Source organism: Neorhizobium lilium, from assembly GCF_004053875.1.
Lineage (GTDB): Bacteria > Pseudomonadota > Alphaproteobacteria > Rhizobiales > Rhizobiaceae > Neorhizobium > Neorhizobium lilii.
Genome location: NZ_SBIP01000002.1, coordinates 56,249 through 278,196, shown reverse-complemented (window position 1 = coordinate 278,196; position 221,948 = coordinate 56,249). Strand labels below are relative to the sequence as shown.

Genomic DNA, 221,948 nt, shown 5'->3' with positions numbered 1-221,948 from the left:
CGCACTTCCGCGCTTGAACGGGTGACCAGCGCCTTGATGTCCTTGGCGGCACCTGCCGCGCGGCCGGCGAGTTCGCGGACTTCCTGTGCGACGACGGCGAAGCCTTTGCCTGCTTCACCCGCCCGAGCCGCCTCGACGCCGGCATTGAGAGCGAGCAAGTTGGTCTGGAAGGCGATTTCCTCCACGACATTGATGATCTTGCCGATCTCGCCTGTAGCATCCTCGATCCGGCCCATGGCGTCCGTCGCCTGGCTGACGACAGCTGCGGACTGTTCTGCGGAACCCTTGGCCTGGGTGACCATCCTGCTTGCTTCTTCGGCACGCGCCGTGGAGCTGCGCACGGTCGTGGTGATCTGGTCGAGTGCGGCCGAGGTCTGCTCCAGCGAAGCGGCCTGCTGTTCTGTGCGCTTGGCGAGGTCGTCCGCCGCCGAGCGCATCTGGTTGGCATTGGCGCCGATCGAGCTTGCGCTGCTGGAAACTTCCGAGATCGTGTGGCGCAGTTGTTCGACCACCCGGTTGAAGTCGGTGCGCAGACGCTCAAGATCCTCCCGGAAGGGACGGTCGATGCTGGCCGATAGATCGCCGTCAGTGAGCCGGTTGAGGCCGCTTGCGAGCGCATCGACCGCGAAATGCAGGGCTTCGGCGTCCGCCGTCTGCCGGGCCTCCCGCTGCTGCCGGTCGGCATCGCCCTGGCTGCGCTCCTCGCCGAGTTTTGCTTCTAGCGATTGCCGTTCCACGACTGCACTGCGGAACACGTCTGTCGCACGGGCCATTTCGCCGATTTCGTCGCCGCGCTCGACGCCATCCACGGGCGTCGCGTAATCGCCGCCGATGATGCGTTGCATACTGGTGCGAACGCCGGCAATGCCGCGGCGGATAGCGCCACCGTGGATCGATTGGAGGATTGCCATGGCGACCATGGCAACCAGCCCGACGGAAAGCTGTACGTAAAGCGATTGAGAGGACAGATCGTTGGCTTCCTGCACACGGTCGTGCGCCGCTTTTGCGCCCAAGTCTGAAAGAGCCGCGAGAACGTCGGCAATTCTGCCTCCCTGGCCGTCGATCGCATCGTCGATCTTGTCGTAGTCGCTTTCCGACGCACCCTGCTCGACCATCTGCTTGAGATCGACCTGAATAGATTTGCCCAATATCGCGATATCGGCATCATAACTGGACATCAGCGCCGGATTGCCGACTTCGGCCGAAAGGGTGTGCAGTTCCTGCGCGCCCGCAGTCAACTGCTTGACGGTATCCGCCATCGTCTTCATCCGCTGCGCATCGACCTGCCGCTCGTCCCGGTCGACAATCGTGTCCATGGCGGCCAGAACAAGTTGAAGGTTGGCGATGCGCAGTTCATCGACCGCATCGGCCTGCTGCTGGATCTCAGTCGCCCGTCCCAGCGCGCGATCAACGGCGACGCCTTCAAACCAGCCGACGACAAGCATCGCCCCGATGCCCGCAAAGGCCGCGCCGCCCAAGGTCCAGAGGCGTTGGTTCAAGGAAAATGTCTTGCGGATTGCTTGGTCGGCCATGCTGATTGCATTCCTTCGCTACCGGATGGAGCGGACGCTTCGTGGGCATGCGGAGGAAGGAGCGGCGACATCATGTCTGCCTGGCTGCAGCACCCGGGGGGATCTGGCCGGCTCAACCGTCCAATATTTCCTCGCCGCAGAGGCGCCAGCCGTCTTCGCCTCTTAAATTTGGCATAGAGCCGTTAAGTATTCGCTAATCCTGTTGCCAATGTTCCAACGCTCCCGGCAGACCTGAGGCATATCGGCGCATCTCCGCCGGAAAAACGGCTTGTTGAATTGCGCGGCGGCTGGGTCGGGTCTATCGGTCTCTTCCAACGAATGACGGGCCTTAAGAGACGCAGTATGAGAGCCTTTAGAACAGTTTTATGGGTTGCCGTTGTGGTGCTTGCCGCCGTGTTGGCCTGGCTGATGCTGGAGGTGAACCGCTCGAAGCAGAATCTGGCAGAAGCACCTTTCGGCGTCCCTTTCCAGCTCGTGGCGCAGGATGGCAAGCTGGTCACGGAGAAGGCATTCCAGGACAAGCCGACGGCTTTGTTCTTCGGCTTCACCCATTGCCCGCAAGTCTGCCCCACCACATTGTTCGAGCTGAACGGATGGCTGCACAAGGTCGATCCTGAAGGCACCAAGCTCAACGGCTTCTTCGTCAGCGTCGATCCGGAGCGCGACACACCTGAATTGCTCGGGCAATATGTCTCCAATGTCACGGACCGCGTCAAAGGCATTTCTGGACCGCCCGAAAAAGTTCAGGACATGATCAAGGGCTTCAAGATCTACGCCAAGAAGGTGCCGGTAGACGAGAAGAACCCGGATGGGGACTACACCATGGACCACACCGCCTCCGTCTTCCTCCTGGACAATGGCGGGCGCTTTGCCGGCACGATCGCTTATGGCGAAGATCCGGCGGTGGCGGAAAAGAAGCTGGAGAATCTCGTCAAAGGCTGATCGCTTTGGCAGTTGAAGAGGTCCACCATTCTATGGCACTTCTCCGCGATCATTGAACGATAGCTGAGAGACCATCTCGTTGAGCGAAATCCGTCTTTACGTCACGTCCACCGAAAAGGGTGCGGCACAGATCCTGGACCTGCTCACGGAAGTGTTCGGGGAAGAGGATGTCGCCATCGCCACAACCGAAGTGGACGAGAAGCGGGACCTGTGGGAAGCCTCGGTCTATCTGATGGCGGAGGACGAGGATCAGGTCCGGCAGCGCATCGCCGACGGTCTCCGCGACGCCTTTCCCGACGCCGATATTCTCATGGAAGTGATTCCCGATGTGGATTGGGTCGCGAAGTCGCTGGAAGGGCTCACTCCCGTCCGAGCCGGCCGTTTTCTCGTGCACGGCTCTCATGATCGGGACAAGGCAAAGCCGAACGATCTCGCCATCGAGATCGATGCCGGCCAGGCCTTTGGAACGGGCCACCATGGAACGACTGCCGGCTGCCTGGAAATGATCGATGCCGTGGTGCGGGCCGATGCTCCGCGCAATGCGCTTGATCTCGGCACAGGCAGCGGCGTGCTTGCGATTGCGGTGCGCAAGCTGCGTAATATCCCGGTTCTTGCCACCGACATAGACCCTGTCGCCGTGAAAGTCGCCAAAGACAATGTGCGCCGCAATGGCATTGCCAGCGGCCTGCGCCTGGAGACCGCGCCCGGATTTCACTCTCCTGCTTTCGAGCAGGAAGGGCCGTTCGATCTCGTTATTGCCAATATACTGGCTCGGCCGCTGATGAAGATGGCACCGCAGCTCGCCCAGCATCTGTCGCCCGGCGGCTCCGTCATCCTGTCAGGCATTCTGGCGGCGCAGCGGTGGAAGGTTCTTGCCGCCTATAACGGCGTTCGGCTTCGTCACGTCCGCACACTCTGGCGCAATGGCTGGGTCACGATCCACCTGCGCCGCGGATGATCCTGTCGAACCGCCGCGTGGATCGAGGATGCAGACGTGGAAAAGGCGGCACTGTGGCCGCCTTTGTATCTGGATTGAAGAGTTCGGTAATACGCCGGACAAACCTGTTCGAACTAGAAAAGATACTGTGTCGCACCCTTGCGGCGAAGTTCTTCGTGGCTCGTGCCGAGGTTTTTCAATGTCGTTGCATCAAGGCTCAGCAGCGCTCCGTTGACGTAGCGTGACATTTGCCGCTCGCGGGCTTCGATCATTCGGTTGAAGGCATTGCGGAAAAATGAATTGGCCATGACTGTGTCCCGTTGTGGTGACAGGCCTTGTTGGACGCCCATCCATGGTTGAAACATAAGCAACTTTGGGTGTTTGAGGCAGTCCAGAAGCCTCACGGGTGTCATGCGTCTGCTGCATGGATTGTTATCCGATTAATCGGTTCCGTCTCCCATTTGCACAATATTACGCCAACGCGGGGTAGACTGGCGGAAACGGGCGGAATTGCGTTAGAGGTAGCGGCAAGCTCCTTGAATCAGTCATCGGAAACAAGCCATGTTCCAGTCCTTCGAAACGAAGTCAGCTCCTCAATTCGGGCGCGAGCGCGTCGAGACCTTGCGTGCCAAATTCGACGATCTGGGCATCGATGCCTTCCTTGTTCCGCGGGCCGATGAGTATCAGGGTGAATATGTGCCGGCCTCTGCCGAGCGGCTTGCCTGGCTCACAGGTTTCACAGGTTCAGCCGGGATCGTGTTGGTAACGCGCCGTGAAGCGGTCGTCTTCGTGGACGGGCGCTATACGACCCAGCTTGCCGAACAGGTGGATAGTGCAGTTTTCACGGGCGGAGATCTGGTGAACGAACCGCCACATGTCTGGCTGCTGCGCCACGGCATAAAGGGCCTGCGCCTCGGCATCGATCCATGGCTGCATGCCGGAGCCGAAGTGCGTCGTTTGCTCAAAGCGCTTCATGAGATTAGTGGCTCGCTTGTCGTTCTGCCGTCGAATCCCTTGGACGAGATCTGGGACGACCGTCCCGCCGAGCCGCTTGAGCCCGTCTCTATCCAGAAGCACGAATTCACAGGCCGCGAGGGCGGCGAGAAGATCCGTCAGATCGCAGCCTCCGTTTCGGAGAAGGGCGCTGCAGCGGTTCTCATCACCGATCCGTCTTCCGTTGCCTGGATTTTCAACATCCGCGGCAATGATGTCCCGCATACGCCGCATCCGCTGTCCCGCGCCATCGTGACGGCGGCAGGCGAGGCGGAGATCTTTATCGATAGCCGTAAGCTCGGGACCGAGCAGTCCAACCATCTCCTTGCTCTGGCCACGCCCCGGGAGCCCTTGGAGCTTCTGGATCGCTTGGGTGTGTTTGCCCGTGATGGAGGCCGGCTGCTTGTCGATCCCGATCTGACGCCGCTCGCGCTCACTAATGCCATCGAACAGGCGGGTGGCGTGGTCGTGGAGGCGACCGATCCGGCAAAGCTGCCGCGGGCCTGCAAGAACCCGGCCGAACTGGAAGGTTCTGCCAAGGCGCATTTGCAGGACGGAGCCGCCATGGTCGAATTTCTCTGGTGGCTCGACCAGCAGGCGCCTGGCTCGATGACCGAAGTGGATGCCGTGCAGGCGCTGGAAAAGGCCCGCGCCGACGTAGGACAAAGCATGCAGAACCCGTTGAAGGATATCTCCTTCGACACGATCTCGGGTGCGGGGGAGCATGGCGCAGTTATCCATTACCGCGTGACGACGGAGACGAACCGCAAGCTGGAAGTTGGCGACCTCTTCCTGATCGACTCCGGCGCGCAATATATCAACGGCACGACCGACATTACCCGCACAGTAGCGGTCGGTGCCGTCGCAGACGACCGCAAGCGCTTCTTCACGCTGGTGCTGAAGGGCATGATCGGCATTTCAGCCGCCCGCTTCCCCAAGGGCACACGCGGCTGCGACCTTGACCCCCTGGCGCGCATCGCGCTGTGGAAAGCGGGCGCGGACTATGCGCATGGCACCGGTCACGGCGTCGGCTCCTATCTGTCCGTGCATGAAGGGCCGCAGCGTATCGCGCGACTTGCCACACAGGAGATTCTGCCGGGCATGATTCTCTCAAACGAGCCTGGGTATTATCGTCCGGGCGCCTTCGGCATTCGGATCGAGAACCTGATCTACGTAAACCCTGCAGAGCAGGTGGATGGCGGAGACCTGCCCATGCTCTACTTCGAGACGCTGACCTGGTGCCCGATCGATCGTCGGTTGGTGCTTGCCGAGCTTCTGGATACGGAGGAACTTGGATGGCTCAACGGCTATCATGCCGCGGTTCGCGAAAAGCTGCTGCCGCTGATCGACAAGCAGCCCGTGCGGGACTGGCTGATTGCAGCGACGGAAGCTATTTCCTGAATTAGGTCCTGACCCTAGAAGCCGAGCAGGTGGCGGCAGATCATCGCCACGGCCCAGCCGGCGCCGAGCATGAGAAGGCCGGGATAACGGATCCCGGCTGCGAGCGCCACGACCATGGCGATCTTCACTTCCCAGCCACCGTTGAAGAAGGACGGCGCCACCAGCGTCGTGAGGACGGCCGCAGGAACCGCGTTCAGCGCCTGCTCCATTCTAGGCGGGATGGTTTTCAGGCGCGTGATCAGCACATAGCCGCCAATCCGCGTCGCGAAGGTGGCGATGGCCGCGGCAAGGATCAACAGAAGCGTTTCGTTCGACATCTGCGCCTCCAACTCAGTTTTCGGTGTCACTGGCAGCCGTCACCGGCTGAGCGAGGCTGGGCAGAGGCAAGAATGCCGCGACGACCACGCCCGCGGCAGCACCAATGCTGACATGCCAGGGAGAGCCGATGAAATGATAGGCGAGCACCGAAGCGAGCGCGCTGGCGAGAACCGTGGGGTAGAAGCCGGGCTTGTGGCGAAAGCCGATCACAAGACCCAGGAAGTAGATCGGCAGGAGTACGTCGATCGCCAGCACCTTCGGGTCGCCCAGCATCTGCCCGAAAAAGGCGCCAACGGCGCTGGAAATAACCCAAGGGACGTAGATCGCCGAGCCGAAGGCCATATACCAGGTAAAGCTTACGCCCTGGCCGCTTTCCTCGCGCTTCACGCTTTCCGCAAATTGCGGGTCGGTGAGCAGGAAGAAGGTAAAGAATTTCTGGAGCGGACTGAAATGCGCGATATAGCGCGCGAGTGCCGCAGAATAGAGGACGTGGCGGAAATTGACTGCCAGCACGGACAGGATGACGAGCCAGGGCGCCACGTGGTGGCCGAAGAGTTCGATGCCGACCAATTGGCTTGCGCCCGCGTACACGCTAGCGCTCATCAAGGTTGCTTCGCCGACGCTTAGGCCGTTGTCGGTGGCGACCGCCCCAAACAGGATCGCAAAGGGTGCGGATGAGATGGCGATGACGAGACCGCCTCTAATGCCTGATCGAACGTCGTCGCGATTCATCGGTTAAATCCTTCGTGGAGGCTGCGTTTAGAGCCGCCTGCCCAAGGGAGCAATCGAATTGCGCTGATGCAGTGATGGATTTTCCTGATGAGACACTTATGGAGCCTGGCCTACAACTGCCGAGGAGTGTCAATCCGCCAGGATTGCCTCGCTTGAAACGATACCTATCCCTTTGGCGCGCATTTCCTTGATGGCGGTTTTCGCGCCTTCAGGGTCTATGCCGCGGCTCGCGTCCTCGATGAAGCGGACCTCCACGCCCGGCAGCATATCGACAGCGTCGAGCGCGGAAAACTTCACGCAATAATCCGTCGCCAGCCCGCAAACATCCAGTTCATCGACCTGCTGGGCCTTGAGATAGCCAGCCAGCCCGGTCAGCGCCGCCTGGTCGTTGTCCCGGAAGGCGGAGTAGCTGTCCACCGCCGGGTTCTCGCCTTTCTGCTGAATGTAATCGATGGCGTCGAGGTCCAGGTCCGGATGGAATTCGGAGTCGCCGGTGCCCTGCACGCAGTGGTCGGGCCACATGACCTGCGGTGCGCCGGAAAGCTCGCCCATCTCGAAAGGCTTTTTACCGGGATGCTGCGAGGCGAAGCTTCCGTGGTTAGCCGGGTGCCAGTCCTGCGAGGCGACGATGACGTCGTAGCCCCCTTCGGCAATCAGCCGGTTGGCGACCGGCACAATTTCGTCGCCATGCGGAACAGGCAGGTTCCCTCCGGGGCAGAAACCGTTCTGGATATCGACCAGCAGCAAAGCCTTCATCGCCATCTCCTCCTGTGGATCGGAATCATGCCAAGCCTGCGGCCTTGGATCAAGGCTTGAGGCCGAATCACTCGAATTCGTCGCATGGATTCCGGTTGCGAACGATCTGAATGCCACCTTACGCAACTTCGCCCGCCGTATTTATCTGCCGTTTGTCTGAAAATACCGACCGGAAGTTGCGGTGTTCCAGCTGGTCGCAATTCACCGTGCATCCCCAAGAATTAGAAAACGATGCTGGCAAACCGGCCATTAAATCCGTCGCAGACGCATTAAAATTCTAGGTTAACCTTGAAGTAAGGGGAATTTGTCGCTAAACAGCAACAGTCGACGGGTTGACCTGCCTCAATCGCTGCACAACAGAGACACCCTGTTGCCGCATTTAGGCTAAAGTTCCGACGGCATGCGCTCTTATGTGCACCACCGAACTTCCAATCGGGGCGACGTAAAGACATTGGTTACCATAATCGTTCATTCTCATGAGCAGTCGGATGATGGCAGGGAGCAGGTTGTGTCTGTGATGCTCGTCCGAGGTGATCTGAATGGTAGGGCTGCAATTGCGGCTTCTGCTTGTGTGAGTAACGGTTCGGGTAGCAAGTGATGGCGCGTTCTTCAGTAGCTTCAGCCAAAGTCAATCAGGCGCGTAAAGCGTCTCCCCGCCGCAAGAAATCCCGCTCTCTTCTCGCCAATGTGACGCTCGGCGTCGGCCTTGCGGCAGCAACGCTCATTGGCGCGTCCATGGTCACCATGGCGACGGCGGTGAAGTCGGCGTCGAACGTGAAATTCGAGACGGCGCTCGTGCCCGCCAAATTTTCCGCTGCGCCCATGGTCGCGTCCGCCGACCGCAGCCTCGACATTTCCAAATTCTCGCGCCTGCCGGGAAGTACGCCGGCCAATCCCAAGAGCAAGCGTCTCGAAGGCGCCGATGTGGCGGCCTTTGCTGCGCGTCGCCCTGACGAATCCAGCCTGCGCGATGCGGTGCATGTGGCCATGGCCAAGGCCTCGCGTCATTCGCAGGCCGAAGAGCAGTTTGCAGCGCTTGAGAAGAGCCGCCCCGAAGCGTCCGCCATCAAAGCCGTGCTCGGCACAGCCATGGCAAGCCTCGTCGTGGTCGCGCCTCGCGGCGATAGCCCCATTCCTGATATGATCCAGGACGCTCAGTCGACCACCAAGGTCGCCGAGCTCAACCAGATGAAGCCGGTCGAAATGGCGTCGATCGAACAGACTGCTTTTGAAGAGGACGACGCGGACACCGACGATAGCATGTCCATCGTCGAGGAATCGGTCCCGGTTCCCAGCTCGGCGCCCGAGCAGATGCAGGCGGCGATTCCCGATTACTCGCTGCCCAAGGCTGGCCCGCTGCCTGTCATTCGTCCCTCTTCGGGCATGGATGTCAAGCCTGCCAAGCCGAACGCACTTGCGGCGATCGCGGCGGTTGCACCGCAGAAGCCTGAGAAGGATGACGCCGAGAAGCCTACGGTTCTCGCCTTTGCGCGCCCCGATAATCCCATGCGTGAAGATTCCGGCCGCGTGTCGCCCACCGTTCCGGCGCCGAATTGGCCCGGCATCGGCACCAAGGTCGCCGTCTATGACATTACCGGCGGCGTGGTTTACATGCCGAATGGCAACAAGCTCGAGGCCCATTCTGGCATCGGCAAGATGCGCGACAACCCGTCCTTCACACATGTCACCATGCGCGGCCCGACGCCGCCCGGCACCTACAAGCTTTCCATGCGCGAGTCCCTGTTTCACGGTGTAGCCGCCCTTCGCCTGACGCCGGTCGACGGCAAGGCGCCGCAGGGCCGCACGGGTATTCTTGCCCACAGCTTCCTGCTGCGCGTTCGCGGCGACAGCCATGGCTGCGTTGCCTTCGCCGAATACGACCGCTTCCTGAAGGCCTTCCAGCGCGGCGAAGTCACGCATATGGTCATCGTGCCGAAATATGACGGCAAGCGTCCGGGCCGTGGCACCAATGGCGGGTTCCTTGCCAAGCTGTTCGGCGGCAAGGACGCCTGAGGCGTCTCGATCAGCCTAGAATGTTGCGGGCGACGCGGATGAAGATTCGCGCCCCGATCGGGATCAGATCATTGGGAAAATCATAGTTCGGATTGTGCAGGGCAGGGGTATCCTCGCCTGCGCCCAGGAAGAACATGGCCGACCTGGAGACCGCGCCGAAGCGGCCGAAATCCTCCGAAGCCCGCAACGCCTCTCCCGTTTCATGCGGAATGCCTTCCGCATCGAGAGCCGCCCCCAGATGCGCGACCGCATCGGGGTGATTCTCCGAATGGAGGAAGACGTCGTGATAGTCGAACCGATGCTCCAGCCCGCATTTGGCGGCAACCCGGACGACCAGAGCCTCTGCCGCATCCACGAGCGCCTGCATGCCGGCATCGGTCATGGTGCGCAGCGTCACCCACAGTTCCGCATGGCCCGGCGCGATGCCGAAGGCCGGTTCGCCCAGCACGGCATGGGTCACCGTCAGGAGGACAAGATTACCTGTCGTGATGCTTCCGCTGCTCAGCGCCGTCAGCGACGGCATCAGCATGGCAAGCGCCGGCATGGGCGAAACGCCTGTCTCCGGCATGGAGGCATGCGCGGTCCGGCCGGTCAACGTGATCTTTAATCCACGCGAGGCGCAGTTGGCGGTTCCTTGCTTCAGCCAGACATGCCCGAGCGGCAGGCTTGGAAAATTGTGCAGTGAGAAGCTATAGTCCGGCGAAAGCTCGACAAACCTTTCGTCGGCAATGACGGCCGCCGCACCGGCGCCGGTCTCTTCTGCCGGCTGAAACAGGAGGACGACGCGACCCTGGCTCGGTCGCGACCGCCCAAAATGCCGGCCTAGCGCCGTCAATATCGTCATGTGGCCGTCATGGCCGCACATATGCCCCTTGCCCGGAATGGCGGAGCGATAGTCTGGGTCACCTGTCTCCTCGATCGGCAGGGCATCCAGCTCGGCTCGGAAGAGAATGGTTGGCCCGGGAAGGCCACTGTCATAGATTACGGCGAGGCCTGTCCCGCCGAGCCCGGTGATTACACGATCCGGCGCGGTCCCGGCCAGGAATTTTTCGACCTCCGCCGCCGTGCGAACCTCTTCGCCGGAGACCTCCGGCATGGCATGCAGCCTGCGGCGGAAGGCGGTGAGCTCGATAAGGTCGGTGTTGGTGAGGTACATGGCGAAGCTCCATCGAGATCTTGGTTGATCAAGGGGTAGCTGTCGTTAGGAGGCGCGGCAAGGGTAGGTTTAGACGAGTAGTTGTGGCAATTGGTGAGTCGGCTCGATCTTCGTTCAATGTTTGCAGGTCCGCTCACGCCCGCTCCACAAACCCGTCCAGCACGCGCTTCTGGCCGGCGCGGTCGAAGTCGATGGTCAGCTTGTTGCCTTCGATCGAAGCGACGTTGCCATTGCCGAACTTGACGTGAAAGACGCGGTCGCCCACCGAAAACTGCGAGGGCGTGTCGGCCACGGACTTGGCCACCAGTTCGCCGTCTATGGTGCGGGTGCGGGGGCCGCTTTCACCATAGCCGATGCGCTCTACCGCATGTCCTGAGCGGCTGCCCCAGTTGTCGCGCGTTGCGTCGCTCTTGTTGGCCTGGGCACGTTTCCAGCCGGGGGTCGAATGGGTGTTGGCAAAAGGATCGGCCTTGTCGAAGCGTGACTGGCCGTAGCCGCCCCTGCCACCTCCCTGGCCGCCATAGCCACCATAATTGCTTTCAGAAACGGCCACGTCCACATGCGCCGCCGGCAGTTCGTCAAGGAAGCGCGAGGGCATGGTGGATTGCCACAGGCCGTGGATGCGCCGGTTTGACACGAACCAGATATGGCAGCGGTGCTTGGCGCGTGTCAGGCCCACATAGGCCAGCCGCCGTTCCTCCTCCAGGCCGGAGCGTCCGCCTTCGTCGAGCGCGCGCTGGTGCGGAAACAGGCCTTCCTCCCAGCCGGGCAGGAAGACGGTGTCGAATTCCAGACCCTTGGCCGAATGCAGCGTCATGATCGACACCGCGTCGAGGTTCTCGTTCTTGTCGGCGTCCATCACCAGCGATACGTGTTCGAGGAAGCCGCGCATGCTCTCAAACGCTTCCATGGAGCGGACAAGTTCCTTCAGGTTATCGAGTCGTCCAGGCGCTTCGGCCGACTTGTCGGCCTTCCACATGTCGGTATAGCCGCTTTCCTCCAGGATCTGCTCCGCAAGCTCCAGATGCGAAACCGTTTCAAGCCTTTCGCTCCAGTTCCTGAAGCTTTGGATCACATCGAACAGGGCCTTGCGCGCCTTGGGCTTCAGCTCGTCCGTCTCGGTGATCTGGGAGGCTGCGGCGAGCATGGGAATATCGCGGGCACGAGCATAGTCGTGCAGGTTGCGGATGGTCGTGTCGCCCAGGCCGCGCTTCGGAGTGTTGACGATCCGCTCAAAGGCGAGATCGTCGGCCGGCTGACAGACGAGGCGGAAATAGGCCATGGCATCGCGGATCTCGAGCCGCTCGTAGAAGCGCGGGCCGCCGATGACGCGATAGTTCAGCCCGAGCGTGACAAAGCGGTCTTCGAACTCGCGCATCTGGAAGGAGGCGCGCACAAGGATCGCCATGTCGTTGAGGTTGTGCTTCTTGCCGTCCGAGCCACCGCGCTGCAGCCGCTCTATCTCTTCGCCGACAGCGCGCGCTTCCTCTTCCGAATCCCAGGCAGCATGTACCTGCACCTTCTCGTCGTCCGGATCGACCCGGTCGGTGAACAGCGTCTTGCCCAGCCGTCCCTCGTTATGGGCAATCAGATGGCCGGCGGCGCCGAGGATATGTTCTGTCGAGCGGTAATTGCGCTCCAGCTTGATCACCTTGGCGCCGACGAAATCCTTCTCGAAGCGGAGGATATTGTCCACTTCGGCGCCGCGCCAGCCATAGATGGACTGGTCGTCGTCGCCCACGCAGCAGACATTCTGCGGCGTGCCCTGCGGGCGCTGGGCCAGAAGCCGCAGCCACATATACTGGGCAGTGTTCGTGTCCTGGTACTCGTCCACCAGGATATAGCGGAAGCGTTGGTGGTATTCCTTCAGGATATCCGGGTTCTGGCGGAAGATGGAAATCGGATGCAGCAGCAGGTCGCCGAAATCGCAGGCGTTCAGCGTGCGCAGCCGCGCCTGATAGGCGGCATAGAGTTCGCGGCCCTTGCCATTGGCGAAGGCGCGGGCGTCACCTTCGGCAATATCCGGCGGCGTCAGCCCCTTGTTCTTCCAGCTGTCGATCATACCGGCAAACTGTTTTGCCGGCCAGCGCTTGTCGTCGAGGCCTTCCGCCTGGATCAGCTGCTTGATCAGCCGCACCACATCGTCGGTATCAAGAATGCTGAAGTCGGAGCGCAAGCCCGCCAGTTCCGCGTGGCGGCGCAGCAGCTTGACGCCGATCGAGTGGAACGTGCCCATCCACGGCATGCCCTCGACGGCCCCGCCGACGAGCACGCCAACGCGCTCCTTCATCTCGCGGGCCGCCTTGTTGGTGAAGGTGACGGCGAGGATCTGGCTTGGATAGGCGCGAGCTGTCGCAAGAATATGGGCAATGCGGGTGGTCAGAACCCGGGTCTTGCCGGTGCCGGCACCGGCCAGCACCAGCACGGGTCCATCGAGCGATTCCACCGCTTCGCGCTGTTCCGGATTGAGGCCGGACAGATACTCCATCGCCGCCCGGTTGCCGTCTCGGGCAGCCATGGCGCGGGCGGCAATACCAAGCCCCGCGGCGGCGGCTGGCGAGGCAGCGCTACGCCGCGGCGCCGGCTCTTCGGGCGCGTCGTCGAAAAACGGAATGTCGTCAAAGCTGTTCGTCATGCGGCCAATGTAGTGATTCGGACCCGAAAGACCAGAAAATGTTCTGCTTTCATTCACAGTCCCGTGGCAATGCCGGCCTATTTATGAAGATCGACAAGGGATCGATGAGGCGAAGGAATGGCGGCTTTGTCCTGACATATTCGTGATGCCTGATAGAGTTACAAAGCGGCAAGATTGGCGTGCCGCCTATTGATCGATATCGTTCAAACACGGATAGTTGAGGTTGTGGTTGCAACCCTGCGGAGGAGATTTGGTGCGGATCTGGAAACAGCTTCTGGCAAGCGTGATCGTCTTGTTGGTCATCCTCGGGCTCTGGGTTTTCCTGGTGCCGAGTGCCGGCGACAGTTTGATCCGCATGGGTGTGCCGGGCAAGGCGGTGGCCTTGTTGCGTGGTGCGCCTAGCTCCCCGGAAGCGGCATCCGACCAGACTGCGCGTGGCGAGCCGGCTGAGGGCGCAGCGCCTGCTGCGGTTCGTCAGCGCAGCGGCGCAGGCAATGGCAACGGTCCACGTTCGACGCTGGTGGCGGTCGAGCCGGTAGTGCTCGGCATTGTCAACGACCGGCTATCGGCAATCGGCAGCGGCGAGGCCATCCAGTCCGTGGTGGTGATGCCGCAGGCGACCGGCACGATCACGGAGATCCTCGTGTCTTCGGGTCAGAAGGTCGTGAGGGGCCAAGTGCTTGCGCGGCTGGACAACGAAGAACAGCTGATCGAGCAGGAGAAGGCGCAGGTCTCTCTCAAGAGCGCTGTCGAGAAATCCGCATCCTACAAGAACCTCCAGTCGGTTGCCCGGCTGGATGTGCTCGATGCGCAGATCGCCGAGCAGTCGGCGCGTCTGGCGGTCTCGACAGCCGAATTCAACCTGAAACGCCGCAATATTCTCGCGCCGATCGATGGAATCGCTGGCATCGTCGCGATCAATATCGGCGACAACGTCACCACGCAGACCAGTATCGTGACGCTGGACGATCGCTCTTCCATCCTCGTGGACTTCTGGGCGCCGGAGCGGTTTGCCACCGCCATCCAGCCGGGGCAGCCGGTGGAGGCGACCTCGGTCGCGCGTCCGGGCCAGGTCTTCAAGGGCCTCGTGCAGAACATAGACAACCGCATCGATGCCGCCAGCCGTACCATGCGCATCCGCGCCAAGGTGGACAATGCGCAGGACCAGTTGCGGGCCGGCATGTCCTTCGGTGTTGCCGTGCGATTCGCGGGCGAAACCTTCCCCTCCGTCGATCCGCTTGCCGTGCAATGGGATGCGGAGGGCTCCTTCGTCTGGCAGATCAAAGACGCCAAGTCCGTCAAGACGCGTGTGCGGATCGTTCAGCGCAACCCGGATTCGGTGCTTGTGGATGGGGCACTAAAAGAGGGCGATCAGGTTGCCATCGAGGGTTTGCAGCGCGTTCGCGAAGGCGGGGCGGTGCGTATTGCCGGCGCGAGCGGGCCGGAGGTCGCCAGTCAATGAAGACGGAGACGGAACTTCCGACCCTCGGTCATACGAGCGGTCATGCGCATAGCAAGGCCGGGCAGGGCTTCACGGCCATGTTCGTGCGCCGGCCGATCCTGGCGGCCGTCATCAACACGCTGCTCGTCGTGGCTGGGATGGCCGCCTTTTTCGGTATCGAAGTGCGCGAATTGCCGGATGTCGATCAGCCGGTGATCACTGTGCGCACTCTCTATGACGGCGCCTCGCCGCAGACCATGGACCAGGAGGTGACCCAGGTCATCGAAGGCGCGGTCGCGCGGGTCAGCGGGCTGAAGGCGATGTCGTCGGCATCGCAGTTCGGTTCCAGCCGCGTCACCATGGAATTCTCCGATTCCGTCGATCTGTCGGAGGCGGCCAATGACGTGCGCGACGCGATCGGGCGCATTGCCAACCAGTTGCCCGATGAGGCCGACGAGCCGCAGATCGTCAAGGCGGATGCGGATTCCGACGCTATCCTCCGGCTCGCCGTCACCTCCTCGACCCTTTCGATGGAAGATCTCACCCAGCTGGTCGACAACCAGATCGTCGATCGGCTCGCAGCGGTGGAAGGCGTGGCGGACGTCACGCTCTATGGCGACCAGGAAAAGATCTTCCGCGTCGATATCGATCAGGCCGCGCTTGCGGGCCGTGGCATGACAGTGAGCGATGTTGCCAAGGCGCTTGCAACGGCGGCATTCGACGTTCCGGCCGGTTCGCTCCAAAGCACCCGTCAGGATATCGTGGTGCGGGCCACGGCAAGCCTGACGACCCCCAATGATTTCGAGAACGTGCTGATCGGCCCGAATATGCGCCTGCGCGACGTGGCGACGGTGACGCTCGGGCCAGACGACGGCAACACGACGCTTCGCTCGAACGGCGTCCAGGGCATCGGGCTCGGCATCATCCGCCAGGCACAGTCTAACACGCTCAACATTTCGGCCGGTATCAAGCAGGCGGTGGCCGACATGCAGGAAACCCTACCGAAGGGCACGAGCGTCGTGATCACCAGCGACGATGCCGTCTTCATCCAAGGCGCGTTGCACGAGGTGGAGTTGGCGCTGATGCTCTCGGCCGGCATCGTGGTCGTCGTTATCTACCTCTTCCTGCGGGACTGGCGCGCCACCATTATCCCGGCCCTGACCATGCCGGTCGCGCTGATCGGCACGCTGGTGGCGGTCTATCTCGCCGGCTTCTCCATCAATATCCTTACTCTGCTCGCCATCGTGCTGGCGACGGGCCTCGTGGTGGACGATGCCATCGTCGTGCTCGAAAATATCGTCCGGCGCCGGGCGGAAGGCATGGGTCCACGTGCTGCGGCAGTTATCGGCACGCAGGAAGTGTTCTTCGCCGTGCTCGCCACCACCGCCACGCTTGCTGCCGTCTTCATTCCGCTGTCCTTCCTGCCGGGGCAGATCGGCGGCCTGTTCCGCGAATTTGGCTTCGTGCTCGCCTTTGCCGTCGGTCTGTCGTCCATCACGGCGCTGACGCTTTGTCCGATGCTGGCATCGCGGATGCTGACGCGGCCGATTGTCGAAAAACACGGCCTGCTCGGTGCGCTCGGTTCGGGCTTTGCGCGTCTCTATGCCGTCTGCCTGCGCTTCTGTCTCAATGCGCCGCTGGTGGTGATCCTCTTCTCATTGGTGTTCTCCTTTGCGGCCTACCAGGCCTTCGGATTGGTGAAGAGCGAGATCACGCCGCGCGAGGACCGGTCCTCGATCATGCTGCGGCTCAGCGCACCGCAGGGGGTCAGCCTGGATTACACGCAGGACCAGATGCGAAGAGTCGAGGAGAACCTCCAGCCGCTGCGCGACAGCGGAGAAATTCGCAACATCTTCTCGATCTCCGGCTTCGGCAGCAATATCAACAGCGGCTTCATGGTGCTGACGCTGGCGCCTTGGGACGAGCGCGCCCGCAGCCAGGACCAGATCGTTGCCGACGTGAACCAGGCGCTGGCGCGCGTGCCGGCGCTGCGAGGGTCCGCGCAGCAGGGCAACAGCCTGAAGATCCGCGGTGCCGGCAACGGGCTGCAGATGGCGCTGGTCGGCAATAGCAGCGAGCAGCTGACCGAGGCGGCTCTGAAGATCATCCACACGATGGAAGACAGCCGTTCCTTCGATACACCGCGGCTTTCCAACGAACCGACACAGGCACAGCTTTCCGTCAGCATCGATCGCGAGCGGGCCTCGGATCTCGGCATAGACATCACCGGGCTTGCCACGGCCATGCAGTCGCTGCTGGAAGGCCGCTCCATCGTGGACGTCTTCGTGGATGGCGATGCGCTGTCCGTGAAGCTCAACTCTACAACGCGGCCGATCGACGACCCGACAGACCTCGAAAACATCTTCCTGAAGACCGGTGACGGAAAGATCGTGCCCATGTCAACCATTGCCACGCTGAAGGAAATGGCGGTTTCGCCACAGCTCAACCGTGAGCAGCAGCTGGCCTCGGTGTCCTTCCAGGCGAACCTTGCCGATGGCGTGGCGCTCGGCGATGCGGTGGCGGAGGTGACCCAAATCGCAAAGCCACTGATGCCGCCCGGCGCGCGGCTCATTCCGCTTGCCGAAGCAAAAACGCTGGGCGAGAACTCAAACGCGATGCTGATGACTTTCGGCTTTGCCATCGCCATCATCTTCCTGGTGCTCGCGGCACAGTTCGAAGGCGTGTTGTCCTCGATCATCATCATGTCGACCGTGCCGCTGGGGCTCGCCTGCGCCGCCTTTGCGCTCGTCGTCACCGGCTCCAGCCTCAATGTCTACAGCCAGATCGGACTGGTGCTGCTGGTCGGCGTCATGGCGAAGAACGGCATCCTGATCGTGGAATTCGCAAACCAGCTTCGCGACCGCGGCGCTGAGGTGCGGGAGGCCATTGAAACCGCCTGTCGCCTGCGGCTGCGACCGGTGATGATGACGATGATCGCGACCGTTGTCGGCGGCGTGCCGCTGGTGCTTGCCAGTGGCGCCGGTGCAGAGGCGCGCATCGCGCTCGGCTGGGTCATCGTCGGCGGCCTCGGCTTTGCAACGCTGGTGACGCTGTTCATCACGCCGGTGGCTTATCTTCTGCTGGCGCGCTTCACCAAACCGCATGCCCATGAAGAGCAGCGCTTCCATCAGGAACTTGCGCATGCCTCTCGATCGGAAGATGTGGAAAAGAAGCAGACGCCACTGCTGGCGGCGGAGTGATCCGTAGGAGGCGACACGCGGCATGAGTCGGGACAAGGAACTATTGGCGCAAATCTACCGGGACTATATCGCCTGCCTCAATTCGCAGGACTGGGCGAGGCTTGGGCAGTTCGTGGCTGACGACGCGACACATAACGGCAAGCAGTTCGGTTTGGCTGGCTACCGGGCGATGCTGGAAAAGGATTTCGACGACATTCCAGATCTGGCCTTCAATATCCAGCTGCTGGCCTGCGATCCGCCTTACGTCGCGAGCCGGCTCCTTTTCGACTGCCGCCCCAAGGGAGAATTTCTCGGCCTGCCCATCAACGGCCGCAGGCTCTCCTTCGCCGAGAACGTTTTTTACCGGTTCGACAACAGCAAAATCGTCGAAGTCTGGTCTGTCATCGACAAGGCGGCGATCGAAGCACAGCTGCAGTCAGACAGCGGAAGAGGGCCTGTCTGACTGGCCACGAAATCTAATGCGCTTAGCCGGAACACCCGCATAAATTCCGTACGGCTCGGTTTCACCGCGGACGACCGAACCAGCGGCAATCACGCAGCCATCAGCTATCTTGGCCCCGTCGAGGATCACGCAATTGGCTCCGATCCACACGTCGTTGCCGATGGAAATCCCTATTGCTGTACTTCTCTGCAAACGAATGGGCACGTCCAGCGCATCGAAACTGTGGTTGGCCGGAATGACGGTTGTGTGGGCTGCAATTCGCACGTTGTTGCCAATCGTCAGCCCGCCACCACCATACAGAATTGAATACGGATTGAGGCTGAAGTGATCACCTATGACGATGTTTGCCCTCCCGCATCGGATGATTGCTCCATATCCGATATCGGCCTCTACTCCGAATCGGACCGAGCCTTTGTCGGCGTCGATCCTGACGCCGCTTCTGATTGCCCCACGCTTCCCGAATTTAACCCGGCCTCCGCCAGCAATCACAGCCAGTAGAACACGCAGTCCACGCACACCCATTGCAACCCTCCTTGGCAAGCCGTCCTCATTTCTCAATGCGGACCGAAAAGCAACCTGTGAGCGTGTCTCGATTTGATTTAGGCGTTAGAGTGCAGTCGCCGCATGTAGGCGAACACTTCCAGGAAGCCCACCTAACGGCTTTCGTCTGGACAAAGCCGGGCCTCTCTCGTACCCCAGGCTGACATTTGGAAATGCAGGAGACGAATATGGCATTGCGCGACGTAAAGCCCGACCTTCGCAACGAGGAGGGCACTGTGGCTGTGCTCGGCATCCTGAAGCAGACGTTCGGCGAGCGCTTTCAGACCGGCCAGAGTTTTCGCGAGCAGCACGCCCATACCACGACCTATCTGCCACCGCAGCTACCCGACGGTGTCGTCTTCGTGGAAAGCTCGGATGACGTAAAGGCGGTGGTTTCCGCGTGCGCCGAACATCGCGTGCCGATCATCCCCTTCGGCGTCGGCTCCTCGCTGGAAGGCCAGGTGAACGCACCTTCGGGCGGGATATCGATGGATTTTACCCGTATGAACAAAGTGCTGCGCATCAGCCCCGAGGATCTCGACGTCACCGTGGAGCCGGGCATTACCCGCGAGGAGCTCAACCGGGAACTGCGCGCGACCGGCTTGTTCTTTCCGATCGATCCGGGCGCCAATGCCTCGATCGGCGGCATGACCGCGACGCGCGCCTCCGGCACCAATGCGGTGCGCTACGGCACGATGAAGGATAATGTTCTGTCGCTCACCGTCGTGACCGCGTCGGGGGAGGAAGTCCGCACCGCCAGCCGCGCCAGAAAATCGTCGGCGGGCTACGACCTGACGCGGCTTTTTGTCGGCTCCGAAGGCACGCTCGGCGCCATCACCTCGATCACGCTGCGGCTGCAGGGCATCCCGGAAAAGATCGGCGGCGGAGTGTGCGCCTTCCCGACCGTGGAAGCCGCCTGCAATGCCGTGATCATGACGATCCAGATGGGTATTCCAGTCGCGCGGATCGAGCTTCTCGACGATATGCAGATCCGCGCCTGCAATGCCTATTCCAATCTCTCCTACGCCGAGAAGCCGACGCTGTTCCTGGAGTTCCACGGCACGGAGGAGACAGTCGCGCTGCAGTCGCAGCAGTTCGCCGAGATCGCTGCAGATTGCGGCGGCGACGAATTCCGATATACCGCCGATGCGGAGGAAAGGGCAAAGCTCTGGAACGCCCGCCACAATGCCTATTGGGCCGGGCGGGCGCTTGCTCCTGAACTGGACGGGCTATCGACCGACGTCTGCGTGCCGATCTCCCGGCTCGCCCAATGCGTTGTCGAAACCCAGGCAGATATTGCAAGGGAAGGGTTGCTTGCGCCGATCGTCGGTCATGCCGGAGACGGCAATTTCCATGTCCTCGTCATGTTCGACGGCAAGGATCCGGCATCGGTCAGCAAGGTCGAAGCGTTTACCGAACGGCTCAGCCGCCGTGCACTTGCCATGGACGGGACCTGCACGGGCGAACATGGCATCGGTCAGGGCAAGATGGCTTTCCTCGAAGAGGAGCTTGGCGGATCGGTCGATCTCATGCGCGCCATCAAGCGCAGCTTCGATCCCGGCAACATCTTCAATCCGTCCAAGATCTTCCGGATGACGTGATGAGACACGCCCATGAGGTTGACTTGCGCGTCAGCCTCATGGAACTAGTCATCGCTTAAAGCAGGGGGAAACCGGCGTTGTTCGGACGCATTATGTTGGCATTGGGTGGGTTGGTCGTATTGGCGCTGTTCACGGCGCTTCTGGCCCCTTTCTTTGTCAACTGGTCAAGCTTCCGTGTGGGGTTCGAAGAACAGGCGAGCCGGATGCTCGGCAAGAAGGTCAGCGTCCACGGCACGGTCGATGCGCGTATATTGCCCTTTCCGTCGGTGACGCTGCACGATGTCCGCATCGGGCAGGACGTGGACGGCGAGCCGCTGATGGAGGTGGCGCGGTTTTCCATGGACATGGAACTGGCGCCTTTCCTGTCGGGTGAGGCACGCATCTTCGACATGCGGATCGAAGAGCCAAAGGCCCGCTTGCGTATCCTGAAGGACGGCACGCTTGCCTGGATGCGTGGCAGTCGTGCGGCTCTGCCGGCGGATGCGGTGGTGATCGAAGACGTGCATGTCACCGGCGGGCAGATAGACCTCATCGACGAGCAAAGCGGGCAGACACGGCACATTACCGGGCTGTCGGCCGATCTCTCCGCCAAATCGCTGCGAGGTCCCTGGCAGGGGGAGGGCAATGCCATCCTCGACGGCTATGAGGCGAAGTTCAATCTGCTGAGCGGCGAGGCGGACCCGGTCGCCCAGAAGGTGCCGTTGCGGTTGCGCATCACGCCCGATTTCCAGCCGCTCGAAGTCGAGTTCGATGGCGTGCTGGCAACGGTAGACAATAAGCCGACCTATAATGGTGGGTTCAACCTTCGCTTGACGGACGAGGAGACCGAGAATGAGCCGGTCAGCGCACCGCCGCCCGGCCCCCGCGTCAAGGGTGGGTTCGAGCTTACCAACGAGCGGATACGCATTCCTCAATATCGCCTTGAAGTCGGTGCGACCGACAACCCTTATGTCGTGACGGGCGAAGCAACGCTCGATACCGGCCTCAAACCGGAATTCCTGCTGACGGCGGATGGCCAGCAGATCGACGTCAACAGGCTAGGCGATGGGCCGCAGGCGAAAACGGGACGCGATCCGGCCGCTTCCGCTCAACGGCGCATCAACGCTTTCCTCAAGATGGCGGCCTCCATCCCCATTCCGCAGGTGCCGGGCCGAGCGAGCCTCAAGCTTCCCGCCATCGTCATCAACGATACGACCATTCGCGACATCCGCCTGGATGTGCGTCCCGCAGGCCGCGGCTGGACGGTGGACAATGGCGTGGCCACGCTTCCGGGCCGCACACAGCTGGAAGCGAAGGGCGCGCTCAACCTGCGCGACCGGGTTTCCTTCGTCGGCGACATGCTGGTCGCATCGAGCCAGCCCTCAGGACTTTCGGATTGGCTTTCAGGGCGGGTGGATCCTGCGATCCGGCAGCTTCGCTCAGCGGGTTTTTCAGCGAAGGTCAATCTGACGCCGCAACTGCAGCGCTTCGAAAACCTGGAACTCGCTATCGGCGCTGCGACCCTGAAGGGACGGGTGGAGCGGCAGTCGCCGCCAAACCAGATGCCGAACCTGTCGCTAATGCTTGCCGGGAACGAGATCGATATCGATGCCATGCGTGCGCTTGGGTCGCTGCTGACCGGCGACGATGCGGGGCAGGACGTTCTCGACCATCGCATTGCGGCAAGCCTGAAGGCTGACCGGTTTACCGCACTCGGCGTCGCGGCCACCAAGGTCGATACTGCTTTCACCATCGCCGAAGGGGTGCTGTCGCTCGAACGGCTCAATATCGGCAATATCGAGGGCGCGGGTGTCTCGGCCAAGGGGCGCGTCGAAGGCTCGCTGCTGTCCTATGCCGGCTCCGGCACTGTGGCACTCAAGTCCGCCGATCCATCAGCCTTCCTTGCCATGCTGCGCGACAGGCTTCCACAGCATCCGCTGCTAGACCAGTTGGCGCGCAATGGCAGCTGGTACGCCAATTCGGATCTGTCCGCTGATATCGCCGTGGGCGGCGCGCTCGGTGGCGTGAATATCAAGGTCAAGGGGATGTCCAATGGCAGCAGCGTCGCTACGGAAATGACGTTGCCGGGTGTATTCGACCTTACCGGCGGCGATGCGTTCACCTTGAACGCGACGCTCAGCAATCCCGAGGCGACGGTACTGCTGGGCCAGGCGGGTCTCGATCCATTGCCCTTCGGCGGCGATGGTCCGGGTACGCTCAGTCTCGCGGTAAAGCAGGGCGAGACTGGTCCGGCTGCCACGACGCTCTCCTTCAAGACGCCGAAGACTTCTGCCGAGGTGAAGGGTGCAGTCAACCTTCAGAACGAGGGTTTTGGCGAGGGCCAAGGGCATGTCTCGCTCAATAGCGCCGATTTCGAACCCTATCTTCTGGCAATGGGCATGGGGCTCCCGCAATTCGGCAGCGGGCTTCCGGCGAAGGTGGAGGGAGACGTCAAGCTCTCGCTGGAACGAGTGGATGTGACTGCGGTTACCGGAAACATGGCCGACAACGGGTTCAGCGGGGCGTTTTCGATCGATCGCAAGGCGCCTGGTCTTCCCGCAACGGGCAGCTTGCAGGCGGACGCGCTGGATCTGCCCTGGCTGGCAGAGGCTGTGTATGGACCGCTGACGGACGCGGCGACGGACGAATTTTCGGCTAAACCCTTTGCGCGGCCGATCTTCGGCGGCGCCGATGTGTCTCTGGACGTAAAGGCTGGAAGCCTGCACGCCGGTGCCCTGGGCACTGCGAAGGACTTCAAAGGGAAGGTGACTTATCGCGGCGGCGGCATGACGATCGATGATGCGTCAGGCGAATGGTTCGGCGGCAAGCTCGGCGGGCGGCTGATGATGTCGAACGGGGAGGGTGCAGGTATCCTCCAGCTGCGCCTTTCAGCCGAGAATGCCGATCTTGGGCCACTTGTCTGGGCGAGCGGTGGTAAGCCCGTGGCAACCGGCCGGATGTCGTTCGGGCTTTCGGCTGAATCGACGGGCAAGACCCTGTCGGAGCTGCTGCATGCTGCAAGCGGCTCCGGTGAGCTCCGCCTGAAGGACCTGGGGATCGATGGCCTCAACGCCGAGGCGTTGAAGCCACTGATGGCGGCAGCGGACAAACTGCAGGGCGAGATCACCGAGGAGCGGGTGCGGCCGCTCGTTCCGCCGCTGATCCATGCAGGGCATACCCAGGTCGGGAATGTCGTGGTTCCGTTCACCATCACCGGCGGTGAGGCGAGGGCGCAGAACGTGACCGCTGCCTCTGGCGCGACGAAGCTGCTGGGAGAAGGGCGTCTCGACCTGCTTGACGATGAGATCAATGCCGAACTCGGGCTGACCTTCGATCCAGGCGATGAGGCCATAGTCGGCGGTGACCCCACCATCCGGCTCAACTATTCCGGCTCCCTGGACGCGCCGAAGGAAGCGGTAGATGTTTCGGCCGTCAGCAGTTTTCTTTCCCAGCGCGCCTTCGAGCAAGAGCGCCGCCGTGTGGAGACCCTGCAGGCGAGCGTTCTGGAAAAGCAGCGTCTGAGGCGTGAAGTAGCGCTCTATACCTTCCGTGCCGGCGAAAGACAGGCGGCGCGGGAGAAGGCGGAGAACGAGGCAAGGCAGCGCCGCGACGCCGAAGCGGCGGCTATGGCTGCCGCTGCGGCGAAAGCCCAGGCAGACCGCCAGCGGCAGTCTACTAGTCCACCGCCCTTCGTTATTTCGCCGACACCTGACGTATTCCGAACGCCTGACGCGCTTCCGGCGCCGGGCGGGTCTTCCTTGTCGCCCGGCTCCAACTTTCCGGGCGTACAGCCGTAGCCAGCAGCCCGGCAACCGAGAAACAGGAAAGTGTCAGATTGGCTTTGAGGGCTTTTTTAACGCGACGTCGGTGCCAGCTTTGAGCCAGGCAAGAACATACAGGCGCAAGGCGGAGGAGAGATTATTGCTCTCGCTCCTGGCATCGTCCACTTCGGCGATCAACGCTGCCAGACTGATATTGCGTGAACCGGCTATTGCTTTCAGCTCAAGCCAGAACTCGTCTTCAAGAGAAAAACTGGTGCGATGACCATGTAAGGTCGCAGAATGTTTTCGGATCAAGCTTAGCCCCGTCACCTTCATGGTGATTGATGGAGCGCAATTGAGTGGGTCGATTGCGCTCCGTCAAGGCGATGACATGAGCGCGCCTAACGAAGCGTTAATGCTGTTAGTCCTTGTCCCGAAAAGGATTTTCGAGCTTGCCCTGATCCAGGGTTTTTGCCGCTTTGTCGTTCAGCGCCTTGGTCAGCGACTTCTCCACCTTGGTACGGCCGAAGGCCAGGCGGTTCTGGTCCGCCTGTTTTTCCTTTTCGGACCGGCGCTTGTCCTTGCGGAACTGGCGAAGGTTGACGACATCGGCGCTCATCGCCTGGCGCTCCGCCTACTGCTTCTTGCGGAAGGAATCGAGAGACACAACTGAGCCGGGCTTCTTCTCTTCGGTCGCGTCGCCTTGAGCCTCCGCAGGCTTGGCGATAGGTTCGAGAGGGATCGCCGTGATCTCGGCGGTGACTTCCTCCTCCTCTTCCGTCATGGGCACTTCGAACTCCAGCTCGAAGTTGACGGATGGGTCATAGAAGCCGCGCACGGTATTGAAGGGAATAACCAGCCGCTCCGGCGTATCGGAAAAGGAGAGGCCGATCTCGAACTGCGTCTCGTTGACCTTGAGGTCCCAGAACTGATGCTGGACGACGATCGTCATCTGCTCGGGATATTTCGACTTCAGGTGCTGGGAGATCCGGACCCCCGGCGCGCCGGTGAGAAAGGTGATGAAGAAATGGTGGTCACCCGGGAGCCGGCCAGTTGCCGCGACTTCGGACAACACCTTGCGGATGACGCCACGAAGCGCGTCCTGCGCCAGAATATCGTAACGGATGTGATCCTGCCCCATTCGGTCCTGTCTTTCTATTGTCGTCTCGTTGGAGACGGTTATGCCATGTGTATCGCGCACGGAAAAGCCCGCAGCGGCAATCGAGTCAGGCACTATAGTAAGCGAGTGGAGAACGAAGGTGAAGGCTTCTGTTGCCAGGTGCCTTCGGACCCCGCCTTACGGGGCTAACCGTAAGGGCTTAGTTCGGGTTTCCCGCACCGCCGTTAGGCAGCGAGAGCATAACCCTTAGCGTTGTTGTCATTTGCAACTACACTGTTTGACCCGATAACGGTGGTATCATGCCGAGCAAAAGTTCGATCTTTACGCCCTTGTCGATCCTATTTCGCCCCCATCAAAAGCCGGTCTCGCAGACCGAACCGGTTTTTGGTGGAGGCGCCGGGTACCGCCCCCGGGTCCAATAGGTTTATTACACCGACCGTTTATTGCCATAGCCGCACCGAAGTCCGGCACGAGTGATATAGGTGCTTTGGCAGGAGATGAAAAGGGGGCAAAGGTCATTCCTTTTCCATCGTCCTCTGGCGAAGTGGGGATGTCGCCGCTAGTTACTCTCCGCAATACGGGCCGCATTTGCGGCAATGACATCAGGAGGAGAGACAGCATGGGCAAGCGGATCGTATTTACCGGAGGAAGCGGCAAGGCCGGCCGGCATGTGGTGCCTTATCTCGTCGATCAGGGCCATGAGGTTCTCAACCTCGATCTCGTGCCGCTCGACCATCCCGGCGTGACCACGCTGACGACCGATCTCAGAGACAGCGGCGAGGTGTTCAACGCGCTTTCCATGCACTTCGATTTCGAGGGGCTTGAGAGTGGCCGGGGACCTGCGCCTGTAGATGCCGTGGTGCACTTCGCCGCCGTGCCACGCATTCTTCTGCGGCCGGACAACGCGACCTTCCAGGCCAATGTGACCTCGACCTACAATGTTATCGAAGCGGCCATGAAGCTCGGCATTCGCAAGGTCATCATCGCCTCGAGCGAAACCACCTATGGCGTCTGCTTTGCCGAGGGCGACAAGGACTACCATTCCTTTCCGCTCACGGAGGACTATGACGTCGATCCCATGGACAGCTACGGGCTCTCCAAGGTCGTCAACGAAAAGACAGCGCGCGCCTTTGCCATGCGGTTCGGCGTGGATATCTATGCGCTTCGGATCGGCAATGTCATCTCGCCGGAAGATTACAGCCAGTTTCCGGGCTTCCTGGCGGATCCTCCCTCGCGCAAACGCAATGCCTGGAGCTATATCGACGCCCGCGACCTTGGCCAGATCGTTCATCGCTGCATCGAGAAAAGCGGTCTCGGCTTCCAGGTTTTCAACGCGGTCAACGATACGATCACCGCGCGGGAACCGACCCGCGAATTTCTCGAACGCTGGGCGCCGGGGACGCCGATCCTGGGGGAACTGGGCACGGACGAGGCGCCGATCAGCAACCGGAAGATCCGGGAGGTTCTCGGTTTTGCCGAAGAGCATAACTGGCGGAACTACGTGAAGGCGTGAGGCAGCACAAACCCCGGGACAGGCGCTGGCGGCGATTTGCTCACGCCGCGCCTCGTCTCTATAATGCCTGCTCGACCAGGAATCGGTGGCTTCCATGAAACAGTATCTCGATCTTCTCCGCCATGTGATGGAACAGGGCACCGACCGCGGCGACCGCACGGGCAAGGGCACGCGCTCCGTGTTCGGACACCAGATGCGGTTCGATCTCTCGGAAGGCTTCCCGGTGCTCACCACCAAGAAGCTGCACCTGAAGTCGATCATCCATGAACTGCTGTGGTTCCTGAAAGGCGATACGAACATCGCCTACCTGAAGGAAAACGGCGTCTCCATATGGGATGACTGGGCCGACGAAAATGGCGACCTCGGTCCCGTCTACGGGCATCAGTGGCGGTCCTGGCCGGCAGCGGATGGCGGACATATCGACCAGATCGCCCAACTGATCGAGGGGCTGAAGGTCAACCCGAATTCCCGTCGTCACATCGTATCGGCGTGGAACCCGGCGGAAGTGGACGAGATGGCTTTGCCGCCATGCCACTGCCTGTTCCAGTTCTACGTCTCCAATGGCAAACTCTCCTGCCAGCTTTACCAGCGGTCCGGAGACGTGTTTCTCGGTGTGCCCTTCAACATCGCCTCCTACGCTTTGTTGACGCTGATGGTGGCGCAGGTGGTGGGGCTGAAGCCTGGCGATTTCGTCCATACGCTGGGCGATACGCACATCTATTCGGATCATTTCGACCAGGCGCGGCTGCAACTGACCCGCAGTCCGAAACCGCTGCCGACCATGCGCATCAACCCCGACGTGAAGGACATCTTCTCCTTCCGCTTCGAGGACTTTACGCTGGAAGGCTATCAGGCCGATCCGCATATCAAGGCGGCAGTGGCAGTCTGATGACTGTGCCGGTCGCCATTTTCGTTGCCATGTCCCGCAACCGCGTGATCGGGCGGGACGGTGGCATGCCATGGCGGCTTTCCACCGACCTGAAGCGCTTCAAGGCGATGACGCTCGGGAAACCGATGATCGTCGGGCGCAAGACGCTCGAATCCTTTGGCGGCAAGCCGTTGCCGGGGCGTCCACACATCATCGTGTCGCGCAGTCCCGATTTGCACGTCGATGGCGCGCAGGTGGCGACTTCGCTGGATGAGGCTCTAGCGCTGGCGCAAACGATTGCGGTAGATACCGGGGCAGAAGAGGTTGGGATACTGGGGGGCGGCGAGATCTACGCCCAGGCGATCCAGAAGGCTGACCGCCTTTACGTTACCCATGTTGAGGCAGAGATTGGGGACGGGGATACTTTCTTTCCTGAGATAGATCCCGCCGTATTCGAAATGGGCGAGGAAACGGCCTATCCCGCCGGCGAGAGCGACACATATCCGACGCGCTTCGTCGTCTATACCCGCCGCGCCGCGACAAACTGAGCCATTTCGTTACCAAACACTGGGAAGTTATTGAGGCCGCGTTGAAAGCGGCCCGCGTCATACCTATAACGGCAAGGCCGGGATCCTGGAACAAGGGACCGTCGGCATGGGAGTGGCAATAACAAAGAGGTTTTGATGCCCTGGAGCAATCAGAATGGTGGCGGCGGCGGCCCTTGGGGCGGCGGCGGAAGCGGCGGTGGCGGCGGTAACAACCAAGGCCCATGGGGGCAGGGACCGAACCGGCCGCGTGGAAGCGGCAATGGCGGACCGCCTGACCTGGAGGACATCATCCGGCGCAGCCAGGATCGCCTGCGGGGCGTCATGCCCGGTGGCTTCAACGGCGGCGCCTCCGTGATCGTGCTGCTCGTCATCGTCGCGTTCCTTGTCTTCCAGTCCGTCTACACGGTGCAGCCCGACGAGCGCGGCGTCGAATTGCGATTCGGCCGACCCAAGGACGAGATCTCCATGCCCGGCCTGCACTTCCATTTCTGGCCCTTCGAATCGGTCGAAATCGTGAAGGTCACGGAGCAGCAGCAGAATATCGGCGCACCTCGCGGCTCGAATTCCAATGCCGGCTGGATGCTGACCGGCGACCAGAACATCGTCAACGTACAGTTCTCAGTGCTGTTCACGGTTACCGATCCCAAGGCTTATCTCTTCAAGCTCGAAGGCCCGGCTGCGACCTTGCAGCAGGTATCCGAGAGCGCCATGCGCGAAGTGGTGGGCCGCCGTCCTGCACAGGATATTTTCCGTGACAACCGCGAAAGCGTCTCAACGGAAGTGCGCAACATCATTCAGGGTACGATGGATACCTACGGCTCCGGCATTTCCATCACGGCCGTACCGATCGAGGACGCTGCTCCGCCGCGCGAAGTGGCCGATGCCTTCGAGGAAGTACAGCGCGCCGAACAGGACGAGGATCGTTTCCTCGAAGAAGCAAACCAGTACGCCAACCAGAAGCTCGGTCAGGCTCGCGGCCAGGGCGCTCAGATTCGTGAAGAGGCGTCCGCCTACAAGGACCGCGTCGTGAACGAGGCGCAGGGTGAGGCGCAGCGCTTCATCTCCATCCACGAACAATATGCCAATGCTCCGGAAGTTACCCGGCGGCGCATCTTCCTTGAAACCATGGAAGCCGTGTTGAAGAATTCGAACAAGATCATTCTCGACGACAAGCAGGGCGTCGTTCCTTATCTGCCGCTCAATGAAATCAACCGAGCCCAGCCCGGTCAGGCGCAGGGGGCGACCCGATGATCTCCAATCGTTTCCCCGCATTCCTGATCGGCCTCGCCGTTCTGCTATTCCTGATCTACTCGTCCGTCTTCGTTGTGAACGAGCGCGAACAGGCAATCGTCGTGCGCTTCGGCGAGATCCAGGACGTCAAGCGCGAACCCGGCATCTATTTCAAGCTGCCCTTCGGCTTCATGGATGCCGACCGCGTTCAGTTCGTGGAAGACCGGGCACTCCGGTTCGATCTGGACAATATCCGCGTTCAGGTCCGTGGCGGTGCCTTCTATGAGGTCGATGCCTTCGTTGTCTATTCGATCACCGATCCGCGGCTCTTCCGCGAAACCGTGTCCGGCGACCGCGAATCGGCTGAATCGCGGCTTCGTACGCGTCTCGATGCGGCTTTGCGCCGCGTCTACGGCTTGCGCAACTTCGACGCTGCTCTTTCCAACGAGCGTGCTTCGATGATGCAGGAAGTGCGTGCCGACCTGAACACGGCTGGCGAGACCTTGGGCTTGACCATTCGCGACGTCCGCATCCGGCGTACGGATCTGACGCAGGAAGTGTCCCAGCAGACCTTCCAGCGCATGAAGGCCGAACGTCTTGCGGAAGCCGAACTCATCCGTGCACGCGGTAACGAAGCAGGCCAGCGCCGCCGCGCCATCGCGGATCGCCAGGTCGTGGAGATCGTTTCCGAAGCGCAGCGTGATTCGGAAATCTTGCGCGGCCAGGGCGATGCGGAACGTAACCGCATCTTCGCCGGAGCCTTCCAGCGCGACCCGGCGTTCTTCGAGTTCTACCGTTCGATGCGTGCCTATGTGGCTTCGCTGGCCGACAGCGGCACGACCATGGTGCTGTCGCCGGATTCGGAGTTCTTCCGGTTCTTCCGGTCGGCCGATGGTACGGAAGCCACATCGCCATCGGCGCCGGCGCTCGCCAATCCGGCTCCCGGTCGGCCCGCAACCGGCAATCCGGCAGCCTCACCTTCGGCGCCTGCCGCTCCTGCGCCGGCCGGCCAGTAATGTCATGACGGAGCGGCCTCGGTCGCTCCGTTCGTCCAGCCTGAATCCTCGGCGTTGCGGATGCCCTGCTGAAAGGTTATTTCCCCGGCCAGCGTTGCGCCCTATGCTCGCTGCCGAAACTCCGCCCGATTCCACGGCTGGAATGTCGCGCCGACCGGACGGATTTGCCCGGGTCGGCGTTGATCATCGAGAAGCGAGGATGCCACATGGCCCATTCCACCCTATCGTCCTGGAAGCGCTCGGTTGCCGTAGGCACGGCGCTCGCCTTGCTCGGTGTTCCCCTACATGCTCTGGCCCAGGTTCCAGCTGCGCCAACCGCACCGTCTCCCGCGCCTGAAGCAATTGCGCCCGGCGGCATGCTGCCGGCACCGCCGCCGACCGCGCCCACCATCAACCCGCCGTCCAAGGCTGCCGCTGTGCCCGCGGGTCCCTCGTCGGTATCGGATCTTGCGGAAGGTCTTCTCGACGCGGTCGTCAACATCTCTACCTCTCAAAGCGTCAAGGACGAAGGTGCCGGTCCGCAGCCACAGATCCAGCAGGGATCACCTTTCGAGGAGTTCTTCGACGACTTCTTCGACGACAAGAGCAATGACGGCAAGAACAAGAAGGTCTCCTCGCTCGGGTCGGGCTTCGTCATCGATCCTGCCGGCTTCGTCGTCACCAACAACCACGTCATCGAAGGCGCCGACGATATCGAAGTGATCTTCCCCAACGGCACCAAGCTGAAGGCGAAGCTGGTCGGCACCGACACCAAGACGGACCTTTCGGTGCTGAAGGTGGAGTCCAAGACGCCGCTGAAGGCGGTTCCCTTCGGCAATTCGCGCAACATGCGGATCGGCGACTGGGTGATGGCGATCGGCAATCCGTTTGGCCTCGGCGGTTCGGTGACGCTGGGGATCATTTCCGCTCGCGGTCGCAACATCAATGCAGGCCCGTATGACAACTTCATCCAGACGGATGCGGCGATCAACAAAGGCAATTCCGGTGGGCCGCTCTTCAACATGCGCGGCGAAGTCATCGGCATCAATACGGCTATCATCTCGCCCTCAGGCGGTTCGATCGGCATCGGTTTCGCCGTTCCGACGGAAATTGCCGAAAACGTCGTGCACCAGTTGATCGAGTTCGGCGAAACCCGCCGCGGGTGGCTCGGCGTCCGTATTCAGCCTGTTACGGACGACGTGGCTGCGAGCCTAGGGCTTGACCGCACGCGGGGTGCCCTGGTGTCGGGCGTGGTCGATGACGGTCCGATCAAGAGCGGCGAGATGAAGGCCGGCGACGTCATCCTGAGCTTCGACGGTCAGCCAATCAACGAAATGCGCGACCTGCCAAGGATTGTGGCTGAAAGCCCGGTCGGCAAGCAGGTCGATGTCGTACTGATGCGCGACGGCAAGCAGCAGACCGTGAAGGTCACACTGGGCAAGCTCGAGGATACGGCCGACGCCACTACCGACGACGACAAGCCGGCGGCACCCGAGGGGGAGGGCAAGGCTCCTGACGGCAAGGGAGGGCCGGGCGGCGCGCAAGGTCAAACGGCCGACGCGCCAGTCGCTCTTTTCGGGATGACGCTGGCGACGCTAGGCGACGAGCAACGCAAAAGCTTCGGCATTGCCGAGAGCGTCGAAGGCGTGGTGATCACCAAGGTCGATGAGGGATCGGTCGCTGCCGAGAAGGGACTGAAGCCCGGCGAGGTGATCGTGGAGGTCGCTCAGGATTTCGTGGAAAACCCGGGCGAGGTGACCGAGAAGATGGAGGCGTTGAAGACGGAAGGCCGCCGCAACGCGCATGTCATGATCGCCGACAAGTCCGGCAATCTGCGCTTCGTAGCGCTGCCCTTGGAGTAGTATCAGTTCGGCAGGTTGCCCTTGGCAACCTGCCGATTCCACTCGTCGCACGTGATCGCATAGACGACATGCGGCTTGAGATGCGGATGAGTGTCCGGCACGCGCGGGTGGTCGAAGTCCAGGCTCGGCACGCGGTGCATGCCGAGCCGCTTCATCACTGCCGTCGAGCGATGGTTTTCAGCCACGGCAAAGGATACGACGGCATCGATCTTCTTCTCCGTGAAGGCAAACTCCAGCAGGGCGAGAGCTGCTTCTGTCGCGTAGCCCTTGCTCCAGAAGCGGGTGGCGAGCCGCCAGCCGATCTCTACCGTCTGCTCTGGAAAGACGGAGGGCATATTAGCGTAGGACAGGCCGCAGAAACCCATCGGCTCCTGCGTCGCCTTCAGTTCCACGGCGTAAAAGCCCAGGCCATTCTCGTTGATCATGCCGTTCAGCCGGCCGAGGAAGGAATCGGCTTCCTCATGGTTACGGCGAAAGGGAAAGAATTCCATCACCCTGGGGTCGGCATTGATCTCGCGGAAGAGATCGCGGTCGGTCTCCAGCCAGTTACGGAGCACCAGCCGCGCGCTCTCGAGAATGACCGTCCTCTCCTTCATGGCGTCACGAAATCCGTGCGGCGATAGCCTTGGATATAGAGCAGCGCGCTCAAGTCGCCGTGGTCGATGCGCATCTTCGCCTGGGCGGCGACCGTGGGTTTGGCATGCAGCGCGACGCCGGAACCCGAAATGCCGATCATGCCGAGATCGTTGGCGCCGTCGCCCACTGCCATGACATCTTGCGGCGAAATGGCGAGGCGAGCGGCAATATCGAGCAGCGCATCCACCTTGGCCTGCTTGCCGAGGATGGGTTCAGCCACTTCGCCGGTCAGTATACCGTCCTTCTCGATGAGTATATTGGCGCGGTTCTCATCAAAGCCGAGGGTGGCGGCTATCCGCTGGGTGAAGACGGTGAAGCCGCCGGATACCAAGGCCGTATAGAAGCCGCGGGCCTTCATGGTGGCTATAAGCTCCGGGCCGCCGGAGGTGAGCGTGATGCGATTGGCGATGACCTCGTCCACCACACCGATAGGCAGGCCCTTCAGCAGCGCCACTCTTTCGCGGAGCGCAGGCTCGAAGGCGATCTCGCCATTCATGGCGCGCGCCGTGATGGCCGAGACCTTGTCCTTCAGCCCAACCACGTCGGCCAGTTCATCGATGCACTCCTGTCCGATCATGGTCGAATCCATGTCGGCAATCAGAAATTGCTTGCGGCGCGTTTCGGCTTGCTGAACCACCATATCGATGGGCATGCTGCCGATCACGGTCCTTAGCGATGCTTCCACCGCCTGCAGATCGGCATCATCTCGCAGTGCGAGATCGCAAGCCACGCCGTCCGCCAGCCAGTAGAGCCCGCTGGCCTTAGCCGCCTCTGCCGCCTGCTCTCCGATCTCTTTGCTGAGAACCGGGTTTGACGGATGAGCAATAAGCGTGGCAACGAAAGCCATATGATGAGCCTTGACGAAAATATCGATGCGATCCTGATAACCGGCCCGACCGCCAGCGGCAAGTCGGCGCTTGCCGTTCGCCTGGCGCAAGAGGCGAATGGGGTCGTCATCAATGCCGATAGCATGCAGGTCTACGACACGCTGCGCATCCTGACCGCGCGGCCTTCGGACGAGGACATGCAGGGCCTGCCGCACCGGCTCTACGGACATGTCAGGACCTTGCACGCCTATTCGACCGGCGAGTGGCTGCGCGATGTCGCGCCTCTGCTTGAACAGGTGAGGGCGGATGGTCGCATGCCGATCTTCGTTGGCGGAACCGGGCTTTATTTCCGGGCGCTGACCGGCGGGCTTTCGGATATGCCCGAGATCTCACAGGAGGTCCGCTGCCGGGTGCGTCTGCGGCTGAAGGAGGAGGGTGCCGAAGCCCTTCATGCGGAACTTGGCGGTCGTGATTCTCCGGTGGCCGCCAGCCTCAAGCCGAACGATGGGCAGCGGATCGTTCGGGCGCTGGAAGTGCTGGAGGAAACGGGGCAATCCATCACGGCGTTCCAGGATCGCAAGGGTCCCGTTGTGATCGACCCGGCACGGGCGCGCAAGCTGGTGGTGCTGCCGGACCGGCAGGTGTTGGCGAAGCGGATCAATCGCCGCTTCGCGCAGATGCTTGACCAAGGGGCGGTGGAGGAGGTGGAGAGGCTGCTGGCGCTCGATCCGGCGCCCGATCTCCCCGCCATGAAAGCAATCGGCGTGCGCGAGATCGGCGAGATGATCGCCGGGCGCATGACCCGGGCTCACGTCATCGAGCGGGCCTCGGCGCTGACGCGGCAATATGCCAAGCGGCAGATGACCTGGTTTCGCAACCAGATGGACGCGAGCTGGGAGCGCGGCGAGTTCGCTGCTTAAGCCGCTCTTCCGTTATCAGTCCTTCTCGTGCAGGCTGCTCAAGGGCTTCTTCAGCAGGCTCTCTCTCAGCGACCCTTCCCGTCGCAGCAAGGGGTTTTGCCGAGTGGAAACCTCGGGTGATCGCGCCGGCATAGGCGAATCGAATGAGCGTTCCCTGCGGATGTCGGCAAAACGGTCCGGCGGCAAGGAGCTGCGGTCGCGCCCGAAAGCTCCAGGCAGCATGTCTGGTCGATATGGTTCGAGCGGCGGCACAGCAGTCTGGCGAGAGATAGATGCCGAAGCTGGCATGTCGGGCGACTGCAACTCCAGACGCCAACGTTCGACTTCCGCGGCTGTGGCCGGCGGATAGTCATTCGCCATATCGTTCGCAGGCGCGGCGGCATCTGTCGGCTGAGTAGTACTGGCGTAACTCTGCTGGAAAGACGAGATGTCCGGAGGACCGGTAACGGAGCGCATGCGGGCAATGACGGCGCGCAGATCGACCGTATCGGGCGTCTCTTCCGATCCCTTGTCGGCCACGCCGTTCGCTTTTGGCAGATACCGTGGCTCCACTCGGGCAAACTTCATCCGCATGGGAACCGAAATGGCCTCTCCAAAGGCGATCGCCTCGCCATTGCCGATGGAGGACAGGAAGCTGGTCGTGGAAATGGAGGAATTCGGGATGGCCGACTTGATGATCTCCTGGTCCCGCTCATTGGAGAGACGCATGGCGAAAAGCGTGGAGCATTGGGAAAGAATAGTCTGGTCGAGCTCGCCCGGCCGCTGGGTGATGATGCCCAGCGACACTCCATACTTGCGACCTTCCTTGGCGATGCGGGAAATGGCCTGCACGGTCGGATAGAAACCGACTTCGCGGTCGGCAGGCACATAGCGGTGCGCCTCCTCGCAGACGACGAGCATGTGGATGGCGCCATGACTCCAGAGCGCCAACTCGAAGGCCATGCGGCAGAGGATGGAAGCGACGGAATTGACGACTTCCGAGGGAATGCCGGCGAGCTGGAAGGTGGAGATCGGTCGGTCATCTCCCGGGATGCGGAAGATGTGCGCAATGGTCTCCATGATCGTGTCGTTGATCGTGTTGTTGGAGAACATGAAGTGGTAGCGCGGGTCGTTGATCGCCGACATGACGCGCATCTTGAGCGAACGCAGGAAGGGCTTTTCGCCCCGTCCTTCCAGCCGGCCGATGCGTTCGTCGATCAGCGCCAGCAGATCCGCCATGCGGTAGGGCACCGGCGTGTCGGCGGTGATGGAGCTCTTCTCCGTCGTCCGTCGCATGAGGCTGGAGTCGCTGCCGCGGAAGGAGCGCTTGGCGTCGGGAATAAGATCACGCAGGATGTCGAGTTCTTCGGCGACGGCCGGGCGGCCGCGGAAGACGACTTCCGAGAATTCCTCCAAGCGCATTAGCCAGAAGGGCAGGTCGAGCGTATCCGTGTCGATAACCACCGCATGATCGGGGAATGCGGACGCGAATTCGTTGTGAGGATCGAGGATTAGCACCCGCAGCTTGGGATCGGTTTCGATGGCCTTGTGCAGCAGAAGCGAGACGGCGGTGGACTTGCCCACGCCCGTTGAGCCGACGATGGCGAAATGCTTGGACAGCATGGACGGGATATGGATTGCGGCGTCGAGGCTTTCGTCCTGGCTAAGCTTGCCGATGACGCAGGTGTCGTTCTTGCCGGCGTCATAGATGCGCAGGAGGTCTGCCGCGCGGATGCGGTGCGCAATGGCGCCAAGATAAGGGTAGCGGGAAATTCCGCTGGAGAATTCCTCGCGTCCGTCCGGCCCGACCCGGACTTCGCCCAGAAGCTCGACTTCGATATGAAACTTGTTGTCTTCGCCTTCGCCCCAGTCCTTCTCGCCGGTTTCCATGGAGTAGGAAAGCGCCACGACGCGATTGCTGCCGACGCTGATCGAAATCAGCCGCCCCACGGACCATAGCTCGGTAAGATCCGTTTCGCCTCCGTCGGCGACCGCAGCTATGGTGGCATGAGAGCCGTTGCAAGCGACGACTCGGCCCAGCATGCGGTTATGACGTGCCTGGAGATCGCGGCGATCTTGTTCGCCTGCCGAGGCCGACCTGTGAAGATCATTATTGAGCAAAAGGCGCCCCTATTATTGGGGTGAACTTACGGATGGACTGGTCGGACAGGGATGTGTCCGCCTTAACCGGTGAAGTATTAGGAACAGGACCTTAACAACTCCTGTAGAGGAGGCCGTATTTCCGGAAGCCGCGCGAGCAAAATCGGCCGGATGGCATTTTTTGAAGTGGAGCAACGTTGACGGACAGCTGTTATGCGGCTAACACTCCCACCCATGAAAATCTCGATCGCTCTTATTGTGGTGGGAACGCGCATGGGCAGGATGGTGTAACCATCCGGCGATAGCCACCCATGCGCGGAAAGACAGGCTCCTCAAGGGGCCTTTTTTTATGCCCTCAATCCGGCTCGGAGGAGCCGCCGGAACTCCAGCAGCGAATGGACCAAGACATGACGGACACCACGACCCAGACGCCAGATAATCGCATGACTGGCGCAGAGATCGTTCTGAAGGCGCTGAAAGACAATGGCGTCGAACACATCTTCGGCTATCCCGGCGGCGCCGTTCTGCCGATCTACGACGAGATCTTCCAGCAGGACGATATCAAGCACATTCTGGTGCGCCACGAGCAGGGCGCCGGCCACGCGGCCGAAGGCTATGCCCGCTCTACAGGCAAGGTCGGCGTCATGCTGGTGACGTCAGGTCCGGGTGCTACCAATGCAGTCACGCCGCTGCAGGACGCATTGATGGATTCGATCCCGCTGGTCTGCATTTCCGGTCAGGTTCCGACGACGCTGATCGGCTCTGATGCCTTCCAGGAGTGCGATACGGTCGGCATTACCCGCCCTTGCACCAAGCACAACTGGCTCGTCAAGGACGTCAACCAACTCGCCGGGGTCATCCACGAAGCGTTTCGCATTGCGCAGTCAGGGCGTCCCGGCCCTGTTGTCGTCGATGTTCCGAAGGACATCCAGTTCGCAACGGGCACCTATACGCCCAAGCCTGAGGTTGTTGCCAATGTCAGCTACCGGCCGAAGCTCGACGGCGACATCAGGGCTATCGAGGCTGCCATCGAGCTCATGGCGTCGGCCCGCCGGCCCGTGTTCTACACCGGCGGCGGCGTCGTCAATTCCGGCCCCGAAGCCTCGCGACTGCTGCGCGAACTGGTCGAACTCACCGGTTTCCCGATCACTTCGACGTTGATGGGGCTTGGAGCCTATCCGGCATCCGGAGCCAACTGGCTCGGCATGCTCGGCATGCACGGTTCCTACGAGGCCAATATGGCGATGCACGATTGCGACGTCATGGTCTGCATCGGCGCGCGTTTCGACGACCGCATCACCGGCCGCCTCAATGCGTTTTCGCCGAACAGCCGCAAAATCCATGTCGATATCGACCCGTCGTCGATCAACAAGAACGTTCATGTCGATATCCCAGTCATCGGCGATGTCGGCAGCGTTCTGAACGACATGGTGCGTCTGTGGCGGGCATTGCCGCACAAGCCGGCCAAGTCGCAGACGGAAGAATGGTGGAGCAACGTCAACCGCTGGCGGGCTCGTAAGTCGTTCTCCTACAAGAACTCCAACGACGTAATCATGCCGCAATATGCGCTGGAACGTCTCAATGCGCTGAGCAAGGGCCGCAAGACCTTCATCACGACGGAGGTCGGCCAGCATCAGATGTGGGCCGCGCAGTTCATGGAATTCGAAGAGCCGAACCGCTGGATGACCTCGGGTGGCCTCGGCACGATGGGCTATGGCCTGCCGGCTGCTATCGGCGTTCAGGTCGCGCATCCGGATGCGCTTGTCATCGACGTCGCGGGCGACGCTTCGATCCAGATGTGCATCCAGGAAATGTCCTGTGCCATCCAGCACGAATTGCCGGTCAAGATCTTCATTCTCAACAACCAGTATATGGGCATGGTTCGTCAGTGGCAGCAATTGCTGCACGGCAACCGTCTGTCCAACTCCTATACGGAAGCCATGCCTGATTTCGTCAAGCTGGCGGAAGCCTACGGCGCCGTCGGCCTCTATTGCGACGATCCGAGGGAACTGGACGATAAGATCGAGGAGATGATCGCAGTTAAGAAGCCGGTGATCTTCGATTGCCGGGTCGCCAATCTCGCCAACTGCTTCCCGATGATCCCCTCGGGCAAGGCGCATAACGAGATGCTGCTGCCGGACGAAGCGACCGACGAGGCCGTTGCGACCGCAATCGACGCCAAGGGCCGCCAGCTTGTTTAATAGTGGGCGTGCAGCTTCTTCAACCAGTTTTTGAGAAAACGGATCCAAGATCATGAATGCGCATCAGCAACCGACAGGATCGGCCTATTTCATCACACCCGAGACCGCCAAAGCCGAAAGCCATACGCTTTCGGTTCTCGTCAGCAACGAGCCGGGGGTTCTCGCCCGCGTGATCGGCCTCTTTTCAGGCCGCGGCTACAATATCGAAAGCCTGACGGTTTCGGAAACGGAGCATGAAGCTCACCTATCCCGCATTACCATCGTCACGCGCGGCACCCCGACGGTGCTGGAGCAGATCAAGGCTCAGCTTGAACGTATCGTCCCGGTTCACCGGGTAGTGGACCTGACGGTGCGAGCCCGCGACCTTGGCCAGGAGCGGCCGATCGAGCGGGAAGTCGCGCTGATCAAGGTGGTCGGTACTGGCGATAACCGCGCCGAGACGTTGCGCCTTGCAGATGCGTTCCAGGCAAAAGTGGTAGACGCGACGATTGAGCATTTCATCCTGGAAATTACCGGCAAATCTTCGAAGATCGACCAGTTCGTAGCGGTGATGAAGCCGCTCGGCCTGGTCGAGGTCTGCCGGACGGGTATTGCGGCGATGAATCGCGGTCCGCAGGGAATGTGATCGGTTGGCGCTGAGGGCAGAGGGCTTAACGATAGTGCAGAAGGACTGGCTACCTGCGCCCGGTATGTCGCTCGGCGCCACCTTCTATGTCCGTCAGTCCCAGCCCTGGCTCAAGTATTATCTCGGCGTCGAAAAGCTGCAGACGACGATGTCGCCGGGGATCGGCGGCATCGTTCGCTGGGGAGGGCGGATCCCTGCAAAGACGGCCAGTCTCATCGCCCGCATTCGGCGGTTACCTGTATGGTATCTGGAGGACGGTTTTCTTCGCTCGGTCGGGCTCGGCAAGTCGATGACGCTGCCGATCTCCATCCAGATCGACGATCTCGGCATGCCGATCGACGCTTCCCGGCCTTCGCGGCTCGAGCAGTTGATCGCCGGTCCTCAGGATGATGCGACGCGGGCGCTGGGGGATAGCATTCGAGAGGTCATCGTCCGCCGCAAGCTGTCGAAATACAACAACCTGCCGCATCGCGCGCCGGAATTCGAGAGGACCACGCGGCGGCGCCTGCTGCTGGTCGATCAGGTGTTTGGGGACGTTTCCGTGCCGTTGGCGCGTGGCTCCGGGGCGAGCTTCGAACGCATGCTGGAAGATGCGGTGGCGAGTGGAGCGCAGTGCATCGTGCGCACCCATCCCGACGTCATGGCCGGGTTCCGGAAGGGCTATCTGGCCGAGCAGGTTGCGGGCAAAGCCGGCGTCATCCTCTCGGCTGATCCAGTCTCTGTCTCCTCCGTGCTGGACGCTGTGGACGAGGTCTGGACGGTGTCGAGCCAGTTCGGCCTCGACGCCATGATGCGGGGGTTGCCGGTGCGCTGCTACGGCGCTCCGTTCTATGCCGGCTGGGGCCTGACGGATGACCACTTCTCGGATGAGGCAAAGGGGGTGCTCGGCCGGCGGCGGACTTCCCGTCCCACCATCGAGCAACTGGTTGCTGCAGCCTTCGCATTTTATCCGGTCTATCGCGATACGCAGAGTTGGGAAGAGATCGACGTGTTCCGCGCCATGGACCTACTGGTGGCCGAGCGCCGCCAACTGCAACTGGATTAGATCATCTCCAGCGGATGCTTGCGTTGCGGAGGTGGGAAGGCGTCGTCCAGAGAATCCAGATCCTCGTCGCTGAGGTCGAGCTCGACGGACTGCGCATTTTCCTCCACGCGTTGCGGGTTGGCAGATTTGGGGATGGCAATCACGCCATCCCGCTCCAGCAGAAAGGCCAGTGCCACCTGGGCCGGTGTCGCCTGGTAGGCCTTGGCGATGCGGATGAGTTCCGGGTTGCGCAGGATGCGGCCCTGCTCTATCGGGGAATAGGCCATGATCGGGATGCCACGTTCTTGGCACCAGGGCAGAAGATCGTATTCGATGCCGCGGCGGGAGAGATTGTAGAGAACCTGGTTGGCAGCGCAGTTCCTGCCGTCGGGCAGTTCCAGCAACTCCTGCATGTCATCGAGGTCGAAGTTCGAGACGCCCCAGGCGCCGATCTTGCCCGCGCGCCTAAGCTCCTCGAAGCCGGCTACTGTCTCTTCCAGCGGGTGCTCGCCGCGCCAGTGCAGAAGGTAGAGGTCGAGATGATCCGTCGTCAGCCGCTCCAGGCTGCGGTCACAGGCATCGATCACACCCTGATGGCTGGCATTCCAGGGATAAACCTTGCTGACCAGGAAGACCTCGTCCCGTCGTCCGGCAATGGCTTCGCCGGCAATCTCTTCGGCGCCGCCCTCGGCATACATTTCCGCCGTGTCCAGCAATGTCATGCCGAGATCCAGGCCACGCTTCAGGCTCTCGACCTCGATCGGTGCAGCACTTGCATGTTCGCCCATGTTCCATGTGCCCAGGCCAAGAGCCGGCACGGAAATACCATTCGGAAGTAACACTGTCGGAATGTCGGCCATGAATTTGCTCCGCGGGTTGGCTGTTGACACATCACATATGGCGTCGTGACGAGCTTCCAAGTTCTGCTTGCAGATCTTCAGTAACGATCCTATCACCGAGGCTATAGACCATCCGCCAAACGAGACGGTCGCGAATTCCGGGGAAGGGTTGAAACAAGGAGGGGAAAATATGTCGCTGGATACCTTTCTGGCTCTCGTCCTGTTTGCCTTCACCACCTCGATCACGCCCGGCCCGAACAATATGATGCTCTTCGCGTCGGGGGTGAATTTCGGTTTCATCCGGACAATTCCGCATATGCTTGGCATAGGCGTTGGTTTCCTGTCGCTGTTGATCGGCGTCGGGCTTGGTCTAGGGGCGTTGCTGCATGCAGTGCCGGTCGTCTACACTGCGCTAAAATTTGCCGGGGGTGCTTATCTGGTCTGGATCGCCTGGAAGATCGGCACGTCACGCAGTCTGTCGGATGGCAAGGTCGGCGCGCAGCCAATGACATTCCTTGGCGCGGCGGCCTTCCAATGGATCAACCCAAAGGCTTGGGTCATGGCGGTGACGGCCATGGCCACCTATACGAACCCGGATTATTACCTGCCGACCGTGATACTCGTCGGGCTCGCTTTCGCCGCCGTCAACATGCCGAGCGTTTCGACCTGGGCCGGCTTCGGCTCCGCTCTGCGGGACTGGCTGTCGGTGCCAGCACGGCTGAAATGGTTCAACATCACGATGGCGGTGCTACTTGTGGCAAGCCTCTGGCCCATGCTGAAGTGAAGGATATCGTCATGCACGATCACGACCACCATGACCATCATCATGACAATCGTTATACGGATATGCAGGCGCGGGTGAGGGCACTGGAAACGGTGCTCACGCAGAAGGGCCTCATCGATCCCGCCGCCATAGATGCGATCGTGGAGACCTACGAGACCAAAATCGGTCCGCGTAACGGCGCGCATGTGGTTGCCAAATCCTGGGTGGAGCCGGAATTTTCGGAATGGCTGCAGACGGATGCAACAGCGGCCATCGCCAGTCTCGGTTATACGGGACGCCAAGGTGAGCATATGCGGGCTGTCTTCAATACGCCCGAGACGCACAACCTCGTCGTCTGCACGTTGTGCTCCTGCTATCCGTGGGCCGTGCTCGGCCTACCGCCGGTCTGGTACAAGGCACCCGCCTACCGCTCTCGCGCAGTGATCGATCCGCGTGCTGTGCTGGCCGAATTCGGTCTGGTGCTGCCGGAGACCAGGAAGATCCGCGTCTGGGATTCGACGGCGGAACTGCGCTATCTGGTGATCCCGCAACGGCCTGAGGGTACAGAGGGAATGGATGCGCCGGAGCTTGCGCAACTGGTGAGCCGCGACGCGATGATCGGCACCGCACTTGCCGGAAGACCGGCATGAACGGGCCGCACGACCTCGGCGGGCAGATGGGACTAGGCCCGGTCGCGCCGGAGAAGGATGAGCCCTATTTTCATGCGGAATGGGAAAAGCGGGCACTTGGCCTGACGCTTTCCTGCGGGATCTTCGGCGCCTGGACGATCGACGAGAGCCGGCATGCGCGTGAGAACATTCCCCCAGTCACCTACCTCTCCGCCAGCTATTACGAAATCTGGATAAGGGCGCTCGAAACGCTGCTGGAGCGGCATGGCTTTGCCAGTCGCGCGGAAATCGATGCAGGGCATAGGCAGCTCGAACCGGCGATCCCCAAACGCGTGCTGAAAGCGGACATGGTGGCAGATGTGCTTGCCAGAGGCGGCCCCTGTGACAGGTCCGTCGATGCCGAGCCTCTGTTTGAACCGGGCGATCGGGTCAGGACGAAGAACTTCAACCCGCAGACGCATACACGGCTGCCGCGATATGCCCGCGCCAAGACTGGGGCGATTGAAGCGGTGCAGGGAAGCTTCGTGTTTCCGGACGATAATGCGCATGGCAAGGGCGAGAACCCGCAATGGGTCTACACCGTCGTTTTCGATGGCGCAGAAATATGGGGCGAGGATGCCGATCCCTCGCTTACCGTCTCGATCGACGCCTGGGAGAGCTATCTTGAGCGTGTGTGATGTCAATTCACCACTTGTTGGATCGCCCGGCTTGCAGGTATCGCCAGAAGGGTCTCCGGTTTTCCACGAACCCTGGGCGGCCGAAGCTTTCGCCATGACGGTCCATCTCCATGAGCAGGGCGTCTTCACCTGGAGCGAATGGGCAGCCAATCTTTCCCGGGAGGTGCATCGACCCGGGCGGGAAGTCGATGGAAGCGACTACTTCGATTGCTGGGTGGCGGCGCTTTGCGCGCTCCTGGTGGAAAAGGGTGTGGCCGATCCAGAGACGATCGACTCGCTTCAGCATAGCTGGCAAAGGGCCGCCGAAGCGACACCGCATGGCAAGCCGATCGAGCTTGCCAATGATCCGTTGAGGTAGACCGACGGCATGGGTTCTTAACCGTCGGTAATGCCGGCTGAGGGCGCTTGAGCTAAGCCTTATCAGGAGGGAAACTGCCTGTAACATTCCTCGGCAATCGTCTGGAGCAGATCGCGGGAGATCTCGCCGGTCACGGCATAGCCAAGTTCGCCGTCAATCCAGTAAAAAGTCTCGACATCGCTGGCCGAGGCAAATCGGAAGCTCGTCGTCCGGTTCTCCTTGTTGCGCCCGACCATGACGGTGACACGTTGGCCGCCCCCATTCTCGTACATGAACATTGCACCCGGTTTTCCGGCAACCGGCAAAAGCCGCCCGCCGACCAGCTTGAAGCCCTGCGCCTGAAGGTTCGGGACTTTCAGGTCGGCGATGGAAAGGCGCTTGCCGAGCCAGGTGGCAAGATGCGCCTCTTCATTGGCGAAGACTTCCACCGGATGGCGCACTTCGCTGGTATAAACGAGGAAGGCATTGCGCGCTTCGCGCGGCAGGGTTTCCGCATAGGCCAGCTGGATATCCGGTTGCTGGAAAAGCCTCGGGCCGTAATGGCCGCCAGCGGCTCCGACCGCGAGAAGGACAACGGCTGCGGCCGCCAGCGCCAGCCGGCGGTGCGCTGTTACGGCGGGGCGGGCGGAACCGAGCGACAGCATGCGGATATCGTCGGGCCTGGATTTCTCGTGGGCGGCGAAGGCTGCGCGAAGCTGGTCGTTCTGCGACTGCCAGTCGGCTACCATTTCGGCCGCATCCGGGTTTTCAGCCAGGAATTGCGCGACCCGGCTGCGCTCGGCCTCGGCGAGAAATCCGTCGGCGTAGGCGTGCAGTTCCGCCTCTGAAACGGGTCGGGCTTCGATCATCTGGGTCTCCGCAGCGGTATGACGTTTTCCTCCCGAATTTTTTCACGCAGTGCCCGGCGCGCCCGTGACAGGCGCGACATGACAGTGCCGACCGGAATATCCAGCATGTCGGCGACGTCCTGATAGGAATGGCCCTCCACAACCACCAGCATCAGCACGGCGTGCGCCTCACCGGGCAGGGTTTCGAGCGCCTGGAAAAGACGTTTCTTCTCCAGCGGGTCGTCGTAGCCGGAGCTTGCCGCCACGGTTTCCGCTTCCTCGATACCGACGGAGGGGCGGCGCGCGATTGCACGGCGCGTGTTGAGATGAAGATTGGTCATGATCCTGTAGGTCCAGGATTTGAAGTTGGAGCCGCGCCATTGGCTGCGGCTGACCAGCACTTTTTCGACGCAGTCCTGCAACAGGTCCTCGCTCTCCGCATCCGAACGCGTCAGGCTGCGAGAATAGCGCCTGAGCTGCGGCAGGAGCGCAAGGATCTGCGCCTCGAAGGAGAGCGTCGCCGGAGCCTTGGGCTCGCGCGACGCCGGAGTGGTTTGATCAGGGCTTCGCAAGATCCCAGACACCGTTCATGCCGTCCCCGGTGATATCGCCTTCCTTGGCGTCCTTGACCCAGTAATAAAGCGGCATACCGTCCTTGGCCCACTGTTTCGACCCGTCCTTGCGGGTTACCAGCGAGTATGCACCATCGGCCTTGGCATCGGAAGCGGCGATGACCGGCGGCCAGTTCGTGGCGCATTTGTCGTAGCAGTTCGAGGTGCCGGGCTTGTCATTCTTGAACGTGTAAAGGGTCATGCCTTTTTCGCCGGCAAGCACTTCGCCCTTGTCGGTCTTGACGGACTTGAACGGGCCGGCGGCGAGGGCGGCGCCCGTCATTGCGGCAAGTGCGCCAAAGATTGCGGTCGATACGAGAATGAGTTTTTTCATGGATCGTTTCCCTGGTTGATGGCGGCTTGCGAGAAGTCACCAATGCCAAGACACCGGGTCGTCCGATTTTATTCCGTCGCCGCCGCATTTTTTTTGCGTCGATCGCCGCAGGGAGATCACCATATCGGATGAGGCCGTCTGCCCCCGGCTTTGATTCCGCTTTCGTTCTTTTTCGGTTGCGCTTCGCGGCAGAATCCTGCCAAGTCCGGCCATGCAATTTGCACCCCAACAGGATGAAGCCCTGAAAGCTGTCGCACGATGGCTGAAGGAGGGCCGAAGCCCCGTCTTCCGGCTGTTCGGCTATGCCGGAACGGGCAAGACGACGCTTGCGAAGCACTTCGCGGAACATGTGGACGGAGACGTGCTGTTTGCCGCCTTTACCGGCAAGGCAGCGCAGGTTCTGCGGGCGCGCGGTGCGCGCAATGCCAAGACGATCCATTCGCTGATCTATCGGCCGCGTGGTGAGGAGGCTGTGGAGGATGAAGCCGGCAAGACGTCGATTTCGCCGATGTTTTCCATCAACCGCCAAAGCCCGGTGGCCAAGGCTGCGCTGATCATCATCGACGAATGCTCGATGGTGGACGACGCGCTGGGGAAGGATCTGATGAGCTTCGGCACACCGATCCTGGTGCTTGGAGATCCCGGCCAGCTGCCGCCGGTGTCGGGAGGCGGCTTCTTCACCGAGCAGGAGCCGGATTATCTTCTGACGGACATCCACCGCCAGGCGCGTGACAACCCGATCATCCAGCTTGCGATGAACGTGCGTGAGGGCAAGGAAATCATGCACGGCGACTACGGCACCGCCAAGGTGATCTCCCGCAACGAGGTGACCCAGCCACTGGTCATGGAGGCGGACCAGGTTCTGGTCGGCACCAACAAAACTCGTAAGCGCTACAATCAGCGGCTTCGCGAATTGAAGGGTTTTACGGCCGACTATCCGCAATCGGGCGACAAGCTGGTCTGCCTGCGCAACGATCAGGTGAAGGGCCTGCTGAATGGTTCGCTCTGGCAGGTCATGAGTTCGTCGCGCGAAACGGTAAAGCCCGGTATCAACCTGATGATCCGGCCGGAAGACGACGACATGGATCGCGGCGCGTCCAAGATCAAGTTGCTGAAGCAGGCCTTCGAGACGGAAGAGGAAATTCCCTGGACGACCCGCAAGCGGTATGACGAATTCGACTACGGCTACGCGCTGACGGTCCACAAGGCCCAAGGGTCGCAGTGGAACAATGTCGTCCTGTTCGACGAAAGCTGGGCCTTTCGCGATACACGCGAGCGCTGGCTTTATACGGCCATCACTCGCGCAGCAGAAACGCTGACCATCGTACGCTGAAGATTTCCAGAGGATGCTATGCCGGCCAAGCTCTCCGTCAACCTCAATGCCATCGCCATGCTGCGCAACCGCCGCGATCTTCCTTGGCCGAGTGTCGAAGGTCTTGGGAGAATCGCGCTTGCGGCGGGCGCGTCAGGGCTGACGGTTCATCCGCGGCCCGACCAGCGGCATATCCGTTTCTCGGATCTGCCGGTACTCCGCGCTTTGATCGACGACGAGTTTCCTGGCGCCGAGTTCAATATCGAGGGCTATCCGAGCGAAGACTTCCTTGCCCTTTGCGAGAAGATCCAGCCTGAACAGGTGACGCTGGTGCCGGACGACCCGGCCCAGGCGACCTCCGATCACGGTTTCGATTTCCGTGCGAGCGGCGAGATGCTGAAGCCGATCGTGGCCCGCCTGAAGGCGAATGGCATGCGCGTATCGCTGTTCGCCGACGGAGATGGCGATGTGGAGGCTGTAAAGCTTGCCAGGGCCACCGGCGCGGACCGGATCGAACTCTATACCGGCCCCTATGGCGGATGCTTCGATGATCCTGAGCAGGCAGCGATCATTTTGGAGGGACTTGGGAAAACGGCAGATTCGGCCTTCGCAGAAGGTCTCGGCGTCAATGGCGGCCACGACCTGACGGTAGCGAACCTTCCGCCGCTCGTGAAGCGCATTCCGCGACTGGCGGAGGTTTCGATTGGGCACGGATTGACCGCCGACGCTTTGGAACACGGAATGGCGGAAACTGTTCGCCGCCTCTGCCGCGCCTGTGGACAGGCGGTCTAACAGCGGCATTTGACCGAGCCGGTTGCCGTTAATGTTGCGATGCAGCATAATGGGCGAGGCATTCAAAGGAAGTTGTTGTGGCAGAACATAAGGTCGTTGTCGTCGGGGGAGGTTTCGGAGGGCTAAGTTTGGTGAACGGACTTAAAGGTGCGCCTGTTCAGGTCACACTGATCGACAGACGCAATCACCATCTCTTTCAGCCGCTTCTTTATCAGGTGGCAACAACGGCGCTTGCCACATCCGAGATAGCCTGGCCGATCCGCGGGCTTTATCGCGACCGCAAAGAGGTCACGACCTTGCTCGACGAGGTTGTTGGAGTAGACCGTGAAGCGAAGACGGTGACGCTTCGGTCTGGTGACACCCTGCCATACGACACGCTGGTGCTCGCGACAGGCGCCCGTCACGCTTATTTCGGCCATGACGATTGGGAAGGTGTGGCTCCTGGGCTTAAGACACTCGAGGATGCCACGACTATTCGCCGCCGCCTGCTGCTTGCCTTCGAGCGGGCGGAAATTGCCGAAAAGACATCCGAAGTGGACGCGCTGCTGACCTTCGCCATTATCGGTGCTGGGCCGACCGGCGTCGAACTGGCGGGCATGATCGGCGATCTTGCCAATAACGTGTTGCCGCCCGAGTTCCGCAAGATCGATACACGGCGGACGCGGGTGCTTTTGATCGAGGCGGGGCAGCGCGTGTTGCCAGCCTTCAGCGAAGACCTGTCCGATTATGCAAAAGATGCGCTCAAGAAGCTCGGGGTCGAGGTACGGCTTGGAGAGCCGGTGACCAATATCACGGAGGAGGGCGTTACAATCGGCGACATGCTCGTCCCCTGCCGCACGGTCGTGTGGGCGGCCGGCGTGCAGGCGTCACCCGCCGCGAAATGGGTGGATGCGCCTTCAGACAGGGCCGGCCGTGCACGCGTTGGACCAGATCTCGCGATTGAAAGCGACCACAGCATTTTCGTTATCGGTGATACCGCGCTGGTCAATCAGGAAGACGGAAAGCCGGTGCCGGGGATTGCTCCCGCGGCCAAGCAGCAGGGCGAATATGTTGCCCGCGTGATCAAGTCTCGGCTGACGGCCAAGCCGGCTCCGGCACCGTTCAAGTACAAGCATCAGGGAAGCCTCGCAACAATCGGCAAGCGCGCGGCCGTAATCGACTTCGGCCGAATCAAGCTCACCGGCACGCTTGCGTGGTGGATCTGGGGGATTGCCCACATCTACTTCCTGATCGGAACTCGGTCGCGGCTGGCAGTCGCCTGGAGCTGGCTGTGGATCTATTTGTCCGGCCAGCACAGCGCACGGCTCATCACTCAGAAAGAGACGCTCAAAGGCGAGGTCTGAGGCAGATTTATTGCCGGATGGCGCCGTTTGAGACATGGTCCTGCGGACAGTTAGATTTCGGAAGAGCTGAAAGGTCCAGCTCCCAGGTCTGGCCGATACATGCGGGACCGAAAAGCTGGTGTTTCTCTTCCGCGACAAGCTTGAAGCCTGCGCTGCGGTAAATGTGGATCGCTGCTGTCAGATTGTCGTTCGTCCACAGGGCCAAGGTCCGATAGCCCGATGCTCTTGCGAACTGGACGCACTCGTCGACGAGCCTGCGTCCAAGCCCCAATCCACGCGCTTGAGGCTCCAGATAAAGAAGGCGCAGCTTCGCCACCGGTCCGCCGCCATCTGCCACCAGAACCGAGCCCAGCCTTTCACCATCGCGCTCGGCTATCCAGCAATACTCTCGCTGCGGATTGAAGTGGGCGATGAATTTCCCAGCGACCTCGGCGACCAAAGCTTCGAACATCCCGTTCCAGGCATATTCGTGAGTATAAGCCACAGACTGTCTTTCGATGATCCAGCCCATGTCGCCAATTCGGTGTGGACGCAGCACGACAGGCGAAGCGGCCGCTTCTCGGTCAAACAGCCGCCGGATGGTTTGCATCGAACGAACCAGATCCTGTGTGCCTGCTTCGTCCAGATGCTGCAGTTCGCCTGCCAGTTGCTGGCGCGAAAGTTCGCCGAGCCGTTCGCTTTCCGCTTGTCCCGTGCTGGTGACATGGAGCGTCTGGCTACGTCCGTCAGCGGGATCAGGAACACTGTCGATAAGTCCTGTCTGACGGAATTTCTTCAGGACCCGGCTCAGATAGGCCGGGTCAAGGCCGAGCTCGCGGTTGAGTTCGGTTGCCGAGATGTATTGGCGCGCGCCGAGTTCATAGAGAATGCGCGCCTCGGTCAGCGCGTAAGCCGTATCGAGGTAGCCTTTCGCCAGCAAGCCTAGCTTGTTGGTGTAGAAGCGGTTGAAGGCGCGGACGTCATCTATGACATCAATGTCAGTCATCGGCAGAACTCCCTCAAGGGCACTCTGCATAATTACTTGACTGAGTCAAATATCTACGCTGCTGCCTTGGTCGCCTGTACGCTGTCGAGCGCGAACTCCACCGCCGCCATGGCATGGACGGTGGTCGAGTCGATGCAGGGCAGCGATAGCGCCTGCGGATCGAGAAGCATGCAGATTTCCGTGCAGCCCAGGATGACGCTGTCGGCGCCTTCGGCCTTAGCCCTTTCGATCATGGCCATCGCCCGGGTTCTGGAGTCGCAAACGATCTTGCCGGCGCAAAGCTCGCCAAAGATGATCTGGTGCATGTCCAGCCGGTCTTCGGCCGGAGGCACCATGATGTCGATACCGAGCGACTTCATACGGTCCGCGTAGAAGCCATGTTCCATCGTATAGCGGGTGGCGAGCAGAAGCGGTCGTTTCAAATTGCGCGCGGTCAGCGCCTTTGCCGTCTCGTCAATGATGTGGATAAGCGGGATATCGACCGCAGCCTGTACCTCCGATGCAACCAGGTGCATGGTATTGGTGCAGATGAGGATGCATTCTGCCCCGGCCGCCTTCAGCGCCGAGGCACTGCCGGCAAGGTGGGCGGCAGCCTTGTCCCAGCGGCCTGCTTTCTGCATTTCGACCACATCGGCAAAGTTCAGCGAATGAAGCACGAGATCGGCCGATACGAGATCGCCGAGGCGATCGCGCATCATTTCGTTGATAAGCTTGTAATACACAGAAGTGCTTTCAAAGCTCATTCCACCGATCAAGCCTATCCTGCGCATAATTTTCTCCATACGGAACGATAATTAGATGATGTATCTAATTATCGTAGATTCTGGAGATTTACAATCCTGATCATTCAACCTGCAAGGTTAGCTTTTCGGGCATCGAAGAAATCAGCCAAGGTCTGCGGCTGCACGTCAGTGAGCGTCTCGAAATCCTTGGTGACGATGTCGAAATTGCCTGCCTGCACATTGGCGTCGGCCGAGACCAGCATCTTCACCACGAAGTCCGGAAGGCCAGCCCCTGCAAGACCCTGTGCCAACTGGTCACCATCGACATGAACGACGTCCAGTGGCTTGGCCGTCGCGGCGGATGCGCGGGCGGCGATGTCTTCGGCCGTCAAGGACTCGTCGCCGGTGAGGGTGAAGGTCCGGTTTCCGATCGGTGGATCTGCGAGGACGGCGGCCGCAGCGCGAGCGCAGTCATCTCGGCTTATCGTCGCGATCCTGCCGGTCCCGGTGGCGGTGTACCACTTGCCAGCCTGCAGGTTGTGCGGCATGCCCATGAGGTAATTGTCGTGATACCAGGCATTGCGCAGGATGGTGTAGGAGAGGCCGCTTGCCTTGATTGCTTCCTCAGTTCCCAGATGATCGGGTGCGAAGGTAACCAGCGACTTGTCCGGGTTCGGCATCGATGTGTAGACGACATGACGTACACCAGCCTTCTTGGCGGCGAACACAGCGGCCTTGTGCTGGATCAGTCGCTTGCCCGGCGTCGCGAGTTCATTGGTGGAAATGATCAGCAGCCGATCGACACCTGAAAAGGCCTCCACCAGCCCGTTTTCGTCATCGAAATCCGCCGAGCGGATTTCGATGCCCTGAGCCGAAAGATCTGCCAGACTGACTGGATTGCGGCTTGCTGCGACCAGATCCGCAGGTGCAATTGCATAGGTCTGCAGGAGGTGCTGGAGGACCGCGCGGCCTAGTTGTCCGGCAGCGCCGGTGACGAGTATCTTTGTCATGTTTTTTCCTTCTGCCAGCGCCGCAGCGCCATCGTGATTTATGGTCTCAAAAAGAGACTAGGGATAGAATAGGAATTGACGCGGTCCTGTAAAGGAGGCAGTTCTGCGGGAGATCGTTACCTGAAGGGAACCACCGCCATGGCTGTCGCAACTAAGCGTTCTTTTATGCTTGATGAGCAGGGGTGCGACGTAAGCGAATGGGATGCGGGCAATTGCCCGGTGCGCGATGTAATCGAGCGGATCTCGGGGAAATGGTCGACGCTGATTCTGGAAGCGCTGGCTGAAAAGCCATATCGGTTCGGAGAATTGCGCAGGCTTGTGCCAGATATTTCGCAGCGTATGCTGACACAGACGCTGCGTGATCTGCAGCGCGACGGTTACATCGACCGAAAAGTCTTTCCGACCAAGCCGCCAAGCGTCGAATACAGCATGACCGCGCTCGGTCACTCTCTGTTCGAACCATTACTGAAGGTGCTGCAATGGGCAGCAGCCAATCACCACTCGGTCAAGGCTGCCCGCGCCAGATATGACGAGAGCGATATGGCGTGACATGAAAAGGGGCGGCCTGTCGGTCGCCCCTTTCTGCATCAAGTAATGATTCGCGCTTATGCAGCGAGCGACGCAGTGTCGATGACGAAGCGGTAGCGGACGTCGCTCTTCAGGACGCGTTCGTACGCTTCGTTGACCTGCTGGATGTTGATCTTTTCGATCTCGCAAACGATGTCGTGCTTGCCGCAGAAATCCAGCATTTCCTGGGTTTCCTTGATCGAGCCGATCATCGAGCCCGACAGGCTTTTGCGACCTGGGATCAGCGAGAAGGCATGAACCGGAATGGCATTCTCCGGTGCTCCCACGACGACCATGCTGCCATTGACTTTCAGAAGGCCGAGATAGGCGTTCCAGTCGATTTCGGCGCTGACCGTGCAGATGATCAGGTCGAAAGTGCCGGCGAGCTTGGTGAAGGTTTCAGCGTCGCTGGTGGCGTAGTATTCCTTGGCGCCGAGCTTCAGGCCGTCTTCCTTCTTGGATAGCGATTGGGAGAGGACGGTGATATCCGCGCCCATGGCTGCGCCAAGCTTGACGCCCATATGGCCGAGCCCGCCCATGCCGACGATCGCGACCTTCTTGCCGGGACCGGCATTCCAGTGGCGCAATGGCGAGTAAAGCGTGATGCCGGCGCAAAGAAGAGGCGCCGACGCATCGAGCGGCAGGTTGTCCGGGATAGACAGGACATAACCTTCCTTGACGACGATCGAGTCGGAATAACCGCCTTGGGTCGGAGTCTTGCCGTCCGCCTCGACGTCGTTATAGGTCTGGACGAGGCCGGGCATGTACTGCTCGTTGTCGACATCGCGGGCCGCGCAACCGACGCAGCTGTCGACGAAGCAGCCGACGCCGACGCGATCACCGACCTTGAACTGGGTAACCTTTGAGCCAACGGCGGTAACGATGCCGGCAATCTCGTGACCGGGGACGATCGGATATTTGGCGTTTTTCCACTCGTTACGTACCGTGTGGATGTCCGAGTGGCAGATGCCGGCAAATTTGATGTCGATGACGACGTCGTCTTCGTTCGGTTCACGGCGTTCGAATGTAAAGGGCTTCAAGGGCGCGGATGCGTCGGTCGCGGCATAGCCTTTTGCAATAGGCATGGATAGCTCCATAGGTTGGGAAACAGACGATGCGGAATATGGGGCGGTTAAGGCTGTAGCGTTAGGGTCGATCCTCCGCAGTTCTTGCACGATCCTGCGAAATTGGAGGTACAGGTAGTTGCTTGTGCCAATAAGCGGACTAAGGAAAGACGCCACCAGAAGCGGAAGCAGTCGATGACACTGACCTTTAATCCCTATCAAGAGATCGCGTCCATTGCAGCACGGTTTGTCACGAAAGACGGAGAGGTGACGACAGCGGTAAGCAATCTTATCCTCAGCCGACGCTCCACTCCGACGGCACCGCACTATATTGACTACCGGCCCTGTATCGGTCTCGTTTTACAAGGTACGAAGAGCGTAACCTTAGGTGACGATACGATCGATTACGGCGTTGGCGACTATTTGCTGACTTCGATCGAGCTACCCGTCACCTCCCGTGTGACGGCGGCAAGTCCCGACGTGCCCCATCTGTGCTTCGTGCTGGCAATCGATCCAGTGCGGTTGTCGGGACTGCTGCAGCGAACGGATCTTCCGAAAATAAACGCGGGGAGCGATAGCAAACGTGGCATCGGCGCAAATATCGCGACCCATGAACTGCTGGATGCTGCGACACGGCTGTTACGCCTTCTCGACCGCCCCGCGGACATTTCCGTCATGGCGCCGCTGATCGAGGAGGAGATTCTCTACCGCGTCCTAAGCGGACCCGATGGCGGCAGGCTTCTGAATATCGCAACAGCGGAAAGTCGAAGCAGCCGAATTGCGAGAGCCGTCAACTGGCTGCGGGCAAACTTTCATCGGCCGTTGCGGATCGAAGAACTGGCAGAGGTGGCGGGCATGAGCCTGTCGTCCTTCCATCACCACTTCAAGGCGGTGACCGCGATGACACCCGTACAATTCCAGAAGAAGCTACGCCTGCACGAGGCTCGGCGCCTCATGCTCGTGGAAGGCCTCGATGTCGGGACAGCGGGCCATCGCGTCGGCTACCAGAGCCCATCCCAGTTCAGTCGGGAATACAGCCGACTTTACGGAATGTCACCGCTTCGTGACGTCTCTGCTCTATTGGAAGCGTAAGAGCTAGGGAGTGTGCATTGAGGATGTCGCTCAGCCGTGCTGGCGATTGAGCCGGTCGATGATCTCAAGCGTGCCATCCGGGCGTACGCGGTAGGTTTCGACGATGTGATTGCCGCTTCCGTCATAGAAATGATGTTCGAAAGTCGATCCGGCAGGCACCCGGCTGAAGCCCATCCGCACCTCGGGGGTTCGGTAGGTGATGCTGCCGTCGACGGGTTCCAGAGGTCGCGCCTGAGCTCCGACAGCCAATGTCAAAAAAGCCAAGGCGGTAAGGGTCATTCTCATATTCAAGCTCCTTGCAAGATGGGCCGCCCGGTCAAGACGGCCCATCTTTAATTATCAGTTGGTGTAGTGGTTGCGCCAGTGCGGCTTGTAGGTGCTCTTCTTGCCCCAGAAGTCGTCGCTGCCGGAGTCCTGCTTCGAACTTGTCTGCTCATGGGCAGTGACCTGCGGAGACTGTTCTTCTCGCGCCTGCTTGCGCGGAGCAGCGGATGCTACAGAGGCGCTAAGCGCGACGGCTGCCGCTGCTGCAAGAATGATCGTTTTCATGATGATCTCCAAATCAAAATAGATGCACTTTATTTGATCGAACTATTTGGTTCGATGCCTGTTATTTGGTGTGCGCCGCACCACAGAACAAGGCGGGTAATTAGGACTGACGACGGCTCGATTGATTTTACATGCAGTAAAGCGTCCACTTGAAATTTAAGAAAAATTATTAATATCAGCAGTTTAAGGCTAAAATCAAAACTACTTTCAGAGCTATTGTGAATATTTTGCGACGTACTATCACCCTTCCGTGAGTGCGCTGCAGCAAAACGACCTGAAAAGGGCAAAACATCTTGACGAGCAATATCGGGCGACGTAAAAGAGAACCGTACCGTACGGTACTAGAGGGTTCATCGTGTCCAGTCAGTCTGCTCAATCAGGAGATTTTTCGCCGCGCCAGAGCGCCGTTCTGGCCGAGGCCCTGCGACTTCTCGTGGAAGGTGGCGACAAGGCTTTGACGACAGCAGGGCTGGCTCGGGCGGCCAGTTGCTCGAAAGAAAGCCTCTACAAATGGTTCGGCGACCGCGACGGCCTCTTGGCTGCGATGATCTCCTTCCAGCAGAGTAAAGTCCGCACTGTCGAGCGCTCCGGGGAACGGCTGACGGCGGAATTGCTGCGGGATCATCTGGAAGTCTTTGCGCGGGATCTTTTGGAGGTCCTTTCGGGGGATGTATCGCTAGCGCTCAATCGCCTGGCGATCGGGCAGTCTAGCCGCGATGGTTCGAAGCTCGGCCGGCTTCTGGTAGAGCATGGCCGCCGGCAGATCGACCGCCGCGCAAAGGCGCTGATCGATGCGGGAAAACGGGTAGGGCTGCTTCGTTTCAATGATGCAGACCAAGCCTATCATACGCTTTACGGCCTGATCGTTTCGGATTTGCATGTGCGCATGCTGCTGGGCGAGCCGGCTCTGAAAGACAATGCCGTTCAGGCAAAACGGGCCGTGGAGGCGTTTTTGACGCTCCATGGCGCACAACGAGATAGCGGCAACGGCTCGGCCACCGCTGGACGATAACAACCACATCGATAGTCGAAGGGAAGGAATAATAATGCGCGTCTATTACGATCGGGATGCCGACCTCAATCTTATCAAAGCGAAGAATGTCGCTATCATCGGTTATGGGTCCCAGGGCCGCGCTCATGCGCTGAACCTGAAGGATTCGGGTGCCAATAACGTCGTGATCGGCCTGAAGGCCGGTTCGCAGACGATCAAGAAGGCCGAGGCCGACGGCTTCAAGGTCATGACGGTTGCCGAAGCCGCCAAATGGGCTGACCTGATGATGATGGCGACACCTGACGAACTTCAGGCCGACATCTGGAAGGCCGACATCGCCGACAATATCCGTGATGGCGCTGCGATCGCTTTTGCACATGGTCTTAACATTCATTTCGGCCTGATCGAGCCGAAGGCATCGGTAGATATCGTCATGATCGCGCCGAAGGGCCCGGGTCATACGGTTCGCGGTGAATACCAGAAGGGCGGCGGCGTACCGTGCCTGGTGGCCGTTCATCAGAACGCATCCGGCAATGCACTTGAACTCGCTCTCTCCTACGCCTGCGGCGTTGGCGGCGGCCGTTCCGGCATCATCGAAACCAATTTCCGCGAAGAATGCGAAACCGATCTCTTCGGTGAGCAGGTCGTTCTCTGCGGCGGTCTGGTTGAACTGATCCGCGCTGGTTTCGAAACCCTGACGGAAGCCGGCTATGCGCCTGAAATGGCTTATTTCGAGTGCCTGCACGAAGTGAAGCTGATCGTTGACCTGATCTATGAAGGCGGTATCGCCAACATGAATTACTCGATCTCCAACACGGCGGAATGGGGCGAATACGTCTCCGGCCCGCGCATCATCACCGCCGAAACCAAGGCCGAAATGAAGCGCGTCCTGACCGATATCCAGACCGGCAAGTTCACCTCCGACTGGATGCAGGAATACCGTGCTGGCGCATCGCGCTTCAAGGGTATCCGCCGCATGAATGACAACCATCAGATCGAGGAAGTCGGCGCCAAGCTGCGCGGCATGATGCCCTGGATCGGCAAGAACAAGCTGGTCGACAAGAGCGTCAACTAAGCGTTTTGGAGTTCAGGAATAATCCGCGCAGGCTTGCGCTTGCGCGGATCGGTTGACAAAATCAGGCGTTTGGCGGGATCACGCCCTTGGTCAGCAGGAAGCATCCGTAGAAGCGGGTCTCGCCTGTGGCGATGACGCAATAGGCCTGCTTGGCCTTTTCGTAGAAGGCAAAACGCTCGATCCCGTACATGCGGGCGGATCTGCCTTCAGCCGCATCGATCGTGGCCTGCACCTCGTGCTGGACGTCTGTGATCGTGTCCGGCTCCTCCATGACTTCCATGCGACCGACGGAGGGCTGCAGGGGCGTGTCGAGCGGGAAGACGGATAGAATTGCCTGCATGGCGCGGGTCGCGGATAGGTTGTCGATCCGCAGTAGCTCCCCTAGCACTGTGTGGCGAGCCACCGAATCGGCCGGGAAGTTCGTGTCCACGATCGCGAGCGTGTCCCCATGGCCCATGGCCCGCAGGGCGTACAGGACATCGGCATTAAGCGCAGGGTCTATATTCTTCAGCATGCTCTTCTTCCTCGAATTCTGATGACGGCTGATGATCATCGGCTATCACGAACAGCCTCATCAAGTAGCCGTAAAACGCATTAGCTCAGGAAAAATTTCAGTCGAACGATAAGTCAGTATTGCTGACCTTTCGAAACTTCTGTAAAGCCAGTGAAACAAAATTGTAATATGAGGAAACATTCCGATGCTGGATTGGGAACATATATTCGCGACCCGCTCAAGCCGCATGCGCGCATCCGAGATTCGCGAGCTGCTGAAGCTTCTGGAGCAGCCGGACATCATTTCGTTCGCGGGCGGTATCCCTGATCCCGCGCTGTTTCCGGACGAAGCTTTCAAGGCCGCCTATAATGACATCTTCTCCGGTAGTCAGGTGGGCTCGGCCCTCCAGTATTCGGTGAGTGAAGGCTACAAGCCGCTGCGCGACTGGATCGTTGGCGAGGTCGCCAGGATCGGCATCGAGTGCACGGCCGAAAACGTCTTCATCACATCAGGCTCGCAGCAGGCATTGGATTATCTCGGCAAGCTGTTCCTGTCGCCGTCCGATACGGCGCTGGTGACCTGGCCCACTTATCTCGGCGCCTTGTCGGCGTTCAATGCTTACGAGCCCTCCTATGATCAGTTTTCGCTGAACGGCAACCGTACGCCGGCCTCCTATCGCGAAACTGCCGCTAAGAACGGCGGCAGTGTCAAGTTCGCCTATCTCTCGGCAGACTTTTCCAACCCAACCGGCGAGACGATAGATCTGGAGGCGCGTGAGCGCCTTCTGGCGCTGGCCGACGAGATGGATATAGCCATCTTGGAGGATGCGGCCTACCAGCATCTGAGGTTCGACGGTGAGGCCGTTCCGCCGATCATGGCGCTCGACATCTCCCGCAGCGGCGGCATAGAGAATACCCGCACCATCTACAGCGGCAGCTTCTCGAAAACGCTGGCACCGGGCCTGCGCGTCGGCTTCGTTATCGCCGCCATGCCTGTTATCCGCAAGCTGGTGCTGCTGAAGCAGGCTGCCGACCTGCATTCCTCCACGATCAACCAGATGGCCATTGAACACGTTGCCTCGCGCGGCTTCGACGATCAGGTCGCAAAGATCCGCAAGGTCTATAGCGGACGCCGCGACGCCATGCTGGCCGCGCTGCAAAAATACATGCCGAAGACTGCGACCTGGACGAGGCCCGAAGGCGGCATGTTCATCTGGGTGACGCTGCCGGAAGGCATGGACGGCGCGGAATTGCTGGCCAAGTCGCTAGCAACCGAAAAGGTTGCCTTCGTGCCCGGCAAGGCCTTTTTCGCCGATGGCAGCAATCACAACACGCTGCGTATCAGCTTCTCCTGCACGAACGACCAGATGATCGACGAAGGAATCAAGCGCCTCGGTCGGCTTGTCGCCGGTGCCTCTGTCGGCGAACATCCGACACTGCCGATCATCTGACCGGCTCTCGGATTTCATATCGAATACGGAAAAGCCCGCTTGTGAGCGGGCTTTTGACGTTCGGGCAGGGTGGGTAGGCCTTTGTGATGCTCAGTCTTGAGCGAGCACGATCACCATGTCGCTCTCGGCATAGGCTACCAGATCTGCTCGCGGTGGGTTGACGACGACGCCACCGAGGTTTCGATGATCGGTATCGTTTGAACGCTGGCGCCGGTAGCCCAGCGCAATTTCTCCACGCCGTAGGGCCGACAGCGCCACGGTGAAGAAATTCACTGGTTTGCTGACATCGACGTAATCGCTGATCGGCCGCATGTAGATTTCCGAGCCGGCTTCATCCAGCAGTTCGTCAAAGATGGCCGCCATGGACGCGTTCTCGGAGGCCTGTGCGAGCATCAAGCTGACCAGCTTGTTGCTGACCACGAAGTCTTCGGCGCGGGTAACTTCCGCCAGTTCGCGATTTCGCACGTCGATCATCTCGCTGACGACGCTGATGTGCCTGGCTGCCGTTTCACCGATCTTGCGAAGCTGGAGGAGGGTGATGAGCGTGCGCGTATCGGCCGATTGCGCCGACATGCTGTCGCTATAGCCGAGAACCAGGACGTGGTCGTAGGAAGGAACATCAAGCGCATCGAGCGCCGGGCGGCTGCTGGTGTCGATGACGTGATGCTCCACCGTGAGGTTGAGCGGATCGAGCGTCAGGGAAGCGACGTCGTTCTCGAAGTCCGGCGTGCTGGCGGCGATCGTCAAGCGGGATCCAGGCGCGACATAGCGCGCGAGTTCGGAGACGATGATGGGGCCGCGGCGATTCCAGCCGAGGATCAGGGTTCGCTCGGCAGACTTGGAGCGCTTGACGATCGGGCGGATCATGTTTTTGTCGATGCCCATGTCGCCCGACCATGTTTTTATCGAGTCATCGTCCTCGGAAATGATCACGGCCTGGTCGCTGGCTAGGATCACTCTGTTAGGATTGGGATTGAGATTGATCGCGCCGCTCTCGTCGCGAAGGCCGATCAGCGTGCTGTTCTCGTAAGCGAGCACGGCATTGCCGAAAGACTTTCCGACTATGTCGGGTTGGTCGATCGTGTAGATTTCGCAGCCATCGAAATCCAGAAGTTCGGAATAAACGGCGCTCAAGCCCGACTGCCGGCTGGTATGCACGACGATGCGTGCAATGAGGTCATCGGCCAGAACGAGCTGCATTTCATCCCCGCCGACGATTCTGGCGACGTCCGCATTGCTTGCTTCGCGGATTTCCGCTGCGATCATGTACTTTTCAGCTCGGCGGTGCGGATCGTTGACCAGTGCCAGCACCGTCTTGATGACCTGAGAATCGGCATCCTCCCCTTCCGGCGACAGAACGATGATCGAGCGGCTGGTCTGCGGGTTGACGATGGAAAGATCGTAAAGATCAGTCGGATCGCCGCTGCGGCAGATGATCTTGGTATTCTTGCGATCGCCGACCTTGGCGGCGATCTCGTCTTCCATCTCCACCTTGTCCTTGTTCGCCATGATGACGATACGTGGCCTGCGGCGACTCTGGTTGGCGATAATCAGCTCGGAAATGACGTCGAAGATCGAGGGCGACCAGTTGAGGATGATCGTGTGTTCATTTTCCAGAACGAGGGAGCGGCCTTTTCGCAGTTGGCCGAGCTTTTCCTCAAGGCCCGAGGATATGACCCCGATCAGGGCGGAGAAGACGAAGACGCCGGCCATCGTGACCACAAAGGATACGCCGCGGAAGCTCCAGCCCTCGTCGCCGCCGATCGTACCGGCATCCATGGTGCGCATCAGCGATTCCCAAGCGCCTTCGATGAAGCCGAGCGGCTCTTTTCCCTCGGGGGCAATGCCAGTAAAGGCGAGGATCAGGCCTGCGCAGACGATGACGACGAGGGAGATCAACGCCAGCCATCCGATCAAGGCGATGGCGCCGCCGGCCATGCTCTTGTCGAACTCGTAACGCAGGCGCGCAGCCAAGTCTTCGCGGCTCTTCATATCAATACCCCGTAATATATCCCCGTTGAGGCCATGACAGGATTCACAGGCTAATACAATCAATGCTCCAGCCCATGAGGAGCAGAGGCCCGGAAAAGTATTGTTAAAGTAAATTCCTCGAACAGCCGAGGGAAGGCTCGCACATCTGCGGTTGTGACCCGCTGTGATTGTCACATGGCTGTCAAGCAGGAGTGCTTTAGGTCCCGTCTGATCAAAGCCCGAGGACCTCCGATGAAGAACCTTCTTGCCGCTTTCACCGCGCTCGTCACGCTTGGCTTCACCGCCGGTGCCGCCTATAGCGCCGACCTCGTTCTCTATACCAGCCAGCCAAATGAGGATGCGCAGGCAACCGTCGATGGGTTCAAGGCTGCCAATCCGGGCGTCGATGTACAGTGGGTACGGGACGGGACGCCACAGATCATGGCGAAGCTCAATGCAGAAATTGCGGCCGGCAGTCCGGCCGCCGATGTGCTGCTGATCGCCGACACGGTGACGCTGGAGCGGATGAAGCAGGCAGGTCAGCTGATGGCCTACAAATCGCCAGAAGCCGCCAATTACGACAAGACGCTCTACGATGCGGATGGCTACTATTATTCGACCAAGCTGATCACCACCGGCATCATGTACAATACGCAGGCTTCCATGAAGCCGCAGAGCTGGAAGGATCTCGCCAAGCCTGAAGCCAAGGGCCTCATCACTATGCCGAGCCCGCTCGCCTCCGGTGCAGCGCTCATTCATGCGCAGACGCTCGCCGCCGTCTCAGGCCTTGGCTGGGACTACTACAAGGAGCTTAAGGCAAATGGCGCAATCGCCGCCGGCGGCAATGGCGCGGTGCTGAAGTCGGTCGCGTCAGGCGAGAAGGCCTATGGCGTCGTCGTGGACTACATGCCGATCCGCGAAAAGGCCAAGGGCGCACCGATCGAGTTCGTCTTCCCCGAAGAAGGTGTTTCAGCGGTGACTGAGCCCGCCGCCATCCTGGCTTCGACCAAACATGCTGATGCCGCCAGGAAATTCATCGACTACGTATTGTCCGAAAAGGGCCAGGAGGGTTTCCTCAAGCTTGGCTACATTCCGGCCCGCAACGGTATGGGCGTTCCTGCCGGCTTCCCTTCGCGCGACAAGATCAAGCTTCTGCCGATCAATGCGCCCGAAGCGCTCAAGAATGCACCCGGCGACGTGAAGACCTTCTCGGACATCTTCGCCGTCAAGGGCTGAAGAAGTGCAAGAATGAGCCTGTTTCGCAACATAGGAAGCAGCCAGCCGCGCTGGCTGTTTCCCTTCGTGGTCATTGCCATTGTTATCCTCAGCGTCCTGCCGCTCGGGCGGCTGGCGGCAACCGGCGTCGTGTCGGCGCTGAACGGCGGCGCACGGGGCATCCTCACCGATCCGGGCTTGTGGCAGCCGGTCTACAATACTGTGGTCACGTCGTTCTTCGGCATGATCGTGGCGGTAGTGCTGGGGGGCGGGTTTGCTCTTCTGCTGACATTGTTCGACATCCGCGGCAAGAGCATGCTCGGCTTCCTGTTCATGCTGCCGACGATGATCCCGCCGCAGGTGACGGCGCTCTCCTGGATCGGCATGATGGGACCGTCTAGCGTGCTTCTGAAGGCGATCGGGCTTGCGCCGCCACTCGGCAGCCCTCAGCCGCTCTATTCGATTAGCGGCATCGCCTTTCTGTTCGGCGTCCAGAATGCCGCGCTGGTCTATCTTTCATTGCGAGCCGGATTGCTGGCGCTCCCCCGCGACGGCGTTGAGGCCGCACGGCTTGCCGGGGCTTCGTCGCTTCAGGTTTTGAAGGACATCATCCTGCCCCTCTCATTGCCCGGATTTGCGGCGGGTGCTGCCATTGCATTCGTGTCCTGTGTCGGCAATTTCGGCATTCCGGCCATCCTCGGCATCCCCGCGTCGATCTATACCCTGCCGACGCTGATCTACGCCAAATTTGCCGCCTTCGATGCAGGCACCTTTGCCGACATCTCCGTGCTGTCGGCGCTGATCGGACTCCTTTCGGTGCTGGGCCTTCTGGTGGAAAGCCGGGCCCTGCGCGGACGCGATTACCGGGTCATCGGGCTTTCGGGACAGATTGCCGTCTTCCGGCTGGGGCGATGGCGCATCATGGCCGAGCTGCTGTTGTGGCTGATAATCGTCGTCATTCTCATCCTGCCGTTGACGGCGCTGGTCGCAAGTTCGCTTGCGCCTGCCTATGGCGTGCCGCTGACACCGTCCACCGCGACGCTGCATGCCTATCAGGAAATCCTGTTTCGGCAGGCGGTGACGCGTACCGCCTTCGTCAACTCGATCGGGCTGTCGCTCGCAACCGCTTTGGGTCTGTTGCTGATCTCGGTGCTTGTCGGCTATTTCCTGGTGCGCGGGGGCAGCCGCTTTGCCGGGCTGATCGCGGCTTTGGCGGAAATACCCTACGCGCTGCCCGGCGTCGTGCTGGCGGTCGCCTTCATCCTTCTCTTTGCCGCACCCATTCCCGTTCTCGGCATTTCCATCTACGGGACGATCTGGATCATCCTGCTCGCCTACCTGTCCAGCTTCCTTGCAGTCAGCCTCAAGCCGGTGACTAGTGCGTTCCGGCAGGTCGATCCGTCTCTGGAAGAAGCGGCACGATTGTCCGGTGCAGGTTTTGGCCGGAGGATGACAGATATTCTGGTTCCGCTGGTGGCACCGGCTGCGGGTGCCTCTGTCATCCTGGTCTTCCTGATCGCGTGCAACGAGCTGACCGTCTCGGCGCTTCTATGGTCTGCCGGCACGCAGACGTTGGGGGTTGCCATCTACAATCTGGACGACAGCGGCAGCTTCAACCTTGCTTCGGCGCTTTCCGTCCTGGTCGTCATCATGGTCATTGCCATGATGCTGCTGCTCGAGGCCATGGCAAAGAGGTTGCCCAAGGGAGTAGTGCCATGGCGCAGCTGATTCTCGACAAGCTTTCCAAGCACTTCGGTGGGACGCAGCGTGCTGCCGTGGACGATGTGTCGCTGACGGTGCGCGAAGGCGGTTTCCTTGCGCTGCTAGGACCTTCCGGCTGCGGCAAGACGACGGTGCTGCGGATGATCGCCGGTTTCGAGCAGCCGAGCGGTGGCGCGATCCGTCTCGGTGATCGGCCTTTGGCTAACGACATGACCATGGTAGCACCCGAGCACCGGAACATGGCCATGGTGTTCCAGTCCTATGCGCTCTGGCCGCATATGAGCGTGGCAGAGAATGTTGGCTATCCATTAAAAGTGCGAAAAATCTCGTCGGATGACAGGCGCAGACGCGTGTCCGACGCGCTTGCTGCGGTGCGGCTCGAAGCCTATGCCGACCGGCGACCGGCCGATCTTTCGGGCGGGCAAAGGCAGCGCGTGGCGCTGGCGCGTTGCCTTGTGACGGATCCCGCCGTGGTGCTTCTGGACGAACCGCTTGCCAATCTCGACCGGCATTTGCGGCAGGAGATGGAGGAGACCTTCCGCGACTTCCATGCGCGATCCGGTGCGACCATGATCTACGTGACCCATGATCAGGCGGAAGCCATGGCGCTTGCCACGGATGTAGCGGTCATGTCGGAGGGAAAGCTGCTGCAGGTGGCGACACCGGAGGAAATCTATGCGCGGCCGGAGGGGCGACTGGTCGGATCGCTGATAGGGCAGGGCGCCATCCTTTCGCTTCCGTCACCGGGCGGTGATGTTCGCCTGCTCGATCGTGAGACAATGCAGCGGCTGTTGAAGACCAGCGGCGGACCTTCTATCGACGTGCTTGTCCGGCCCCAGGATGTGGCCATTGCCGAGGGCGGCGAGACGGCGAAGGTCGTCTCGGCGCTTTTCGAGGGCGAACGGTATTCACTGAAGCTGAGCTTGCCGGATGGGCAGGCGCTGCGGGCGTTCAGCCGTTTGCCGGTAAGGGTAGGTGAGGCCGTACCCGTCATGATCCATTCCGGCTGGCGGCTGTAGCCAGACAGGATGCCGGCGGCTAGGGTTGCTTCCAAACGGCGGGAGCGCGTCACATCGATTGGAAAAGCATGGCAGTCCGACTTTCTGAAGAGTTTTTCCATTGGCCGCCGGAGCAGACGGTCTTCGATATCGACGATGTGGAAATCAGGCTCTTGGCAGGCGACCACCCGTTTTATCTGGCCGAACGCGATGCCATTGCGGAGAACTGGACCCAGGAGGTGGAGGCCAATCCGGCCTTGTTCAACGGACGCATGCTGCTGCAGGCGCGCCTCGGCCTGAACGAAGGGCGCCTTTTCAGCGAAGGGTACGAGATCTCCTTTTCGACCTTCTTGTGGTGGCGCAAGCAGGCCGAAAGGCGCGGCGGCGTGCATATCTACGCTTATCCTGTGCTCGAAACCTCTGACGGCGCGCTGATCGCCATCCGGATGGGAAGCCATACGGCCAATGCCGGCATGGTCTATTTTGCCTGCGGTTCTTTTGAGCCGGAAGATGTGATCGGCGGCTTCTGTGACCCGAACCACAATATGCGCCGCGAGGTGCTGGAAGAGACGGGGCTCGATCTCCAAGACACGCAGGTGGAAGCTGGCTACCACGTGGCGCATTTTCGGCGGGCAGTTACGCTGTTTCGTGTCTATCGATTCGACCTGACGGCAGAGGAAATCTGCACTCGGATCGAAGCTCATATGCAGGTGGCGGAGGATAAGGAAATCGCCGGCCCGGTCGTCATTCGCTCCGCCGATCCGCAAGCCAATCCCTACAATGTCGGCATGCTGCCGGTGCTTGACTGGTATTTCGGCAGGCGCGACGCACACGGCTGAAGAGGGTTGCACGGCGCGTCACGGTCGGGCAGGTTGCGTCGGAGACCGCCAAGAGGAGAGTGATCATTGTCACGCCGCTATCGCATCTATGACGTTTTCACAGACCGCAAGTTATCGGGCAATCCGCTTGCCGTGATCCTGGATGGAGACGGACTCGATCCGGAGACCATGCAGGCGGTTGCGCGGGAGATGAACCTTTCCGAGACGGTGTTCGTCCAGAAGAGCGAGAATGCAGCCCATGCGGCTCGGCTGCGCATCTTCACCCCCGCCAAGGAACTGCCCTTTGCCGGGCATCCGACCGTTGGCACGGCGGTGGCACTGGCTGAACTCGATCGCGGTCCCGCTGCTGATGAGGTGGATCTCGTCTGCGTTCTCGAGGAAGGCGTAGGCCCCATCCGCTGCGCGGTGCGGCTGCGCAAGGGTGAGGTTGGATTTGCAGAGTTCGACCTGCCGCGCCGGCCTTCTCGGACGGATCTGCAGGTCGACAAGCAACGAATTGCCAATGCTCTCAGCGTCAAGTCGAGCGATATCGGCTTCGAGAACCACGTCGCCTCCGTGTGGAGCGCTGGCGTACCCTTCCTGATGATCCCACTGCGCAACCTAGCCGCAGTACAGAGCGTCCAGTTCGACGCGGCACTTTGGGAGCAGGCAGCGCCATTTGTGGAAGGAGGGCTCGCCTCCGCCTATGTCTACTGCCGCGGCGGTGTACATCATCAGGCGAAGTTTCATGCACGAATGTTCTCGCCCGAAATGGGCATTGCGGAGGATCCGGCGACAGGGGCTGCAGTCGCTGCACTTTCCGGAGCCATTCATCATTTCGATGCTCTACCGGACGGGCATCATCCGATCCTGATCGAACAAGGCGTGGAGATGGGCAGGCCCTCTGCGATTCACCTGCATCTCGACGTGCGCGACGACGGAATTTCCCGTGCGCGAATCGGCGGACAGGCGATCAAGATTGCGGAAGGTACGATTGAAATCTGACAGACGCCGCTTCAAAGAGGAGGCTTGAGGCAAGGGCCGGGCAGGGTGCGACAGGCTTCCCGTGGCCTCAAAGTCATTTCATCGATTAACCAAAGAAAATTTCCGGAGCCGCTGGACAAGCCAGAACTTCCCCTTTATACGGCCCCTCACCGGCGACGAGCACTGCTTCTGCCGCCGGTCTTCGGGTGATTAGCTCAGTTGGTAGAGCAGCTGACTCTTAATCAGCGGGTCGTAGGTTCGAGCCCTACATCACCCACCAAATTCTCCAAAAAATAAGAGATTATTTCCGCGGCGACGGTGTCTATGGCGGGTTCACCGATCAGGCTCTCAGAGCCAAGCAATAATCTTTATAAGCGCGAATCACGTTGGTTTCGCGGCTTCGAGTGCTTCCTCCGCCTCTTCCATAGACATCTGGAAGACCTTCTTCCCGACTTCGAAGCTGAAGCCGCCTCGGGCGAAGGCCGACAATTCCTTCGCCTTGCGCTTGTCGTCCAGATCGACCTTGCGGAATGGGCCGAAGGCGCGCTTGCGGGCCAGAACGATCGCCGCATAGAGATCGTCCGCCTCCGCAACTGCGTCCGCCACGGTCTCTGAAGCAATACCTTTTTGCGATAGTTTCTGGGCGATGGCGCGCTTCGACCGCCCGCCTCGCATTCCGCTTCTTGTGCTGATCTCGGCAAATGCAGTGTCGTTCAAGGCACCGTTATCGTAGGCGAACTTCACGGCGTATTCGGCCAGGGCCTGGATCTGCGCCGGGGAAATGTCCTCAAACTTTTCCCGAGCCTTGCGCGCAATAGCGTCATATAGCTGTTTTTCCGTGTGCATCCGCCGCCCCAGGCGGTAGATGGCGGAGTTCCGCGACCAGGAGAACATGCGCGTCGTCGGCGCATCTGTCGTCTTTGGTTCGGTCTCCTGTCCCAGCCTTTTCTCTCCCGTTCAGTTGCCGTCAGTAGGCGATGCCTAGCACGTCTTGGTTGGCATCTGAAGCTGGAGCGGGAGGCGCTAAGGACCGCAGGTCGTGCTTTGTTGTGGGCGGTGAGGACAAGCCTGTGAACCGCATTTGCCACACATTCACGTTTTGCGCTGCAACAGGGAACCCTTCGCTCCTACCCGCATTCTGAACCGCAATCGGAAACGGAGGTTGATCGTGAAGGCGTTTATGCTGCTCCTTGGGAGCCTTGTGGTCGTCGTCGCTATATTTCTGGGTGGCGTCTATATAACGGCAAACATGATTGCCGAACCCGAGCCTCACAAATTTGCGCATATCGACACGCCTGACCTCTGGACCTCGAGGCCGGTAAAGGTGGATGGAGCAAAACAGACCTATGAACGGCTTCCGAGCCTGCCCATCATCGCTTCGATCCCTGCTTCGGATCTGCCTGAGCCGCGAAATGCAAATGGCAACGTTCACACGGCGTCGCTTGTGGACAATACCGTGACCAGTGCAGCCAATACCGGTGTCGAGGGGGACGACGCGGCGGCTTCGCAGCCTGGCACGAAGATCGACCCAGCCCACGCCGATTGGTGCTTTGCCCGTTACCGTTCCTATCGGGTCGAAGACAATACGTACCAGCCATTCAGCGGAGGTTCTCGCCGCCAATGCGAAGAACCCGGAAGCAGCGTGGCGCAGAGCGTTTCCAACGCGTCCACGAATGCTGAACCTCAGCAGGAGCAGACGATGGCTTCGGCGGATTTGGTCAGCGTGCCAGCAAGCGCCGGCGCAGCGCGGGATATCCAGGCAAGCGGACAGCCAAACCATGCGGAGTGGTGCCAGGGGCGTTATCGGTCCTACCGCGTGGAAGACAACAGCTACCAGCCTTTGGATGGCGGTCCGCGCCGAAACTGCCAGTCGCCGTTTGGCTGAGCCGGCAAGAGCGAAGCCGCTACATCGCTTGAGTTCCCAATCGTTGGAACGCTTCGATCCAGATCCAATCAACCGACTTTGCGCAGCAATTCCACTTGCTCGGTGGTGCGCAGCGACTGGACAAGCTTGACCAGCCAATCCACGAAAACGCGCACCTTGTTGCTCATGTGGCGCGTCTGCGGATAGACGATGTAGAGGGGAAGGGGGTCGCAGGTCCAACTATCAAGGATTTCGACCAGTTCGCCCCTTGCAAGAGCATCCTTGGCCATGAAGCGTGCCGTCGTTGCGACGCCCATGCCTGAAACTGCTGCGTTGACATAGGAACGTGCGTCGTTGACGGAGACGATATATCGTGGGTTCACTTCAATAGTTTCGTCACCCTTGCAAAAATCCATAGACATGACCCGCCCCGCCTGGGCTGTCAGGTAGCCGACCGAGAAGTGATCGCTCTCGAGGTCGCGAGGATGGACGGGAATGCCGAAGTTTTCGATGTAGATGGGTGAGGCATAGGTCGCGATGGGAAGCTCGCCTACCTTGCGAGCGATCAGCGATTGGTCCTTGGGCGTGCCTGCACGCAATGCGCAATCGACATTTTCGGCGATGTAATCGACCAGCCTGTCGCCGACACCGATATCGAGGCGGATCTGCGGATAGCGTTTGTAGAAGTCGCATAGCGCCGGTATGACCACGAGATCGGCGAAAGCGCCGGACATTTCCACCCTCAACCGGCCCTTAGGCTGTAACTGGGAGTTGGAGATACTACTGTCCAGCTCGTCTACATCGCCAAGAATCTGCATGGCCCGCTCGTAGTAAAGTGCACCGTCAGTGGTCACCATGACCCGGCGTGTGGTGCGGTTGAGCAGCGTCGTGTTGAGATGCGCTTCGAGCGCCTGCACCATGTTGGTGATGGTGGTCTTGGGAATGTTGAGACTGGCGGCCGCCCGCGTGAAATTGCCGGTCTCGACAACCCGTACGAAGGCACGCATTGCGGAAAGCTGGTCCATATCGATCGCCTTTTCGTGCGCTGCACAATTATCCGTAAATGCCGAACAGTGTTGTCGAATGCAGATGGCTAGTAGCCTGTTCCTCGAATAATAATATTAGACGTCAGAAAGGGCAAGCGCTGTCGCTGTGACAGAGGTTGCCAACAGGAATGCCAATGTCCGCTCAATGGGAAAATGTCGAATTCGGCCGCTCTGCCAAGCCGCCAGTCCCAATGCGGATCTACGAGGGAACGAAGCGCTGCAAAGTGCCGGCGCTGGTCCTTTACCTGAGAGGAGGCGCTTTTCTCGAAGAGGAGCGACAGTCCAGTGAGCGTTGTGTTGCCAAGGCGCTGGCCGATACGGGCGCCGTCGTCCTGGAAGCCGACTATAGCAGCGTATCGTCCAATGTCTTTCCGAAGGCAATGGAATGCGCCTTTCAGGCTCTCGACTGCCTAAGCAGCCGGCGCAAGCAATTCGGCAGCTCGAAATCTCTGCTGATCGTGGCGGGCGACGAGGCAGGTGGAAATGTGGCGGCGGGCGTTGCGCTGAAGGCGCGTGACCGCATGCCGGGCGAATTGGATGGGCAGGTTCTCCTGTCACCGATGATCGACCCGATGATGACCTCGGAGTCCTTTCGCAAGGCGGATGAGATTGGCATGCGCCAGCGCTGGTCGGACGGCTGGAGCCACTACCTGGGATCATTTTTTGATTCCCAGCATCCTTATGCGGCCCCTTGCCTCTGTTCGAGGCTTTCGGGTGTCGCGCCGGCCCTGGTGGTGACATCGGAAGATGATCCCCTACGGGATGAGGGTGTGAATTACGCGAAGCGTTTGAGCGGGGCAGGCGTTCAGGTGCGTCAGAAGGTTTTCCCCTCCGGCCAAGGCTGGACGGGAATTTACCGGAGCAAAGGCGGACAGGATGGGGGTCCATGGCTGTCAGGACTATGTGACGAGTTCAACGGCTTTGTCCGCGATTTAAGTGCCTAAGTTATTGTAAGTACATGAAGTTGGTGAGCGATCTCATATCGTCACCCGGAGATAGAAGCCATGTCGAAGTTGAAGAGCTGGGCCCTGTTGGGCACTGGAATAGGAACTGCTGCAATGATTGCAGGAGCGTCCCTTTATTTTGATCTGCCGAACGGCGCGACAGCTGCACCAGCAACAGCCAGCGCCCCGCCGCCGGCCGTTCCCGTGACGGTTGCAACAGTGGAGCCGCGCAAGATCACCACCTGGCAGGAATTTTCAGGCCGGCTGGAGGCGGTGGATCGGGTGCAGATCCGTCCGCGCGTTGCGGGCGCCATCCAGTCGGTGCATTTCAGGGAAGGCGGGTTGGTCAAGTCCGGCGACCTTTTGGTGACCATCGATCCGGAGCCTTACAAGGCAGCTGTTGCAGAAGCCGAAGGCCAAGTGGCGTCGGCAGAGGCGAAGCTCGATCTCGCCAATACGGAGCTCGAGCGTGGCCGAACGCTGTTTTCCAAGAACACGATCGCCCAGAGCGATTTCGCTCAGCGGCAGAGCACATCGGCCGAGGCACTTGCCGGGCTTCAGTCGGCTAAGGCTGCCCTCAAGGTGGCGCAGCTTAACCTCGATTATACGCAGATCCGGGCACCGATCTCCGGCCGCGTCGGCCGCATCGAAGTTACAGTTGGCAATCTTGTGGCCGCAGGCTCGACTTCGGTATCGCTGACGACGCTCGTATCGGTCGATCCGATCTATGCCAGCTTCGATGTCAGCGAAGAATTCGTCACACGGATACTGGCAGAAGTGCCGGCCGACGACGGCCTGCCAGCTTTGGACCAGGTTCCGGTCGAAGTGACGACGCTTGCAGGCGAGGAAGCCATTCGTGGCAAACTTCAGTTGGTGGACAATGAAGTGAATGCAGCGAGCGGCACGATCAGGGTTCGGGCGGTCTTTGACAATCCGGGCGGAAAACTGATCCCTGGCCAGTTCGTTCGTGTTCGCATGGGGCAGCCCAAGCAGGTGGAACGGGTTGTCATCAGCGAGAAAGCCGTCGGCACCGACCAGGACAAGAAGTTCGTGGTCGTGGTCGATGCCGAAAACAAGGTGTCCTACCGGCAGGTGCAGCTAGGGTCTGCCATTGACGGCATGCGTGTGGTGGAAAAGGGTCTTAACAGCGGTGATCGGATCGTCGTCAATGGCCTGCAGCGCATCCGGCCAGGTGCCGTCGTTGCACCGCAGGACGAAGCCAAGGTCGCCAACAAGTAAATTCCATTCGCCGGCCAAAGAAGCCGGCAAGAACAGAAAGCCTTCTCGCTGCCCGCAGTCGTCGTACTGCGGGTCTGGCGAGACGCATGTCTTGTTCATCCCTGGAGAGAGGGTTTTGACATGAATTTTTCCCGATTTTTCATCGACCGGCCAGTGTTTGCCGGTGTGCTTTCAGTTCTCATCGTCGTGGCGGGCTTGATCGGCCTGCGGTCGCTGCCGATCTCGGAATATCCCGAGGTCGTGCCGCCGTCGATCGTCGTGCGGGCCACCTATCCCGGTGCGAACCCGACCGTTATTGCCGAGACCGTCGCGACGCCGCTCGAAGAGCAGATCAACGGCGTTGAAGGCATGCTCTATATGGCAAGCCAGGCCACGTCCGACGGCGCCCTCAATGTGACTGTCACTTTCAAGCTTGGCACCGACCCGGACAAGGCGCAGCAGCTCGTACAGAACCGCGTCAGTCAGGCCGAACCGCGCCTGCCGGCGGAAGTGCGCGCGCTGGGCATTACTACGGTCAAGAGCTCACCCGACTTCATCATGGTCGTGAACCTCGTCTCCACGGACGGAAATTCTGACATCACCTATCTGCGCAATTACGCGACCTTGAACATCAAGGACCGGCTCGCTCGCCTTGAGGGGGTCGGCCAGGTGCAAGTGTTCGGGGCCGGCGACTATTCCATGCGCATCTGGGTAGATCCGCAGAAGGCGGCTGAGCATAACCTTGCTGCCAGCGACATCAGCAGTGCGATCAGCTCGCAGAACGTTCAGGCGGCCGCAGGGATCATCGGTGCGTCGCCGAGCCGGCCAGGCGTCGAACTGCAGCTCAACGTGAACGCGCAAGGGCGGCTGCGGACGCCTGAGGAATTCGGCAACATCATCGTCAAGGCCGGGAGCAATGGCGAGATCACCAGACTTCGCGACGTCGCCCGCATCGAACTCGGCGCGGCCGACTATACGCTACGGTCGCTGCTGGACGGCAAGCCGGCTGTTGCAATCGCGGTTCTCCAGGCACCCGGTTCGAATGCAATCGAGATCGCCGATAACGTGCGCGCCACCATGGACGATCTGCAGCTCGCCATGCCGTCGGGCATAAAGTACGATATCGTCTACGACACGACGAAGTTCGTGCGCTCGTCGATCGAAAAGGTCATCGACACACTGCTGGAAGCAATCGCGCTTGTGGTGCTTGTCGTCATCATCTTCCTTCAGACCTGGCGCGCCTCGATCATCCCGTTGATCGCGGTTCCGGTGTCCATCATCGGCACGTTTGCCGTCATGTATGTCTTCGGCTTCTCCATCAACGCGCTCAGCCTGTTCGGGCTCGTGCTGGCGATCGGTATCGTCGTGGACGACGCGATCGTGGTAGTGGAAAATGTGGAGCGCAATATCGAGAGCGGCCTGTCGCCGCGGGATGCGACCTACAAGGCTATGCGGGAAGTGTCCGGCCCGATCGTCGCGATCGCTCTGGTGCTGGTCGCCGTCTTCGTGCCGCTCGCCTTCATCTCAGGCCTGTCCGGCCAGTTCTACCGGCAGTTCGCGCTGACGATCGCCATCTCTACCGTCATCTCGGCCTTGAACTCACTGACGCTTTCGCCGGCACTGGCGGCTCTTCTCCTGAAGGACCATCATGCCAAGAAAGATTGGCTGACGCGCTTCATGGATGCGATCTTCGGCTGGTTCTTCCGCGGATTCAACCGCGCCTTCGGGACGGGCTCCCGCTACTACGGCAAGGGCGTCGGCGGGCTGTTGTCGCGCAAGAGCATCGTCATGGTGCTGTATCTGGTGCTGGTTGGCGCAACCTACCATCTGTTCTCGATCGTTCCCGGAGGCTTCGTGCCCTCGCAGGACAAGCAGTATCTGATCGGGTTTGCCCAGCTGCCGGATGCAGCCAGCCTCGACCGGACAGAAGACGTGATCAAGCGCATGACCAATATTGCGCTTGCCCAGCCGGGCGTCGCCAACGCCATCGCCTTTCCGGGCCTGTCCATCAACGGCTTCACCAACTCTTCCAATGCCGGCATCGTCTTCGTGACGTTGAAGGATTTCGAGGAGCGCAAGACGCCCGATCTATCCGGCGGAGCGATCGCGCTCGCGCTGAACCAGAAGTTCGGCGTGATCCAGGATGCCTTCATTGCCATGTTCCCGCCGCCGCCGGTCAACGGTCTCGGCACCACGGGCGGCTTCAAGCTGCAGATCGAGGACCGGGCAGGGCTTGGCAATCAGGCGTTGGACGAGGCCGCCAAGGCGGTGATCGGAAAGGCCTATCAGACACCGGAACTGGCCGGCATCTTCTCCAGCTTCCAGGTGAACGTACCGCAGCTCTTTGCCGATATTGACCGTTCCAAGGCGGAGCAGCTAGGCGTCTCCGTTACCGACGTCTTCCAGACGCTGCAGATCTATCTCGGCTCGCTCTACGTGAACGACTTCAACGCCTTCGGCCGAACTTACAGCGTCCGGGTCCAGGCTGATGCCAAGTTCCGCGCCGAGCCGGAAGATATCGGGCGGCTGAAAGTTCGGTCCGCGTCGGGACAGATGATTCCGCTGTCGGCCCTCCTGAAGGTCGATACATCCGCCGGCCCCGAGCGCACCAACCGCTATAACGGCTTCCTGGCTGCCGACATCAACGGTAGTCCGGCTCCTGGATTCTCGTCGGGCCAGGCCCAGGCTGCGATCGAGAAGATCCTCCACGAAACGCTGCCGCCCGGCATCGAGTTCGAGTGGACGGACCTGACCTACCAGCAGATCCTCGCCGGCAATTCCAGCGTCGTCGTCTTCCCGCTGGCCTTGCTCCTGGTTTTCCTGGTGCTCGCCGCACAGTATGAAAGCCTGACCCTGCCGATTGCGATCATCATGATCGTACCGATGGGCGTGCTTGCGGCACTGACGGGTGTCTGGCTGACAGGGGGTGACAACAACATCTTCACCCAGATCGGTCTGGTGGTGCTGGTCGGTCTATCCGCGAAGAACGCCATCCTGATCGTGGAGTTCGCTCGAGAGCTCGAATTCGATGGTCGAACCCCGGTTCAGGCTGCGATCGAATCCAGCCGCCTGCGTCTCCGGCCGATCTTGATGACCTCCATGGCCTTCATCATGGGCGTCGTGCCGCTGGTCCTGTCCACAGGCGCAGGTGCGGAAATGCGTGCTGCAATGGGCGTCGCCGTCTTCTCCGGGATGATCGGCGTCACCTTCTTCGGCATCTTCATGACGCCGGTCTTTTACGTGCTGGCACGTCTGCTTACCGGAAACCGCCCGTTGCGGCAGCACGGTTCGGAGGCGGCGCCCGCTCTCTCTCCAGCGGAGTAAGCTGGCCTCCAGGCCGGGCGGGTCCCCTCCACCGGGACCCGTCCGGTTTTTCTTCAAAGCACCCCGCCATCCACGACCAGGGTCTGCGCCGTGATCGCAGCCGAGGCAGAGGAGGCGAGGAAGAGGCAGGGTCCGACAAGGTCTTGCGCGACCAGCACCTGCTTCAGGCACTGGCTGTCCAGCATGGCGTCGATCTTCTCCTCCGTCAGCCAGAGCCGCTTCTGGCGCTCCGTGACGATCATGCCCGGCATCAGGGCGTTGACCCGGATATTCTCCGGCCCTAGCTTACCCGCCAGGCTCTTGGTCAGGCCGATGATGGCGGCCTTTGCGGTCGTGTAAGCGGGCATCTCGCTCATGTTGCGAACATAGGAGATGGAAGAAAAATTCACGATCGAGCCGCCGCCGGCTCGGATTAGATGTGGCGCCGCCGCCTGCGAGACGAAGAAGACCTGCTTCAGGTTGATCGCCTGGCTCATGTCCCAATAGTCTTCGGTAACAGTTGCGAAGTCGTGCCTATCATCCCAGCCGGCATTGTTGATGAGAACGGATAGGCCATCCATCTGGCACGCAGCCTGCTCGACAGCGGCCTTCGTCTCTTCGATACTGCGCAAATCTGCCTTCAGGTAGATGGGCGTATGAAGGGAGGTAGCCGAGAGACGGCGTACCAGTTCCCGGCTTGGCTCGTCGGCAAAGTCGATGAAGGCGGTCTTTGCGCCCTGAGCGGCGAAACCTTCCACGAGAGCAGCGCCTATGCCGGAGCCTCCTCCGGTAATAAGAACGCCTTTTTCCTTCAGATCACCGTAAGAAATTATTGTTTCCGCCAAAGCATCCTCCTCGCCAAATAGCACTGGTTTTAGCCCGGGCGCTGGAGAGAGTACAGGCGGGAGAGGTGCCTCCTAGACACACCTAAAGGAGGTGCCCCCCATGGGTTTTCTATTCAGCGGCCTGGCTTTGGGTCATGCCACTGTTCGGCAGCATGCTATTCAAGACCTCTTCGGCCGACGCCTTGTAGTTCTTCACGGAACTGGTCCACTGGCCCCAGACGGTCGGATCGATCTTGTCGCCATTATTGCCGAGATTTTGCAGGCGACGCTGCTCCTCATCAGTCAGTACCTGTTTCGGCAGCGGGCCAAGATGCCGCACTAAATCCGCCGTAATGCCGAGCTTTTCGCCAACACGCCGGCCATAGTCGTCATGGACCATGAAGAAGTGCCAGACCATGCGCTCCTGCACATCGCGCTCGCACTGGCCAAGCAGATCGCCCATGTTGAACACGAGATCGTCTCGCTCCCAGTCCATCATGGTGCAGAAGCGGCCGCGGGCCTGAACATAGTCGTTGCGCCGTTCGATGACGCTGCGGGTGAGGCGGCCATGGATTTCCGGCGTATTGTTCGGCTCTTCCCGCGTTGATTCCTGCAGGCCGTTATGGATGGAAGGCTCGAAGTTGACATGCGGGTTCTGGCCGGGCGCCAGATCGCGGCGGAACGACATCTGGCCGCCGCTCAAATTGGTCGAGACCTCTGCATTTTTCGGCTGGTTGACCGGGATCTGCAGATAGTTCGTACCGACGCGGTAGCGTTGCGTGTCAGAGTAGGAAAAAGTCCGGCCGACCAGCATCTTTTCGTCGGAGAAATCCAGACCGTCCACCAGCACGCCTGTGCCCATGGCGATCTGTTCGTTCTCGTTGAAGAAGTCTTCAACATTGCGGTTGAGGGTCATGGTACCGATACGACGAAGGGGGAAATCCTTCTCGGGCCAGATCTTGGTGTCGTCCAGCGGATCCCAATCGAGCTCGGGATGCTCATGATCTTCCATGATCTGAACGTAGACATCCCATTGCGGATAGTCGCCGCGTTCGATCGCCGTGAAGAGATCCTTCGATGCGGAGCCGAAATCCTGACCCTGCACCTTGGCCGCTTCTTCCGCTGTCAGGCTGGCGAGACCGGCACGCGGGTGGAAGTGGTACTTGACGAGAACCGTATCACCTTCGGCATTGACCATCTTGTAGGTGTTGACGCCGAAGCCTTCCATATGGCGGTAGCTGGCCGGGATGCCGCGCGGGCTGAACAGGAGCGTCAGCATGTGCATGGATTCAGGCGTCTGGCTCATGAAGTCGAAGATGCGGTTCGGCTCCTGCCGGAACGTGACCGGGTCGGGCTTCAACGAGTGAATGACGTCAGGAAACTTGATGGCATCCCGGATGAAGAAGACCGCGAGATTGTTGCCGACCAGGTCCCAGTTGCCGTCTTCAGTGTAGAACTTCACGGCGAAGCCGCGGGGGTCGCGGGCCGTTTCGGACGAATCGCGGCCGCCGATGACAGTCGAGAAGCGGATGGCGAGAGGCGTCTTCTTGCCGGACTGCTGGAAAAGTCTGGCGCGCGTATATTTGGAAGCGGGCTCATCGCCGACCTTGCCGGTTGCTTCGAAATCGCCGTAACAGACGAACCCGCGGGCATGCACGACGCGCTCCGGAATACGCTCGCGGTCGAAATGGGTTATCTTCTCCAGGAACTGGTAGTTTTCCAGCGTGGAAGGCCCTCTGCTGCCGACGGTACGCTGTGACTGGTTGTTGGTAATCGGGTGACCCTGCCTGTTGGTCAACGTGCGGTCGGCGGTTGGGTCCGGCATACCACCTGGCGCGCGGGGATTTGACGTGTCGTCCATCTTCAGCACTCCTGTTTCAAGATTTATGGCCATGACGGTGCGCTTGGCGACACGGTCGGCTCCATACAGTGCTAACTCAAGAGCAAGGCGGTTGTTCCGCACGGAACCGGTTTGCGTCTTGTCCCTGAAGACGGTAGTGCATGGAAAGGTTCCGGCGCGGTTTACGCGCGTAACGAAAGGCTTAACCGTGTCTCTGTCCGCATCGGCTTCCATCGTTCTTCCCTCCAAAAGCTATGCCGCCTTTCTGTTCGATATGGACGGGACGATCCTCAATTCAACGGCCGCAGCAGAGAGAGTCTGGGGCCGTTGGGCCGAGCGGATGGGCCTGGATGTCGCCGCTTTCCTGCCGACCATGCACGGTAAGCGCGGCATCGACACCATCACCGCGCTCAACCTGCCGGGCGTGGATCCTGCCGCAGAGGCCGACGAAATCCTGCGCGGCGAGATCGAGGATGTCGAAGGCGTGGTAGCCCTTCCTGGCGCGGTCGATTTTCTGGCGGCCTTGCCGCCCGAACGCTGGGCGATCGTCACCTCGTCGCCCATCGATCTCGCCAAGCGTCGTCTTTCGGCCGCCGGCATTACTCCACCACGTTACATGGTAACCGCGGAGGACGTGACGATCGGCAAGCCCAATCCGCAGGGCTATATTCTGGGCGCGCAGCGTCTCGGCGTGAGCCCGGCCCAAACGCTCGTGTTCGAGGATGTCCTTGCGGGGATACAGGCCGGAGAAGCGGCCGGTGCGGATGTGATGGTCATCACGGCGACGCATTCACATCGCATCGAGACGCGGCATCCGACCATTCCGGGTTACTCCGACGTCGTGCCTTGCATCGTCGAAAATGGGCTTCTGGCCATTCGGCGCAAAGCGGGCCAGAGTGCCGTTTGAGGAGAAACGAGTCGTCACAAGATCAAGTCTCGCCTTACGCTAAATCTGATCCTGCCATTGCAGCCGACGGATTTCTTGCCTAGTTGACAAAAGCCATACCGGCGCCAGAGCGCAGATGGAGATCAAGATGTCGTTGAACCTGCTTGCCCGTTGTGGACTGCGCAAAGCGCCCGCCGAAGCTTTACCGGAGGGTGAGGTCATCGGGATCCGCCAGCCGACACAGTTGCAGGACTTCCTCCGATTCTTCCGATCCTGGATCAGTAACCCTCTTCGTGTCGCCGCCGTCGCGCCGTCGGGCGATTCGTTGGCACGGCTCATTACAAGCGAGATCAGCGCTCTGGACGGGCCAATCATCGAGCTCGGTCCGGGGACGGGTGTTTTTACGAGAGCACTTTTGGCGCGGGGCGTTCCGGAGACGGAACTGACCTTGGTCGAGTTCGGCGCTGACTTCCTGCCCGGTCTTCGGCGGCGCTTTCCTGCGGCCCGCATCCTCCAGATGGACGCGGCCTTGCTGGGGGAGGCGGGCCTTTTCGAGGATGAGCGGGTCGGTGCCATAGTGAGCGGCCTGCCGCTTCTATCCATGTCGCCGCGCAAGCAGGAGGCGATCCTGTCCGGAGCCTTGAGCGTTTTGAAATCCGGCGGTGCTATTTACCAGTTCACCTATGGGCCGCGCTGCCCGGTTCCCCGCGTCATCCTGGAACGCCTGGATCTCAAAGCGCAGCATATTGGCAGCACGGTGCGCAACCTACCGCCGGCAGCCGTTTATCGGATCACCCGCCGGTAGGGAAAGCTAACCCGCCGCGCTGATCGCTGCTGCTGCCACGACTCCGTAACGCAACGCCTTGCCGATGAAGACAAGCATAAGGAAGGTGGGAAGCGGCTCGCGGAGTACGCCGGCGACAACGGTGATCGCATCGCCGCCGATCGGCAGCCAGCTCAAGAGCAGCGACCATTTTCCATATTTCCGATACCAAGACTGGGCTTTTTCGAGCTTATCCTCTGTGGCCGGAAACCATGAGCGGTTGCGAAACCGCTCAATGCCACGTCCCAACAACCAGTTGACGACGGCGCCCAGCGTATTGCCGACGGATGCTGTAAGCAACAGGCCCGCCAGCGAGTAGCGATCCGACAGGATGAGGCCGATCAGGATGGCTTCGGACTGCATGGGAAAGATGGTCGCCGCGATGAAAGCGGACGCAAACAGCCCGGCATAGGCAGCAAGATCAATCATCAAATACTGGATTTCGATTGGTCCCAGACCTTGTTTCCATAAAAAGCGAGGGCGGAGATGATCCGCCCCTCGCTATTTTTCAACCGTTTTTCTTAGGCTCACGCCTTGGTCGCGTTATCGCTGCTGGCAGCGAGCTCCGCTGCCTCAGCCTTGTGGACGCCGTGGCGGCGGCGCCAGTCGCCCAGGAAGAGCAGGATGGGAGCCGCGATGAAGATCGACGAAGCGCCGGCGACAAGAATGCCGAAGGCCATCGGGATGGCAAAGCTTGAAACTGCGCTACCACCCCAGATTGCCATCGGCAACAGTGACAGGAAGGCAGTGGCGTTGGTGTAAAGGCTTCGCGCCAGGGTCTCGTTGATGGATTTGTCGATGAGTTCGCGCAACGGCATCGACTTGTAGAGACGCATGTTTTCGCGCATGCGGTCATAAACCACAACCTTGTCGTTGACCGAATAGCCGACCATCGTCAGCACCGCCGCAATGGCGGTGAGGTTGAAATCGAGGCCGGTGATGGCGAAGAAGCCCACCAGTTTTGTCACGTCCAGCACCAGTGTGACGATAGCACCGACCGCGAAGGGCCATTCGAAGCGGACCCAGATGTAAATCAGCATCGCGACGCTGGCGATGAACACCGACAGGAAGCCGGCGATAGCCAACTCGCCCGAAACCTTCGGGCCGATAACGTCGGTGCCTTGGACGGTGGCGGTCGAGTCGATCTTGGTGACCTCATCCTTCATCTTGGTCACGGCCGCGGTCTGGGCTTCTTCGCCGCCTTCCTGACGCTGGGCGCGGACCAGAAGGCTGTTCGGATCGCCGAAGGACTGCAGGCTGATTTCGCCCAAGCCGAGCGTGTTCAGCCCTTCGCGAAACTTGCCGAGATCAGCCGGCCCTTGCGTCTTGATCGACATCTGGATGCCGCCGCGGAAATCGACGCCGTAATTCAGGCCCGGATAGATGAACAGCGCGACCGAGGCGAGGGACAGGACAGCAGAAACGGTCACGCCGAGAAAGCGTGCCTTCATGAACTGGATGTGCCTGTCATAGGGGCTGAAGGGGATAAGCGGCTTGATGTTCAGCGTCTTCAGCTTGAAGCGGCGAGCCAGCGCGACCATGGTGACGCGAACGAAGGCGACCGATGTGAACATCGAGATGATGAGGCCGAGCGCCATGGTGACGGCAAAGCCGCGAACGGGGCCGGAGCCGAAATAGAACAGAATGGCGGCTGCAATGAGTGCCGTCATGTTGCCGTCGATGATGGTCGAATAGGCCTTGGAGAAGCCGGTGTCGATTGCCGCGAAGGCGCTCTTGCCCTTGCGCGTCTCTTCCCGGATACGTTCGTTGATGAGGACGTTCGCGTCCACCGCCAGACCGATGCCGAGCACGACGCCCGCAATACCGGGAAGGGTGAGCGTTGCGCCGACCAGCGTCAGGGCCGAGAAGGTGAGGATGGTGTGGATGAGAAGCGCGACGTTCGCAAGCACGCCCCACCAACCATAGAGGACCAGGATGAAGGCGGCGACGAGGGCAAAGCCGATAAGGCCGGAATAGATGCCCATCTGAATGGCATCCGCGCCCAAATCGGCGCCGACCGTGCGTTCTTCAATGACGGTAAGCTTGGCAGGCAGGGAGCCGGCGCGCAGGAGAGCAGACAGCGTCGTCGTTTCTTCAGGCGTGAAGCTGCCCGAAATCTGGCCGGAGCCGCCGGTGATCGGCGTCTGGATCACCGGAGCGCTCAGCACCTTGTTATCAAGAACGATGGCGAAGGGCTTGCCGACATTGGCTTGGGTGATCTGCGCGAAGCGGGTCGCGCCGGCGCTGTCGAAGCGGAAGGTGACGATCGGCTGGCGGGTCTGCGTGTCGAAGGCTGCGCGTGCATCAGTCAGGCGCTCGCCCGACAGTTCGACGCGATCGACGACCGGATACTGGTTGCCGCGCTCATCGGGGATCATGGTAACGCCCGGCTGGCCCGCCTCACCGACGAGGTGGAAGGTCATTTTGGCCGTGGAGCCCAGCAACTGGCGAAGACGCGACGGGTCCTGCTCGCCAGGAAGCTGGACGAGCACCCGATCGGAGCCAATGCGCTGAATGGTCGGTTCAGCGACACCCACCTGATCGACGCGCTGACGAATGATCTCAAGGCTCTGCTCGACGGCTCCGGTGATATGGGAATTGATGCCGGATTCCGTCTGTGCGATCGAAATCGTCGTATCGGAAGGGGTCGTGATGGCGAGATCGCTACCGCTGGTGGCAGTCCCGAACCCGACCGGATTGGCCAGTGTGCGCAGTTGCGTCACAGCCTGGTCGCGCTGTGCCGGGTCGCGAAGGGTCACCACGATGGCATCGCCTGCGCGGCGGATGGCCGAAGTGTTGACGTTGGCTTCACGCATAACGCGGCGGCTATCCTGAAGCAGGGCCTGGACACGTTCGTTGATCAGATCTGCGCGATCCACTTCGAGTACGAGGTGCGAGCCGCCGCGGAGGTCGAGGCCAAGCGAGACGCGGCTGTGCGGAAGCCAGGACGGCAGGCGATCAAGCGTCGATTGCGGCAGAACGTTCGGTAGCGCGATCAGCATGCCGATGATGATGATGAACGCATATGTCGCCACCAGCCAGGGTGAATTTCTCATAGGGGTAATCCTGCTAAGCCCTTGGCGCGCTCGGCGATGGGGGCATAAAAATACGGGAGTTAGGCGCGCATAAAGCGCAAAGCATTAGGCTGCCGGTGGTGGTGCCCGCGGCAGCGGCCCCGGCCAGAAAGGCAGATGCAGGGCAGGGGCGCCGAAATCGTTGGTTAGGGAGCGAATATAGTCCGGTGCGTCAAGCTCGATTGTCGTTGGTATCAATATACCGTCGGAGCTGAGCCATTGGCTTCCCTGGCCGTCCTTGCGCTCCAAAGCGGCCAGCGCGCGGAGAGGCTCGCGCTTGCCAAAATAGGGCGTATCCGCGTTGCTGCCGGAAGCCTGCAGGCTGCGCCAAAGCTCCGCTTCCCGAACAATGCCGGGCAAGGAGCCGAGCAGGAGAATGAGGAGGGCAATGGCGACAACGGGCCAGCGCCGCAGGAGACGATCCCGCGCGTCAAGGCTGTCCATACGTGTTCCCCGGGGAAACACAGCCATCCGCATCAACTCCGGCGCTTTTGTTTCTTCCGAAAAGGCTCTTCGGAAGATGCCGCCTTCTAAAGGAGTGGCTTACCATGGTCAATCGAAAGGAAGACGCTCTGGGGTACGGGCCAATGAGCGGCCGGACACCAGCGCACAGTCCCGCTTCGGCGACGAACTCCAGATGGTCTCCCCTTCGCATGCGCGCCTTGCCATTGACGACGTAGATATTGCTTTCCAGGTCGCCGTGATGATGCGCGCCGGTCTTGGCATTGGCATGAATAGTGACGGTGCCGGCTCAAATCTTCTCGGCTCCGGCGCGGGCCTGGTTGATCGCGGCCGCCCTGTTCATGCCCGGAGTCTACGCCGTGTTCGGATCCAGCGAATTGCCTGGGATGACCTTCACGCCATGCTCGCGCCAATCGATTTTTCCTGGCTCCGTATGATGATGGTCTTCGTCCAAATTCCCCTCCATGACGGGGCTCACCAACTCTTGCGAGTAGTGGTCCGCGAGCCCCTGACCGGCATCATGCCGGCTGCACGCCAGCTAGCCGCGACACCTGCCATGTTCAATCCCATCTCGGCAAAAGTCAAAGCCTTGGTGAGGAAAGACTGATCGACGCGTATCAGAACGGGTCAGCCACGCGAATTGTCAGGCACCGCGGATAAGCGGCAGAACCTCGACAAAACCATGATAGATCATGGAGGCCGCGACATAGACGATGACCGCGAGGCCGAGATATCCAATCCAACGGAAACGGCCGAGCAGACGGGCGACGAAGTTGGCGGCGACGCCCATGAGGGCGATGGATACGACGAGCCCGATGATCAGAACCGCCGAGTGTTCCTGCGCGGCGCCGGCCACGGCCAGAACGTTGTCGAGCGACATGGAGACATCGGCGACGACGATCTGAGTCGCGGCCTGAAAGAACGTCTTTTGATGAGCGCCAGCCTGGTTCGCGAGTTCATCCGCATGGGCATCGCCGTTCTGGCGCAGCTCCGACCACATCTTCCAGCACACCCAGGCGAGCAGCAGGCCGCCCAGCAGTTGAAGGCCGACGATCCCGAGGAGATAGGAGGTTACGGCTGCAAAGACGAGGCGCAGGACCGTTGCAGCGGCAATACCGAAAATGATCGCCTTCCGACGCATGTCTGCCGGCAGGCCGGCAGCAGCAAGACCGATGACGATGGCATTGTCGCCGGAAAGAACAAGATTGATGGCGATGACTTCCAGAAGAGCGGCAAAGCCGGCCGCGGTGAAAATATCCATCATAGAGATTGTACCTGATATGTGTCTGGAGAGGCGAGAAGGCTTCTATTCACGTCTTTGTCCGTGGCGACAAGGGTTTTTCGGGGCTCTCACGAGTCTTTAAGCCTCTCGGCGGTTGCAGCTTGCTCGCGTCAGGCTTCTCGCCTATACGGCCGACCTTGTGACGCTTGGAGGTTGGAGGCTCCCTGCTGCGTACCGGAATCGTTGTCAGGAGATAACCATGGAACCCCACAAAGCCATTATTCTGATTGTCGAGGACGATCCGCTGATCCGGTTTTCGACACTCGACGCTCTGGAAGAGGTCGGACATACGGTTCTGGAGGCCGGGAATGCGGACGAGGCCATGGTACTTTTCCGCGGTCGCGCCGACATCGATATCATCTTCACGGACGTGAACATGGAAGGCAGCATGGATGGCCTGCGGCTTGCCCAGCGGATCAAGGCAATACGTCCGAGTATCGGCATCGTCATAACATCCGGCGTCGTAAACCTCGACCCGATGCTGCTGCCGGCCAATACGGTTTTCCTTCCCAAACCCTATCAGCACGACAGTCTTTTGGCGGCCATTTACGAACTGATGCCATAGGACGACGGCCTCGGAACCAAGGGGTGTTAGTCAAAAAGCGCTTTACTCCTTTTCAATCTCTATTAACGTGATCGAGATTGAGGCGAGGCCGATGCGGCCTTAGTGCTGTTTCAGGCAGACCCTTTCCGCCAACGGCTGAGGAGAGCGCACTTGACCTACGATGTTGCCATTGTTGGCTCCGGCTTTTCTTCAATTGCGCTCACGATCAATCTTCTCGAGATATTGCCGCCGTCTGCCTCTATCGCCGTCATCGGAGACGATCCGGGGTTTGGGCGAGGCACCGCGTATCGCACGGAATTTTATCTCCATCGACTGAACGTGCCGGCGGCGCGCATGAGCGTTTTTGCAGATCGTCCGGACGATTTCGTGGATTGGCTGCGGGCTCGAGGCAAACCGGTTTTTGCTGACGATTTCGCTTCTCGCGGAGACTACGGGCTTTATCTGCGCGACACGCTCGCTTCGCGGCTTCGGCCAAGAGAGCGGCGGGCGAGGCTGGATTTCGTGCGGGCCAAGGCAGTCGCCTGCGATACCTGTCCGGAAGAGGGTATAACCTTCGTCCTCGACACTGGGACCGAGCTGCATGCCCGCAATGTGGTCCTGGCGCTCGGCGTCGGCAGCGCCGGTCTGCCAATTTCGCCTGAGCGGATCGACCGGCGCGCGCGCCGCCGCATCATCGACAATCCATGGCGGATGGGGTGGTTTTCCCGCGTCAAGCATGATGACGAGATCTGCATCTTTGGCTCCGGCCTTACCATGATCGACCAGGTGCTGTCGTTGCGGGCGAGGGGGCACAGGGGACAAATTCGGGTCTTGTCGCGCCGCGGGCTCGTACCGCACCCGCATCCCATTCGGCGTGCCGCGCCTGTCGCAACGGAGCTGCCGGACGGCGGAGAGATCAGCACGATTTTGCACGCTCTGCGGCGCGAGGTGAAAAACGGTGCAGACTGGCGCGGCGTCGTGGACGGGTTGCGGCCCAAGACGCAGGCGCTCTGGCAAGCACTTTCCACGCATCAGCGGTCGCGATTCCTGCGTCACGCACTGGCGTGGTGGAGCATCCATCGCCATCGCATCGCGCCGGACGTCTTCGAACAGTTCAACGAACTGCTGAAGGATGGCACAGTCAAGGTGGAAGCTGGCTTCCTGCGTTCTATTCGGGCTGCCGACGGCGCGGGCCTGACTATCGAGTATCGCGCGCGGGGCGAGCAGCGGATCGTATGCTTGCATGCCGATTGGATCGTCAACTGTACGGGCATGGAGAGAGCAGGTATTGGCCATTCCCCGTTGCTCAAGGAGATGTGCGACCGCCGGATGATCGCCATGGACGAGTTAGGCTTGGGGATCTCCGTTGACCGGAAGTCTCGCGTCCTCGACCCTGAGGGTGAGCCGCGGCCGGGATTTTTTGCAGCCGGAGCTTTGACGGCCGGGCAGTTCTGGGAGATTACTGCCGTGCCGGATATCCGAGTGCAGGCGAGGGACATTGCCGAAGCGATTGCGGATGAAGTGCGCCTGGCCTTGCCGCCCGCGGCCCGTATTGCCTGATCCAGGGCAGGCTTGGCATCGTTTTCTCCTTCTGAGGCCTTGGCAGGAGCATCGTTTCTTCCACATGGGCAAGATTGGACTAAGCTGCCCAACTGTTGTTATGATGTCCCCACGCTGGGCTGAGAAGGGTATTTTATGTCGCGTTTGAAACTGGTGGGCCTCGCAGGCAGCTATAACAGGCCTTCGAAGACATTTGCTTTGGTGGACCACATCGCAGCGCTTGCCAGCGCGCGTTACGGGTTTGAAAAGCGTGTTCACGACCTTGCGGATGTAGGCCCTTCGCTTGGCCATGCCCAACGCCAGACGGATCTGGATGCCAATGCTGCCGAAATCCTTCAAGATGTCGTATCGGCCGATGTGCTTGTCATAGGGTCGCCAACCTACAAGGGCAGCTATCCGGGCCTGTTCAAGCACTTCATCGACCTGATCGATCCGGAGCAACTGCGTGCGAAGCCTATTCTGATCTCGGCGACCGGAGGCGGCGACCGTCATGCCCTGATGGTGGAGCATCAGTTGCGGCCGCTGTTTGGGTTTTTCATGGCTCACACATTGCCGACCGCCATTTATGCGTCCGACAAGGATTTCACCGATTACAAGGTGAATTCTGAGGCGCTAAAGCAGCGGATCGGATTCGCGATTGATGAGATCGCTGCCTTCTTCCCTACGCAGAGGCTGGCAGCAGCGGAGTAGGCGCGTCCACACTTTACTTGGCTGGCCATTGCCGGCATTCACTTACTCAGTGAAAGTCTGGAGGAAAAGGTGACGCTGGAAGCCGATCTTACAAAGATTGCCGAACAGGAAAAGGCGCTCGTTTTTGATCGATTCGATCTGGAAACGGCCTGGCAACTTGGCTCATTGCTGCGCGAGACAGCCCAGCGGCAGCAGCTCGGCATCGCCATCGATGTGCAACTGCATTCCATGCCTGCATTCTATGCGGCAATGCCCGGATCGACTGCCGACAACCCTGGCTGGATACGTCGTAAGCGTGGACTGGTTTTGAGGTTCTTTCAGTCGAGCTATGCGATCGGCCGGAAACTTGCGCTGCAGCAAACCACGCTGGAAGACAAATACGGGCTCTCTTCAGCGGAATATGCGGCCCATGGGGGCAGCTTCCCTATCCAAGTCACCGGGATAGGCTGCATTGGCGCAGTTACCGTATCGGGCCTGCCGCAGCGGGAGGACCACGAAATGGTTGTAACGGCCCTGAGCCACCTGCTCGGCCTTAATCCTGCGGACTTAGCGCTGGACTGACCGAAGTCTACCTCAGCCGAGAAGCGATTTCGCCTGAACTTTATTCGTGAAACTTCAACCGGCGCCCGCCCATAAATGAGCATGGCGCCGGTTGCGTGACGTTAGCGCCGGAACATTCGGGCGACCGCGATAAGAATGCAGGCGCCAACGAAGCCTGCGATCAGATAGCCGATCCAGCCACCGAGAACGACGCCGAAGACGCCGAGGATCGCATTTGCGATAATTGCGCCTACAATCCCCAGAATGATGTTCATGAGAAGGCCCATATTGCTCTTCATGAACTGCTCTGCGAGCCAGCCGGCGACACCGCCGATGATGATTGCTGCGATCCAGCCGATACCTGCTTGTTCCATGACCTTACCCTTGTGTTGTGTGTGCGGCTGGTAACGCATAGAAATGTTCCCGAGTTCCCAATCATGTGACGCGATCTCGACTCTTCCTTTTCTTCGCCTTGAACTGCCTCTAGTTTCACCGCGAATCTCAATCCCTTGAGCAAGAGAGAATACATTTTGGCCAAGGCTTTTTTCTCCGGCACCGTTCCGGTGCCGCGCGGTCCCAGGCAGACCTTTTCCATCCTCGCGGTTATCGCCTTGGGCTTTTTTGGCCTGGGTCTTGTGCCGGCAGTTGCCCAGCAACCGGCGCCCCAGCCGCAAGCTCAAGTCCAGCCTCAGGCCCAGCCCGTTGCCGATGTGACGGTCGACTCGATCAACACCGACATGAAGGGCAAGATCGAGCAGATTCGCAAGCAACTGACGGCATTCCACGACAGAATGCAAAGCGACGCCACGGACGATGCGCGTCTTGCTGAACTGCGGGTGCAGGCCGAGGAAATCGTCGGCCAGATGCAGGCCGTATCCGACTCGATGAAGACGCGCGTCGAACAGATCCAGGCACGGCTTGGCACGCTCGGCGAGCCTCCTGCGCCGGGTCAGCCTCCTGAGGCCCCGGCTGTCACGGAGGAACGCAACAGGCTGCTGAACGAGCGTTCTCAGCTCAATCTCATCGTGGACGACGCGGGCAATCTTTCCAACAGCGCGACCCAGCTTGCCAATAACATCACCAATGTGCGCCGTATGCTTTTTGCGCAGACGCTCTTCCGGCACACCGAAATTACCGGCGATCTCTTTGCCGAAGCGGGTAGCGACTTCATCGACGAGATTCATCGGTTCAGGGGCACGCTGGGTAGCTGGATCAGCTTTGTCTTCCGATTCAAGCAGTTTCAGTTGTTGAGCGCGATTGCTTTGTCCCTCGGAGCAGCGGCACTGCTGCTTTGGGGAGGTTACAGGCTGTTCGGGCGCTTCCTGCGCCGCAACGGAGACGGCGATCCATCCTACCTGAAGCGTCTATCTGTGGTGTTCTGGTCGACCATAATCCAGACCGTAGCTCTAGCGGCGTTTCTTTCGGCCACATACCTGTTCTTCGACGGCTTCAACATTTTGCGGCCGGATGTGGCTCCAATCATTGCCACCGTCTTCGGCTTCATATGGTTCGTGAACTTCGTTTGGAAGCTGACCTACGGTGTCTTCTCACCCAATGCGCCGGAATGGCGGCTGGTCCGGATCACCAACCGGGGGGCGAAGCTTTTGACTGTGGCCGTGCTCACCATGGCGATCGTCAACGGTCTCGGCTATGTCCTGGCGGCGGTCAGCGAGGCGCTGAATTCGCCTCTTGTCCTGACGATCGTCAAGAGCCTGATATCCTCGGTCATTGTCGGTCTGCTTCTGATCGCCATCTCGTTTATTCGGCCAAGCATGCGGCAGGAAGAAGATGCGGACGCTTACGGTCATGCCTGGCCGCGCGTGGTTGCGATTCCGCTGCGTGTCCTGGGCGCGCTGCTGATCCTGGCCGTGCTGACGGGGTATGTCGGGCTGGCGGCGTTTGCCGCCACACAGATCATCCTGACGGGCGCCGTCTTCGTGCTGATCTATGTGGGTTTCCTGTCCGGCAAATCGATCTCGAAGCAAGGGGCGTTCAAGAACACGATCGTCGGGCGGCGCCTTGCCCAACACAACAAGTTCAATGAAGTCGCACTCGATCAGACAGGGTTGATCGCGGGCCTTGGCATCTATGCCTTTGCGCTCATGTTCGGCATACCCATGATCTTGATCACGTGGGGTTTCCAGATTGCCGATATCGAGAGCTGGTTCTTCCGCTTCTTCACCGAGATCAGGATCGGCAATGTCTCCATATCGATCGTCGGCATATTCGCGGGGATACTGCTGTTTGGCTTCGGCTATCTAATCACGCGATGGGTCCAGAAATGGATCGACGGGAATGTGCTTGCCCGCAGCCAGGTCGATCTTGGCGTGCGCAATTCGGTGCGGACGGGTATCGGCTATCTCGGTGTCGGCCTTGCGATCCTGGTTGGCGTGTCGGCAGCCGGTATCAACCTGTCCAGTTTCGCTCTTGTTGCCTCGGCATTGTCGGTCGGCATCGGTTTCGGCCTCCAGAATATCGTGTCGAACTTCGTCTCCGGCCTCATCCTGCTCGTGGAGCGTCCGTTCAAGGTAGGCGACCACGTGGTGACCGGCGCGACCGAGGGGATTGTCAAGCGCATCTCGGTGCGCGCGACGGAGATCGAAACTTTCCGCAAGCAATCGATCATTGTACCGAATTCCGACCTCATCAATTCGCCGGTCGGAAACTGGACCCATCGCAACAAGATCGGGCGCTCGGAAGTGCCGGTCGCGGTCAGTTACGACGCCGATCCCGACCAGGTGATGAAGATTCTTCTGGAACTCGTCGAGCAGGTTCCCGAGGTGTTGCGCAATCCCGAGCCGCATGTGGAGTTTTTGAGCTTCGGTCCATCTTCGCTGAATTTCGAGCTCCGCTTCCATCTGCCGGACATGGGCGAAGGGATGCGGATCCGCAACGAGCTCCGGATCGCGATCCTGAAGCGTTTTCGTCAGGAGGGTATCGAAATTCCCTTCCCACAGCAGGAGATCGTCTTGCACCGGGGCAAGCCGATCCTTCCGGAAGAAGGGGACGCACGAGGCGGCGCCTGAGCCGGTTCGGGGTCGCGGGAAGGTTTCGTCAGGCGCCTTCCCGGGCTCCGTCGCGAGCGGACTTTTGGCATGTCGTATTCAGGCGTTTGGCAGGAAGACCGGAATTGCATAGTCGCTCAGGTTATAGAAGGCCGCATTCGGCCGCAGAGGGGTTCATTCCATGAAAACACATGCTCGGGCCGTGGTTATCGGCGGCGGCGTCGTCGGCGTCTCGACCCTTTATCATCTGGCCAAGAAGGGGTGGAGTGACGCCGTCCTGATCGAGCGCAAGGAACTCACTTCCGGATCGACCTGGCATGCCGCCGGCCTTCTGCCGCTCTTCAACCTCTCCTACTCTGTCGGCCAGTTGCACAAGTATTCTGTGCGCTTCTACGAGGAGCTGCAGCAGGAAACCGGCATGAATGTCGGCTTCTCAAAGGTCTCCAATATTCGCCTCGCCCGCACGAAAGACCGCTGGGACGAATACATGTATTACGCCGGGATCGCAGAGACGATCGGTGTGAAGGTCAATCTCCTGACACCGGAACAGGTGAAGGAAGTCTGGCCGCTCTGCGAGACGGATGGGTTGCTCGGCGCAATCCAGCACCCTGACGACGGCTATATCCAGCCCGCCGATCTGACGCAGGCGCTGGCAAAGGGTGCGCGAGACCTAGGCGCCACCATTTACCGCAACACGACCGTCACCGCGATCGAGCAGCAGGTGGACGGGCTGTGGAAGGTCACGACCGACAAGGGCGAGATCACCGCCGAGCACATCATCTCCTGTACCGGATCATTTGCCCGCAAGACCGGGGAAATGGTCGGTATCAATATCCCGGTCATCCCGGTCGAGCACCAATATATCGTGACGGAGCCGCATCCCGCGATCCAGGAGCGCCGCCGTCAGGGCCTGCCGGAAATGGGCGTCCTGCGCGAATCCGACAGCGCCTGGTACATGCGCGAGGAAGCCGGCGGCCTGATCCTGGGACCTTATGAGGTCGGCGCGCCCGTCTGTTATGTGGATGGTCCGTCTAAGGACAGTGAATACGAACTCTTCCAGGAAGAGCTGGAACGACTGATGCCACATATCGAAACGGCCATCGCGCGCGTTCCGGCTTTCGGCGAGGTCGGCATCAAGAAAGTCTATAACGGCGCGATCGCCTACACGCCGGATGGCAATCCGATCGTCGGACCTGCGCCGGGCCTCAAGAATTTCTGGCTGAACGAGGGCCATTCGTTCGGCATTACCGCTGCCGGAGGCGCCGGCTGGCAGCTGGCGGAGTGGATCGTGGATGGCGAACCGACAGTCGACCTTATGGGCGTCGATCCGCGCCGCTTCGGCCCCTATGCGACAGAGGGCTACCTGATTGCAAAGAACGAGGAGGCTTACTCCAACGTCTTCACCATGCACTATCCTGACGAGGAGCGAGCTGCTGCGCGCCCCCTGAAGACGACACCTATCTACGACCGCCTGAAGAAGATGGGCGGTGTATTCGGCTCGGTTTACGGCTGGGAGCGTGCCAACTGGTATGCACCGGAAGGATATGCGCTATCGGAAGACCAGCTCGGCGTCGGCGCCGATGTACTCACCAACCACAATCATGCCTCGCCGCTGGAAGACGGTCGCATCGTGGAGAAGTGGTCCTTCCGCCGCTCTAACTATTTCGACCATGTCGGCAATGAAGTGAAGAACGTGCACGAGAATGTCGGCGTGCTGGACATGTCGCCGTTTGCCAAGATCGAGGTTTCCGGTCTGGGCGCCCGCGCCTGGCTGGAAACGATCTTCGCCAATGCTATCCCCAAGAAGCGCGGCCGTATTGCCCTTTGCCACATCCCGACCCCGGCCGGCGGCGTCAAGGCGGAGTTCACCGTCTTCGAATGGGCACCTGGTCGCTTCTACATGGTCTCTGCCGGCGGCCTGGAAGCCCATGACCACGACCTTCTCCAGCGGCTCGCGCCGCAGGACGGTTCGGTCGTGCTGCAGCCGATCACGCAGAAATATGGTGTGCTTGTGCTTGCCGGACCGAAGTCCCGCGACCTCTTGAAGAAGCTCACACGCACAAGCCTCGACACCAAGGACTTTCCCTGGCTGACGGGAAAGCAGATCTCTGTCGGTGTCGCCACCGCCCACGCGCTGCGTGTCAATTTCGTCGGCGAGCTGGGCTGGGAGCTGCATCATCCAATCGAGATGCAGAGCTACATCTTCGACAGGCTGATGGAAGCAGGGGCGGAATTCGGGATCAAGCCATTCGGCATCCGCGCCATGGTATCGATGGCGGCGGAGAAGTCCTACCGCAATATGGGCCGTGAACTTTCCATCGAGTACAACGCCTATGAATCCGGGCTTGACCGGTTCATCCGTCCGGAAAAGTCCTTTATCGGGCGCGACGCCATGCTCGCTTACAAGGAGAGCGGCCTGAAGTGGAACTTCGTGACACTCATCGTCTCCGGAAATGATGACGTGGATGCTCGCGGTTCTGAAGCGATCTACAGCGAAGGCGGGGAACTTGTCGGCCGCGTGACGAGCGGCGCGTTCGGCTGGCGGCTTGGAAAGTCCGTCGCACTGGCGATGGTCAAGCCCGGTTTCCAGATGGACGGCACCAAGCTCAAGATCAAGATACTGGGCAAGCTTTACGATGCAACGGTGGTGCCGGAAAGCCCGTTCGATCCGGACAACGCGGTTCTGCGCGCCTGACCCCGGTAATGAATTATTGACCTAGCGGGCAGTCAAATCGGCTGCCCGTTTTGTTTCTATGCTTGTACTTCCTCTAATTAACAGTTCTGCAAACGGTTGTTGGTAGAAATGTTCCAACAGGGGACAGTAACGATATAGGGGCAACATGACATTCCTCGGCATTTCCGGGATGCAGTATTCCGGCCAATCTCTGGCATCTTCACGCATTCTGCTGGCTGAGGATTCAAACGTCTTTACTTCGATGATCGGGACACGCCTGAAAGAGCTGTTCGGAATCGAGGTCGATATTTGCCGCAACTTCGAGGAACTTCAGCTCGCCTATGACCGGTCGTCGGAGCCGGTTACCCTGGCGATCTCGAACATCAATCTGCCCGGAGCAGAGAACGGCGAGGCGCTTGAATATCTGGTCGATCTTTCGATCCCGACAGTTGTTTTCACCGGCACGTTCCAGCAAGAGATGCGCGACAAGCTGCTTGCCAAGGACATCGTGGACTACATCCTCAAGGACAATGTCTTTGCGGTCGAGATGCTGGCGGAATCGGTATGCCGCTTCCTGACGAACCATCGCCATCACGTTCTGATCGTCGATGACAGCCCGACGGCACGGGCACTGCTGACCAGTCGCCTCAAGCGCTACAATTTCCGCGTCAGCGCAGCCGAAAGCGGCGCCAAGGCGTTGGAGATCCTGAAGAAGAATGCCGATATCGGCTTGGTGGTCACGGACTACAACATGCCGGATATCGACGGCTTCGAGCTCACCCGGCGCATCCGTTCCGTCCGCGGCTCTCATGAACTCCGGATCATCGGCGTCTCGTCCTCATCGGATCGGCTGCTCTCGGCGCGCTTCCTGAAGGCGGGCGGCAACGACTTCATGTTGCGGCCTTTCATCGACGAGGAGTTCTACTGCCGCGTGAACCAGAACCTCGACACGCTCATCCAGATCCGCTCGATGTATTCGGCGCGGAAAGAGGCTGCAGTCAAGAACGTCGCCTGACACGTGAGGAAGCCCGCGTGCCCTACATCCACAGCCAGCAAAAGCCGGAGATCGGCCTTCTTTCGGGCGGCTTGATCCAAGCCTCAATGTTTTGGGGCGCAAATGTCGGAAAAGCCTGCTCGCTTACCGGCCTTCCGGGTCTGACAAGCTTCTATGACATCGGGACGCCTCTGGTCGATCGGTGTCTTGCAGAAGGCATACCCTGCGCCGTTGCGCTGGTCGATATCGACCACTTTCACCGCGTCACTGTTCTCCATTGCCAGGAGGTAGCCGACAAGGTGTTGCAGGCAATCGCAGTGCATCTGCGGGCGATGGATGGAGGTCACATCGTGGCCCGACTGAGCGAAGAGGAGTTCGGGCTTCTGCTCATCGGGCTCGATGACGAAGCGGCGGCGCTACTCTGCGAAGATCTGCGGCAGGCAATTGCCTCGACCGCGATCGTGGCCGATGAGGCTAAGCTCTCCGTCACGGTGTCAATCGGCGTTGCCGAAGTCCACGGTCCGGAAACCTTCGACAATTATCTGAACGCGGCAGAACAATTCCTGTTCATGGCCAAGAACAACGGCCGCAACCAGGTCTTTTCGGACCACCTCATCGCGGCCATGGTGTAACCGTTATAATCAGACCACCACACCGGTTCTCATTGTGTTCATGGTGAGCTTGCGCTCGGCGCGCTCCTGCTGCGGCGAGCGGTTATAGACTTCGCGGTAGCATTTTGAAAAATGCGATGCGGAGACGAAACCGCAGGCGACAGCCACCTCCACCACCGGCATTGACGACTGGACGAGCAGGTGACGTGCTCGGTCGAGGCGTATCTCTAGGTAATAGCGTGCGGGTGAACGACCCATTTCCTGCCTGAACAGCCGCTCGATCTGGCGGCGCGACAGACCGACATCATCAGCGATCTCGACCAACGACAAGGGTTCCGACAGGTTGTTTTCCATAAGCTCGATAATGGAAAGCACCTTGCTGTTTTGTACGCCAAGGCGAGCCCGCAGCGGCAGCCGCTGGCGATCGTGGGGATTGCGCACCCTGTCGGTTAGCTGCTGTTCGCAGACGCGGTTGACGAGATTCTCGCCGAAATCCTGGCCGATCAGGTTCAGCATCATGTCGAGCGACGCCGTACCGCCCGCGCAGGTATAGAGATTGCCGTCGACTTCGTAGAGGTCAGCATAGACCTCGGCTTGTGGGAAAGCCTCGGCAAATCCGGGAAGGTTCTCCCAATGGATCGCGCAGCGTTTGCCGTTGAGCAGTCCCGCCTGTGCCAGAACATGCGCGCCGGTGCAAAGGCTGCCCACGGCGATCCCGCGGTTATAGGTTTCGCGTAGCCAGGCATGCACGGACTTGTTCTGAAATTCCTCAACATAAATGCCGGAACAGACCAGCACCATGTTGGGACGGTTCTCACCACTGAGATTGCGGCGCTCGTCGGCAAGCGACGAGTTGACCTCTATACCAATGCCGCTGGACGAGTAGACCTTCTCGCCATCGGCGGAACAGAGCCGCCAAGTATAGGCTGAGTAACCCAGCATGCGGTTGGCAATGCGGAGCGTTTCGACTGCCGCGGAAAAGGGCAGCATGGTGAAATGCGGTACGAGAAAGAACACCAGGGCGCGCTTCTTTCCCGGGCTTCTGCTTGTGATGTCCATGCTTTGGTTCCCCTTTTACGCATCCTCAGCCTCATCAGGCAGGGATACTTTAAAAGCGACATTGACATGGAAAAACGTTGCAGAGAAGGGGCTCCAACGACAGCGCGATAAAATATTTGCGACATGTACCGGTCGCAACGGCAGGTATTGGCGAACGGACCAGGTCGAGAAGGTTCACTGAGGCCCACCACTAATGGCGGACCTCATCTCCGAGGCATTTGGTCGATCATCGTGCGGCAGGTCCCGAGGCGCTGGTCGGCCAGCCAATGTCCTTGCGAATGTCGGCAGGAAGGGACTCAAGCATCTTTTCGGTTTCGCGCCTGTGCCATTGGTCCCGCAGGCGCAGGAAAGGTCGGGCAAACAAGCGAAGGGTGGTGGGCCTTGGGGCGTCGCGGGAAGAGCCTGGCAGATAGGTGATGGTAGTCATGAACTTGCTCCTTGGGTGTTTCATGGCAGCGAGACTGGGAGAGGGAACACTGCCAATTCATCAATCAATCGGATGAAGATGATGCCACTTATGAAATTCTGTTTGGTATTCTGTGGCTGCTATCCGATGTTTGTGATTATGACCCGGTTTGACTTTCAATCAAACGAAATGATATGGTCATAACATTCAATAAAATTGATGGAGAGCCGCATGACTGTTCCTTTCCGCCCGCCGCTTCCTCTGCTCGATAACGACGTGTTGCGCACCTTCGTCGCAATTGCAGAGACCGGCAATTTCTCGACAGCTGCCGAGGCGGTGCTGCGGACGCCATCAGCTGTTTCCATGCAGATCAAGAAGCTGGAGGAACAGCTCAAAACAACGCTTTTTCTTCGCGACGCCCGCTCCGTGACGCTCACCCAGCATGGAGAAATGCTCCTGTCCTATGCCCGGCGCATGCTGGCGCTTTCCAACGAGGCGGTATCCCGGTTCGTGATGCCCGAGCTTGCCGGCGTGGTGCGGCTCGGAGCGCCGGACGATATCGGCGAGCGTCTGCTTCCGAAGATACTCAAGCATTTCGGGGAGAACTTTCCTGGCATCATGGTGGATGTCACGGTCGACATGAGCCTGGCGCTCAAGAAGCGCATCGATGAGCAGCGGCTGGATCTGGCGCTGATCAACTGCGCCACACGGCCATTTCCGACCGGTGGCGAACTTATCCATACCGAGAAGCTTGTATGGGCGGGCGCCAAGTGCGGAACGGCCTATCTCCGAGACCCGCTGCCGATTTCGGTGTGGGAAGATGGTTGCGTCTGGCGTCAGGATGCCCTTGCTCAGCTCGAGAAGAACAAGCGCCCTTATCGGGTTGCTTATGCAAGCGCCCATACGATGGCGCAGCGCGCAGCGGTCCTGTCGGACCTCGCCATCGCGCCTTTTCCGCTATCTTACGTCACCGACGACATGCAGATCCTCGGAGCCAAGGAAGGAATGCCCGAACTGCTGAATTTCGATATCCGGCTTCTGACGGCGCCGCAATTGTCCGTACCGGCCAAGGCGGTGGCGGAAAGCATACGTGACTCGTTCAGCACCGTTGTTTCGGCAGCAGCGTGAAATCCGTTATCTGAGGCGAGTTCGGGCTAAACGGGGGCTCGGGCCGCAACAGCGTCACTCGCGGTTTCGCCGCCGCCTGCGGCCCCCGGCTTCACCGCCGTCTGAAAGCGTTTTACGCTCAGGCAGGTTGACCACCTGGGCGAGGTTCGGGAAGCTGTCCACCTTGTTTGGGAGGGCCATGGCAGCAACGAAGTGCTCCTGGAACTTGGGCTCGAGAGCGGTCTCGATCTTGTCGATCCGTCGCACTGTCTCCTCGATCTCACGGCGGTAGCCGCGATTGAGCAGGCACATTCTCGCGCCGGTTCCGGCCGCATTCCCTACAGCCTTGACCTTGGCGAGATCGCAGTCGGGAACGAGACCAAGCACCAGCGCGTATTTCGGGTCGATGAAGGTTCCGAAGGCGCCTGCGAGCCCAATCCGATCGACATGGTTCACGCCCTGCTTGTCCATCAGCAGCTTCACGCCGGCATAAAGTGCGGCCTTGGCGAGCTGGATCGCGCGTACGTCGTTCTGGGTGATGGTGATGCGGGGTGAGCCGTCATGCAGCAGGTAGGAGAAGGTGCGGCCGTTCTCCAGAATCCGGGACGAACGTTCCGCCAACGATCCTTCGACAACACCGTCTTCAGAGATGATTCCTGCAAGGAACATCTCGGCGATGACTTCGATAATACCGGATCCGCATATGCCGGTGATGCCGATCGAGGCTGCCTCTTCGGCGAAGCCAGGTTCGTCTGACCAGGGTTCGACACCGATGATGCGGAAGCGCGGCTCGAGGGTCAGGGGGTCGATGCGGACACGCTCGATCGCTCCCGGCGCGGCCCGCTGGCCGGAGGATATTTCGGCGCCCTCGAAGGCGGGGCCGGTGGGCGAGGAGGCGGCAACGACGCGGGACGCATTGCCCAACACGATTTCCGCATTCGTGCCGATGTCGACCATCAGCATCATCTCTTCCTGGCGGTGCGGCCCTTCCGAAAGCGTTGCAGCGGCTGCATCCGCCCCCACATGGCCAGCAATGCAGGGCAGCACATAGGTGCGGGTGCCCTCGTTCATGGGCAGGCCGATGTCCTGCGACTTCAGCTTTACGGCGCCGGAGACGGCAAGCGCAAACGGTGCGCCGCCAAGTTCCGTCGGATCGATGCCGAGGAAAAGGTGGTGCATGATCGGGTTACCGACGAAGACGCTGTCGAGAATGTCGGTGCGCGCGACGCTTCCCTGCTCGCAGACCTTGTCGATAAGGCCGTTCAGCGCGTCGCGAACGGCGATGGTCATCGCTTCGCGACCGTCCGGGTTCATCATCACGTAGGAGACGCGGCTCATCAGGTCTTCGCCGAAGCGGATCTGCGGATTGGACGTGCCGGCGGAAGCGACTGTCCGGCCCGAGAGAAGCGACGAAAGGTGCATGGCGATCGTCGTGGAGCCGATGTCGCAGGCAATGCCGTAGGCTTCATTCTTAAGGCCTGGATAGAGCGCGATGAGGCGAGGGCGGTCGTCGTCGCGGTCCTTGTGGATCGCAGCCGTCACTTTCCACTCGCCCTTCCTCAGGATGGATTGGACCTGAGGCATAAGGTGGAAATCGACCTCCACATCCTCGAACTGCCATTCGGTAGCGAGTGCAGCGAGCAACCGGTCGAGGTCGCCGAGCGGCTTTTCCATGTCGGGCTCTTCGACCTCGACATAGCACATACGCACGGCTGGATTACGGTCGAAAACCCTCGCGTCAGCGGCCTTGCGCACCACCTGCGCATTGATCACCGTGTCCTGCGGAACGTCGATGACGAGGTCGCCGAGGATCTGGGCCGAGCAGGAGAGGCGACGGCCGTCGGGCAGCCCGCGGACCCGGTCGTAACGCTCTTCCTTCGGTCCGACCGGCGAGAGGTGGTCATCGGCGGAGGTGATGCCGTGCTTGGCGAAATGGCCTTCCTGAACCGAGACCTGACAGCGTCCGCAGGTGGCGCGTCCGCCGCACACGCTCTCGACATAGACGCCGAGCTGGCGCGCCGCATCCAGCACGGATGTGCCCAGGGGAAAGCGGCCGCGCTTGCCCGAGGGCATGAAGAGGACGAGGGGATCAGCTGTCATTAGATTCATCCAGCTGGCACCCCAGCAGTAATTCCAGAAGACGCTCTAAGTTGTCTACTTTACTAAAAGCGGAGGGTAGCAAATCTCGGTGGTTTTCTCGGAGCGGCTTCACTCCTAGGCTATTGGCGGTAGCGCGCTTCGTCGTCTTCATGCTCTCCAAGTCTGGCAAAGGGGAGCCTTGCTCAGAGCCATAGAACAAGAAGGAATTGAGGTTTAACTTGTCGTCTATTAAAATATATACGACGCAACCGCTTGGACGTTGGCTCAGAAGTGTAGAAACTGAAATTTTCTTTGGAGACGTGCCGGACTTCAACTGGACGTGCCGGACTAGGTTTCCCCGGCTAACAACAAGGTCATAGCCGTAAGCGTCAAATTCTGACCTCAGAATTTCAACATCAACTATTCCATGTGCCCAAAGCCGCTGAAGGGCTAATCCGACAAATAGATGCTCAACGATATTCTCCCGCAGGGATGAGAAACTGTAGTGTTGAGTTTGGTCGAACATGCTCTGCTTGCTACTCCGTCCGTGCGCCGGCACCGGCTCGGGCGGCGCGTCCCCCGCGACGTCCGCCTGCCGCCGAAGGCACGGCGGATGTGACTGCTGTTACCCCGACCTCGGCAGGCTTGTGATCGCGATAGGTCATGATCCAGTTGCCGCAATTGGCATCTGTGCCGTTCAGGACATTGGCGGCGCGCACCGCTTCCATCTCCTGTGGACGGCAGGGGTTCATGATGGCCGAGGTCATGCCGGCACCAATGACCATGGGGATGAAGCCGGCATTGATGCCGTGCCGGTGGGGCAACCCGAAGGAGATGTTGGAGAGACCGCAGGTCGTGTTGACCTTGAGCTCGTTGCGCAGCCGGTAGAGGAGCGCAAAGACCTGGCGGCCGGCATCGCCCAGCGCGCCGATCGGCATGACCAGCGGATCGACCACGATGTCGTGGCTCTTGATGCCGTAATCCGCCGCGCGCTCGACGATCTTCTTGGCCACCGCGAATCGGACGTCCGGGTCCATGGAAATGCCGGTCTCGTCGTTGGAGATGGCGACCACAGGCACATCGTATTTCTTGCAAAGCGGCAGGATGGCTTCCAGCTTCTCTTCTTCGCCTGTTACCGAGTTGACGAGCGGCCGACCCTTGGCAACTTTCAGGGCGGCTTCAATAGCAGCGCTCACCGAGGAATCGATTGAAAGCGGAACATCGACAAGTCCCTGAACGATCTCAATTGTTCGAACGAGAAGGCCCGGCTCGGTTTCGTTGGGGTTGACGGAGGTGACGCCTGCATTGACATCCAGCATGGTGGCACCGGCGGCGACCTGTTCCAGCGCGTCCTTGATGACCGTGTCGAAATTGCCTTCGATCATTTCAGCCGCGAGCTTCTTGCGCCCCGTCGGGTTGATGCGTTCGCCGATCACGCAAAAGGGCTGGTCGAAGCCAATGATGATTTCGCGGGTGGCGGATGCGACGATGGTGCGGGTCATTCAGTCCTCCGGGCGCCTAGGGAGCCGATTGATGGGGTAGAAATTCAGGCGGCTTCGCGACCGCTGGCCTTCACAAGTGCAACCAGCCGGTCCTTGTCGAAAGCAGCCTCCAGTTCGGCGGCAGCTTTGTCGGCCTCGGCCTCGAGGTCGTCCGAAACGGGCACGGGGTCCGCCTTGCGCCATTCTGCCAGATAATCGTCGGTTTCCGCAGCGCCGCTGCGCATGGCGCACATGTCGATCGCTTCAGTGAAGCGCAGCGACAGCTCGCGCTTGGCGGTCTTACGGCCCTGCTTGATGATGACCTGAGCCGGGATATCCCGCCAGTAGACGATGATCCGATCCGCCATCAAGTCCTCCCTTGTTGCCGCTCAGCATGCCTGCTCGGAGGCACCGAGACTGCGCTCGGCACGACGTCGCATGCAGCGAAAAACGACGCGCTACCAGATGCCCTTGGTAAGGCCATGATAGAGCCACGTCCAGAGTGGCGGCGGAAAACGTAAGACGGATCGGCCGGCCGGCTCGTAAGGCCTCAATGCACCGGAAACTGCGTCCTGCAGAGCTTGGATAGCGACGGCAGTCGAAGCGGCGGTAATCAGAAGTGGATAGGTTGCCATCGTGTCTCTCTTCGACGGCGCAACCCGGCTCTCATACAGGATCGCGCCGGTATCGGTTCCTTTGTCGACCAAGTGCACCGTGCCGCCGAAATTGGCCTCGTCGCCTTCGACGCGTGCCCAATAGCCCCCCATCTGGCCGCGATAGACAGGATTAATCCCGGCGTGAAAATTGATGACCGGACAGGGGGCGGCAGCAAGAGTGGCGGGAGAGAGGATACGGCACGAAATGGTGAAGATCGCCGCTGGCTCCAGCTTTGTCACCAGGGCGTGACAAGCTGGATCGTTGAGCGAGGCGAGATGCGATACGGGAATGGCGGGATTGGGTTCGCCGCTGAGCCCGTATTGTTCGATGATTTCGGCTGCCCGGCTGGCTGCAATCGTCTTACCGAGGCGCGAGGCGATGGTGGTGCCCAACTGGCCGAGGGCATGGGGCCACCCGAAGCGTTTCGCGCGGCGCTTCAGAATGGCCAGCTTGGATTCCGGTTGTTCAGCAATGACATGGATGTCGGAAAAATGCCGCGCAAGCGCATTGACCATGACCTGCGGGTTCAAGCCGCCTGCCGTCATCACCACGATCCGAGACGTGCTCCGTTCCTGCATCCGATCTTCCTCTGCCGCAGACCTGCACAATCGGAGGGAAGATGGAAGAAAGCGTTAAACGGCGCGTAACGCTTGCGTGAGGTCGCCGTAGCCAGTGAAGCGGTATTCATAGCGAAGGCCAAGATAGTCGGCCGCCTCGCGGGCTCTGGCCTGTAGGGTCTCGTCCTCTTCCTGGCTCAGATAGACGAGTTTGCGGTAGTGGCCGAAATACATGTCCTTCAGTTCAGGATGGCGGTCGAGGCCGAGCGGCTCGATCACGAAGGCCTGAAACTGGCGGGCCAGAAAATCTGTCAGGAAGAAGGAGAAGATGTCTTCGTCATCCTGGGCTGCGAAGGCATCATTACCGTGAAAGAAAGAATAGCAGTGGGGACCTTCGATGCGGCTGATGCCCTCGCGTTCGCAGAGCCTGTCGATGTCGCCCCCCGTGCCGCAATCCGCATAAGCGAAAAAGATACGCTCAAAACCTGCCTGCCGTGCCTCCTGGACTGCCTGCTCGAGCCCAGGCACGATCTTTTGCGGGTAGGCATGCCAGATGGCAGGCAGACAATTGAGGTCGATATGGGTTAGGCCATGCTGGCGGCAAACCGCTAAAATTTCCCGAGCGATGGCTCCGCAAGCGATCACGTGAACTTTTTCGTGACTCAAACGTTCCTTCGCCGGAAAATGAGTTTCCGGAACAATTTTATCCCTATCCATCGGAGTATTCTAACATGACAGTCAAGACAGTCACGGTAATCGCCGCAGTTTTCGCGACGATGGTTTCACTCTCTTCCTGCGGCAACACGATCCGTGGCATGGGCAAGGACACGGCAAACACCGTCGACGCGACCCAGTCGGCAGGCCGCACCGTCAACAAGGCTGCAAAGCAGTAATTGAACCAGCTGCCGCCGGTTGCTGATCAGCCACCGGCGGCAAGGCTGTTGTGCTTGCGGCGAATGTATTCCTTAGCCGTTTCAACGGCAACTGCTGCGTCCCGGCAGTAGGCATCCGCGCCAACGGCTTTGCCGAATTCCTCGTTGAGCGGCGCGCCGCCGACCAGCACGACGTAATCGTCGCGCATTCCTTTTTCCTTCAGCGTATCGATCACCACCTTCATGTAAGGCATTGTGGTCGTCAGCAGTGCCGACATGCCGATGATGTCAGGCTGCTCGCGCTCGATCGCGTCCAGGTAATTTTCGACCGGGTTGTTGATCCCGAGATCGACGACGTCGAAACCAGCCCCTTCCATCATCATGCCGACCAGGTTCTTGCCGATGTCGTGGATATCGCCCTTGACGGTGCCGATTATCATCTTGCCGAGCTTGGGGGCTCCGGTTGCCACCAGCAAGGGCCGCAGGATTGTCATCCCAGCCTTCATGGCATTGGCAGACAACAGCACTTCCGGCACGAAGAGAATACCGTCGCGGAAGTCGATCCCGACGATCCGCATGCCTTCTACCAGCGCCTGGGTCAGGACGTCGTAAGGTGTCCATCCCCGAGACAGGAGAATGTTGGTCGCCTCCTCGATCTCTTCCTTCATGCCGTCGTAAAGATCGTCGTGCATCTGCTGCACGAGTTCTTCGTCGGAAAGCTCCGCCAAAATGATGTCGTCGTCGGCCATGGAAAGATTCTTCCCTGTTGGAGGAGACTAGGCAAATCAGTTTCTTCACGACCATATCTACCCGGAAAACGGGTCGCAATTTCTTTTGTATGCGACAGCGCCGCGTCGGAAACGCGATGGGTAGCTGTGGAGGGGCTTCCACTTCGGTAGATTGCGCGCTTGGCGCAGACAGGCTGATCCTTTGCCGCAGAAAGGCGGGGCTCGGCTTGCGCTTGCGCCTAGCATGGCGCATCAAAAGACCATAGGCGAAGCGGCACAGGGTGAGGAGCATCATGGACGACGTGACCCAGCAGACGGAACAGACGAGCGCAACGGGACGCCGTGGACGTGGCGAAGGCGGAGCGGCCGGTCGCCGCGCTTCGCGCACCGGTGGAGGCGCCGGCCCATCCTTGCCCTATATCACCCGCCGCATCGGCGTATATGAAGTGCTGGACGAAGAAGGCCTTCAGCTCATCGAGCGCAATGCCGACACGATCCTCGAAGAGATCGGCATCGAATTCCGGGAAGACCCGGAGGCGCTGGCACTCTGGAAGAATGCAGGCGCGGACGTCAGGGGCGAAAGGGTGCACTTCCCCAAGGGCCTTTGCCGTGAGCTGCTGAAAACCGCGCCTAAGGAATTCACCTGGCATGCTCGCAACCCTGAACGTAGCGTCAGGATCGGCGGCAATGCGACCGTGTTTGCGCCCGTTTACGGGCCTCCCTTCGTGCGAGATCTCGACGGCAACCGTCGCTATGCAACGATCGAAGACTTCCGCAATTTCGTGAAGCTCGCCTACATGGCGCCGTCCATGCACTCCTCCGGCGGCACGGTCTGCGAGCCGGTGGATGTGCCCGTCAACAAGCGGCACCTCGACATGGTCTACAGCCATATCAAATATTCCGACAAGCCGTTCATGGGTTCCGTGACCGCGCCCGAACGCGCCGAGGACACGGTGGCCATGGCCAAGATCGTGTTCGGCGACGAGTTCGTGGAAAACAACTGCGTCACGCTGAACCTTATCAATGCCAACTCGCCGATGGTATTCGACGGGACGATGCTGGGAGCGCTGAAGGTCTATGCGCGGCACAACCAGGCCTCCGTCGTCTCGCCCTTCATCCTGTCGGGCGCCATGAGCCCGGTGACAGTTGCCGGCACGCTGACGCAGATCCTTGCCGAAGTGCTGGCGGGCGCCTCGCTGACCCAGCTGATCCGCAAGGGTTCACCAGTGCTGTTCGGCACTTTCGCGGCCTCGATCTCCATGCAATCGGGTGCGCCGACCTTCGGCACTCCGGAGCCCTCGCTCGTCTCCTACGGGGCCGCCCAGCTTGCGCGCCGCCTCGGTCTGCCGTTCCGCACGGGCGGCTCACTCTGTGCCTCAAAGGTTCCGGATGCCCAGGCGGCGCATGAATCGGCTAATACGCTGAACATGACATTGCTGGCCGGCACGAATTTCGTGCTGCATGCCGCAGGTTGGCTCGAAGGTGGGCTGGTTTCGTCCTACGAGAAGTTCATGATCGATCAGGATCAGCTCGGCATGATGCAGAAAATGGCAGAGGGCATCGACCTTACGGAAGAAGGCCAGGCGCTTTCCGCCATCCGGGAAGTCGGCCCCGGCAGCCATTATCTCGGCTGCGCGCATACCCAGGCGCATTTCCAGAGCGCTTTCTATCGTTCGGCTCTCGCGGACAATAACTCGTTCGAGCAGTGGGAGATCGAAGGGCAGAAACGCGTCGAGGAGCGAGCGAACGCCCTTTGCCGATCCTGGCTCGATTCCTACGAAGCGCCGCCGCTCGACGCTGCAATCGATGAGGCCTTGCTCGCCTACATCAAGGACCGTAAAGATTCGGCGCCCGACGCCTTCACCTGAAGAGAGCCCGAGGCCGCCAGGGAGCAAGGCGGAGCGAGGCGCGTGGCCGATTTCATTCAGGAAAGCGTCTGGCGTCCGCACTATCAGTACAAGGGGCCACGGTGAGTGCCGGTCCAGCCGATTGCGCCCGCGCCACCGTTGAGAGGGTGTCGCGGTCGCTTGAGGCTTCCGGCATCGGTACGCGTGGTGCCGTCCTCTTCCCAGACGGGGAGGGGCCGATATTGGCAGACCGGACTTCCGCCCGGTCCGTCCTGTTGCTGGGTAATATCGGGGGCTCCATCTGGCCGGCTTTCAGCCAGTGGCGGAACGGCTATGATGGTCCGGATCCGCTCGATACCTGGTCGAAGTCCGTCATCCTGCCTATCGCCGAGGCGGTCGATGCGACGGCCTATTTCCCTTCGGACCCGCCCTGGCAGCCTTTTCAGCGCTGGGCCATGAGAGCGGAGGGGCTGAAGCCGTCTCCGCTTGGTGTTTTGATCCACCCGCAAGTCGGCCTATGGCACGGCTATCGCGGCGCCCTTGGCTTTTCCTACGATGTGGAGCCGGGCAAAATCTTCGACCATCACCCTTGCGACGGCTGTCTCGACAAGCCCTGCCTCTCAACATGCCCGGTGCAGGCCGTCCGCCTAGAGGCGTTCGACGTCAGTTCCTGTCGGGATTATCTCCGGAGTGCGGGGCAAATGTCTTGCATGCTATCAGGCTGCCACGCCCGCAATGCCTGCCCGGTCGGACAGGACTACCGTTATTCTGCCGAGCAGTTGCGTTTCCACATGGAGATGCTGAGGCTTTAAATTTTTGCTTTCGGATAGGCGCGCTCAAGGCCACCGGAGCGGGTAAGGCCATCGCGGAAAGCTTGGTAGGCCGGATGCTGGCTGGACTTTGCCGCTTCTATCAGACGGATCTGCAGCCGCGCAGGCGCTTTTCCGCCTATCCATTCGCCGCATTTCTGCAGCTTCAGCGAGTTGAGAAAACGGCTTTCCGATGCGTGGTCGAGGTAGAGATGCAAGCCTTCCAGCAGGAGGTCGTCGGAGGCCGGGCTTTCCATTAGCAGCGTCAGCCAGTTCTGCTGTTCCGCGCCAAATGAAGCCAAACTGTCCGCCACCGTTTCCCGGCTGCCGATCGTCGAGATGCTTGTCATGGTTTCCTCCGCCCGATGGGTCAACCGCGACGACGACGGCGCTCCCGGCTTCCATCGCCGCCCGATTCACTCGCCATCTTATTGCGCAGCGGGCCGATCTTGTCGACGATCTCGTCGATCGTGGGCCGGGGGCGCGGCGTGTAATTATCCAGTGCGACGCGCATGGCGGCAAGGTGCTCACAGGAGGTGCCGCAGCAGCCGCCAATAATCTTGGCCCCTGCGTCGCGAGCGAGCCTTGCATACTCGGCCATCAGCGGCGGCGTTCCCGAGTAATAGATTTCGGAGCCGCGAAACTCCGGAATCCCGCAATTGCCCTTGACGATGGTAATTGCATCGGGAGCTGCGGCAGTCATGTCCAGCAGACTGGACAAAATGTCGGAGGCACCGACCCCGCAGTTGGCGCCAACGGCAACCGGACCTGGGCCGATGTTTCCGGCAACGCCGTGGATGTCTTTCGGGTCCAGGCCCATCATCGTCTTGCCGGCCGTGTCGAAGGAGCCTGTGTAGGTGTAGGGCAGGCCGACCTTGACCGCGGCTTCCGCGGCAGCGCGAATCTCTTCGGCCGAGGACATTGTCTCGATCCAGGCCACATCGACGCCGCCAGCCTTCAAGCCTTCCATCTGCTCGGCAAAGGCTGCAACGGCCGCCTCGTAGGAAAGAGCGCCCAGGGGAATAAGGAGTTCGCCTGTGGGGCCGACCGAACCTGCCACGATGACCTTCCGGTCAGCCTTGTCGGCCACCGAACGAGCAATCTCGGCAGCCCGCTTGTTCAGCTCGAACACGCGGTCGTCGGCCTTGTGAAGCTTCAGGCGATGCCGTGTGCCGCCGAAGGAGTTAGTGAGGATGATGTCGGCACCGGCATCCACGAAATCCTGATGCAGCTTGACGATCTTTTCCGGGGCGGTCTCGTTCCAGATTTCTGGCGCTTCTCCGGCTTCAAGCCCCATGGCAAAAAGGTTGGTGCCCGTTGCGCCGTCGGCCAGCAGCACGCCTTTTTCAGCCAGAAGTTCAGTCAGGGCATTGGCGGTCTGCATGGATACGCTCCTCGGCAATTAACTGCAGATCATATAAAGATGTCTTTATATGATTGCAAGCCGAACGCTTGCCTGCATGGATGCTCATTCAGCGGCAAGCTTGGGTATTTCCGTCTTGGCCGGCGTCACCATTGCACTGACGATGGTTTGCAGATCGAGCACGCCGATAGGTACGCCACTCGGGTCGACAACCAGCGCCCGTGTTTGCTCCTGCTCGCACATTTCCTTTGCCGCAGACTCGAGCGTCGTCGTCGTCCCCACGCGCAAGCCGTCCATTGAGCCCTCCAACGGGCGCATGACAGTGCCTGCCTTAATGACGCGTCCGCGGTTCACTTCCTTGACGAAGGCAGTGATGTAATCGTCAGCTGGAGCAAGCACGATCTCCTGGCCGGTGCCCTGCTGGATGACCTCGCCGTCGCGCAGGATTGCGATCTTGTCGCCAAGCCGCAGAGCCTCATCGAGATCGTGGGTGATGAAGACCACGGTTTTTTTCAGTTCGGCCTGGAGATCCAGGAGGACTGTCTGCATGTCCACGCGGATCAGCGGGTCGAGCGCCGAATAGGCCTCGTCCATCAGCAGAATATCGGCATCGTTGGTCAGCGCGCGCGCCAGACCCACACGTTGCTGCATGCCGCCGGAAAGCTGATTCGGATAGTGGTTTTCAAAACCGCTCAATCCGACACGCTCGATCCAGTAGCGGCCCCGCTTGGTACTTTCCGAGCGCGGCTTTTTCTGGATATCCAGGCCATAGACAGTGTTCTCGATGACCGTCCTATGCGGCAGCAGCGCGAACTTCTGGAAAACCATGGCTGTTTTGTGCCGCCGGAATTCCCGCAGGCCGTTGTCGCTCATGGCGCAGATGTCGAGGCCGTCATAGACGACTTCGCCAAAAGTGGGCTCGATCAGCCTGTTGATGTGACGGATCAGCGTCGATTTTCCTGAGCCGGACAGGCCCATGACTACCGTTATGCCACCGGCCGGCATGGAGATGTTGATATTCTTGAGACCCAGGACATGGCCGTGCTTTTCGTTCAGCTCCGCCTTGGACAGCCCCGCCTGAACAGCGTTGATGTAATCCCGGCCGCGCGGGCCGAAGATCTTGTAGAGGTTCTTGATCTCGATGCCGTGACTAGCCATGGACGATCTCCGAATGCTTCTGCAGACGCTTGCCATAGGCCTGGCTGGTCCGGTCAAAGATGATGGCGATGGCGACCAACGCAAATCCGTTCATGAAGCCGTAGGTAAAGAACTGGTTGGCGATCGCCTGCAGCGTATTCTTGCCCAGCCCGCCAACGCCGACCATGGACGCAACAACGACCATGGCGAGCGACATCATGATCGTCTGGTTGATGCCGGCCATGATGGTCGGCAGGGCGAGCGGCATCTGCACGTTCCACAGCTTCTGGCTCGAGGATGAGCCGAACGCATCGGCCGCCTCCAGCACTTCCTTGTCGACCAGTCGGATGCCGAGATTGGTGAGCCGGATCATCGGCGGCACGGCATAGATGACGACGGCAATCAGGCCCGGGACTTTGCCGATGCCGAAAATGACGACGACGGGAATGAGGTATACAAAGCTCGGCAGCGTCTGCATCACGTCCAGCATCGGGTTGATCGAACCTTGGATACGGTCCGACCGTGCCATCAGAATGCCGATCGGGATGCCGATGACGATAGCGATCAAGGTGGCGACCGTCGTGATCGCCAGTGTGATCATCGCATCGTTCCACAGTCCCATCAGGCCGATCGCACACATGCCCATTGCGGTCCCGATGGTGATCTTGATGCTGCGGCTGCCGGCATAGACGATTGCCAGCATGACGATCAGGACGAGGATCCATGGCGAACCGGTGAACAGCCGTTCAAATGAATTCAAAAACACTTGCAGCGGTTGGGTGACGGCATCGATAACGAAACCATATTCGCGGACTATGCCTTTGAAGCCATCGTCTATGACTTTGCGGGCTTCGCGGATGTACTGGTCGCCAATCGCCGGAAAGCTGCAGAGAGCATTCGGCAATATGTCGCAGGTTGCCATGATGTTCCCCCTTGTTGGTCAAGCTAACCCGTGTCGGCGCGGCCGGTCCGGGTAGACAGGGTGTCGGGTTGCCGATCGGATCAAGCCTTGGCTTCGGCTTATCAATCGCGATGAAGCAGCTGCTGTGGTACGCTGACCAAGCTGGAGGCCGTCGTTGGACGGCCTCCAGCTTACGCTATCAAAGCGAGGCCTTCACCTTTTCCGCCACGTCGGCGCTGACCCATTTCGTCCAGACTTCAGGCATGGTTTCGAGGAAATGCTTGGCAGCATCCTCGTTCGTGCCCTGATTGTCCGTCTGCCAGGCGAGGATGCCGTTAACGGTGGCATTGCCCCACTTGCGGGCCTTGATGTAATCCATCGCGACGCCCGCCTTGTCGGCGAACTTCTTCGTTACGACAGTATAAGCCTGCGAGGTCGGGTACGAGTTGACCTTCGGGTTGGGGCAGTCCGGAACGGCCGTGCAGGCATCCCAGTCCGCCTTGTCATGCTGTACGTCGAAGGAGAGCTTCACCATCTCATATTTGCCGAGAATGGCGGTTGGCGCCCAATAGTAACCGAGCCATCCGGTCTTCTTCTCGAAGGCGTTGGCGATAGAGCCATCCAGACCAGCCGCAGAGCCGGTATCGACCAGTTCGAAATTCTTGTCCTTGGCGCCGAGAGCCTTGTAGAGGTTGGCGGTGGAGACCTGGCAGTTCCAGCCGGCCGGGCAGTTGGTCACGGCGCCCTTGGACTTGTCTTCCGGAGCGGGGAAGAGATCCGGATGCTGAAGCGCCTGCTGGACCGTCTTGATGTCCGGATGGGCGTCCGCCAGGAATTTCGGGATCCACCAGCCTTCGACCGCGCCATCCGCCAGGATTTCCGCAGCTATCACCAGCCGGCCTTCGGCGGCGGCCTTGTCGAGCGGCGTGCGCACGGCATTGACCCAGAATTCGGGCGCCATGTCGGGCTGGCCCTTTTCGTTCATGGAGGTGAAGGTCGGCATGGTGTCGCCCGTCACGAGCTCGACGGAGCAGCCATAGCCTTTTTCGAGGATGATCTTGTCCACATTGGCGGCGACGCCAGCCGAAGCCCAGTTCATCTCCGCAATCGAAACCGTGCCGCAGTCTGCATAAGCGGCGCCAGCGAAGGCATAGAGACCGCCGGCAAAGACAGCGGAAGCAAGGAGTTTTTTCATGTTTAAGACCTCCCAGTCTTGTTGTTGCAGTGTTCACATAATGAATGCCGAGTATTTCGGTCATCCCATGCCTCGGGCACGTCGTGATCAACCGGCGGGTGCCCACTCGCCAAGCCTATCGAGGTCTCGCGTCTTGTCCGCACCCGCAGACCAGTCTTGCGGATACTGCGCTTTTTTGCCTCAGCGGGATCAGCGTACGTGTTCCGGCAAAGAAATCAACTACGCAGCGAGGCCAACGCTAGCGCTAGCCCGTTAGCAAGTCTTTGTAACAACAGGATTTCGGTGGAGGCCGACGGAAAAACCGGCATTTGCCTCCGGTTCTGCCCGTAAAGAAAGCAGGCAGTGCAGCCAAGGTCACGGCGGACGCAAATGTCACGCCCGAGCTTTGACCTTTTCTGGCCGATTAGCGCCGCGCCGCAGCCTGACCGGAGTTTTGAAAAAAAATCGCATGGCTGTGCGAAATTAATGTCTGGAGAGGGGTGGCACTAACCATCCGGTAAGATTGTGCCGCTAAACATCTGGGCGTGGACGAAGAGTTCGCCGTCGGCACCGGATCAGGTAGTGCGTCCCGGTTGCCCTCACTCTAGCTGCGGATCGCATATGCTCCGCTGAGCTTTTCTCTTTCAGGTTGTGATTTTAGGCGGCGTTTGCTGCCTTACCCGGCATTGCTGGAGCGGATGAACCCGAACAGCGAAAAGCGGGTGTCTAGCTGCTGCGCGCGGGTGGAGACCTGGCGGCTAGGGGGCACGGAATTCCAGGCAATCTGCAATCCGCTGTTGTTTCTGAAGATGTAGAGCATCGGCATTTCCTCTTGGACCTGGCATCTGCAAGTCTCGTTGTTTGAGCGTCGCAATAGAACCAATGCGACACAGGCACAACACAATAAGTCGCCGCTCGACGTCGCAAACAGGATATTCGTGCAGGCGGCGGCCTCACGTCGCGACGCAACGATTGACGGCGGGGCAATAGAGGGCCACAATTGCCCCACAGACACCAAGTCTGGAGCAAACATACCAGCAAGGCCGGACGCCTCTTCATCTACGAATCGTCCGGCCTTTTTCTATTCCAGCAAGGGTTCGATGACGCGTTCAGGCCATGTGGTTCTCGTATTGGGTGGAGCGCGTTCGGGTAAATCGGCCTTTTCAGAACGGTTGGTGGCTGCCAAAGGGCTTGAGCGACATTATCTCGCGACTGGCCGTGCTTATGACGACGAGATGGTTCAGCGCATTGCGCGCCATGTCGAGGATCGCGGCGAAGGGTGGACTACCCATGAAGTGCCGCTCGATCTGCCGCAGCATCTGGCCCAACTCGATTCCCCAACCCATACCGTGCTGGTAGACTGCCTTACCCTTTGGGTCACCAACCTGATGATGGAAGAGCGGGATGTCGCTGCTGCAGGGGATGCCCTGCTTGCTCAGCTGTCCATATGCACCTCGCATGTCGTCCTCGTATCGAACGAAGTGGGGCTGGGGATCGTGCCGGAGAACCGTATGGCGCGGGAGTTCCGCGACCACGCCGGGCGGCTGCACCAGCGGGTTGCGGCGCTTGCTGACGAGGCTTTTTTCATCGCCGCAGGCTTGCCATTGAAGCTAAAGGGCTAGGAGGCAGGGGCCCGCCCGGCGTACGGCTAAAACCCCAGCCACACGCGCAATGGATGCGTCGGATCGGCGAGCAGCTTTGCTGCTAGCACCAGGCATGAGATCACGAGAAGCGGCTTGATGATCTTCGCTCCATTCTTCATGGCAAGGCCGGAGCCTATCTGCGCGCCCAGCAATTGGCCGACGCCCATCAGAAGCCCTACCTTCCACAGCACCGATCCCGTTACGGCAAAGACTAGAAACGAGCCGAAGTTGGAGCCGAGATTGATGAGCTTGGTATGGGCCGTCGCCTTCAGCATGCCGAAGCCTGCCAGCAGAACGAAACCGAGCATATAGAAGGAGCCGGCGCCTGGACCGAACAATCCGTCATAAACGGCGACTAGCGGCACGGCGGTGAGGCCGAAGACACGTGGTGTCACCCGGCGATGGCTGTCGGTATCGCTGAGGTTCGGCTTGAAGGCGAAGAAGAGCGCGATGGCGATCAGCATGAAGGGGATGGCTGAGCCGAGCAGGCTGGCCGGGATCTTCGATGCCAGGAGCGCGCCTATGCCTCCGCCGATCACCGCAATGGCCGCCATCGGCAACTGGCTTTTGAGATTGACATGGCCGCGTCTTGCATAGGCGAAAGTCGCGGAGGCGGAACCGAACTGCGACTGCAGCTTGTTGGTGGCTATCGATTCGAGCGGCGGGATGCCGGCGATCAACAGAACGGGGATGGTGATCAGCCCGCCGCCGCCGGCAATGGAATCGATAAAGCCGGCAAAGACCGCTGCCACAAGCAGCAGCAGGAGAAGTTGGAATGTCAGGTCGGTCAAGGAGATGCTCGGCATGCAATGGAGGGTGGACGGCTTGTTGCACCTCGGCACTTTCACCGCAAGCCAGCCATGAGGCTTGAGCGCTACATCAACGTCATAATATGCCTGAATGCAGCTACGCCGATTGTCAAAGCGGTGCTGTCGTCTATGTTCCCCGCCCAGTGGATAAAGACAGCGGCAAGCAGGGCAGGGCGAGATGCAAAAGGTTATTTTCGATACGGATCCCGGCGTTGACGATGCCATGGCGCTGCTCTTTCTTCATAAGCACCCCGAAATCGATCTGATCGGCGTCACGACCGTATTTGGCAATGCCTCGATCGATGTGACGACCCGCAATGCGCAATTCCTGCACCGGGAGTGGGGCATCACCGCGCCGATCGCCAAGGGTGCGGGCCGTGCCTATGCACCTTCCCGAAGCGACGATCATCCTGCCTCCTCGGTGCACGGCCTGGACGGGCTCGGCAATATCGGCGTACCGGACACCATCGACCTGCCTCTCGATCCGCGGCCGGCCTTCCAGTTCATCATCGACACAGTGCGTGACAATCCGGGCGAAGTGACGCTGGTTGCCGTCGGCCGCATGACCAATCTTGCGCTCGCGCTGCAGGCGGATCCCGAAATTGCGGGTTTGGTTAAGGAGGTGGTCGTCATGGGCGGCGCCTTCCACGTCAACGGTAATGTGACGCCCGCCGCTGAAGCCAATATCCACGGCGACCCGGAAGCGGCAGACGCGGTGTTCATCACCCCTTGGAAGCTCACCATATTCGGCCTGGACGTGACCATGAAGACGATCATGTCGTCGGCTTATCTGGCCGAAATGACGGCGTCCGGAGGCGCGGACCTGAAGCTGCTTTCGGACCTCTCGCAATATTACATCGAGTTCTACCGCCAGAGGGTCGGCCTCGATGGGATGGCTGTGCATGACAGTTGCGCCTGCGTCTATCTCGTGGCACCCGAACTCTTCGAGTATCGCACTGGTCCCGTGCGGGTCGTCTGCGGCGGGCTTGCCGACGGAATGACGATACAGGCGCCGGACAGTGGCCGCAGGTTCGAAGGCAGCGCCTGGGACGGGCAGCCCAGCCAGTGGGTGGCGCTGGCGGTTCAGCCTGAAAAAGTACTCGAAACCCTCAGAGCAGCGCTGACGGGAAGTCGTTGACGCTCGCCAGAGGGTTCATTTGCGCAACAGTTTTTCGGTAAATGTAGCAGGGCGGTCCACCAGCCATTGGCATTTGATTTGGTTTTGCCTATGTGGAACAACGATTTTGTATTTCAGAGGACGTGGGCGTGACCGCTACATTTGACAAAGTTGCCGACATAATCGCCGAAACGAGCGAAATCGATCGCAATACGATCACGCCGGAAAGCCATACGATCGACGATCTGGGAATCGACAGCCTGGACTTCCTGGATATCGTGTTCGCGATCGACAAAGAGTTCGGGATCAAGATCCCGCTCGAGCAGTGGACGCAGGAAGTCAACGAAGGCAAGGTTTCGACCGAGGCGTATTTCGTCCTCAAGAACCTCTGCGCCAAGATCGACGAGCTGAAGGCGGCAAAGGGCTAAAGCCCGCCGGCATAGCTGATGCTGCTCGAATATTTCCAGATGATCGACCGGATCGAAAGCCTCGATCTCGGTCAGAAGACATTGAAGGCGCGGTCGGTGGTTCCTTCCGCCAGCCCTGTTTTCGAAGGGCATTTTCCCGGTATGCCGCTCGTGCCCGGAGTGCTTCTGATCGAGACCATGGCTCAGGCCTCTGGCTTTCTGGTGCTGGCGGCGACGGACTTCGCGGCCATGCCCTTCCTGATGTCTGTCGATGGTGCCAAGATGCGCGCCTTCGTGGAGCCGGATGCGGTTCTCGACATAGAGGCGTTTCTGGAGCATGACGGTTCCGGTTATGCGGTGACCAAGGCCAAGATCAGCAGCGACGGCAAGAAGATCTGCGACGCCCAGCTAAAGCTGCGAACCATGCCGTTTTCCGAGGTGCCGCTGGCGCCCATCGTGCGCAAACGCGCCGAAGAAGTGGGCCTCCTCGCCGCCATGCAAGCGCACGCCTGAAGGCGCGCCTCAAGAGGACAATGATGAAGTCTGACAATGATGTCGTGATCACCGGTGTCGGTATCGTCACCTGCCTTGGAGTCGGCAAGGAAGCCCATCTGGCCTTCCTGAGCGGGGCGCAGGCGGGCGTGCCGCAGATCGAAACGGAACGTTTCAAGCCCTATCCTGTGCATCCCATGCCGGAGATCGATTGGTCGCAGCAGATTCCGAAGCGTGGAGATCAGCGGCAGATGGAGAACTGGCAGCGGCTCGGCGTTTTTTCTGCCGGTCTGGCGCTCGACGATGCCGGTCTGAAAGAGGATGCGGATGCCTGTGCCTCGATGGACATGATCGTGGCCGCCGGGGGTGGCGAACGCGATATCAAGGTCGATTCGCTGATCGTGGACGAGGCGCTGAAGCGCAACGATCGCGAACTGCTGCTGAACGAGAAGCTGACGACGGAGCTGCGTCCGACGCTGTTTCTCGCGCAATTGTCGAACCTGATGGCCGGCAATATCTCGATCGTCCACAAGGTCACGGGTTCATCGCGCACTTTCATGGGCGAAGAGGCGGCCGGCATTTCGGCGGTGGAAACTGCTTTCCACCGCATCAAAGCTGGCCAGTCGAGCCACACGCTCGTAGGCGGCGCCTTCGTGGCCGAGCGGGCGGACATCCTTCTTCTTGTCGAAGGCATCAACGCCCATGCGACAGGTGAGTGGCAGCCATTGTGGTCGCGAAGTGACGAGAGTGGCGGCGGCATGATCCTGGGTTCTGTCGGCGCTTTCTTGGTGCTCGAGTCGCGGGCCCATGCCGAAAAGCGTGGTGCTCACATTTATGCAGTCATCGATGCCATTGAAGGCGATCGCGGAAACCGCAAGGACGACCGGCTAGAACAGAGGCTGACGCGGCTGACTGGACTTGTTGATGCCGAGGCTTTTGCCGAGACGGTTGTATTCTCAGGAGCGAGCGGTATCGTCGATCTGTCACGGCGGGAAAGAAATGTCCTGGAGACGCGTTTGTCCGGGGCGTCGATCCGCGGCTTTGGCGGCGTGACCGGCCACGGGATGGAAGCACAGTTTCCGTTAGGCTTGGCGCTTGCGGCCATAAGCCTCGATGGCAAGACGAAAGTACCGGCCTTCGATGCCGATAACGAAAAACCGATGGATGCTCCCGCTACACGGGCAGTGGTGACGACTGTTGGCTACACGCGCGGCGAGGGCGTCGCAGTCCTGTCGGCCGCCTGAGGGGAAATGTTGATGAGCGACAAACGCTTCAAGGATCATCTGGGCCGCCCGATCGTTGCCGTTACCGGCATGGGCGTCATCACCTCTCTCGGCCAGGGGCTTGAGGACAACTGGGCGGCGCTGACGTCCGGGACCTCGGGCATTCACAAGATCACCCGCTTTCCAACCGACACACTGTCGACGCGCATCAGCGGCACGGTAGATTTCATCACGCTGCCGGCGCCGAATGCCGTCGAGCGCTCCTATGCCTTTGCCCGCGAGACGACGAAGGAAGCGCTCGCCCAAGCCGGACTTTCTGGCGATTTCGAAGGTCCGCTCTTTCTTGCGGCTCCTCCTGTGGAGCCCGAGTGGTCGGATCGCTTTGCCTTGGCGGATCGTTCACTTCCGTCACAGAGAGAAGGTGACGCCTACGACCGCTTCCTCGCCGCCTTGCGCGAGCGCCCGGACCCTGTTTTTCTGGAAGCCGTACAGTTCGGATCCATTTCGGAGAGGCTCGCCGACACGTTCGGCACAAGGGGCCTGCCGGTGACGCTGTCGACGGCCTGCGCTTCCGGCGCCACCGCAATCCAACTTGGCGTGGAAGCCATTCGCCAGGGTCGCACCGACAAGGCGCTTGTGGCTGCAACCGATGGCTCGGTCAGCGCCGAAGCATTGATCCGCTTTTCACTGCTATCGGCGCTTTCGACGCAGAACGATCCTCCTGAAAAAGCCTCCAAGCCCTTCAGCAAGGAGCGCGACGGGTTCGTCATCGCCGAAGGCGCGGCCACACTGGTTCTGGAATCATTGGAGTCGGCAATTGCTCGTGGCGCCAAGGTGCTCGGTATCATCAAGGGCCTTGGTGAAAAGGCCGATCATTTCCACCGCACCCGATCGTCTCCCGATGGCGGACCTGCCATAGCGACCATCCGTGCGGCGCTCGAAGATGCCGGAATGGATGAAAGCGGAATCGGCTACATCAATGCGCACGGAACGTCGACGCCCGAGAACGACAAGATGGAGTACGGGTCCATGCTCGCCGTGTTCGGCGACAGCCTGAAGGATATTCCGGTCTCGTCCAACAAGTCGATGATCGGCCATACGCTGACGGCTGCAGGTGCTGTGGAAGCAGTCTTCTCCATCCAGACGATGCTGACTGGAACACTGCCGCCAACGATCAACTACACCAATCCTGATCCATCCATCATGTTGGATGTAGTGCCGAATGTGAAGCGGGACGGTGCGCCCAAGGCGGTCCTTTCGAACTCCTTCGGCTTCGGCGGACAGAATGCCAGCCTTGTCATGACGGTGGAACCGGCCTAGAGACAGCGCCCATAGTCAGGACGTCATCCTCGGCCTCGTGCCGAGGATCTACCAACGTCAATAAATCGAAGGCTGGCAGATGCTCGGGACAAGCCCGAGCATGACGGGAGTACGCGGCAACGACCTCGTATGTCCGGTGGATCTGGAAGGAACTATAAAATCATGCGCGCTCTGCAACTGATCGATGACCGCAAGCTCGAAGCCGTCGACGTTCCGGAGCCGGATGCGCCGGGACCGGGCGAAGTGACACTGCGCGTCAAGGCTGTTGCACTCAATCATATCGATGTCTGGGGCTGGCGCGGCATGGCGTTCGCCAAGCGCAAAATGCCGCTGACAATCGGCGCAGAAGCGTCGGGAGTGGTGGAAGCAATTGGCCCTGGCGTTTCGAATGTCCTGCCGGGTCAGCTCGTGTCCATCTATGGCGCGCGCACCTGCGGCCTCTGCAAGGCGTGCCGGGAAAAGCGCGACAATCTCTGTGAAAACGTGTCCGGAGTACATGGCTTTCACCTCGACGGCTTTGCGCAGGAGAAGGCCAACCTGCCGGCCCGTCTTCTCGTACCCGCCCCTCCTGGCGTCGATGCGGTGGCCGCCGCACTTGCTCCGGTGACCTTCGGGACCGTCGAACACATGCTGTTCGACAATGCCAAACTCCAGCCGGGCGAAACCATCCTCGTCCACGCTGGCGGTTCCGGCATCGGAACTGCTGCCATCCAGCTTGCGGCCAAGATGGGCTGCACCGTCATCACCACGGTCGGTTCCGACGAGAAGATCGAGCCGGCTCGGGCGCTTGGCGCGCACCACGTCATCAACTACCGCAAGGATCGGTTCGAGGGTGTCGTACGCAAGCTCACCAAGAAGAAGGGCGTGGACGTCGTCTTCGAGCATGTGGGCAAGGACACCTGGGCAGGCTCCATGCTTTGTATGAAGCGGGGCGGGCGGCTGGTTACCTGCGGCTCCACCTCGGGCGTCTCGACCGAGATGAACCTGATGATGCTGTTCCAGCAGCAGTTGAAGCTGTTTGGCTCATTCGGTTGCCGGATGGAAAACATGGCGGACGCGATGCAGAAGATGGCACAGGGCATCGTGCGTCCGGTCATAGACACCGAAGTAACCTTCGATGATATCCATACTGCCCTTTCGCGCATGGAGACCCGCCAGGTCTTCGGCAAGATCGTCCTGAGAATGGACTGAGGTTTCGCCTTGAAGATGTTTCTGACCCGGATCGTTCTGGCGCTACGCCGGTTCCAGCAGTGGCTGGTGGCGCAGCTTGCATTCGGGTTGCTGAACGCGCTCAAGGTCTTTCCCGCCGATCCGGCGATCCGCTTTGCCGATCGCATTGCGCGTGTCGTCGGCCCGAAGCTCTGGCGCCACAAACTGATGATGACCAATCTGCGCAATGCCTTTCCAGAAAAAGCAGAGGCTGAGCTTCAGGAGATCGCTGTCGCCAGCTGGGGACATATGGGCAGGCTGGCGGCGGAATATGTGTTTCTGGACCGGTTGTTCGATTACCATCCAGAGCAGACAGAGCCGGGCAGGGTGGAAGTGTCGGGCGTCCCGATCTTCGCCGAGCTTCGCGACAACCCGCGGCCCTTCATCGTATTTACTGCCCATACTGGGAATTTCGAGCTTCTTCCGGTGGCGGGCAAGGCCTTTGGGCTAGAGGTCATGGTGCTGTTCCGCCCGCCGAACAACCCCTACATCGCCGATAAGGTCTTCTCGTTTCGAAGCGCGCGCATGGGGCAGCTGGTGCCCTCCCATGCTGGGTCCTCCTTTGCGCTAGCGCGCCGGCTGGAAGCAGGCGGCGGCGTCGGCGTGCTGGTGGATCAGAAGTTCGGCAGGGGCCTGCCGACGGCATTCTTCGGGCGGCCGGTGAAAACCAATCCGCTCTTGGCCAAGTTGGTTCGGCAGTTCGATGCGGACGTCTATCCAGCCCGCTGTATCCGCCTTCCCGGCAACCGCTTCAGGCTGGAGATCGAGCCAAGGATCGAGCTTCCACGGGACGCTAAGGGCAGTCTTGACGTTCAGGGTACGGCGCAGGTCCTGAACGATAAGGTCGAATCCTGGGTTCGCGAGTATCCCGAACAATGGCTTTGGTATCATGATCGGTGGCACATCAAGAAAAGCGTCGCCTCCTGAGAAACTACTCCGTCAAATCTAAGAATTGCGGCGGATGCGTTTCTACAGTACTCACCCAGCATATTTGCTAGTCCGTTTGGGACCAGATGTTTAAGTCCCTTCTTCTTTAATCGCGCCTCTGAGAGGCCGTAGACGTAGCCGGGCAAAAAAGACGCTGAGGGGGAAGGTACGTTCGTTGGAAGCTCTGATCGATCTCTTCTGGTCGAAATATGCCGATCTGCAGCAAGCGATCGAGCGTGAGGACGAGCGTGCCATGGGCGCCCTCGACGGCGAACTCGATCCGCTTCTTCTGGCGATCTTCGGCAGTGCGGCGCAGGACCCCGCCAGCATTCAGGCGCAGTTCCGCTTTGCGCTCGACCTCCTCAATGCCGAGGCTGACGACCGGGGCTGCGTGCGCCGTAATGCGCATCTTCTCCAGACGCTCGTAGAGCGCTATCTTGCGCCGCCTGCCACGGCCGTTGCGCCATCCGAACAAGGCACCGAAAGCGATGTTTCCCTGATCGATGAGGCCACTGCCAACGGTGTTCTCGATGATTCTCTGCTGAACCGCATTTCCGACCGTATTCTTCTCGTGGCGCCCGGATATCGCGTGCTCTACTCAAACGAGACAAATGCGAAGCGGCTGAATATGCCGCGGGAGGAGCTTCTTGGCAGGCATTTTGCCGAATTGATCGGGCTTCATCGTTTTCGCAACGAGTTCGAGCCCAATCTCAACAAGTGCTTTGAGGGTGAGCATGTGTCTGTGACTTATGCGGACCAGGTGAATGGCGAGACGATCGTCATGCGATGCCGCATGTCGCCCTTCCTGCGTTCGTCGACATTGGTGGGCGCATTGGTGATCATTCAAGAGACGGCGGACCGTCGGAAGCGTCCGGCCTTATAATTTTCCGGATCCGCTACTCGTCTCGCTCCATCAGTGACTTGAGCATCGTCAGGTCGTGAAGCACATGAGCGGCATCTGTTTCGAATGCGGCATTGTCCTGGTCCGGCCGTTGAAGGAGCGTGAACATGATCTCCGCGCCATCTCCATTTGGGACGACCCGCATGGAATTGACGACTACGGTGTCGTCTTCCATCGTGACGGTGTGATCCAAGATGCCATAGGGGTTTGGCGGCGAAAACCGCACCCGGATTCTGCCGATCGGCCCACCATCTCCAAGCCAGTCCTCTCCGTCGCGCATAAGGCCTGATGCCAGCCCGGACGCCCAGAGTGGCATGTTTTCCGGCTTTCCGGTGAAAGCAAAGACATCCTCCCATGTGCGGGCGATGCTGACATGGATGATCTGAGCCGGCATGACGTTCATGGATAGATCCTTCCTTTTCTATCGTTGCAGAGCTTTGCTTCATCCTGCCGCAAAGCTGACTCGGTATGAAGAGGTCTGTTTCGACGTCCGATTGCCTTGCCCGTGAAACATTTGGATGCAACAACATCCACAATATTCCCAACTGGAGGCAGATCCGTGGAACAGGCAGAAATCGGGCTCATCGGACTTGGCGTGATGGGCGCCAATCTGGCACTCAACATTGCCGAAAAAGGCAACAGGATCGCAGTTTTCAACCGGACAGTGGAGGTCACTCGCAAATTCTACGCGGATGCCGGCGATCTGCAAGGCCAGATCATCCCGTGCGAGACGATGGAAGACTTCGTGGCCGCTATTCGCCCACCCCGCCCGATCATCATCATGATCAAGGCCGGCGACCCGGTGGACCAGCAGATGGAACTGCTCAAGCCCTATCTATCTGACGGCGATATCATGATCGACGCTGGCAATGCCAATTTCCGCGACACGATGCGGCGGTTTGATCACCTTAAGGACAGCGGCCTCACCTTTATCGGCATGGGCGTGTCCGGCGGGGAAGAGGGCGCGCGCCACGGCCCGTCGATCATGGTCGGCGGCACGGAAGACAGCTGGAAGCGGGTCGAAAAAGTGCTGACCTCGATCTCGGCCAAGTACAATGGAGACCCTTGCGTCGCCTGGCTTGGCGAAAACGGCGCCGGTCACTTCGTCAAGACAATCCATAACGGCATCGAATATGCCGACATGCAGATGATTGCCGAAATCTACGGCATTCTGCGCGATGGCATGGGTATGAGCGCCTCGCAGATCGGCGATGTTTTTGGGCGCTGGAATACGGGCCGTTTGAACTCCTACCTGATCGAGATTTCCGAAAAAGTGCTCAAGGCGACGGATCCGATTTCTGGCAAGCCCATGGTGGACGTGATCGTCGATTCGGCCGGCCAGAAGGGTACTGGCAAATGGTCGGTGATCGAGGCGCAGAACATGGGCGTCGCCGCAACCGCAATCGAAGCGGCCGTTTCGGGACGCGTTCTGTCATCCCAAAGGGTTGAGCGACTGGCGGCAGAGAAGATCCTCGGACTGCCGCAGGGGCAGCGTGCTCCGCAGGATGGCATGGCTTTCCTGGCCGATCTCGAAAACGCGCTGCTGGCTGCTAAAATCGGCGCCTATGCGCAGGGCTTCGCCGTCATGGCGGCCGCTTCGAAAGAGTTTGGCTGGAACCTTCCCATGCCGACAATCGCGAAGATCTGGCGCGCGGGCTGCATTATCCGCTCTGGGTTTCTTGACGAGATCACCTCGGCCTTCACCAAGGATCCGGACGCCGCCAACCTGATCGTGACGCCAGCCTTCTCGACGATGGTGAAAGAGACGGATGGCGCGTTGCGGCGTGTGGTCTCCTATGCTGCGCTGGGCGGTCTTCCTGTGCCAGCACTCGCCTCGGCGCTTTCCTATTTCGACGCTTATCGCCGCGGGCGAGGAACAGCCAATCTCATCCAGGCCCAACGGGACTTTTTCGGTGCGCATGGCTTCGACCGTCTCGATGGAGTCGACAAGCATCACGGCCCATGGGGAAGCGGTCTCGCCACCCTTTCCTGATTAGAAGTGGCCTGACAAATTCGGCCCTGACGAACGCGAAAGGGGAGCGGTTCCAATTCCGCTCCTCATTTCTTCATTTCAGTTCTGCGGCGACATGGGCGACCAGGATGGCTGGCTGATGCTCTGCAACAGTTCCGGATCGGTGCCGGAAATGCGCGCCATCACTGCTTTCCCCAATTCTCGTCCTGCCAGGCGCACGTCCTCGTTCACCGTATATATCTCGGGGCGGATCCAATTGAGGAAGTCAGCTGACTGTTTCGACACCATGTCGACATCCACTCCCAGCCGCTTGCCGGCGCCCTCCACACCAGCCACTAAGGCAATGGTGGATGATCCGTTGATGGAAATGATGCCGTCAGGGGCATCCTTGGAGCCCATCATCGCCATCATTCGCTCTCTGATTTCTCCAAGCGGCGTTTCAGCCGTAAGCTGTCCCATGGAGACTTCGATGGCGTCCGATTCCGCGAGGGCATTTTCGAAGCCGATGCGGCTATGCGTATAGTAGGAAAGACTTGGCGAAGGAGCAAGGATGGCTAGACGCCGCCGACCCCTCGCGACGAGCTTCTGGACTGCTTCATAGGTATAGGCTTCGTTGTCGAAATCGTGGAAGGGATGGACGATCCCCATATGCGTGCGCCCATGGGTCGCGAAGGGCAGGCCGCGGTCCGTCAATAACCGGACACGCGGATCCTCCGGTGCAATTCTGGAAATTATTACGCCATCGGCCGATCCCGTGTCGAGGATATAGCGCACAGGCCCCATCGGGTCCTTCTGAAAGGCATGGGGCGTCACCACGAGGTGATATTGGGTGCCTGTCAGCGCCTCCGAAATGCCATGCACGATCCGGCTGGTGAACCCCATCAGTTCCTCGTCTATACCAAGAACGAGGGCGATAACATTCGTCTTGCCCGTCCTCAATCTCACGCCCGCCCGGTTGGGTTGATAGCCAAGTTGACGGGCGACGAGCCGGACACGCTCTTTGGTGTCGGCACCGATATCGGGCGCATCTTTAAGCGCGCGAGATACGGTCGTGATCCCGAGCCCCGTCATATAGGCGATCGTCTTGAGCGTCGGGCGCTCCGGCGGGAATGTCGATGGTTGGGTAGGGTTGATCTCGTCCACTGTGAAGTTCCGTCCTGCAGGCGCCCTCAGAAGGCGCGGCAAAGATCTATCATACGGGAAAAACTGAAACGATATAGTAGGTTTCTGTTGGCTCCGGCGTTGAGGGACTTCTTCAGGTTGCAAAACGCAGATGCAACACGTTTTTTCCGCATCTGCGAAGGAGATCCGCTAAATATATGACGTTTCACGCGACAAAATAGTGTTTTGAATACAAGACGGACTTCAACATAAACATCTAAAGGTTGTGTTTATCTAAGGAATATGATTTTCGTTCACCTGTGGGTTGCTTCGGTTGAAAAATTGCCATAGCATTTTACTGCAACGTTTCAGTGAGGGAGGAGACTCAATGAACATCCGCGCAGTCGCTGCCATTTTGGCCGCTACAGTTGCCATGCCCTATGCGGCAGCACAGGCCACGGATCTCGAAGTCACGCATTGGTGGACCTCCGGCGGCGAAGCTGCAGCCGTCAAGGAACTGGCCAAAGCATTCAACGCGACCGGCAATAAGTGGGTCGACGGAGCCATTGCCGGTTCCGGCAGCACTGCCCGTCCGATCATGATCAGCCGTATTACCGGCGGCGACCCGATGGGTGCCACGCAGTTCAACCATGGTCGTCAGGCCGAAGAACTGGTTCAGTCCGGTCTGATGCGAGACCTCACCGCCGTTGCCGAGAAGGGTAAGTGGAAAGACGTGATCAAGCCGGCGAGCCTGCTGGCGTCTTGTACCTATGAGGGCAAGATCTATTGCGCTCCGATCAACATCCATTCCTGGCAGTGGCTATGGCTGTCCAATGCCGCTTTCCAGAAAGCGGGCGTACCGGTTCCAAAGGATTGGAACGAGTTTGTTGCCGCCGGCCCCAAGCTCAGGGAAGCCGGGATCCAGCCGCTGGCGCTTGGTGGACAGGCTTTCCAGGCAAACAACCTTTTCGATGTGCTCCTCATTTCGATCGGCGGTAAGGAGCTGTTCGAAAAGGTCTACAAGGACAAGGACGAAGAGGCAGCTGCCGGGCCGGAAATGGCCAAGATCTTTGCGGCTGCCGTGCAGGCCCGTGAGCTTGCCAAGGGTAATAATGTGCAGGATTGGAACCAGGCGACCAATCTCGTCATCACCGGCAAGGCTGGCGGTCAGATCATGGGCGATTGGGCACAGGGCGAGTTCCAGCAGGCCGGCCAGACTGCCGGCAAGGATTATAGCTGCCTTCCGGGCCTTGGCCTGAACGAAGTGCTGACGACCGGTGGCGATGCGATCTATTTCCCGCTGATCAAGGACGAGGCGAAATCGAAGGCTCAGGAGGCACTTGCGGAAACGATCGTCGATCCGAAGGTGCAGGTCGCGTTTAACCTGAAAAAGGGTTCGGTGCCGATCCGTAGCGATATCGACATGAGCGCCGCCAACGACTGCATGAAGAAGGGCATCGAAATCATCGCCAAGGGTGGAACCGCTACCAGCGTCGATCAGATGCTTTCCGCCGACAGTATGAAGCAGAAGGAGGACCTGATGTCCGAATTCTTTGCCAAGGCCTCTATTACGCCGGAACAGGCGCAAGAGCGCTTCGCCGAGATCATCGCGTCGGCGGACTGACACCGCTTCCATCTCTGACCTTGACCGGCCCGTTTTACCATGGGCCGGCCCGGAAAACTGTGGCCGACTATGCCGCAAGCCGATCGAGGAAGACACATGGCGAAATCCATTCCATCTGCCCGACCTAACATTCCATCTGCCCGGCCCAATCAGCTCTTTCGAAACCTCAATTCGAAGATCGCCTCCATCCCGATGATCTTTGTCGCGCTGGTGATCTTCCTCGGCGGCTCAGTCTGGACCGTCGTTTATTCTTTTACCAATTCGCGGCTTCTGCCACGGCTGAGTTTTGTCGGTCTCGACCAGTATGAGCGGCTTTGGGCGTCGTCGCGCTGGATCATATCGATCCAGAACCTTGCGATCTACGGCGTCCTGTCGCTGATCTTCAGCATGGTCATAGGGTTCGTTCTGGCTGCTCTGATGGACCAGAAGATCCGCTTCGAAAACGTATTCCGCACGATCTTCCTCTATCCATTCGCACTGTCCTTCATCGTCACCGGGCTGGTCTGGCAATGGCTGCTCAATCCGGAATACGGGGTCCAGCATATCGTGCGCGGGTTCGGCTGGGAGGGCTTCGTCTTCAATCCTCTCTACGATGCCGACCTCGTCATCTACGGAATCCTGATTGCAGGGCTGTGGCAAGGGACAGGGCTCGTGATGTGCCTGATGCTGGCCGGTCTTCGCGGCATCGACGAGGATATCTGGAAGGCCGCCCGGGTTGACGGCATTCCGATGTGGCGGACCTATCTGTTCATCGTCATCCCGATGATGCGGCCCGTCTTCATCACCACGCTGGTCATCATCGGCAGCGGCATCGTCAAGCTCTACGACCTCGTCGTGGCGCAGACCAGCGGCGGCCCGGGCAACGCATCCGAAGTGCCGGCGAAATACGTCTATGATTACATGTTCCAGGCCCAGAACCTGGGGCAGGGTTTTGCGGCATCGACCATGATGCTGCTGACGGTCGCGATCATCATCGTTCCCTGGGCTTATCTGGAATTCGGAGGGCGAAAGCGTGTCTAACGTCTCCTCTCCCAACACCGCCGTCGCAGGTGCGGCCCCCATCAAGACCAGTTTGTCGGACGGACCGCGCGGCCGCCGGCCGAAGCGCATGCTGTCGCGCCGCAACATCATGCTCTACGGCATCCTCGGGGTTGCGGCACTCTATTACCTCCTGCCGCTCTATGTAATGGTCGTGACTTCGCTGAAGGGCATGCCGGAGATCCGCCTCGGCAACATCTTCGCGCCGCCGATGGAAATCACCTTCGAGCCTTGGGTGAAGGCCTGGGCCGAGGCCTGCACCGGCCTCAACTGTGACGGTCTTTCGCGGGGGTTCTGGAATTCGGTGCGGATCCTCATTCCCTCCGTCGTGGTGTCGATCGCGGTGGCATCCGTCAGTGGTTATGCGCTCGCCAACTGGCGCTTCAAGGGATCGGAACTCTTCTTCTCTATCCTGATCATCGGCGCCTTCATCCCCTATCAGGTGATGATCTACCCGATCGTCATCGTGCTCAGGAACATGGGCATATACGGCACCCTCACAGGTCTTATCGTCGTCCACACGATCTTCGGCATGCCGATCCTGACGCTCCTGTTCCGCAACTATTTTGCATCGCTACCGGAAGAACTGTTCAAAGCGGCCCGCATCGATGGTGCCGGCTTCTGGCAGATCTACAGCCGCATCATGCTGCCCATGGCCTTGCCGATCTTCGTCGTCGCGATGATCCTGCAGGTCACCGGCATCTGGAACGATTTTCTGTTCGGGGTCGTGTTCACGCGGCCGGACACCTATCCGATGACGGTGCAGCTCAACAACATCGTCAATTCCGTGCAGGGCGTGAAGGAATACAACGTCAACATGGCAGCGACATTGTTGACCGGCGCCGTCCCGCTGATCGTCTATTTCGTATCCGGCCGCCTGTTCGTTCGCGGCATTGCCGCCGGCGCAGTGAAGGGATGACCCTGATGACAGACCTTTCGACCTTTTCTCCCGCAAGCACTGACAGCAAATACAGCGTATCGGTGCGCGACCTGACGCTGTCCTTCGGTTCGCTGACGGTTCTGGGCAATCTCAATCTCGATATCCATGACGGCGAGTTCCTGGTTCTGCTCGGCTCTTCCGGCTGCGGAAAATCAACGCTGCTGAACTGCATTGCCGGCCTTCTGGAGCCGACAGACGGGCAGATCTTCATCAACGGTCGCAACGTGACCTGGGAAGAACCCAAGGATCGAGGGATAGGCATGGTGTTCCAGTCCTACGCGCTTTACCCGCAGATGACGGTGGAGAAGAACCTGTCCTTCGGGCTTCGCGTTGCCGGCATGCCAAAGGAGGACATTGCCAAGCGTGTCGCTCGTGCTGCGGCGATCCTGCAGATAGAACCGCTCCTGCAGCGAAAGCCGGCAGCACTGTCAGGCGGCCAGCGGCAACGGGTCGCGATCGGCCGGGCCTTGGTGCGCGATGTCGATGTTTTTCTGTTCGACGAGCCGCTCTCCAATCTCGATGCGAAACTGCGCTCCGAACTGCGCGTGGAAATCAAACGGCTGCACCAGCAGTTGAAGAACACGATGATCTACGTCACCCACGACCAGATCGAGGCGCTGACCCTGGCCGATCGGATCGCCATCATGAAGAGCGGGGTCATCCAGCAGCTGGATGACCCCGTCACCATCTACAATCGGCCCAATAACCTGTTCGTAGCCGGCTTTATAGGGTCGCCGTCGATGAATTTCCTGCGCGGGGATCTGGTTGAGGAAGGCGGCCGCATCGTCTTCCAGACGGGCGGCGTCAGCTTCTCGCTCGACGGATACAATGCGTCCGAACCGCTGACGGTTGGCGCCAAGGTCGTGCTTGGCGTGCGGCCCGAGCATATCAAAGTGGATCGCGATGTCGTCGGTGGTGAAGTTCACGAGGCGATCGTCGATATCGAGGAGCCGATGGGAGCCGATAATCTGCTCTGGCTTAAATATGCGGGGCAGACCATGTCGGTCCGCATCGGTGGCGAGCGTCGCTACAAGGTTGGAAGCAAGGTCAAACTCGGCTTCGACATGACCATGGCTTCCGTCTTCGATGCAGAAACGGAGACGCGGCTTTGACGCCTTGGCTCCCGGCGCGTCTGCGCCACAACTGATTTCCAGGAGGATGATGATGACTGAACTCGGTTTCCAGCTTTACTGCGCCCGGAATTTTCCGCCGCTTTCCGATGTCCTGAAGAAGGTCGCCCAGGCGGGCTATAGGGAAGTGGAGGGCTATGGCGGCATCTATGCGACCCTCGATGAGGCATCATTGAAGGCGCTGCGTTCAGAGCTCGACTCGAATGGCTTGACCATGCCGACAGGGCATTTCGGTCTCGATCTACTAGAGCGGGAGCCTGAACAGGCCCTGCTGATCGCCAAGACGCTTGGGATCGAGGGCATCTACTGCCCGCATCTTGCTGCGGACCTCAGGCCCGGTGACGCGCAGGGCTGGTTTGCCTTCGGCCAGCGTCTGGCGGAGGTTGCAAAGCGGTATCAGGATGCCGGCTACACCTTTGGCTGGCACAATCACGACTTCGAATTCAAGCCGCTGCCGGACGGCTCGACGCCGCAGGAACAGATTTTGGCGGGCGGCTCGGATCTTGCCTGGGAGATGGATGTCGCCTGGGTCATCCGGGGCGGGGGCGACCCCATGTCCTGGATCGAGAGCTACGGCAAGCGCATCACGGCGGTGCATGTGAAGGACATAGCTACCGCCGGCGAAAACCTGGACGAGGATGGCTGGACGGATCTCGGCCACGGCACCGTGGCGTGGAAGGACCTGATGACGGCACTGCGACGCACGCCGGCTAGGCATTTTGTGCTCGAGCACGATAACCCGAAGGATCTCGACCGCCTTCTTACGCGCTCGATTGCATCCTTCCAGACTTATTGATCCCTTTTTCGGAGTCTAATCGCATGTCCAAGGACCTTGGCGTCGGCATCATCGGATGCGGCAACATCTCCACCACCTATCTCACGCTGGCGCCGCTCTTCAAAAGCCTGCGCCTTGTCGCCTGCGCCGACTTGAACGACGAGGCGGCGGCGCGGCGCGCGGATGAATACGGGATACGCGCCCAGTCGATCAGCGAACTTCTCGCCAATGACGAAATCGATGTGGTCGTCAATCTCACCATTCCGGCGGCGCATTCCGCGGTGTCGAAGGCTATTCTCGAAGCCGGCAAGCACGTCTACTCCGAAAAACCTCTGGCGATCACGCTCAGCGAGGGCAAGGCGTTGCAGGCCTTGGCACTAGAGAAAGGGCTCAAAGTCGGCTGCGCTCCCGACACTTTCCTCGGCGGCTCCCATCAGCTGGCGCGCAAATATATCGATGAGGGTGGTGTCGGTCGCATCACATCCGGCACCTGCCACGTCATGAGCCCCGGCATGGAGATGTGGCATCCGAACCCAGGATTTTTCTTCGTTGAGGGAGGAGGGCCCATCCTCGATCTCGGGCCTTATTACATCGCCAATCTCATCAATTTCCTCGGCCCGATCAAGCGCGTTGCGGCGCTCACCTCCATGGCCAGCCCAACCCGGACGATCACCAGCGAGCCGTTGAATGGTCAGACGATCCCGGTCGAGACGCCCACCAACATCCACGCGCTGCTGGAATTTGCAAACGGGGCGACGATCACCCTGTCCGCAAGCTGGGATGTCTGGTCGCACCGGCATGCGAACATGGAACTCTATGGCACGGATGGATCGATTTTCGTGCCCGATCCGAATTTCTTCGGCGGGACGGTGGAGGCGAGTGGCCGCAACAAGGATATCCAACCGCTGGAATCTTGGGATCACCCTTTTGGCGTCGCGAACCAGGAGCATCCGCAGGGACCGCGTGCCAATTACCGGACGGCAGGTCTCGCCGACATGGCCATGGCGCTGATCGAGGGCCGCGACGCCCGCTGCTCTCTGGAGCGGACGCTGCATGCGTTGGATGTCATGGAGTCCATCCTGAAATCGGGTGCGGAGGGCCGCTTTGTTGAAATGACCACAACCTGCACGCAACCTGCCGCGCTTGGAATTGAAGAGGCGCTGGCACTTCTGCGCTGATCGGCTATGACTTGGACGCTGGCGCCATTCGTGCGCCGCGATATCATCGGAGGAATCGATCATGACATGGCAACCGGCGTCCAACCGCTACGAGACCATGAAGTACAATCGCTGCGGCCATTCTGGCCTTAAGCTCCCGGCCATTTCACTCGGGCTATGGCATAATTTCGGGGACGACACGCCGCACGAGCGCAAGGTCGCCATCTGCCGCAAGGCCTTCGACCTCGGCATCACCCATTTCGACCTTGCCAATAATTACGGTCCGAAGCCCGGCAGCGCCGAAACGGCCTTCGGGCAGATTCTGCGCGAGGATTTCAGGGGTTACCGCGACGAGCTGATCATCTCGTCCAAGGCGGGCTACAATATGTGGCCTGGCCCCTATGGCGAATGGGGAAGTCGCAAATACCTGATCGCATCCTGCGACCAAAGCCTGAAGCGCATGGGCCTCGACTATGTCGATATCTTCTATTCGCACCGCTTCGACCCGGATACGCCGCTCGAGGAAACCTGTGGCGCGCTCGATCATATAGTGCAGTCGGGCAGGGCACTCTATGTCGGGATTTCGTCCTACAATTCAAAGCGGACGCAAGAGGCTGTGGCAATTCTGAAGGAAATGGGTACGCCCGTCCTGATCCACCAGCCGAGCTATTCCATGCTCAATCGCTGGGTCGAAGAGGACGGACTTCTCGACACGCTGGAAGATCTCGGCATTGGTTCGATCGTCTTCTCGCCGTTGGCGCAGGGAATGCTGACCTCGAAATATCTGTCCGGCATTCCGGACGACAGCCGCGCCGCGCAGGGCAAGTCGCTGCGCCCGGCCTTCCTCAACGACAAGAACGTCGAAAATCTGCGGGCGTTGAACGCGCTTGCGGAGCGCCGCGGACAGACGCTTGCGCAGATGGCGCTGGCCTGGGTTCTGCGCGGTGGTCGAGTTACGACGGCGCTGATCGGTGCCAGCCGCCCAGAACAGGTGGAGGATTGCGTCAAGGCGCTCGACAATCCGGAGTTCACGCCCGAGGAACTGGCGGAAATCGACAGCCACGCCAAGGAGGCCGATATCAACATCTGGGCCGCCTCGGCAGAGCGCGAAGGTCCTGCCCGCAGCAAGTAATATGATGAGGGCCTGCGGATGAACATCCGCAGGCCCTTACGACGACGGCCCTGTCGGGGTCGATCAGGCGTCCCTGGACAAGCAGTCCTTCAGTGATTTGGCGAGGCCCCGCATCAGCTTGAAGTAAAGGTCAGGGCTGGGATCGAGCGCTCCGGATTCCGGGTCCAGAACCCCGGAGCGCGCCTTGGTTCCCTCCGTCACCACGTTCAGGAGCTTTGGCTCAAACTGGGGTTCAGCGAAGACGCAGGTTGCCCCGAGATCGGTCACTTTCTTGTGGATTTCCGAAATCCGCTCCGCGCCCGGCATGGTCTCCGGGCTGACCGTGATCGAGCCGGCGACGCTGACATGATAGCGGTGCTCGAAATATTGGTAGGCGTCGTGGAAGACGATGAACGGCTTGTGGCGGACCGGCTCGAGCGTGAGTTTTAGCTCCGTGTCCAGCGCGTCAAGTTTTCTGATGAGTTCTGCAGCGTTCTGCTGGTAGCGCGGTGCATCGGCGGGATCGGCCTGGACGAGGCGGCGCTCAATTTCCTGGGCAAAGGCCTTCGCATTCATCGGGTCTAGCCAGAGATGGGTATCATAACCCTGCAGATCATGGTCGCCATCATCGTGGACGGCCTGGTCGCTGTCGCCGCCGTCGTGGTCATGGCCGTCATCATCATCGGCTTCCGGCTCAAAGACGCCGCCCTCGCGAAACTTGAGCTTGTGAAGACCCGGCGCGTCCTCCAGCGTCACCACTGCTGCCTTGGACGGCACAGCCTCGAGTGGCTTCTCCAAAAACGCTTCCATGCCGTGGCCGATCCAGAAGATAAGGTCTGCGTTTTGCAATGCTGCGGCATTGGAAGGCTTCATATTGAACGTATGGGGCGAGGCGGCACCTTCCACGATGAGCTTCGGCTCTCCCACGCCCTGCATGATTGCCGCGACAAGGGAATGAATGGGCTTGATCGAGACCACGACATTCGGGGCGGCCGCGCGGGCCGCCGTGCCGGCAAGAAGAGAGGCTGAAGCGAGGAGGAGAACAGGCGCTAGTTTCATGGGCATCTTCCTTTTGTAGAGATGTAATGTTATTACATCAATTGCGTTATGCTATAACGTGTGCCATGACGGCTGACAACAGGGTGTTTGAAAAAATGCTGCATGCAATGAAACAGACCGATCAGCGGGCCGACGAGCAGCTGGTATCCTTGAATAATGCCGGCATCCTGCGCGATGGACGCTGGCTTGTGCGAGGGATAGATCTCTCTATCCGGCGCGACGAGGTCGTGACGCTTATCGGCCCGAATGGGGCAGGCAAGTCCACGACGGCTCAGCTTGCGATCGGGGTCTTGCGAGCCGACGAAGGTTCTGTGTCCAGGATGCAGGGATTGCGGATCGGCTATGTGCCGCAGAAGCTTTCCATCGACTGGACTATGCCGCTTTCCGTCCGGAGGCTGATGCGGTTGACGAGCCCGCTCAAGGATCAGGATCTGATGGCGGCTCTCGACGCTACGGGCATACCGCATCTAGTCGATGCGGAGGTGCGCCACTTGTCGGGCGGCGAATTCCAGCGCGCGCTGCTGGCTCGGGCGATCGCTCGCAAGCCGGACCTTCTGGTCCTCGATGAACCGGTGCAAGGCGTGGACTTCGCCGGTGAGGCCGCTCTGTACGAACTGATCCGGACAATTCGCCAGACCACCGGCTGCGGGATCCTGATGATTTCCCACGATCTGCATATGGTCATGGCGGGCACGGACACGGTGATCTGCCTCAACGGCCATGTCTGCTGCCGCGGCACGCCGGAAACGGTCAGCCAGAGTTCCGACTATATGAAGCTGTTCGGCGGAAGCGGGCGCTCTTTGGCCGTCTACAGCCACAACCACGACCACACGCATCTGCCGGACGGGCGGGTGAAGCACAGCGATGGGTCGATCACCGATCATTGCCATCCGGATGACGGCCATCATGATGAAGATCATGATCACGGCCATACCGGTCACGAACATCATGAAAATGCGCAGGAACAGTCGGCAGAAGGAGCAAGGAGCCATGCTTGACGACTTCTTCACCCGTGCGATTCTTGCGGGCGTCGGCGTGGCGCTAACCGCCGGCCCTCTCGGCTGCTTCGTCGTATGGCGGCGCATGGCCTATTTCGGCGACACTATGGCGCATTCGGCGCTGCTTGGCGTGGCGCTGTCGCTCTTCTTCCAGATCAACCTTCTCGTTTCCGTCTTCGGCGTCGCCGTTCTCGTTTCGCTGCTGCTGCTGGCGCTGCAACGGCGGCAGTCACTGTCGGCCGATGCGCTGCTCGGCATCCTGTCCCATTCCGCGCTGGCAATCGGGCTCGTGCTCGTCGCCTTCATGAGCTGGGTCAGGATCGACCTGATTTCCTTCCTGTTCGGCGATATCCTGGCGGTGACGCCTGCCGATCTCGGCCTCATCTGGGGCGGTGGCGCGCTGGTGTTGGCCGGCGTCGCGCTGATGTGGCAGCCGCTGATCGCCTCCACCGTCAGCGAGGAAGTGGCCGAGGCCGAAGGCCTGAAGCCGGCGCGCACGCGTCTCTTCTTCATGCTGCTGATGGCGCTTGTGATCGCGATCGCCATGAAGATCGTCGGCATCATGCTGATCACCGCCCTGCTGATCATTCCGGCGGCTACGGCGCGGCGGTTCTCCGCAAGCCCGGAATGGATGGCGGTTTTCGCCTCCCTGCTTGGAGCCATTGCCGTCATCGGCGGACTTTTCGGCTCTTTGCACTATGATACGCCGTCCGGCCCTTCCATCGTGGTCGCAGCGCTCCTACTTTTCGTGCTGAGCCTGCTGCCCGGCTTCGGGAAGCCTGCGGCAGCACGCGCCGCCAACAAAGGAGTGCGAGGATGAACGCACCTTTCGTCACACCCGCCCTGACCAAGAACCAATCACTGGTCTTCGACGTGCTGACCCACGCCGAGGCGCCGGTCAGCGCATATACGATCCTGGACAGGCTGCGCGACCATGGGTTTCGGGCGCCCTTACAGGTCTATCGCGCGCTCGACAAGCTGACCGAGTTTGGGATGATCCATCGGCTGGAAAGCCTGAACGCGTTTGTGGCCTGCGCCCATCGCGAAAGCGATTGCTGTGGCGGCGGACATGGCCATGGCTCGGTTGCCTTCGCCATCTGCGACAGCTGTGGCAATGTTTCGGAGTTTCACGACGACACGGTCGAACACCGATTGGGCGACTGGGCAAAGGCCAAGGGTTTCAAGCCCGCGAAGACGTCCATCGAGATCCGCGGCTTATGTCAGGACTGCGCGGCATAAAGACAGGCAATTAGAGCTGGCGCAAGTCGCGCGCGAAACGCTTCCAGTTCTCCACATAGCGTAGAGCGGAGTCCTTCAGCCTCGCGACCGCGTCTTCATCCAGCGTTCGTATCGCTTTTGCAGGCGACCCCACGATGAGCGAGTTGTCTGGAAACTCCCGACCTTCCGTGACAAGCGCATTGGCGCCGACAAGGCAGTTTCTGCCGATCCTCGCCCCGTTCAGGATCGTGGCGCCCATGCCGATCAGGCTATTGTCGCCGATGCTGCAGCCGTGGACGATCGCGTGGTGGCCGATAGTGCAATTCTGGCCAATGATGACAGGGTAAGCTGGATCCGTATGGATCATCACGCCTTCCTGGATATTGGTGCCGTTGCCGATCACGATCGGCTCGTTGTCGCCCCTCAATACCGCGCCGAACCATATCCCGACATCTTCGCCCAGTTCCACTTGGCCGATCACAGTTGCATTCGGTGCTAGCCAGTAGCGGTTAGGGTCCGGAAGTTTCGGGTGAAACTCCCCCAGTACATAAAGCGGCATGGGCTCTTCTCCCGTCAATCTCAGACGACGTCTAGCGACAGTTTGCCGACCCGGTCGATGCCGCATTCGATCCTGTCGCCCCTGACGATCGCGCCAACGCCAGCCGGTGTGCCTGTCATGATCACGTCGCCTGCGGCAAGTTCGAAGAACTTCGAAAGCTCGGAGATGATTTCCGGCAGTTTCCAGATCATCTGGTTGAGGTCTCCCGACTGCTTGCGCTCGCCATTGACCTCTAGCCAGATGGCACCTTCCTGCGGATGTCCTAGCTGTGCCGCCGGCAGCAGGGCAGAAACGGGAGCCGACTTCTCGAAAGCCTTGGCGGCTTCCCAAGGACGGCTCGCCTTCTTGGCGACGTCCTGCACGTCACGGCGGGTAAAATCTATTCCCACGCCATAGCCGTAGACCTTCGACAGAGCTTCATCGAACGGGATGTCGGTGCCACCGCCACTCAGGGCCATGACCAATTCCACCTCGAAATGTACGTTCGACGATTGCGGAGGGTAGGGGAAGCTGTCGCCATTGAAGAGATTGTCGGCATTCTTCTGAAAGAAGAAAGGAGGCTCGCGGGAAGGGTCGTGTCCCATCTCGATGGCATGGTCGGCATAATTGCGGCCGACGCAATAGACCCGGCGAACCGGGAATTGCTCAACCGAACCCTCCACATCGATCAGAATTGAAGCGGGGGCGGGAATGACTGTGGCAAGCATGGGGGGCATCCTGTTCGAGGCACGTGATGCGTCTTTGTCTCGTAAAAGCCGGCCTAAACCAAGTGCTTTCTGCAGGCGCACGAACAGCGCCGGAAACACCTATTTCATGGTAAAATCCGCTCGATGCACTCCGGGAGGCCTTGAAACAGGCGCAAAAAGATGAGAAGCGGCGCCATGTCACAAGGAACGCTATTGATCCCGATGGAAGCGGCTGAGAAGGCCACTCGTACTCCGGGCGGCCACCGTAAGGTGTTCGCCGTCGCGCCCATGATCGATTGGACCGACCGGCACTGTCGCTTTCTGCACCGGCAGCTGTCGTCGCAGGCGCTACTCTATACCGAAATGGTGGTGGCGGATGCGATCATCCACGGTCCGCGCGAGCGATTGCTATCATATTCGTCGGCGGAGCATCCGGTCGCATTGCAACTCGGCGGCTCGGACGCGGTGAAGCTCTCGGAAGCCATTCGCATTGCGAGCGACTATGGTTACGACGAGATCAATCTCAATGTCGGCTGTCCATCGGATCGGGTCCAATCTGGCACGTTCGGCGCCTGCCTGATGCGCGAGCCTGCTCATGTTGCAAATCTCGTATCGGCGATGCGCCAAGTTTCCCCGGTCCCGGTCACCGTGAAATGCAGGATTGGGGTGGATGACCAAGAACCGGCCTCAGTTCTTCCCGACTTCGTCTCGCGGATGCTTGACGCTGGCGCGGACGCAATCTGGATCCATGCTCGCAAGGCCTGGCTGCAGGGGCTGTCACCAAAGGAGAACCGCGAGGTTCCACCGTTAGACTATGATCTCGTGCACGCCGTGAAGCGGCAGCATCCGAATGCGTTCATCGGGATCAACGGCGGCATCACCAGCCTCGAACAGGCCGCAGCTCATCTCGAAGTCATGGACGGGGTTATGATCGGTCGGGCGGCCTATCAGAACACGAACCTGCTGGCGGAGGTCGATGCCATGATCGACGGCGCTTCACTTTCGGAACAGGTGGATTGGCTGGCCCTGCGCGACAAAATGATGACCTATGCCGAGACGGTGATTGCGGCAGGCGGACGCCTGCATCACGTCACGCGTCACATGGTGGGACTATTCCAGGGCTATTCCGGTGCTCGCCGATTCCGACAGATCCTCTCGTCGGATGCTATGCACCCGGGCGCTGGCCCAGAGGTCATTGATATAGCCTTTGCAGCTGTGGATCTGGATAGCGGTGCAAAGAAGCTGGCTGGCTGAGTGGCTTACTTAATACCGCGGGTCTGCTTCAATTGCTGCAGGAGCAACTGGATGCGCGGCGAGGCGGGAAGAGGCTTGCTCGGCTCCGGCTTCAGCAAAGTCCTGTCGCTTGCATCGGATTGATACCAGGCAATCAAGGCTGATGCCACATCGGCCGCCGCCTCGTCGGTGACATCGACCGAGTGCTCGTCACACCAAGCTTCGAGAAATGTCCTCAGCAGATCGAGGTCGTCCGGCGCGAGAGGCATTGTCGAAAGATTATCTTGTTCCTGAAACATGAGCACCTTCTCAGCGCGCCGATTTAGCGCTGACTGTTATCCTTCTAAAGTGTGTCCTGCTATTATCAATAGCTGCCAAGTAATTATATGTGTAATCAATCTTGTGCAGAGCTTACTAATATTAAGGGCTCGGAAGGTGTCATAGTTCCGCATAAATGTTAGCCAGCGGCTTATTTACAGAATCCGACTATGAACCGATAGATGCAAGACAAAGGCGGCGTCATTTAACGCCGCCGTTTTTTATGTGTCGCTATTCCGCGGCTTCCGCATAGTCGCTTATCGGCGGGCAGGTGCAGATGAGGTTGCGGTCGCCATAGACATTGTCGATGCGGTTGACCGGCGACCAGTACTTGTCGACCCGGAACGAGCCCGGTGGGAAGCAGGCCTGTTCCCGGCTATAGGGGCGGTTCCATTCGCCGACCAGGTCTTCCACTGTGTGCGGCGCATTCTTCAGCGGGTTGTTGACCTTGTCCATGCGCCCGTCCTCGATGGCGCGGGCTTCATCACGGATGGCCAGCATGGCATCGCAGAATCGGTCGATCTCGGCCTTGGTCTCCGATTCCGTCGGCTCGATCATCAGCGTGCCGGCAACTGGCCAGCTCATGGTCGGCGCATGGAAGCCGCAGTCGATCAGGCGCTTGGCGACGTCGTCCACGGACACGCCGGCCGAAGCGTTCAACGGACGGGTGTCGATGATGCACTCGTGCGCGACGCGGCCCGCTTCCGACTTGTAGAGCACGTCATAGGCGCCCTTCAGCCGCGCTGCAATGTAGTTGGCATTGAGGATCGCAACCTTGGTCGCCTGGGTCAGGCCTTCGCCACCCATCATCAGGCAATAGGACCAGGAGATGGGCAGGATCGACGGCGAACCGAACGGAGCTGCCGATACAGCGCCCTCGCGCCCGTCCTTCTCGGGATGCCCCGGAAGGTAGGGCGCCAGATGCGCCTTGACGCCGATCGGGCCCATCCCAGGGCCGCCGCCGCCGTGGGGAATGCAGAATGTCTTGTGCAGGTTGAGGTGGCTGACATCCGAGCCGATATCACCGGGGCGGGACAGGCCAACCATGGCGTTCATGTTGGCGCCGTCGAGATAAACCTGGCCGCCGTGCTCGTGGGTGATCGCGCAAATCTCTTTCACTGTCTCCTCGAAGACGCCGTGGGTCGAAGGATAGGTGATCATGCAGCACGAGAGGTTATCCGCGTATTGCATTGCTTTAGAACGGAAATCTTCTAGATCGATATCGCCGTTTTCGCGCACCTTGATCACCACCACCTTCATGCCGACCATCTGCGCCGAGGCAGGATTGGTTCCGTGCGCCGAAGTCGGAATCAGGCAGACGTCGCGATGCGCATCTCCATTTGCAATGTGGTAGTTGCGGATGGTCAACAGGCCTGCATACTCTCCCTGTGCACCCGAATTCGGCTGCATGGAGAATGCGTCATAGCCGGTAATCTGGCAGAGCTTTGCCGAAAGATCGTCGATCATCTCCTTATAGCCGAGCGCCTGGTTCTGCGGCACAAAGGGGTGGATGTCGGAGAATTCCGGCCAGGTGATCGGCAGCATTTCAGCTGTTGCGTTCAGCTTCATAGTGCAGGAGCCGAGTGGAATCATGGCGCGATCGAGCGCCAGGTCGCGGTCCGACAGACGGCGGATATAGCGGGTCATCTCGCTTTCGGCTCGGTTCATGTGGAAGATCGGATGGGTCATGTAGTCCGATTTTCGCAGCAGCGCGCTCGGCAGCCGATATTCTACGTCGAAGTCGGAGACTTTGAAACTACCGCCGAAAGCGCGCCAGACAGCTTCGAGCGTGACAGGCCGCGTCCGTTCGTCGAGCGACATGCCAATCTTGGTTTCACCGACCTTGCGGAGGTTTACGCCTTCGGCCACGGCTGCACGCAGGATGAGACCCTGCATATGGCCGACCTCGACGGTGATCGTGTCGAAGAAGCTGTCGGGCTCCACAGTGTAGCCGAGCTTTTCCAGGCCCTTGGCCATCAGCACGGCCTTCTTGTGGACAGCCTGGGCAATCGCCTTCAGTCCCTCCGGACCGTGGAATACGCCGTACATGGACGCCATGACGGCGAGCAGCACCTGAGCGGTACAAATGTTCGACGTCGCCTTCTCGCGGCGGATATGCTGTTCGCGGGTCTGGAGGGACAAGCGGTAGGCGCGGTTGCCGCGGGCGTCGATGGAGACGCCGACGAGGCGCCCCGGCATGGCCCGCTTGTGCGCGTCCTTGACGGCCATGTAGGCCGCATGAGGTCCGCCGTAACCGACCGGAACACCGAAGCGCTGTGAGGAGCCGATAGCGATATCTGCGCCCATTTCGCCGGGCGACTTCAGAAGCGTCAACGCCAGCAGATCACCGGCAACGGCGGCAATCGCGCCCGTCTGGTGCAGGCGGGAGATCAGGCCAGAGAAGTCACGCACATGACCGTGGGTGCCGGGATACTGGAAGATCGCACCGAAGACGTCGACCGGGTCCAGATCGGTCATGGGATCGCCGATGATGACGGTCCAGCCCAACGGTGCGGCACGGGTTTCGATTAGAGCGATGGTCTGCGGGTGGCATTCCTGATCAACGAAGAAGGCGGTGGCCTTGGACTTCGCTTGACGCTGGCAGAGCGCCATAGCTTCAGCGGCGGCGGTCGCCTCGTCGAGCAGGGAGGCGTTAGCGACGTCGAGCCCGGTCAGGTCGCAAATCATTGTTTGGAAGTTCAGAAGCGCTTCGAGGCGGCCCTGGCTGATTTCCGGCTGATAGGGCGTGTAAGCCGTGTACCAGGCGGGGTTTTCAAGGATATTGCGCTGGATAACCGGCGGCGTCACCGTGCCGTAATAGCCCTGGCCAATCAGCGAGACCAAGACCTGGTTCTTGTTGGCTGTCTCGCGCAGCTTGTCGAGAGCTTCTCGCTCTGTCAGCGCCGCGCCCCAGGTTAGCGGAGCCTCCTGGCGGATGGAGGCGGGCACGGTGGCGTCGATCAGCGCGTCGAGCGACGAATATCCGATCACCTTCAGCATCTCTGCCATCTCGGAAGGCGAGGGACCGATGTGTCGGCGGTTGGCAAAATCGTAGGGGTTGTAGTCGGTAAAATGGAAATCTGTCTGGTCGGACATCAGGCGATCAGCTCCTTGTAGGCGGCTTCGTCCAAAAGGCCATCCGCATCGGCGATGTTCTTAAGCTTGAGCTTGAAGAACCAGGCGGCGCCTTGCGGATCGGAGTTGACGAGGGAAGGATCATCGACGATCGCCTGGTTGACCTCGATAACCTCGCCGTCGAGGGGAGAATAGACGTCGGAGGCAGCCTTCACGCTTTCCACGGTCGCGGCATTGCCGTCCTTCGTGAGTTCGGCACCCACATCCGGCAATTCGACGAAGACGAGATCGCCCAACTGGTCGGCAGCGTGCTGGGTGATGCCCACGGTCGCGACATCGCCTTCGAGCTTCAGCCATTCATGTTCAGCGGTAAATTTCAGCATGGTTCTCTCCGGAGGTTTCTTAGCGTTTGTAGGTGGGTGTGATGAAGGGCAGGGCGGTGACGGTCATGGGCAGATACTTGCCGCGAACCTCGGCGAAAACGCGGGTGCCGGGCTGGGCCAGCGACGCGGGAACATAGCCCATGGCTACCGGACCCTCGGTGCTGGGACCGAACGTGCCGGACGTGACTTCACCTACCGGTGACTCCGGTGACTCCTCGGCGAAGATCCCGGCATGGGCACGCACCGGCGCCTTGCCTTCCGGCTTCAGGCCGACCCGGCGACGGACAGGCCCGCTTGTGAGGTCTTCTTCTATTCGGGCCGCACCGGGATAGCCGCCAGCGCGGTCGCCTCCCGGACGACGCACCTTCTGGATCGCCCATTCCAACGCGGCTTCGATAGGCGAGGTGGTCGTATCGATGTCGTTGCCGTAGAGACACAGGCCCGCTTCGAGGCGGAGCGAGTCGCGGGCGCCGAGGCCGATCGCCTCACAGTTCGGATGCTCCAGCAACGATTTCGCAAGGTCCTCCGCCTTGTCCGCTGGAACGGAGATCTCAAACCCGTCCTCGCCGGAATAGCCGGATCGGGAAATGATGCAGGGAACGTCGTGGAGGGGCACTTCGCGCACTTCCATGAATTTCATATCCGACACGCCTGCCCATAGTTCCGCCAGCACGGCCTGCGCCTGCGGCCCCTGCAGCGCCAGCAGGGCGCGGTCCTCCAGAAGCGTTACCTCGCAATCCGCAAGGTTTGCCGTCATGTGAGCGACATCCGCCTCCTTGCAGGAGGCGTTCACCACCACGAGCAGATGATCGCCGCGATTGGTAATCATCAGGTCGTCGAGAATGCCGCCGTTATCCGAGGTGAAGAAGCCGTAGCGCTGACGGCCTTCCTTGAGGCCGAGAATATCGACCGGGACCAGCTTTTCGAGCGCCAGGGCTGCATCGGCATAGGACCCGGATTTCGCCTTCACCAGCACCTGGCCCATATGGGACACATCGAACAGGCCTGCGGCCGCACGGGTGTGGAGGTGCTCCTTCATGACGCCCGCCGGGTATTGCACCGGCATGTCATAGCCTGCAAAGGGCACCATCCTGGCGCCGAGCGACAGATGCAGATCGTGCAGTGGAGTTTGCTTCAGAACGGACTGATCGTTGGTTTGGTCATCCAAAAGGGACGCCTCCAGGTTTGGCGGATTCCGCCGGCTCAGATTCAGGCACAGCAAAGTGCCGGTGTTCGAGCCCCCTCTGTCCATGCGCCTGAGATTGTTATCCCTTCGGCGAGCCGTGCGAACACGGCTTCTCTCCAGAGTCCTGCAGGTTACCCGTTGGTCCTTTTGCCTGAGAGTTTCCGGGGCGGTTGCTCCTTCGGCACCGCATCGAAGCGGCTTCTCCCATCGGGTATGACGCCATTATCGGCGAGGCACACGGTTTGGCAAGCCCCCAGTGTCGCGTTGAACACGATTTTTGTCGCAGGACCATGCCCCGGACGATCGCCGGGCACGTGAGGCGGCATGAGCCGCCCGATCAGGAGCGGCTGTCGATCGAGGGGGAGCCCAGGCGGACATTGGCCCGCCGCTGCTCGGCATAGGCCTCGCAGGCTTCGATCAGTTCCGCCTGCGTCGTCTTGCCCGCCTTGTAGGCCTCGAACATGAGGGTTGCCGCATCCCGTCCGACAGGGCTGTCCACGTCGATGGACTGCTCGGCGCACCAGTCCCGATGGGCATCGCGGATGACGTTCATCTGCTGGAAATCGAATATTCCATTGGTCGGATCGGTCATGGGCATCTCCCTTATCGGCGGCCGGCCTTGAAGCGCACTCAGCTGGTGGGGTGTTCCGGCGCTGGTGCCGAATCGGACCCCCACACGGCGTGATAACGAATTAGGACCAATCGACCTTCAGGTTTCGGGCGTGTCCCAATCTTCCAAAGAGCGATAGGCTGCTTCGGCCTCCTGGACCGTTGCATGCTGCCGGGGTTGGTGTCCGGCATCGAAGAAATCCAGCGCCACCGGTGGTGCCGGGGTCATCATCTCGACAGCCTCGGTATCGGCGGCATCCTCGGCACACAGAGCATTGCGGTCGGCATCGGCCTTGACGTCGGCGACGCGATCCTTCACCGAAAGCCGGCGCGGGATGCGAAGGGACCCGATGTTCAAGGCGGCCGTGTCTGCAGTGACTGCCAGTATCTGCACCATTGGAGTTCGCTCCTCGTCGTTCGAGTAATTATAAGACTAGGGCGGTTCGGCTCCGCTTAAAGGATTTGGCCGCAATTTACCCATCCCGATGTTTCGTGCCCGGATACTACCGATGTTCAACATTCTTCTGGTCGCCATCGGCGGCGCCTTTGGTTCCGTGCTGCGCTATCTGGCGGGAGTGCTGACCCTGCGCTGGTTCGGTCCGGCTTTCCCCTGGGGCACACTTGCCGTCAACGTCGTCGGCTCCTTCGCGATCGGCTTGCTGACCGAGATGATTGCCCGCAAGTTCAACGCGTCCACGGAGTTGCGGGTCTTGCTGGTAGCCGGCATCCTCGGCGGCTTCACCACCTTCTCATCGTTTTCGCTGGATACGATGGTTCTGCTGGAACGCGGCGCCGGTGCTGCGACCGCCGCCTATGTTCTCGGCAGCCTCGGACTGTCCTTCATCGCCATCGTCGCCGGACTGGCGCTTGGGCGCGCGATGTTCTAAAGGCAAGGCTGACCTGAAGAACAATAAGAAAGAACGTCGATGGCAGGTATCGAGCATATTCTCGTTGAGGCAGACGAGGCGGGAATGCGCCTCGACCGCTGGTTCAAGATCCACTATCCGGGGCTTGGCTTCGGGCCGCTGCAGAAACTGCTGCGGTCAGGCCAGGTTCGTGTCGACGGTGGCCGGGTGAAATCCGACGCTCGCGTTCAGCCCGGCCAGACCGTGCGTATTCCGCCGCTCGACGTCGATGCCAAGAAGAGCGGGCCGATCGCCGGCAAGGAACTCAAGCATTCGAGCGACTACGAACTCCTGCAGCGCATGGTGCTGCACGAAGACGAGAAGGTCATCGTGCTCAACAAGCCGGCCGGCCTCGCCGTGCAGGGCGGATCGGGCGTTACCCGCCATATCGACCAGATGCTCGACAGCTGGGTGAGCCCCAAAGGCGAAAAGCCGAGGCTGGTTCACCGCCTGGACCGCGACACATCCGGCGTACTCGTCATCGCCCGCACTCGCGGCGCCGCGCAGAAGCTGACGGCGGCCTTCCGCGAGCGCGACACCAAGAAGACCTACTGGGCGCTGGTCAAGGGAACCCCGCGCAAGCACGAGGACAAGATTTCCACCTGGCTGGTGAAGGAGCAGACGCCGGACGGCGACCGTATGCGCATCGCCAAGCACGGAGAGGACGGTGCCGATCATGCGGTGTCCTATTACAGGTTGTTGGAGACGGCGGCGCAGACCCTCGCTTGGCTGGAGATGGAGCCTTATACGGGCCGCACCCATCAGTTGCGCGTCCACGCCCTGCATATCGGTCATCCGATCATCGGCGATCCGAAATATTACGACGATGACCATAACTGGCCGTTCCCCGGAGGCATACAGAAGAAGCTGCATCTGCATGCCCGCCACATCGATATCCCGCACCCGAACGGCGGCAGGCTGAAGGTCACGGCGCCGCTTCCGCCCCATATGGTGCAGAGCTGGAACCTACTCGGTTTCTCCATGGAAAACGGCGCCAGGGACGACGATTGATGAAACTTGTCCTGTTTGACTGCGACGGCACGCTGGTCGACAGCGGCGAGCTGATCCACGAAACCATGCGCCGAACCTTTCTGCATTTCGGCAAGCCCGAACCGGGTTTCGCCGATACCAAGGCGATCATCGGGTTGACGCTCGACATCGCGATCGCCCGGATGCAGGGAAAGCCGCATGCGGACGATGAAGCGATGGAGATGATGGCTTACTACAAGTCGCTGTTTTCGACGGTTCGTACCGAACTGGATTACCACGATCCTCTGTTCCCAGGCATTGCCGATCTCCTCGATGCGATCGGTCTGCGTGAAGATCTGCTGATCGGGGCCGTGACGGGCAAATCCCGCCGTGGTCTCAACACCATCTTCGAGACCCATTCATTCGGCCGTTATTTCGTCGTTTCCCGCACAGCCGACGACTGCCCATCAAAGCCACACCCGGCCATGGTGACGGAGTGCTGCGACGAAACCGGTATTGCGGCTTCCGATACTCTTGTCATCGGCGATGCCATCTACGATATGCAGATGGCGAAGGCGGCCGGCACCAAGGCAATCGGTGTTTCCTGGGGCTATGCCTCGACCGGTGAGCTTGAACATGCCGTCGCCGATGCGATCGTCCATCATCCGAGCGAGATCCTTAATCATCTCGCCTGAGGTTTTTCATGCGCGACATCTTTCCAGACCCCTCCGAGGCAATGAGCCACCCCGACCCGAGCCGCCGGGCGCAGATCCAGATGCAGAAGCCGCTGCCCAAGCGGTTCTACAAGGAGGTCTCTGTTGCAGGCGGCGAAGGCGGCTTTTCTGTGCTGCTCGACGGCAGGCCGGTCAAGACGCCCGCCAAGAACGAGCTTTCGGCGCCGACAGCGCGGCTGGCAGAACTTTTACGGGACGAGTGGGCAAACCAGGTGGATGTCATCGATCCCCGCAGCATGCCCGTGACCCGGCTGTTGAACACGGCTATCGACGGCGTTGCCGCGGATCCGCAACCCGTGTTCGAAGATCTTCTGCGTTTCTCGGCCAGCGACATGCTCTGCTACCGTGCCGAGAGACCGGACAATCTGGTGGCCCGGCAGCGGGATCATTGGGATCCGATTCTGGACTGGGCGGCACAGGATCTTGGTGCGAGCTTCATCCTCATCGAGGGCGTGATGCCGCATGACCAGCCCCGGGAGGCCGTCGCCGCCGTTGCATCACGGCTCCGCCGGCACGACAGCGCAATAGCACTCGCGGCTCTTCACACGATCACGACGTTGACGGGATCGGCCTTGCTTGCGCTTGCGTTTGCGGAAGGTCGCCTGACTGCCGACGAGGCCTGGAAACTCGCGCACCTGGACGAGGACTGGACGAACGAGCATTGGGGCACGGATGCCGAAGCGGAGCATCGCCGCGCCAAGCGTCTGGAGGAAATGCAGGCTGCTGCCGCAGTTTTTCTTGCGCTTGGTCCTGCCGTTTAATCCTTCCCTAACCCTGTTGAACGAGCATTGGGAACATCGTCGTATCGAGTTCCCGCATGTTCCGTCGCTTGTTCCATATCTCACTGATCGTGACCGTGGGCCTTTCGCTCACCAGCTTCCGTATGCCTGCCAAGAGCGACGGTCGAGACAAGCTCATCTACGATGTGCGCGGTTCCTTCGTGACGGCGCGACCGGAGATTTCCCGGTCCCTGGTGATCGCGACGGATATGCTGGTCGACGAAGCAATCCGCACCACCTCGCGGCCGGTCATGCTGCCGCGCACGATCATCGTCATCCGGATCGATAAGACGTCCGAAATACCGCTGCTGATCGGCAGCCGCCATGAGGCGAAGGTGACCGTTCAGGCGGTTGCGGTCGGTGACGGCGAGCCGATCGCGGAGGGCAGCTTCAAGGTTTCGATCTACCTCTTCGGGACTGAAGGTGCCGACCAGGCGATGGCTCAGAAGATCGCGGAGCGTATTGTAAGCGAGTTCAAGCTGGATGGACCGCGGCATGGGACGCTTGCCAGCGCCCTGTTCGAATAGGGTCTGCCTGCATGACATTCGAACTTTCTTTATCCGCCCAGCGCCACGGCAGCATTCACCGATGCTGCGACGAGCACGGTATTGAAGAAGAACGATACGATGGAGTGCAATAGGTTGATCCGGCGCATGTCCGTGCTGGTGATCCCGACGTCGGATGTCTGCGCCGTCATGCCGATCACGAAGGCGAAATAGAGGAAGTCATAGACGCCGGGTTGGCTGGTTTCGGGAAAATCCAGGCCGCCGCGCTTGCCTTCGTCGTCCAGTTCCTGCACCTCCGGGCGCCAGTAGAGGTGCGCGTAGTGAAGAGCGAACATCGTGTGGATGGTGAACCAGCCAAGCACGACCGACGCGAAAGCGAGACAAACCTCGATGACGGAAGCATCATTTTTTGCGTTCACGGCGTTGAACAGCAGGATCACGGATGAGGCAACCGTCAGAAGCGTGACGCCAAGTATGACCGGTGCCGGCTCATCATCATTCTGGCCTGTCTTGCGAAAATGCTCGCCGTCCAGATGAGGTATCCGGATGGCCATCAGGATCAGGTAGGCGAGAAAGAACACGACCACGGAGATGCCGGGCGCCAGGTCCGGAACATAATAGAGCAGGAGCGGACAAATCAGGAGGGCCAGAACCATGCCGATCAGGAACGGTCCGTGCCTTTGATAGGTCACCTTGCCGAAAAGGCGGGGCATGCGTTTCTCCAAGTTCAGGCGCCAGCCTTGACGCGGCGGCACAGCCTGTCGAGTGTTTCCAGGAATTTGGAGCGGTCGCGCGGCGAGAATGCGGCGTTGTAGCCCTTGCTTTCCCCGGTTTCGCGAAGATGCTGACCAAGATCGCGCATGGCTGACGCCATGCCGATATTCGTCTGGTCGAAAACGCGCCCGGTCGGACCCGTAACCTGCGCGCCTGTCGCAACGCAGCGGACAGCAAGCGGCACATCCGCCGTGATGACGATGTCGCCCGCAGCGGCGCGCTCAGCAATCCAGTTATCGGCGGCATCGAAACCGGCGGAAACGATGACGTTTTTCACCATGGGGTCGCGAGAAGGCCGGAGGCCGGAATTGGCGACGAAGGTCACTTCCAAACCATGACGTTCCGCTACCTTCAGGATTTCCGGTTTCACGGGGCAGGCATCGGCATCGACGTAGATCATATGTTGATACTCGACCGAGGCGGCGCGGTCATAGATGGCGGGAGGCACGCAGCCCGCGACAGGGCTGCGTGCAGGAAAGCTCACGCCAAGGCAGTTGTCTGGTCGTCGACCGTCGCGCCGGATGCGTTCTTCTTGATCGATTCTATCGCGGAAACGGCAGAAGCCTTGGAAGAATAGCCTTCGGACGCAAACATTGTCTGGCCGTTGGCAGCCTTGAAGCGGAAGCGGAATTCTCCGCCCTTATCCTTGTATATTTCGAACTTGTACATTTCTGCATCCTCCATTGATGGCGTTGGAATTGCAATCTACTTGCAGCAATGAAGCACGTATCCGGAGTTACCGCCGACGTGCTCAGTAGATAACTACGCTGCGAATCGATTCGCCGCCACGCATCAGATCGAAGCCGTTGTTGATGTCTTCCAGTGGCATGGTGTGGGTGATCATCGGATCGATCTCGATCTTGCCATCCATGTACCAATCGACGATCTTCGGAACATCCGTGCGGCCGCGGGCACCCCCAAAGGCTGTACCCATCCAACTGCGGCCGGTAACGAGCTGGAAGGGGCGAGTGGAGATTTCCTGCCCGGCGCCGGCAACGCCGATGACGACGGATTTCCCCCAGCCACGATGCGAGGCTTCGAGAGCCTGGCGCATGACCTTGGTATTGCCCGTGCAGTCGAAGGTGTAGTCGGCGCCGCCAATATGGTCCGCGCCGCGCTTCGTCAGGTTGACGAGATAGGGGACGATATCCTCGCCGACTTCCTTCGGGTTGACGAAATGCGTCATGCCGAAGCGTTCGCCCCAGGCTTTCTTGTCGTTGTTGAGGTCGACGCCGATGATCATGTCCGCGCCGGCAAGGCGCAGGCCTTGAATGACATTGAGGCCGATACCGCCGAGACCAAAGACGATCGCCGTCGAACCGATCTCGACCTTGGCCGTGTTGACAACGGCGCCGATACCGGTCGTCACGCCGCAGCCGATGTAGCAGACCTTGTCGAACGGGGCTTCCGGGTTGATCTTCGCGAGTGCGATCTCCGGCAGAACCGTATAGTTCGCGAAGGTGGAGCAGCCCATATAGTGGTGGATCTTGTCCTTGCCGATCGAGAAGCGGCTGGTGCCATCCGGCATCAGGCCCTGGCCCTGAGTGGACCTGATCGCCGTGCAGAGATTGGTCTTGCGGCTCAGACATGAATAGCATTCACGGCACTCAGGCGTGTAGAGCGGGATGACATGGTCGCCCTTCTTCACGGAAGTCACGCCCGGCCCCACATCGACCACGATGCCAGCACCCTCATGTCCGAGGATTGCCGGGAACAGGCCTTCGGGGTCGGCGCCCGAAAGAGTGAAATCGTCCGTATGGCAAATGCCCGTGGCCTTGACTTCGATCAGAACTTCTCCGGCGCGCGGACCTTCGAGCTGGACGGTCATGACTTCCAGAGGCTTTCCGGCTTGCACGGCAACGGCGGCGCGGACATCCATGGCGTTTCTCCTGATATGTTTTCGGGTCTTGGTGACTTGTGGCATGGAGAGACGCTGCGGCTCAAGTCGGAAGGAGCCTCAGAGTGTCTCAACTGCGTTCGGGGCTATACTTCGATCAACGGCACGTGAGGTGCGGCATCCCTTCGGATGACACCCGTAATACGCGGATCGTCGGTGACTTCGACCTTGATCGCGAAGGGAGTGAAACCGGAGCGGCAGTAGAAGGAGAGTGCCCCTTGCGAATCATGCGTACAGGTGTGAACCCAGAAGCGCTGAATCTGCTGGCTCCAGGCGCGGTCGATAGCGCGGTTCATCATGAAGCGGCCGGCGCCCTTGCCGATAGTACTGGAAACGAGGCCGAAAAAGGCAAGTTCACATTCGCCGGATGTGTGAAAATCGAGTTCCAGCAAGCCGGCAGGCCGGTCTCCATCCATCAAGCGGTAGATTTCGACCAGCGGGTCGGAGAGGATGGCGGCGAGCTTGTCGTCGGCCATGACCAGTCTTGAGGTCCACATCCACTCCTCGCCGACCGCGCGGAAGAGCGAACGGTACTCGTCCGTGCCAGGAGATTGCCAACGCTCCAGCGACAAGGAGGCGTCGGCCCGTTGCAGTGATTTCAGAGACGGCTTTGCCAGCATTTCGAGATGCGTCTCGACATTGGCGATCTTGCCGGCAGGAACGGTGGAATAGCCGTTGGGAAGGAGTGGGTGTTGCGTGTCCATACCCTCTTGCAGCCGCTCAGACGGTCAATGTCAAGCCTGAGGTGGATGCGGTCGCCTCGAAAGGCCGCCAGTCAGCGGATCATGCTGCCTGACCTTCGGATGCGGCGCTCATGGCATCCGCAAGCGCCCGCAGCGTTGCGCCGGGCCGCTGATCAAAAGTTACGATCTGCGTCATCATCTCGTTCCAGGGCGGGTGGTTTTGGGAGCCTTCCGTCAGGAGGTCTATTTCCTTGAGCACTGCCGCTTCTCGCAGAGACAGCGCCAGCCGACCCCGATCAACGGCGGAACGAAGCAGACGCCAGATCAGATCGAGATCATAGGCGGTAACGGCCGCAGCCGGCAGGCGAGCAATAGCATGCGCGCAACCGGGATTCGGCGATAGCGACATGCGGATCTGGTCGAGAACGAAGACCGACAAGTTATCCGACGTCTCCGAGGCCAACTCAATTGCGTGAAGAAGCATTTCCAACTCGAGCCCGGTGGAGATGGTGCCATCCGGTGAGAAAGTTCTCATCAGCCAGGAGGCCTTCTCGTCATCGATGCGGCCGGAAGGTCTTTCTTGGAAGACCGCATAGGCGGCAAGGGCCTCCACGAAAAAGGTTTTCCACGCATCACACTGATCCGGACAAAGGTTGTGAAGGGCGAGCATGGCGGCTACGTCATCGCGCGACCTTACACCGTCCGGAAACGCATGTTTCCGAAGCATGATCACGTCACAGGTTTCGATGCGGCCCTTGCCGGCGATCACGCATGCCGGGAAGGAAAAGCGGTACTCGCTCATCCTCGTCCTCCGTTTCGTCATGAAACCGAAAAAGCAGAATATTGTTCACTCGTTGAGAGCAAGAAAAAGAGCGCAGTTAACCGGCTGCTAGCCCCGATGAAGATTTCGCCGCAGTTTGTTTCGTTCTGACCCGTTCACGCCAGATGATGAACAGGCCGGAGCTGACGATGATCGCGATCCCCAGCCATTTGGATGCAGTCGGGAAGTCACCGAACAGCGCATAGCCGAGCACGGTCGCCGAAATGATTTCGAAATACTGAAAGGGAGCCAGAAGCGAAAGCGGCGCCATTCGGAACGCCCGCACCACGAGAAGGTGCATGTAGCCGGAGATGGAGCCCAGTAGAACGAGCAGCACCCAACCAAGGAGGGAAGCGGGCAGAGAAGGGGCAAAATCAAGCTGTCCGGCGCCATCCCCCGCCGCCAACGCGACCGCCATGAAGATTGTGCCGCCCAGGCCCGCCATTACCTGCATGACAAGCGGGGAATCAGCATCCCCGATGGCACGGTTCAGGAAGAGGTAGAGCGTGTAGAGAAATGCGCAGACGACCGGAAGAAGCGCGGTCCAGCCGAAGATCGCGTAGCTCGGCTGGATCACGATCATAGCGCCTCCGAAACCGACGACGATCGCAAGCCAGCGGCGCCAGCCGACACGGTCACCGAGGAAAAGCGCCGACATCATGGTCAGCATGAAAGGCTCGACGAAATAGATCGCGAAGACGTCCGCGAGTGGCATATATTTGACCGCGACGAAGAACATCAGGCTTGCCGCAGCGTGCAGCGCTCCGCGAAGCAGGTTCATCCAGGGCCGCTTTGCGGCAAACAGCGAGCGGCCCATGACCAGGGCCAGCGGCAGGACGCAAACGAACTGGAAGAAAAAGCGGTAGAAGGTCACCTGGCCGGGCGACATGGCTTCGAACGTCGCCATGTATTTGGCGATCGCGTCCATCACCGGCAGGACGATCATGCAGGTCGCCATGATGGCCATGCCCTTCAGGGCGGTATCGGATGTCGTTGGGGGCATGGGAGCACTTTCGAAGACAGCCGTTTATAAATCAGAGCCATTGCGGCGCTTCAAGACGGGAGACTGCTTGTCCGGTGGGGATAAGAAAAAACCCGGCCGAAGCCGGGCTTTTTTGGTGCGGTCGAGAAGACTCGAACTTCCACGTCTTGCGACACAGCGACCTCAACGCTGCGCGTCTACCAATTCCGCCACGACCGCATCGTGGTAGATGCCGACTTGCGCCAGCGGGGCTGCATGTAGCAAAAGGATTTGGGGTGCACAAGGGCGCCATGACAGATTTTTGAACCCGCCGATAAATCCGTTCCGGAGCTCCTATATGAGGGGCGGCGAGATCATCACCGCTTGCCGCAGATTACGGATTTTGCAAGAAGAACCGCCATGCCGACACGTACCGAGCTTCACCTTTCCATGCTGCCGCAGCCCGGATCACCGCCAGTACGCTGGCGAATCTCCGACAACCTCGTTGCCTATGACGAGGCGGTGGCAGAGATGGAACGCGAGGTCGCCGCGATCGCGGAAGGGCAGGCGGACGAGTTGGTCTGGCTGGTCGAGCATCCGCCGATTTATACCGCCGGCACTAGCGCAGACGCGGCCGACCTGATCGAGCCGAACCGCTTTCCAGTGTTTTCCACAGGGCGCGGCGGGGAATACACCTATCACGGCCCAGGCCAACGGGTGGCGTACGTCATGCTGGATCTTAAACGACGGCGGCAGGACGTACGGGCCTTCGTCGCAGCACTCGAGCAGCTTGTCATCCGCACTCTGGATATGATGAATGTGCGCGGGGAGCGGCGCGAGGATCGCGTGGGCGTCTGGGTACGGCGGCCGGAGAAGCCACCTTTACCGGACGGTTCTATGGCCGAAGACAAGATTGCAGCGCTTGGCATCCGATTGCGCAAATGGGTGAGCTTCCACGGGCTTTCGATCAACGTAGAGCCGGACCTCTCGCATTTCTCTGGCATCGTGCCGTGCGGTATCTCCACCTATGGCGTGACCAGTCTTGTCGATCTCGGTTTGCCGGTGATGATGGCTGATGTCGATATGCGGCTGCGGGAGGCGTTCGAAGAGATTTTCGGGTCGACACGCAACGATTTACCTGAGGTGAGGTCATGACGACCATCAAGACGAAGCAACGACCGATCGGTGCCAAGGCAGTGCTCGATCGCTTCGGGCACCCGCATATCGTCAGCAAAACCGGCGGAGAATTGAATGTCGTCACAGGCGCGTCCGAACCCGGTTTCAATCCGCTTGATCTGCTGTTTTCCTCTCTTGCAGCCTGTCTCGTGCTCAGCGCAAGAATAGCGGCCAGTCGCCTTGATCTGATCCACCGCTTCAGCGGGGCAAAGGCGGATGTTACGGGCGAGAAAAGCCCCGAAGAACCGTTCCGCATCGCGCGTTTCATCATCGAGTTCACGGTGGATGGCGATCTCGATGACAATGAAAAGGTGCAGATCGTTCGGCTGGCCGAAGAGATCTGCACCGTGAGCAACAGCTTGAAATCTGTACCCGAGTTTGCACTTACGCTTGCTTAGTCGTCGTCAGGAATACGGCTGTCCACTCCCACAAGCTGCAGGTTGTTGGTCACCTTGCGGACGCCGGCAATGCCCTGGATGGCGCGGATAATCTTCCGAGCCGTGTCGGCTTCGTCAACGGTTCCCTCGATCGTGACATTGCCTTGGTCCACATGGACGTCGATGGAGTTCATCTCGATCACGTCGAGTTCGTCGAGGGCATCGGTAATGCGCTCTTCAAGATCGTCGGAAACTTCCAGCCCCACCGTACCGGGAGCTTCGCTATCCACCAGAGGCTCCTCGAGGCCATCGGCACCCGCCGAGTCGATGAGGAAGCCGCCATTGCGCTCGCGGTCGAAATTGGCCTCCGGATCGCCATAGGCGGCATTTTCGACGGCGTCGGAAGCAGCACCCGGCTTGTCCGCATAGGGCCAGCCTTGATCGATATTGCGGGTGTCGTAGTCGCGGTAGTCTTCCTCGCGGGTAATGTCGTCCACGCTTTTCTTGGCGGTCATGGTCGTCTCCTAAGGTCTGAGCGCTTCTTTGCGGCGACATATGCTGCAGGTCTGTGCGCTTGTTCCTAGAACCCGGGTCATGGCACGAGGTTCCGTTGCCGCCTGCGGAAAGCTGGATCTTCAGGAGCAGTCGTCAATCTAGCCGATTGCGCGACGGAGTTCTTCCTTCTCCCAACGCCGCACGAGGCGTTCGCGCTTCAGCCGGGACAGCCGCTTCAACCAGAAAATGCCATCGAGTTGGTCGATCTCATGTTGGATGCAGACGGCGTGAAAATCCTGTGCCTCTGTCTCATGGGAAAGCCCTTGGATATCTTGATAGGAGAACCGAATCCGCCGCGGCCGTTCCACTTCCTCGGTCGCTCCAGGCATGGAAACGCTTCCTTCCATATGGCGTATGGTTTCGACGGAAGCCTCCAGAATGACCGGGTTGACGTAGTAGAGCGGTTGCGGCCAGTCCGGAAGATCCAGCACGAAAAGGCGGACGAAGGTCCCGACATGGGCCGCCGTTATCCCAACGCCGGGCGCGGTGCGCATGGTGGCGAGCAGATCGGCGGCAAAAGCGGACAATCCATCATCGAATACGGTGACCGGGGTGCAGCGTGTGGAGAGGCCGGGGTCGGGATATCGGAGGATCTTCATGAGATATACCGTACTATAGTTGCAGCCGTTGATCACCGTGCTTGCTTGCAAGAGAGGCGCCATTTTAACTTGAGCTAGACCTCGGCGTTTAATTGCTCTAGCACCGGCGACAGCGGCATGATTGTCTGTGTCACGGTCGGCTATCTGATTGCTGGCAGTAGGCTTTTCCGCCCATCCTCTGGAAGTCGAATGCTGTCAGCGAGGGCCTCATGAGCGATATCGGCGAAGACGACCGCGTTCGCACAAAAACCGACGACGTTGGCGCCGACGTCTATTCTGAAGATGGCTCCATCCGTAGCGATTTCATCACAAGCGTTGCGGCAGCCATTGCCGATCGTGACGTCGTGTTTCTGCGCCAGCATGTGGCCCGTCTGCACGAGTCCGAACTTGGCGACCTCCTGGAGGCTATTGCCCCGGACCAGCGCTTGGCGCTCGTGCGGCTTCTCGGCAAGGATTTCGATCTCACCGCGCTGACGGAGGTCGATGAATCGATCCGACTGGAGATCGTCGATCAGATGTCGAACGCGCAGATTGCGGAAGCAATCGGCGATCTCGATTCGGACGATGCCGTCTACATTCTCGAGGATCTGGACCAGGAAGACCGAGAAGAAATCCTCGCGCAGCTGCCGTTCACGGAGCGCGTCCGCCTGCGGCGCGCACTCGACTATCCGGAAAGCTCTGCAGGCCGTCGCATGCAGACGGAATTCGTGGCCGCGCCGCCCTTCTGGACCGTTGGCCAAACCATCGATTATCTGCGTGACGAGAAGGATCTGCCGGAACGCTTCACACAGATCTTCGTCATCGACCCGACCTTCAAGCTGGTGGGCGTACTCGACCTGGATCAGATCCTGCGCAGCAAGCGTCAGGTGAAGATCGAAACCATCATGCGCGAGACGAGCTATCCCGTGCCCGCCGACATGGACCAGGAAGAAGCGGCGCAGCTTTTCGAACAGTACGACCTTCTGTCCGCAGCCGTTGTAGACGAAAACGGGCGCCTCGTCGGTGTGCTGACCATTGACGACGTGGTGGACGTTATCCAGGAGGAGGCCGAAGAAGACATTATGCGCCTCGGCGGCGTCGGCGACGAAGAACTGTCGGACAGCGTACTGGAGACCTCCCGCTCACGCGTGCCATGGCTGCTGGTCAATCTGCTGACAGCCTTTCTCGCAGCTTCTGTCATCGGGCTGTTCGATGCGACAATCGAACAGATCGTGGCGCTTGCCGTGCTCATGCCAATCGTCGCTGGGATGGGAGGCAATGCCGCATCCCAGACCATGACCGTCACGGTTCGCGCGCTTGCGACGCGCAATATCGACATTCACAATGCCTGGCGCATCATTCGGCGCGAGACCGGGGTAGGGCTGTTGAACGGGGTGCTGTTCGGCATCCTGATCGGGGTCGTGGCAGGGCTGTGGTTCGAGGATGTCAATATCGGCGGCATCATCGCGACCGCCATGCTGATCAACATGATCGCGGCTGCGATTGCCGGCATCATGATACCGCTGCTTCTCGACAAGGTGGGTGCAGACCCTGCTGTCGCCTCTACCGTTTTCGTGACGACAGTCACCGACGTCACCGGCTTTTTCTCTTTCCTCGGTCTGGCGACGTGGTGGTTCGCCATCCACTAGGTGCCAATACCTCGAAAATTGACTGTTACGTAAAAGTCAATTATTCTGACCCTGAGACGACAGGGATCGCTGGTGGACAAGTATTACAGCATAACCGAGTTGACGCGCGAATTCGGGGTCTCCACCCGAACCCTTCGCTTCTATGAGGACGAGGGGCTGATCCATCCTGAACGGCGCGGCCGGACGCGGCTTTTTCGCTCGGCAGACCGCAGGCTGATTCAGGAAATCTTACGTGGGCGCCGGATCGGATTCACCATTGCCGAGATCCGCGAGGTCATCAATGTCTACAAGGAGCCGCCGGGGGAGCTCGGGCAGCTGAAATTGATGATGAAGCGGATAGACGAGAAGCGCGACGAACTCCGCCAGAAGCGCAAGGACATCGATGAGACGCTTGCCGAACTCAATCATGCCGAAGAAGCCTGCCTGACGCGACTTGCCGAGATCGGCGTCGGCACCTGACCGGCTCGTCAAGGCAACTGCGCGCCGATCGAACATTCTTCAGCTATCGCCTGAATCCGGTCGTCCTGCGCTTGAATTGCGCCCGTCTGCAGCGGTGTCATCAGCTGCTGGGCGATCAACTTGTCTGCCGTGCAGCCGCAGAAGCGCTGGCAGATCGCCTCCTCACCGCCTGTATTCTGGCAGCTCGTCTGGCAACTCATGACGTAGCCGACGCGGGGATCCGGCGGCGGGGCCGGATGAACCAGCGAAAAGAGGTAGACGAGGCCGATCAGGATCGGCTGGTGCAGGAGATAGATGACGAGGCTGTGGCGGCCCGCTTTCGATAACAGGTTCGGCTCGGTCTGGACGCCAGCGAGCCTTGTCAACCAGCCTCTTTTCGAGGCCAACCGGGTCAGCGCAATTCCAGCCAGAAGCGCCGCAATCCAGGGGAAAAGCGGTACATAGTCATTGGATCGGGGTGGAACATCCGCAAAGCCGATCCAACTCAGCACCCTGGTGTCGAACAGCGGCGTTTCGAGAATGTCGGGCGCCAGACTGTAATCGGCCACCATCGCGGCAACCACGACAAGGACGGCAAGACTGGTCACGATGGCTGGCGGGCGCAGGAAGGCCAGTCCGATCAGGCTGGATACTGCGATATTGTGCAGGATGCCGAAATAGATCCATTCGGTCGGGAAGGCAAAGAAGGTGGCGATGCTGATTGCAAGCGCTGCTCCGGCCACGACGGCAAAGCGATTCCAGAACGAACGCCAGCGGATGGCTGGCGTATGAGCCAGCACCAGGCTGACGCCGGCAAGGAAAAGGAAGGTGCTGGCGATCGAACGCGCATAGATGCGGAAAAAGCCGTGGGTGGCCGTGCCCGGATCCAGATAACCGAAGAACTCCAGGTCCCAGGTGAAATGGTAGCTCGCCATGGCGACAAGAGCGACACCGCGGAGCGTGTCGATCAGGGTGATCCGGGGCAGCCTGGAGGCTTCGGGCGTTTTGGCAACTGTCACGGTCTGTCTTTCAGTCTGTTCCTGGCAAATCAATCCTGGTCGCGGTCCATGATCGCCAGCCTCGCTTCGGAAAAATATTGCCGGCGGGTGAGGACGATAATCACGACGAGGGTCATGGCAATGAACATATAGGGCCCGGCGAACCACCCCAGATAGCCGATCGACAGGAAGATGGCACGCAGGCCTGCGTTGAAGTTCGCGGCAGCGATGGTGTTCATCCGGATCACCTGGTCGGCAGCCCGTTCGGCCGCGGCACGATCCGCTTCGGCATCCAGGGTCATCGGCAGTCCGCCGAACAGGATGGTGCAGTAGTTGAACAGGCGGTAGGACCAGCCGAACTTGAAGAAGGCATAGCCGAACAGGAAGGTGAGACCGGCGACCTTCAGCTCGAAAGCCGTGCGGCCGCCATAGCTCACGTAGGGCAGGTTGGTGAAAATGGCTTCCACCTTGTCGGTGGCGCCGAGCAGGGCAAAACAACCACCGATCGCAAAGATGGAGGTGGAGGCGAAGAAGGCCGTCCCGTTCTGCAGACCGGCCATGATCTGGGTGTCGATCATCTTGAGGTCGCGGCGCAGCGAATTGTAGATCCACAGCCGCCGCCTCTCGGCCATGGCGCGGTTGAGGCTGAGACGCGGAAACAGACGCGCGCCGCTGCCTGCCGTCAGCCAGGAATAGAGGCCCCAGAGGAGGGCAAATAGCGCTAGCGCGATGTAATCAGCGGTCGTCATGGGTCTGGCCTGACTCGGGAACCGTTGGCATTCAATCCCTCATGCTCGGTTTCGGACGTTCCGGCAAGTCATCCGCTCTGGTAATGCAGTCTCATCCTATCTATCTGGAAGGCAATGTCGCGGGGATGAAACAGGATGTCGGGCTGCTGCTCGACCTGAACCTCAGCCTGACATAGGCTTGCCAATCACAACAGCACTGCGTGAAATCTATGTTTCTCTCCGTTTTCGACGTCTTCAAGATCGGCATCGGCCCGTCGAGCTCCCATACGATGGGGCCTATGTCGGCAGCCAACCGCTTTCTGGAGCTGATCCTGTCCAAGGAGTGGCCAAGGCCGGCGGGTGCCGCAGTAGCGGGGCTGAAGGTCAGCCTCCACGGATCGCTGGCCTTCACCGGCATCGGCCATGGGACGGGCAGGGCAGTCGTCCTTGGCCTGATGGGCGAGGAACCGCAAAACGTCGATCCCGATCGCATGGATGAGATCATCGATGGCGTCGAGCGGACAGGGCAGGTATCGCCTCCCGGTCATCCGGCCTATCTGTTCCAGCCGAAGACGGACCTGATCTTCGACAGGAAGCAGCCGCTTCCCGGCCATGCCAACGGCATGAGCTTTTCGGCTCTGGATCGCGACGGAAGGCTGCTGCTGAAGCGGGTCTATTACTCGATCGGCGGCGGTTTCGTGGTGACGGACACGGAGCTTGAGGCCATGCGCGGGGCGAAGGCGACGGCGCCAGACGCCCGAGTTCCCTATCCGTTTTCCACCGCCAAAGCCATGCTCGACATGGCGAGATCCTCCGGGCTGACCATTGCGCAGATGAAGCGCGCCAACGAAGAGACGAAGATGAGCCCGGTCGAACTGGACGAGGGCTTGGACCGGATCTGGGATGCGATGGCGAACTGTATCGATCGCGGTCTGAAGGTGGACGGCATCATGCCCGGCGGTCTCAAGGTCAAGCGACGCGCCCGCGCCATTCATGACAAGCTCAACGAGGAATGGCGCAGCAACCGGCTCAACCCGCTGCTCGCAAACGACTGGCTGAGCGTCTACGCCATGGCGGTAAACGAGGAGAATGCCGGAGGCGGCCGGGTTGTGACCGCTCCGACGAACGGGGCCGCTGGCGTCATACCGGCGACGATCCGCTATTACCTTCACTTCCATGAGGATGCCAGCCGCGAGGACATCCACAACTTCCTGCTGACGGCCGCCGCCATCGGCGGCATCATCAAGCACAATGCCTCAATCTCGGGTGCCGAAGTCGGGTGCCAGGGCGAAGTCGGTTCGGCTGCCGCCATGGCTGCTGCTGGCCTGGCGGCCGTGATGGATGGGTCTCCCGAGCAGATCGAGAACGCGGCGGAGATTGCGCTGGAGCATCACCTTGGCATGACCTGCGATCCAGTCGCCGGGCTCGTCCAGGTGCCCTGCATCGAGCGTAACGCGCTCGGCGCGGTCAAGGCTGTCACCGCGGCTTCGCTCGCCATCAAGGGCGACGGGACGCATTTCGTGCCGCTCGATGCCTGTATCGAGACCATGCGCCAGACCGGCAACGATATGAGCGAGAAATACAAGGAGACTTCGACCGGAGGCCTTGCCGTCAACGTGGTCGAATGCTGATGTCCAGGCTGTGGACATAGCGGCGTAAATCGGAGGAGGGCTTGACCTGTTGGCTCGACAGGTTTTGAACACAAGCCATGGCTCTTCATCTCATCAAGCTCTGCGTCGGTGCCGACTCCCTTCAGGACCTGCGGGATTGGGTCGCCGAGCGTTCCCTTGTTGCCATGGCGGGAGGCCTGGAGCCACATAGCAGCCATACGACCCGGATGGTGCCAAAACGCGCCGACGAACTTTTGGAAGACGGGTCGCTTTACTGGGTGATCAAGGGGCAGGTCATGGCCCGCCAGAGACTGCTCGATATCAAGACCTTTACCGGCGGCGACGGTATCCAGCGATGCGAACTGCTTCTCGGGCCGGAAGTCATCGAGACTGCGCCACAGCCGCGGCGGCCTTTCCAGGGCTGGCGTTACCTCAAGGCCGAGGAGGTCCCGCAGGACCTTGGAACGCTCGGTGAAGGAATGGCTCAGATGCCGGAAGAGTTACGGCGAGAACTCGCCGCGCTCGGTCTTCTCTAGGTCCTGACCCTAAGACTAGCGGAGCTTCATGCGCACCGGCGTGCGACCGCTTCGCTTCGAAACGTGAAGATGGATCTTGGCCTCCGGCTGGGAATGCCGCCAGGCGCGGGCGCCATGGCTCAAAAGCATGGCGATGAGGTCCTTCGACTTCTCCCTGGAGCGGCTGAGGCCTATCCCGGCCAGCCGCATGGCTGCTTCGTGAAGCGGGTTGAGAGCAACGCCCTTTGCCCGACTCCTCGACGAAGACGGAAAGCCCGCCTCCATGCTGTTTTCGTTCATTGCCATCGGAAACCCCGTTTACGCACTACACTCGAGGATTTCGCCGCGCCTGAATACAAAGCGGCACGGCAGTTACATAGGACTGTTCGTCCAATGCAGCAGGACGAACAGTCCTATTGCATTGCGGCCCAGCAGCTGACGCCCTTCTTCTTGAGGACGCCGCATGCTTCGGTCGCTGCCTTCTGGTCATCGAAGCCGCCGAAGCGGGCGCGATAGACCTGGCCGCCATTACTGCCAAAGGCGACTGCGAATGGTTTGGCGGAACGCAATACCTTTCCGCCTTTATCCTGCGCAGACTGCAGGAGTTCGAGGGCCGCCTTCTCGTTTGGAGAGACGCCAATTTGGATAACCCAACCCGAGGTAATACGAGCTTGTGGCTTCGCTAGTTCCTTGGTCGAGGCCGTTGTCACGTCATCGACATCCTGCCTTCCGGCATCCACCTTGAGCGAGGCACCCTGACGCTTCGGCATATATTCCGGAGCGGGGGTCGGGACGGCGGGACCGGCTATTGCGGTGCTGACGGCTTCCGCTGCTGCCACTTTGCGGACAGACTCTCCGGCATAGGCGGATGCGGACGACTCCGATTGCTGATCGTAACGTGTGCCCGGCAGCGGAGCCGTTGCCGGCAGTTCGAACGCAGCAAGCTGCCGTGCGTCTGACTGTGTCACGGCAACGCGCGGCTGGGCTGCAACTGCAACGGACGGGACGGGAGCAGCGGTATTGCGAGGTGCCGGCGTCTGGGCGACTAGACCGCTATCACTGCCGCGGGATGCCCTTGGCAGGTATTCGGCAACCAGCTTGCGCATCGTGGCGTCACGGGCGGCGCTGGAACTGCTGCCAAGAACGACGGCGACGATCGAGTGGCCATCGAGCTGTGCAGAAGTCGCAAGATTGCTGCCTGCGGCGCGGGTATAGCCAGTCTTGATGCCGTCGACGCCCTTCACAGTGCCCACGAGGCGATTATGGTTGCCGATGACCTGGCGACCATAGGCAAAGCTGCGAATGGAGAAATAACCGTAATATTGCGGGAAGTGCTGACGAAGCGCCATGCCAAGCCGCGCCTGGTCGCGGGCTGTCGTCATCTGCGCCGTATTAGGAAGCCCGTTGGCGTTGCGATAGGTCGTGCGGGTCATTCCGAGCGCGCGGGCCTTGTTGGTCATCATCTGAGCGAAGCGGTCTTCGTTTCCGCCCACATACTCACCAAGCGCCGTCGCCATATCGTTGGCAGAGCGGGTGACGAGGGCTCTGATCGCCTGGTCCACCGTAACTGCGCCGCCCGGACGTACGCCGAGCTTGGACGGCGGCTCCGACGCCGCATGCGCGGAAACGGGAACGGCGGAATCGAGCTTGATGCGACCCGCCTCCAGCGCTTCGAAGGTGAGGTAAAGCGTCATCATCTTCGTGAGCGAGGCCGGATAGCGAAGGCCATCCGGATCTTCGGAATAAAGCACTTTGCCCGTCTTGGCGTCCACTACGATGCCTGCATATTTCGGATCGGCCTTCGCAGGCTCGACAAAAACAGAAAAGGCCAACGCAATCGTTAGGAAAAATCCGAGAAACCGCCCCGGAATTGGTACGCCACCCTTGGGGAAGGACGTGGAGAACATGCTTTTCGACACTGCCGCACTCATCGTTGCATGATTGTTTGTATTATTTCCGGACGTACCCCCGTCACGACCGTTGCCAGTCAATCTAGGGGAACAGCGTTACCAAGAGGTTTATGATGAACGGCAGCTTTATTCGTTTGGTGGCATTTTAGCCGCCGGCACGGGCGCTGTTGACCCGCCTGCCAAGCGTTTTGCGACAAAGGATTGAACTGCGGCATCAATATGTTGCCAATCGCGTAAAAGTAGGCCGGAGAATCGATAGAGCACAGTCAGATCCCGTCCTACGCGTATGTCGCGCTGACAGTCGCCGCTTGTGGGCTGTTCGCCCGGGGCCGGCAGGAGGCACCGCACGACGTAAGGATCACCCTCGGCACGAGGCGCCGTGAGGATGACTTCCTTGCCATAGCCGCTATCGGGACGAAGCCGATGCAGCGTCAGGCCAAACTCTGCCGGCTGGGGATTATCCTGGAATAGGCGAGAATATATCGGCTCAAGGCGTCCGGACATGTCGCGCGACATCGTGCTCTGCGACAACTGCAGGAAGATCAACGATTCGGGGTGCGAGACGTCGTCGAATCTCTCCTTGATGTCCTTGCCGTAGCCGCGCATTTCAGGCCAGGCCAGATAGAGATCGACACGCTCGGCGGGGCCTGCATGTCGCTGTTCACGGAAGCGGATCGTGTTGGCCGGGAGTTCGATGACATCCTGTCCGACCTGCAGCGGATATTCTTCCGAGCTTTCGGTGTGACCGCCAAGCGCAATCATCTGGCCGAGCCACCGCCCCCCGATGCTGAGGCCAGCCGTCAGAACAGCGATGAGGAGGAGGATGAGGACTGCCCGGTACAGAACACGGCTGGAGAGAAGCAGCTGTTCTTCGGCGTCGGAGGAAGGGGTTGGGCCTCCAGCCATGATTGCGTTCCTATCCAGGCGCGAACTGAGATCTGCGCAGAATCGGTACAGGACCGAAATCGAAACGCAGTTTGTGTGAATGGTCCGTCGGCATGGTTAAATTTTGGTGAATGGCTAAGCAGTGGAAGGCTCTGCGCCATCCATGAACTGCTCAGCACAAACGAAAACTCCTGCGCCTTAGGACTAATCGACACTCAGGATTTGGAGCGGGTTTGAGGGGAAATCGTTCAGTTCTAGGAGCGAAACCGAAGGTGGATCTTATATCCATCGAGGTTTCGCGACGCAGAAATGGGCGATTTTCACCATATCCCTTCGGGACGCGAGCGGATTTTGTCCCTGGACCTTTTGTCAGGCGAGCCCGATAAACCAGACCTCACCGTCGGAAAGGCCTTGTCGAGGGAATGCTCCACTGCTGCCTTCCCTCCGGTTCAAAAACAAAATCCGCGCGCTATGCCCGAGACCTGAATACTGATTGGTCCTAGTTATCGACCAGCTGTTCCGCCACGACGCTTGCAACCACCTGATCGCTGCCTTTGGGATAGCGCGGCAGGGCAATGGTGATTGCGCCCTCGCGTCCAGCCACATCGGCCGAGTAACGCTTGTAGACCGTATCCTCGCCTGTTTCTTCGCCGAGCGGCTTGGCTTTCGACTTCAGCACCAGTGCCTTGTCAAAGGCAGCCGCATCCGTGCCGGAAAGCGCTACGGTACAACCTTCGACCGACTTTCCGGCAATCTCGGCCTTGTACACCACCAGCGCCTGGAAGGGATTTTCCTCGCCTTTGCTGGCCATCCATCCCTCAATCGCGGTCGGCTCACCAACCGGCGTGAAGGCCATTGCCATGTCGGCTGCCAGCGTCGGCCACTCCTCCTGTTTGGCCATCGCTACCGTCTTGTCGAAGCGTGGACCTTCCACAAGGCAGCGTGATGCGAAAACGTCGATTGCAGAACCCACGTCCTGACTATTTGCCGCAGCGGCAAGCAAAAGAAATATCGGGAAGGCAGAAAGTGCAGCAGGCTTCATGGCTTCCGTCCTTTTAGGCAATGGACTTTGGGCCGAGATATTGGGCCGATCCTGACAAGATCGCCAGTGCTTCGCGGCTTTTTGATGTGGAAGTTACTTGGGACAGGCCTTTACCTGGTCGCTCAGCCGCCGCCCGTTCACCTTTGGGCAAGTGCCTGGTGGACGGGAAGTAGGCAGCTGGGATCTACCTTGTAGGCATAAAAAACATGTCCTGCCCGGTAGCCAAACGGCATTAGCCATCGTGCGGCCACCTCTGCCGGTTCGCCCTGGCAGGTCAGCTTCGATTCCGAGAGGTAAAGAACCGGGCTTGGAGCAGAGATCGGCATCGGGAAGATCTGTTCGTAATAGTTTGCCGGGAACACTGAAATCGGTCTCGCGTAGATTGCCAAGTCCTCTTCACGTAGCGTGTAGAACAAATCGGCCAGGATAGGCCTGTTGTCGGCCACGATGACGCGTATGTTCTCCTTGCGCGCCGTATCGGCAGCAAAGCTGCTTATGATACTCCGTCCCATGTAGCGTTTCATCAAAAGCTCGCCGTTCGGCAGCTTGAACGTCATGGGAAAGGCGGTCATCACTGGGATCAGAACCATGGGTATGGCGCTGATGACAAGAGAGGTCCGCACCACCGTCCACGGCATGGTCATCATCACACCTGTGGCTAGAACGGTTCCGGCCACATAGGCAGGCACGGCCCAATTGGCGTTGGCGCCGCCGAAAAATGCCTGGAGGGTCAGCAAAGCCACGCAGGGCAGCGACAGCCATGCCAGAAGCTTTACCCCGTCGCCGCTCTGCCCCGTCGCCACACGCTTGGCGGCCCAGAGCATGGCGATGAACACGATCGGCCCGACGACGGCAAACTGCGCGGCGAAGAAGCTCAGGCCCGAAAGGATGCGAAGACCGCTCTTTCCGTCGCTGCCGCTCCAATTGGCAATGCTCTCCGTATGCTGGATCGTGATTCCCTGATGGAGGTAATTCCACCACAGATTGGGCGAAACGACCAGCGTGCCAACGGCTGCCGCGATAAGTGCATCCCGCCAGGAAATGCGTGCCGTCGGCAGCGTCAACATGGCAAGCCCGACTCCTGGCAGAAGAAACAGAACGGAATATTTGGTGAGGAAAGCGAACCCCAGCGACAGGCCCAGCCCGATCGCGGCCATCGCGGACGACGCCTCGGTCAGCCGGAGAAAAAGCAGGATCGCGACCGCCAAAAAGGTAAGCTGGATCGTGTCGGTCGACATCAGCACGCAGGAGAGTGATACGGCGGGAAGGGTGGCGAAGGTCATCGCGGCCCAGGGTGCTGCCTCGCGCCTGATCGTTCGCGATGCGATCGGCATCAGAAGGAGAGCCGTTGCCATGTGGAAGAGCGGTGCCGGCAATCTGACCCAAAACGAGGAATCGGAGCCGCCGATCACGGTAAAGAGCCGGATCACCCAGCCGATCATCGGTGGCTTGGAATAATAGCCGAAGTCGAGGTTCTGGCTCCAAAGCCAATATTGGGCCTCGTCCACGAAGAGATCGGTCCGGTCGAAGGCAAGCATCAGGATACGCCAGGCGGTGATGCTGATGACGACAGCCACGGCCGACGACATGGTCAGAGTTCTGAACGGGACGGATGGAAGGGAGAATGGCGCAACGCCCTGTTCATTTGCCATTGCCGTGCCACCAGGCCTTGTTTCCGCGGAATCAAGGCCTGTCTCTAGCCGGTGAAGGACATAGTTATATGAAGGCTGAGCCGGAAAGAGACCCGTTCGTCATTTGCCGCTCACGGCCGGACGAAGCCTGGCATTTCAGCCTTATGATACCATTTACGCTTACGCCCTGTCATTGATGACCGCCTATAGTTGATGTTCAGTTTCCTGCATGAGGTTTGCTTATGAGCAGTCAGTTCCACCAGCCTGTCGATGCCGCGAAAGTGCCGCGCTTTGCGGGTCACTCCACCTTCATGCGGCTGCCTGTCGTGGACACGGCGAAAGATCTGGACATTGCCCTGGTCGGCATTCCCTGGGATGGAGGAACGACGAACCGCGCCGGAGCCCGTCACGGACCCCGCGAAGTGCGCAATCAGTCGAGCCTGATGAGGCGGGCGCATCACGTAACAGGCATCCAGCCCTTCAGTGTCGCCAATGTCGCGGATGTGGGCGATCTGACGGTCAACCCCATCGACCTCCAAGACTCGTTGAAGTCCATCGAAGACGGTATCCGTGCCATCGTGGAGGAGGCCGCCATTCCGCTTGCAGTCGGCGGCGACCATCTGATCACGCTTCCCATCCTGCGGGCCGTATCTAGCGGGCGCAAGCTCGGCCTCATCCATTTCGATGCCCATTCGGATACGAACGACCGCTATTTCGGCGATAACCTCTATACTCATGGCACACCGTTCAGACGTGCGATCGAGGAGGGCTTGCTCGACCCTAAACGGATCGTGCAGATCGGCATTCGCGGCTCGATCTATGAGACCGGAGAACACGATTGGGCGAAGGCTCAGGGCGTGCGCATCATTTACATGGAGGAATTCGTCCGGCGCGGCGCGGAAGACGTGATGAAAGAAGCGGTGCGGATCATCGGCGATATGCCGACCTATGTCACCTTCGACATAGACAGCATCGATCCCTCTATGGCGCCGGGCACGGGTACGCCGGAGATCGGCGGGTTCAGCACCCGAGAAGCACAGCAGATGGTGAGACTGCTGAGTGACGTTAACATCGTCGGGGCCGATGTGGTGGAGGTTGCTCCACCTTTCGACGTCGGCAATGTCACCGCTCTTGCAGGCGCAACCATGCTGTTCGAACTGCTTTGCATCGTCGCCGGCCAAGTTGCGGCTCGTCGGTGACGAGCGCCTGTGGGCTTGCGGACGTGGAAGGGATCGAGAGGCGCCAAGCTGGTCAGGGCAACGTTCGCCGTAACTCGGCGGCCGGCATGGGACGCCCTTCAAGATATCCCTGGACCTCTTCGCATCCAGCCTGGCGCAGGTAGTCTGCTTGGGCCTGCGTCTCCACGCCTTCTGCGAGGACGACAAGGCCAAGCTTCTGCCCAAGCGAAATGACGGCTGAGACGATCGCCATGCTGTCTTCGTCTTCCGGGATCTCGGAAATGAACGAACGGTCGATCTTGAGGCGAGTCAGCGGAAAGCGCTTCAGCATGCTGAGGCTCGAATAGCCTGTCCCGAAATCGTCGAGAGCTAGGCTAAGCCCGAGTTGAGTGAGTTCGCCCATTCGCGTGACGGCGGCCTCCACATTCTTCATGATCAGGCTTTCGGTAATCTCGATCTCCAGCCAGCGCGGATCAAGTCCGGTTTCTTCAAGGACCGCCGCAACCAGTTTTGGCAAGCCGGGCTCTTGGAACTGACGCGTGGACATGTTCACGCTCATCCTGACGGGCACAAGGCCCTCGTCCTGCCAGGCTTTGGCTTGCCGACACGCTTTGACCAGCACCGCCAGTCCGAGATCGAGGATCAATCCCGTTTCTTCCGCCAAGGGGACGAATTGCGCAGGAGCGATCAGGCCCTCCTTGGGATGCTGCCAACGCACAAGTGCCTCGACGCCCGTCAGGGCCCCCGTTTTGAGGTTTTTCTGGGGCTGGTAATGCAGGATGATCTCGTCCTGCAACAAGGCGCGGCGCAGATCTTCTATCCGCAACAGCTTCTGCGAGGAAGCCTCGGCCAATTCCTTGTTAAACGTGTAGGATCCGTCGCGGCCGTCGAGCTTCGCCCGATACATTGCCAGGTCGGCATGAGCCAGCAGCTCGGACGTGCTGGTGCCGTGATCGGGAAAGATGGCGATCCCCATGCTCGACGTGACCTGCAGCTCGATCCCTTTTATATTGTAGTATCGCCGAATGCTTTTACGCAGGCTGTCCATACGATCCTCAAGGCTCACGACGCCGTCGCCGTTGAGGACCACGACGAATTCGTCGCCACCGATCCGCGACACGAGCCCGTGGTGTCCGATATGGATCGACAGGCCGGCGGCGACCTCCTTGAGCAGTTCGTCTCCCGCCTCATGCCCAAGGCTGTCATTGACGAGCTTGAAATTGTCCACGTCGATGAAGGAGACCGCGACGCTGCCGCCGGTTTCGCCCGCATGTCTCAGAATGGTCTTCAGTTCCTCGTCCAGCTTTATGCGCGATGGCAGGCCTGTCAGCGCATCATGCTCGGCAAGAAACCGTATCCGGCTTTCGGAGTGGATGCGGTCGATCGCGATCCCCGCCATATGGGCCGCGCCGTTCAGGAAATCCTGGATGGCGGGATTGATTGAGTCCCCGGGAATTGAAACGGCGAGGAGACCGTGAAGCTCACCATCGGAAGAGCGGATATCGAGGCGGCGGATCTTGTCGCGCATCCCAAATGTTTCACGGGCGATCGACTCGAATGTGTCCGAGGTGGAGGAAAGGTCGCCAATGGCGATCCGCTTGTTGTCCGAATAGTCCGGGTAATGCAGCGAGAACATTGGTTCGTGTCGCCCCCTGGCAAGGAACACCGCTGCCTGCAGACCTGGCGCAATGCCTTCAAGAAGAAGCGCGAACCTGTCGATGAATTGGGGAAGCGGCGCGGAGTCCACCACCAGCCGCAGCAGCTCCGCCTGGGCCGCCATGAGCATTTCGGAAGCTTTGCGAGCAGTGATGTCCCGCGAAGCGCCGACGACGCCGATGATTGTTCCGTCGGCGCTCCTGAGCGGCACGCGAGACATCATCAGCCATTTGTCCCAACCGGCCTTCATCGCCCGCTCCTCCAGGCCGAGGTCGGCTTGGCCCGATACCATGACGCGGCGCTCGACGTCGTCTATGGCAGACGCGGCAGCCGACCCATGGAGTTCTGCATCCGTCCGACCGATAATTTCGTTCACGCTCGCCATACCATTGTTGTGCACGACGGCATGGTTGGCGAAAAGGAAGCGGCCTTCCAGATCCTTCGCATAGATGAAGTCCGGCACGTGATTGATCATGGCTTCCAGCCAGAGGTAGCGCTCTGCCAGTGAAGGTTCGTCGTGAATGTCCTTAGTGGGCTTAAGACGATCCGCCGGCCTTCCGGGGAAACCCCTATCCACCGATGCGGTATGGCGCTTGCTGGTCTTGCTGTCCGATTTCACAAAATGGCTCCTTTAGACCCGCAATCATCGCTGGAACCTGTTAGACAAAGATGAAGGTGTCATGATCGTATTTTCCAAGTTGCGAATGCTGCCTTGTATTGGATTTTGTACTTGCAAGATGCACCGCTTGCCAAATCTCTAACAGTTTATTCATCGCTGCACGCCTACATGGAATCTACAATTCACCTGGGGGCATGAGGCCTTGGCCACTGCGGAAATCGCCTTTCAGATAGCTCAGCTCATGGAAGCTTCGGGCGTGATGGTCGCGGCCTTCGATCATAATGACAAACTGTGTTTCGCCAACCGCGCTTTTCGCGAGGCCTGGTTCATCGTTGAGAGCGAGGAGCTTTTCTGGGCAGACTTCATGCGCCGGAATTTCCATGCTGGACGCGGCACGGTCATCGCGGCTGCGGATTTCGAAAGCTGGCTTCTCTCGACACTGGCCCGCCGGGGCAAAACCATGCACCGCGCCTTCGAGACGGATCTCCATGACGGCCGCTGGCTGTGGATGACCGAAACAACTCATCCGGATGGCTGGATGCTCTGTGTCGCCGTCGATATCACATCGGTGAAAATCGATGAAAGGTCGTTGCGTCAGGACCGCGACTTTGCCGTCAAGGCCTCACAGACGGATGATTTGACCGGTATTCCCAGCAGACGGTTCGTGATGTCGAAGCTGGATGACCTTTTGCGCGACGATCGGGAAGAAGGCCTCGGCGGAACTATCGCCGTGCTCGACATCGACAATTTCAAATATATCAACGATCGTTTCGGTCATCCGGTGGGCGATGCGGTTCTCAAGGATTTCGCCGCGAGCCTGCAGCACCTCATTCGCAAGACGGATGTGCTCGGTCGCGTCGGGGGCGAGGAGTTCGTGCTCGTCCTGCCAAAAACGTCGCCTCAGGAAGCGGAAGTGCTTGTGCAGCGCATGCTGACCGAGGTCCGGCGTTCCCGTCCGGTGCCGCAGCAGGCGAGCTTTCGCTATACGTTCTCGGCAGGGATAGCTTCCATTCTACCGGGCGACACTGCGGAAAATGTGTACCGCCGCGCAGACCTTGCACTTTATGCAGCCAAGATGAGAGGCCGCGACCAGATCGGCCTTGATCCTTCTGTTCATCAGCTTACGCGTCAGATACCCTGATCGCCATTGATCTCCTGGGAACTAGCGGCCTCTCTTGGGGTTCAGCCTGTATCGTTACATCGAAGATAGGAGGCCGCGGATGGCCGAGGGTCGCAAATCTGCTCCGGAACAACAGTCGGCGGGAGGCTGGGGTGCATTGAATGCCGTCGAACGGCATCTCGGCAAGCAGCAGATTTTGCTGAAGGGCAACCGGGCGCTGCTCTCCATGAACAAACCAGGCGGCTTCGATTGCCCAAGTTGCGCCTGGCCGGATCCTGACAAACCGCATTTTGCCGAATATTGCGAGAACGGCGCCAAGGCTGTGGCCTGGGAAGCGACCAAGAAACGAACTGGCCCGGATTTCTTCGCGGAACATACTGTCGAGGAGCTCAAGTCCTGGACGGATCACGACCTCGAAGACCATGGCCGTCTGACGCATCCCATGCGCTACGATGCAGCGGCCGACAAATACTACCCCGTGGAGTGGGAGACGGCGCTGGCCGATATCGGCGAAAGGCTCCGCAAGCTGGATCCCAAGCGTGTGAACTTTTACACCTCCGGCCGCACGTCGAACGAAGCAGCTTTCCTCTGGCAGCTCCACGGCCGCCTGTTCGGCACGAACAATTTCCCGGACTGCTCCGACATGTGCCACATGACGACCACCGTGGCGCTTCCCCAAAGCATCGGCATCGGCAAGGGAACCGTGACCCTGGAGGACTGGGAGCATTGCGACGCTCTCTTCATCATAGGTCAGAACCCCGGCACCAACAGCCCGCGGATGATGACCAATCTGCACGGAATGGCAAAGCGCGGCGTCCCCATCGTCGCCTTCAATCCGCTGAAGGAACGGGCGCTGGTGCGCTTCAGCGATCCTCAGAGCCCGGTCGAGATGCTGACGGGCAAAGGCCAGAAGATCAGCTCGAGCTATTTCCAGCTTCGGACCGGCGGCGACATCATGGCGATGCAGGGAATCTGCAAGGCGGTGATTGCGGCCGACGATGCGGCGCAGGAGCAGGGACGTCCTCGGGTGCTGGATGTGGCCTTTCTGGCGGAGCATACCCATGGCTTCGAGGAGTTTGCGGAGTTCGTCCGCAATCTCGTTTGGGACGAGATTGAGCATTACACGGCGCTCTCTCGAAATGAGATCGAGCATGCCGCCGACATCTATATGAAGGCCGAGCGGGTGATCGTTTGCTGGGGCATGGGGATCACCCAGCACAAGCATGGCGGCGACGCCATGCACCAGATCCTCAATCTTCTGTTCCTGCGCGGCAATGTCGGCCGGCTCGGGGCTGGGCCTTGTCCGATCAGGGGGCACTCCAATGTCCAGGGCGACCGGACTGTGGGCATCAACAAGACCCCGACCGAAGCCTTTCTCTCCAAGCTCGACCAGGCCTTCGGCTTCCGCAGCCCACGCGAACACGGCCACGATACGGCCGAATGCTGCGAAGCCATCCTGCGCGGCGAAGTGGACGCTTTCCTTGCCATGGGCGGCAATTTCTTCAGGGCCATCCCGGATATCGAGCGGATCGCCGAGAAGGTGCCGCAGATCGGCTTGACCGTTCATGTGGCGACCAAGCTTAACCGCAGCCATCTCATCCACGGCAAGAACGCCTATATCCTGCCGGCGCTGGGCCGGACGGAACTCGACATGCAGAACGGCCAGGCGCAGACGATCACCGTGGAGGACAGCTTCTCCATGGTGCATGGCTCTACCGGCATGTTGGCGCCGGCCAGCGAGCACTGCCGATCCGAACCGTGGATCATCGCCAATCTTGCCAAAGCCACGGTCGCCGACCGGGCGGTGATCGACTGGGATGGCATGACCGCCGATTATGACCGCATCCGCGACAAGATCGAGGAAGTCTTTCCCGACCAGTTCACCGACTTCAACCAGCGCATCGGCAAGCCGGGCGGCTTCAAGCTGCCCAATAGCGCAAGCGAGCGCGTTTGGAACACGCCGACCGGAAAAGCGAACTTCCTGTTCAACCCCGACATCAAGGACCAGAACGACGATAATCCCGAGCACCCGCATCTGCAGCTCATGACCCTGCGCAGCCATGACCAGTTCAACACGACCATCTACTCCAACAATGACCGCTATCGCGGTGTTTCCGGAGAGCGGATGGTCGTGTTCATGAACGAGCAGGATATGGCCGAGCTGGGCTTGAGCGAAGGCTCCATGGTCGAATTTACCTGCGCTACGGATGTCGGGACCTTGCGCCGCGTCTCCGGTTTCAAGGTGGTTGCCTATGACGTGCCGAAAGGCTGTTGCGGCGCTTATTACCCGGAGACCAACGCATTGCTGCCGCTATCCCACCGCGATGAGGGCAGCAATACTCCGGCGGCCAAATCCGTTCCCGTGATCATTACGCGCGTGGAGCCCGGCGAGCCGGCGTCCAGCAAGCCGGAGGTTCCGGTGTCGCGGCCCGCGATTCCCAACCCTCTGACGCCGGCCGTTTGAAGCCATAAGCTGATCGTCGTTTCGGACGGGCAGCCGCATGCTTGATGACATGCTCAGCCGTCCGACCAGAAGCGACCGCCGTCGAATCTGTCGGAAGCCGCAAGCGGCAGCGGCGCTGGAGTTGTCTGGGCCGTGTGGTCGGCGAGCGCCCGCTCCACCACATAAGGCGCCGTCATTTCCAGCGTGCTGCCGGGTGGTGAGACGGCCCAGGCGAGCAGGGCCTCCTGTCCGTCGAACGCGTCTTCCGGTTCCATATCCGCACTGCCGATCGGGAGAGACGCGATCGATGCGGTCGTTTGCCCCGACCCACCACCGATTTCCCGACCAAAGCCTTGAACCAGAGTAGGCGCGGCTGCGAATGCCCGCGCGGGAGGTCCATCCGGGGCAATGCCTGCTGCCGGGGCAGGGCGGGTAACGTCCAGTGCTGCAGTCTCGACTGGACGTCCGATTGGTGGAGAAGGGCGTAAGGCTGGCGTCGGCACCGCAAGCGATGCGAGATCGGTGAAGCCCGGAGCGGGCGCCGATGCCGATGCTGCCGGCGCACGAACCTGAGCCGCAAGCGCCATTTCCGCCCGGCTGCGGGGCGTTGGCAGCATGGCTGTCGCAACACTGCGGCGCGACGGAAGCTCGTCTTCGCCCTCCTCAATCGGTGCGCTGGCGATCTCGACCGATTTCGCAGCCGCGCCCCGCCGCTTGTATTGGGCAACCGCCTGCGTATAGCCCGAAAGCGGCCTGCCATCGGCCGGCATATGCACGGTGCGCCCATCGGGAAACAGTCGGGCGAGTTCCTGCCGCGACATGCGCGGCCAGGCCCGGACATTGCCGACATCGACATGCACGAATGTCGGATAATAGCCGACGCCGCCGCCCTGCAACTGGATCGCAAGCGCCCGCAGCGTGGAGAGCTTGATGCCTGGGATGTAGAAATCCACGGCGCGGCCCAGCATGTGCTGACTCTTGGTGGCGACGCCGGACACGCGGGAACGGCCCTTGAGCATGCTGTTGGTTGAGGGCGACCGGTAGCCGGACACGATATGGATCGGCCCCTCGGCGCCGCTTCGATCATAGATCTCCCAGACCAGATCGAGCAGGCGCGGGTCGATTCGCGCGGTCTCGTTGCGGCGCCAGTCGCGCAGGAAATGGTTCATCTGCGCGAGACCCTTGGGATCGAGCCGACCGTCGCGCTTATAGGTGATTTCGGCCCGCTCGCCCGTGTGGGTGAAGAACAGCTTCAGCGCCCTATCCTCCGCCTCGGCGCCGGCGACCGATCCGACCAGTGCTGCAAACGTCACCGCGGCCGTCCGCAATGCCCGGGCAAAACCACCAATCAGCCTTGCCAGAAGGCCTGAAACGAAGCTGCCGGAAATCGGCGGCGACAGAAGCGAAAGAGACTGAAACACGACACACCCGCTTGACCGAACACATGAAGGCGGAGCGGCAGGCTGCGGCCAGCTCCGGCGAACCAGGCGTCGATTATGGTCAATGAAATGCTAACGGGAGGTTGATGGGCAGCGAAGTGCGAGCCAGGGACACGCGTTTGTGAGGGCTACGACAAGGGCTTGGCAAAGCGCCTGCACAACTGACATCATTCAACAAAAGAAAATCCCCGCGACGAAATCAATCACCGCGGGGATCAGCTCACCTAGTTGTTTTGCCGGAAGCGGTTGTTACTCCGCTAATCCCTGCACTTATCAGCTGCAGCCACTGGTTGCGCCGCATGTGTCGCACTTTTCGCAGGTGCCGTTGCGCACCATGGTGAAGTTCTGGCACTCGCCGCACATATTGCCCGTATAGCCCTGCGCGATGGAGCGGATGCGCCGTTCCTTCTCCATCTTCTTGGCCTCCGCCTTGGCAGCGGCGGCGTCCGCTTCCGCCTTGTCGGAGAAGAGGGCGGTGGCAGCCTGCTGGCCTTCGTCGGCAAGCGCTTCCTCGGCGATCTCTTCCGTCAGTTCCTTGGCGCGCTCCTCATAATCACGCTTGAAGGAGACGACTTCGGAAGTCGAGATGGCGACCGTGGTCTCCAGCTTGCGCGCAGCGGAACCGGCAAACGAGGCGCCGCCGATCGAAGTGACATTCGCCGAGGCGCGGGCAGGGGCGGCGGTCGCCGCGCCCTTCGGTTCGGAGCCGGTGCGGTCCGTCTGGCCGCCCTGGATCAGGGTCGGCTTGTAGCCGCGGGTCCAGCCGGTGGACAGCAGGTTGGTCTTGCCTTCCTGGATGCCCTTGCCCAGCGCCGTCTGCGAGAAGTCCGACGTATCCACATGCGCGAGGTCATGGCGGCCGAGATAGGAGACGGCAAGTTCGCGGAACACGTAGTCGAGGATCGACGTGGCGTTCTTGATCGCGTCATTGCCGGTCACAATGCCGGCCGGCTCGAACTTGGTGAAGGTGAAGGCCTCCACATATTCTTCAAGCGGCACGCCATACTGGAGGCCGAGCGAGATCGCGATGGCGAAGTTGTTCATCATCGCACGGAAGGCGGCACCTTCCTTGTGCATGTCGATGAAGATCTCGCCGATGCGGCCATCGCCGAATTCGCCAGTGCGCAGATACACCTTGTGGCCGCCGACATTGGCCTTCTGGGTATAGCCCTGGCGGCGGTTCGGCAGCTTTTCCCGTTCGCGGGTTACCCGTTCGATCACGCGTTCGATGATCTTCTCGGTGATGGTGACCGCTTGAGCCGCTGCCGGTGCCTGGATCAGGTCCTCCAGCGCATCCTCGTCGTCCTCGTCCTCGATCAGCGAGGAGTTGAGCGGCTGCGACAGCTTGGAGCCGTCACGATAGAGCGCGTTCGCCTTCACGCCGAGCTTCCACGACAGCATGTAGGCCGAGCCGCAATCTTCCACGGTCGCATCATTGGGCATGTTGATCGTCTTGGAGATCGCACCCGAGATGAACGGCTGGGCAGCGGCCATCATGCGGATATGGCTTTCGACCGAGAGATAGCGCTTGCCGATCTTGCCGCAGGGATTGGCGCAATCGAAGACCGGAAGATGCTCGTTTTTCAGGAAGGGCGCGCCTTCCAACGTCATCGCACCGCAGACATGGATATTGGCGGCCTCGATGTCCTTCTTCGGGAAGCCGATATGCTCGAGCAGGTTGAAGCTCATGTCGGACAGCTGTGCGTCCGTCACCTTCAGCGTGTTCTTCAGGAAGTCGGCGCCCAGGGTCCACTGGTTGAACACGAACTTGATGTCGAAGGCTGCTTTGGTGGCACCGTTGATCGCCTCGATCTTCTCGTCGGTAAAGCCCTTGGCGCGCAGCGAGCCGGGGTTGATGCCGGGCGCCTGGTTGATATTGCCGTGGCCGATTGCATAGGCTTCGATCTCGGCGATCTGGCTTTCCGTGTATCCGAGCGTACGCAGCGCTTCCGGCACGGCGCCGTTGATGATCTTGAAATAGCCGCCGCCGGCAAGCTTCTTGAACTTCACCAGGGCGAAGTCCGGCTCGATGCCGGTCGTGTCGCAATCCATGACGAGGCCGATCGTGCCGGTGGGCGCGATGACGGATACCTGGGCATTGCGGTAGCCATGCTGTTCGCCAAGCTGCAGCGCCTTGTCCCAGGCCGCCTTGGCATGGGCGGCGAGATCCTGGTCCGGGTTCTCCGAATGGATCAGCGGTACCGGATTGACCGAAAGCTGCTCGTAACCGGAAGCTTCGCCATGGGCGGCGCGGCGATGGTTACGGATGACCCGCAGCATGCTCTCGCGGTTTGGCGCGAAGCTGGGGAAGGGGCCGAGTTCTGACGCCATTTCGGCGGAGGTCGCATAGGCGACGCCGGTCATGATGGCGGTCAGCGAGCCGGCAATGGCGCGGCCTTCCGACGAGTCGTAGGGAATGCCGGTCGACATCAGCAATCCGCCGATATTGGCATAGCCGAGGCCGAGCGTGCGGTATTCGTAGGAGAGTTCGGCAATGCGGCGCGACGGGAACTGCGCCATCATGACGGACACTTCCAGCACGACCGTCCACAGGCGCACCGCATGCTCGTAATCGGCGATGTTGATGCGCTTGGTGTCCTTGTCCTTGAACTGCAGCAGGTTCAGCGAGGCAAGGTTGCAGGCCGTGTCGTCCAGGAACATGTATTCCGAGCACGGGTTCGAGCCGCGGATCGGGCCACCGGCCGGCGAAGTGTGCCAGTCATTCATGGTGGTGTTGAAGTGGATGCCCGGATCGGCAGACGCCCAGGCGGCATAGGAAATCTGCTCCCACAGATCGCGGGCCTTCAGAGTCTTCATCACCTTGCCGTCCTTGCGGGCGGTCAGGTTCCAGTCGCCATCGGTCTCGACAGCCTTGAGGAAGTCGTCCTTCAGCGAAACGGAATTGTTGGAGTTCTGGCCCGATACGGTCAGGTAGGCTTCCGAATCCCAGTCCGTGTCATAGGTCTTGAATTCCAGGTCCTTGTAGCCCTGGCGGGCGAACTGGATGACGCGACCGACGTAGTTTTCCGGAACCTGGTCCTTCTTGGCCGCCTTGATCTCGCGCTTCAGGGCGGGGTTCTTGGCGGGGTCGAAGCAGTCGTCGGCTTCGCCTTCGCAGTTCACGCAGGCCTTCATGATCGCCTTTAGATGCTTGGCGACGATTTTCGAGCCGGTGACGAGAGCCGCCACCTTCTGCTCTTCCTTGACCTTCCAGTTGATGTATTCCTCGATATCCGGATGATCGATATCGACCACCACCATCTTGGCGGCGCGGCGGGTCGTACCGCCAGACTTGATCGCGCCGGCAGCCCGGTCGCCGATCTTCAGGAAGCTCATCAGGCCAGACGAGCGGCCGCCGCCCGACAGCTTTTCGCCGGCGCCGCGCAGCATGGAGAAGTTGGAACCGGTGCCGGAGCCATACTTGAACAGGCGCGCCTCGCGTACCCACAGGTCCATGATGCCGCCCTCGTTGACGAGATCGTCTTCCACGGACTGGATGAAGCAGGCATGCGGCTGCGGATGCTCATAGGCCGACTTCGACTTGGTGAGCTTGCCCGTGAACGGGTCGATGTAGAAATGTCCCTGGCCGGGGCCGTCAATGCCATAGGCCCAGTGCAGGCCGGTGTTGAACCACTGCGGCGAATTCGGCGCAACGCGCTGGGTGGCGAGCATGTAGGCAAGCTCGTCCTTGAAGGCGGAGGCGTCTTCTTCCGACGAGAAATAGCCGCCCTTCCAGCCCCAATAGGTCCAGGTGCCGGCCAGACGGTCGAAAACCTGGCGCGCATCGGTTTCAGAGCCGTACTGCTCGTCCTTCGGCAGATCCTTCAGCGCCCTTTCGTCGGCAACCGAGCGCCACAGGAAGGAAGGAACGTCGTTTTCTTCCACCTTCCGCATGACCTTGGGCACGCCGGCCTTGCGGAAATACTTCTGCGCAAGCACGTCGGTGGCGACCTGGGAAAATTGGACCGGGACGTCGATATCCGCGAGCCGGAAGACGATGGAACCATCCGGATTGCGGATCTCGCTGACCGCCTTGCGGAACTCGATCTCCGCATAGGCGCCCTGGCCGGGCTTGGTAAAACGACGTTCGATGCGCATTGCCTTATCCTCGTCAGTTGGCGCCGCATTCAGGGCGCACGTGTCCGCGCCGGCTGCTCGCCATCATGGGCAGCCGGTTCCAATCTCGTCATCCAGTGAATCATCGTGGATGCCTATCTGTATCTTGTGATGGATGGTGGCTGCAAACACTAAATATAGTATTAACAGTTTCTTTCCGCCAGCGCCAGTCACAGTTTCAGCAGCTTTTCAGGCACAGGAAACCGGTAGGCGAATGGTTTGTCAAAACCAGTTCAACCCTCACATGTTTCCGTCCGAACTCGAAAAAAGACCGGCCTCGTTATGTCCGGTCCAGTCGCCGCCGCAACCTGTGGGCAATGTCGTCCGTCAGCTCAGATTCGTCAAGGCGTAGAATGCAACGCTTTTATAACCACAAGATATTGTAGTTTTTGGCTGTGGATAACGGGGATGAAAATTCGTCAGGAATCTCAGTGTCTTGCGCCGCCGAATTCCAGCAGGCCTGTAGCATATCGAGAAATCGACACGAAATCGGGCCATGGGCGAGCCCGTTTATACAGGGTTTCGTGAACTTTCGTGCGTACCATACTGGCGCAGCTGCAACTTCCGCAGCCGAAGCTTTCGAAAAGCCCGTACGGCAGGACCGGCGGGCTCTCGCAACAGCACATTGGAAAGGAATTATCAGCCCTTGTGGCCTTTGGCGATCGGCTCCTGGTAGGTGAAGCCCATATCCCAGGGGAAGTAGATCCAGGTATCCTGGCTCACTTCGGTCACGAAGGTGTCGATGGTCGGAACGCCGGAGGGCTTGGCATAGACGCAGGCGAAGTGGGCCCTGGGCAGCATGGCGCGCACTTCCGAAGCCGTCTTGCCGGTATCCGTCAGATCGTCGACCACCAGCACGCCTTCGCCCTCGTTCTTCGTGAGCTCCGGCGAGATTGCCTTCAGAAGGGTCATCTCGCCCTGGTTCACATAATCATGGTAGGAGGCGATGCAGACCGTCTCGATCAGGCGAATGTTGAGTTCGCGCGAGATGATCGCTGCAGGCACAAGCCCACCTCGGGTGATGCACACGATGGCATGGAAGCTGCGGTTGAGGCCGGCAAGGCGCCAAGCAAGTGCACGGGCGTCGCGGTGAAACTGATCCCAGGTTACGGGAAAGGCTTTTTCAGGAAGAGACATGATGGTGGCTGCCATTAGCAAGAGATGCGTTGGCTCTCGCTAATAGCGGCAAGTCCGGCTGCCTGGCAAGAAGGCGGCAAACAGCAATCCTGTTGCGCATTCGATCACGCGCTAAAATAACGTACGGTTCCGCACCCAATCTGACACGTTTTCCTGTTCGTGTATTCTCTTCCCATCGTTGCACCTACGATAGGGGAAAGCCATGACTGGCCACGGGTCCTTCTTCCCGGCAGCAATAGCCCTTCATGATCTGCGGACCATGCGCGAAGCAGTGCGTCGCTCGGCGAAGCTCACTGGAGCAGTGCACCGGGCAGAGCTGGATGTGCTCGCCAAGATCGTCTTCCGGTATTATGCACGAGGATTGGCGGATCCGAGGCGGCTGGCGGATATCGCCGCCTTCCTGTCCAGCTCTCGCGCTTTCCATAATGAACTTGCATATAGCCAGACGAGCGGTGGCGCCATCGACGGGGCAAGGCAACAGGTGGGATCGCCATCAGCCCCATGAGGCGCATAGTCGCCCCGTCGTCGCCCGATCGCAGGCTTATCGCGACAGCAGGGTCAGCGCCGTCATCGAGTCGAGGATATTGCGGGTAACGCCACCGAAGATCATTTCCCACCAGCGGGAGTGGCCGTAGCCGCCCATGACGAGAAGGTCGACGTCCTTGCCGGAAAGACGGGCTTCGATCACCGCTGCCGGCGATCCTCCGCTGCTTTCATGGTTGGTGACGGATGCGTTGACGCCATGGCGAGACAGCGAGTTGGCAATCTCGGCGCCGGCCGGCAGATAGGTCTGGTTCGAACGCTCCGGGGGATCCACGACAAGAATTTCAACGCTCTCGGCGGCCTGCAGGAATGGCAGCGAATCGAATGTGGCGCGGGCCGCCTCACGCGATCCGTTCCAGGCGATCATGACGCGCCGGATCGGCTGAAGCTGCGTCATGGCGTGAGGGACGAGCAGCAGCGGCCGGCCGCTGTCGAACAGAAAGGTTTCCAGATCCGCGCGGTGATCCGAATGGGAGGGGTCGCTCTGGCTGGCGATAATAAGGTCGGCCGCGCGGGCCGATTCCATAAAGGGGTTCGAGCTGTAGCCGGCTGCGGACAGAAAGCTGCGCCATTCGGTGGGCACACCTTTGCCTTCGGCGTGAAGCTCGAAAACCCGCTTTACCTCGGCTGTTTCCTTCTGAGCGACTTCCTGCAGCACCTGGATTGCAGCAGGGTCGGGAATTTCCATGGGCGCGATCAGCGGCATGGCGGAAAGCGTCTCCGCATGGCAGCCAATCAAATGGGCCGAGAACTGCGACGCCACTGCAACGCCAAAATCGCTGATCTGGCGAGCATTCTGCGGTGTATCCAGAATGGCGAGGATTGTCTTATAGGTCATGGTCATCTTCCTCGGGACGTAAACGATACTGAAGCTGATATCTGAGATCGGCTGTGTCTTGGTTGATCCGCGTCAAGCTGCGTTGCACTGCGGGTTAAGGTCAGGCATCCGCTGTCGGGTTCGCCGGGGTCTTCGCCCTGTCGATGCCGGCGATCATCTCGACCACGGCCTCGGCCGCCGCATCGAGGGCCTGCTGGTCCCGAGCACGCACCACAATCTCTGTAGAGAAGCGCTGCCCATCATATTTGGGATAAGAGCCTATGCTGGTATTGGGATGCGCCTTCTGGACCGCGCCGAGTAGCGTGCCGATATCGCCTTCGCCATAGGGGCAGGGCACGGCACGCGACAGCATCTTGGCGCCCGAACGCAGCGTAGGGAGCACATTGTCCACCATGGCTTGGAAGACCTGCGGCACGCCAGCCATGACATGCACATTGCCGATGATAAAGCCGGGCGCCGTCGAGACCGGATTGGGAATGTGCCGCGCACCCTGCGGCATGCGGGCCATGCGCTGGCGTGCGTCGGTGAATTCCATCTCCCGGCGCTTGTACATGTCGCCGAGGAGCTGCATCGCGTCCGGGTCATGGATGCAAGGCACGCCGAAGGCTTTTGACACCGCGTCGGCGGTAATGTCGTCATGAGTGGGACCGATGCCCCCAGAGGTAAAGACGTAGTCGTAGCGCGTGCGCAGCGCGTTGAGTGCCTCGACGATGGCGTCTTCCTCGTCCGCCACGATCCGCACCTCCTTGAGGTCGATGCCGGAAAGCGTCAGCAGTTCGGCCAGATGGCCGATATTCTTGTCCTTGGTTCGGCCAGACAGAAGTTCGTCGCCGATGGCAAGAATGGCAGCCGTGACGAGTGGGGATGATGAGGCAGCTTCCGACATGAGTTTCTCCGTGACCTGGTAGTCCTAGGCCTAAAAAATGTGGGACAAAAGTGCTTTCTGACAATCCGCGGACGGGCGCTCCTGTCATCGATTTGTCGTTGCAAGTGAAATAAAGTTCGGAAGGTTGAACACTGCGTCTGCTCTGGGCGGAGGTTCCAAAACGCCGCAAAACCGTTACAACCTGCCCCGGCTCAAGGCTGCAAGGCCGATTACGTAATACAGCAACAGGAGAAGATCATGGCGAAGGTTCTGGTTCTATACTATTCGGCCTACGGTCACATCGAAACCATGGCGAATGCCGTGGCAGAAGGCGCCAAATCCGCCGGCGCGGACGTGACGGTCAAGCGCGTACCCGAACTCGTTCCGGAAGACGTCGCCAAGGCTTCGTATTTCAAGATCGACCAGGAAGCGCCGATTGCGACGCCAGACGAACTGGCGGATTACGATGCGATCATCTTTGGCTGTGGCACGCGCTTCGGCACCGTGGCGTCGCAGATGCGCAATTTCATCGACCAGACGGGGGGTCTTTGGGCCCAGGGCAAATTGGTGGGCAAGGTCGGCTCGGTCTTCACCGCGTCCGCCTCGCAGCATGGCGGGCAGGAATCCACCATTCTCGGCTTCATCCCGACCCTGCTGCACCACGGCATGATCGTCGTCGGCTTGCCTTACGCCTTCCAGGGCCAGTTGGGCCTCGAAGAAATCAAGGGCGGTTCGCCTTACGGCGCCAGCACCATCACCGGCGGCGACGGCTCACGCCAGCCGTCGCAGGTCGAGCTCGAGGCTGCCCACTTCCAGGGCGCTCATGTCGCCAAGATTGCGGCAAAAATTTCGGCTTGATCATTGGAATGCAGGAAGGGCGCGATGCCGTGGCATCGCGCCCTTCTTGATTCTAGCTTCGAATGGAAGCCTGTTCAATCGTCGTTTTGCATCCAGAACCGGCGGAAGCGGCGCTGGTCTCGTTCGTGGTCACGCCCATCGCCATTGTCCTGAACGGCATCCGGCCTGCGGCGTTCATCGCGATCCCAATGGCGCTGCCGTTCCTGGCCCTCATCGCTATTATAGCGCGACTGGTCGTAGCGTGGGCGCTCGTAGCGGGGCTCATCATAGCGAGGTCGGTCGTAACGCGGCCTATTTTCGTATTGCCTGTAATAGGAGGGGCGATTGTAGGTTGGCGTCTCGTCGTAGTCTTCGCCATCAGTGACACAACCTGCCAGCGTAAGGCAGCACATCCCGAGCATGATGCCGACGCTCCATTTTCTACGCATAGTCTTGGCAGTACTGAGTTCCATTGTGAAAGCCCTCCATCTTATATTTTACAGTTGTTGAACATGCGCTCCGGTGCAGCATATCGACGTATCTAAGCACTCGTTTTATTGACGTCATCTTGAACGGCTGCTGAATACATCGGATCAAGACGCCGTTGCGTCTAACGCGCCTCGACGCGTACTGCTTCTCGTATTTGACAGCTTGACGAAGGTCGCGAAGTTCACGAAACAGGACGCCAAACGCGGACGTGGCGAAACTGGTAGACGCAAGGGACTTAAAATTCTTTCGGTAGATTGATTTTATTAAAGTAATTTGCACAACATATGGGCGAAAACCAATGAAATCTAATGCAAACTCACTTCTTTTGCACACCGTTTTCGGACTGGAAAACCACCAGTCGTCCGCGCTCCTTCTCAACATGGCGCGTGTAATGCTCTCCCATCTTCCTTGAGCGATCGCCAAGGGCATCGGCCACAATCCCAGTGTCGAAGCCCCTGCGCCTGATCGACGCGGCATACGTCACGCGTAGGCCATGGAGAGTACATCCCTCCCTGATCAGCCCGCTCAACTTAAGGTCACTTAGGTAGTCGCTTACTGCGCCCTGCATGGCCTTCTCGTTCTTCCATGGCCGGCTGTCGCTGTTGAGACATATCCGCGGCGACTTCTTCCCAAGCGTCTCAAGGTGTCTCCGGGTCTCGGACGAGCATGGAAACCAACCAGGCTCGTTGTTCTTCCGCACTACGATCGAGAATGCTTTGATAGTTTCGGCATCGTTCACATAATGGTTCCAAGCGAGGGCTGCGCAAGTCTGCCCCCGGAACCCCTGATATCGAGCTAGAATCAAAGGCGTCAGGATATGATCGGGAGCGAGCCAAATCGCCGTCTGGACCTCCGTTTCGGTCCACTCATGATTGGCGTTAGGATCGGCGTTGTGTAGCTTCTCAACCCCGCCGGCAGGGTTTTGTACCATCTTGCCAACCTTAACCGCCTCCTTGAAGATGGTTGAGAGGTGACTGACCAACTTATCAGCGAATCGTTCCCACTTGTCCTTGGCTGCCTTGTTTCTCATCCCATAGATGCTTGGCTGGTTTATGATCGAGACTGGGAAATTCAGAACCGGGCCTGCGGTTTCATGGCGGGCTGCGTCTAGATATGAAAACGACTTTTCGTAATCCTCTTTGCTCGCGTCGGAAAGCTTATCCCAACGGGGACACTCCTCCTTGAACCATTTTATCACCGAGCCAAGGGTTCCTTCGTCGTATGAAGGTCTTCTGTCGCGGCCTTCGGCTTGCAGGTGCTTAAGACGGAAGTCATGGCTAGCAATCTGGCGGTCGAGCTGATCCCGCGTCCCGACGAAGCCCTTAATCAAGGTTTCGCCCGTTGCCCGATACGACACGTACCATTTGCCGCGAGATCGGCGGATATTCAGCCCTTTAAGCTGCACCTTTACCACCACCGAAGAAATCCTCGAATTTGACGACAGAGGATTGTTTAACGTTTGGATCGAGAGAAGCCAGCCATTCGTCTAGGCGTTGGCGCAAATATCTATGCCCCCATGTGGATTCTGTGTACTTTAGCGGCCTGACTGGGCAAAGCTGCTTGAACAGTTCGACGGAAAGACCGCAGTATGCCGCCGCGAGTTTCTGGTTCATGGCTGCCGGCCAATAGGGAAGATCGACTGGCGTCGTCATGTCTCACTCCCGCGTGATTTGATAATCTTATTGCCAAACACGACCTCATATAGGTTATGTCTATCTGGCCCGATTACCTCATAATCGAGGCCGTCAAGATTATCTGCGCCGAGAATGACGGCGACTTGAACGACCGGAAAGACGGTCTTATCGCTACGTCCATCACGCCACTCCAGCGGCTTTACCCGCATCTGCGCATCATACGCCTTGAGGGCGTCTCCTGTTGGGTTGGTCATGGCTGGCTTCCTCCGATGACTTCGCCCGTCCGGCGGTCTACGACCGTGCCGTCCATGAGGCGTTTTAGGCTGGGGTGAGAGAGTGACGACTTTGGCTTGCCGAGCAGATGCTTCTTCTTCACCCGTGCGATTTTCGACTTCACGCCCATCTCGACGGCGGTCTTCTTGCGATGGACACCCGAAGCGCAGGGAAGAGGTTTGCCTCCCGGTGTTCGCCTCCGAGGATCAAGGCATGCTTGTGGTCAAGGTCCCATTCGTCCCGCAGCGGGTCGATCTTGGCGCCCGTGAGATGACAGATGAAGTTCTCGCGCTCCAGGATGCGGATCTTGACCCGGGCCGGGACCTTGGCGTCGTCGGTGCGGCCGCACCATTCTTCCACCGAGCGAGTCATGACTTTGCTCCTTCCAGACCCTCTGCGATGCAAATCCCGGCTGTCTCCGTGATCAGCCCGTTCTTCCGCAAGATCGACATGCCGGTGTTCCAATGCCCGCCACGCGGCTGCATGCCGAGAGCGGCCGCAAGGCCGTCAATTGCGATGCCGGGCGAGCGGCGGATAGCGGCAAACATTTTCTGTGCCGGCTGGGGAAGGTTCTGCTCAAGCAGATCGGCGGGGATGACGCCTTCCGGCGCGTCCGGCGGGTTTAGAAGGATCACCAGATCACCTTCCTCGCGAACAAAGCCGTCAGCCTTCAGCCGCTTGCGAGTTGTGTTGAAGTGACCGCCGCTGGCTTTGCGCCCGCACATGGCTGCGAGACCGGCCCAGGTCATCTTCACCGGATATACCTGCATTGCGGCGTTGAGGAGAGGGTTTTCGGAAGCACCAGTGCGCTGAATAGCCTTGGCCACAGGCTGTGACTTCTCAACCGCAGGAACTGCAGCACGAGCTGCCGGTGGAGTAGCTACGTTGGCCTGATCCTGCGCTGTCAGGGGAGACCAGACGCTTTCAGATGCAGCTCGTGCTGCGTCCAACACCAGGGCCGCGCCGCGAGCCATCCCCTGTTCCAAGCCTCGAGCAAAGCCGCGCTGTTCTGCTGAGTCGATCTCGGCTCTGCTCGGCAGACGAGCGCTGGGGACGCTTGCATCCGTGACCGCTATCGTCATGGCGGTTCGAAGCGCTTCAACGTCCACCGACGTCAGCGCAGGCTGCACGATCGTCTCTCCATCTGTCGGAGTCCGGCTGGAGTCGAATGTCTTGATCGCCGGGAATGTCGTTCTGGCCAGTACGTTGGCAGCTGGAGACCAGACCCATCCTTCGCCCCGGGCAAGCGTCGGTAGTGACGACATGACGGCGCGCGCTTCCCCTGCGTCTGCGTTGCCCTTGACCCAATCGTCGATTGCCTTGCGGTCTTGCGGGCTCGTCAGCTTCAGCGCGATCAGGGTTCCGATCTGCGACAGGACATTCTTGTGGATTACCGCCGGCCGTTGGGTGATCATCAGCGGGCGAAAGCCTTTGATCCGTCCACGCCGCACGATCTTGTCGAAGATGCCGAGAAGCCGCTGCTCGCCATCGGCCGGCTTTTGAGCCGCTACTTCATCGGCCTCATCAACGATCAAGTGAAGTGGCGCGCGGTTGCCGGCGTAAAGTTGCTCCAGGAACGGCGTGAGGAAGCGGTTCTTCTCACCGCCGGTCATGGACGAGATGTCAATGATCGCCCGCACGTCACGGTTGGCGAGAGCCTTGCCAAGCGCCTTACCGCTTTCGCCGTCCGGCGTTAGTTCAACGTCAGCATGATCCCCGCCGAAGATCATCACAGGGAATCCCCCGTCGCGGTTGCCATCCGCACCGGTGCGCAAGCCCCACCATGCACCCGTAGGGTCAATGATGATAACCCGGCGCCCTATGGCCAAAAGGACTTCAACAGCTCCCTTCGCCGCAAATGTCTTGCCGGCGCCAGTCGTGCCAACGATTGCCGTTGGATGGTCAAGTAGATGTGCGAGATCCGCCAGTATCATGATCCGATCTCCCGCGCATATCTCTTGCCGATTTCGGTCAGCCGGATAAGCGGCCCACCTTCGACGCGGTAGCCGTATCGCCGATCCGTGATCCACTTGGCGACGTCTTCGTTCGCAGAGCCCGCTGGCCTGCGGGTCTGATAGATCCGCTTGACGAGCTTCTCCGCCTCGATCTGGATGTTCAGTCTCCCGACGGCGCGGGTCTGGGCCATGGTGGCTTCGTAGCGGTTCATGCTGCAAACCCCGTGTTGCCGACCAGGCCCTCAAGAGCATTGCGTGTCGTCAGGAAATCGCGATGCAGTATCCCGATCCCGCCTTCTAACTCCCATGCCTTAATGTTGCGCTCGAAGTCATCGATCAGGATGTCGCCCGGCGCATGCATGAACAGCGGCTTGTTGCGTCCGCCCATGACCGGGAGAATGATGCAGTTCTCCGACAGGTGCTCCCGCACCCATGCCCGCTTCTGTCGGGCTACATGGGCATAGTTTGACTTGGGGCATGCAGTCAGGATGATCGGGTCGATCCACGAGACGGCATCGAAGAACTTCTTGGCTCCTTCGCATACAGGCATGTCCCGGAAGTAGCTGTCGTGCGAGTTGATGAGCGACCACATGTCGTCATCAGCCTGGTCGCGGTGGTCGATCCCGAAGGTCGCGGGGAAGTGAGCGTCGAAATCAGCCATGACACCATCGAGATCAAGGTAGAGGCGGGGGAAGTTCATGGTCAGCCTCCAATCTCTTCGACTTTGCAATCAAGCAGGTCCGACGCGATGAAGGTCCTAGCCTGATCGATCGTGCGCTTGCCGGCGAATACCGCCTGCATGCAGACCTTGATCGTCGAGAGCTTGCCCCATGCGGGCTCAGGGACCACGTCACGGTAGTTGACGAGCATGTCCTCGATGGTCTTGCCCTTCACCTCATCCGTCAGCGCGTCATCTTCCACGATGGTGGAAGCCTTGCGCGCAAAATCCATTAGGTGGTTGCGGAGCTGCGTTGGGAGCTTGGTGGAGGCCGGGTCCGCGGGGACAGACCCGGCCTCACTCGCTGACGTCTGGAGGTCGTCGTCAGCATCGGACGCGCCGGGAGGGGGGACGGCGGCGTCGGATCGGTTGTCGGTCAAAATCTCGCCCGTAGACGCGTCATGTGGCTCTTCGTGGGCAATGTCCCCGGTCCAAGTCCGTCCACCGTCCTGCTGCCCTTGAGGCGGCGTATAGATGTCGTCTGAGAACGGGTCGAATGCCGGGGTGACATCCTTCGCTTTGTCAGGGCCTCGGAAGTCTTCAGCCTCGTCTCGGTCATAGACACCAAGCAGGACTTCCGGCGTATACCGGCGCGCCCAGGAGCGGGCAGAGTAGTACCCGAGCTGCTGCTGAGGATCAGTCTTCCACAGCGGAGAGTTCTTCGTGGTGATCGAGCCGACCGGGGGCGAGGTATAGGCATATTCCTCGCCTTCCAAGATGCCCGTAACGGTGCAGGTGAGAGCCGCGCCTTCGCCCTCGAAGCTATACTTGAGACGGCCCTTGATGCCCGACCGTGTGTTGACCACAGCGGCAATCAGCTGTGCTTCATAGGCAAGCACGTCCTTCACCTTGTAGGACTTCTGGGCCACGCTGAACGGGTCGAAGTTCCACTTGAGCGCTTGCATGGTGATGGCGGCACAATCCGGCGCATTGCCTCGAAGATAAGCCGGTATGCCGGCATTCGACTGGCACATGAACTTGGCGAACTCGACGATGTCGCTGAGGGTCTGCGGGGTGACCGCGAAGCCGTTATCCCCGCCAGTAATAGCGACCTGCGCGCCGAGCTTAGATGCTTGCGTTACCTGGTTCATTCTGATGCCTCCAGCGCCTTCTTGAGCGCAATGTTCAGTTCCCGGATCTCGGAAAGCCCCAGCGGGGACCGGTCGCTTTCCCCATCTTTCAGGGCGGCGTTGAAGCCTCGAACCCAGCAAGCCATGTCTGCCAAGCCGGCGGATGCCCATTCGGCCTGTCGCTTCGTCATGCGAATGGTGACAACTGGATCGGTCGGCTCGCCGTAATCAGCGTTGAGGATCATCGCTCATTCCCCCGTCGTCAGGCGCTGCTGGTACCAGACCGGCAGATCGGTTTCTTGCAGCTCGTCCAGCTGTGTTGTCGGCACCCACGCGGTATCCGTCCCGAACTCGGTCATGTAGCGTTTGTAGTTCTCGACGGCCTTGTTGATCATCTGCCGAGCATACCCGAAGAGCGGATTGCCGGGAGACAAGCTGATCCCATGGGAGATCGGAGCCCCGTCCTTCTGGTAGAAGACAAACACGAAGGCAAAAGCCTTGTTGCTGGCGACGTTGATGAGCCAAGGCATCTGATCTTCCGGGACGTTGTAGACGGCGCCTTCTTTGATCAGGCGGGCCATCTGCAGCCGGCCGTGGCGGTAATGCTCAGCCGATACGATATAGTCGTAGGTGGCGATCGCATCGCGGCATGCCCTGCCGAACTCCTTGCCGTGCATGTTCGCCAGCGACTTCAAGTCGGCAATGGCATTCATCTTGAGGTAATCGAGCCGGACCTTGTAGCGGATGCCTGCCTCAGTCCAGAAGACCGAGACCTCCGGCACCCCTCCGTCAAACGCCTTGGCGAGGGTCTGGTTTGCGCGGATGAATGCCGACGCTGCCATGATCTTCGACCAGTCCTTGAACTTGACTGGCACCTTGCCTTCGGCCTTGATCTTGGCAATTTCCTCAATGCCTTCCTTGCGGTTGCCAGGAAGCGTCTGCGGAGCATGACCAGCCTTGAATTTGTCAGCACCTTCAAGGACGCATTGATGGAACTGTCGACCGAAGACCTTGGCCGGCGTGTCGTCATCTTCCGGTCGAGCTGGGTTGAGCGGCGAATCCCACCAATAATCGGGAGCGTTATCGATCAGCTTCTTGATCCCGGTCGATCCGAGCGCCGGGTCCGCGTGATAAACGTGTTCCGACATGCCAAAGTAGACCCCATCCGGGATGACCTTGAACCGCTCCTTAAGCGCTTCGACATGCGGGTTAAGCGCAAGCGCGCCGATGGACTGTGCAGTCATGATCAAACCCTCGCTTGAAGTTGGAATTGCTGCTCTGTCTGGCGCAGCTCGGTAATGGCGCCGAAGACCACGGCGATGATGGAAATGAAGGCGATAACCGCGAGATAGTCGCGAACCCGCGGCATGAAGACCGGAGCGCGATCAAGGAGATCGATGATCGGTCTGGCGGCGGATCGGCATTCACCGCCTTCGCAGGAGCCGTCGAACTGGTTGGCAGCGCAGCAGTTACGCATAGGAGACCTCCGGCTTGCTGAGCCGACGGAGCTGCAAATGCTCAGACACGCATTCGAGCGCCGCCTTCGGGTCGTCGCCAAACTCAGCGATCAGATCCTCGATCTTGTCGGCAAGCCTTTCGGTATCCTCCCGCAGTCGTTCGATCTGCGCATCCTTGGCGGCGATGTCCGGCAGGATCACAGAGAGCTGATCGCGAACGTCGCGGTTTTCATCCTTCTCCAGAGCGATTGAGATGTAATCCCACTGGATGCGGTGGGGCTTCATGTGCTCGACCATGGCGCGGAGAACGTTGACCTGGTCCTCGTCGCTCATGTTGGCGAAGACCTGTCCGAAGTTGTCGGCGTCCGCTTCAATGAAGATCGGACGGCTGCTGTCGATGCTAACGGTGATCTTGCTCATGCCGCTTCTCCCCCTTCACGGGTGGGAGTGGAGGCGGTGGCCTTGGCGACAAGCTTGATCGGAAGCGGGTAAGGCTCCGTCTTGTTCTCGGAAGGGTTCCAGCAGCCGGTCTCGCCGACTTGGCAACGCTCGGCACCGTTCAGGAAAACCGCCGTATCGGCGTATTTGCCCTGAAGCCAATCCGGCATTGCGCCGCCTGTCCACAGATCGAAGGTCGTCGTCCGCTGACCGGCATAGGCGGAAGGCTCGATGTATTCGATATCGAACCGGCGTCCAGCCATTCCGCGAAACTGACCGGTGGTCTTGTTGCCGGGCGTGTAGATCGCACCAGCAATGATGGTCATCTTACCGTGTTCAGCGGCGAGTTGCTTGTCGAAGTCGTTCCAGTGATTGCAGGTGTAGCAGAGCCGGGCATTCCGCATGTTGGTTCGGACAGGCTCGACATAGGTGTCTTTTGTCTCTTCGCCGCAATTGGTGCATGTGTAACGGTAGTATGCCTCGCCTCGCATCCACGGCTGCTGTTCGATCTGTAAGAGGTCGGTCATCGTGCACCCTCCGAAGCAAGAGCAGAGTAGACGCGACCCGCATCGGTATAAGCGAGCGCCCGGCGAGACTGCGCCAGTTCCCGTTCCCGCATGTTGTGGTGCTGCGTCCAGCGAGCGTCGGAGACCATCTGAGACGTGATGTCGTCGATCTGGTCGTCGGTCAGCCAGTTGGATTCCTTGCGTGCCAGCATGGCGGTCACGGCCTGATCCAGCGCGTACGGGCCAAAGCTGCGGATGTATTCGAGTTTCTTCTGTCGGGTGGCGGTCATGGCGAGCCTCATTCAGCTGCGATTGAGAAATGATTGGTGACGGCGCGTTCCAGCATCATCGCCTCGAGGGCGGTAGCCTGCCGGCTGAACTCGACGACCAGTCCGCCGACCCGATCGGCACGGTGCGCGGCCTTGTCGAAGGTGGAGAACTCGACCGCATCCATGTCGTCACGGGTCCAGTCATCCTGGCCGGCGAAGAGTGTGTAGTATTCGGTCGCGTTCGAGGCCGTGAGGCGCTGGATTTGGAAGCGTTTGACGTAGGCCATCACGCACCGCCAATCTGAGCGGCAATGGCGCGGAGGCGGCTGTTGACCTGCTGCTCGATATGTTCGTCGATAACCTGAGCGATTGCTGGTGCCAGCGCGACAGAAGGTTCGAAGGACGATTCAAGCCTATGGACCAGTTCAGCGTTCAGCGAACGACCGTTTTTGAGAGCCGATTCTTTGATGCGGTCATGAAGACCGTCTGGCGCCCGAAGGTTGATCTGCTGATTGCCGCGACCGATTTCAGATATGCTTGCCATGCTCGGATCCCCATCCTTTGTTCCGCGATCAGATCGGCCGTGGCCTTCGTGGTCGCTGTGCTGTGCTGTGCTGTGAGGATGGTTGTAGCGAATATCGCTACGGCATGCAAGAAGAAATGTAGCGATAATGGCGACAAATGTTGCGGAGCTTCGAATCATGTGCCAAAAGAAAAGCGCCGGCGGGATGATCCGACCGGCGCTCAATGGCATCGCTTTGATGATTTCGCTTAACACATCACAATAATTGATGAAAGCGGAATGGCTGCCTTGAGGTGCTGAAAAGCCGAAAATCGTGGGTCTGCTCGGAGGTTCCCGCCACGAAAGTAAAGCTTGGAGGCACAAAGGCAGCGGTCTTCCGGGTTTGCCCCGCGCCGCCGATCAATCCGGCAAATCAATCCCAAGCGGTTGCTGGTTCCCAGGCTGGACCAGATTGTCAGGACGGGGAGACGCCGTCTGAATGGCTTGGATGCGGTCTGAAGAGTAAACGCGACAACATAACCTCAAGGTCTGAGACGGGTTGGCCCACCGGTGAAACGGGCAGTCGCGGATATCCTGACTTGATAGCATCCCATCGCTGCCGGCATAGGGCAGAGGTGAAGTGGACGGGAGCCTCGGTGCCTTGAGGTAGAACGTCTTGATAGGTCGAAGTGTGTCTTTAACCCACAGAAGTAGGACGGTTCCCGTGCAATTGAACAATGAAAATGCCCAGTGGATTGTAATCACTATCGGTCAGGTCGGCTTGATGGGTATCGGCTTCAGCCTTCTTTTGACGTCTATGTCTTTATGCCGAACCCTCTCGGTTTTGGCTTCAAGGCTAAGAGACACCCAAAGACGTCTGGTCGATCTGGAGAACGCCGAAGGCCGTAGGAATAGCGTCAAGTAAACCGTTTCTCCGCCATGGCCCTGCCGGTGCTGCGTACCGATCGGGCCGATAGTAGATCCGACAACTGTCACGCGCCTCATGTTGTCTGGTTCAAGGTCGTTAAGAGGAACCCAGTTGGACATATAAGCTTCGCCTATGTATGGCCGAGATTGGGTTGAAAGGATCGGCGAGGTAAAAGGGAAAACAGACGCGGCGCGGACAATCTCCCAAGCGTCGTTGGTCCTGTTCCGGAACACCAGATCCATTTGATACCAGCCAGGTTCGCTACTGTCCCATCCATGGGAAGCTACTTCTATCCCAGGGTATGGAGGACCTTCGGCTGCTAGCGCGGATCGGCGGGTATACCACGCAGAGGCGATTGATACGAGCAAGCCGACAATGCCCGTTACCGCCCCGAGAACGCCAAGCCAAAGCGGTGCGCTATCGCTCATCAGTTGCGAACCTTAGGCGTGAAAATTTCGAACGTCGTCCTGTAAACAGCTCCTATGATTTTAGGCATCTGGTCGGGGTAAAACGTCTCATAATCCCCGTTGCTCCATGGTTCGAATCGCAACGGGTTTGCGTAGAAGCGCTTGTATGACGCGCTCCCGTCTTCATCTTGGAATACATAGCACCGGCCGGACACCATCTCCTTGTCCGCCAAATTTACAAATATCAATGAGCCGTGCGGGGAAATCTTATCCATTGATCCGCCGTCTACTTCCATGGCGATCCAAACCCCGAATGAGAGTCCCGCGGCTGGAATTCTCGGGAAGTCTTCCAAGTTATCTACAGATGCAAGCTCTGTCAGGCTGCCAGCCGCGATCTTTGAGACGCGGGGCACCAATATCGCATCGTCCTCCGTCTGGTTTGGAGCGGGAAATCCAGTGATTTCGGCAATAGCGAAAACTTCGTGCGCTTTAACCACTCGCGTAGTGGTCATTTTCTGAACAATGGACCGGTCGTTGCTTGTGATGATTTTCCTGTCAGCCAAAATCTTAGCGAGTTTGGTCTGGCTGATCCCCGAGTGCTCGATAGCCTCCTTAACCCATGAGTTCAGGTGGCCCTTGATGCTCTTTGATTTTGCTGTCTTTTCCTTCATGGTTCAATTGTAGCGAGAGGGTGGCGACAAGTATGTTTCTAATATCGCTACAAGCCTATTGTCATTTGTCGCCATTATCGCTACAAGATTGGGCATGGAACCTGCACGCTCAATCATCGACCGCTTAGGCGGGCCCAACAAAGTCGCCGAGATAGCTGGCGTCCACAGGACGCGTGTTTCTAACTGGGCCCGCAACAAAGAATCTGGCGGCACGGGTGGCGTGATCCCGTTCAAGCACGTTCCGGCTCTATTGGCGGCGGCAAAAGGGATTGGCATCGACTTGTCGGCCGATGATTTCCTTCCTAGGCGGGAGACCGCAGCATGAACGACCGCCTCAACGAGCAATATCTCAAAATCCAACCGGACATCGACCGCGCGAGGGAGCGCCTTGCTGCGGTCGTCTCCAGCCTCAAGGACCGCTCTCCCATGAAACACGCCCTCGAAAGCCTGCCGGAGTTGATTGGCGCGGAAGACTTCACCGACCTCTGCCAGCTTCTTGAACTCACGGACTGGACCCGGAAGGAAGTTCCCACCGGGCCGGAGTTCGCCAAAGCGGTTCGCGCTCGGGTCCACAGGATCAGGTTCGATCAGGAGAGTGCGTTGCGTCGTGAAGGATCGCGCCTTTGACCGACTTCACTGACTCCTCGTCCAGAGCCTCGAAGGCCACATTGGCAAGCACTTGGAACGCATATGCCGTCCGCTTGCCGACCGTCTTCAGGACGTCGGCAATATCGCGATCCACGACGCCGCCTCCGGGCGGGTTCATCTCTGCTTCGACCTTTACCGAGAATGACGAGAACCCGAGCATGTTGGTCGGCACGGCGACTTTTACCGCCCATTGGTCGCCCTCGCGTTTCATCTCCATGATTTTGAATTTGTCGGCCATTTCAGTTCGCTCCTTGGTTGGCTTGGTTGAGTCTGTTCGCAACCTCACTCTCCCACGGCCTGCCAAGGGGCGTCCAGTCGAAGAGGTGATGGCATGACCACCTTCGGCCAAAACCTCAAGAAAGCCCGGAGCGCCGCCGGCTACACACAGCAGCAGGTCGCCGACAGGTTTAGCGTTACACGAGGCGCTGTCGCTCAGTGGGAGTCGGGTGCGATCTATCCCGATGCTTCCCGCCTTGGCGACATTGCGGAGTTTCTGGACTGCTCGCTTGATGTCCTGTTCAGGGGCAAGGTTGAGCAGACGGAAGACGCAGCGGACCACATCCCGGCAATGGCAACATTCTGGATGGTGGCTGGCATCGGCCAGCGCGGCCCGGCCTACCGTCATTGGTCGCAGGAAGCGGCCAAGGCCGAAGCCCTGCGCCTCGCCAAGGTAAACCCAAACGTCATCTTCGTGGTGTTGGAGGCGACCAGCGCTTTCCGATCCGAGGAACCCCGCATCATCGAAATCAGCGTCGATCCCGATGCTGACGATGGCATCCCATTCTGAGGGCTCAATCATGTGGAACCACGATCTCACCACCGCCCCTCATGGACGCAACGAAACCCGCACTCGCACAATCAAGGGCGAGACGCAGGAGTTCACGGACTTCGTTCCCGAGCCTGTCTGGTTGGCTACCAAATGCGGCAAGGTCGTTCGGACCTACTGGACGCCGAAGACGGAGTTCTCGCCGGCCCGCTGGGCTGGCCTTGGCACGAATGAGCAGCCGGTCGCATGGCAGGCGTTCGTTGTGCCTGAGCATCCCTTCCACCAATCGGACGTCGGCGTAGTCGCTGCAGTGATGGGCAAGGCCCGACTGGCGAACGCCGCTGGTGTTGAACTGCCGACGTCCGGTCATTTCCACCTCGAAGATGCAGGGTCGGGCGCATGAGCGACGAAAAGAAGGTCAGCGTTGATCTCAGCAGCGGCTACGGGTGGGGCATCGTATTCGCGTTTTTCATGTTCTGGCATCAGAGCGGTTGGTACCGGGTTGATTGCGGCCTTGGGGTCCAGAAGGCTTGCGAGCTTATCGCCGCTGAAAAGGATTATCGCGAGGTCAAGCCATGACCCGCGAACCCGTCGGCCACGAATGGCTTGCTGAGCTTCGCGACAAGTTCGCCGAAGAGTTTGCAGAGCCACCATCATCAACCTCGATATTCACGCCCGACGGAACGGTCATCGTTTCCGATACCGCCGGCAATTCAGTTTCAGGCCGAAACTGGGAAGAGGCTCTAGCCAATTTCGAACGGGCCAAGGCCGAACACGAAAGGGCAAAAGCATGAGCGTCTATGTCGCAATCGCTGGCCTCCTTCTCCTCCAATACCCGCTGACCCGTCTGTTGGTCGGCAGGATGCGGAAGAATTTCACGTCTGTTTCTCGGGACTACGCATCCCACAACGGGGCGCCTCTCGATCGGTAAAGCAGAGCAGGGCGCGTCGGCCGGCAAGCATGATCGCGCCGCTCTCCAACATTCGGACTTCGGTTTAGGCCGGGGTCCTTTCTAACCGCTCCAAGCCACAGCGCTTCCGCTGACACCAGGAAGCTAACCCAAGGCGGCAAGGAGCGCATTCACGGTGTCAGAGCATCACGTTCAAACGACAAACGCTAATAAGCAGGGATTGCAGGGACCTAAAACAATGAGCACCGCAGTAGCCAGTGAGTATGTGCGCAGAATGGTCGAACGAGAGACCTCCGGTAACGGAGACATCGACAACGCAGTCCGTCGTCTGGCGCGGAAATACGATCTTTCATTTTGGCAAATCATGCACCTGCGGGCGGGCAGGGCGAAGTCCATCACGATCGACGCATTCACGTCGATCCGGCGGGCATACATCGACTACTGCGAGGCGGAGGTCCGCGCACTGCAGGAAGAGATCAAACGGGACCGGGAACGCTACGAGGAGAACCATGATCTTCGCGATCTGGAAAACGAAGCTCAAGCGCTGGCTGAAAAGGTTCGGCTGGCACGAGAAAGGATAGGATGATGGCAGCGACGGCAGGGCATAATCTCAAGATCAGCGATGAGGATATGGACGTCCTTCTCGCCATCCATACTCGGAAGCTCATCACCGATCGCGCCGCGAAGAAAGCCGCCGCAGATCTCGAGAAAGCTCACGAAAAGGATGCAAAGAACGACGGCTTCAACGTCACCGAGATCAAAGACTACCTCGACGTCATGCTCTCGGACAACCAGCAGAAGCACGTCGACAAGTTCAACATGATGCGGCGGAACCGCGAGAAGCTGGGTGTCATCCCTCAGCAGGGGAAGGATCTTTTCTCCGACCGGGTCACCCGTGAGCAGCAGATCGACCGTGATGGCTACGAGACCGGATTGAACGGCCTTGAGCGGAACCCGCGTCACACTCGCGGCGGCACCGAGGATGACCTTTGGTACGCCGGCTATGACCGGGGCCGCGCCAAGTACGATGAGCGATGGGAAATCATCCTGGCCGCGATGGAACAGGCCCGTGAAGCCGAAAAGGCCGCTACCTCCAAGGAAGAGCCGCCCGCCGATGGCGATCCCTTTGCAGAAGCGGCGGAGTGACGGTCGATGAACACCACCAACAAGAGCATTGAGGAGCGGACTAGCGTGGAAACGAACATCAACACGATCGGTTGGGCAATCCTCGTCCAAAGCCTCATTCGCTATGGGGCCTTTATCGCCATCGCGTGGCTGACCCTGACGTTCGCCAATGGGTGGGTGATGGCCTACCTCGGCGCCTCTCACTGATTTCTCCCCCAGGCGGCTCTTCCTCCCAGAAGCCGCCCACCTTGGCCGCGAATGCGGCACTCTCTTTCCACCGGGTGACAAGATGAGCATCGATATTCGAATCCAATCGAAAGCCGAGCAGATCCTTCAGCACGAAGCGGCATTCTATGGGGTCACTCCGACTGCTGTTGCTAAGGCAATTATGGACAAGGTCGTTGCCGGCGATCTTATCCGCGATGTCCTTCAGGGCGTGGACGTTGCGAGCTACCAAGACCGGCGCCCGAAGTCTCACCCTAAGCCGCCTAGTGCGCCCAAACATCCTCGCCAGTTCAAATATTCGTTCAAGGGCGCCCCCGTAAAGCTGGAGGCTATTGCTGCCGAGCACGGGGTATCACCTACGACTTTGCGTAGGCGGATAAATAGCGGAATGCCAATTGAGCAGGCCCTATCGGTTGGAGATATGCGGAAGAAGGGGGCTCGGGTATGAGCGAGGAGGTCAATCTCACCGGACGCACCTTTGGCCGCCTCCGGGTTGTTGGAAAAGAAGGCAGCGCTTGGCGGTGCGCATGCCTGTGCGGCAAAGAGCCGGTCTATCCTGTGCAAGCTTTCAAGTGGGTTCGCTCCTGCGGCTGCAGAGTCATCATGGGACTCGATATTGCCACTCGCTCCGGCTGGGCCGTGAGGCAGAGTTGGAAGCACAGGTCGCAGATCAAGTGCGGGACTTTCTATGTCGGCACCAATGATGAAGGCGACAAGCTTGTGTGGGAAGCGAAGTACGCCGTCGCTGGCAATATGTTTTACCGCCTTCTGAAGGAATACCAACCTGATTTCGTGGCGATCGAAACGCCTGAACATAACATCCGGAAATATACGAAGCAGGACGAGGATAAGCCGAGGATCGACACCGGTGCGATACGGTCTTTCATCCAACGTCTGTCTGCGGTGATGATGAAATATGGCATGTTCAGCTCGCAGGCTGCGCAGGTCGTCGAGGACATCGCGGGCTCTTCAAGCAATTCCAACCAGATGCAATTGTCCGGCATGGCGGGGGCTATAACAGCGACCTGCATGCTCATGAATATTCCCTACGGCACCATCGGCTCACGCCGTTGGCACACACTTTGTTACGGCAAAGGCAATGTTCCTCCAGCCGGAAGCGACTGGAAAGACTTCGCGATACAGGATTGTGAACGCGAAGGCATCGACCTCCCTAGGACGAAAGCCGAGCAGCGGGACGCGGCAGAAGCTGTTGGCATCTGCCGCGTATGGGAAAGCTGTGACATCCCAAACATCAAGTGGATGCAGGACCGGGTAAAAGACCTTCGTTCGCAGGCCGATATCAAACTGCAAAAGCAGGCGCAGGCCGGGCAGGTGGCGGCATGAGGCTCTTCCCAGACCTATGGCCCTTCGGCGATCTCCAGCCGCACAGCTTCGACTTCATCATGGCGGATCCGGCCTGGACCTATCGAATGTATTCCGAAGCTGGCGAGGCGAAGTCTCCGCAAGCCCAATATCGGACGATGTCGATCGAGGAAATCAAGCGGCTTCCCGTCCTTGATCTGGCTTCGACCGATTCGCTGCTCTGGCTTTGGGCCGTCAATCCGATGCTTCCGCAGGCGATCGACGTCATGCGGGCATGGGGTTTCGAGTTCAAGACCGCCGGCACATGGCTGAAGACCACCAAGCACGGCAAGATCAATTTCGGGACCGGCTATATCCTCCGAGGATCGAACGAGCCGTTCCTGATCGGGACTCGGGGCAGCCCACGCACCGCTAAGAACGTCCGGTCGGGTTTTACTGGCCTTATCCGTGACCATTCCAGGAAGCCAGAAGAAGCCTATGCCGCAGCCGAGCGGCTGATGCCGAACGCGCGCCGTCTCGACCTGTTCAGCCGCACCAATCGCAAGGGCTGGACCGCATGGGGCGATGAAGCCGGAAAATTCGGGGAAGCAGCATGAACGCCAACTATCGCGACCCACTCCCATCCAACATTGAAGCTGAACAAGCCCTGCTTGGCGCGCTGTTGATCAACAACGATGCCCTGGCTGCTGTCCCACCTGCATTCGAGGCCTCCCATTTCCACGAACATCTGCACCAGCAGATCTTCGACGCCATCAAGCGTGGCCGCGCCGTCGGCAAGACCATGAACGCGATCACCGTTCGGTCTTTCATGGCTCCCGACTATGCAAACGCCAAGGTCGGCGACTTGAGTGTCGCGCAATACCTTGTCCGGCTGGTCGCCGAAGCGGTGAATATCAGCGGGGTTTCGGGCTTTGCTGACGCGGTCACGGAATACTACCACCGCCGTGAAGCCATGACGATCGGGGACGATGCCCACGACGCCGGCACCAAGGCTCAAGATGAGCTCGAGTTCATCGACCGTATCAAGGAATGCCGGGACAAGCTGACGGCGATCGTCTCTGCCATTGAAAGCCGGAACGATCCGCAGGAGACCTTGGCCGACGCGATCGACGATACCCTTGACCGGACCAACGATGCTCTCCGGGGAGCTTTGCCGGTCGGGATTGACCCGGGGATTCCCGAGATCACCACGCTCACCGGCCCATGGCAGAAGAAGCAGCTGATCATCATCGGCGGCGGGGTCAAGCAGGGAAAATCGGCGTTGGCCATGCAGTGCATGTTCAACGTGGCTGAGAAAGCCCCTGTAGGCCTCAACAGCGGCGAAATGAGCCGGATGCAGATCATCATGCGCGAGAAGGCCCGACGCACTGGGATAAGCTCCACGCGCCAGCAGCGCGGTTCCGTAAGCGATGTCGAAGTCGAGGAACTCATGAAGGCCGGCGAGGAGATGAAGCGCCTCCAGCACATCGATATTGACTGCCGGCGCATGACCCTCGACCAGATCGACCAGAAGATAACCCGCCTCATTGGAGAGAAGGGCATCGAAGCATTCTTCCTCGACCACATCGGCAAGATCCAGTGGACCGGCAAGATGGAATACGAGGACGAGTTCAAGCAGGGGCAGCGGGCAACATCTATCCTGAAGGACTATGCCCAGAAGCACGATATCCCGATCATCGCGCTCACCCATCTGAAAAAATCGACGTTCCAGGACTACCAGGGCAGGACCTTCAAGGAACGTCTCAGCGCCGCCATGAACCGCCGGCCGACCTATCGCGACCTCGTCGGCAATATGGACAAGGACGCAGATCAGGTTCTGATCGTTTTCCAGGCCCGCCCGATCGTCGCCGGCATGGAGCCAGCTGAAAACTCCGATGACTATCCGGTCTGGGAAGACGCCATGAACCGGGTCACAGGCAAGGCCGATATCATCCTGTCCCTGTCTCGAGAGAGCGAGTTTCCGCGGCGCAAGGAAATATCATGGGAGGGCAAGTCCACTAGCTACGGCCCGGCTTTCAAGCAGGCTCAGAATGCAAAGGAGCTGTTCTGATGCAGCAGCTTGAACTCGACTTCCAGCCTCTCCGTATTCTGATCGGCTGCGAGACCAGTGGGATAGCTCGCCGCGCCTTCGCTGAACTCGGCCATGACGTATGGTCTTGCGACATCATGCCGGCTGAGGACGGCTCCAATCGTCACATCGTCTGCGATATCCGCAAAGGCATTCTCCATGACGGATGGGACCTCTTGGCCGTCATGCACCCGCCTTGCACCCGCCTTTGCCGCTCCGGCCGGCGCTGGATGTCTGGGCCTGGGAAATGGACGGAGCCGAAGCAACTCCCACAGGGCCGGACATGGCAGAGCATGAAGGATGAGTTCGAAGAGGGCGTGTCAATTTTCGAAGCGTGTTGGAATGCCCCAATAGATCGCGTGGCAGCGGAGAACCCCGAGATGAACGACCTTGCTGCCGATCGCATGCCGGAAGATCTGCCGAAGCCGCAAATCGTCCAGCCCTTCTGGTTCGGGCACTCTGAATACAAGGGCACAGGCTGGTATCTGCGCAACCTTCCAGATCTCGAACCGACAGAGATGCTCATCGAGCCGGAGCGAGGGTCTGACGAATGGCGCGCATGGAACCGTGTCCACAGGATGCCTCCCGGCCCCGAGCGAGCCCGGCTCAAAAGCAGGTCATTCCCGAAGATGATGGCGGCAGCCGCACACCAATGGGCCGGCTACGCAATGCAAAACATCCAGAAGAGGGCAGCATGAACGAGTTTGCAATCGGCGCTCAGCCAATGGGCAACGGCTACATCGCTTGGTTTCGAAAGGTCCACAAGTGCGACAACGAAATCCTCAAGGGCAAGGGCGGTAATCCGATCATCTTCGGCAGCAAGGCTGAAGCCAAGGCAGCCGCGGGTGAGGCGATCGTCGCCTACATCAACGGGTCACTGGTTCGCGACGGCGCGGTGGTTCAGGGGCAATCGACGGCAGATGCAGTCTTCAACCTCAGGCCCTTCACCAGGGCAAAGGGGAGCGGGCGGCTGACGCTGGTCGAGAAGCGGAAGGAGGCGAGGGCATGAGCTTCGTGTGGGATCAATCGGCAATCGAGACAGCCGCGAAGCTATGGGAGCAGGGCGCATCATCCGGCAAGATCGGCAAGGCCCTCGGCATCACGCCCAACGCGGTCATCGGCAAGGCGCGGCGGCATCCCGATATATTCCCGCCGAAGAATGGCCATGGGAGGGGTTGGGCAAAAGGCACGGCAAGGGCGGCCCCAGGCGAGCAACGCCAGCCGGTGACAAGCCGGGGGGGGATAAACCCTAATAGAAACTCGGGGTTCTTCACCTCCGCCCGTCGGAATGGCATGAGCCTCACCAAAAAGCGGGAAGCGGTTAGACGGGAAGCTTCTGACATAGCTGCGCTGACCGCCAGCATGCCTGACCCCAAGGGGTACGATGCTGAGCGTCTGGCTGTGGCAAAGCCCCTCCATGAGTTGGCAAGGAATGAATGCCATTGGCCCTTGAACCAGGGCGGGCCGTTCCTGTTCTGCGGGGCCAAGAAGCAGCTCGGCCCGTACTGCATGGCTCACCATGTCCGAAGCCTGCCAAAGCGTGCGGTGGAGGTTTAATGAACCATCCAGAGGCACTGGCTATCTTCGCAGAGCACGGCATCCAGGTCGTGCCTGCGCATGTAATGCCTTCGATCGGGCAGACGAGAGCCATTGTCACCTTGGACCGCATCAGAAACCGCCATGGAGACGCACACGCTCGCTTCGTGGTGATGACGCTGGCCGAGACCGCCAACAACAAAGCGTTCATAGACGAGACGTCTCTGTGGGTTGTGAGCGACATGGCGAGGGCGGCCGCGAAGAACTTCCCCGACCTGGTCGAGAACAACGTCACCGCATGGTTCTCGTTCTTCGACGGCCTCCCGCTGGGGTGGCTTCAATACTGGGCTCTCGACCTCGACGGGGTCATATCGAAACGACACGCTTTGGGCGGCATGGTATACGAGAGAATGAAGCGGACGTTCGGAGCCATGGCAAGGCAACCAGACCTATTGGATGACAGGAGATCGGCATGAACGAGGCGCAAATCATCGAGATCTTTGTGAAGGCGGCGGAAGTGGATCGCAAGCTCCCTGACAGCGCGCGTCCGGCGAAGCTGAAAGCCACCAACCACGGATATGTCCATGACACCGCCGACCTCAACGGATGGTTCTCCGACGACAAGCATGCCGCCAACTGGGCATGGCTGGACCCGGCCAATCTGCGGAACACCACCAATGACATGGGGCTCTGGTCGGCGGCGATGGAGTTGATCAAGCTCGTGCCGTCCGAAAAGAACCGTCGCGCGCTGTGGGCATGGGCACGATCGGAAGCCGGCGGCAAGGCTTTCGCCAAGTGGTGCCGAGAGGTCGAAGGCATCAGCCGACAGGTCGGAAACTATCGGAAAAATGCCGCTGTTTTACATATTGCGCGAGCTTTAGACCGCAAGCCATTGCAGCATAACGATATTGACGGATCGGAGGCCTTTACTTCTACCCCCGAAATAGAGGATAAACAGGACATAATCGAAGTATGGCGCGCTGATGATGCGGTGCCTTTGGTGTTCGATGAAAGCCTTCGGGATTTCTCGTGGTCAGCCGCGCAAAACGAGCGGCGCCGGCAGCGCGAGGCGAGACGGAAACAAGCCGCATAAGAGCGGCAGGGCGTAATGCCCAACTAATCGGGCGGCGGATTGCAGCCGAGCTTGGTGAAAACCTGCAAACGAATGCCAAGCTAGTCGGTTAAACGGCAGACGAAAGCCCAGGTAGGCTGCCACCCTTCGGGGCCGATTATGGTGCGCCCGTACCAATCGGGAAGGCCGTCATGCGTCTGGGCTTAAATCCAGAGGGGCGGAAATAGTCGTCACGGTCTCCTTTGGCCGAGCCCTGCAGGCTGGCGGCAGTTCCTTCCCGTACCCCATCCAGCCCGTCGCCTAACCAGCGGCGGGTTTTCTCGTTTCAGGAGTAGGGTTCCATTCGGTGGAGTAGAGCTCGGCAAGCCAGCCCAGTTCGGGTGTCGGCGCCGTTTCTCTTCATTGCAACTACTGCGTTGGCGGAGATGCCGAGCAGCTCGGCGCATTTGGCGTCAGAACGCGCGAGGCCAGCCGATTTCATATCGGCCAGCCAGCGGGTGAACTGTTCAGCGGTCATATGTCCCCCGTGTCTGGAGCGGGTTTGTAGCTAGGGTGGTGCTCTCTGCGGTGGTGATGGCCAACGTATAGCCATTCGCCCATTTCTGTTTGGTTGCGGCCCTCATAGGACCATTCATGACGCTGAAACCAGTGGTGAGTGCATTTGCATACCCAGATTCGGTAGCCATTGCAGTCGTTGTGCCCCTCAAATGGCATCCAGTCGGTTACGCGGCAGTCAGCGTCGGCAAAGTCTGTAGGTTGGAGATTATCTCTTAGCAGCCCCATGGAGGCATAAGGCGGGTTGCCCCGCCCTCCCTTCAGTCGATGTTGGCCGAGACCAGTTCAGCGAAGGCATAGTCAGCGCCGGTCCAGTTCCGCTGTGTCCACCGGCGCTCGATGTCGAAACGTTCCTGCTCAAGAGCCCACTCGCGATCGTGAGCAGCGTTCCAGGCTTCGGAGAGTGCTTCGGTGATCTTCTCGCCAGCTTCTGCGCGGCCGTTATAGTCGGAGAGTTCAGCCTTGACGGCTTCGATAGCTGCTTCGTTGGCGGCGATAGCTGCGAGGTACTGGTGCTTGGTGAACTTGGTCATGTCGATCTCCTTTGTTGATGTCCCAATCATACAAGCTACTTGTATGAAGTCAACGGGAAATCGAGGTTACTTGTATGAATGTGGCGGATTTTATCGACGTGGCATAGATGCCGACTAGACCGGAAGCGCTGGCCCCATGACATACTGGTCCACCATCTCCGACGACGATCTCATCGAGGAAGCCCAGCGCAGAGCAAACGCCGGTAACTGGTCGCCCGATCGCTTCATGAGCCAACTGCAGTCCGACGACCGCGGAAAGCTCGACATCCTCCGCAGCGCCATCATCCAGGCGAAGGTAGAGGCAAACCGTAACGGCGACTGTCCGGCATTCCTCACGGCTCTGGCGGTCACATGCGATCAGCTCGACAGCGTCCGCGGGAATCCTCTGCCAGATCGGGCATGGGCGGTGAATACCACATTCGTCGGGCGATCGGCGTTTGAGGATCATGCGCCACGGGCGGCTTAGAAAATTCATATCGCGAAATGCCCAACGTCCCACCGCCGGGTAGAAATGGTTTTGCGCGAACAGCGAAACCAAAATGGAAAAGCAAGAGAATTCAATGGCCGTATCTATTGAGAACAAGCCATGACGTTTGAAGCAGGCAAAAGCGGTAATCCTGGCGGTCGGCCGAAGTTAAAGCCGTTCAAGGACGCTCTCATGATGGAGGCCCTTTCGGCAGAGCGCGGAGAGAAGTGCATAGCCAAGAAGGGCTCTCTTCGATGGAATGCCCGCAAGCTTCTGGAGCTAGGCGAGGTGCCGGCCATCAAGGAAATTGCGGACCGCCTCGACGGTAAGGTGACCCAAGCTATCAGCGGCCCGGACGGTGGGCCTATCCAGACCATTGACCTAACCAACGTGAGTGCTGATGACCTCGAACGCCTCGAAGCTCTCTTCGGTCCGCTTGCCGGTGGATCCGGCGATGATGATGAGAGCAATACGGGCGGAGAAGGCGAGGCGGTCGGCTGAGGCAGAACGGCAAAGGATCGCCAAGGATGCGGAGCGCATACGGGCGCGCTGCCAGACCCTGGCTGGTTTCGTTCGTGAAGCATGGCATGTGGTGGAGCCGAACTCGACATTCGTCCATGGCTGGCACCTGGACGCGATCTGCGACCACCTCGAAGCAGTAACCGACGGGCGCATCAATCGCCTGCTGATCAACGTGCCACCTGGCACGATGAAGTCCCTGCTAACCTCCGTTCTGTGGCCGGCATGGGAATGGGGCCCGATGGGTCGCCCATCGCTCAGGTATCTGACGACGAGCTATGCTGAGAAGTACGTCAAGCGCGATAGCCGCCGCATGCGCGATCTCGTGCAATCCGAATGGTACAGGGCGTTATGGCCTGAGGTTGATCTGGTCCGCGCCGGCGAGGCATCGTTCGCCAACAGCAAGACTGGCTTCCGTGAAGGCGTCCCCTTCGCCAGCCTAACGGGTGGCCGGGGCGATCGGGTGATCATAGACGACCCGCATTCGACCGAGACGGCGGAATCAGAAGCAGAGAGGACTAACACCTCGCGCATCTTTCGGGAGAGCGTGCCGACACGACTGAACGACCCGATCAACTCGGCGATCATCGTTATCATGCAGCGACTGCACGAGGATGATGTCTCCGGGCAGATCATCAAGCTTGGGCTCGGCTATGAGCACCTGATGCTCCCCATGGAGTTTGAGCCTGACCGGGCTTGCTCCACTGGCATCGGGTTCTCTGATCCCCGCAAGGAGGATGGAGAGCTTCTATTCCCGGCTCGCTTCCCTCGGGCAGTGGTCGAGCGCGACAAGGTTCCGATGGGCTCCTATGCTGTCGCTGGCCAGTTCCAGCAGCGGCCGGCGCCTCGATCGGGCGGTATGTTTCAGCGTGGGGACTTCGACGTGGTCGATGCGGTTCCATCCGGTGCATTGCGGTGCAGGGCTTGGGACTTCGCGGCAACGCAGCCGAAGCCTGGCAAACAACCAGATTGGACGGTAGGCCTGAAGATGGCCTTCCATGCCGGCATATTCTACGTCGAGAACGTGGTGCGCGATCGTTGGTCGCCTGCAGACGTAGAGCGCAACCTGAAGAGCACGGCGAGCCAAGACGGGCTTGAGGTGCGGATCAGGATGCCCGAAGACCCGGGCGCCGCCGGCAAGTCTGACGCAGCGACCAAGATCAAGCTGCTCGCCGGCTATGACGTGAAAGCGATCCGGCCCACCGGTGAGAAATCGGTGCGAGCCAAGCCAGCGTCAGCCCAGGCAGAAGCCGGGAACGTGAAACTGATCCGCGGTAGATGGAACGACACTTTCCTTGATGAGGTGTGTTCGTTCCCGAACGCCCAACACGATGACCAGGTGGATGCCTTCGCCGATGCTCTCAACGAGCTGGCGCTCGGCTCGACCTTCACTCTCGACAATGTCTGAGGACTGCGATGATCAATGACAGCCTGACCAGTCTCGTTTCCCGCATGGGGACAGAGCGGGATAAGGCCGCCACGGTCTTCTATACGAACCCGGTTCTGAGCGATGACCAGGTGGTTGCCGCCTACCGTGGGTCATGGCTTCCGCGCAAGATCGTCGATATCCCGGCATTGGACAGTTGCCGGAAGTGGCGCAACTGGCAGGCTGAAGACAAGCAGATCGAAGACATCGAGGCCGAAGAAAAGCGGCTGAACGTCAAGGGGAAGATCCTTGAGGCGATCACCAAGGCCCGCCTGTTCGGTGGAGCCGCGGTATTCATCGGGACCGGCGATGCCAACCCTTCGGAGCCGCTTGATGTCGAGCGCGTGTCTAAGGGCGGCTTGAAGTATCTCACGGTCTTGAGCCGCCAGGACGTGACAGCGGGCGAGATCGACCAGGATGTCAATTCGGAGTTCTACGGACAGCCCAGCTATTACGAGGCGACCGGCGCGGCGACTATGGTCCGCATCCATCCGTCGCGGCTGGTAATCTTCCTTGGCGCCAGACACCCGCATAACCTGATGAGCGTCTATAACCAAGGCTGGGGTGACAGCGTCCTAACGGCTACGCTCGACGCGATCAAGAACGCAGACAGCACCGCTGGCAACATCGCTTCGCTGATATTCGAAGCCAAGATCGATATCATCCGCCTTCCGAACTTCATGGCGTCGCTTGGTGACGAGCGGTACAAGGCAAAGATATTGGAGCGCTACACGCTGGCCAACATGTCGAAAGGCATCAATGGAACGCTGCTGCTCGACAAGGAAGAGGAATACGAGACCAAGACCGCATCGCTTGCGGGCCTGACAGACATCCTCATGGCCTTCATGCAGATCGTGTCGGGTGCTGCTGATATCCCGGTTACGCGCCTTCTAGGGCAGTCTCCGGCCGGAATGAACTCCACCGGCACATCGGACATGAAGAACTATCATGATCGGATTCAGTCCATCCAGGAGCTTGAGCTGACGCCGGCCATGTCGAAGCTGGACGAGTGCATGATCCGATCGGGTCTCGGCAGTCGCCCGCCTGAAGTCCATTACTCGTGGTCTCCGCTTGAGCAGATGAGCGAGAAGGAACGCGCGGAGATCTTCAAGACCAACGCTGATGCAGCACGGACGATCGTCGGCAGCGGGACAGGGCAAGAGATCATCACGCGGGAAGCAATCTCCAAGGCGCTGACGAACCGCTTGGTTGAAGATGGCGTATTGCCGGGCCTTGAGGATGCCATAGCAGAGTTTGGCGAGTTGCAGGAGCAAGAGCCCTCCGAAGAGGAACTTGCCGCTGCAGCAGCCGCACAGGCAGCAACAGAGCCCAACGTGACCCGGATGCAGCGGGCAGCCAACGACGCCGCTCCCCGGACGCTCTATGTGTCCCGCAAGGTGGTGAACGCTGCCGACCTGATCGCATGGGCCAAAGAGCAGGGGTTCAAAACCACACTGCCTGCCGACGACCTCCATGTGACCATAGCTTTCAGCCGGGCGCCGGTTGATTGGATGGCAGTTGGCGAAAGCTGGTCGAGCGAGCTCAAGGTCGCCGCCGGTGGGCCGCGCCTGATGGAGAAGTTCGGAGAAGCCCGGGTGTTGTTGTTCAAGGCAAGCGAGCTTCAGTGGCGCCACGCGGCGATCAAGGAAGCCGGCGCTAGTTGGGATCATCCGGAATATCAGCCGCACATCACCATTTCATATGACCCGGATGCGCCGGACCTTGCCGATGTAAAGCCGTACCAGGGTGAGATCATCCTGGGTCCGGAACTGTTCGCCGAGGTCAAGGAAGACTGGAAAGCAGGAGTGAGTGAGACATGAGGGTCAAAATTGGTGACCAATGGTTCGAACCTACGCCCTCTCAGGCGATCTGCATCGAACTGACGTCGTCCGACAAGGCGAACATCAATGCCATGTCCGAAGAGAGGTCCCGCTACGGAGCCTTCCACGATGATGACCACCGCTCCGACATCGAGATGCTCGAATGGATGAGAGAAGGATCAAAGACATGACCACCGTAGACAGCGCCTCCGACCAGCGGACCGTCAACAACACCATGCGCCACGCCTATCGCGTCCTGAGCGACGAGGAGAAGGCCGCCATGCAGGAGATCAAGGACATGGGCCTTGCCTTCCATGACCGGATCGCCGCGCTCGGTAGCAGCCGCGAAGTGTCGCTCGCGAAGACGAAGGTCGAGGAAGCGGTCATGTGGGCCGTCAAGCACGTCACCGCCTGACAGCGGCCTGAGAGAGGAATAGCAGATGGCTGATCAGCTCCCCACCATCGAAGGCGATGCCGGCCCTCGCGAGGTTATCCCGGTCATCGGCGTGAACGCTGCCGGTCAGGTCGTCGGCTTCGGCTCCAAAGGCCAATATGTGCTGCTCACCAACCAGGCGGCGATCGGCAATGGTCCATCTGCCGGGCCTGTCTCGGGTGGCGACTATATCTGGCGGGTGACGGCAACCAACTGGAATGGCGCGACGGCAACGCTTCAGTTCCTCGATCTCGATGGCACGACCTGGTCAAACGTCAAGAAGGCCGATGGCACGACCGACGTGACCCTGACCGCCAATGGCTCTGTGCCGATCGGCATCGCGCAAGGCTCAGTTTTGCGGGTCGCGGTGACAGCCGCCGCGCCTACGGCCATGAACTCCCAGATCGCGGGGCTCTGATCATGTCGGCGCTCGGATATTCGGCTGCGGTCGGTCAAGCCGCTCTTGATGCGCTGAACGCCCGCCTGAACGGCATTGACCAGTCTCTTGCCAGCAAGGCGGACGCATTGTCCATGCCATCGCCGGCCACCGCCGCGCCGAACATGATCACCGACACCAACACCACCGGCACGGGCGTGAAATATGCCCGTGAGGATCACACCCACAAGAGCAACGTCCAGGCCAAGCGAGTTCAGGTGGTCGGATCCGCAGGGCAGGCAGTCTGGAATTTCACCACGGCATTTGACGCTGCACCGGTGGTCACCGCGACTGCCGAGACGCCACTAAACGCGGCATACACGAATGTCGCGACGGTCCTTGAGGGCAGCATCAGCATGACCTCGGCCACCATCGTGGTTCATCAGGTGGTCAAGTCAATCACGCTTTCGGGCGTCCTGACCTCGCTGCTCGGCTCCGTGCTGATCCTGTTCGGGTTCGCCCCGGCCAACACCTACGTCAACTGCTCAGCAAGAAAGCCGTCCTGATGGTCTCTCGCGCGATCCTCAACGGCTGGCCTCTGGTCCCGCCGAGCAAGAAGCAATCGCCGCCGGTGTTCACGGTGCAGCCGGCAATCAGCGGCACGTTCGCGGTCGGCCAGACGCTCACCCTGAGCTATACGGTTGATGCGTTCCCGGCCTCCACGGCCACAATCCAGTGGCTTCGCGATGGCGGCAATATATCGGGCGCGAACGGCTCGACCTATGCACCGACGGACGCGACGCGGGCCGAATCGTCACGGCTGAGGTGAGGGTCAAGAACAGCCTGGGTGGAGCATCGGCCAAGGCGCCCGGCTCCTCCGTCACACAGGGAGCGGGGGTGCCCGCACCATTCCCTCCGCCCGCTGGATTTCAGTGGGAATATGTATTCGAGGGCACCGACTCAGTCTTTGAAGGCAACGAACGTGTTGTCGAACTTATAAGGATCGCAGCATGAGCCAGCTTCTCGCAGCCTCTTCCTACATGGGACCGGTCACCAATCGAACCCGCCTGCCGACCAACTTCAATTCTGGCAACAAGCAGATGAATGCCGAGGCGTTCTATCGTCTTGCGACGACCATGGGGCGCACGATCGCAGAGACCTATGCTGCAAGCCCAAGCTTCTACAGCGGCACGTTTTGCAGCACATGCCGTGGCCACTTCCCTGTCGGTGAAGACGGCGAGTTCACCTGGTACGAGATGGACGGATCTGAGGGGCCGAAGGTAGGCGTCTGAATAAACGCTCCACCGTGCCGTAACTAAATCTGACGCCCACCAAGGCCGCCTCCGGGCGGCTTTTTCTATGAGGCAATGACCCATGCAATTCACTGACAAGCTCACGCTCGACGGAGGTATCCGCCGGACGGCAGACGGCTATGGCGTGGTCTCTGCACGGGTAGCGCGCGGTGGAAACGTCCAGCTTTACCTCGGCTCCGAGGTGGGCATGAAGGACAAGGCCACTGTGCGGGTCTACCGGCCGGAAGCCGAGGTGTTCAAGAAGGATGCCATCGCTAGCTATGCCGGCGTTCCGGTCACGATCAACCATCCGAAGTCCGGCGTCACCGCTGATACCTGGAAGGACCTGTCGGTCGGCGAGGTCGGCGACGACGTTCTCCGAGATGGCGAGTTCGTCCGTGTCCCGATGATGCTCCGCGATGCAAAAGCCATCAAGGCGGTCGAGGACGGCAAGCGCGAGCTCTCCATGGGCTACAGCGCCGAAATCACATTCGCCGGCGGCGTCACGCCATCAGGTGAGGAATTCGACGCCATCATGTCGGATTTCAAAATGAACCACGTTGCGATCGTCGATCAGGCGCGCGGCGGGGCAGAGCTTCGCATCGGAGACGGTGCGGATAAGTGGGGCGCCGCCCCGATTTCAACCACTGACAAGGAGACAGTCCCTATGACTGAAGCACTTCGGACTGTGGTCGTGGACGGACTGTCGGTTCAGACAACCGACCAGGGCGCCCAGGCCATTGCAAAGCTGCAGAAGGATCTCGAATCGTCTGCCGCCAAGCTCGTAGATGCCAGCAGCGCTCATAGCGTTGCCATAGCTGCGAAAGACCAGGAAATCGGCACTCTTCGCGCCGAGAACCAAAAGCTCAAGGACGCCGCTCCCAAGCCGGAAGACCTTCGCGCTATGATGAAGGACCGGCTGCTGATCGAGAAGGCCGCGGCAATCCTCGTCCCAACTCTTCAGATGGACAGCCTCAGCGATTCCGATGTTCGCCGCGCCGTGGTCAAGGCCAAGCTTGGCGATGAAATGGTCAAGGATGCCTCTGACGACATGATCACCGGCATGTTCAAAGCCATCACGAAGGACGCGAAGGCGTCCGATCCGTTCGCTCGGGTTCTTGCTGACGGACTGCAACCGGTTGGCGATGCTGCCACCAAGGCTGAGGATGCCTGGGGCAAAAGCATTACCGACCTCAACGCCTGGCGCAAGGAGGCCTAAGCGATGCCTATTTCCTACAGCAATACCCTCACGGCATATGCCGTCGGCCGGCGCGTCAACATGGAAGAGTGGAACACCTTCACTCGTTCACTGGAAGGCGCTACCGCTCTTGGCTTTGGCGTACCGGCTGTTGCCGGCACGGGCGCTCATACCTGCGTCCCTCTTTCGGCAACCGGTCAGAATATCCTCGGCATCACCGAGGCTGACCTCACCCTCCCGCGCCCTGGTGACGCCTATGCCCAGTATGACAGCGTTCCGATCTGCGAGAGCGGCGTCATTGGCGTCCTGCTCGGCGCCAACGTGACGAAGTTGGCTCAGGCTCGCTTCGACATTACCAACAAGGTCTGGACCGGTGCGGCCGCATCGGGGACCGTCCTCACCATCCCCGGCGCTCAGTTCGATGAAGCCGGATCCTCGGGTGCAGTCGGCAAGCTTCGCTATCGCCGCCCTGTCCCGTCTGTCTCGGCATAAGGAGCGCAATCAATGTACGGAATGGGACACAATGGCGGCCCGATGATCGCGGACGCCACGCAGGCGCTTGCCTTCGTGACGGCGCAGTCATACCGCATCAACCAAACAATCTACGAGACCCGCTATCCCGATTGGGAGTTCTCTCGTCTGATCTATGTCGACACCCAGGGCGACCCTTGGGCACCCGGCATCATGACTTACCTCTCCGACATGAGCGGAGCGGCGAACTGGATCTCCGGCGCGGCAAAGGATATCCCCCTTGCCGACGTCAATCAGGATCAGCAGCTCAAGACCTTCCAGCTGGCCGCCATTGGCTACCAGTACAATATCTCGGAAGTGAACGCCGCTATCCGGGTTGGTGGGACTCTCCCCGACCGTCGCGCCCGCGCCGCTCGGCTGGCCTACACAAAATTCATGTACGACCTCACCCTCGTCGGTAGCACCGAAAAGGGCTATGGCGGACTGATCAACTACCCGAACGTCATCACCGCCGCAGTTCCTGCCGACGGCACGGGCTCGGTCACGTTCTGGGTCAACTCGTCCGGCGTCGGGCTCAAGACTCCCGCTCAGATCGTGCGTGACATCAACATCGGTCTGCAGGGCATCAACCTCGCTACCTATCAGGTCGAGCTTGCCGATAGCATCTTCCTGCCGGTTGAAGCCTACAACTACATCGCCGCCACGCCCTACAGCGCGACGACGATGGAAACGATCCTGTCTTTCGTTCAGCGCACCAACATCTACACGCTGACGACGGGACGCCCGCTGACCATCCGCACGGTTCGCGAGCTCGGCACCGCCGCCACCGCTTCGGGCGTTACTGGAACCGGCCGCATGGTCGTTTATAAGAACGACCAAGAGTTCGTGAAACTGCATCTGCCGATGCCTCATCGCTTCCTGCCGGTCTATCAGGACGGCCCGCTGAACTGGCAGGTTCCGGGCATTTTCCGCACTGGTGGCGTGGAAATGCTCACGACATCGGCAATCCGTTATCTTGACGGCATTTCTCAGCCGCCGGCCTGATAGGAGGGCGCAATGGTCAAGGTGATGAACCTGACAAACAGCCCCTATGATCTCCAAGGCAAGGAGGGCGTGATCCGCCTTCCTGCCATGGGCGAGGCTGAAGGTGATTTCCAGGACGACTATCTGGCACTTCTCGAAGCCAGCATGGCGGTCAGGATCATCGATCCACTCGATCATGATCATGATGGCAAGAAGGGCGGCTCCAAGGCGCCCGACGAAAGCGCCGAGCTGACCAAGTTGCGTGCCGATTACCATGAGATCGTTGGCAAGAAGGCCTATCACGGCTGGGATGCCGCCGAGCTTCAGGAAAAGATCGACGCCAAGTTGGCTGAATAACCACTGACCCCGGCGGGTAACTGCCGCTCCTTCACATCAGGAGAACGACATGGCCGGTTATCTCGATATCGACGCGATGCAGGCGTATTGGGCAGAGCAGGGCTATGTCGTCTCTGGTGCGGTGGACACAGTGAAGCTCACGTCCGCATGGAACAGAGGTGCATCTGTAATCGACCGCTACGAACGGTCCTTCTCAGGCATCAGGTCCAATGGCTTTGAGCAGGAACATGCTTGGGGTCGTAACGGCGCCACCACCTACTATGATCAAGCTATTCCGAATGGCGTTGTCCCTGTGGCGATCGCAAACGCTTCATTCGAAGCAGCTTGGCTGGAATACGGCAAGCCTGGAATTCTTAGCCCTGTCGTCACCGGTTCCTCTGTGGCCAAGCGCAAAAAGGTTGGCCAACTGGAAATCGAATACGCAAGTTCTTCCTCCACCGACATAGACGATTTGGTCAGATTGGCCACCCCTGTCGTTACAGCGATTGAGGGCCTGCTCTGGCAGTTCATGCGCCCGGCTTCCCCCGCGATCTTGGTAGTCTGACCCATGGCAACATTCGACTATGCAGAGATGCAGGCTGTTGCCGACGAACTGATCACCGAGTTCGGCCAAGCCGGTACGATTACCACCCTGGCACCCCCAAACGAGATCGAGGGCGGCGATCCGGTCGAGGTCTCATACCCGGCCACGCTCGTGACGATGGCCTACGACCAGCGCTACATCAACGGATCGACCATCCTTGCGGGCGACGTCCAGATCTACATCAGTGCGGTAGGGCTGGCCATTGAGCCTCTGGTCGGCATGCAGGTCACCGCTGGCGGCAAGACCTACCACGTCATGGCTGGTGACCCGAACAACTACGACGGGCTCACGAACGTCGTCTTCATCGTGCAAGGGCGATTGGCATGAGCCTTGACGAACTTCTGGAGACCTATCCACCCCGGGTTTCCGCAGCGTTTCGGGAAGCGATTGAGACCATCAAGTCTCATATCATCCTCAAGACCATCGTAGAGCGCTTGGAGCGGGGAGATATCTACGGGGCTGTCCAGGCGGTCCAGTTCGAGCCGGAGGCTTTCGCCGGCCTGGAACTGGCGTTGCGCGAGGCATTCAATGCTGGCGGCGTGAGCATGGTGCAAAGCCTGCCGGCGGTAGTGTCGCCGGAGGGGACGCGGGTGCTTTGGCAATTCGGCGTTCGCAACCTGGAGGCCGAACGGCTGATCCGGGAGCAACTGGTGACGTTGGTCACGAATATCACGGGAGACCAGCAGGAGGCGTTGCGCATCGCTTTCCAGACGGGTTTGGCCGCTGGCAAGAACCCAACCTCGACCGCGCTTGATGTGGCCGGGCGGGTCAATCGCATCACAGGACGCAGGGAAGGCGGGTCCATCGGGCTCACCTCCCGCCAGGTGGAATTCATCTATGGCGAGACGGGGGCGCGCGCAAATCTGCTCTCTGGCGATCCTGAACTGATGAAGCGCTATCTGGATCTCAAGACGCGGGACAAACGCTTCGATCGGACAGTGGCCAAGGCTATCAGGGAAGGCCGCCCGGTCGAGACCGAGATGGTCGCCAAGATCGTAGGACGCCTGAACGACAATAACCTGAAGCTTCGCGCTGAAACAATTGGGCTTGAGGAAACCAAGCGGGCGCTCTTCACCGTCCGCGACAACGCCATCCGTCAGCAGATCGATGCCGGCAAGGTCATGGCGCAGGAGATCACGAAACACTGGAAGCACTCCGCGTCCGAAAACCCCCGCATGCAGCATATCGAGATGGCAGCACGGTATAAAGCCGAAGGCGTACCGCTCGATCAGCCGTTCATTGCGCCGGACGGCACGACGCTGATGTATCCGCATGATCCAAGCGCGCCCGCCAGACACACGCTGGGATGCAAGTGCCGGATGGAATATGAGATCGACTATGCTGCGGCCGGTCTCCGCAGATACCGGGCAAGGACTGCCTGATGGCTACTCTCTCTTTTGCAGCGCAGATCGCTGGCTGGGCTGAGAAAGTCCCCGAAGCTGTCGAGGCGGTCCGTAATGGTGCGGCTCAAGACGTGGTCAAGGAAATGCAGACGCTGGACGAGGAAGGCGGCAGGCTCCCTTACGAAACAGGATTTCTGTGGGCGTCCCTGATGGCTTCGACATCTTCAATGCCTCCTATCAACCAGAACGCCAACCCTGTGGACGGTCAGCTTTACCGTTTCGATTTCGGCACCATAGAGGCCGTCATAATCGGCGCGGATTTAGATGATGATCTCTATTTCGGCTACACGGCCAGTTATGCCGCGGCGCAAGAGTATGGGGCTCAGGGTAGGGCGCCGGCCGGATTCGTCCGCGATGCGGTCCAGAACTGGAACGAGCACGTCAATCGCAATGCGAAGAAGGTGCGAAAGGTGTTTGGCCTGTAGTGCCATCCATCTTCATAACCATCGTCATCATGTATGTGAACAGCGCCAGACGGGCGGCCTTAAGGGTGTTGTTCCCGTACTCGGTGGCACCTTCTTCTTTCGCAAGCAAAATCCACGCCTCGTGTAGGCGGTCGTGAACCTCGCTGTCCGATAGGGGCGGCTTTTCTGACATGGCTAGGGAGTAACACATGCGCCTTTCCTCCGACAAGGATGATCCCGGCTATCGTGACTGGTGCATCTTGAATGGCGACGGGAAGCTTGTCCGGGTCTTTTTAGACGGCGCCCTGCAGAAAGGCGCTCTCATGGCGGATGACGAAGCTGGCGAAGTTCGCCGCTGCGTCTTCACCCCGGAAGGCAACTACGCGAGGGGTCACGAAGAGTTCCTCACGGAGGTGGTCAAAGGGAAAGTCGAAATTCTCATTGAGGCTAAGCGCTGATGGCGACTGGCACGGACGCAATGATCTTCAGCGCGCTATCGACGCACCTGCGCGGTATGCCAGACGTGCTCCCGATCGCCGGGCCTAACATCACATTCCCACCTACAGGGCAAACGAAGCCCGCCAAGTTCCTGAAGCTCGACTTCCTGCCCAACCGCACCCGGCAAATCACGCTGGGTCCAGATCCACAGCAAAAGGTCGGGATGATGCAGGTGTCCGTCATGTGGCCTGTCGGGAACGGCCTGACGGATGCACTTGACGTCGCCGGCCAGATTATCGACCGCTTCAAGAACCAAACCCTATTCGCTTCTGGCGTGAAGATCACGATCAACAGCGAGCCGTGGGCTGCACGCCCAATCCAAGACGTGGACCGGATGAATATCCCGGTCACCATCCCCTACATCGCCTTCGAACCGGAGATATAGCAATGCCAAACAAGAGCACGAAGAAGGGCAGCAAGGTTTTTGTTTGCGCCACTGCCCAAGATACAGACCTTATCCAGAGCGCCTATGTCGCGCTGACATGGGTTCAGGTCGGCAAGGTCGGGAATATCGGGGACTTCGGTTCCGACTCCACCATGAACAGCTACAATACGCTTGATGAACCCGTAAATCAGAAGCAGAAGGGGACGGCGAACGCTGGTGACCCGACCATCGAAGTAGCCAGCGTTGCGGCAGATGCCGGACAGGTCATCCTCCGCACCTTCGGCGACCCGCTCAACCAGAGCAACATGGCTATCAAGATCGAACGCAATGACGGCGGCGCTGGGTTCACCAACACGACGTTCTACAGCCGCGGCGTGGTTTCCGGCCCGCTTTATCCGGGCGGTGGCTCCGACGACTTCGACCTTGAGCGCTTCACCATCGGGCTCAACCAGCTCCCGATCCGCGTCAACCCTGTAGCTGTATAAAGGTGCACCTTGGATATTTCGAAACTGGTGAATAGCGAAGACCTGTTTGAACTCAAACTCACTGGCCCTGAGACGGACGAGCCGATCGGCATCCGCTTCATGATCCGGTCAGTAGAGAGCGATGCCGTCAAGCGCGTTGCCCGCCAACACGCCGACAGGTTTCTTGCCAGCCCCAAGAAGAAGCTGACGTCCGGCAAGCTCGAGGCTGAGTTCCTCGACAAAGCAGCAGCCGCTATCGCATCTTGGGACTGGGGTGATCACGACTGGAAGGGCGAAAAGCCAGAACTGACCCCTGAAAAGGCCCGCGAGGTCGTTGAAGAAGCACCGTTCATCTATGACCAGGTCGTGAAAGCCTCGGAGGACCGCGCAAATTTTACGAAGAGCTTGGGCAAGCCCTTGCCGAAGCCGTAGCCATCACGGCACGATACGACAGCATCAAGGATAAGGATGGCGAAACCCGTCGCGAGCGGAACGAAGCCTTTAGCACCGACAGCCCAGAGGCGGACGTTCCAGACCATGGCCTGCATCTATGGTCATGGTTTTGGGAGATCCGCCAAGGTCAGGCCGCTGGCTTCAACGGCGCAAACCCGGTTTCGAACGCTGAGCTGATGGCTTGGCTGCAGGTCACCGGCAACATCGTTCGTCGTGAGGAGGTGGCGACCATCCGGGTTATGGATAGTCGGTACGTTTCAGAGATCGATAGAGAAGCCGAGGCTATCAGGGAGCGGGAGAGCAGTTAGCTCTTCTCGTCCAACTTCTTTTCGATGCGCTCGAGGCGGCGCAACACCCTTTCGATAACAAGGCGACCGCAAAGCACTCACGCATAAACCATCCTTCTAGGTTGAAAGCTGGAACGATGGTTTCATTCCAGAAGAAGGTAAAGACAAATGGACGTCGCGCAGCTTGGTATTCAAGTCACATCGAAAGGGACTGATCAGGCGACCGTCGGACTGACGAATCTTTCTGGGGCAGCTGCTCGGGCACAGGTTGATGTTCAAAATCTAGCGAAGACTAGCCAGGTCGCCAGCGGTGCGTCTATGAATGTTGCCAAGGCCTATTCGGCAATGAACGACAATACCTCCAAGCTCGGTGGCGCTACAGGCAATACGTCAAACCAGATCCGAATGATGGCGATGCAACTGAGCCAAGTTGCGCAGCAGACCAGCGCGACGGGGAACTTTATCCAAGCGCTTGCTATCCAGCTTCCTGACTTGGCGCTGGGCTTCGGTACGGTTGGGATAGCCGTCGGCGTGCTCTTAGGTGTCCTTCTTCCCCTCGTGCCAGTCGCTAAGTACACAGCATCGGCCCTCAGGTTCTTGGCAGACAACCTGCAAGCCATCGCCCCTTATGCGGTTGGCGCGGCTTCCGCCTTGGCCCTACTGTATTCCCCTTTGATCATCGGCGGGGTTGTCCAACTCATCGCTCTGCTTGGGCGCTTGGTAGTACAGCTAGCCGCTGTAGCCATTGCATTTGCAGCCTCGAATCCCGCTATAGCGTTCGTTCTTGGGATCACTGCTGCCGTTGCGGCTGCAAATATCTTTCGCGACGAACTCGCCCAGATCTTCGGTCGCGACATCGTGGCGGACGCGAAGAGCGGCGTGAACGCGGTTATTGGAGCATTTGTCGGAGGCTACCAGGGGATCAAGGCTGCATGGAGCGCTTTACCGGGGGCGTTGGGCGACATCGTATATTCGACGGCCAATGCGGTCATTGCTGGCGTCGAAGCCATGGTCAACAGCGTTACCGGGAAAATCAATGAGTACATCGGCAGCGTAAACGGCATGATCCAGTCCCTGCCTTTCGGGGTCGGCGAAGGAATGAGCATCGGCTCGCTCCCGTCCGTCGCCTTCGGCAGGATCTCCAACCCAAGCGCAGGCAAAGCAGACGCCGCGCAAAGCGACGTCATGAAAGCGATCGGCGCGGCGCAGGGGACAGACTATGTCGGGGCGATCGGCAACGGTATCGCGGCGGCGGCGGGCAAAGGTTCTGAGGCCCTTAAAAACCTAGCCGGGTGGATGGAGAAGGTTGACGAGAAGGGTAAGAAGAAGGGTGGGGCAGGCGGCAAATCAGAAAGCGAGAAATACAGCGACATCGTAGACGGAGCGAACCGCCGGATAGCTTCGCTTCAGGCTGAGCGTGATGCCGTTGGGATGACCGAAGAGGCCGCCGCCAAACTCCAGTACACTCAGGACATCCTCAACCAAGCGCAGCAGCGTGGGATTACGCTGACCGAAGCGCAGCGCTCCCAACTTGGTGATCTCGCCGGAAAGATGGCAAGCCTTGAAGCAGAGACGAAACGGGCGAAAGAGGCGCTCGACTTTGCCAAGGACAGCACCAACAGCTTTCTCTCCGATCTGCGTGACGGACTTCAGAACGGCGAAGGGTTCTTCAAGTCATTCGGTAAGGCTGCGCTTAATGTCCTCGACCGCATCGTAGACAAGATCCAAAACCAGTTAGTCGATGCCTTATTTTCCATGGGAGGCGCATCTTCAGGGTCTGGCGGTGGGGTATTCGGTGCCATCTTCGGCGGCATAGGGAAGCTTCTCGGCTTCGCCAACGGTACGCCATCGGCACCCGGCGGTCTCGCTTGGGTTGGTGAGCGCGGGAAGGAGCTCGTCAACCTTCCTCGTGGATCTCAGGTCGTGCCAAACCACAAGATCGGAGCAATGGGCGCGGCCAACAGCAATAGACCCGAGAAGGTGGATATAAACGTCAACGTATCTGGAGCCCGTGGCAACCAAGAAATTCAGCAGATGGTCTCTGCCGGCGTTCGCAACGGGATAGGCCAATACGACAAGGCACTGCCAGGCCGCATTGGCGAGATCAACGAGCGTACAGGTTAAGCAGGAACTCGCTTCTTTCCGAACTGGAAGGTGCTGGTGGTGCCGTCTGAAAACGTCCCGGTCCCTTCCCCGCCCATGAGATCGGGGTCTCGGTTTATATCGAGAGACCCCGACTGACAATTGGTGCACGTGACTGGCACGATCATCTTACGAGCCGACGAAAGTGGGTCATAGGTGCCGCTGCATTTGTTGCCCGATGTTCCTGTCAGCTCGAATGTCCCCGAGGTTGCAGAGCCCGAGGCGGTGCCGCGGTACTGCTCGCCAGTGCTGCTGACACCCGCGGCTGGGACGACGATCGTCCCACACGAAGCGAGGAAGCCCGTGCTCAGTAAAATGATGATGCGATGCTTCATATGCCGATCCTCCGTTGCTCGTAAG

Annotated in this window: 238 protein-coding genes, 2 tRNA genes, 1 other RNA gene, 2 pseudogenes and 1 riboswitch (1 of these 244 cut by a window edge); of the genes and pseudogenes, 134 read left to right on the top strand and 109 right to left on the bottom strand. The window is 59.9% G+C overall.

The features are described 5' to 3' along the window. Positions 1–1,532, bottom strand: the 5' portion of a protein-coding gene (locus EPK99_RS07575; protein ID WP_128442444.1) for a methyl-accepting chemotaxis protein. The gene continues 433 nt to the left of window position 1, outside the view; the window shows 1,532 of its 1,965 coding nt (coding positions 1–1,532); the start codon lies at positions 1,530–1,532; the stop codon falls past the left edge of the window. 342 nt (positions 1,533–1,874) lie between these two features. Here EPK99_RS07575 and EPK99_RS07570 point away from each other — a divergent pair, with 342 nt between their 5' ends. Beyond that, positions 1,875–2,474, top strand: a complete 600-nt coding sequence (locus tag EPK99_RS07570; RefSeq protein WP_128442443.1) for an SCO family protein — start codon at positions 1,875–1,877, stop codon at positions 2,472–2,474. A 79-nt stretch (positions 2,475–2,553) separates the two neighbouring features. Then, a complete protein-coding gene (locus tag EPK99_RS07565; protein WP_128442442.1) occupies positions 2,554–3,432 on the top strand; it encodes a 50S ribosomal protein L11 methyltransferase in 879 nt (292 codons plus the stop codon). Positions 3,433–3,545: 113 nt separating this feature from the next. Here the strand turns inward: EPK99_RS07565 and EPK99_RS25265 are convergent, their stop codons facing one another. Then, the gene (locus EPK99_RS25265; protein ID WP_164901730.1) at positions 3,546–3,719 is read right to left on the bottom strand and encodes a hypothetical protein; all 174 of its coding nucleotides are present in this window, start codon (positions 3,717–3,719) and stop codon (positions 3,546–3,548) included. Between the two features lie 253 nt (positions 3,720–3,972). Between EPK99_RS25265 and EPK99_RS07560 the strand changes: the two genes are divergently transcribed. Continuing rightward, the gene (locus EPK99_RS07560; protein ID WP_128442441.1) at positions 3,973–5,805 is read left to right on the top strand and encodes an aminopeptidase P family protein; all 1,833 of its coding nucleotides are present in this window, start codon (positions 3,973–3,975) and stop codon (positions 5,803–5,805) included. Between the two features lie 14 nt (positions 5,806–5,819). On the opposite strand, the gene EPK99_RS07555 is transcribed toward EPK99_RS07560, so the two are convergent. From EPK99_RS07555 to pncA, 3 genes are all read right to left on the bottom strand, one after another. After that, the gene (locus EPK99_RS07555) at positions 5,820–6,122 is read right to left on the bottom strand and encodes an AzlD family protein (RefSeq protein WP_128442440.1); all 303 of its coding nucleotides are present in this window, start codon (positions 6,120–6,122) and stop codon (positions 5,820–5,822) included. A gap of 13 nt (positions 6,123–6,135) precedes the next feature. Next, positions 6,136–6,855 (bottom strand): AzlC family ABC transporter permease, encoded by a 720-nt coding sequence (locus EPK99_RS07550; RefSeq protein ID WP_128442439.1) that lies wholly within the window; start codon positions 6,853–6,855, stop codon positions 6,136–6,138. Positions 6,856–6,984: 129 nt separating this feature from the next. Continuing rightward, positions 6,985–7,611 carry a bifunctional nicotinamidase/pyrazinamidase gene (pncA, locus tag EPK99_RS07545; RefSeq protein ID WP_128442438.1) on the bottom strand — a complete coding sequence of 209 codons (627 nt, stop codon included), beginning with the start codon at positions 7,609–7,611 and terminating at the stop codon, positions 6,985–6,987. A gap of 597 nt (positions 7,612–8,208) precedes the next feature. Between pncA and EPK99_RS07540 the strand changes: the two genes are divergently transcribed. Continuing rightward, the gene (locus tag EPK99_RS07540) at positions 8,209–9,624 is read left to right on the top strand and encodes a DUF2778 domain-containing protein (protein WP_128442437.1); all 1,416 of its coding nucleotides are present in this window, start codon (positions 8,209–8,211) and stop codon (positions 9,622–9,624) included. A 10-nt stretch (positions 9,625–9,634) separates the two neighbouring features. Here the strand turns inward: EPK99_RS07540 and EPK99_RS07535 are convergent, their stop codons facing one another. Both EPK99_RS07535 and EPK99_RS07530 read right to left on the bottom strand, forming a co-directional pair. Continuing rightward, positions 9,635–10,780: an amidohydrolase gene (locus EPK99_RS07535; RefSeq protein WP_128442436.1), complete on the bottom strand. Its 1,146-nt coding sequence runs from the start codon at positions 10,778–10,780 to the stop codon at positions 9,635–9,637. A gap of 133 nt (positions 10,781–10,913) precedes the next feature. Next, positions 10,914–13,415, bottom strand: coding sequence for an ATP-dependent helicase (locus EPK99_RS07530; RefSeq protein ID WP_128442435.1), 2,502 nt, complete (start codon positions 13,413–13,415; stop codon positions 10,914–10,916). A 253-nt stretch (positions 13,416–13,668) separates the two neighbouring features. Between EPK99_RS07530 and EPK99_RS07525 the strand changes: the two genes are divergently transcribed. The 3 genes from EPK99_RS07525 (at position 13,669) to EPK99_RS07515 (ending at position 18,498) form a co-directional block, all read left to right on the top strand. Beyond that, positions 13,669–14,877, top strand: coding sequence for an efflux RND transporter periplasmic adaptor subunit (locus tag EPK99_RS07525; RefSeq protein WP_128442434.1), 1,209 nt, complete (start codon positions 13,669–13,671; stop codon positions 14,875–14,877). Positions 14,878–14,954: 77 nt separating this feature from the next. Next, on the top strand, positions 14,955–18,056 hold the full coding sequence (locus tag EPK99_RS07520) for an efflux RND transporter permease subunit (RefSeq protein ID WP_245582403.1): 3,102 nt from the start codon (positions 14,955–14,957) through the stop codon (positions 18,054–18,056). A gap of 22 nt (positions 18,057–18,078) precedes the next feature. Next, complete coding sequence (locus EPK99_RS07515; protein ID WP_128442432.1) at positions 18,079–18,498, top strand: ester cyclase; 420 nt, start codon at positions 18,079–18,081, stop codon at positions 18,496–18,498. On the opposite strand, the gene EPK99_RS07510 is transcribed toward EPK99_RS07515, so the two are convergent. Next, positions 18,472–19,020 (bottom strand): acyltransferase, encoded by a 549-nt coding sequence (locus EPK99_RS07510; protein ID WP_128442431.1) that lies wholly within the window; start codon positions 19,018–19,020, stop codon positions 18,472–18,474. The two genes, EPK99_RS07515 and EPK99_RS07510, sit on opposite strands and share 27 nt — an antisense overlap. A 206-nt stretch (positions 19,021–19,226) precedes the next feature. Here EPK99_RS07510 and EPK99_RS07505 point away from each other — a divergent pair, with 206 nt between their 5' ends. Beyond that, positions 19,227–20,639, top strand: coding sequence for an FAD-binding oxidoreductase (locus EPK99_RS07505; protein WP_128442430.1), 1,413 nt, complete (start codon positions 19,227–19,229; stop codon positions 20,637–20,639). Between the two features lie 77 nt (positions 20,640–20,716). Continuing rightward, positions 20,717–24,415, top strand: coding sequence for an AsmA family protein (locus tag EPK99_RS07500; RefSeq protein WP_128442429.1), 3,699 nt, complete (start codon positions 20,717–20,719; stop codon positions 24,413–24,415). Between the two features lie 33 nt (positions 24,416–24,448). Here the strand turns inward: EPK99_RS07500 and EPK99_RS07495 are convergent, their stop codons facing one another. The 4 genes from EPK99_RS07495 to ssrA all read right to left on the bottom strand — a co-directional run bounded on the left by EPK99_RS07495 (position 24,449) and on the right by ssrA (position 26,007). Further along, positions 24,449–24,694 carry a ribbon-helix-helix domain-containing protein gene (locus EPK99_RS07495; protein ID WP_128442428.1) on the bottom strand — a complete coding sequence of 82 codons (246 nt, stop codon included), beginning with the start codon at positions 24,692–24,694 and terminating at the stop codon, positions 24,449–24,451. A 106-nt stretch (positions 24,695–24,800) separates the two neighbouring features. Beyond that, a complete protein-coding gene (locus EPK99_RS07490; protein ID WP_128442427.1) occupies positions 24,801–24,998 on the bottom strand; it encodes a DUF4169 family protein in 198 nt (65 codons plus the stop codon). Between the two features lie 15 nt (positions 24,999–25,013). Continuing rightward, positions 25,014–25,520 (bottom strand): SspB family protein, encoded by a 507-nt coding sequence (locus EPK99_RS07485; RefSeq protein WP_128443355.1) that lies wholly within the window; start codon positions 25,518–25,520, stop codon positions 25,014–25,016. A 117-nt stretch (positions 25,521–25,637) separates the two neighbouring features. After that, positions 25,638–26,007, bottom strand: a transfer-messenger RNA (tmRNA) gene (ssrA, locus tag EPK99_RS07480). A gap of 111 nt (positions 26,008–26,118) precedes the next feature. Between ssrA and EPK99_RS07475 the strand changes: the two genes are divergently transcribed. From EPK99_RS07475 to EPK99_RS07450, 6 genes are all read left to right on the top strand, one after another. Next, a complete protein-coding gene (locus EPK99_RS07475) occupies positions 26,119–27,012 on the top strand; it encodes an NAD-dependent epimerase/dehydratase family protein (protein ID WP_128442426.1) in 894 nt (297 codons plus the stop codon). 94 nt (positions 27,013–27,106) lie between these two features. Next, positions 27,107–27,901, top strand: a complete 795-nt coding sequence (locus EPK99_RS07470; protein ID WP_128442425.1) for a thymidylate synthase — start codon at positions 27,107–27,109, stop codon at positions 27,899–27,901. Next, the gene (locus tag EPK99_RS07465; protein ID WP_128442424.1) at positions 27,901–28,428 is read left to right on the top strand and encodes a dihydrofolate reductase; all 528 of its coding nucleotides are present in this window, start codon (positions 27,901–27,903) and stop codon (positions 28,426–28,428) included. The genes EPK99_RS07470 and EPK99_RS07465 overlap by 1 nt, the downstream gene beginning before the upstream one ends. Positions 28,429–28,563: 135 nt before the next feature. Beyond that, a complete protein-coding gene (hflK, locus tag EPK99_RS07460; protein ID WP_128442423.1) occupies positions 28,564–29,679 on the top strand; it encodes an FtsH protease activity modulator HflK in 1,116 nt (371 codons plus the stop codon). Further along, positions 29,676–30,674 carry a protease modulator HflC gene (gene hflC, locus EPK99_RS07455; RefSeq protein ID WP_128442422.1) on the top strand — a complete coding sequence of 333 codons (999 nt, stop codon included), beginning with the start codon at positions 29,676–29,678 and terminating at the stop codon, positions 30,672–30,674. The genes hflK and hflC overlap by 4 nt, the downstream gene beginning before the upstream one ends. Before the next feature lie 206 nt (positions 30,675–30,880). Continuing rightward, complete coding sequence (locus EPK99_RS07450) at positions 30,881–32,515, top strand: Do family serine endopeptidase (RefSeq protein WP_128442421.1); 1,635 nt, start codon at positions 30,881–30,883, stop codon at positions 32,513–32,515. Between the two features lie 2 nt (positions 32,516–32,517). On the opposite strand, the gene EPK99_RS07445 is transcribed toward EPK99_RS07450, so the two are convergent. Continuing rightward, positions 32,518–33,111 (bottom strand): GNAT family N-acetyltransferase, encoded by a 594-nt coding sequence (locus EPK99_RS07445; RefSeq protein ID WP_128442420.1) that lies wholly within the window; start codon positions 33,109–33,111, stop codon positions 32,518–32,520. Next, positions 33,108–33,998, bottom strand: coding sequence for a phosphoserine phosphatase SerB (gene serB / locus EPK99_RS07440; protein WP_128442419.1), 891 nt, complete (start codon positions 33,996–33,998; stop codon positions 33,108–33,110). Before serB ends, EPK99_RS07445 begins: the two co-directional genes overlap by 4 nt. Between serB and miaA the strand changes: the two genes are divergently transcribed. Then, entirely contained in the window at positions 33,999–34,898 is a 900-nt protein-coding gene (gene miaA / locus EPK99_RS07435; protein WP_128443354.1) for a tRNA (adenosine(37)-N6)-dimethylallyltransferase MiaA, read from the top strand. It begins immediately after the preceding gene. 15 nt (positions 34,899–34,913) lie between these two features. Here miaA and EPK99_RS07430 read toward each other — a convergent pair whose 3' ends face one another. Next, positions 34,914–36,998, bottom strand: coding sequence for an ATP-binding protein (locus EPK99_RS07430; protein WP_128442418.1), 2,085 nt, complete (start codon positions 36,996–36,998; stop codon positions 34,914–34,916). A 386-nt stretch (positions 36,999–37,384) separates the two neighbouring features. Here EPK99_RS07430 and EPK99_RS07425 point away from each other — a divergent pair, with 386 nt between their 5' ends. Genes EPK99_RS07425 through EPK99_RS07415 form a run of 3 tightly spaced genes read left to right on the top strand, consistent with a single transcriptional unit; the run spans position 37,385 to position 40,848 of the window. Next, the gene (locus EPK99_RS07425) at positions 37,385–39,178 is read left to right on the top strand and encodes an acetolactate synthase 3 large subunit (RefSeq protein WP_128442417.1); all 1,794 of its coding nucleotides are present in this window, start codon (positions 37,385–37,387) and stop codon (positions 39,176–39,178) included. A 52-nt stretch (positions 39,179–39,230) separates the two neighbouring features. After that, positions 39,231–39,803, top strand: a complete 573-nt coding sequence (gene ilvN / locus EPK99_RS07420) for an acetolactate synthase small subunit (protein ID WP_128442416.1) — start codon at positions 39,231–39,233, stop codon at positions 39,801–39,803. Positions 39,804–39,837: 34 nt separating this feature from the next. Continuing rightward, positions 39,838–40,848 (top strand): capsular polysaccharide export protein, LipB/KpsS family, encoded by a 1,011-nt coding sequence (locus EPK99_RS07415; RefSeq protein ID WP_245582360.1) that lies wholly within the window; start codon positions 39,838–39,840, stop codon positions 40,846–40,848. Here the strand turns inward: EPK99_RS07415 and EPK99_RS07410 are convergent. Continuing rightward, entirely contained in the window at positions 40,845–41,687 is an 843-nt protein-coding gene (locus EPK99_RS07410) for an aldo/keto reductase (RefSeq protein ID WP_128442415.1), read from the bottom strand. The genes EPK99_RS07415 and EPK99_RS07410 overlap by 4 nt on opposite strands. Positions 41,688–41,856: 169 nt before the next feature. On the opposite strand from EPK99_RS07410, the gene EPK99_RS07405 reads away from it, so the two are divergent. The 4 genes from EPK99_RS07405 to EPK99_RS07390 are packed head-to-tail and all read left to right on the top strand — an operon-like array spanning position 41,857 to position 44,093. After that, complete coding sequence (locus tag EPK99_RS07405) at positions 41,857–42,450, top strand: LysE family translocator (RefSeq protein ID WP_128442414.1); 594 nt, start codon at positions 41,857–41,859, stop codon at positions 42,448–42,450. A gap of 11 nt (positions 42,451–42,461) precedes the next feature. Beyond that, positions 42,462–43,079, top strand: coding sequence for a nitrile hydratase subunit alpha (gene nthA / locus EPK99_RS07400; protein ID WP_128442413.1), 618 nt, complete (start codon positions 42,462–42,464; stop codon positions 43,077–43,079). Beyond that, on the top strand, positions 43,076–43,735 hold the full coding sequence (gene nthB / locus EPK99_RS07395; RefSeq protein WP_128442412.1) for a nitrile hydratase subunit beta: 660 nt from the start codon (positions 43,076–43,078) through the stop codon (positions 43,733–43,735). Before nthA ends, nthB begins: the two co-directional genes overlap by 4 nt. After that, positions 43,722–44,093: a nitrile hydratase accessory protein gene (locus EPK99_RS07390; protein ID WP_128442411.1), complete on the top strand. Its 372-nt coding sequence runs from the start codon at positions 43,722–43,724 to the stop codon at positions 44,091–44,093. Before nthB ends, EPK99_RS07390 begins: the two co-directional genes overlap by 14 nt. 62 nt (positions 44,094–44,155) lie before the next feature. Here EPK99_RS07390 and EPK99_RS07385 read toward each other — a convergent pair whose 3' ends face one another. The 3 genes from EPK99_RS07385 to EPK99_RS07375 are packed head-to-tail and all read right to left on the bottom strand — an operon-like array spanning position 44,156 to position 45,865. Beyond that, the gene (locus EPK99_RS07385) at positions 44,156–44,941 is read right to left on the bottom strand and encodes an anti-sigma factor family protein (protein WP_128442410.1); all 786 of its coding nucleotides are present in this window, start codon (positions 44,939–44,941) and stop codon (positions 44,156–44,158) included. Then, positions 44,938–45,495, bottom strand: coding sequence for an RNA polymerase sigma factor (locus tag EPK99_RS07380; RefSeq protein WP_128443351.1), 558 nt, complete (start codon positions 45,493–45,495; stop codon positions 44,938–44,940). Before EPK99_RS07380 ends, EPK99_RS07385 begins: the two co-directional genes overlap by 4 nt. After that, on the bottom strand, positions 45,479–45,865 hold the full coding sequence (locus tag EPK99_RS07375) for a COG4315 family predicted lipoprotein (RefSeq protein ID WP_164901729.1): 387 nt from the start codon (positions 45,863–45,865) through the stop codon (positions 45,479–45,481). Before EPK99_RS07375 ends, EPK99_RS07380 begins: the two co-directional genes overlap by 17 nt. 211 nt (positions 45,866–46,076) lie before the next feature. Here EPK99_RS07375 and EPK99_RS07370 point away from each other — a divergent pair, with 211 nt between their 5' ends. The 3 genes from EPK99_RS07370 (at position 46,077) to EPK99_RS07360 (ending at position 49,312) form a co-directional block, all read left to right on the top strand. Further along, entirely contained in the window at positions 46,077–47,198 is a 1,122-nt protein-coding gene (locus tag EPK99_RS07370; RefSeq protein ID WP_128442409.1) for an ATP-dependent DNA helicase, read from the top strand. 18 nt (positions 47,199–47,216) lie between these two features. Further along, positions 47,217–47,969, top strand: a complete 753-nt coding sequence (locus EPK99_RS07365) for a pyridoxine 5'-phosphate synthase (RefSeq protein WP_128442408.1) — start codon at positions 47,217–47,219, stop codon at positions 47,967–47,969. 77 nt (positions 47,970–48,046) lie between these two features. Further along, a complete protein-coding gene (locus EPK99_RS07360; protein WP_128442407.1) occupies positions 48,047–49,312 on the top strand; it encodes an NAD(P)/FAD-dependent oxidoreductase in 1,266 nt (421 codons plus the stop codon). A 7-nt stretch (positions 49,313–49,319) separates the two neighbouring features. Here EPK99_RS07360 and EPK99_RS07355 read toward each other — a convergent pair whose 3' ends face one another. The 3 genes from EPK99_RS07355 to EPK99_RS07345 form a co-directional block, all read right to left on the bottom strand. After that, positions 49,320–50,297 carry a bifunctional helix-turn-helix transcriptional regulator/GNAT family N-acetyltransferase gene (locus EPK99_RS07355; RefSeq protein WP_128442406.1) on the bottom strand — a complete coding sequence of 326 codons (978 nt, stop codon included), beginning with the start codon at positions 50,295–50,297 and terminating at the stop codon, positions 49,320–49,322. Positions 50,298–50,350: 53 nt separating this feature from the next. Then, positions 50,351–51,067, bottom strand: a complete 717-nt coding sequence (locus tag EPK99_RS07350) for an aspartate/glutamate racemase family protein (protein WP_128442405.1) — start codon at positions 51,065–51,067, stop codon at positions 50,351–50,353. A 77-nt stretch (positions 51,068–51,144) separates the two neighbouring features. Beyond that, on the bottom strand, positions 51,145–52,029 hold the full coding sequence (locus tag EPK99_RS07345) for an NmrA family NAD(P)-binding protein (RefSeq protein ID WP_128442404.1): 885 nt from the start codon (positions 52,027–52,029) through the stop codon (positions 51,145–51,147). Between the two features lie 165 nt (positions 52,030–52,194). On the opposite strand from EPK99_RS07345, the gene EPK99_RS07340 reads away from it, so the two are divergent. Further along, entirely contained in the window at positions 52,195–52,578 is a 384-nt protein-coding gene (locus tag EPK99_RS07340) for a winged helix-turn-helix transcriptional regulator (RefSeq protein WP_425374188.1), read from the top strand. 56 nt (positions 52,579–52,634) lie between these two features. Here EPK99_RS07340 and EPK99_RS07335 read toward each other — a convergent pair whose 3' ends face one another. Further along, positions 52,635–53,681, bottom strand: coding sequence for an NAD(P)-dependent alcohol dehydrogenase (locus tag EPK99_RS07335; protein WP_128442402.1), 1,047 nt, complete (start codon positions 53,679–53,681; stop codon positions 52,635–52,637). Between the two features lie 174 nt (positions 53,682–53,855). Here EPK99_RS07335 and EPK99_RS07330 point away from each other — a divergent pair, with 174 nt between their 5' ends. After that, positions 53,856–54,752: an AraC family transcriptional regulator gene (locus EPK99_RS07330; RefSeq protein WP_128442401.1), complete on the top strand. Its 897-nt coding sequence runs from the start codon at positions 53,856–53,858 to the stop codon at positions 54,750–54,752. A gap of 30 nt (positions 54,753–54,782) precedes the next feature. Here EPK99_RS07330 and EPK99_RS07325 read toward each other — a convergent pair whose 3' ends face one another. Further along, positions 54,783–55,037: a hypothetical protein gene (locus EPK99_RS07325; RefSeq protein ID WP_128442400.1), complete on the bottom strand. Its 255-nt coding sequence runs from the start codon at positions 55,035–55,037 to the stop codon at positions 54,783–54,785. Between the two features lie 54 nt (positions 55,038–55,091). Beyond that, on the bottom strand, positions 55,092–55,301 hold the full coding sequence (locus tag EPK99_RS07320; protein WP_128442399.1) for a hypothetical protein: 210 nt from the start codon (positions 55,299–55,301) through the stop codon (positions 55,092–55,094). A 355-nt stretch (positions 55,302–55,656) separates the two neighbouring features. On the opposite strand from EPK99_RS07320, the gene EPK99_RS07315 reads away from it, so the two are divergent. After that, complete coding sequence (locus EPK99_RS07315; protein WP_128442398.1) at positions 55,657–56,313, top strand: TetR/AcrR family transcriptional regulator C-terminal domain-containing protein; 657 nt, start codon at positions 55,657–55,659, stop codon at positions 56,311–56,313. A 34-nt stretch (positions 56,314–56,347) separates the two neighbouring features. Further along, positions 56,348–57,367, top strand: coding sequence for a ketol-acid reductoisomerase (gene ilvC / locus EPK99_RS07310; protein ID WP_128442397.1), 1,020 nt, complete (start codon positions 56,348–56,350; stop codon positions 57,365–57,367). A 61-nt stretch (positions 57,368–57,428) separates the two neighbouring features. Here ilvC and EPK99_RS07305 read toward each other — a convergent pair whose 3' ends face one another. After that, entirely contained in the window at positions 57,429–57,881 is a 453-nt protein-coding gene (locus EPK99_RS07305; RefSeq protein WP_128442396.1) for an RbsD/FucU family protein, read from the bottom strand. Between the two features lie 184 nt (positions 57,882–58,065). On the opposite strand from EPK99_RS07305, the gene EPK99_RS07300 reads away from it, so the two are divergent. After that, entirely contained in the window at positions 58,066–59,310 is a 1,245-nt protein-coding gene (locus EPK99_RS07300; protein ID WP_128442395.1) for an aminotransferase-like domain-containing protein, read from the top strand. Between the two features lie 90 nt (positions 59,311–59,400). Here EPK99_RS07300 and EPK99_RS07295 read toward each other — a convergent pair whose 3' ends face one another. Continuing rightward, positions 59,401–61,302 carry a CASTOR/POLLUX-related putative ion channel gene (locus EPK99_RS07295; RefSeq protein WP_128442394.1) on the bottom strand — a complete coding sequence of 634 codons (1,902 nt, stop codon included), beginning with the start codon at positions 61,300–61,302 and terminating at the stop codon, positions 59,401–59,403. 231 nt (positions 61,303–61,533) lie between these two features. On the opposite strand from EPK99_RS07295, the gene EPK99_RS07290 reads away from it, so the two are divergent. The 6 genes from EPK99_RS07290 (at position 61,534) to EPK99_RS07265 (ending at position 67,298) form a co-directional block, all read left to right on the top strand. Further along, positions 61,534–62,517 carry an ABC transporter substrate-binding protein gene (locus EPK99_RS07290; protein ID WP_128442393.1) on the top strand — a complete coding sequence of 328 codons (984 nt, stop codon included), beginning with the start codon at positions 61,534–61,536 and terminating at the stop codon, positions 62,515–62,517. Between the two features lie 12 nt (positions 62,518–62,529). Further along, positions 62,530–64,224: an ABC transporter permease gene (locus tag EPK99_RS07285; protein WP_128442392.1), complete on the top strand. Its 1,695-nt coding sequence runs from the start codon at positions 62,530–62,532 to the stop codon at positions 64,222–64,224. Then, positions 64,212–65,237 (top strand): ABC transporter ATP-binding protein, encoded by a 1,026-nt coding sequence (locus EPK99_RS07280; protein ID WP_128442391.1) that lies wholly within the window; start codon positions 64,212–64,214, stop codon positions 65,235–65,237. Before EPK99_RS07285 ends, EPK99_RS07280 begins: the two co-directional genes overlap by 13 nt. 68 nt (positions 65,238–65,305) lie before the next feature. Beyond that, on the top strand, positions 65,306–66,055 hold the full coding sequence (locus EPK99_RS07275; protein ID WP_128442390.1) for an NUDIX hydrolase: 750 nt from the start codon (positions 65,306–65,308) through the stop codon (positions 66,053–66,055). A gap of 66 nt (positions 66,056–66,121) precedes the next feature. Next, positions 66,122–67,039 (top strand): PhzF family phenazine biosynthesis protein, encoded by a 918-nt coding sequence (locus tag EPK99_RS07270; protein ID WP_128442389.1) that lies wholly within the window; start codon positions 66,122–66,124, stop codon positions 67,037–67,039. A gap of 183 nt (positions 67,040–67,222) precedes the next feature. Beyond that, a tRNA-Lys gene (locus tag EPK99_RS07265) sits at positions 67,223–67,298 on the top strand. A 101-nt stretch (positions 67,299–67,399) separates the two neighbouring features. Here EPK99_RS07265 and recX read toward each other — a convergent pair. After that, positions 67,400–67,960 (bottom strand): recombination regulator RecX, encoded by a 561-nt coding sequence (gene recX / locus EPK99_RS07260; protein ID WP_128442388.1) that lies wholly within the window; start codon positions 67,958–67,960, stop codon positions 67,400–67,402. A 226-nt stretch (positions 67,961–68,186) separates the two neighbouring features. Here recX and EPK99_RS07255 point away from each other — a divergent pair, with 226 nt between their 5' ends. Continuing rightward, a complete protein-coding gene (locus EPK99_RS07255) occupies positions 68,187–68,903 on the top strand; it encodes a BA14K family protein (RefSeq protein ID WP_128442387.1) in 717 nt (238 codons plus the stop codon). 68 nt (positions 68,904–68,971) lie between these two features. On the opposite strand, the gene EPK99_RS07250 is transcribed toward EPK99_RS07255, so the two are convergent. After that, positions 68,972–69,907, bottom strand: coding sequence for a LysR family transcriptional regulator (locus EPK99_RS07250; protein WP_128442386.1), 936 nt, complete (start codon positions 69,905–69,907; stop codon positions 68,972–68,974). 155 nt (positions 69,908–70,062) lie between these two features. Between EPK99_RS07250 and EPK99_RS07245 the strand changes: the two genes are divergently transcribed. From EPK99_RS07245 to EPK99_RS07235, 3 genes are all read left to right on the top strand, one after another. Then, a complete protein-coding gene (locus EPK99_RS07245) occupies positions 70,063–70,872 on the top strand; it encodes an alpha/beta hydrolase (RefSeq protein WP_128442385.1) in 810 nt (269 codons plus the stop codon). Positions 70,873–70,932: 60 nt separating this feature from the next. Beyond that, complete coding sequence (locus EPK99_RS07240) at positions 70,933–72,111, top strand: efflux RND transporter periplasmic adaptor subunit (protein WP_128442384.1); 1,179 nt, start codon at positions 70,933–70,935, stop codon at positions 72,109–72,111. A 120-nt stretch (positions 72,112–72,231) separates the two neighbouring features. After that, positions 72,232–75,414 carry an efflux RND transporter permease subunit gene (locus EPK99_RS07235; RefSeq protein WP_128442383.1) on the top strand — a complete coding sequence of 1,061 codons (3,183 nt, stop codon included), beginning with the start codon at positions 72,232–72,234 and terminating at the stop codon, positions 75,412–75,414. Between the two features lie 53 nt (positions 75,415–75,467). On the opposite strand, the gene EPK99_RS07230 is transcribed toward EPK99_RS07235, so the two are convergent. Both EPK99_RS07230 and EPK99_RS07225 read right to left on the bottom strand, forming a co-directional pair. After that, positions 75,468–76,238 (bottom strand): SDR family NAD(P)-dependent oxidoreductase, encoded by a 771-nt coding sequence (locus tag EPK99_RS07230; protein WP_128442382.1) that lies wholly within the window; start codon positions 76,236–76,238, stop codon positions 75,468–75,470. Between the two features lie 109 nt (positions 76,239–76,347). Further along, positions 76,348–78,078: a catalase gene (locus tag EPK99_RS07225; RefSeq protein ID WP_281033453.1), complete on the bottom strand. Its 1,731-nt coding sequence runs from the start codon at positions 78,076–78,078 to the stop codon at positions 76,348–76,350. Between the two features lie 193 nt (positions 78,079–78,271). Between EPK99_RS07225 and EPK99_RS07220 the strand changes: the two genes are divergently transcribed. After that, on the top strand, positions 78,272–78,964 hold the full coding sequence (locus EPK99_RS07220; RefSeq protein WP_245582401.1) for an HAD-IA family hydrolase: 693 nt from the start codon (positions 78,272–78,274) through the stop codon (positions 78,962–78,964). Positions 78,965–79,091: 127 nt separating this feature from the next. Then, a pseudogene (locus EPK99_RS07215) lies at positions 79,092–79,745 on the top strand (class I SAM-dependent methyltransferase); the annotation flags it as partial. A gap of 9 nt (positions 79,746–79,754) precedes the next feature. Here EPK99_RS07215 and EPK99_RS07210 read toward each other — a convergent pair. The 5 genes and pseudogenes from EPK99_RS07210 to EPK99_RS07190 form a co-directional block, all read right to left on the bottom strand. Continuing rightward, positions 79,755–80,195: a YqaA family protein gene (locus EPK99_RS07210; RefSeq protein WP_128442379.1), complete on the bottom strand. Its 441-nt coding sequence runs from the start codon at positions 80,193–80,195 to the stop codon at positions 79,755–79,757. A gap of 98 nt (positions 80,196–80,293) precedes the next feature. Further along, positions 80,294–82,822 carry a protein translocase subunit SecD gene (gene secD, locus EPK99_RS07205; protein WP_128442378.1) on the bottom strand — a complete coding sequence of 843 codons (2,529 nt, stop codon included), beginning with the start codon at positions 82,820–82,822 and terminating at the stop codon, positions 80,294–80,296. 84 nt (positions 82,823–82,906) lie between these two features. Then, complete coding sequence (locus EPK99_RS07200) at positions 82,907–83,284, bottom strand: hypothetical protein (protein ID WP_128442377.1); 378 nt, start codon at positions 83,282–83,284, stop codon at positions 82,907–82,909. A 169-nt stretch (positions 83,285–83,453) separates the two neighbouring features. Continuing rightward, a pseudogene (locus EPK99_RS07195) lies at positions 83,454–83,768 on the bottom strand (cupin domain-containing protein); the annotation flags it as partial. Positions 83,769–83,945: 177 nt separating this feature from the next. After that, complete coding sequence (locus EPK99_RS07190; protein WP_128442376.1) at positions 83,946–84,563, bottom strand: TerC family protein; 618 nt, start codon at positions 84,561–84,563, stop codon at positions 83,946–83,948. 220 nt (positions 84,564–84,783) lie between these two features. Between EPK99_RS07190 and EPK99_RS07185 the strand changes: the two genes are divergently transcribed. From EPK99_RS07185 to EPK99_RS07170, 4 genes are all read left to right on the top strand, one after another. Next, a complete protein-coding gene (locus tag EPK99_RS07185; RefSeq protein ID WP_128442375.1) occupies positions 84,784–85,149 on the top strand; it encodes a response regulator in 366 nt (121 codons plus the stop codon). A gap of 150 nt (positions 85,150–85,299) precedes the next feature. Next, the gene (locus EPK99_RS07180) at positions 85,300–86,688 is read left to right on the top strand and encodes an FAD/NAD(P)-binding protein (protein WP_128442374.1); all 1,389 of its coding nucleotides are present in this window, start codon (positions 85,300–85,302) and stop codon (positions 86,686–86,688) included. 135 nt (positions 86,689–86,823) lie between these two features. Beyond that, entirely contained in the window at positions 86,824–87,378 is a 555-nt protein-coding gene (msuE, locus tag EPK99_RS07175) for an FMN reductase (protein WP_128442373.1), read from the top strand. Between the two features lie 69 nt (positions 87,379–87,447). Continuing rightward, a complete protein-coding gene (locus tag EPK99_RS07170; RefSeq protein ID WP_128442372.1) occupies positions 87,448–87,939 on the top strand; it encodes a heme-degrading domain-containing protein in 492 nt (163 codons plus the stop codon). Between the two features lie 101 nt (positions 87,940–88,040). Here the strand turns inward: EPK99_RS07170 and EPK99_RS07165 are convergent, their stop codons facing one another. Further along, complete coding sequence (locus tag EPK99_RS07165) at positions 88,041–88,292, bottom strand: GlsB/YeaQ/YmgE family stress response membrane protein (RefSeq protein ID WP_128442371.1); 252 nt, start codon at positions 88,290–88,292, stop codon at positions 88,041–88,043. Between the two features lie 156 nt (positions 88,293–88,448). Here EPK99_RS07165 and EPK99_RS07160 point away from each other — a divergent pair, with 156 nt between their 5' ends. From EPK99_RS07160 to EPK99_RS07145, 4 genes are all read left to right on the top strand, one after another. Beyond that, on the top strand, positions 88,449–90,944 hold the full coding sequence (locus EPK99_RS07160) for a mechanosensitive ion channel family protein (RefSeq protein WP_245582359.1): 2,496 nt from the start codon (positions 88,449–88,451) through the stop codon (positions 90,942–90,944). Between the two features lie 160 nt (positions 90,945–91,104). After that, complete coding sequence (locus EPK99_RS07155) at positions 91,105–93,618, top strand: GcvT family protein (RefSeq protein ID WP_128442370.1); 2,514 nt, start codon at positions 91,105–91,107, stop codon at positions 93,616–93,618. Between the two features lie 145 nt (positions 93,619–93,763). Next, a complete protein-coding gene (locus EPK99_RS07150) occupies positions 93,764–94,612 on the top strand; it encodes a response regulator (protein ID WP_128442369.1) in 849 nt (282 codons plus the stop codon). Between the two features lie 17 nt (positions 94,613–94,629). After that, positions 94,630–95,223, top strand: coding sequence for a GGDEF domain-containing protein (locus EPK99_RS07145; RefSeq protein WP_128442368.1), 594 nt, complete (start codon positions 94,630–94,632; stop codon positions 95,221–95,223). Between the two features lie 9 nt (positions 95,224–95,232). Here EPK99_RS07145 and EPK99_RS07140 read toward each other — a convergent pair whose 3' ends face one another. Together EPK99_RS07140 and EPK99_RS07135 are read right to left on the bottom strand one after the other, a co-directional pair. Beyond that, positions 95,233–96,261 carry a GlxA family transcriptional regulator gene (locus EPK99_RS07140; protein ID WP_128442367.1) on the bottom strand — a complete coding sequence of 343 codons (1,029 nt, stop codon included), beginning with the start codon at positions 96,259–96,261 and terminating at the stop codon, positions 95,233–95,235. A gap of 226 nt (positions 96,262–96,487) precedes the next feature. After that, a complete protein-coding gene (locus EPK99_RS07135) occupies positions 96,488–96,688 on the bottom strand; it encodes a hypothetical protein (RefSeq protein ID WP_128442366.1) in 201 nt (66 codons plus the stop codon). Between the two features lie 210 nt (positions 96,689–96,898). On the opposite strand from EPK99_RS07135, the gene EPK99_RS07130 reads away from it, so the two are divergent. Then, on the top strand, positions 96,899–97,795 hold the full coding sequence (locus EPK99_RS07130; RefSeq protein WP_128442365.1) for a LysR family transcriptional regulator: 897 nt from the start codon (positions 96,899–96,901) through the stop codon (positions 97,793–97,795). Positions 97,796–97,849: 54 nt separating this feature from the next. Here the strand turns inward: EPK99_RS07130 and EPK99_RS07125 are convergent, their stop codons facing one another. From EPK99_RS07125 to EPK99_RS07100, 6 genes are all read right to left on the bottom strand, one after another. Beyond that, the gene (locus tag EPK99_RS07125) at positions 97,850–99,874 is read right to left on the bottom strand and encodes an ASKHA domain-containing protein (RefSeq protein WP_245455778.1); all 2,025 of its coding nucleotides are present in this window, start codon (positions 99,872–99,874) and stop codon (positions 97,850–97,852) included. After that, complete coding sequence (locus EPK99_RS07120; RefSeq protein ID WP_128442363.1) at positions 99,864–100,379, bottom strand: hypothetical protein; 516 nt, start codon at positions 100,377–100,379, stop codon at positions 99,864–99,866. Before EPK99_RS07120 ends, EPK99_RS07125 begins: the two co-directional genes overlap by 11 nt. A 10-nt stretch (positions 100,380–100,389) precedes the next feature. Continuing rightward, complete coding sequence (locus EPK99_RS07115; RefSeq protein ID WP_128442362.1) at positions 100,390–101,355, bottom strand: methyltetrahydrofolate cobalamin methyltransferase; 966 nt, start codon at positions 101,353–101,355, stop codon at positions 100,390–100,392. Between the two features lie 44 nt (positions 101,356–101,399). Continuing rightward, a complete protein-coding gene (locus EPK99_RS07110) occupies positions 101,400–101,702 on the bottom strand; it encodes a virulence factor (RefSeq protein ID WP_128442361.1) in 303 nt (100 codons plus the stop codon). 90 nt (positions 101,703–101,792) lie between these two features. Next, a complete protein-coding gene (locus tag EPK99_RS07105; protein ID WP_128442360.1) occupies positions 101,793–102,569 on the bottom strand; it encodes a formyl transferase in 777 nt (258 codons plus the stop codon). A 54-nt stretch (positions 102,570–102,623) separates the two neighbouring features. Next, positions 102,624–103,265: a DUF1638 domain-containing protein gene (locus tag EPK99_RS07100; protein ID WP_128442359.1), complete on the bottom strand. Its 642-nt coding sequence runs from the start codon at positions 103,263–103,265 to the stop codon at positions 102,624–102,626. A gap of 14 nt (positions 103,266–103,279) precedes the next feature. Between EPK99_RS07100 and EPK99_RS07095 the strand changes: the two genes are divergently transcribed. Continuing rightward, on the top strand, positions 103,280–103,441 hold the full coding sequence (locus EPK99_RS07095; RefSeq protein ID WP_128442358.1) for an entericidin domain-containing protein: 162 nt from the start codon (positions 103,280–103,282) through the stop codon (positions 103,439–103,441). Between the two features lie 26 nt (positions 103,442–103,467). On the opposite strand, the gene EPK99_RS07090 is transcribed toward EPK99_RS07095, so the two are convergent. Next, positions 103,468–104,169: a corrinoid protein gene (locus EPK99_RS07090; protein WP_128442357.1), complete on the bottom strand. Its 702-nt coding sequence runs from the start codon at positions 104,167–104,169 to the stop codon at positions 103,468–103,470. A gap of 272 nt (positions 104,170–104,441) precedes the next feature. Here EPK99_RS07090 and EPK99_RS07085 point away from each other — a divergent pair, with 272 nt between their 5' ends. Beyond that, positions 104,442–106,016: a trimethylamine methyltransferase family protein gene (locus tag EPK99_RS07085; protein ID WP_128442356.1), complete on the top strand. Its 1,575-nt coding sequence runs from the start codon at positions 104,442–104,444 to the stop codon at positions 106,014–106,016. Positions 106,017–106,117: 101 nt separating this feature from the next. Further along, positions 106,118–106,807 (top strand): 4Fe-4S dicluster domain-containing protein, encoded by a 690-nt coding sequence (locus EPK99_RS07080; protein WP_128442355.1) that lies wholly within the window; start codon positions 106,118–106,120, stop codon positions 106,805–106,807. On the opposite strand, the gene EPK99_RS07075 is transcribed toward EPK99_RS07080, so the two are convergent. From EPK99_RS07075 to EPK99_RS25260, 6 genes are all read right to left on the bottom strand, one after another. Next, the gene (locus EPK99_RS07075; protein ID WP_128442354.1) at positions 106,804–107,154 is read right to left on the bottom strand and encodes a hypothetical protein; all 351 of its coding nucleotides are present in this window, start codon (positions 107,152–107,154) and stop codon (positions 106,804–106,806) included. The genes EPK99_RS07080 and EPK99_RS07075 overlap by 4 nt on opposite strands. Positions 107,155–107,174: 20 nt before the next feature. Beyond that, the gene (bmt, locus tag EPK99_RS07070) at positions 107,175–108,188 is read right to left on the bottom strand and encodes a betaine--homocysteine S-methyltransferase (protein ID WP_128442353.1); all 1,014 of its coding nucleotides are present in this window, start codon (positions 108,186–108,188) and stop codon (positions 107,175–107,177) included. A gap of 84 nt (positions 108,189–108,272) precedes the next feature. Further along, complete coding sequence (locus EPK99_RS07065) at positions 108,273–109,325, bottom strand: quaternary amine ABC transporter ATP-binding protein (RefSeq protein ID WP_128442352.1); 1,053 nt, start codon at positions 109,323–109,325, stop codon at positions 108,273–108,275. Next, on the bottom strand, positions 109,318–110,226 hold the full coding sequence (locus EPK99_RS07060) for an ABC transporter permease (protein WP_164901728.1): 909 nt from the start codon (positions 110,224–110,226) through the stop codon (positions 109,318–109,320). Before EPK99_RS07060 ends, EPK99_RS07065 begins: the two co-directional genes overlap by 8 nt. A 178-nt stretch (positions 110,227–110,404) precedes the next feature. Next, a complete protein-coding gene (locus tag EPK99_RS07055; RefSeq protein WP_128442350.1) occupies positions 110,405–111,400 on the bottom strand; it encodes an ABC transporter substrate-binding protein in 996 nt (331 codons plus the stop codon). 655 nt (positions 111,401–112,055) lie between these two features. After that, the gene (locus EPK99_RS25260) at positions 112,056–112,199 is read right to left on the bottom strand and encodes a hypothetical protein (RefSeq protein ID WP_164901727.1); all 144 of its coding nucleotides are present in this window, start codon (positions 112,197–112,199) and stop codon (positions 112,056–112,058) included. A gap of 280 nt (positions 112,200–112,479) precedes the next feature. Here EPK99_RS25260 and cobU point away from each other — a divergent pair, with 280 nt between their 5' ends. After that, positions 112,480–113,001, top strand: a complete 522-nt coding sequence (gene cobU, locus EPK99_RS07050) for a bifunctional adenosylcobinamide kinase/adenosylcobinamide-phosphate guanylyltransferase (protein ID WP_128442349.1) — start codon at positions 112,480–112,482, stop codon at positions 112,999–113,001. Positions 113,002–113,027: 26 nt separating this feature from the next. Here the strand turns inward: cobU and EPK99_RS07045 are convergent, their stop codons facing one another. After that, the gene (locus EPK99_RS07045; protein ID WP_128442348.1) at positions 113,028–113,828 is read right to left on the bottom strand and encodes a TSUP family transporter; all 801 of its coding nucleotides are present in this window, start codon (positions 113,826–113,828) and stop codon (positions 113,028–113,030) included. A gap of 181 nt (positions 113,829–114,009) precedes the next feature. Between EPK99_RS07045 and EPK99_RS07040 the strand changes: the two genes are divergently transcribed. The 8 genes from EPK99_RS07040 to EPK99_RS07005 all read left to right on the top strand — a co-directional run bounded on the left by EPK99_RS07040 (position 114,010) and on the right by EPK99_RS07005 (position 121,409). Continuing rightward, a complete protein-coding gene (locus EPK99_RS07040; protein ID WP_128442347.1) occupies positions 114,010–114,969 on the top strand; it encodes a nucleoside hydrolase in 960 nt (319 codons plus the stop codon). A gap of 128 nt (positions 114,970–115,097) precedes the next feature. Next, complete coding sequence (locus EPK99_RS07035) at positions 115,098–115,376, top strand: acyl carrier protein (RefSeq protein WP_164901726.1); 279 nt, start codon at positions 115,098–115,100, stop codon at positions 115,374–115,376. 18 nt (positions 115,377–115,394) lie between these two features. Beyond that, positions 115,395–115,868: a 3-hydroxyacyl-ACP dehydratase FabZ family protein gene (locus EPK99_RS07030; RefSeq protein ID WP_128442345.1), complete on the top strand. Its 474-nt coding sequence runs from the start codon at positions 115,395–115,397 to the stop codon at positions 115,866–115,868. A gap of 20 nt (positions 115,869–115,888) precedes the next feature. Then, on the top strand, positions 115,889–117,091 hold the full coding sequence (locus EPK99_RS07025) for a beta-ketoacyl-ACP synthase (protein WP_164901725.1): 1,203 nt from the start codon (positions 115,889–115,891) through the stop codon (positions 117,089–117,091). 12 nt (positions 117,092–117,103) lie between these two features. Next, complete coding sequence (locus EPK99_RS07020; RefSeq protein ID WP_128442343.1) at positions 117,104–118,390, top strand: beta-ketoacyl-ACP synthase; 1,287 nt, start codon at positions 117,104–117,106, stop codon at positions 118,388–118,390. Between the two features lie 162 nt (positions 118,391–118,552). Next, the gene (locus EPK99_RS07015; protein ID WP_128442342.1) at positions 118,553–119,581 is read left to right on the top strand and encodes a zinc-binding dehydrogenase; all 1,029 of its coding nucleotides are present in this window, start codon (positions 118,553–118,555) and stop codon (positions 119,579–119,581) included. A gap of 9 nt (positions 119,582–119,590) precedes the next feature. Continuing rightward, complete coding sequence (locus EPK99_RS07010) at positions 119,591–120,526, top strand: lipid A biosynthesis lauroyl acyltransferase (protein WP_128442341.1); 936 nt, start codon at positions 119,591–119,593, stop codon at positions 120,524–120,526. A gap of 175 nt (positions 120,527–120,701) precedes the next feature. Continuing rightward, positions 120,702–121,409: a PAS domain-containing protein gene (locus tag EPK99_RS07005; protein ID WP_128442340.1), complete on the top strand. Its 708-nt coding sequence runs from the start codon at positions 120,702–120,704 to the stop codon at positions 121,407–121,409. 13 nt (positions 121,410–121,422) lie between these two features. Here EPK99_RS07005 and EPK99_RS07000 read toward each other — a convergent pair whose 3' ends face one another. Further along, a complete protein-coding gene (locus EPK99_RS07000) occupies positions 121,423–121,830 on the bottom strand; it encodes an SRPBCC family protein (RefSeq protein WP_128442339.1) in 408 nt (135 codons plus the stop codon). A gap of 156 nt (positions 121,831–121,986) precedes the next feature. Here EPK99_RS07000 and gndA point away from each other — a divergent pair, with 156 nt between their 5' ends. Continuing rightward, positions 121,987–123,420, top strand: a complete 1,434-nt coding sequence (gene gndA, locus EPK99_RS06995; RefSeq protein ID WP_128442338.1) for an NADP-dependent phosphogluconate dehydrogenase — start codon at positions 121,987–121,989, stop codon at positions 123,418–123,420. A gap of 78 nt (positions 123,421–123,498) precedes the next feature. On the opposite strand, the gene EPK99_RS06990 is transcribed toward gndA, so the two are convergent. Next, positions 123,499–124,542, bottom strand: a complete 1,044-nt coding sequence (locus tag EPK99_RS06990; protein ID WP_245455776.1) for a LacI family transcriptional regulator — start codon at positions 124,540–124,542, stop codon at positions 123,499–123,501. A 346-nt stretch (positions 124,543–124,888) separates the two neighbouring features. On the opposite strand from EPK99_RS06990, the gene EPK99_RS06985 reads away from it, so the two are divergent. The 7 genes from EPK99_RS06985 (at position 124,889) to mgrA (ending at position 132,296) form a co-directional block, all read left to right on the top strand. Continuing rightward, positions 124,889–126,124 (top strand): ABC transporter substrate-binding protein, encoded by a 1,236-nt coding sequence (locus EPK99_RS06985; protein ID WP_128442337.1) that lies wholly within the window; start codon positions 124,889–124,891, stop codon positions 126,122–126,124. A gap of 96 nt (positions 126,125–126,220) precedes the next feature. After that, positions 126,221–127,144 (top strand): carbohydrate ABC transporter permease, encoded by a 924-nt coding sequence (locus EPK99_RS06980; protein WP_128442336.1) that lies wholly within the window; start codon positions 126,221–126,223, stop codon positions 127,142–127,144. Beyond that, a complete protein-coding gene (locus EPK99_RS06975; RefSeq protein ID WP_128442335.1) occupies positions 127,137–128,081 on the top strand; it encodes a carbohydrate ABC transporter permease in 945 nt (314 codons plus the stop codon). The genes EPK99_RS06980 and EPK99_RS06975 overlap by 8 nt, the downstream gene beginning before the upstream one ends. 5 nt (positions 128,082–128,086) lie before the next feature. After that, positions 128,087–129,214, top strand: coding sequence for an ABC transporter ATP-binding protein (locus EPK99_RS06970; protein ID WP_128442334.1), 1,128 nt, complete (start codon positions 128,087–128,089; stop codon positions 129,212–129,214). Positions 129,215–129,266: 52 nt separating this feature from the next. Further along, positions 129,267–130,028: a sugar phosphate isomerase/epimerase family protein gene (locus tag EPK99_RS06965; protein ID WP_128442333.1), complete on the top strand. Its 762-nt coding sequence runs from the start codon at positions 129,267–129,269 to the stop codon at positions 130,026–130,028. 23 nt (positions 130,029–130,051) lie between these two features. Further along, the gene (locus EPK99_RS06960; RefSeq protein ID WP_128442332.1) at positions 130,052–131,185 is read left to right on the top strand and encodes a Gfo/Idh/MocA family protein; all 1,134 of its coding nucleotides are present in this window, start codon (positions 130,052–130,054) and stop codon (positions 131,183–131,185) included. 61 nt (positions 131,186–131,246) lie between these two features. After that, the gene (mgrA, locus tag EPK99_RS06955; RefSeq protein ID WP_128442331.1) at positions 131,247–132,296 is read left to right on the top strand and encodes an L-glyceraldehyde 3-phosphate reductase; all 1,050 of its coding nucleotides are present in this window, start codon (positions 131,247–131,249) and stop codon (positions 132,294–132,296) included. Between the two features lie 63 nt (positions 132,297–132,359). Here mgrA and EPK99_RS06950 read toward each other — a convergent pair whose 3' ends face one another. Next, positions 132,360–133,334 carry a zinc ABC transporter substrate-binding protein gene (locus EPK99_RS06950; protein ID WP_128442330.1) on the bottom strand — a complete coding sequence of 325 codons (975 nt, stop codon included), beginning with the start codon at positions 133,332–133,334 and terminating at the stop codon, positions 132,360–132,362. Positions 133,335–133,441: 107 nt separating this feature from the next. Here EPK99_RS06950 and EPK99_RS06945 point away from each other — a divergent pair, with 107 nt between their 5' ends. Genes EPK99_RS06945 through EPK99_RS06935 form a run of 3 tightly spaced genes read left to right on the top strand, consistent with a single transcriptional unit; the run spans position 133,442 to position 135,571 of the window. After that, a complete protein-coding gene (locus EPK99_RS06945; RefSeq protein ID WP_425374179.1) occupies positions 133,442–134,332 on the top strand; it encodes an ATP-binding cassette domain-containing protein in 891 nt (296 codons plus the stop codon). Beyond that, on the top strand, positions 134,325–135,152 hold the full coding sequence (locus EPK99_RS06940) for a metal ABC transporter permease (protein ID WP_128442328.1): 828 nt from the start codon (positions 134,325–134,327) through the stop codon (positions 135,150–135,152). Before EPK99_RS06945 ends, EPK99_RS06940 begins: the two co-directional genes overlap by 8 nt. Continuing rightward, positions 135,149–135,571: a Fur family transcriptional regulator gene (locus EPK99_RS06935; protein ID WP_128442327.1), complete on the top strand. Its 423-nt coding sequence runs from the start codon at positions 135,149–135,151 to the stop codon at positions 135,569–135,571. The genes EPK99_RS06940 and EPK99_RS06935 overlap by 4 nt, the downstream gene beginning before the upstream one ends. A 10-nt stretch (positions 135,572–135,581) precedes the next feature. On the opposite strand, the gene EPK99_RS06930 is transcribed toward EPK99_RS06935, so the two are convergent. Both EPK99_RS06930 and EPK99_RS06925 read right to left on the bottom strand, forming a co-directional pair. Beyond that, positions 135,582–136,109 (bottom strand): gamma carbonic anhydrase family protein, encoded by a 528-nt coding sequence (locus EPK99_RS06930; RefSeq protein WP_128442326.1) that lies wholly within the window; start codon positions 136,107–136,109, stop codon positions 135,582–135,584. Between the two features lie 20 nt (positions 136,110–136,129). Then, complete coding sequence (locus tag EPK99_RS06925) at positions 136,130–136,816, bottom strand: fumarylacetoacetate hydrolase family protein (RefSeq protein ID WP_128442325.1); 687 nt, start codon at positions 136,814–136,816, stop codon at positions 136,130–136,132. Between the two features lie 201 nt (positions 136,817–137,017). Here EPK99_RS06925 and dusA point away from each other — a divergent pair, with 201 nt between their 5' ends. Continuing rightward, positions 137,018–138,049: a tRNA dihydrouridine(20/20a) synthase DusA gene (dusA, locus tag EPK99_RS06920; protein WP_128443347.1), complete on the top strand. Its 1,032-nt coding sequence runs from the start codon at positions 137,018–137,020 to the stop codon at positions 138,047–138,049. A gap of 5 nt (positions 138,050–138,054) precedes the next feature. Here dusA and EPK99_RS06915 read toward each other — a convergent pair whose 3' ends face one another. The 6 genes from EPK99_RS06915 to EPK99_RS06890 form a co-directional block, all read right to left on the bottom strand. Continuing rightward, positions 138,055–138,327 (bottom strand): hypothetical protein, encoded by a 273-nt coding sequence (locus tag EPK99_RS06915; protein ID WP_128442324.1) that lies wholly within the window; start codon positions 138,325–138,327, stop codon positions 138,055–138,057. Between the two features lie 250 nt (positions 138,328–138,577). Next, on the bottom strand, positions 138,578–141,442 hold the full coding sequence (gene gcvP, locus EPK99_RS06910; RefSeq protein ID WP_128442323.1) for an aminomethyl-transferring glycine dehydrogenase: 2,865 nt from the start codon (positions 141,440–141,442) through the stop codon (positions 138,578–138,580). Then, the gene (gene gcvH, locus EPK99_RS06905; protein ID WP_128442322.1) at positions 141,442–141,804 is read right to left on the bottom strand and encodes a glycine cleavage system protein GcvH; all 363 of its coding nucleotides are present in this window, start codon (positions 141,802–141,804) and stop codon (positions 141,442–141,444) included. The genes gcvP and gcvH overlap by 1 nt, the downstream gene beginning before the upstream one ends. Positions 141,805–141,823: 19 nt before the next feature. Beyond that, entirely contained in the window at positions 141,824–142,972 is a 1,149-nt protein-coding gene (gene gcvT / locus EPK99_RS06900) for a glycine cleavage system aminomethyltransferase GcvT (RefSeq protein ID WP_245455774.1), read from the bottom strand. 147 nt (positions 142,973–143,119) lie between these two features. Next, a riboswitch (glycine riboswitch) is annotated at positions 143,120–143,207 on the bottom strand. Positions 143,208–143,327: 120 nt separating this feature from the next. Beyond that, positions 143,328–143,582, bottom strand: coding sequence for a hypothetical protein (locus EPK99_RS06895; RefSeq protein ID WP_128442320.1), 255 nt, complete (start codon positions 143,580–143,582; stop codon positions 143,328–143,330). Positions 143,583–143,699: 117 nt separating this feature from the next. Next, positions 143,700–143,996: a hypothetical protein gene (locus EPK99_RS06890; RefSeq protein ID WP_128442319.1), complete on the bottom strand. Its 297-nt coding sequence runs from the start codon at positions 143,994–143,996 to the stop codon at positions 143,700–143,702. A 112-nt stretch (positions 143,997–144,108) separates the two neighbouring features. Between EPK99_RS06890 and crcB the strand changes: the two genes are divergently transcribed. The 5 genes from crcB to EPK99_RS06865 are packed head-to-tail and all read left to right on the top strand — an operon-like array spanning position 144,109 to position 147,513. Then, a complete protein-coding gene (gene crcB / locus EPK99_RS06885; protein WP_128442318.1) occupies positions 144,109–144,486 on the top strand; it encodes a fluoride efflux transporter CrcB in 378 nt (125 codons plus the stop codon). A 39-nt stretch (positions 144,487–144,525) separates the two neighbouring features. Beyond that, complete coding sequence (locus tag EPK99_RS06880) at positions 144,526–145,515, top strand: RluA family pseudouridine synthase (protein WP_128442317.1); 990 nt, start codon at positions 144,526–144,528, stop codon at positions 145,513–145,515. Continuing rightward, a complete protein-coding gene (locus tag EPK99_RS06875) occupies positions 145,515–146,168 on the top strand; it encodes an HAD-IA family hydrolase (protein WP_128442316.1) in 654 nt (217 codons plus the stop codon). The genes EPK99_RS06880 and EPK99_RS06875 overlap by 1 nt, the downstream gene beginning before the upstream one ends. 8 nt (positions 146,169–146,176) lie before the next feature. After that, entirely contained in the window at positions 146,177–146,968 is a 792-nt protein-coding gene (locus EPK99_RS06870) for an ATP12 family chaperone protein (protein WP_128442315.1), read from the top strand. A gap of 56 nt (positions 146,969–147,024) precedes the next feature. Beyond that, positions 147,025–147,513 carry a hypothetical protein gene (locus EPK99_RS06865; RefSeq protein WP_128442314.1) on the top strand — a complete coding sequence of 163 codons (489 nt, stop codon included), beginning with the start codon at positions 147,025–147,027 and terminating at the stop codon, positions 147,511–147,513. A gap of 29 nt (positions 147,514–147,542) precedes the next feature. Here the strand turns inward: EPK99_RS06865 and EPK99_RS06860 are convergent, their stop codons facing one another. The 8 genes from EPK99_RS06860 to EPK99_RS06825 all read right to left on the bottom strand — a co-directional run bounded on the left by EPK99_RS06860 (position 147,543) and on the right by EPK99_RS06825 (position 152,867). Then, the gene (locus tag EPK99_RS06860; protein WP_128442313.1) at positions 147,543–148,205 is read right to left on the bottom strand and encodes a DUF1345 domain-containing protein; all 663 of its coding nucleotides are present in this window, start codon (positions 148,203–148,205) and stop codon (positions 147,543–147,545) included. 14 nt (positions 148,206–148,219) lie between these two features. After that, positions 148,220–148,666: a YaiI/YqxD family protein gene (locus EPK99_RS06855; protein WP_128443346.1), complete on the bottom strand. Its 447-nt coding sequence runs from the start codon at positions 148,664–148,666 to the stop codon at positions 148,220–148,222. 80 nt (positions 148,667–148,746) lie between these two features. Next, on the bottom strand, positions 148,747–148,935 hold the full coding sequence (locus tag EPK99_RS06850; RefSeq protein ID WP_128442312.1) for a YegP family protein: 189 nt from the start codon (positions 148,933–148,935) through the stop codon (positions 148,747–148,749). 82 nt (positions 148,936–149,017) lie between these two features. Beyond that, the gene (locus EPK99_RS06845; protein WP_128442311.1) at positions 149,018–150,145 is read right to left on the bottom strand and encodes an S-(hydroxymethyl)glutathione dehydrogenase/class III alcohol dehydrogenase; all 1,128 of its coding nucleotides are present in this window, start codon (positions 150,143–150,145) and stop codon (positions 149,018–149,020) included. Between the two features lie 104 nt (positions 150,146–150,249). After that, positions 150,250–150,867, bottom strand: a complete 618-nt coding sequence (locus EPK99_RS06840) for a GNAT family N-acetyltransferase (RefSeq protein WP_128442310.1) — start codon at positions 150,865–150,867, stop codon at positions 150,250–150,252. Between the two features lie 79 nt (positions 150,868–150,946). After that, the gene (locus tag EPK99_RS06835) at positions 150,947–151,648 is read right to left on the bottom strand and encodes a hypothetical protein (RefSeq protein WP_128442309.1); all 702 of its coding nucleotides are present in this window, start codon (positions 151,646–151,648) and stop codon (positions 150,947–150,949) included. A 76-nt stretch (positions 151,649–151,724) separates the two neighbouring features. After that, on the bottom strand, positions 151,725–152,669 hold the full coding sequence (locus EPK99_RS06830) for a DMT family transporter (protein ID WP_164901724.1): 945 nt from the start codon (positions 152,667–152,669) through the stop codon (positions 151,725–151,727). 113 nt (positions 152,670–152,782) lie between these two features. Next, positions 152,783–152,867, bottom strand: a tRNA-Leu gene (locus EPK99_RS06825). Positions 152,868–153,047: 180 nt separating this feature from the next. Here EPK99_RS06825 and lipB point away from each other — a divergent pair. Continuing rightward, on the top strand, positions 153,048–153,782 hold the full coding sequence (gene lipB, locus EPK99_RS06820; protein WP_128442308.1) for a lipoyl(octanoyl) transferase LipB: 735 nt from the start codon (positions 153,048–153,050) through the stop codon (positions 153,780–153,782). Continuing rightward, positions 153,779–154,201, top strand: coding sequence for an OsmC family protein (locus EPK99_RS06815; protein ID WP_128442307.1), 423 nt, complete (start codon positions 153,779–153,781; stop codon positions 154,199–154,201). Before lipB ends, EPK99_RS06815 begins: the two co-directional genes overlap by 4 nt. On the opposite strand, the gene EPK99_RS06810 is transcribed toward EPK99_RS06815, so the two are convergent. After that, the gene (locus tag EPK99_RS06810) at positions 154,198–154,695 is read right to left on the bottom strand and encodes a BON domain-containing protein (protein ID WP_128442306.1); all 498 of its coding nucleotides are present in this window, start codon (positions 154,693–154,695) and stop codon (positions 154,198–154,200) included. The genes EPK99_RS06815 and EPK99_RS06810 overlap by 4 nt on opposite strands. A gap of 138 nt (positions 154,696–154,833) precedes the next feature. Then, positions 154,834–155,334, bottom strand: a complete 501-nt coding sequence (locus EPK99_RS06805; protein ID WP_245455772.1) for a peptide deformylase — start codon at positions 155,332–155,334, stop codon at positions 154,834–154,836. A gap of 209 nt (positions 155,335–155,543) precedes the next feature. On the opposite strand from EPK99_RS06805, the gene mgtE reads away from it, so the two are divergent. Further along, positions 155,544–156,962, top strand: coding sequence for a magnesium transporter (gene mgtE / locus EPK99_RS06800; protein WP_128442304.1), 1,419 nt, complete (start codon positions 155,544–155,546; stop codon positions 156,960–156,962). A gap of 72 nt (positions 156,963–157,034) precedes the next feature. Continuing rightward, positions 157,035–157,421 carry a MerR family transcriptional regulator gene (locus tag EPK99_RS06795; protein ID WP_128442303.1) on the top strand — a complete coding sequence of 129 codons (387 nt, stop codon included), beginning with the start codon at positions 157,035–157,037 and terminating at the stop codon, positions 157,419–157,421. A gap of 8 nt (positions 157,422–157,429) precedes the next feature. Here the strand turns inward: EPK99_RS06795 and EPK99_RS06790 are convergent, their stop codons facing one another. Next, positions 157,430–158,419, bottom strand: coding sequence for a heparan-alpha-glucosaminide N-acetyltransferase (locus tag EPK99_RS06790; RefSeq protein WP_245455770.1), 990 nt, complete (start codon positions 158,417–158,419; stop codon positions 157,430–157,432). 29 nt (positions 158,420–158,448) lie between these two features. Beyond that, on the bottom strand, positions 158,449–159,147 hold the full coding sequence (locus EPK99_RS06785; protein ID WP_128442302.1) for a DUF599 domain-containing protein: 699 nt from the start codon (positions 159,145–159,147) through the stop codon (positions 158,449–158,451). A gap of 209 nt (positions 159,148–159,356) precedes the next feature. Between EPK99_RS06785 and EPK99_RS06780 the strand changes: the two genes are divergently transcribed. Continuing rightward, entirely contained in the window at positions 159,357–160,757 is a 1,401-nt protein-coding gene (locus EPK99_RS06780) for an L-serine ammonia-lyase (protein ID WP_128443343.1), read from the top strand. Positions 160,758–160,834: 77 nt separating this feature from the next. Further along, the gene (locus EPK99_RS06775) at positions 160,835–161,272 is read left to right on the top strand and encodes a DUF1489 family protein (protein WP_128442301.1); all 438 of its coding nucleotides are present in this window, start codon (positions 160,835–160,837) and stop codon (positions 161,270–161,272) included. A 15-nt stretch (positions 161,273–161,287) separates the two neighbouring features. On the opposite strand, the gene EPK99_RS06770 is transcribed toward EPK99_RS06775, so the two are convergent. The 5 genes from EPK99_RS06770 to EPK99_RS06750 all read right to left on the bottom strand — a co-directional run bounded on the left by EPK99_RS06770 (position 161,288) and on the right by EPK99_RS06750 (position 166,677). Further along, entirely contained in the window at positions 161,288–161,557 is a 270-nt protein-coding gene (locus tag EPK99_RS06770; protein WP_128442300.1) for a hypothetical protein, read from the bottom strand. A 107-nt stretch (positions 161,558–161,664) separates the two neighbouring features. Next, on the bottom strand, positions 161,665–163,158 hold the full coding sequence (locus tag EPK99_RS06765; protein WP_128443342.1) for a D-alanyl-D-alanine carboxypeptidase: 1,494 nt from the start codon (positions 163,156–163,158) through the stop codon (positions 161,665–161,667). A 129-nt stretch (positions 163,159–163,287) separates the two neighbouring features. Then, positions 163,288–164,067, bottom strand: a complete 780-nt coding sequence (locus EPK99_RS06760; RefSeq protein ID WP_128442299.1) for a hypothetical protein — start codon at positions 164,065–164,067, stop codon at positions 163,288–163,290. Positions 164,068–164,545: 478 nt separating this feature from the next. Next, positions 164,546–165,088: a hypothetical protein gene (locus EPK99_RS06755; RefSeq protein ID WP_128442298.1), complete on the bottom strand. Its 543-nt coding sequence runs from the start codon at positions 165,086–165,088 to the stop codon at positions 164,546–164,548. A gap of 137 nt (positions 165,089–165,225) precedes the next feature. Continuing rightward, positions 165,226–166,677, bottom strand: coding sequence for an ArnT family glycosyltransferase (locus EPK99_RS06750; RefSeq protein ID WP_128443341.1), 1,452 nt, complete (start codon positions 166,675–166,677; stop codon positions 165,226–165,228). Between the two features lie 284 nt (positions 166,678–166,961). On the opposite strand from EPK99_RS06750, the gene speB reads away from it, so the two are divergent. Beyond that, the gene (gene speB / locus EPK99_RS06745) at positions 166,962–167,918 is read left to right on the top strand and encodes an agmatinase (RefSeq protein WP_128442297.1); all 957 of its coding nucleotides are present in this window, start codon (positions 166,962–166,964) and stop codon (positions 167,916–167,918) included. A gap of 52 nt (positions 167,919–167,970) precedes the next feature. Here speB and EPK99_RS06740 read toward each other — a convergent pair whose 3' ends face one another. Next, on the bottom strand, positions 167,971–170,172 hold the full coding sequence (locus EPK99_RS06740) for a sensor domain-containing protein (protein WP_128442296.1): 2,202 nt from the start codon (positions 170,170–170,172) through the stop codon (positions 167,971–167,973). Positions 170,173–170,413: 241 nt separating this feature from the next. Between EPK99_RS06740 and EPK99_RS06735 the strand changes: the two genes are divergently transcribed. Next, positions 170,414–171,313 carry a GGDEF domain-containing protein gene (locus EPK99_RS06735; protein WP_128443340.1) on the top strand — a complete coding sequence of 300 codons (900 nt, stop codon included), beginning with the start codon at positions 170,414–170,416 and terminating at the stop codon, positions 171,311–171,313. A 79-nt stretch (positions 171,314–171,392) separates the two neighbouring features. Further along, positions 171,393–173,756, top strand: coding sequence for an FdhF/YdeP family oxidoreductase (locus EPK99_RS06730; RefSeq protein WP_128442295.1), 2,364 nt, complete (start codon positions 171,393–171,395; stop codon positions 173,754–173,756). Positions 173,757–173,809: 53 nt separating this feature from the next. Here the strand turns inward: EPK99_RS06730 and EPK99_RS06725 are convergent, their stop codons facing one another. The 3 genes from EPK99_RS06725 to gpt form a co-directional block, all read right to left on the bottom strand. Further along, entirely contained in the window at positions 173,810–175,156 is a 1,347-nt protein-coding gene (locus EPK99_RS06725; protein WP_128442294.1) for a peptidoglycan L,D-endopeptidase MepK, read from the bottom strand. Positions 175,157–175,447: 291 nt separating this feature from the next. Then, positions 175,448–179,272, bottom strand: a complete 3,825-nt coding sequence (locus EPK99_RS06720) for a vitamin B12-dependent ribonucleotide reductase (protein WP_128442293.1) — start codon at positions 179,270–179,272, stop codon at positions 175,448–175,450. A 657-nt stretch (positions 179,273–179,929) separates the two neighbouring features. Beyond that, positions 179,930–180,427 (bottom strand): xanthine phosphoribosyltransferase, encoded by a 498-nt coding sequence (gene gpt, locus EPK99_RS06715; protein WP_128443339.1) that lies wholly within the window; start codon positions 180,425–180,427, stop codon positions 179,930–179,932. A 202-nt stretch (positions 180,428–180,629) separates the two neighbouring features. On the opposite strand from gpt, the gene EPK99_RS06710 reads away from it, so the two are divergent. Continuing rightward, positions 180,630–180,932: a hypothetical protein gene (locus EPK99_RS06710; RefSeq protein ID WP_128442292.1), complete on the top strand. Its 303-nt coding sequence runs from the start codon at positions 180,630–180,632 to the stop codon at positions 180,930–180,932. A gap of 36 nt (positions 180,933–180,968) precedes the next feature. Here the strand turns inward: EPK99_RS06710 and EPK99_RS06705 are convergent, their stop codons facing one another. Both EPK99_RS06705 and EPK99_RS06700 read right to left on the bottom strand, forming a co-directional pair. Then, positions 180,969–181,808: a universal stress protein gene (locus EPK99_RS06705; RefSeq protein ID WP_128442291.1), complete on the bottom strand. Its 840-nt coding sequence runs from the start codon at positions 181,806–181,808 to the stop codon at positions 180,969–180,971. Positions 181,809–181,908: 100 nt separating this feature from the next. Continuing rightward, positions 181,909–182,694, bottom strand: coding sequence for a competence/damage-inducible protein A (locus EPK99_RS06700; RefSeq protein ID WP_128442290.1), 786 nt, complete (start codon positions 182,692–182,694; stop codon positions 181,909–181,911). Positions 182,695–182,931: 237 nt separating this feature from the next. Between EPK99_RS06700 and wrbA the strand changes: the two genes are divergently transcribed. Continuing rightward, positions 182,932–183,531 (top strand): NAD(P)H:quinone oxidoreductase type IV, encoded by a 600-nt coding sequence (gene wrbA / locus EPK99_RS06695; RefSeq protein ID WP_128442289.1) that lies wholly within the window; start codon positions 182,932–182,934, stop codon positions 183,529–183,531. 74 nt (positions 183,532–183,605) lie between these two features. On the opposite strand, the gene EPK99_RS06690 is transcribed toward wrbA, so the two are convergent. From EPK99_RS06690 to EPK99_RS06615, 19 genes are all read right to left on the bottom strand, one after another. Continuing rightward, complete coding sequence (locus tag EPK99_RS06690; protein WP_128442288.1) at positions 183,606–183,983, bottom strand: hypothetical protein; 378 nt, start codon at positions 183,981–183,983, stop codon at positions 183,606–183,608. Positions 183,984–184,315: 332 nt separating this feature from the next. Continuing rightward, positions 184,316–185,416 (bottom strand): site-specific integrase, encoded by a 1,101-nt coding sequence (locus EPK99_RS06685; RefSeq protein WP_128442287.1) that lies wholly within the window; start codon positions 185,414–185,416, stop codon positions 184,316–184,318. After that, positions 185,394–185,651 (bottom strand): hypothetical protein, encoded by a 258-nt coding sequence (locus EPK99_RS06680; protein WP_128442286.1) that lies wholly within the window; start codon positions 185,649–185,651, stop codon positions 185,394–185,396. The genes EPK99_RS06685 and EPK99_RS06680 overlap by 23 nt, the downstream gene beginning before the upstream one ends. After that, a complete protein-coding gene (locus tag EPK99_RS06675) occupies positions 185,648–185,887 on the bottom strand; it encodes a hypothetical protein (protein ID WP_128442285.1) in 240 nt (79 codons plus the stop codon). The genes EPK99_RS06680 and EPK99_RS06675 overlap by 4 nt, the downstream gene beginning before the upstream one ends. Further along, complete coding sequence (locus EPK99_RS25690; protein WP_245455764.1) at positions 185,884–186,030, bottom strand: hypothetical protein; 147 nt, start codon at positions 186,028–186,030, stop codon at positions 185,884–185,886. Before EPK99_RS25690 ends, EPK99_RS06675 begins: the two co-directional genes overlap by 4 nt. Next, positions 186,027–186,278 (bottom strand): hypothetical protein, encoded by a 252-nt coding sequence (locus EPK99_RS25685; RefSeq protein WP_245455762.1) that lies wholly within the window; start codon positions 186,276–186,278, stop codon positions 186,027–186,029. Before EPK99_RS25685 ends, EPK99_RS25690 begins: the two co-directional genes overlap by 4 nt. Next, a complete protein-coding gene (locus EPK99_RS06665; protein ID WP_164901723.1) occupies positions 186,275–187,840 on the bottom strand; it encodes an ATP-binding protein in 1,566 nt (521 codons plus the stop codon). Before EPK99_RS06665 ends, EPK99_RS25685 begins: the two co-directional genes overlap by 4 nt. Further along, a complete protein-coding gene (locus EPK99_RS25255; RefSeq protein WP_164901722.1) occupies positions 187,837–188,073 on the bottom strand; it encodes a hypothetical protein in 237 nt (78 codons plus the stop codon). Before EPK99_RS25255 ends, EPK99_RS06665 begins: the two co-directional genes overlap by 4 nt. Continuing rightward, positions 188,070–188,561, bottom strand: coding sequence for a 5' nucleotidase, NT5C type (locus EPK99_RS06660; protein WP_128442283.1), 492 nt, complete (start codon positions 188,559–188,561; stop codon positions 188,070–188,072). Before EPK99_RS06660 ends, EPK99_RS25255 begins: the two co-directional genes overlap by 4 nt. Before the next feature lie 2 nt (positions 188,562–188,563). After that, entirely contained in the window at positions 188,564–189,670 is a 1,107-nt protein-coding gene (locus tag EPK99_RS06655) for a recombinase RecT (RefSeq protein ID WP_164901721.1), read from the bottom strand. Continuing rightward, positions 189,667–189,894 carry a hypothetical protein gene (locus EPK99_RS25250; RefSeq protein ID WP_164901720.1) on the bottom strand — a complete coding sequence of 76 codons (228 nt, stop codon included), beginning with the start codon at positions 189,892–189,894 and terminating at the stop codon, positions 189,667–189,669. The genes EPK99_RS06655 and EPK99_RS25250 overlap by 4 nt, the downstream gene beginning before the upstream one ends. A 3-nt stretch (positions 189,895–189,897) precedes the next feature. Beyond that, a complete protein-coding gene (locus EPK99_RS06650) occupies positions 189,898–190,893 on the bottom strand; it encodes a PD-(D/E)XK nuclease-like domain-containing protein (RefSeq protein ID WP_128442281.1) in 996 nt (331 codons plus the stop codon). A gap of 2 nt (positions 190,894–190,895) precedes the next feature. Then, a complete protein-coding gene (locus EPK99_RS06645; protein WP_128442280.1) occupies positions 190,896–191,126 on the bottom strand; it encodes a hypothetical protein in 231 nt (76 codons plus the stop codon). After that, a complete protein-coding gene (locus tag EPK99_RS06640) occupies positions 191,119–191,526 on the bottom strand; it encodes a hypothetical protein (RefSeq protein ID WP_128442279.1) in 408 nt (135 codons plus the stop codon). Before EPK99_RS06640 ends, EPK99_RS06645 begins: the two co-directional genes overlap by 8 nt. Beyond that, entirely contained in the window at positions 191,523–192,071 is a 549-nt protein-coding gene (locus EPK99_RS06635) for a hypothetical protein (RefSeq protein ID WP_128442278.1), read from the bottom strand. The genes EPK99_RS06640 and EPK99_RS06635 overlap by 4 nt, the downstream gene beginning before the upstream one ends. Further along, the gene (locus tag EPK99_RS06630; protein WP_128442277.1) at positions 192,068–192,340 is read right to left on the bottom strand and encodes a hypothetical protein; all 273 of its coding nucleotides are present in this window, start codon (positions 192,338–192,340) and stop codon (positions 192,068–192,070) included. The genes EPK99_RS06635 and EPK99_RS06630 overlap by 4 nt, the downstream gene beginning before the upstream one ends. An 8-nt stretch (positions 192,341–192,348) precedes the next feature. Further along, complete coding sequence (locus EPK99_RS06625) at positions 192,349–192,606, bottom strand: hypothetical protein (RefSeq protein WP_128442276.1); 258 nt, start codon at positions 192,604–192,606, stop codon at positions 192,349–192,351. Next, entirely contained in the window at positions 192,606–193,205 is a 600-nt protein-coding gene (locus EPK99_RS25475; protein ID WP_205909077.1) for an Arc family DNA-binding protein, read from the bottom strand. Before EPK99_RS25475 ends, EPK99_RS06625 begins: the two co-directional genes overlap by 1 nt. A gap of 971 nt (positions 193,206–194,176) precedes the next feature. Further along, on the bottom strand, positions 194,177–194,827 hold the full coding sequence (locus EPK99_RS06615) for a S24 family peptidase (protein WP_128442275.1): 651 nt from the start codon (positions 194,825–194,827) through the stop codon (positions 194,177–194,179). 94 nt (positions 194,828–194,921) lie between these two features. On the opposite strand from EPK99_RS06615, the gene EPK99_RS06610 reads away from it, so the two are divergent. Together EPK99_RS06610 and EPK99_RS06605 are read left to right on the top strand one after the other, a co-directional pair. Then, the gene (locus tag EPK99_RS06610) at positions 194,922–195,152 is read left to right on the top strand and encodes a carph-isopro domain-containing protein (protein WP_128442274.1); all 231 of its coding nucleotides are present in this window, start codon (positions 194,922–194,924) and stop codon (positions 195,150–195,152) included. Next, entirely contained in the window at positions 195,149–195,454 is a 306-nt protein-coding gene (locus EPK99_RS06605; RefSeq protein ID WP_128442273.1) for a hypothetical protein, read from the top strand. Before EPK99_RS06610 ends, EPK99_RS06605 begins: the two co-directional genes overlap by 4 nt. Here the strand turns inward: EPK99_RS06605 and EPK99_RS06600 are convergent. Then, positions 195,405–195,713 (bottom strand): hypothetical protein, encoded by a 309-nt coding sequence (locus EPK99_RS06600; protein ID WP_128442272.1) that lies wholly within the window; start codon positions 195,711–195,713, stop codon positions 195,405–195,407. The genes EPK99_RS06605 and EPK99_RS06600 overlap by 50 nt on opposite strands. 93 nt (positions 195,714–195,806) lie before the next feature. Between EPK99_RS06600 and EPK99_RS06595 the strand changes: the two genes are divergently transcribed. The 16 genes from EPK99_RS06595 to EPK99_RS06520 all read left to right on the top strand — a co-directional run bounded on the left by EPK99_RS06595 (position 195,807) and on the right by EPK99_RS06520 (position 204,521). Beyond that, a complete protein-coding gene (locus tag EPK99_RS06595; RefSeq protein WP_128442271.1) occupies positions 195,807–196,262 on the top strand; it encodes a helix-turn-helix domain-containing protein in 456 nt (151 codons plus the stop codon). After that, entirely contained in the window at positions 196,246–196,644 is a 399-nt protein-coding gene (locus EPK99_RS25680; protein ID WP_245582419.1) for a hypothetical protein, read from the top strand. The genes EPK99_RS06595 and EPK99_RS25680 overlap by 17 nt, the downstream gene beginning before the upstream one ends. Continuing rightward, the gene (locus EPK99_RS06585) at positions 196,641–196,820 is read left to right on the top strand and encodes a hypothetical protein (RefSeq protein WP_128442270.1); all 180 of its coding nucleotides are present in this window, start codon (positions 196,641–196,643) and stop codon (positions 196,818–196,820) included. Before EPK99_RS25680 ends, EPK99_RS06585 begins: the two co-directional genes overlap by 4 nt. Then, positions 196,817–197,035, top strand: coding sequence for a hypothetical protein (locus tag EPK99_RS06580; protein ID WP_128442269.1), 219 nt, complete (start codon positions 196,817–196,819; stop codon positions 197,033–197,035). Before EPK99_RS06585 ends, EPK99_RS06580 begins: the two co-directional genes overlap by 4 nt. A 354-nt stretch (positions 197,036–197,389) precedes the next feature. Next, on the top strand, positions 197,390–197,737 hold the full coding sequence (locus tag EPK99_RS06575; protein ID WP_128442268.1) for a hypothetical protein: 348 nt from the start codon (positions 197,390–197,392) through the stop codon (positions 197,735–197,737). Continuing rightward, positions 197,737–198,297 (top strand): hypothetical protein, encoded by a 561-nt coding sequence (locus EPK99_RS06570; RefSeq protein WP_128442267.1) that lies wholly within the window; start codon positions 197,737–197,739, stop codon positions 198,295–198,297. Before EPK99_RS06575 ends, EPK99_RS06570 begins: the two co-directional genes overlap by 1 nt. A 6-nt stretch (positions 198,298–198,303) precedes the next feature. Beyond that, a complete protein-coding gene (locus EPK99_RS06565; RefSeq protein ID WP_128442266.1) occupies positions 198,304–198,483 on the top strand; it encodes a hypothetical protein in 180 nt (59 codons plus the stop codon). A gap of 82 nt (positions 198,484–198,565) precedes the next feature. After that, positions 198,566–198,949 (top strand): hypothetical protein, encoded by a 384-nt coding sequence (locus tag EPK99_RS06560; protein ID WP_128442265.1) that lies wholly within the window; start codon positions 198,566–198,568, stop codon positions 198,947–198,949. Further along, positions 198,946–199,845 carry a hypothetical protein gene (locus EPK99_RS06555; protein WP_245455760.1) on the top strand — a complete coding sequence of 300 codons (900 nt, stop codon included), beginning with the start codon at positions 198,946–198,948 and terminating at the stop codon, positions 199,843–199,845. Before EPK99_RS06560 ends, EPK99_RS06555 begins: the two co-directional genes overlap by 4 nt. Further along, the gene (locus EPK99_RS06550; RefSeq protein ID WP_128442264.1) at positions 199,842–200,420 is read left to right on the top strand and encodes an MT-A70 family methyltransferase; all 579 of its coding nucleotides are present in this window, start codon (positions 199,842–199,844) and stop codon (positions 200,418–200,420) included. The genes EPK99_RS06555 and EPK99_RS06550 overlap by 4 nt, the downstream gene beginning before the upstream one ends. Further along, complete coding sequence (locus tag EPK99_RS06545) at positions 200,417–201,874, top strand: DnaB-like helicase C-terminal domain-containing protein (RefSeq protein WP_128442263.1); 1,458 nt, start codon at positions 200,417–200,419, stop codon at positions 201,872–201,874. The genes EPK99_RS06550 and EPK99_RS06545 overlap by 4 nt, the downstream gene beginning before the upstream one ends. After that, complete coding sequence (locus EPK99_RS06540; protein ID WP_128442262.1) at positions 201,874–202,590, top strand: hypothetical protein; 717 nt, start codon at positions 201,874–201,876, stop codon at positions 202,588–202,590. The genes EPK99_RS06545 and EPK99_RS06540 overlap by 1 nt, the downstream gene beginning before the upstream one ends. Beyond that, on the top strand, positions 202,587–202,901 hold the full coding sequence (locus tag EPK99_RS06535; RefSeq protein ID WP_205909076.1) for a hypothetical protein: 315 nt from the start codon (positions 202,587–202,589) through the stop codon (positions 202,899–202,901). The genes EPK99_RS06540 and EPK99_RS06535 overlap by 4 nt, the downstream gene beginning before the upstream one ends. Next, positions 202,898–203,449 (top strand): GcrA family cell cycle regulator, encoded by a 552-nt coding sequence (locus tag EPK99_RS06530; RefSeq protein ID WP_128442261.1) that lies wholly within the window; start codon positions 202,898–202,900, stop codon positions 203,447–203,449. The genes EPK99_RS06535 and EPK99_RS06530 overlap by 4 nt, the downstream gene beginning before the upstream one ends. Continuing rightward, the gene (locus EPK99_RS06525) at positions 203,449–203,904 is read left to right on the top strand and encodes a hypothetical protein (protein ID WP_245455758.1); all 456 of its coding nucleotides are present in this window, start codon (positions 203,449–203,451) and stop codon (positions 203,902–203,904) included. Before EPK99_RS06530 ends, EPK99_RS06525 begins: the two co-directional genes overlap by 1 nt. Beyond that, entirely contained in the window at positions 203,901–204,521 is a 621-nt protein-coding gene (locus tag EPK99_RS06520; RefSeq protein WP_128442260.1) for a hypothetical protein, read from the top strand. The genes EPK99_RS06525 and EPK99_RS06520 overlap by 4 nt, the downstream gene beginning before the upstream one ends. Positions 204,522–205,315: 794 nt before the next feature. On the opposite strand, the gene EPK99_RS06515 is transcribed toward EPK99_RS06520, so the two are convergent. Further along, entirely contained in the window at positions 205,316–205,588 is a 273-nt protein-coding gene (locus EPK99_RS06515; protein WP_128442259.1) for a hypothetical protein, read from the bottom strand. Between the two features lie 136 nt (positions 205,589–205,724). Here EPK99_RS06515 and EPK99_RS06510 point away from each other — a divergent pair, with 136 nt between their 5' ends. The 24 genes from EPK99_RS06510 to EPK99_RS06395 all read left to right on the top strand — a co-directional run bounded on the left by EPK99_RS06510 (position 205,725) and on the right by EPK99_RS06395 (position 221,570). Next, on the top strand, positions 205,725–206,054 hold the full coding sequence (locus EPK99_RS06510) for a hypothetical protein (protein ID WP_128442258.1): 330 nt from the start codon (positions 205,725–205,727) through the stop codon (positions 206,052–206,054). Positions 206,055–206,174: 120 nt separating this feature from the next. Further along, entirely contained in the window at positions 206,175–206,555 is a 381-nt protein-coding gene (locus tag EPK99_RS06505) for a hypothetical protein (protein ID WP_128442257.1), read from the top strand. After that, a complete protein-coding gene (gene terL / locus EPK99_RS06500; RefSeq protein WP_128443335.1) occupies positions 206,512–207,981 on the top strand; it encodes a phage terminase large subunit in 1,470 nt (489 codons plus the stop codon). Before EPK99_RS06505 ends, terL begins: the two co-directional genes overlap by 44 nt. 8 nt (positions 207,982–207,989) lie before the next feature. Beyond that, on the top strand, positions 207,990–209,819 hold the full coding sequence (locus EPK99_RS06495) for an anti-CBASS protein Acb1 family protein (protein ID WP_128442256.1): 1,830 nt from the start codon (positions 207,990–207,992) through the stop codon (positions 209,817–209,819). Beyond that, a complete protein-coding gene (locus tag EPK99_RS06490; RefSeq protein ID WP_128442255.1) occupies positions 209,816–210,010 on the top strand; it encodes a hypothetical protein in 195 nt (64 codons plus the stop codon). Before EPK99_RS06495 ends, EPK99_RS06490 begins: the two co-directional genes overlap by 4 nt. Continuing rightward, the gene (locus tag EPK99_RS06485) at positions 210,007–210,234 is read left to right on the top strand and encodes an Acb2/Tad1 domain-containing protein (protein WP_128442254.1); all 228 of its coding nucleotides are present in this window, start codon (positions 210,007–210,009) and stop codon (positions 210,232–210,234) included. The genes EPK99_RS06490 and EPK99_RS06485 overlap by 4 nt, the downstream gene beginning before the upstream one ends. 25 nt (positions 210,235–210,259) lie before the next feature. After that, positions 210,260–210,670 (top strand): hypothetical protein, encoded by a 411-nt coding sequence (locus EPK99_RS06480; protein ID WP_128442253.1) that lies wholly within the window; start codon positions 210,260–210,262, stop codon positions 210,668–210,670. Positions 210,671–210,672: 2 nt separating this feature from the next. Continuing rightward, the gene (locus EPK99_RS06475) at positions 210,673–211,194 is read left to right on the top strand and encodes a hypothetical protein (RefSeq protein WP_128442252.1); all 522 of its coding nucleotides are present in this window, start codon (positions 210,673–210,675) and stop codon (positions 211,192–211,194) included. Beyond that, on the top strand, positions 211,194–211,457 hold the full coding sequence (locus tag EPK99_RS06470) for a hypothetical protein (RefSeq protein ID WP_128442251.1): 264 nt from the start codon (positions 211,194–211,196) through the stop codon (positions 211,455–211,457). Before EPK99_RS06475 ends, EPK99_RS06470 begins: the two co-directional genes overlap by 1 nt. Positions 211,458–211,638: 181 nt before the next feature. Then, a complete protein-coding gene (locus EPK99_RS06465; RefSeq protein ID WP_128442250.1) occupies positions 211,639–211,920 on the top strand; it encodes a hypothetical protein in 282 nt (93 codons plus the stop codon). 82 nt (positions 211,921–212,002) lie between these two features. Further along, positions 212,003–213,139: a DUF2213 domain-containing protein gene (locus EPK99_RS06460; protein WP_128442249.1), complete on the top strand. Its 1,137-nt coding sequence runs from the start codon at positions 212,003–212,005 to the stop codon at positions 213,137–213,139. 3 nt (positions 213,140–213,142) lie between these two features. After that, on the top strand, positions 213,143–213,610 hold the full coding sequence (locus EPK99_RS06455) for a structural cement protein Gp24 (protein WP_128442248.1): 468 nt from the start codon (positions 213,143–213,145) through the stop codon (positions 213,608–213,610). A 12-nt stretch (positions 213,611–213,622) separates the two neighbouring features. Then, the gene (locus EPK99_RS06450) at positions 213,623–214,633 is read left to right on the top strand and encodes a DUF2184 domain-containing protein (RefSeq protein WP_128442247.1); all 1,011 of its coding nucleotides are present in this window, start codon (positions 213,623–213,625) and stop codon (positions 214,631–214,633) included. Between the two features lie 12 nt (positions 214,634–214,645). After that, on the top strand, positions 214,646–214,969 hold the full coding sequence (locus EPK99_RS06445) for a hypothetical protein (RefSeq protein ID WP_128442246.1): 324 nt from the start codon (positions 214,646–214,648) through the stop codon (positions 214,967–214,969). Positions 214,970–215,018: 49 nt separating this feature from the next. Beyond that, complete coding sequence (locus tag EPK99_RS06440) at positions 215,019–215,513, top strand: DnaT-like ssDNA-binding protein (protein ID WP_128442245.1); 495 nt, start codon at positions 215,019–215,021, stop codon at positions 215,511–215,513. Positions 215,514–215,516: 3 nt separating this feature from the next. Beyond that, positions 215,517–215,879 (top strand): hypothetical protein, encoded by a 363-nt coding sequence (locus tag EPK99_RS06435; RefSeq protein ID WP_128442244.1) that lies wholly within the window; start codon positions 215,517–215,519, stop codon positions 215,877–215,879. Beyond that, complete coding sequence (locus EPK99_RS06430) at positions 215,876–216,934, top strand: head morphogenesis protein (RefSeq protein WP_128442243.1); 1,059 nt, start codon at positions 215,876–215,878, stop codon at positions 216,932–216,934. Before EPK99_RS06435 ends, EPK99_RS06430 begins: the two co-directional genes overlap by 4 nt. Then, a complete protein-coding gene (locus tag EPK99_RS06425) occupies positions 216,934–217,380 on the top strand; it encodes an HK97 gp10 family phage protein (RefSeq protein ID WP_128442242.1) in 447 nt (148 codons plus the stop codon). Before EPK99_RS06430 ends, EPK99_RS06425 begins: the two co-directional genes overlap by 1 nt. A gap of 188 nt (positions 217,381–217,568) precedes the next feature. After that, positions 217,569–217,817, top strand: coding sequence for a hypothetical protein (locus EPK99_RS06420; protein ID WP_128442241.1), 249 nt, complete (start codon positions 217,569–217,571; stop codon positions 217,815–217,817). Next, a complete protein-coding gene (locus tag EPK99_RS06415; RefSeq protein ID WP_128442240.1) occupies positions 217,817–218,242 on the top strand; it encodes a phage tail terminator-like protein in 426 nt (141 codons plus the stop codon). Before EPK99_RS06420 ends, EPK99_RS06415 begins: the two co-directional genes overlap by 1 nt. 2 nt (positions 218,243–218,244) lie before the next feature. Beyond that, a complete protein-coding gene (locus EPK99_RS06410; protein ID WP_128442239.1) occupies positions 218,245–218,727 on the top strand; it encodes a hypothetical protein in 483 nt (160 codons plus the stop codon). Positions 218,728–218,754: 27 nt separating this feature from the next. After that, positions 218,755–219,138 carry a hypothetical protein gene (locus EPK99_RS06405; protein ID WP_245455755.1) on the top strand — a complete coding sequence of 128 codons (384 nt, stop codon included), beginning with the start codon at positions 218,755–218,757 and terminating at the stop codon, positions 219,136–219,138. Positions 219,139–219,140: 2 nt separating this feature from the next. Then, complete coding sequence (locus EPK99_RS26075; RefSeq protein ID WP_425374187.1) at positions 219,141–219,467, top strand: phage tail assembly chaperone; 327 nt, start codon at positions 219,141–219,143, stop codon at positions 219,465–219,467. A 147-nt stretch (positions 219,468–219,614) separates the two neighbouring features. After that, complete coding sequence (locus EPK99_RS06395) at positions 219,615–221,570, top strand: phage tail tape-measure protein (RefSeq protein WP_128442237.1); 1,956 nt, start codon at positions 219,615–219,617, stop codon at positions 221,568–221,570. Here the strand turns inward: EPK99_RS06395 and EPK99_RS06390 are convergent. Next, a complete protein-coding gene (locus EPK99_RS06390) occupies positions 221,567–221,923 on the bottom strand; it encodes a hypothetical protein (RefSeq protein WP_128442236.1) in 357 nt (118 codons plus the stop codon). The two genes, EPK99_RS06395 and EPK99_RS06390, sit on opposite strands and share 4 nt — an antisense overlap. Between the last annotated feature and the right edge of the window lie 25 nt (positions 221,924–221,948).

Coding starts and splice junctions, on each gene's coding strand:
- EPK99_RS07570 (WP_128442443.1), top strand. CDS start 1,875: ATGAGAGCCTTTAGAACAGTTTTATGGGTTGCCGTTGTGGTGCTTGCC.
- EPK99_RS25265 (WP_164901730.1), bottom strand. CDS start 3,719: ATGGCCAATTCATTTTTCCGCAATGCCTTCAACCGAATGATCGAAGCC.
- EPK99_RS07560 (WP_128442441.1), top strand. CDS start 3,973: ATGTTCCAGTCCTTCGAAACGAAGTCAGCTCCTCAATTCGGGCGCGAG.
- EPK99_RS07555 (WP_128442440.1), bottom strand. CDS start 6,122: ATGTCGAACGAAACGCTTCTGTTGATCCTTGCCGCGGCCATCGCCACC.
- EPK99_RS07550 (WP_128442439.1), bottom strand. CDS start 6,855: ATGAATCGCGACGACGTTCGATCAGGCATTAGAGGCGGTCTCGTCATC.
- pncA (WP_128442438.1), bottom strand. CDS start 7,611: ATGAAGGCTTTGCTGCTGGTCGATATCCAGAACGGTTTCTGCCCCGGA.
- EPK99_RS07540 (WP_128442437.1), top strand. CDS start 8,209: ATGGCGCGTTCTTCAGTAGCTTCAGCCAAAGTCAATCAGGCGCGTAAA.
- EPK99_RS07535 (WP_128442436.1), bottom strand. CDS start 10,780: ATGTACCTCACCAACACCGACCTTATCGAGCTCACCGCCTTCCGCCGC.
- EPK99_RS07530 (WP_128442435.1), bottom strand. CDS start 13,415: ATGACGAACAGCTTTGACGACATTCCGTTTTTCGACGACGCGCCCGAA.
- EPK99_RS07520 (WP_245582403.1), top strand. CDS start 14,955: ATGTTCGTGCGCCGGCCGATCCTGGCGGCCGTCATCAACACGCTGCTC.
- EPK99_RS07515 (WP_128442432.1), top strand. CDS start 18,079: ATGAGTCGGGACAAGGAACTATTGGCGCAAATCTACCGGGACTATATC.
- EPK99_RS07510 (WP_128442431.1), bottom strand. CDS start 19,020: ATGGGTGTGCGTGGACTGCGTGTTCTACTGGCTGTGATTGCTGGCGGA.
- EPK99_RS07505 (WP_128442430.1), top strand. CDS start 19,227: ATGGCATTGCGCGACGTAAAGCCCGACCTTCGCAACGAGGAGGGCACT.
- EPK99_RS07490 (WP_128442427.1), bottom strand. CDS start 24,998: ATGAGCGCCGATGTCGTCAACCTTCGCCAGTTCCGCAAGGACAAGCGC.
- EPK99_RS07485 (WP_128443355.1), bottom strand. CDS start 25,520: ATGGGGCAGGATCACATCCGTTACGATATTCTGGCGCAGGACGCGCTT.
- EPK99_RS07475 (WP_128442426.1), top strand. CDS start 26,119: ATGGGCAAGCGGATCGTATTTACCGGAGGAAGCGGCAAGGCCGGCCGG.
- EPK99_RS07470 (WP_128442425.1), top strand. CDS start 27,107: ATGAAACAGTATCTCGATCTTCTCCGCCATGTGATGGAACAGGGCACC.
- EPK99_RS07465 (WP_128442424.1), top strand. CDS start 27,901: ATGACTGTGCCGGTCGCCATTTTCGTTGCCATGTCCCGCAACCGCGTG.
- hflK (WP_128442423.1), top strand. CDS start 28,564: ATGCCCTGGAGCAATCAGAATGGTGGCGGCGGCGGCCCTTGGGGCGGC.
- hflC (WP_128442422.1), top strand. CDS start 29,676: ATGATCTCCAATCGTTTCCCCGCATTCCTGATCGGCCTCGCCGTTCTG.
- EPK99_RS07450 (WP_128442421.1), top strand. CDS start 30,881: ATGGCCCATTCCACCCTATCGTCCTGGAAGCGCTCGGTTGCCGTAGGC.
- EPK99_RS07445 (WP_128442420.1), bottom strand. CDS start 33,111: ATGAAGGAGAGGACGGTCATTCTCGAGAGCGCGCGGCTGGTGCTCCGT.
- serB (WP_128442419.1), bottom strand. CDS start 33,998: ATGGCTTTCGTTGCCACGCTTATTGCTCATCCGTCAAACCCGGTTCTC.
- miaA (WP_128443354.1), top strand. CDS start 33,999: ATGATGAGCCTTGACGAAAATATCGATGCGATCCTGATAACCGGCCCG.
- EPK99_RS07425 (WP_128442417.1), top strand. CDS start 37,385: ATGACGGACACCACGACCCAGACGCCAGATAATCGCATGACTGGCGCA.
- ilvN (WP_128442416.1), top strand. CDS start 39,231: ATGAATGCGCATCAGCAACCGACAGGATCGGCCTATTTCATCACACCC.
- EPK99_RS07410 (WP_128442415.1), bottom strand. CDS start 41,687: ATGGCCGACATTCCGACAGTGTTACTTCCGAATGGTATTTCCGTGCCG.
- EPK99_RS07405 (WP_128442414.1), top strand. CDS start 41,857: ATGTCGCTGGATACCTTTCTGGCTCTCGTCCTGTTTGCCTTCACCACC.
- nthA (WP_128442413.1), top strand. CDS start 42,462: ATGCACGATCACGACCACCATGACCATCATCATGACAATCGTTATACG.
- nthB (WP_128442412.1), top strand. CDS start 43,076: ATGAACGGGCCGCACGACCTCGGCGGGCAGATGGGACTAGGCCCGGTC.
- EPK99_RS07385 (WP_128442410.1), bottom strand. CDS start 44,941: ATGATCGAAGCCCGACCCGTTTCAGAGGCGGAACTGCACGCCTACGCC.
- EPK99_RS07375 (WP_164901729.1), bottom strand. CDS start 45,865: ATGAAAAAACTCATTCTCGTATCGACCGCAATCTTTGGCGCACTTGCC.
- EPK99_RS07370 (WP_128442409.1), top strand. CDS start 46,077: ATGCAATTTGCACCCCAACAGGATGAAGCCCTGAAAGCTGTCGCACGA.
- EPK99_RS07365 (WP_128442408.1), top strand. CDS start 47,217: ATGCCGGCCAAGCTCTCCGTCAACCTCAATGCCATCGCCATGCTGCGC.
- EPK99_RS07355 (WP_128442406.1), bottom strand. CDS start 50,297: ATGACTGACATTGATGTCATAGATGACGTCCGCGCCTTCAACCGCTTC.
- EPK99_RS07350 (WP_128442405.1), bottom strand. CDS start 51,067: ATGCGCAGGATAGGCTTGATCGGTGGAATGAGCTTTGAAAGCACTTCT.
- EPK99_RS07345 (WP_128442404.1), bottom strand. CDS start 52,029: ATGACAAAGATACTCGTCACCGGCGCTGCCGGACAACTAGGCCGCGCG.
- EPK99_RS07340 (WP_425374188.1), top strand. CDS start 52,195: ATGCTTGATGAGCAGGGGTGCGACGTAAGCGAATGGGATGCGGGCAAT.
- EPK99_RS07335 (WP_128442402.1), bottom strand. CDS start 53,681: ATGCCTATTGCAAAAGGCTATGCCGCGACCGACGCATCCGCGCCCTTG.
- EPK99_RS07330 (WP_128442401.1), top strand. CDS start 53,856: ATGACACTGACCTTTAATCCCTATCAAGAGATCGCGTCCATTGCAGCA.
- EPK99_RS07325 (WP_128442400.1), bottom strand. CDS start 55,037: ATGAGAATGACCCTTACCGCCTTGGCTTTTTTGACATTGGCTGTCGGA.
- EPK99_RS07320 (WP_128442399.1), bottom strand. CDS start 55,301: ATGAAAACGATCATTCTTGCAGCAGCGGCAGCCGTCGCGCTTAGCGCC.
- ilvC (WP_128442397.1), top strand. CDS start 56,348: ATGCGCGTCTATTACGATCGGGATGCCGACCTCAATCTTATCAAAGCG.
- EPK99_RS07305 (WP_128442396.1), bottom strand. CDS start 57,881: ATGCTGAAGAATATAGACCCTGCGCTTAATGCCGATGTCCTGTACGCC.
- EPK99_RS07300 (WP_128442395.1), top strand. CDS start 58,066: ATGCTGGATTGGGAACATATATTCGCGACCCGCTCAAGCCGCATGCGC.
- EPK99_RS07295 (WP_128442394.1), bottom strand. CDS start 61,302: ATGAAGAGCCGCGAAGACTTGGCTGCGCGCCTGCGTTACGAGTTCGAC.
- EPK99_RS07290 (WP_128442393.1), top strand. CDS start 61,534: ATGAAGAACCTTCTTGCCGCTTTCACCGCGCTCGTCACGCTTGGCTTC.
- EPK99_RS07285 (WP_128442392.1), top strand. CDS start 62,530: ATGAGCCTGTTTCGCAACATAGGAAGCAGCCAGCCGCGCTGGCTGTTT.
- EPK99_RS07280 (WP_128442391.1), top strand. CDS start 64,212: ATGGCGCAGCTGATTCTCGACAAGCTTTCCAAGCACTTCGGTGGGACG.
- EPK99_RS07275 (WP_128442390.1), top strand. CDS start 65,306: ATGGCAGTCCGACTTTCTGAAGAGTTTTTCCATTGGCCGCCGGAGCAG.
- EPK99_RS07250 (WP_128442386.1), bottom strand. CDS start 69,907: ATGGACCAGCTTTCCGCAATGCGTGCCTTCGTACGGGTTGTCGAGACC.
- EPK99_RS07245 (WP_128442385.1), top strand. CDS start 70,063: ATGTCCGCTCAATGGGAAAATGTCGAATTCGGCCGCTCTGCCAAGCCG.
- EPK99_RS07240 (WP_128442384.1), top strand. CDS start 70,933: ATGTCGAAGTTGAAGAGCTGGGCCCTGTTGGGCACTGGAATAGGAACT.
- EPK99_RS07235 (WP_128442383.1), top strand. CDS start 72,232: ATGAATTTTTCCCGATTTTTCATCGACCGGCCAGTGTTTGCCGGTGTG.
- EPK99_RS07225 (WP_281033453.1), bottom strand. CDS start 78,078: ATGGACGACACGTCAAATCCCCGCGCGCCAGGTGGTATGCCGGACCCA.
- EPK99_RS07210 (WP_128442379.1), bottom strand. CDS start 80,195: ATGATTGATCTTGCTGCCTATGCCGGGCTGTTTGCGTCCGCTTTCATC.
- secD (WP_128442378.1), bottom strand. CDS start 82,822: ATGAGAAATTCACCCTGGCTGGTGGCGACATATGCGTTCATCATCATC.
- EPK99_RS07200 (WP_128442377.1), bottom strand. CDS start 83,284: ATGGACAGCCTTGACGCGCGGGATCGTCTCCTGCGGCGCTGGCCCGTT.
- EPK99_RS07190 (WP_128442376.1), bottom strand. CDS start 84,563: ATGGATATTTTCACCGCGGCCGGCTTTGCCGCTCTTCTGGAAGTCATC.
- EPK99_RS07185 (WP_128442375.1), top strand. CDS start 84,784: ATGGAACCCCACAAAGCCATTATTCTGATTGTCGAGGACGATCCGCTG.
- msuE (WP_128442373.1), top strand. CDS start 86,824: ATGTCGCGTTTGAAACTGGTGGGCCTCGCAGGCAGCTATAACAGGCCT.
- EPK99_RS07165 (WP_128442371.1), bottom strand. CDS start 88,292: ATGGAACAAGCAGGTATCGGCTGGATCGCAGCAATCATCATCGGCGGT.
- EPK99_RS07155 (WP_128442370.1), top strand. CDS start 91,105: ATGAAAACACATGCTCGGGCCGTGGTTATCGGCGGCGGCGTCGTCGGC.
- EPK99_RS07150 (WP_128442369.1), top strand. CDS start 93,764: ATGACATTCCTCGGCATTTCCGGGATGCAGTATTCCGGCCAATCTCTG.
- EPK99_RS07140 (WP_128442367.1), bottom strand. CDS start 96,261: ATGGACATCACAAGCAGAAGCCCGGGAAAGAAGCGCGCCCTGGTGTTC.
- EPK99_RS07135 (WP_128442366.1), bottom strand. CDS start 96,688: ATGACTACCATCACCTATCTGCCAGGCTCTTCCCGCGACGCCCCAAGG.
- EPK99_RS07130 (WP_128442365.1), top strand. CDS start 96,899: ATGACTGTTCCTTTCCGCCCGCCGCTTCCTCTGCTCGATAACGACGTG.
- EPK99_RS07125 (WP_245455778.1), bottom strand. CDS start 99,874: ATGACAGCTGATCCCCTCGTCCTCTTCATGCCCTCGGGCAAGCGCGGC.
- EPK99_RS07120 (WP_128442363.1), bottom strand. CDS start 100,379: ATGTTCGACCAAACTCAACACTACAGTTTCTCATCCCTGCGGGAGAAT.
- EPK99_RS07115 (WP_128442362.1), bottom strand. CDS start 101,355: ATGACCCGCACCATCGTCGCATCCGCCACCCGCGAAATCATCATTGGC.
- EPK99_RS07110 (WP_128442361.1), bottom strand. CDS start 101,702: ATGGCGGATCGGATCATCGTCTACTGGCGGGATATCCCGGCTCAGGTC.
- EPK99_RS07105 (WP_128442360.1), bottom strand. CDS start 102,569: ATGCAGGAACGGAGCACGTCTCGGATCGTGGTGATGACGGCAGGCGGC.
- EPK99_RS07100 (WP_128442359.1), bottom strand. CDS start 103,265: ATGGATAGGGATAAAATTGTTCCGGAAACTCATTTTCCGGCGAAGGAA.
- EPK99_RS07095 (WP_128442358.1), top strand. CDS start 103,280: ATGACAGTCAAGACAGTCACGGTAATCGCCGCAGTTTTCGCGACGATG.
- EPK99_RS07090 (WP_128442357.1), bottom strand. CDS start 104,169: ATGGCCGACGACGACATCATTTTGGCGGAGCTTTCCGACGAAGAACTC.
- EPK99_RS07085 (WP_128442356.1), top strand. CDS start 104,442: ATGGACGACGTGACCCAGCAGACGGAACAGACGAGCGCAACGGGACGC.
- EPK99_RS07075 (WP_128442354.1), bottom strand. CDS start 107,154: ATGACAAGCATCTCGACGATCGGCAGCCGGGAAACGGTGGCGGACAGT.
- bmt (WP_128442353.1), bottom strand. CDS start 108,188: ATGCAGACCGCCAATGCCCTGACTGAACTTCTGGCTGAAAAAGGCGTG.
- EPK99_RS07065 (WP_128442352.1), bottom strand. CDS start 109,325: ATGGCTAGTCACGGCATCGAGATCAAGAACCTCTACAAGATCTTCGGC.
- EPK99_RS07060 (WP_164901728.1), bottom strand. CDS start 110,226: ATGGCAACCTGCGACATATTGCCGAATGCTCTCTGCAGCTTTCCGGCG.
- EPK99_RS07055 (WP_128442350.1), bottom strand. CDS start 111,400: ATGAAAAAACTCCTTGCTTCCGCTGTCTTTGCCGGCGGTCTCTATGCC.
- EPK99_RS25260 (WP_164901727.1), bottom strand. CDS start 112,199: ATGCTCTACATCTTCAGAAACAACAGCGGATTGCAGATTGCCTGGAAT.
- cobU (WP_128442349.1), top strand. CDS start 112,480: ATGACGCGTTCAGGCCATGTGGTTCTCGTATTGGGTGGAGCGCGTTCG.
- EPK99_RS07045 (WP_128442348.1), bottom strand. CDS start 113,828: ATGCCGAGCATCTCCTTGACCGACCTGACATTCCAACTTCTCCTGCTG.
- EPK99_RS07040 (WP_128442347.1), top strand. CDS start 114,010: ATGCAAAAGGTTATTTTCGATACGGATCCCGGCGTTGACGATGCCATG.
- EPK99_RS07030 (WP_128442345.1), top strand. CDS start 115,395: ATGCTGCTCGAATATTTCCAGATGATCGACCGGATCGAAAGCCTCGAT.
- EPK99_RS07025 (WP_164901725.1), top strand. CDS start 115,889: ATGATGAAGTCTGACAATGATGTCGTGATCACCGGTGTCGGTATCGTC.
- EPK99_RS07020 (WP_128442343.1), top strand. CDS start 117,104: ATGAGCGACAAACGCTTCAAGGATCATCTGGGCCGCCCGATCGTTGCC.
- EPK99_RS07015 (WP_128442342.1), top strand. CDS start 118,553: ATGCGCGCTCTGCAACTGATCGATGACCGCAAGCTCGAAGCCGTCGAC.
- EPK99_RS07000 (WP_128442339.1), bottom strand. CDS start 121,830: ATGAACGTCATGCCGGCTCAGATCATCCATGTCAGCATCGCCCGCACA.
- EPK99_RS06985 (WP_128442337.1), top strand. CDS start 124,889: ATGAACATCCGCGCAGTCGCTGCCATTTTGGCCGCTACAGTTGCCATG.
- EPK99_RS06980 (WP_128442336.1), top strand. CDS start 126,221: ATGGCGAAATCCATTCCATCTGCCCGACCTAACATTCCATCTGCCCGG.
- EPK99_RS06970 (WP_128442334.1), top strand. CDS start 128,087: ATGACAGACCTTTCGACCTTTTCTCCCGCAAGCACTGACAGCAAATAC.
- EPK99_RS06965 (WP_128442333.1), top strand. CDS start 129,267: ATGACTGAACTCGGTTTCCAGCTTTACTGCGCCCGGAATTTTCCGCCG.
- EPK99_RS06960 (WP_128442332.1), top strand. CDS start 130,052: ATGTCCAAGGACCTTGGCGTCGGCATCATCGGATGCGGCAACATCTCC.
- mgrA (WP_128442331.1), top strand. CDS start 131,247: ATGACATGGCAACCGGCGTCCAACCGCTACGAGACCATGAAGTACAAT.
- EPK99_RS06950 (WP_128442330.1), bottom strand. CDS start 133,334: ATGAAACTAGCGCCTGTTCTCCTCCTCGCTTCAGCCTCTCTTCTTGCC.
- EPK99_RS06945 (WP_425374179.1), top strand. CDS start 133,442: ATGAAACAGACCGATCAGCGGGCCGACGAGCAGCTGGTATCCTTGAAT.
- EPK99_RS06940 (WP_128442328.1), top strand. CDS start 134,325: ATGCTTGACGACTTCTTCACCCGTGCGATTCTTGCGGGCGTCGGCGTG.
- EPK99_RS06935 (WP_128442327.1), top strand. CDS start 135,149: ATGAACGCACCTTTCGTCACACCCGCCCTGACCAAGAACCAATCACTG.
- EPK99_RS06930 (WP_128442326.1), bottom strand. CDS start 136,109: ATGCCGCTTTATGTACTGGGGGAGTTTCACCCGAAACTTCCGGACCCT.
- EPK99_RS06925 (WP_128442325.1), bottom strand. CDS start 136,816: ATGCTTGCCACAGTCATTCCCGCCCCCGCTTCAATTCTGATCGATGTG.
- dusA (WP_128443347.1), top strand. CDS start 137,018: ATGGAAGCGGCTGAGAAGGCCACTCGTACTCCGGGCGGCCACCGTAAG.
- EPK99_RS06915 (WP_128442324.1), bottom strand. CDS start 138,327: ATGTTTCAGGAACAAGATAATCTTTCGACAATGCCTCTCGCGCCGGAC.
- gcvP (WP_128442323.1), bottom strand. CDS start 141,442: ATGTCCGACCAGACAGATTTCCATTTTACCGACTACAACCCCTACGAT.
- gcvH (WP_128442322.1), bottom strand. CDS start 141,804: ATGCTGAAATTTACCGCTGAACATGAATGGCTGAAGCTCGAAGGCGAT.
- EPK99_RS06895 (WP_128442320.1), bottom strand. CDS start 143,582: ATGACCGATCCGACCAATGGAATATTCGATTTCCAGCAGATGAACGTC.
- EPK99_RS06890 (WP_128442319.1), bottom strand. CDS start 143,996: ATGGTGCAGATACTGGCAGTCACTGCAGACACGGCCGCCTTGAACATC.
- crcB (WP_128442318.1), top strand. CDS start 144,109: ATGTTCAACATTCTTCTGGTCGCCATCGGCGGCGCCTTTGGTTCCGTG.
- EPK99_RS06880 (WP_128442317.1), top strand. CDS start 144,526: ATGGCAGGTATCGAGCATATTCTCGTTGAGGCAGACGAGGCGGGAATG.
- EPK99_RS06875 (WP_128442316.1), top strand. CDS start 145,515: ATGAAACTTGTCCTGTTTGACTGCGACGGCACGCTGGTCGACAGCGGC.
- EPK99_RS06870 (WP_128442315.1), top strand. CDS start 146,177: ATGCGCGACATCTTTCCAGACCCCTCCGAGGCAATGAGCCACCCCGAC.
- EPK99_RS06865 (WP_128442314.1), top strand. CDS start 147,025: ATGTTCCGTCGCTTGTTCCATATCTCACTGATCGTGACCGTGGGCCTT.
- EPK99_RS06860 (WP_128442313.1), bottom strand. CDS start 148,205: ATGCCCCGCCTTTTCGGCAAGGTGACCTATCAAAGGCACGGACCGTTC.
- EPK99_RS06855 (WP_128443346.1), bottom strand. CDS start 148,666: ATGATCTACGTCGATGCCGATGCCTGCCCCGTGAAACCGGAAATCCTG.
- EPK99_RS06850 (WP_128442312.1), bottom strand. CDS start 148,935: ATGTACAAGTTCGAAATATACAAGGATAAGGGCGGAGAATTCCGCTTC.
- EPK99_RS06845 (WP_128442311.1), bottom strand. CDS start 150,145: ATGGATGTCCGCGCCGCCGTTGCCGTGCAAGCCGGAAAGCCTCTGGAA.
- EPK99_RS06840 (WP_128442310.1), bottom strand. CDS start 150,867: ATGGACACGCAACACCCACTCCTTCCCAACGGCTATTCCACCGTTCCT.
- EPK99_RS06835 (WP_128442309.1), bottom strand. CDS start 151,648: ATGAGCGAGTACCGCTTTTCCTTCCCGGCATGCGTGATCGCCGGCAAG.
- EPK99_RS06830 (WP_164901724.1), bottom strand. CDS start 152,669: ATGCCCCCAACGACATCCGATACCGCCCTGAAGGGCATGGCCATCATG.
- lipB (WP_128442308.1), top strand. CDS start 153,048: ATGCCGACACGTACCGAGCTTCACCTTTCCATGCTGCCGCAGCCCGGA.
- EPK99_RS06815 (WP_128442307.1), top strand. CDS start 153,779: ATGACGACCATCAAGACGAAGCAACGACCGATCGGTGCCAAGGCAGTG.
- EPK99_RS06810 (WP_128442306.1), bottom strand. CDS start 154,695: ATGACCGCCAAGAAAAGCGTGGACGACATTACCCGCGAGGAAGACTAC.
- EPK99_RS06805 (WP_245455772.1), bottom strand. CDS start 155,334: ATGAAGATCCTCCGATATCCCGACCCCGGCCTCTCCACACGCTGCACC.
- mgtE (WP_128442304.1), top strand. CDS start 155,544: ATGAGCGATATCGGCGAAGACGACCGCGTTCGCACAAAAACCGACGAC.
- EPK99_RS06785 (WP_128442302.1), bottom strand. CDS start 159,147: ATGACGACCGCTGATTACATCGCGCTAGCGCTATTTGCCCTCCTCTGG.
- EPK99_RS06780 (WP_128443343.1), top strand. CDS start 159,357: ATGTTTCTCTCCGTTTTCGACGTCTTCAAGATCGGCATCGGCCCGTCG.
- EPK99_RS06775 (WP_128442301.1), top strand. CDS start 160,835: ATGGCTCTTCATCTCATCAAGCTCTGCGTCGGTGCCGACTCCCTTCAG.
- EPK99_RS06770 (WP_128442300.1), bottom strand. CDS start 161,557: ATGGCAATGAACGAAAACAGCATGGAGGCGGGCTTTCCGTCTTCGTCG.
- EPK99_RS06765 (WP_128443342.1), bottom strand. CDS start 163,158: ATGTTCTCCACGTCCTTCCCCAAGGGTGGCGTACCAATTCCGGGGCGG.
- EPK99_RS06760 (WP_128442299.1), bottom strand. CDS start 164,067: ATGGCTGGAGGCCCAACCCCTTCCTCCGACGCCGAAGAACAGCTGCTT.
- EPK99_RS06755 (WP_128442298.1), bottom strand. CDS start 165,088: ATGAAGCCTGCTGCACTTTCTGCCTTCCCGATATTTCTTTTGCTTGCC.
- EPK99_RS06750 (WP_128443341.1), bottom strand. CDS start 166,677: ATGTCGTCGGCCGTGGCTGTCGTCATCAGCATCACCGCCTGGCGTATC.
- speB (WP_128442297.1), top strand. CDS start 166,962: ATGAGCAGTCAGTTCCACCAGCCTGTCGATGCCGCGAAAGTGCCGCGC.
- EPK99_RS06735 (WP_128443340.1), top strand. CDS start 170,414: ATGGAAGCTTCGGGCGTGATGGTCGCGGCCTTCGATCATAATGACAAA.
- EPK99_RS06730 (WP_128442295.1), top strand. CDS start 171,393: ATGGCCGAGGGTCGCAAATCTGCTCCGGAACAACAGTCGGCGGGAGGC.
- EPK99_RS06720 (WP_128442293.1), bottom strand. CDS start 179,272: ATGCGCATCGAACGTCGTTTTACCAAGCCCGGCCAGGGCGCCTATGCG.
- gpt (WP_128443339.1), bottom strand. CDS start 180,427: ATGTCTCTTCCTGAAAAAGCCTTTCCCGTAACCTGGGATCAGTTTCAC.
- EPK99_RS06710 (WP_128442292.1), top strand. CDS start 180,630: ATGACTGGCCACGGGTCCTTCTTCCCGGCAGCAATAGCCCTTCATGAT.
- EPK99_RS06705 (WP_128442291.1), bottom strand. CDS start 181,808: ATGACCTATAAGACAATCCTCGCCATTCTGGATACACCGCAGAATGCT.
- EPK99_RS06700 (WP_128442290.1), bottom strand. CDS start 182,694: ATGTCGGAAGCTGCCTCATCATCCCCACTCGTCACGGCTGCCATTCTT.
- wrbA (WP_128442289.1), top strand. CDS start 182,932: ATGGCGAAGGTTCTGGTTCTATACTATTCGGCCTACGGTCACATCGAA.
- EPK99_RS06690 (WP_128442288.1), bottom strand. CDS start 183,983: ATGGAACTCAGTACTGCCAAGACTATGCGTAGAAAATGGAGCGTCGGC.
- EPK99_RS06680 (WP_128442286.1), bottom strand. CDS start 185,651: ATGACGACGCCAGTCGATCTTCCCTATTGGCCGGCAGCCATGAACCAG.
- EPK99_RS06675 (WP_128442285.1), bottom strand. CDS start 185,887: ATGACCAACCCAACAGGAGACGCCCTCAAGGCGTATGATGCGCAGATG.
- EPK99_RS25685 (WP_245455762.1), bottom strand. CDS start 186,278: ATGACTCGCTCGGTGGAAGAATGGTGCGGCCGCACCGACGACGCCAAG.
- EPK99_RS06665 (WP_164901723.1), bottom strand. CDS start 187,840: ATGATACTGGCGGATCTCGCACATCTACTTGACCATCCAACGGCAATC.
- EPK99_RS25255 (WP_164901722.1), bottom strand. CDS start 188,073: ATGAACCGCTACGAAGCCACCATGGCCCAGACCCGCGCCGTCGGGAGA.
- EPK99_RS06660 (WP_128442283.1), bottom strand. CDS start 188,561: ATGAACTTCCCCCGCCTCTACCTTGATCTCGATGGTGTCATGGCTGAT.
- EPK99_RS06655 (WP_164901721.1), bottom strand. CDS start 189,670: ATGAACCAGGTAACGCAAGCATCTAAGCTCGGCGCGCAGGTCGCTATT.
- EPK99_RS25250 (WP_164901720.1), bottom strand. CDS start 189,894: ATGATCCTCAACGCTGATTACGGCGAGCCGACCGATCCAGTTGTCACC.
- EPK99_RS06650 (WP_128442281.1), bottom strand. CDS start 190,893: ATGACTGCACAGTCCATCGGCGCGCTTGCGCTTAACCCGCATGTCGAA.
- EPK99_RS06645 (WP_128442280.1), bottom strand. CDS start 191,126: ATGCGTAACTGCTGCGCTGCCAACCAGTTCGACGGCTCCTGCGAAGGC.
- EPK99_RS06640 (WP_128442279.1), bottom strand. CDS start 191,526: ATGAGCAAGATCACCGTTAGCATCGACAGCAGCCGTCCGATCTTCATT.
- EPK99_RS06635 (WP_128442278.1), bottom strand. CDS start 192,071: ATGACCGACCTCTTACAGATCGAACAGCAGCCGTGGATGCGAGGCGAG.
- EPK99_RS06630 (WP_128442277.1), bottom strand. CDS start 192,340: ATGACCGCCACCCGACAGAAGAAACTCGAATACATCCGCAGCTTTGGC.
- EPK99_RS06625 (WP_128442276.1), bottom strand. CDS start 192,606: ATGGCCTACGTCAAACGCTTCCAAATCCAGCGCCTCACGGCCTCGAAC.
- EPK99_RS06615 (WP_128442275.1), bottom strand. CDS start 194,827: ATGAAGGAAAAGACAGCAAAATCAAAGAGCATCAAGGGCCACCTGAAC.
- EPK99_RS06610 (WP_128442274.1), top strand. CDS start 194,922: ATGGAACCTGCACGCTCAATCATCGACCGCTTAGGCGGGCCCAACAAA.
- EPK99_RS06605 (WP_128442273.1), top strand. CDS start 195,149: ATGAACGACCGCCTCAACGAGCAATATCTCAAAATCCAACCGGACATC.
- EPK99_RS06600 (WP_128442272.1), bottom strand. CDS start 195,713: ATGGCCGACAAATTCAAAATCATGGAGATGAAACGCGAGGGCGACCAA.
- EPK99_RS06595 (WP_128442271.1), top strand. CDS start 195,807: ATGACCACCTTCGGCCAAAACCTCAAGAAAGCCCGGAGCGCCGCCGGC.
- EPK99_RS25680 (WP_245582419.1), top strand. CDS start 196,246: ATGGCATCCCATTCTGAGGGCTCAATCATGTGGAACCACGATCTCACC.
- EPK99_RS06585 (WP_128442270.1), top strand. CDS start 196,641: ATGAGCGACGAAAAGAAGGTCAGCGTTGATCTCAGCAGCGGCTACGGG.
- EPK99_RS06580 (WP_128442269.1), top strand. CDS start 196,817: ATGACCCGCGAACCCGTCGGCCACGAATGGCTTGCTGAGCTTCGCGAC.
- EPK99_RS06575 (WP_128442268.1), top strand. CDS start 197,390: ATGAGCACCGCAGTAGCCAGTGAGTATGTGCGCAGAATGGTCGAACGA.
- EPK99_RS06570 (WP_128442267.1), top strand. CDS start 197,737: ATGGCAGCGACGGCAGGGCATAATCTCAAGATCAGCGATGAGGATATG.
- EPK99_RS06565 (WP_128442266.1), top strand. CDS start 198,304: ATGAACACCACCAACAAGAGCATTGAGGAGCGGACTAGCGTGGAAACG.
- EPK99_RS06560 (WP_128442265.1), top strand. CDS start 198,566: ATGAGCATCGATATTCGAATCCAATCGAAAGCCGAGCAGATCCTTCAG.
- EPK99_RS06555 (WP_245455760.1), top strand. CDS start 198,946: ATGAGCGAGGAGGTCAATCTCACCGGACGCACCTTTGGCCGCCTCCGG.
- EPK99_RS06550 (WP_128442264.1), top strand. CDS start 199,842: ATGAGGCTCTTCCCAGACCTATGGCCCTTCGGCGATCTCCAGCCGCAC.
- EPK99_RS06545 (WP_128442263.1), top strand. CDS start 200,417: ATGAACGCCAACTATCGCGACCCACTCCCATCCAACATTGAAGCTGAA.
- EPK99_RS06540 (WP_128442262.1), top strand. CDS start 201,874: ATGCAGCAGCTTGAACTCGACTTCCAGCCTCTCCGTATTCTGATCGGC.
- EPK99_RS06535 (WP_205909076.1), top strand. CDS start 202,587: ATGAACGAGTTTGCAATCGGCGCTCAGCCAATGGGCAACGGCTACATC.
- EPK99_RS06530 (WP_128442261.1), top strand. CDS start 202,898: ATGAGCTTCGTGTGGGATCAATCGGCAATCGAGACAGCCGCGAAGCTA.
- EPK99_RS06525 (WP_245455758.1), top strand. CDS start 203,449: ATGAACCATCCAGAGGCACTGGCTATCTTCGCAGAGCACGGCATCCAG.
- EPK99_RS06520 (WP_128442260.1), top strand. CDS start 203,901: ATGAACGAGGCGCAAATCATCGAGATCTTTGTGAAGGCGGCGGAAGTG.
- EPK99_RS06515 (WP_128442259.1), bottom strand. CDS start 205,588: ATGACCAAGTTCACCAAGCACCAGTACCTCGCAGCTATCGCCGCCAAC.
- EPK99_RS06510 (WP_128442258.1), top strand. CDS start 205,725: ATGACATACTGGTCCACCATCTCCGACGACGATCTCATCGAGGAAGCC.
- EPK99_RS06505 (WP_128442257.1), top strand. CDS start 206,175: ATGACGTTTGAAGCAGGCAAAAGCGGTAATCCTGGCGGTCGGCCGAAG.
- terL (WP_128443335.1), top strand. CDS start 206,512: ATGATGAGAGCAATACGGGCGGAGAAGGCGAGGCGGTCGGCTGAGGCA.
- EPK99_RS06495 (WP_128442256.1), top strand. CDS start 207,990: ATGATCAATGACAGCCTGACCAGTCTCGTTTCCCGCATGGGGACAGAG.
- EPK99_RS06490 (WP_128442255.1), top strand. CDS start 209,816: ATGAGGGTCAAAATTGGTGACCAATGGTTCGAACCTACGCCCTCTCAG.
- EPK99_RS06485 (WP_128442254.1), top strand. CDS start 210,007: ATGACCACCGTAGACAGCGCCTCCGACCAGCGGACCGTCAACAACACC.
- EPK99_RS06480 (WP_128442253.1), top strand. CDS start 210,260: ATGGCTGATCAGCTCCCCACCATCGAAGGCGATGCCGGCCCTCGCGAG.
- EPK99_RS06475 (WP_128442252.1), top strand. CDS start 210,673: ATGTCGGCGCTCGGATATTCGGCTGCGGTCGGTCAAGCCGCTCTTGAT.
- EPK99_RS06470 (WP_128442251.1), top strand. CDS start 211,194: ATGGTCTCTCGCGCGATCCTCAACGGCTGGCCTCTGGTCCCGCCGAGC.
- EPK99_RS06465 (WP_128442250.1), top strand. CDS start 211,639: ATGAGCCAGCTTCTCGCAGCCTCTTCCTACATGGGACCGGTCACCAAT.
- EPK99_RS06460 (WP_128442249.1), top strand. CDS start 212,003: ATGCAATTCACTGACAAGCTCACGCTCGACGGAGGTATCCGCCGGACG.
- EPK99_RS06455 (WP_128442248.1), top strand. CDS start 213,143: ATGCCTATTTCCTACAGCAATACCCTCACGGCATATGCCGTCGGCCGG.
- EPK99_RS06450 (WP_128442247.1), top strand. CDS start 213,623: ATGTACGGAATGGGACACAATGGCGGCCCGATGATCGCGGACGCCACG.
- EPK99_RS06445 (WP_128442246.1), top strand. CDS start 214,646: ATGGTCAAGGTGATGAACCTGACAAACAGCCCCTATGATCTCCAAGGC.
- EPK99_RS06440 (WP_128442245.1), top strand. CDS start 215,019: ATGGCCGGTTATCTCGATATCGACGCGATGCAGGCGTATTGGGCAGAG.
- EPK99_RS06435 (WP_128442244.1), top strand. CDS start 215,517: ATGGCAACATTCGACTATGCAGAGATGCAGGCTGTTGCCGACGAACTG.
- EPK99_RS06430 (WP_128442243.1), top strand. CDS start 215,876: ATGAGCCTTGACGAACTTCTGGAGACCTATCCACCCCGGGTTTCCGCA.
- EPK99_RS06425 (WP_128442242.1), top strand. CDS start 216,934: ATGGCTACTCTCTCTTTTGCAGCGCAGATCGCTGGCTGGGCTGAGAAA.
- EPK99_RS06420 (WP_128442241.1), top strand. CDS start 217,569: ATGCGCCTTTCCTCCGACAAGGATGATCCCGGCTATCGTGACTGGTGC.
- EPK99_RS06415 (WP_128442240.1), top strand. CDS start 217,817: ATGGCGACTGGCACGGACGCAATGATCTTCAGCGCGCTATCGACGCAC.
- EPK99_RS06410 (WP_128442239.1), top strand. CDS start 218,245: ATGCCAAACAAGAGCACGAAGAAGGGCAGCAAGGTTTTTGTTTGCGCC.
- EPK99_RS06395 (WP_128442237.1), top strand. CDS start 219,615: ATGGACGTCGCGCAGCTTGGTATTCAAGTCACATCGAAAGGGACTGAT.
- EPK99_RS06390 (WP_128442236.1), bottom strand. CDS start 221,923: ATGAAGCATCGCATCATCATTTTACTGAGCACGGGCTTCCTCGCTTCG.